General features: G+C 44.4%; 142 protein-coding genes, 2 tRNA genes, 1 other RNA gene and 1 pseudogene. 74 read left to right on the top strand and 72 right to left on the bottom strand.

Features of this window, described 5'->3' with window-relative positions; genetic code table 11:
• The 4 genes from A3EU_RS0126640 to A3EU_RS0126620 all read right to left on the bottom strand — a co-directional run.
• A partial coding sequence (locus A3EU_RS0126640) for a beta strand repeat-containing protein (protein ID WP_211213974.1) occupies positions 1 to 1745 on the bottom strand: 1745 nt, incomplete at its 3' end.
• Positions 1746 to 1877: 132 nt separating this feature from the next.
• Positions 1878 to 2267 carry a DUF3276 family protein gene (locus tag A3EU_RS31995; RefSeq protein ID WP_020539242.1) on the bottom strand — a complete coding sequence of 130 codons (390 nt, stop codon included), beginning with the start codon at positions 2265 to 2267 and terminating at the stop codon, positions 1878 to 1880.
• A gap of 187 nt (positions 2268 to 2454) precedes the next feature.
• A complete protein-coding gene (locus A3EU_RS0126625; protein WP_026211607.1) occupies positions 2455 to 4242 on the bottom strand; it encodes an ABC transporter ATP-binding protein in 1788 nt (595 codons plus the stop codon).
• 185 nt (positions 4243 to 4427) lie between these two features.
• Positions 4428 to 4979 carry a thioredoxin family protein gene (locus A3EU_RS0126620; protein WP_020539239.1) on the bottom strand — a complete coding sequence of 184 codons (552 nt, stop codon included), beginning with the start codon at positions 4977 to 4979 and terminating at the stop codon, positions 4428 to 4430.
• Between the two features lie 61 nt (positions 4980 to 5040).
• Here A3EU_RS0126620 and A3EU_RS34425 point away from each other — a divergent pair, with 61 nt between their 5' ends.
• The 4 genes from A3EU_RS34425 to A3EU_RS0126595 all read left to right on the top strand — a co-directional run bounded on the left by A3EU_RS34425 (position 5041) and on the right by A3EU_RS0126595 (position 8453).
• Positions 5041 to 5214, top strand: a complete 174-nt coding sequence (locus A3EU_RS34425) for a hypothetical protein (protein ID WP_020539238.1) — start codon at positions 5041 to 5043, stop codon at positions 5212 to 5214.
• Positions 5215 to 5624: 410 nt separating this feature from the next.
• On the top strand, positions 5625 to 6341 hold the full coding sequence (locus A3EU_RS0126610) for a hypothetical protein (RefSeq protein WP_044087021.1): 717 nt from the start codon (positions 5625 to 5627) through the stop codon (positions 6339 to 6341).
• Between the two features lie 653 nt (positions 6342 to 6994).
• Positions 6995 to 7813, top strand: coding sequence for a sensor histidine kinase (locus A3EU_RS0126600; protein ID WP_020539235.1), 819 nt, complete (start codon positions 6995 to 6997; stop codon positions 7811 to 7813).
• Positions 7800 to 8453 (top strand): response regulator, encoded by a 654-nt coding sequence (locus A3EU_RS0126595; RefSeq protein ID WP_020539234.1) that lies wholly within the window; start codon positions 7800 to 7802, stop codon positions 8451 to 8453. Before A3EU_RS0126600 ends, A3EU_RS0126595 begins: the two co-directional genes overlap by 14 nt.
• Here A3EU_RS0126595 and A3EU_RS0126590 read toward each other — a convergent pair.
• From A3EU_RS0126590 to A3EU_RS0126570, 5 genes are all read right to left on the bottom strand, one after another.
• The gene (locus A3EU_RS0126590) at positions 8450 to 8689 is read right to left on the bottom strand and encodes a CDGSH iron-sulfur domain-containing protein (RefSeq protein ID WP_020539233.1); all 240 of its coding nucleotides are present in this window, start codon (positions 8687 to 8689) and stop codon (positions 8450 to 8452) included. The genes A3EU_RS0126595 and A3EU_RS0126590 overlap by 4 nt on opposite strands.
• 90 nt (positions 8690 to 8779) lie before the next feature.
• Positions 8780 to 11476, bottom strand: coding sequence for a CHAT domain-containing protein (locus tag A3EU_RS0126585; protein WP_169433404.1), 2697 nt, complete (start codon positions 11474 to 11476; stop codon positions 8780 to 8782).
• A gap of 76 nt (positions 11477 to 11552) precedes the next feature.
• Positions 11553 to 13664, bottom strand: coding sequence for a S8 family peptidase (locus tag A3EU_RS0126580; RefSeq protein WP_020539231.1), 2112 nt, complete (start codon positions 13662 to 13664; stop codon positions 11553 to 11555).
• A 40-nt stretch (positions 13665 to 13704) separates the two neighbouring features.
• Positions 13705 to 14436 carry a tetratricopeptide repeat protein gene (locus A3EU_RS0126575; RefSeq protein ID WP_020539230.1) on the bottom strand — a complete coding sequence of 244 codons (732 nt, stop codon included), beginning with the start codon at positions 14434 to 14436 and terminating at the stop codon, positions 13705 to 13707.
• 53 nt (positions 14437 to 14489) lie between these two features.
• Complete coding sequence (locus A3EU_RS0126570) at positions 14490 to 15050, bottom strand: RNA polymerase sigma factor (protein ID WP_020539229.1); 561 nt, start codon at positions 15048 to 15050, stop codon at positions 14490 to 14492.
• Positions 15051 to 15167: 117 nt separating this feature from the next.
• On the opposite strand from A3EU_RS0126570, the gene A3EU_RS0126565 reads away from it, so the two are divergent.
• The 3 genes from A3EU_RS0126565 to A3EU_RS0126555 all read left to right on the top strand — a co-directional run bounded on the left by A3EU_RS0126565 (position 15168) and on the right by A3EU_RS0126555 (position 18424).
• Positions 15168 to 15977, top strand: a complete 810-nt coding sequence (locus tag A3EU_RS0126565; RefSeq protein ID WP_020539228.1) for a hypothetical protein — start codon at positions 15168 to 15170, stop codon at positions 15975 to 15977.
• 124 nt (positions 15978 to 16101) lie between these two features.
• On the top strand, positions 16102 to 17124 hold the full coding sequence (gene fbp, locus A3EU_RS0126560) for a class 1 fructose-bisphosphatase (protein WP_020539227.1): 1023 nt from the start codon (positions 16102 to 16104) through the stop codon (positions 17122 to 17124).
• Between the two features lie 280 nt (positions 17125 to 17404).
• Positions 17405 to 18424 (top strand): pirin family protein, encoded by a 1020-nt coding sequence (locus A3EU_RS0126555; RefSeq protein ID WP_026211606.1) that lies wholly within the window; start codon positions 17405 to 17407, stop codon positions 18422 to 18424.
• Between the two features lie 307 nt (positions 18425 to 18731).
• Here the strand turns inward: A3EU_RS0126555 and A3EU_RS0126550 are convergent, their stop codons facing one another.
• Together A3EU_RS0126550 and A3EU_RS0126545 are read right to left on the bottom strand one after the other, a co-directional pair.
• Complete coding sequence (locus tag A3EU_RS0126550; protein ID WP_020539225.1) at positions 18732 to 19037, bottom strand: hypothetical protein; 306 nt, start codon at positions 19035 to 19037, stop codon at positions 18732 to 18734.
• Positions 19038 to 19048: 11 nt separating this feature from the next.
• Positions 19049 to 20374 (bottom strand): vanadium-dependent haloperoxidase, encoded by a 1326-nt coding sequence (locus A3EU_RS0126545; RefSeq protein WP_020539224.1) that lies wholly within the window; start codon positions 20372 to 20374, stop codon positions 19049 to 19051.
• 281 nt (positions 20375 to 20655) lie between these two features.
• Between A3EU_RS0126545 and A3EU_RS34675 the strand changes: the two genes are divergently transcribed.
• Positions 20656 to 20919 (top strand): phosphopantetheine-binding protein, encoded by a 264-nt coding sequence (locus tag A3EU_RS34675; RefSeq protein WP_169433403.1) that lies wholly within the window; start codon positions 20656 to 20658, stop codon positions 20917 to 20919.
• 230 nt (positions 20920 to 21149) lie between these two features.
• Here the strand turns inward: A3EU_RS34675 and A3EU_RS0126535 are convergent, their stop codons facing one another.
• The 10 genes and pseudogenes from A3EU_RS0126535 to tsaE form a co-directional block, all read right to left on the bottom strand.
• Complete coding sequence (locus A3EU_RS0126535) at positions 21150 to 21746, bottom strand: hypothetical protein (protein ID WP_026211604.1); 597 nt, start codon at positions 21744 to 21746, stop codon at positions 21150 to 21152.
• A gap of 8 nt (positions 21747 to 21754) precedes the next feature.
• Positions 21755 to 22405, bottom strand: a complete 651-nt coding sequence (locus A3EU_RS0126530) for a hypothetical protein (protein WP_044087000.1) — start codon at positions 22403 to 22405, stop codon at positions 21755 to 21757.
• Positions 22406 to 22420: 15 nt separating this feature from the next.
• Positions 22421 to 22609 (bottom strand): annotated as a pseudogene (locus A3EU_RS35140) (RHS repeat-associated core domain-containing protein); the annotation flags it as partial.
• Between the two features lie 21 nt (positions 22610 to 22630).
• Positions 22631 to 24079, bottom strand: a complete 1449-nt coding sequence (locus A3EU_RS0126525) for a GWxTD domain-containing protein (RefSeq protein ID WP_020539220.1) — start codon at positions 24077 to 24079, stop codon at positions 22631 to 22633.
• A gap of 115 nt (positions 24080 to 24194) precedes the next feature.
• Complete coding sequence (locus tag A3EU_RS0126520; RefSeq protein WP_020539219.1) at positions 24195 to 24572, bottom strand: hypothetical protein; 378 nt, start codon at positions 24570 to 24572, stop codon at positions 24195 to 24197.
• A gap of 214 nt (positions 24573 to 24786) precedes the next feature.
• The gene (locus A3EU_RS0126515) at positions 24787 to 25770 is read right to left on the bottom strand and encodes a hypothetical protein (protein ID WP_020539218.1); all 984 of its coding nucleotides are present in this window, start codon (positions 25768 to 25770) and stop codon (positions 24787 to 24789) included.
• Between the two features lie 738 nt (positions 25771 to 26508).
• Positions 26509 to 27504, bottom strand: coding sequence for a tRNA (adenosine(37)-N6)-threonylcarbamoyltransferase complex transferase subunit TsaD (tsaD, locus tag A3EU_RS0126510; RefSeq protein WP_020539217.1), 996 nt, complete (start codon positions 27502 to 27504; stop codon positions 26509 to 26511).
• Between the two features lie 8 nt (positions 27505 to 27512).
• Positions 27513 to 28127 (bottom strand): L-threonylcarbamoyladenylate synthase, encoded by a 615-nt coding sequence (locus A3EU_RS0126505; RefSeq protein ID WP_020539216.1) that lies wholly within the window; start codon positions 28125 to 28127, stop codon positions 27513 to 27515.
• A complete protein-coding gene (locus A3EU_RS0126500; protein ID WP_020539215.1) occupies positions 28120 to 28791 on the bottom strand; it encodes a hypothetical protein in 672 nt (223 codons plus the stop codon). Before A3EU_RS0126500 ends, A3EU_RS0126505 begins: the two co-directional genes overlap by 8 nt.
• A gap of 3 nt (positions 28792 to 28794) precedes the next feature.
• Positions 28795 to 29256 (bottom strand): tRNA (adenosine(37)-N6)-threonylcarbamoyltransferase complex ATPase subunit type 1 TsaE, encoded by a 462-nt coding sequence (gene tsaE, locus A3EU_RS0126495; protein WP_020539214.1) that lies wholly within the window; start codon positions 29254 to 29256, stop codon positions 28795 to 28797.
• 174 nt (positions 29257 to 29430) lie between these two features.
• Between tsaE and A3EU_RS0126485 the strand changes: the two genes are divergently transcribed.
• On the top strand, positions 29431 to 29898 hold the full coding sequence (locus tag A3EU_RS0126485) for a hypothetical protein (RefSeq protein ID WP_020539212.1): 468 nt from the start codon (positions 29431 to 29433) through the stop codon (positions 29896 to 29898).
• Positions 29899 to 30007: 109 nt separating this feature from the next.
• Here the strand turns inward: A3EU_RS0126485 and A3EU_RS0126480 are convergent, their stop codons facing one another.
• Positions 30008 to 31078: a hypothetical protein gene (locus tag A3EU_RS0126480; RefSeq protein WP_020539211.1), complete on the bottom strand. Its 1071-nt coding sequence runs from the start codon at positions 31076 to 31078 to the stop codon at positions 30008 to 30010.
• 328 nt (positions 31079 to 31406) lie between these two features.
• Between A3EU_RS0126480 and A3EU_RS0126475 the strand changes: the two genes are divergently transcribed.
• A complete protein-coding gene (locus tag A3EU_RS0126475; protein WP_020539210.1) occupies positions 31407 to 31913 on the top strand; it encodes an RNA polymerase sigma factor in 507 nt (168 codons plus the stop codon).
• A 174-nt stretch (positions 31914 to 32087) separates the two neighbouring features.
• Here the strand turns inward: A3EU_RS0126475 and A3EU_RS0126470 are convergent, their stop codons facing one another.
• Positions 32088 to 32789, bottom strand: a complete 702-nt coding sequence (locus A3EU_RS0126470; protein ID WP_020539209.1) for a hypothetical protein — start codon at positions 32787 to 32789, stop codon at positions 32088 to 32090.
• A 162-nt stretch (positions 32790 to 32951) separates the two neighbouring features.
• On the opposite strand from A3EU_RS0126470, the gene A3EU_RS33735 reads away from it, so the two are divergent.
• Positions 32952 to 33116 (top strand): DUF1328 family protein, encoded by a 165-nt coding sequence (locus tag A3EU_RS33735; protein ID WP_020539208.1) that lies wholly within the window; start codon positions 32952 to 32954, stop codon positions 33114 to 33116.
• Between the two features lie 281 nt (positions 33117 to 33397).
• Here A3EU_RS33735 and A3EU_RS0126460 read toward each other — a convergent pair whose 3' ends face one another.
• Complete coding sequence (locus A3EU_RS0126460) at positions 33398 to 34669, bottom strand: DUF2254 domain-containing protein (RefSeq protein WP_020539207.1); 1272 nt, start codon at positions 34667 to 34669, stop codon at positions 33398 to 33400.
• Between the two features lie 246 nt (positions 34670 to 34915).
• Between A3EU_RS0126460 and A3EU_RS0126455 the strand changes: the two genes are divergently transcribed.
• Positions 34916 to 35566: a hypothetical protein gene (locus A3EU_RS0126455; RefSeq protein WP_020539206.1), complete on the top strand. Its 651-nt coding sequence runs from the start codon at positions 34916 to 34918 to the stop codon at positions 35564 to 35566.
• A gap of 9 nt (positions 35567 to 35575) precedes the next feature.
• Complete coding sequence (locus tag A3EU_RS0126450) at positions 35576 to 36475, top strand: YihY/virulence factor BrkB family protein (protein WP_020539205.1); 900 nt, start codon at positions 35576 to 35578, stop codon at positions 36473 to 36475.
• Here the strand turns inward: A3EU_RS0126450 and A3EU_RS0126445 are convergent.
• The 3 genes from A3EU_RS0126445 to A3EU_RS0126435 form a co-directional block, all read right to left on the bottom strand.
• A complete protein-coding gene (locus tag A3EU_RS0126445) occupies positions 36435 to 36755 on the bottom strand; it encodes a thioredoxin family protein (protein ID WP_169433402.1) in 321 nt (106 codons plus the stop codon). The genes A3EU_RS0126450 and A3EU_RS0126445 overlap by 41 nt on opposite strands.
• A gap of 134 nt (positions 36756 to 36889) precedes the next feature.
• A complete protein-coding gene (locus tag A3EU_RS0126440; RefSeq protein WP_020539203.1) occupies positions 36890 to 37336 on the bottom strand; it encodes a hypothetical protein in 447 nt (148 codons plus the stop codon).
• 123 nt (positions 37337 to 37459) lie between these two features.
• Entirely contained in the window at positions 37460 to 37861 is a 402-nt protein-coding gene (locus A3EU_RS0126435) for a hypothetical protein (protein WP_020539202.1), read from the bottom strand.
• 181 nt (positions 37862 to 38042) lie between these two features.
• Here A3EU_RS0126435 and A3EU_RS0126430 point away from each other — a divergent pair, with 181 nt between their 5' ends.
• Both A3EU_RS0126430 and A3EU_RS0126425 read left to right on the top strand, forming a co-directional pair.
• Positions 38043 to 38240, top strand: a complete 198-nt coding sequence (locus A3EU_RS0126430; RefSeq protein WP_020539201.1) for a CsbD family protein — start codon at positions 38043 to 38045, stop codon at positions 38238 to 38240.
• A gap of 58 nt (positions 38241 to 38298) precedes the next feature.
• Positions 38299 to 38730 (top strand): sll1863 family stress response protein, encoded by a 432-nt coding sequence (locus A3EU_RS0126425; RefSeq protein WP_020539200.1) that lies wholly within the window; start codon positions 38299 to 38301, stop codon positions 38728 to 38730.
• A gap of 99 nt (positions 38731 to 38829) precedes the next feature.
• Here the strand turns inward: A3EU_RS0126425 and A3EU_RS33340 are convergent, their stop codons facing one another.
• The gene (locus A3EU_RS33340) at positions 38830 to 41997 is read right to left on the bottom strand and encodes a sigma 54-interacting transcriptional regulator (RefSeq protein ID WP_156825914.1); all 3168 of its coding nucleotides are present in this window, start codon (positions 41995 to 41997) and stop codon (positions 38830 to 38832) included.
• 211 nt (positions 41998 to 42208) lie between these two features.
• Here A3EU_RS33340 and A3EU_RS31980 point away from each other — a divergent pair, with 211 nt between their 5' ends.
• Positions 42209 to 42547, top strand: coding sequence for a hypothetical protein (locus A3EU_RS31980; protein WP_020539198.1), 339 nt, complete (start codon positions 42209 to 42211; stop codon positions 42545 to 42547).
• Positions 42548 to 42649: 102 nt separating this feature from the next.
• Here the strand turns inward: A3EU_RS31980 and A3EU_RS0126410 are convergent, their stop codons facing one another.
• Together A3EU_RS0126410 and A3EU_RS0126405 are read right to left on the bottom strand one after the other, a co-directional pair.
• Positions 42650 to 44974 (bottom strand): BamA/TamA family outer membrane protein, encoded by a 2325-nt coding sequence (locus A3EU_RS0126410; protein ID WP_044086975.1) that lies wholly within the window; start codon positions 44972 to 44974, stop codon positions 42650 to 42652.
• Positions 44975 to 44988: 14 nt separating this feature from the next.
• Entirely contained in the window at positions 44989 to 50235 is a 5247-nt protein-coding gene (locus A3EU_RS0126405) for a translocation/assembly module TamB domain-containing protein (protein WP_044086974.1), read from the bottom strand.
• Between the two features lie 448 nt (positions 50236 to 50683).
• Between A3EU_RS0126405 and A3EU_RS0126400 the strand changes: the two genes are divergently transcribed.
• The 5 genes from A3EU_RS0126400 to A3EU_RS0126380 all read left to right on the top strand — a co-directional run bounded on the left by A3EU_RS0126400 (position 50684) and on the right by A3EU_RS0126380 (position 58115).
• The gene (locus A3EU_RS0126400; RefSeq protein WP_020539195.1) at positions 50684 to 51502 is read left to right on the top strand and encodes a hypothetical protein; all 819 of its coding nucleotides are present in this window, start codon (positions 50684 to 50686) and stop codon (positions 51500 to 51502) included.
• A 330-nt stretch (positions 51503 to 51832) separates the two neighbouring features.
• Positions 51833 to 52921, top strand: a complete 1089-nt coding sequence (locus tag A3EU_RS0126395) for a polysaccharide lyase family 7 protein (protein WP_020539194.1) — start codon at positions 51833 to 51835, stop codon at positions 52919 to 52921.
• A gap of 92 nt (positions 52922 to 53013) precedes the next feature.
• Positions 53014 to 54660 carry a T9SS type A sorting domain-containing protein gene (locus A3EU_RS0126390; protein ID WP_020539193.1) on the top strand — a complete coding sequence of 549 codons (1647 nt, stop codon included), beginning with the start codon at positions 53014 to 53016 and terminating at the stop codon, positions 54658 to 54660.
• A gap of 184 nt (positions 54661 to 54844) precedes the next feature.
• Positions 54845 to 56992: a T9SS type A sorting domain-containing protein gene (locus tag A3EU_RS0126385; protein ID WP_020539192.1), complete on the top strand. Its 2148-nt coding sequence runs from the start codon at positions 54845 to 54847 to the stop codon at positions 56990 to 56992.
• Between the two features lie 49 nt (positions 56993 to 57041).
• The gene (locus A3EU_RS0126380) at positions 57042 to 58115 is read left to right on the top strand and encodes an endonuclease/exonuclease/phosphatase family protein (protein WP_020539191.1); all 1074 of its coding nucleotides are present in this window, start codon (positions 57042 to 57044) and stop codon (positions 58113 to 58115) included.
• Positions 58116 to 58151: 36 nt separating this feature from the next.
• On the opposite strand, the gene A3EU_RS0126375 is transcribed toward A3EU_RS0126380, so the two are convergent.
• A complete protein-coding gene (locus A3EU_RS0126375) occupies positions 58152 to 58679 on the bottom strand; it encodes a hypothetical protein (RefSeq protein ID WP_020539190.1) in 528 nt (175 codons plus the stop codon).
• Between the two features lie 123 nt (positions 58680 to 58802).
• Positions 58803 to 59297, bottom strand: coding sequence for a Dps family protein (locus A3EU_RS0126370; RefSeq protein ID WP_020539189.1), 495 nt, complete (start codon positions 59295 to 59297; stop codon positions 58803 to 58805).
• A 128-nt stretch (positions 59298 to 59425) separates the two neighbouring features.
• Here A3EU_RS0126370 and A3EU_RS0126365 point away from each other — a divergent pair, with 128 nt between their 5' ends.
• The 4 genes from A3EU_RS0126365 (at position 59426) to A3EU_RS0126350 (ending at position 63407) form a co-directional block, all read left to right on the top strand.
• A complete protein-coding gene (locus A3EU_RS0126365; RefSeq protein WP_020539188.1) occupies positions 59426 to 60355 on the top strand; it encodes a mechanosensitive ion channel family protein in 930 nt (309 codons plus the stop codon).
• 51 nt (positions 60356 to 60406) lie between these two features.
• Positions 60407 to 61531 (top strand): AI-2E family transporter, encoded by a 1125-nt coding sequence (locus A3EU_RS0126360; protein WP_020539187.1) that lies wholly within the window; start codon positions 60407 to 60409, stop codon positions 61529 to 61531.
• A gap of 122 nt (positions 61532 to 61653) precedes the next feature.
• The gene (locus A3EU_RS0126355) at positions 61654 to 62034 is read left to right on the top strand and encodes a YtxH domain-containing protein (RefSeq protein WP_020539186.1); all 381 of its coding nucleotides are present in this window, start codon (positions 61654 to 61656) and stop codon (positions 62032 to 62034) included.
• Positions 62035 to 62255: 221 nt separating this feature from the next.
• On the top strand, positions 62256 to 63407 hold the full coding sequence (locus A3EU_RS0126350) for a baeRF7 domain-containing protein (protein WP_020539185.1): 1152 nt from the start codon (positions 62256 to 62258) through the stop codon (positions 63405 to 63407).
• A gap of 152 nt (positions 63408 to 63559) precedes the next feature.
• Here A3EU_RS0126350 and A3EU_RS0126345 read toward each other — a convergent pair whose 3' ends face one another.
• The gene (locus A3EU_RS0126345; RefSeq protein WP_020539184.1) at positions 63560 to 63913 is read right to left on the bottom strand and encodes a TraR/DksA family transcriptional regulator; all 354 of its coding nucleotides are present in this window, start codon (positions 63911 to 63913) and stop codon (positions 63560 to 63562) included.
• Positions 63914 to 64030: 117 nt separating this feature from the next.
• On the opposite strand from A3EU_RS0126345, the gene A3EU_RS31975 reads away from it, so the two are divergent.
• On the top strand, positions 64031 to 66913 hold the full coding sequence (locus tag A3EU_RS31975; protein WP_020539183.1) for a WD40/YVTN/BNR-like repeat-containing protein: 2883 nt from the start codon (positions 64031 to 64033) through the stop codon (positions 66911 to 66913).
• 404 nt (positions 66914 to 67317) lie between these two features.
• Complete coding sequence (locus tag A3EU_RS0126335; protein WP_156825913.1) at positions 67318 to 67590, top strand: hypothetical protein; 273 nt, start codon at positions 67318 to 67320, stop codon at positions 67588 to 67590.
• A gap of 74 nt (positions 67591 to 67664) precedes the next feature.
• Here A3EU_RS0126335 and A3EU_RS0126330 read toward each other — a convergent pair whose 3' ends face one another.
• From A3EU_RS0126330 to A3EU_RS33335, 3 genes are read right to left on the bottom strand one after another with little or no spacing between them, the layout of a single operon-like run.
• Positions 67665 to 68264, bottom strand: coding sequence for a hypothetical protein (locus A3EU_RS0126330; RefSeq protein ID WP_020539181.1), 600 nt, complete (start codon positions 68262 to 68264; stop codon positions 67665 to 67667).
• A gap of 21 nt (positions 68265 to 68285) precedes the next feature.
• Positions 68286 to 68810 carry an RNA polymerase sigma factor gene (locus tag A3EU_RS0126325; protein WP_044087079.1) on the bottom strand — a complete coding sequence of 175 codons (525 nt, stop codon included), beginning with the start codon at positions 68808 to 68810 and terminating at the stop codon, positions 68286 to 68288.
• A 39-nt stretch (positions 68811 to 68849) separates the two neighbouring features.
• A complete protein-coding gene (locus A3EU_RS33335) occupies positions 68850 to 70784 on the bottom strand; it encodes a formylglycine-generating enzyme family protein (RefSeq protein WP_020539179.1) in 1935 nt (644 codons plus the stop codon).
• Positions 70785 to 70908: 124 nt separating this feature from the next.
• Between A3EU_RS33335 and A3EU_RS0126315 the strand changes: the two genes are divergently transcribed.
• Positions 70909 to 71613, top strand: coding sequence for an NUDIX hydrolase (locus A3EU_RS0126315; protein WP_020539178.1), 705 nt, complete (start codon positions 70909 to 70911; stop codon positions 71611 to 71613).
• 130 nt (positions 71614 to 71743) lie between these two features.
• Here A3EU_RS0126315 and A3EU_RS0126310 read toward each other — a convergent pair whose 3' ends face one another.
• On the bottom strand, positions 71744 to 74173 hold the full coding sequence (locus A3EU_RS0126310; protein WP_020539177.1) for a TonB-dependent receptor domain-containing protein: 2430 nt from the start codon (positions 74171 to 74173) through the stop codon (positions 71744 to 71746).
• A gap of 415 nt (positions 74174 to 74588) precedes the next feature.
• Complete coding sequence (gene truA / locus A3EU_RS31965; protein ID WP_020539176.1) at positions 74589 to 75335, bottom strand: tRNA pseudouridine(38-40) synthase TruA; 747 nt, start codon at positions 75333 to 75335, stop codon at positions 74589 to 74591.
• 146 nt (positions 75336 to 75481) lie between these two features.
• Between truA and A3EU_RS0126300 the strand changes: the two genes are divergently transcribed.
• The 6 genes from A3EU_RS0126300 (at position 75482) to A3EU_RS0126275 (ending at position 87564) form a co-directional block, all read left to right on the top strand.
• Entirely contained in the window at positions 75482 to 76042 is a 561-nt protein-coding gene (locus A3EU_RS0126300) for an NADPH-dependent FMN reductase (RefSeq protein ID WP_020539175.1), read from the top strand.
• Between the two features lie 282 nt (positions 76043 to 76324).
• Entirely contained in the window at positions 76325 to 78130 is a 1806-nt protein-coding gene (gene typA, locus A3EU_RS0126295; RefSeq protein WP_026211603.1) for a translational GTPase TypA, read from the top strand.
• A gap of 171 nt (positions 78131 to 78301) precedes the next feature.
• Positions 78302 to 85762, top strand: coding sequence for a M43 family zinc metalloprotease (locus tag A3EU_RS0126290; protein ID WP_020539173.1), 7461 nt, complete (start codon positions 78302 to 78304; stop codon positions 85760 to 85762).
• A 98-nt stretch (positions 85763 to 85860) separates the two neighbouring features.
• Entirely contained in the window at positions 85861 to 86394 is a 534-nt protein-coding gene (locus tag A3EU_RS0126285; RefSeq protein ID WP_020539172.1) for a dihydrofolate reductase family protein, read from the top strand.
• Between the two features lie 35 nt (positions 86395 to 86429).
• On the top strand, positions 86430 to 86852 hold the full coding sequence (locus tag A3EU_RS0126280) for a GNAT family N-acetyltransferase (RefSeq protein ID WP_044086973.1): 423 nt from the start codon (positions 86430 to 86432) through the stop codon (positions 86850 to 86852).
• A 103-nt stretch (positions 86853 to 86955) separates the two neighbouring features.
• A complete protein-coding gene (locus A3EU_RS0126275) occupies positions 86956 to 87564 on the top strand; it encodes a CatB-related O-acetyltransferase (RefSeq protein WP_020539170.1) in 609 nt (202 codons plus the stop codon).
• A gap of 11 nt (positions 87565 to 87575) precedes the next feature.
• On the opposite strand, the gene A3EU_RS0126270 is transcribed toward A3EU_RS0126275, so the two are convergent.
• The 3 genes from A3EU_RS0126270 to A3EU_RS0126260 all read right to left on the bottom strand — a co-directional run bounded on the left by A3EU_RS0126270 (position 87576) and on the right by A3EU_RS0126260 (position 91446).
• Positions 87576 to 89564 (bottom strand): elongation factor G, encoded by a 1989-nt coding sequence (locus tag A3EU_RS0126270; RefSeq protein WP_044087071.1) that lies wholly within the window; start codon positions 89562 to 89564, stop codon positions 87576 to 87578.
• A gap of 555 nt (positions 89565 to 90119) precedes the next feature.
• Positions 90120 to 90329 carry a hypothetical protein gene (locus tag A3EU_RS0126265; protein WP_020539168.1) on the bottom strand — a complete coding sequence of 70 codons (210 nt, stop codon included), beginning with the start codon at positions 90327 to 90329 and terminating at the stop codon, positions 90120 to 90122.
• Between the two features lie 106 nt (positions 90330 to 90435).
• On the bottom strand, positions 90436 to 91446 hold the full coding sequence (locus A3EU_RS0126260) for an AraC family transcriptional regulator (RefSeq protein WP_020539167.1): 1011 nt from the start codon (positions 91444 to 91446) through the stop codon (positions 90436 to 90438).
• 111 nt (positions 91447 to 91557) lie between these two features.
• Here A3EU_RS0126260 and A3EU_RS0126250 point away from each other — a divergent pair, with 111 nt between their 5' ends.
• Positions 91558 to 91989 (top strand): SRPBCC domain-containing protein, encoded by a 432-nt coding sequence (locus tag A3EU_RS0126250; protein WP_020539165.1) that lies wholly within the window; start codon positions 91558 to 91560, stop codon positions 91987 to 91989.
• Between the two features lie 625 nt (positions 91990 to 92614).
• Here the strand turns inward: A3EU_RS0126250 and A3EU_RS0126245 are convergent.
• The 3 genes from A3EU_RS0126245 to A3EU_RS0126230 all read right to left on the bottom strand — a co-directional run bounded on the left by A3EU_RS0126245 (position 92615) and on the right by A3EU_RS0126230 (position 95399).
• Positions 92615 to 93772 (bottom strand): DUF819 family protein, encoded by a 1158-nt coding sequence (locus A3EU_RS0126245; protein WP_020539164.1) that lies wholly within the window; start codon positions 93770 to 93772, stop codon positions 92615 to 92617.
• A 161-nt stretch (positions 93773 to 93933) separates the two neighbouring features.
• Positions 93934 to 94956: a hypothetical protein gene (locus A3EU_RS0126235; RefSeq protein ID WP_020539162.1), complete on the bottom strand. Its 1023-nt coding sequence runs from the start codon at positions 94954 to 94956 to the stop codon at positions 93934 to 93936.
• A gap of 41 nt (positions 94957 to 94997) precedes the next feature.
• Entirely contained in the window at positions 94998 to 95399 is a 402-nt protein-coding gene (locus tag A3EU_RS0126230) for an SRPBCC family protein (RefSeq protein WP_020539161.1), read from the bottom strand.
• Positions 95400 to 95503: 104 nt separating this feature from the next.
• Between A3EU_RS0126230 and A3EU_RS31960 the strand changes: the two genes are divergently transcribed.
• Positions 95504 to 97867: a fibronectin type III domain-containing protein gene (locus tag A3EU_RS31960; protein ID WP_020539160.1), complete on the top strand. Its 2364-nt coding sequence runs from the start codon at positions 95504 to 95506 to the stop codon at positions 97865 to 97867.
• A gap of 170 nt (positions 97868 to 98037) precedes the next feature.
• Positions 98038 to 98844 carry an energy transducer TonB gene (locus tag A3EU_RS0126220; protein ID WP_020539159.1) on the top strand — a complete coding sequence of 269 codons (807 nt, stop codon included), beginning with the start codon at positions 98038 to 98040 and terminating at the stop codon, positions 98842 to 98844.
• Between the two features lie 72 nt (positions 98845 to 98916).
• Here A3EU_RS0126220 and A3EU_RS31955 read toward each other — a convergent pair whose 3' ends face one another.
• From A3EU_RS31955 to A3EU_RS0126200, 4 genes are all read right to left on the bottom strand, one after another.
• Positions 98917 to 99828 (bottom strand): OmpA family protein, encoded by a 912-nt coding sequence (locus A3EU_RS31955; RefSeq protein WP_020539158.1) that lies wholly within the window; start codon positions 99826 to 99828, stop codon positions 98917 to 98919.
• Between the two features lie 292 nt (positions 99829 to 100120).
• A complete protein-coding gene (locus tag A3EU_RS0126210) occupies positions 100121 to 102004 on the bottom strand; it encodes a CocE/NonD family hydrolase (RefSeq protein WP_020539157.1) in 1884 nt (627 codons plus the stop codon).
• Between the two features lie 340 nt (positions 102005 to 102344).
• Complete coding sequence (locus A3EU_RS0126205; RefSeq protein WP_020539156.1) at positions 102345 to 103922, bottom strand: T9SS type A sorting domain-containing protein; 1578 nt, start codon at positions 103920 to 103922, stop codon at positions 102345 to 102347.
• Between the two features lie 332 nt (positions 103923 to 104254).
• Complete coding sequence (locus A3EU_RS0126200) at positions 104255 to 105073, bottom strand: gluzincin family metallopeptidase (RefSeq protein ID WP_156825912.1); 819 nt, start codon at positions 105071 to 105073, stop codon at positions 104255 to 104257.
• A gap of 468 nt (positions 105074 to 105541) precedes the next feature.
• Here A3EU_RS0126200 and A3EU_RS0126190 point away from each other — a divergent pair, with 468 nt between their 5' ends.
• The 5 genes from A3EU_RS0126190 to A3EU_RS0126170 all read left to right on the top strand — a co-directional run bounded on the left by A3EU_RS0126190 (position 105542) and on the right by A3EU_RS0126170 (position 110310).
• Positions 105542 to 105838 (top strand): GNAT family N-acetyltransferase, encoded by a 297-nt coding sequence (locus A3EU_RS0126190; protein WP_020539154.1) that lies wholly within the window; start codon positions 105542 to 105544, stop codon positions 105836 to 105838.
• Between the two features lie 230 nt (positions 105839 to 106068).
• Positions 106069 to 107373: a DEAD/DEAH box helicase gene (locus A3EU_RS0126185; protein ID WP_020539153.1), complete on the top strand. Its 1305-nt coding sequence runs from the start codon at positions 106069 to 106071 to the stop codon at positions 107371 to 107373.
• A 178-nt stretch (positions 107374 to 107551) separates the two neighbouring features.
• Positions 107552 to 108235, top strand: coding sequence for a hypothetical protein (locus A3EU_RS0126180; protein ID WP_020539152.1), 684 nt, complete (start codon positions 107552 to 107554; stop codon positions 108233 to 108235).
• 114 nt (positions 108236 to 108349) lie between these two features.
• On the top strand, positions 108350 to 109168 hold the full coding sequence (gene pyrF, locus A3EU_RS0126175; protein WP_020539151.1) for an orotidine-5'-phosphate decarboxylase: 819 nt from the start codon (positions 108350 to 108352) through the stop codon (positions 109166 to 109168).
• Positions 109169 to 109197: 29 nt separating this feature from the next.
• Entirely contained in the window at positions 109198 to 110310 is a 1113-nt protein-coding gene (locus A3EU_RS0126170) for a hypothetical protein (RefSeq protein WP_020539150.1), read from the top strand.
• Between the two features lie 154 nt (positions 110311 to 110464).
• Here A3EU_RS0126170 and msrB read toward each other — a convergent pair whose 3' ends face one another.
• From msrB to A3EU_RS0126150, 4 genes are all read right to left on the bottom strand, one after another.
• Complete coding sequence (msrB, locus tag A3EU_RS0126165) at positions 110465 to 111034, bottom strand: peptide-methionine (R)-S-oxide reductase MsrB (RefSeq protein WP_020539149.1); 570 nt, start codon at positions 111032 to 111034, stop codon at positions 110465 to 110467.
• A 73-nt stretch (positions 111035 to 111107) separates the two neighbouring features.
• Entirely contained in the window at positions 111108 to 111563 is a 456-nt protein-coding gene (locus A3EU_RS0126160; protein ID WP_020539148.1) for a hypothetical protein, read from the bottom strand.
• A 52-nt stretch (positions 111564 to 111615) separates the two neighbouring features.
• On the bottom strand, positions 111616 to 111870 hold the full coding sequence (locus A3EU_RS0126155; protein ID WP_020539147.1) for a NifU family protein: 255 nt from the start codon (positions 111868 to 111870) through the stop codon (positions 111616 to 111618).
• A 122-nt stretch (positions 111871 to 111992) separates the two neighbouring features.
• The gene (locus A3EU_RS0126150) at positions 111993 to 113090 is read right to left on the bottom strand and encodes an Mrp/NBP35 family ATP-binding protein (RefSeq protein WP_020539146.1); all 1098 of its coding nucleotides are present in this window, start codon (positions 113088 to 113090) and stop codon (positions 111993 to 111995) included.
• 364 nt (positions 113091 to 113454) lie between these two features.
• Between A3EU_RS0126150 and A3EU_RS0126140 the strand changes: the two genes are divergently transcribed.
• Positions 113455 to 114801 carry a methyltransferase RsmF C-terminal domain-like protein gene (locus A3EU_RS0126140; RefSeq protein ID WP_020539144.1) on the top strand — a complete coding sequence of 449 codons (1347 nt, stop codon included), beginning with the start codon at positions 113455 to 113457 and terminating at the stop codon, positions 114799 to 114801.
• A 161-nt stretch (positions 114802 to 114962) separates the two neighbouring features.
• Here the strand turns inward: A3EU_RS0126140 and A3EU_RS0126135 are convergent, their stop codons facing one another.
• Positions 114963 to 115643 (bottom strand): Crp/Fnr family transcriptional regulator, encoded by a 681-nt coding sequence (locus A3EU_RS0126135; RefSeq protein ID WP_020539143.1) that lies wholly within the window; start codon positions 115641 to 115643, stop codon positions 114963 to 114965.
• A 138-nt stretch (positions 115644 to 115781) separates the two neighbouring features.
• Positions 115782 to 116027: a hypothetical protein gene (locus A3EU_RS34420; RefSeq protein ID WP_169433401.1), complete on the bottom strand. Its 246-nt coding sequence runs from the start codon at positions 116025 to 116027 to the stop codon at positions 115782 to 115784.
• A 64-nt stretch (positions 116028 to 116091) separates the two neighbouring features.
• On the opposite strand from A3EU_RS34420, the gene pepT reads away from it, so the two are divergent.
• From pepT to A3EU_RS0126095, 7 genes are all read left to right on the top strand, one after another.
• Positions 116092 to 117324: a peptidase T gene (gene pepT, locus A3EU_RS0126130; RefSeq protein ID WP_020539142.1), complete on the top strand. Its 1233-nt coding sequence runs from the start codon at positions 116092 to 116094 to the stop codon at positions 117322 to 117324.
• Between the two features lie 488 nt (positions 117325 to 117812).
• Entirely contained in the window at positions 117813 to 118355 is a 543-nt protein-coding gene (locus tag A3EU_RS0126120) for a P-loop NTPase family protein (RefSeq protein ID WP_052331340.1), read from the top strand.
• A 91-nt stretch (positions 118356 to 118446) separates the two neighbouring features.
• Positions 118447 to 120294: an arginine--tRNA ligase gene (gene argS, locus A3EU_RS0126115; RefSeq protein ID WP_020539139.1), complete on the top strand. Its 1848-nt coding sequence runs from the start codon at positions 118447 to 118449 to the stop codon at positions 120292 to 120294.
• 107 nt (positions 120295 to 120401) lie between these two features.
• The gene (locus A3EU_RS0126110) at positions 120402 to 121247 is read left to right on the top strand and encodes a hypothetical protein (protein ID WP_020539138.1); all 846 of its coding nucleotides are present in this window, start codon (positions 120402 to 120404) and stop codon (positions 121245 to 121247) included.
• A gap of 246 nt (positions 121248 to 121493) precedes the next feature.
• Complete coding sequence (locus A3EU_RS0126105) at positions 121494 to 123161, top strand: glutamine--tRNA ligase/YqeY domain fusion protein (RefSeq protein WP_020539137.1); 1668 nt, start codon at positions 121494 to 121496, stop codon at positions 123159 to 123161.
• Positions 123162 to 123810: 649 nt separating this feature from the next.
• Positions 123811 to 124190, top strand: a transfer-messenger RNA (tmRNA) gene (gene ssrA, locus A3EU_RS33520).
• A 111-nt stretch (positions 124191 to 124301) separates the two neighbouring features.
• Positions 124302 to 125282 (top strand): dipeptidase, encoded by a 981-nt coding sequence (locus A3EU_RS0126095; RefSeq protein WP_020539135.1) that lies wholly within the window; start codon positions 124302 to 124304, stop codon positions 125280 to 125282.
• Here A3EU_RS0126095 and A3EU_RS0126090 read toward each other — a convergent pair.
• The 3 genes from A3EU_RS0126090 to A3EU_RS0126080 all read right to left on the bottom strand — a co-directional run bounded on the left by A3EU_RS0126090 (position 125279) and on the right by A3EU_RS0126080 (position 128832).
• Positions 125279 to 126613, bottom strand: a complete 1335-nt coding sequence (locus tag A3EU_RS0126090; protein WP_020539134.1) for a type III secretion system chaperone family protein — start codon at positions 126611 to 126613, stop codon at positions 125279 to 125281. The two genes, A3EU_RS0126095 and A3EU_RS0126090, sit on opposite strands and share 4 nt — an antisense overlap.
• 30 nt (positions 126614 to 126643) lie before the next feature.
• Positions 126644 to 127159, bottom strand: coding sequence for a hypothetical protein (locus A3EU_RS0126085; RefSeq protein ID WP_020539133.1), 516 nt, complete (start codon positions 127157 to 127159; stop codon positions 126644 to 126646).
• A 92-nt stretch (positions 127160 to 127251) separates the two neighbouring features.
• Positions 127252 to 128832, bottom strand: coding sequence for a S41 family peptidase (locus tag A3EU_RS0126080; RefSeq protein WP_020539132.1), 1581 nt, complete (start codon positions 128830 to 128832; stop codon positions 127252 to 127254).
• Positions 128833 to 129107: 275 nt separating this feature from the next.
• Here A3EU_RS0126080 and gldA point away from each other — a divergent pair, with 275 nt between their 5' ends.
• The 6 genes from gldA to A3EU_RS0126045 all read left to right on the top strand — a co-directional run bounded on the left by gldA (position 129108) and on the right by A3EU_RS0126045 (position 137601).
• The gene (gene gldA / locus A3EU_RS0126075; protein ID WP_020539131.1) at positions 129108 to 130028 is read left to right on the top strand and encodes a gliding motility-associated ABC transporter ATP-binding subunit GldA; all 921 of its coding nucleotides are present in this window, start codon (positions 129108 to 129110) and stop codon (positions 130026 to 130028) included.
• Entirely contained in the window at positions 130025 to 130717 is a 693-nt protein-coding gene (locus tag A3EU_RS0126070) for a hypothetical protein (RefSeq protein ID WP_020539130.1), read from the top strand. The genes gldA and A3EU_RS0126070 overlap by 4 nt, the downstream gene beginning before the upstream one ends.
• Positions 130718 to 130823: 106 nt before the next feature.
• Complete coding sequence (gene gldF / locus A3EU_RS0126065; protein ID WP_020539129.1) at positions 130824 to 131555, top strand: gliding motility-associated ABC transporter permease subunit GldF; 732 nt, start codon at positions 130824 to 130826, stop codon at positions 131553 to 131555.
• 72 nt (positions 131556 to 131627) lie between these two features.
• Positions 131628 to 133349, top strand: coding sequence for a gliding motility-associated ABC transporter substrate-binding protein GldG (gldG, locus tag A3EU_RS0126060; RefSeq protein ID WP_020539128.1), 1722 nt, complete (start codon positions 131628 to 131630; stop codon positions 133347 to 133349).
• 366 nt (positions 133350 to 133715) lie between these two features.
• Complete coding sequence (locus tag A3EU_RS0126050) at positions 133716 to 134720, top strand: DUF4340 domain-containing protein (protein WP_020539126.1); 1005 nt, start codon at positions 133716 to 133718, stop codon at positions 134718 to 134720.
• 121 nt (positions 134721 to 134841) lie between these two features.
• Entirely contained in the window at positions 134842 to 137601 is a 2760-nt protein-coding gene (locus A3EU_RS0126045) for a DEAD/DEAH box helicase (RefSeq protein ID WP_020539125.1), read from the top strand.
• 125 nt (positions 137602 to 137726) lie between these two features.
• Here the strand turns inward: A3EU_RS0126045 and A3EU_RS0126040 are convergent, their stop codons facing one another.
• The 4 genes from A3EU_RS0126040 to A3EU_RS0126025 all read right to left on the bottom strand — a co-directional run bounded on the left by A3EU_RS0126040 (position 137727) and on the right by A3EU_RS0126025 (position 143068).
• Complete coding sequence (locus A3EU_RS0126040) at positions 137727 to 139610, bottom strand: T9SS-dependent choice-of-anchor J family protein (protein ID WP_020539124.1); 1884 nt, start codon at positions 139608 to 139610, stop codon at positions 137727 to 137729.
• 181 nt (positions 139611 to 139791) lie between these two features.
• Entirely contained in the window at positions 139792 to 140778 is a 987-nt protein-coding gene (locus A3EU_RS0126035) for a bifunctional heptose 7-phosphate kinase/heptose 1-phosphate adenyltransferase (protein WP_020539123.1), read from the bottom strand.
• 185 nt (positions 140779 to 140963) lie between these two features.
• Positions 140964 to 142118 carry a 3-deoxy-D-manno-octulosonic acid transferase gene (locus tag A3EU_RS0126030; RefSeq protein WP_169433400.1) on the bottom strand — a complete coding sequence of 385 codons (1155 nt, stop codon included), beginning with the start codon at positions 142116 to 142118 and terminating at the stop codon, positions 140964 to 140966.
• Between the two features lie 218 nt (positions 142119 to 142336).
• Complete coding sequence (locus A3EU_RS0126025) at positions 142337 to 143068, bottom strand: hypothetical protein (protein WP_020539121.1); 732 nt, start codon at positions 143066 to 143068, stop codon at positions 142337 to 142339.
• Positions 143069 to 143360: 292 nt separating this feature from the next.
• On the opposite strand from A3EU_RS0126025, the gene A3EU_RS0126020 reads away from it, so the two are divergent.
• The 4 genes from A3EU_RS0126020 to A3EU_RS33330 all read left to right on the top strand — a co-directional run bounded on the left by A3EU_RS0126020 (position 143361) and on the right by A3EU_RS33330 (position 147384).
• Positions 143361 to 144299: a UDP-glucuronic acid decarboxylase family protein gene (locus A3EU_RS0126020; RefSeq protein WP_020539120.1), complete on the top strand. Its 939-nt coding sequence runs from the start codon at positions 143361 to 143363 to the stop codon at positions 144297 to 144299.
• Between the two features lie 7 nt (positions 144300 to 144306).
• Entirely contained in the window at positions 144307 to 145353 is a 1047-nt protein-coding gene (rfbB, locus tag A3EU_RS0126015) for a dTDP-glucose 4,6-dehydratase (protein WP_020539119.1), read from the top strand.
• 5 nt (positions 145354 to 145358) lie between these two features.
• Complete coding sequence (locus tag A3EU_RS0126010) at positions 145359 to 145964, top strand: inorganic diphosphatase (RefSeq protein ID WP_020539118.1); 606 nt, start codon at positions 145359 to 145361, stop codon at positions 145962 to 145964.
• Positions 145965 to 146151: 187 nt separating this feature from the next.
• Entirely contained in the window at positions 146152 to 147384 is a 1233-nt protein-coding gene (locus A3EU_RS33330) for a GNAT family N-acetyltransferase (RefSeq protein ID WP_020539117.1), read from the top strand.
• A gap of 11 nt (positions 147385 to 147395) precedes the next feature.
• On the opposite strand, the gene A3EU_RS0126000 is transcribed toward A3EU_RS33330, so the two are convergent.
• Both A3EU_RS0126000 and A3EU_RS0125995 read right to left on the bottom strand, forming a co-directional pair.
• On the bottom strand, positions 147396 to 147878 hold the full coding sequence (locus A3EU_RS0126000) for a hypothetical protein (protein WP_020539116.1): 483 nt from the start codon (positions 147876 to 147878) through the stop codon (positions 147396 to 147398).
• Between the two features lie 35 nt (positions 147879 to 147913).
• On the bottom strand, positions 147914 to 148477 hold the full coding sequence (locus tag A3EU_RS0125995) for an RNA polymerase sigma factor (RefSeq protein WP_020539115.1): 564 nt from the start codon (positions 148475 to 148477) through the stop codon (positions 147914 to 147916).
• A 240-nt stretch (positions 148478 to 148717) separates the two neighbouring features.
• Here A3EU_RS0125995 and lysA point away from each other — a divergent pair, with 240 nt between their 5' ends.
• The 3 genes from lysA (at position 148718) to A3EU_RS0125980 (ending at position 151277) form a co-directional block, all read left to right on the top strand.
• Positions 148718 to 149968 (top strand): diaminopimelate decarboxylase, encoded by a 1251-nt coding sequence (lysA, locus tag A3EU_RS0125990; RefSeq protein WP_020539114.1) that lies wholly within the window; start codon positions 148718 to 148720, stop codon positions 149966 to 149968.
• 357 nt (positions 149969 to 150325) lie between these two features.
• A complete protein-coding gene (locus A3EU_RS0125985) occupies positions 150326 to 150832 on the top strand; it encodes a hypothetical protein (protein WP_020539113.1) in 507 nt (168 codons plus the stop codon).
• A 43-nt stretch (positions 150833 to 150875) separates the two neighbouring features.
• On the top strand, positions 150876 to 151277 hold the full coding sequence (locus tag A3EU_RS0125980) for a hypothetical protein (RefSeq protein ID WP_020539112.1): 402 nt from the start codon (positions 150876 to 150878) through the stop codon (positions 151275 to 151277).
• Positions 151278 to 151387: 110 nt separating this feature from the next.
• Here A3EU_RS0125980 and A3EU_RS0125975 read toward each other — a convergent pair whose 3' ends face one another.
• Both A3EU_RS0125975 and A3EU_RS0125970 read right to left on the bottom strand, forming a co-directional pair.
• Positions 151388 to 151756: a cupin domain-containing protein gene (locus A3EU_RS0125975; RefSeq protein ID WP_020539111.1), complete on the bottom strand. Its 369-nt coding sequence runs from the start codon at positions 151754 to 151756 to the stop codon at positions 151388 to 151390.
• Between the two features lie 29 nt (positions 151757 to 151785).
• Positions 151786 to 153837, bottom strand: coding sequence for a c-type cytochrome (locus tag A3EU_RS0125970; protein ID WP_169433399.1), 2052 nt, complete (start codon positions 153835 to 153837; stop codon positions 151786 to 151788).
• A 375-nt stretch (positions 153838 to 154212) separates the two neighbouring features.
• Here A3EU_RS0125970 and dnaA point away from each other — a divergent pair, with 375 nt between their 5' ends.
• From dnaA to A3EU_RS0125950, 3 genes are all read left to right on the top strand, one after another.
• On the top strand, positions 154213 to 155661 hold the full coding sequence (gene dnaA / locus A3EU_RS0125960) for a chromosomal replication initiator protein DnaA (RefSeq protein ID WP_020539109.1): 1449 nt from the start codon (positions 154213 to 154215) through the stop codon (positions 155659 to 155661).
• Between the two features lie 142 nt (positions 155662 to 155803).
• A tRNA-Ser gene (locus tag A3EU_RS0125955) sits at positions 155804 to 155892 on the top strand.
• Positions 155893 to 155914: 22 nt separating this feature from the next.
• Positions 155915 to 155989 (top strand) — tRNA-Pro (locus A3EU_RS0125950).
• Positions 155990 to 156028: 39 nt separating this feature from the next.
• Here A3EU_RS0125950 and A3EU_RS0125945 read toward each other — a convergent pair.
• Positions 156029 to 157024, bottom strand: coding sequence for an NAD-dependent epimerase/dehydratase family protein (locus A3EU_RS0125945; RefSeq protein ID WP_020539108.1), 996 nt, complete (start codon positions 157022 to 157024; stop codon positions 156029 to 156031).
• Positions 157025 to 157075: 51 nt separating this feature from the next.
• On the opposite strand from A3EU_RS0125945, the gene A3EU_RS0125940 reads away from it, so the two are divergent.
• Entirely contained in the window at positions 157076 to 158353 is a 1278-nt protein-coding gene (locus tag A3EU_RS0125940) for a sterol desaturase family protein (RefSeq protein WP_020539107.1), read from the top strand.
• 27 nt (positions 158354 to 158380) lie between these two features.
• On the opposite strand, the gene A3EU_RS0125935 is transcribed toward A3EU_RS0125940, so the two are convergent.
• Together A3EU_RS0125935 and A3EU_RS0125930 are read right to left on the bottom strand one after the other, a co-directional pair.
• On the bottom strand, positions 158381 to 160030 hold the full coding sequence (locus tag A3EU_RS0125935) for a fatty acid CoA ligase family protein (RefSeq protein WP_020539106.1): 1650 nt from the start codon (positions 160028 to 160030) through the stop codon (positions 158381 to 158383).
• A 1-nt stretch (position 160031) separates the two neighbouring features.
• Positions 160032 to 160910, bottom strand: a complete 879-nt coding sequence (locus A3EU_RS0125930; protein WP_020539105.1) for an alpha/beta fold hydrolase — start codon at positions 160908 to 160910, stop codon at positions 160032 to 160034.
• A gap of 239 nt (positions 160911 to 161149) precedes the next feature.
• On the opposite strand from A3EU_RS0125930, the gene A3EU_RS0125925 reads away from it, so the two are divergent.
• Complete coding sequence (locus A3EU_RS0125925; RefSeq protein ID WP_044086965.1) at positions 161150 to 162241, top strand: sulfotransferase family protein; 1092 nt, start codon at positions 161150 to 161152, stop codon at positions 162239 to 162241.
• Here the strand turns inward: A3EU_RS0125925 and A3EU_RS31945 are convergent.
• The 4 genes from A3EU_RS31945 to A3EU_RS0125905 form a co-directional block, all read right to left on the bottom strand.
• On the bottom strand, positions 162226 to 165441 hold the full coding sequence (locus tag A3EU_RS31945; protein ID WP_020539103.1) for a non-ribosomal peptide synthetase: 3216 nt from the start codon (positions 165439 to 165441) through the stop codon (positions 162226 to 162228). The two genes, A3EU_RS0125925 and A3EU_RS31945, sit on opposite strands and share 16 nt — an antisense overlap.
• A 15-nt stretch (positions 165442 to 165456) precedes the next feature.
• Positions 165457 to 171150 carry a type I polyketide synthase gene (locus tag A3EU_RS31940; RefSeq protein ID WP_020539102.1) on the bottom strand — a complete coding sequence of 1898 codons (5694 nt, stop codon included), beginning with the start codon at positions 171148 to 171150 and terminating at the stop codon, positions 165457 to 165459.
• A gap of 36 nt (positions 171151 to 171186) precedes the next feature.
• Positions 171187 to 172494 (bottom strand): LLM class flavin-dependent oxidoreductase, encoded by a 1308-nt coding sequence (locus tag A3EU_RS0125910; protein WP_020539101.1) that lies wholly within the window; start codon positions 172492 to 172494, stop codon positions 171187 to 171189.
• A gap of 2 nt (positions 172495 to 172496) precedes the next feature.
• Complete coding sequence (locus A3EU_RS0125905; RefSeq protein ID WP_020539100.1) at positions 172497 to 174215, bottom strand: fatty acyl-AMP ligase; 1719 nt, start codon at positions 174213 to 174215, stop codon at positions 172497 to 172499.
• 284 nt (positions 174216 to 174499) lie between these two features.
• Between A3EU_RS0125905 and A3EU_RS0125900 the strand changes: the two genes are divergently transcribed.
• Genes A3EU_RS0125900 through A3EU_RS0125875 form a run of 6 tightly spaced genes read left to right on the top strand, consistent with a single transcriptional unit; the run spans position 174500 to position 183122 of the window.
• Positions 174500 to 175966 (top strand): ferritin family protein, encoded by a 1467-nt coding sequence (locus A3EU_RS0125900; protein WP_020539099.1) that lies wholly within the window; start codon positions 174500 to 174502, stop codon positions 175964 to 175966.
• Positions 175967 to 175968: 2 nt separating this feature from the next.
• The gene (locus A3EU_RS0125895) at positions 175969 to 177969 is read left to right on the top strand and encodes a 3-oxoacyl-[acyl-carrier-protein] synthase III C-terminal domain-containing protein (protein WP_020539098.1); all 2001 of its coding nucleotides are present in this window, start codon (positions 175969 to 175971) and stop codon (positions 177967 to 177969) included.
• An 18-nt stretch (positions 177970 to 177987) separates the two neighbouring features.
• Positions 177988 to 179325: a cytochrome P450 gene (locus tag A3EU_RS0125890; protein ID WP_020539097.1), complete on the top strand. Its 1338-nt coding sequence runs from the start codon at positions 177988 to 177990 to the stop codon at positions 179323 to 179325.
• A 7-nt stretch (positions 179326 to 179332) separates the two neighbouring features.
• A complete protein-coding gene (locus tag A3EU_RS31935) occupies positions 179333 to 180076 on the top strand; it encodes a 4'-phosphopantetheinyl transferase family protein (protein WP_020539096.1) in 744 nt (247 codons plus the stop codon).
• 12 nt (positions 180077 to 180088) lie between these two features.
• Positions 180089 to 181732: an N-acyl-D-amino-acid deacylase family protein gene (locus A3EU_RS0125880; protein WP_020539095.1), complete on the top strand. Its 1644-nt coding sequence runs from the start codon at positions 180089 to 180091 to the stop codon at positions 181730 to 181732.
• 4 nt (positions 181733 to 181736) lie between these two features.
• The gene (locus A3EU_RS0125875; RefSeq protein ID WP_020539094.1) at positions 181737 to 183122 is read left to right on the top strand and encodes a hypothetical protein; all 1386 of its coding nucleotides are present in this window, start codon (positions 181737 to 181739) and stop codon (positions 183120 to 183122) included.
• Positions 183123 to 183187: the final 65 nt, after the last annotated feature.

Here is a 183187-nt window from a genome sequence, read left to right as displayed (position 1 = left end):
TTTTCTATTGTTACACCTGCTACTGTCATCGTACCTGCGCCGTTCCATAGACCACCGCCTTCCGCCGTAGCGGTATTGCCGCTTACTACGCCGCCAGTAATATTTGCATTACCTGCTCCAGAGATATGGAAACCACCTCCATTACCAGGGGAGCCGCCTGTGGTGTTGTTCGTCAACATTACATTGTTTAGCGACACAAATCCCATTGCGCCCGAGTTGTCTTCGATGCCACCGCCGGCACGGATAGCGCTGTTGCCGCTAATGCTTGCATTGGCAACAGTAAGTGTACCACCAGCGTCATTAAGTACGCCGCCGCCAGAACCTGCTGTTCCGGTAGCCATATTTCCTACAATGGTCGTATTGCTGTTAATCATCACAGTACCTCCTGCATTGAAGACACCACCACCGCCTTGATCGGCACCTGCGCCCGCAGCGGTATTATTTTGAATCATCACGCCAGCAATGGTCATGGTACCTGTACCATTCCAAAGACCGCCGCCTTCAGCGGTAGCCGTATTACCAGTGACAATACCACCACTAACATCAACATTACCAGCACCTGTTACGTGAAGGCCACCGCCATTACCCGGAGAGCTGCCCGTCGTGTTTCCACTCAAAGTAACGTTATTCAGGGTTACGGTTGAACCAGCACCAGAAACATCTTCGATACCACCACCTGCGCGAACAGCGCTATTACCGCTGATGGTTGCGCCTGTAATCGTTAAAGTAGCACCTGCATCGTTGAGAATACCGCCACCAGAACCAGCAGTACCCGTTGCCATATTGGCATTGATCATTGTACTTCCGGTAATTTCTACAGTACCGCTGAGGTTAAAGACACCGCCGCCGCCTTGATCGGCATCATTTCCTGCAGCACTATTGTTTTCAATAGTTACGCTCGCAATGGTCATTGTTCCGGCACCATTCCATAAGCCACCGCCTTCGGCAGTTGCGGTGTTACCGCTTACTACGCCGCCCGTAATATTGACATTACCAGCGCCTGTTACATGAAGGCCACCGCCATTACCGGGAAGGCTGCCCGTTGTATTGCCTGTAAGTGTTACGTCAGTAAGCGTTACCAAACCTATGCCACCAGAGTTATCTTCGATACCACCGCCAGCACGATTGGCTGAATTACCACTAATGGTTGTGTTGATTACCGTAAGACTACCAGCACTAAGGTTAATGATAGCACCACCACTACCGCTAATACCGGCAGCCGTGTTGTTTGTAAGTGAGCTATTGCTAATGGTAAGCTGACCACCAATATTAGCGATGGCTCCTCCTCCTTGGGTCGACATACTACCGAGCGCCTGACAATCATCAATAATCACATCGTCGATGATTAGGGTAGCATCCGTATTAGAGATAGCCCCACCACTGGCTGTAGATGAAGCATTAAAAATTCGTAAGCCACGAATTTCAACAGTAACATCCCCCATAATTTCAAAAGCCTGGAATATTCCAAGACCATTGATATTACTGTTGGCAGAACCATTACCCATAATCACCAAGGATTTATCTATGGTGATCGGTCCGCTGACCAAGTTGAAATTCAAGTTATTGGTTGTTGATGCGAAGACAAGGGTATCTCCGGCTACTGCATCATTCACGGATGCTCTTAAAGAGCCAATGACATCATCTGTATTTGTAGAGATGATAATGCTTTCTGCCTTAAGGGATGATAAGGCGATAAAAAATACTCCAAACAGGAGCATGATCGATTGTTGGACGGTTTGTCGCATAGTATAATGTGGTTAATTGGAGAATCAATTCACACTTACTTACGAGAGAAGGAGCCTAAGTGGATTTATTTTAATAAAAAAAAAGCTATCCCGGCGTGGAATAGCTTCTTTTTAGCACATATAATTGTCCTGTTACCAGGTCATATCTTCTTCATTTTCCAGCTCAACAGGTTCTCCAGAAGTTTTTTTGTAGTTATCCTCCGCATCACGTTGTGCTTCATATTCTTCATGACGACGGGTAAACTCATCGTAATCGTAATCAGGCATCAACTCCGTTTTGACGTAGTTGATCGTATCTTCCAATCCTGCGATAAAGCGGTTAAAATCCTCTTTATACAAAAAGATCTTGTGCCGCTCATAACCATCATTGTTATATCGTTTGGTACTTTCAGTGAGCGTGAGATAAAAATCGTCTCCTTTCGTACGACGCACATCAAAGAAGTAGGTCCTTCTTTTTCCGGCGCGGACTTTATTCGAATATTCACTTTCCTGCCGCTGTCTGTTGTTGTTATCGTTGTCCACGACTACTGATTTTTGATTGCCAAATGAGGTGGTTGATTTATCCCGACAACAAAGTGTTTTGGACTTTACCCAAAACTTCAGTCAGGATATACAGATCAAAGCAGTTGGGCTAAAAGCCCAAACAGCTTTAAATTCGGTATACAAAAGTAAATATTTGGCGAAAAAACCAAAACAAATGGACTAAAAATCAGAGTGCTTCTTCTAAAGACTGCTTTTCGTACATATCGGCATAGTAGCCTTTCTGCTCAATTAATTCCTGATGGGTTCCCTCTTCGGTAATACGGCCATCTTCAAGAACGATGATTTTATCAAAAGAAAGCAGGCTGTAGATACGATGCGTAATGATAATGGTTGTCTTATCAGCCAACGATTCATTGAAGTACCCGAGAATTTGCTTCTCTGTATTTGTATCCACTGCGGAGAGGCAATCATCAAGGATAATGATATCTGGCTTTTTGATCAGTGCCCGGGCGATAGAGACCCGCTGTTTTTGCCCGCCAGAGAGCGTTATACCACGTTCTCCTACCATAGTAGAAAAACCATTCTTTAAACCTTGAATATCGTCATAGACCGCAGCGTACCGAGCAAAGTTTTCAATATCCTCTTGCTTGGCATCTCTTTTACCAAAAGCAATATTATTACCAACCGTATCAGAGAAAAGAAATACGTCTTGAGGAACGTAGCCTATTTTCTCTCGCAGGTTCGCAAGGTCATGCTCCTTGATATTTTTTCCATCAACCAGAATAGTTCCTTCACTTACATCGTACATCCGCAAAAGGAGGTCAGCCATACTGGTTTTTCCAGAACCTGTTTTTCCTACAATAGCTAATTTTTGACCTGGTTCCAGCTTTAAATTCAATCCTTCGAGCGCTTTAATACCTGTATCTGGATACACAAAGGAGACATTGTCAAAATGTATAGAACCGCGCAGTGTCTGGGGACTACCATTACTAACGGGGTTAGAAATTTCTGGTTTTTGAGACAAAAATTCGTTGATTCTTTTCTGAGAAGCGGAAGCTTGCTGGATGATAGAAGCCACCCAACCTACAGCTGTTACTGGCCAGGTAAGCAAATTCACATAGATGACGAATTCAGCAATATTACCGGCAGTGATGGTTCCTTTCACGACTTGTAAACCGCCAATGTAAACCGTCAGGATAGTACTTGCGCCGATCATGACCAACATTAATGGATAGAAATAAGCCTCTACTTTGGCCAAATCAAGCGACTTGTCTTTGAACTCATCCGACTGACTGGCAAAAAACTTGCGAATAGCGCGTTCCTGAACATAACTTTTGATTACGCGAATTCCACTGTAAGATTCCTGAGCAGTACTATTGAGGTTGGAGAGTTGCTGTTGGATGAGATAGCTACGCTTGTTAATAATATTACTGACATAGTAAATACTAATCGACAAAAATGGTAATGGCGCTAAAGAATAAAGTGTCAACTCTACACTCACTTGCAACATGCTATAAACGACCAAAACAACGGTAGAAACCAGGTTGATACCGTATAAAACCGCTGGGCCCAAGTACATCCGTACTTTACCAACATCTTCGGTGATACGGGCCATCATGTCACCCGTTTTATTGCGCTTATAAAAAGCTTGGGTAAGATTTTCGTACTGCTGGAAAATTTCCTTTCGCATATCGTACTCAATGAGGCGAGACATCACGATGATGGTTTGCCGCATAAAGTACATGAATATACCCATGACCAAGGCCAACACCAACACCAGCAAACCATAATAAAGCAAGGTTTTGGCCAATACTCCGTAAAATTCCGATTGAAGGGCAAAACCATCGAAAAGGCGATACATACTGATATGCTCGACCACCAGATCAAAGCCTTCTCTGATCATTTGCGGCTGGAGGACCCGAAAATAATTGGAAAGGGTAACAAACACTATACCCAACAGGAGCCGCGTACGGTATCTCCAGAAAAATTTATTCAGGTACTTTAAATGCTCCACAGTTGTAACTAAAATAAGGTGTAAGAGACAGGGTGCAGAGAATTCAAAAGAAAAAGCAATCAATTTCAATGCGACCGACATCTCAAAATAGACAAGCTGCGCCTAATAAACAAAAGCTTACTGGTAACAACAAGTATAATAACCCTTGCTTAGCAAAAAGGTTGTACAACTTGCCTTTTCAGGAATTATTTACCCTGCGTAGCCTTAAATGCTTCCAACGTTTGAGTTTTAAAATGATCCGCGCCAATGAATTGTAGCTCGGTACCCATTACAGTAGCATCCTTATATCCTGGTGAGATCGTAATGCGATTTCTATTTTCGTCCAAATAAACGAAAGAAGGATAGCTCATGCGATTATCAAGCAAAGCCATTGCCAACTCATGCACACCCCTCCTGCCTACATCGGTACGGTAAACAAAGGTGTGGTTATCATAGAGAATTTCTTCCTTTTGTTCCGCATCCAGTTTTACGGCGTAGAAATGCTCGTTCATCTGCTTTACAACAGCTGGGTCGATAAAGGTACTGGCATCCATGCGCTTGCACCAGCCACACCAATCGGTATAGACATCAACAAAAATCTTCTTAGGCTGAGTTTCCATACGGGAAATCGCCTCTTCCCAACTTAGCCATTCGATGGTGGTATCGTCAGAGGTAGAAGGTTGATCTGCTGAAGTAGCGTTCCAGAAAAATAGGCAGCTCGCGGCCAAAATCAAGCCCAATAGAGGAAAATAACGCATAGCTATTAGTTTTCTACAAAGGTAGGAAGCCCGCTGGGTATTTTGCTCAAAATGCTCTCTAATGATGACTTATTGCTTTGAATTAGCTCGTTTAGGAGAAAAACATTGCAAAAATAAAGTGTTTCAACATAAAAAAGCCCTGCCGTTTCCGACAGAGCCTGTATTTAAAGATGCTCTTGTATTCCTTAGTATTGCGCAGAAAAAAAATGCCATTCTTTTCAGGTTTTTCAAATAGTTAAAACTCTTTAAATGAATCGTTTATTCAACTATTATGAAAAACAGAATCTCATTTTATTTTCGTGCTGTTCCTTAGAATCCTTAAGCTTCTCCCCTAAAATATTTTAAGCACGATACTTCGGTGTGTTTATCGCTTGTATGGGTTTATATGGGTTGTAAGTGCTTTTAGCGTTGTAAGTGTTTGTTCTGATACCTCAAAGATAGGGGCAAGTACAGCGGTAATAACAGCGTAGAAAGGCTTGTTTTATAAAACGGGTGTAGCTACCTGCATCAAGCAGCGTAGAAATACGGATTACCATCCAGGTATTTATACGTGGTTTCAATTATTTTCTCATTTAGCACTATAAAAGCGAGGGCTTTATGCTAAATTAAGCTTCTGAAATTCTTTACCCATAATTCAATATTACTATGTCTAGCCTTTCTTATGCAGCATGGCAAACTTGCTTACCTAAAAATCTACCAACTTTGTTTTATGCCTTTGATGCAAACGACTCCCAAACGGCAAGGGTTGCTGGTTTTAGGATTACTGATCAGACTAAACTTGCTACACTGCTTAGCTCCAACCCTACTCGTCTTCGTATTCGCTTGGGAGTTGATACGACTTACGATTTCAGCGAAATCCCGTCTACCCCAGCAATTCAGTTTTACCTAGAGGGGTTAGATGCATCAGGCAGTACCGCTACCTTGGAATTTGCCTGGGATCCCAATCCACCATTTTTGGAAAAGGATGCCTACGGCCCTAATAGCGGCACAAACGAAATTCCACCCGACGGTGCTATTCTCTTTGCCCGCGCTTGGATGGAAACACCATTCAGTAAGATTGGTGATGCATTTGAAGGTGCTGATTCCAAGAACTTAGTGCAGCGTGTAAAGTACTATACATTCCAAGAAGAGGAAACAACATCCATTATCACTCAATTAGAAGAAGGGCTACTTGGAGGAGACATGCATATTTGTCTCTACTTGGGTAATAGTATTCCGGTAAGTGGCCATCCTTTTGGTTTTCGGCCAGTCATTGAGATTCGTCCGATAGACTCTCCAGCACCGAAGTCCCTGGTTAATGGGAGCCGTAAGAGTACATTTTTTGACTTTTCGTCTCCTTGCCCGCCAGTTTGTAGCCAATGATTCCTTTAAAAACGCACCTCTGAAATCATGGAAGAAAGTGTCGCAAGGTTTTTTATTTCTACCTCAACTTATTCAGTGGCATTGCCATTGATTGTAGGCTTAATGAGGATAAAGCGTTTGCAAATTATCCAGCGATACGTTCTTGCCTTGGTTATTTTTTCCATCTTAGTGGAGTTAGCGGCTGTATTATTGGGTCGCGTACTCCACTTAAGAAACCTTCCGTTGCTTCATGTTTTTTCAGCGGTTCAGTTTACCTTACTTTGGTTCATTTTTGCCAAACGGCTTATTCCTCCTTTTTCAAAAAGGTTCTTTTTGGGGATATTGATTGCCTTTTGGTCGTTCGCCATTATCTGTGCAATCTGGATTGACGGTATTTATAATTTCAATGCACACGCCCGATCCTTTGGTGCCATCCTCATTATTATCTTTTGTCTGTGCTATTTTTACCAACGGCTGCGTAAGCTTGATCTGGAAAATCTCGAAACAGATCCCCTTTTTTGGGTTGCGACCGGTAGTTTAATTTATTTTTCTGGCAGCCTAATCCTTTTCATTATAAGTAACTATATATTACCCAACAAGGCCATGTCTTTTTCTATGTGGGGGGTCCACGGAATATTCAATACCTTTAACAACTTGTTCTTTATGATTGCATTATGGGTACAACCAACGAAGTAGGTCTTTCTTTTCCACTGTTGCTTTTCATCATCATTGCGATGCTATCGTTGGCAATTGCCATTGTGGTATTCTTTATTGTGTACCAGAAACGACTGCTTTTGCAGCAAAAACAAATTCGCGATATTGAAACTAGCCAGCAAAAACGATTGATGCAAGCTGTAGTTTCCGCACAGGAAGAAGAACGGCGCAAACTGGCCTCCGAACTTCACGATGGCATCGGCAGCCTTATTTCGGCAGGCAAGCTGTACCTAAAGAAAATTGAAACATCAGATTCTATACAGGAATCGAAGCCTCTAATTACCGAGGCGGGTAATATTCTTGACGAAAGCATGCGTACTATGCGCGAACTGAGTAGCAATCTTTCCCCCGCCAGCCTGCAACGCTACGGACTGGTTGCAGCTATTGAAGACCTCTGCCAACGAGTAAGAAAACTACAAAGTCATACCGTTGATTTTGAATGCCAAGGTGAGGTCATTCGCTTACCAGAGGAAGTAGAAAGCTCCCTCTTCCGAGTGGCACAAGAATTGGTAAACAACACGCTTAAACATGCGAAAGCCACTAGTATTGACCTGAGCCTACGCTTTCTGCCCGATCATCTACACTTTCTTTATCACGACAACGGCCAGGGCTTTGATTTGAATGCACCTAAACCTGGCTCAGGCAAAAGTTTTGGCCTGATAAATATAGAAAGCCGCGCGCAACTCATGGAAGCTCAACTCCATCTTGATTCCAGTCCTGGAGAAGGGATGAATCTTTTACTTGTTATTCCAAAATCCATACTTCATGTCACCCATTAAAGTTGCCTTAGTTGATGATCAAACTCTATTTTTAAAAGGCTTACGCCTAATCCTTGAAGGATACCCGGAAATTGATATTGTTATTGAGGCTAATAACGGCACTGACTTTTTGGCTGCCGTAGTCACTCAGGTGCCAGATGTCGTACTCCTGGATCTCAAAATGCCGGAAATGGATGGAATAGAAGTAGCTGAAAAGCTTAAAACTATTGCGCCGGATGTAAAAATCATCTTGTTGACCATGCACGATGACGAACATTTCATCCACCATGTGCTCTCTCTGGGTGCCAATGGTTATTTGCTCAAAAATGAAGAACCCGCTATCCTGCGTGAGGCCATTCAAAAGGTAATGACCCAAGAGTATTACCTTAATGACTATGTAGCTAAAGCCTTACTTAGTAATATTAAAAAGAAGGATACACAAGCTGTAGATCAGAATAAAGAAGCATTATTCACGCTTACCCCAAGGGAAAAAGAAATCCTTCAACTGATCTGCCGGGAACACACTACCAGCGAAATCGCACAGCAATTATTCATTAGCAAAAGAACAGTTGAAGGACATCGGCAGAATTTGCTCGACAAAACCGGAGTACGAAATACTGCCGGTTTGGTGATTTACGCGCTTAAAAACCAGTTGGTTTAAAGCGCCTTGTGGCTTCCATCACAAAAACCAGGTCTCTGGGTGTGTTTACATTGACACATCCCGTAAGTTTTTGTTTCTTCTACCTGAAAAACTTTAGGAGAAAAAGCCGACCCTTTATGAGAACCGTCGCAGAAGGGCTGATTAGAAGATTCTCCACAAGCGCACCAAGCGTAATTTTTTCCAGCTTCTAATTCTACGCGTACAGGTGCCTTGGCGGCAATTTTTGGTTGATCCATCTTTACTGGTTGATTGTTAGTTTGTAATAAAATCCAAATTAAGCGTTAATATCCACACAACAGTTGTATTGACATTAATTTAGAATCAATCTAAGAACGTGTTCTGTTCCAAGTGTAGAAACCTCCTAGCAATACTAGCCCTACAAGCGCCAGCCAGGTATATTTCCACCACCCCTTACCCGATGAGATCAAGGGATGATGATCGCCATAATAAGTTAATCCTGCCCAGTAATAAGGAGATTTTTGAAAAGAGGGAATATCAGGGTTATCTAAAAAAGAAAGCTTTGCCCGTCGCAGTGCCTCCGCTTTGGGTTGATTGGCTGCTAATTCTTCATAAAAGTCGCCCATTAATTGACTGGTAAAGCGGTCATTCAAATTCCATAAGCTGGCAACCACACTGCCGGTACCTGCGTAGATAAACGCTCGCCCCAGCCCCAATACACCTTCCCCGCTGGCCAGCTGCCCCGTTTGGGTTTGACAAGCACTTAAAACGACCATTTCCGCGGGGATAGACAGCTTGTAAATATCAGAAAGGGTCAATATGCTATCGTAAAAAACAATGTGTGGCGCCTGCTGGGACGAATAGCCAAAAGCATGTGTTGAAAGGTGCAAAATTTGATTTTCTGCCTGCTGGGAAAGAAATGCTTGCCTAGTAGCTGCTCCATCCCTCAACAGTTCTGCTGGAAAGTATTCATCAATGGTGGCCAGCTCCTCTCCGCTATAGGCCAACTGCGCATAATCGCCTCTACCCTGTCCGGCAAAAGGAGCTAATGCCAATAAAGTCCCGTCTGCCCCTAAGCGCTCCACCCTGGAGCGGGCATATAAGGTTGCCGAATAAGCATACAGCAGCCTTGAAGTACGTAGTAAGTAATCGGCGGTAGCCAATTGGGCATTACTCGCTTTGCTGGCGATCAGTGTTTCAAAAGGTAAATAGGCCAGCGGGCCAGCAGGAATGATAATAAGCTGGCTGGGAAGATTCGAGAAAAGCGGCGCTATCAACAAGGTATACAACTCATAACTCTGACGAAGAAACGCCTCAGGAGCTTGTTCTATTTCTTGATTGGATTGAAAAAAAGCAAGGTAGTTGGTTAGTATTTGGGCCAGTTCCTCTTGTGGGCCCATATCTACAATATGGGTCGCTCCGCTGATAACACTCAGGGAGTAAACGTTGCGAGTTCCCCAAAAGTAATGTAAAAGCCCACCGTCAGTAGTCGACAAAAATTGCTCTTGAAATTGTGCTTTACCAACCAATTGGTGGTTTTCTTTACTGGTGCCAAACTGAGGATAGGTGGCCGCCAGATGTTCGTAGAACGCACGCAATTGCTCTTGCGCGCTTAAGAAGATAGCTTCTACTTGTTTTTGGCCTCCTTCTTCCACTGTCTGCAAAGCAAACTCTGCTTCTCGCAATTCATTTTTTAATTGCTGCTCGACAATGCGCAAGCTATCAGAGATACGACTTAGTAATTGTGCCCCCTGGACGGCCTCTAGGAGTAAAACCGATTGACTTTTTTCAAAGAAATGGAAAGCCTGATCGCCATCTTCCAATAAGTAAGTGCATTCGATGGCCGCTTCGTAAAATGGCAACACTTTCTGTCGCCAGAACAATTGGGTCGCCTGATCATAATGTCCTTGCCGAATTTGGTCGATCAGATAATCGCCCGTTTGGTAAATAAGCAATGCCTGACGGAGCTGGTTGGTGTCTGCCTTTTTCTGGTAAAGGGCTTTATATGCTAAAGCTATATCGGTAAAATAGGTTAGTAAATCAAGCTTGTGTGGAGAGTATTGGATAAGTTGATGAATCGTTGAACCTTGCCGAGCAGGTAAAATGGTTTCAACTGCTTTCAGGTAAGCCATTAAAGCTGCCTCAGGTTGGTCCATACTTAGGTAAAGCTCTCCGATATTATCGTGACTTTGCGCAATGATTTCAGGTGATTCACAGATTCCCGCCAGTTCCAAACCTCTATTTAACACCTTCTCTGCCTCTTGGAAAAGTTTGGTCTCCAGGTAAGCTACCCCTAAATTATTTGCCACCAAGGCGGCTCGAACGCAATTGTCCCAATCTTCATACCCAGCCAGTGCTTGCTGGTAATAACGAATGGCGTCTTTCTTATTTCCTAATTGATCATAAACCAGCGCTATCTGGTTCTGACAAGCGAAAAAATCTTCCTCTTCCTCTTGCGTTTCGAAAAGCGTAAGTGCGCGTTGCAAGGTATCCAGCGCCTGTATCCCCTCTCCTTTTTCCCAGAGTAACTGCCCCAGATCAAGGTATGTTTTTGCCAGGCTAGACTGGTCATTCTCTTCCTCTGCGACATCGCGGGCCAAGCGAAAATAAGCTGCGGCTTCCGTAAAGGCCCCTTCGTTTTGCCAAACCTGCCCCAATTGCCGATAACTGACCTGCAAACGCCCCTTGAGCTCCAATTGCTCATAGACGTCTACTGCTTTTCGCAAATAAGGCTTTGCTTGCAAATAACTTCCCCGCTCTTTCAAAAAATAACCAAGGTTAAAATTCGACTTACCCTGTGCCAGGGTATAAGTGTTCAAGTTTACAAGTTCCCATTGTCGTTGGGCAGCCTGCGTGAAAACAATGGCAGAATCCAATTGCTCCATGCTGTAATAAGCGGTCCCCAATCGGTGCAAAACCAAGGCCAAGGAATCCGGCCATTGGCCACATTTAGCCAAATTCCTTTGGGTTTGATTCAATTCCTCCATATCACCTTCCTCGATAACGGCACTGATGCTTTTGGAAAAAGAACAAGGGCCCGATTGTGCCGACAGACTTATCTGCACAGCAAATAAGAGTAAAGGAAATATGCTTTTAAGTACCAATGAACACTTTAATACCATAGATTGACAGAGACTATAATTAAATTTTGATAAACTTAGTGACCCAATAAGCATCCTCTTGCTGGATTTGCAGAAAATAGCTACCAGCAGGAAGTGTATTCAAATCCAGGTCGGTCACTTGTCCTACAGACCAAGAAGACTGCTGGTATTCCAGCATGGTTACCCCTCTCATGTCCACTATCTTCAACTGAGTGAAACTACCTTCGGCCTCCGCACGCACTTGGATGCGATCATTCGCAGGATTGGGATAAAGCGTAAATTGAGGCGATTGACCTCCTGGAGCAGTATCTACTGGAGTGATACAAAACCTATTGAGGTCTAAGCGGCGGGCTTGGATAATATCCGGAAAATACGGCTCAAACTGTTCAGCACAATCCAGCAGACGATCCTTCGCACCCAACGGACCGGCGCAATACGCAACGGCCAAGGCGGCACTAACCGCCGGAGCTGCCATAGAAGTCCCTGATTTATCATCAAATTCATTGTTCTGGGTAGATTGTGGTGTTGCCCTGGGTACGGAAGAATTAATACTCACCCCTGGCGCAGCAATATCCACTAAGGTATTACTAACATTGGAGAAATCGGCCAAGGCTATTATGCCATTAGGATCAACCCCTTCTGCGGCTACACTAATCATATTACTATTGTCATAACAAGCAGGATACTGTAAGAGCGTATCCAGTCGCAGGCCTTCATTGCCCGCCGCCGAGACGACGTAAGCCCCCGCCAGCTCAACACTATCAAGTGCATTTTGTAAAATCTCGCTGGGGTCCCCATAAAAGCCCCAACTATCATTGATGATTCGAGCACTATCCTGAATGGCCTGATAGGTTGCACAAGTTACGTTGAAGAGGGTAGCCACCCCATGTTCATCATGGGTTTTGTAGGGTAGAATTTGATAACTGCAATTGTCTTCATCGTGATTGAGCGTACGCAGCGTTCTCGCCACAATCCCCGCTACGTGGGTACCATGGCTGTTGTCATCAAAAACATTATTGAGGCTATCGACAAAATTCCATCCGATAGGATCATTGACGAGGCATTCTTCATTATTAACATCCGGAATACGGTAAATAAACTGGCTTACTTCCTCATGGGTTATGTCCAATCCGGTATCCAAAATTGCGATACGCAAAGCATCTACGGGGCTGACAGCGAAAGGTAATAACTCTGCTGGAGTGAGGGGCTGAATTGGCGTATCTATGCGATCTTGAAGCTGCGTACCATTATAATAATTGTAATCTACACCATCTACTTTTGCCGTACTTCCTGTTCCCTTTTTATTAGAAAGAATACCTATCGACCCACCCTCGGGGCCTTGGTTATCTCCAAAATTAAGGGGATCATCCGTGAGCTCCCATAGCTCGAGGCGATCACAAACACAGGTGGATATTTTCACCGCGCCTACCGTATCGCGAATAAGTTGTTTCTCTGGTTCCGTCACACCTGCTGCAAACTGTACCACCAGCTGCTTGGGTACATACGCCCAGCCTACGCTATCTACCTGATAATTATCGTAAGGTGTACCAAAATTAGCGAGGCTGTCGCCGAAAAAGGAAGGCCGAGTTTGTGGGTATGGATAATCATCGAAAAACTGTACATCATCGATTAACCAAAAATAATTGGTGCCTTCGAAAACAAATTCGAGTTGTACATTTTCATTATTTCCTGCCGCCATGCTGATATCAAAAATTTGCACATCGCGGTGTGAAGTTTCAATATTAATACCCACATTTGTATTCAAAGTAATGGTCTCCAGGATCATCCCATCAACAAGAATATTTAATCGGGTAGCCCCCTGCCAACGTCGGTAATACTGTGTAAAACGAAGAAAAACAGTGGCATTGCCCGAAAAATCATAAGAGCGAGAAGTCACGCGGCCGATGTCTCCTTCTGCCGCCCTATAAGCAAGTGCTCCTGGCCCGGAAACCGCGTCTATAGGCGGGCGGCCATCCCAAAAGTTATTGGCGCTATTGGCACGGCCATCAGCCGACCATTCCCAACCGGTACTGCTGGTCCAGCCGTTTAAGTCGGTATCAAAAGTATCCTCGTCCAAAATGGACTGGGTAAATGACGGGCTTGTAGCCGCCAACAGGAATAATACCAGACATGAATTTTTAAGTAGGTTCATATGTGTTAAATAGGTTTGTAAGGGTAAATCATTCTGTAGATTAAAGTTCTTCCAACAACTGAGTAGCCTTATCATATAGTGCAGGATCTGAATCGTCGAGTTTTTGTAATTCGGCTTTCGCTTGCGCAAACTCTTCTGTCTTTAGGTAACTCAGTGCCAGGTACCAACGCCCATAGTTGCGCAATGCGCTATTGCCCTCGGCCAACTCCTCAAACAATTGTCGAGCTTTGGTCGTACGCCCCGTTTCTAGTGCGCTGATCCCAAGCGCCAGTTGGAGTTGTATATTCTCGGAAGACAAATCCGTCAATTCATTGAGTAAACCGTAAGCTGTCTTGTAATCCTTCTCACCATAAGCGGCCTCTGCCTGCTGAGCCAAGGCCAGCGCATCTCCTTTTTCCACCAGTGCCAGTGGTGGATGTTGGGCATAAGCATTGTAAAGGTTACCCGAATCAAAAGGATTCCAAACGAGTAACACTAGCGCAATAGCAGCAGCTATACTTAGCCCCACGTAGAGCCTACGGCGGGCCAGCGGTACGATTTTCGCCGCCTTTTCAACTGGCGAAAAATAGGTGCCGCCCAAGTTCTTCATAGCCGTTTCTAAATCCGGTTGCTGGGCCTTCGTGCGTAAATAAGTATGCATCTGCTGCCGGAGTTCCAGTTCTGCAGCCAATGGCTCCTCTTCCTTTAATCGCTGGCGGAAAGCAGCCTTTTGGTCACCGGATAGTTCGTCCTGTAAATATTGATCGAGCAATTTGTAGTCCTCTTCTTCCATGTTCCTTCTTGTTACGCAAAAAATAAATCGCAATTTATTTTTGGTGCTATTCCTTAATTTTGAGCCTGATACAAGGTGCGCCAGCGACCAACACAAGCGTTTTTCCTGCGATAAACGGTATTGGCATCATTCATCCCCAATTGCACAGCGGCCTCTCCGGAAGATACGCCCGAGATCAATAAATGGAGTAGTTGTTGACACAATTCACTTAGTTGTTGAAAGCACGCATCGAGCTTACGCTGTCTTATTTGCTCTTCTTCAATGGCTTCCAGCATAGGAACCAACGAACTTTCATCCTTATATCTCTCTTCCTCCCAATTCCTTACCTCTGCCTCTTTATTTTTTTTTCGTAACTGGTTCAACCACTTGTTTCGGCATATCCGAAAAATAAGTGCACCCAGCGGACAGGTAAGAACAAAGGAGTGGTCGTTGGCCTTTTGGTGTAAAGCGATGATCGCTTCCTGAAAAATATCTTGCGCATCCTCCTCGTGCCCATTGTTCTTGATGATCCACGAACGGATTGTCGGAGCATGATCTTTGTACACCTTGTTGAGGATGGAAAAGTTGCCCGCTCTCATGGCTTCAATAATATGTTGATCGGTGTGTGCTTGCATTTTTTATCCTTGTAAAGCAATGATAAGAAATCTAAGATACTTATTTTGGTAATGCGCTTCTTGTCTTTGCCATTTCCTCTTCTTGACGTATATTGAATCCGATACAAATAGAAACAAATGCTTCTGAACTGTCCTCATTGTAATGCAGCCATTCCCGGCACGGAGATTAACATCCCTGATAATATCGCCAAATGTGCTGAATGCAATCAGGTTTTTCGGATCAGCGATGCTGTCGATGGTTCTTTCAACAATGAGCACAAGACCCACCTGATGATGCCCCAAGGGATCGAGGTCGTACCGGGCTTGCAGCTCGATATTAAGCTAAAATGGCGCTTAATAAGTCGCGTAAGAAGCTACTTTATCATCGGCACTATGTTCACAGTAATTCCTCTAGTCGGAATTGTAGCACTAACATCAAATCATCAAGAACTTCCTTTTTTTGTTCCTTTTATTTTAGGCTTGTTCTTGCTCATTGGTGTTTATTTCTTGTTTAAAGCCATTTCCTTTTTAATCAACACCACCTACCTCAGTGTCACGGCCTTCGAGCTTCGTAGTGAACATCGCCCCATTAATTTTCTCGGTTGGAAAAACTTACAATTCTCCCGCGACCAAGTGGCTCAATTGTACGTGGAACGCTATGAAGAGAGTCGCACGAATGACCGCGCTAATTACGCTTACAATGTGCTCGTCTTCTTAAAAAGCAAGGAGATCGTCAAGCTGATCAGTGGCTTAAAGAACCCACGGGTAGCTTTTTATCTGGAGCATCAAATCGAAAAATACATGGGCCTAAAAGACCGTCCAATGGAGGGGGAATACATCCCAGGCCAGCGTGATCCCCGTTTAATCATGCAAGTAGCAAAGCAACTGGAAAAGATGCCCGCCTTTTTACAGCGGATAGTCAAAGATAAATTAGAGAAAGAGCAATAAGATGAACTTTTGTAAAAACATCGTGACACAATTTCCTTTCAAAAAAAGGTTGCCATAAATCACCTTATAATATCACGCCCTGATTCGTACCTTTACTGCAACAACCATAACAAAACCGACATCAATGGATCGTATCGTTACCCTTGACGAATTCATCATCAAACGCCAGAAGGATTTCCCTTATGCCTCCGGAGAGCTTACCGGCTTGCTACGAGACATTGGCGTTGCGGCCAAAATCGTCAACCGTGAAGTCAATAAGGCCGGCCTTATCGGTATCCTTGGCCGGGCAGATTCTGAAAATGCTACTGGCGATGAAGTCCAGAAGCTAGATCTTTTCGCCAACGAAAAACTCATAGAATGCTTACGCAACAGCGGTGAGTGTGCAGGTATCGCCAGTGAAGAAGATGAAGACTTCATCCCACTAACGCCCGTTGATGGCAAAGAATCAAAGTATATTGTCGTTTTCGATCCACTCGATGGTTCTTCCAATATTGATGTCAACGTCTCCGTAGGTACCATTTTCGGCATCTATCGCCGGACAAGCCCCCTCAGTGAGCCTTGTGACAAAGCGGATTTCCTCCAAAAAGGCACCGAACTTGTAGCTGCTGGCTATGTGCTCTATGGCACCTCTACCCTACTGGTCTACTCTACCGGCCGTGGTGTCAATGGTTTCACGCTTGACCCTAGCATTGGTGAATTTTGCCTTAGCCATCGTGACATCCGCATTCCTGACCGTGGCAATTACTACTCTGTCAATCAGGGCTACTACCTCAAGTTTGATGTAGAAATGCGGCGCTATATTGACCACTGTTCAGACCTCAACCTGCGCCTGCGCTATATCGGTAGTATGGTTAGTGATATTCACCGCATCCTCTTCCAAGGCGGCATCTTTTTGTACCCCAACACCCGCAAATTCCCTCGTGGAAAGCTGCGGTTGGTTTACGAATGCAACCCGCTTGCTTTCATTGTTGAACAAGCCGGAGGGCGCGCCATCACCTGCCAGCTCAAGCGTATTCTGGACCTCGAAGTAAAGCACTTGCACCAGCGAGAATCCATTGCCATCGGCTCACCTGCTATGGTCGATGAGATGCAGGAATTTGTAGATCGCTACAGCGCAGCACCAAGCTTTGGTAAAGAAATAGCTTAGCGCTTGTTGCCTTATGGGCTATGCCTTCTGCCGACTGATGCAGTCGGGAGAAGGAAACGGGCTGTCTGCTCCCTTTTTTAGCTCCATCCCCCGGCTCCTTCCTCGCGAGGAAGGAGTGACGTAAAGTAGTGTGCGCTGCACCAATAATGGCTAGCCTGAAATGGGGAAGTTATTCTTCGCTGATCCCTTAGCACTTTCTTTTTTGCTTGACCACAAAATTGTCAGAGAAGGTAACTTTTTTGCTCGCCAACGGTTATGTATAAAAATAACTTGTAGCTACATGAATTCTTCGCCCATCCTCCAGATCAGTCCATTAGGTTTTCCTTGGAAAACACAGGACCCTTTTTTGTTTTGTGTCTACCACGCTGATAATTATCCCGAAGGGAATGAAAACATGGGGCCAAATGCGTCGCTGGCTGGACGCAACCTTGGGCAAGATTTTGTGATTAAAGATGGTTGGCGCATGTACCACGGCCAACAAGTGCCTGGGTTTCCAGCTCACCCGCACCGTGGTTTTGAAACAGTGACCATCGTTAAAAAGGGGCTGGTCGATCATTCCGATTCCTTGGGCGCTATGGCCCGATTTGGTCATGGTGATGTGCAATGGCTTACCTCTGGGAAAGGCCTGCAACACGCAGAGATGTTTCCGCTCCTGGAACAAGAGAAGAAAAACCCATTGGTGCTTTTTCAATTGTGGCTAAACTTGCCGAAGGTGAGTAAATTCGTTGAACCCCACTTCCGGATGCTGTGGAGCGATATGATTCCGCAGGTTGTTCACCAAGACAGCAATGGCCACACTACCGAGATAGAACTTACGGCTGGCACTCTTGGCGAAGTTTCTGCCCCCGCTCCTACGCCCAACTCCTGGGCTGCTGACCCTGCAAATGAAGTAGCTATTTTTACCATCAAGATGGCACCTGGTGCTGAGTGGACGCTCCCCCTTGCTTCCGCCGAGGCCAATCGCTCTCTTTATTATCACGAAGGAGGTAGCCTGAATGTGGCAGGGCAAACCATTCAACCCAATCATGGGCTAGAACTGCGCGCCGACCAAGAAACCATCCTCAAAAACGGAGAAAAAGAGGCTTATCTCCTCCTACTGCAAGGACGCCCCATCAATGAGCCGGTCGTGCAACACGGCCCTTTCGTGATGAACTCGCAAGCTGAAATAATGGATGCTTTCCAGGAATATCAGCGCACCCAATTCGGTGGCTGGCCCTGGTCGAGTTCCGCACCTGTACATGCCCGCGAGCAAGGCCGCTTCGCTCGCCATATTGATGGTACGGTGGAGGAGAAGGGGTAAGGGTTTTGATGGTTAGATGGTTGATGGTTAGATCGTATTGCATGCAATACTAGGCTGTATGGAAGGTGTAAGGGTTTTAAAGGTCGGGAATCGTAACATGAGTTCCCGAATTTTGATTGTCATCAAAATCCGTGCTGACCAACTGCAAAATCTATCGTTAAAGACGAACCCCATGATTTCTACTAATGAAATCATGGGGTTTTCTACAAAAGTCGGACAAATCACTCTTTTTAGCTATTTACGGACTCTTTCTAAGTTAAAGTCAGGCTGGATTTTGGCCTTAGCCAAAATTCGGGATGACTTATGTTTAATTCATCCAACTCAACCCATTGCGGAGTAAAAGGCCGGCAATACCTGCAATCAAGGGCGCCAGCACACAGATGACCATAAAGCGGTAATAGACTTTTGGCACTCTGGAGGTCTCCACAAGCTCTACCAACTTGGCAATGACCAAAATAGAAAGCGCAATCCCTCCCAATATCATGCTGAGGATCAGGGCGAGGTAGTCGTTCCAAAACCAAAGGAGAAGGTAGATCACTAATTGTACCAAAAAGGCTTCAATCGTGACCAGCTTGTCCAGTAGTGGATGTTCCTGACGGAAGGGGGTGCTCATAGTTATTAATCTTACTTAATCTTCAGTTTAGCATTGATAAACTTACCAACAGCTTCGCCTTGGTCTACACCGTTGAAACAAGCAGGTGCATAATGAATGCCACCATACAGTCGTGACACTGCTGCCTCTTCGCTGGCGGCCAAGAAACTTTCGAAACTCCGTACGGGCAGGCCGTATTCTACCTCCACACTATCCACAAAAGCAAAATTATCGCCGTAAAGCTCCGTTAAAGTTACCGCAGCAGCACGACTGATGACGCTGTGGCCACTCGTATATTCCGGGAAAGGTGGCGTTTGGAGTGCTGGCAACCAGTTTTCATCAATATAACGGTTGATGAATGTTTCAGGGCGTAACAAACGCGAGCGGTACTTTTCATCCCAACAGCTGATAAAAGCGTCTGCAAGAGCGATGCTTGTGAGGGAATAAGTCGCTGCGGCTTTCGCAAAGTCAGCATCTACCTTGATAGCAGCTTGCATAGCGATTCCCATCCAATGGCCACCAGGGGTAATTTTCTTGGTGGCAAACATCACGTGGCCAGTAGTGTGGCTAACGAATGGGTTACAGTCCCAAAATTCAGCAATAGCCATTTTTTCTTCGCGATCTTCATCCAATACGGTGTAGACTTCCATAACCTCTTCGTAGAACTTACTGTCTTTCTCAAGGCTAAAGGCCGTAGGAGGAGCAGGGGTAAACTGCCCCGAAGAATCTAGCACGAATGGACGAATTTTATTCCAGGAAGGCTCAATACCGTCCATGTAACTAGGAGGCGTAGGTTGCCATTCGGCGGGATTGTCGGTGATAGAATACTTGGGAAAAGTACGCGTCTGCTTGTAGTTATCAGTACTACTATAAGCAATAATCGCCGCAGCAACTTCATCGCCATAAGCCAGAGAACGCTCCTTTACCCCGCCAGGAATACCGATCTCATCAAATTCCATCATGAGCTTTTCCCGAAAAACGCGCATACTATCTTCTGAAAAAATGAGGGTCTGCCCAACTTTCAGGAAAGCCGTCACCGCTGCCAAAGGATAGCAGTACTCAACACCTTCCTGAGGTGCAGGAACTCCTGAAAAATCATTCAGCTGGCCAGCTAGCGACTGGTAGTCTGCATTGGCACTAGCCATTACCTCGTAGGCGGCGAGACTGGAGTAAGCATAAATACGGCTGGCCACTGGTGGTGAGAAAATATCATGCACGATCACATCCGTCAACTGCTTGACGGAGCGGTGCAAGTAGGCCGGATTGGCAGCTTCTTGTTGAAAATCAGGGTTTACTTCCTCGCAGCTAAAAAAGGTAGCCAGTGGAAGTAATAGGAAGGCAAAATACCGCAATTTCATAGTCTAGATTCTACGTGGTTGATAACATCGAAGTACAAAGATATTAAGATACTGTGTATTATAATATTCTATTGCAGTAATAGGGGGGTAGGGCTATTAAAATCATCTAAGAAGTGATTCATCGATGAAAAACGATGGTTGAGCATTTTTTTACATTAATTTCAGTTGCACAGGCAACCAATTGCGATGCTTATCCGTTCTTAAATCGCAATGAGCGAAAATTCGCAACTATTAATCAGACTTTCGTAGGTAACCCGGATTACCACAACAATCACACTATTATGATGACCATGACAAGCCAGGCGATCGCATCTCCCAGACCCCAGATTAACCAAGTGGTTAATACTATTAGCTGGACCCTCAATGTAGCTCCCCAGCGACTGCTCCCTTACACTCACTTTGTTGATGACCTACACCTGGATGATGTAGACATGATGCTGCTTATCGCTGCACTGGAAAACCACCTCAAGGTGTATCTCACCCCCGAAGAAGTGAATAAAATTCAAACAGTAGGTGATGCTACTCGCTATTTTTCGATGAATTAAGTAATTAGCGCTTGTTGGGGTTTTCAACCAGGCTCCGGATAAGCACAATCACTACTTTTAAAGACTTAAAAAGCTCGACCGCTCCCCAAGCGATCGAGCTTTTTTTGTTACAATAATTTAAAGACTATCCTCCGAACCACGCAATGCCGGCAAAGCCGCCACTGCGCCCACTGGTCGCTATTCGTCTATCCGCTGAGGCGGACAAGTCGCATAGCTAGCCAGTGGGGGCGTTAATAAAGCGTCACCATGTGTCCGATCCCTATATCTATTTCTTCACCTTTCTCAATTTTACCAAGATGGATAATGTGTAGACTATCCTTCTGTTCATTTAAATTGGTGAGAAATTCTAAGTTTTCATTAATTCCTTTATTCATAAAGAATGGAAAACTGAATTGAGCAAATTTTAGCTTTTTATTTTGTTCGGTCCAATAATATTCTTCAATAAAATAATGGCTAATTTCCCCAGGAAATAAAGTATCTCTATTATCTGCTGCTGCTGAAACCGTCAACCTTGACTCTCCCAAAATGGTATCTTTATTTAGAGATACAGAAAGATACCCAACAGTTTCTGGGCTATACCATTTAACTCCATAGACTTTTGTATAAGGAATAATTACGGTGTCAAGAAGATTGTTATTGATTTGAATAAGTAATATTTTTCCATCGTGAACCTTGTGATAAAACGGAGCAAAAGAGCTAAGTTCTTTTTCGTCTGTTATCAACTCAACAAGTAGTTTTTGGGGACTTTCACCTGAATCAGACTTATTCTTAATACAACAATATTGAGTTACGACAATGAGTAAAATCAAAGAAAATAGCTTAGTCATAATCATAATTATTTTGAGAGTCGATACCGCTGAATTAAAATTTTGTGCCGCAGGATAATTAGACAACCACTACATGATTCACGCCCTTCTTTTATTGCATCCTGGGTCATTTTAAGACTTCCTGTAGAATTCAAGTTAGGGTATCCATCATCATGCCCTTTAAATGAAGTATAATACGGGGTTTTATTATTAATAGCTAAATCTGACTTTTGTAATAACTGATGTAGAAGCTCATGTGCCACTGTATAACCAATAGCATAATTCCAATCACTGCCATATCCATTTTTACTTTTTAAAATTCCCGCATTTACGTAACTAGAAAAACTACGCCCATTCCAAGCAGAGACCTGGCCTCCTATTTCCAATACGCTATGACCTGGATCTTTGCCGTAGTAACTTGCATATTCGTTTTCATTAACAAGAGCTAAGAAAAATTCATCAGGCTCAGAATTACTCCTGCTGTAAGCATCTGATCCCGAAACAATAGAAAAAGTAAATATTCCTTCGAAACCATTTGATGTATAAATATCCGCAACGACATTTGTAATGTCTAGTAATTTTTCAGTACTAAATTTAGCTACGTTGGCAATTGTTGCTTTAAATTCTTTCAAAGACTCGTCATCTGGCCCAGCTCCATGATAAGCTCCCATTTCTTCCATTCGATCAAAAAGTGACACTCTCATTCCGTCGGGATCAATAAATCTAAGTGGATTATTAGTCACATACGTATACGGACTAATATCAATGTATTTCTCCGCCAACGGATCAACCTGTCCCCATCTACCCACCGCCGGATCATAGTACCTTGCACCATAATCATACAGCCCCGTAGCCTCATCTAACTCCTTACCATTATACCGATAGATATACTCCCGCTACTCCCCCTAATAATCAGACAACAGCCTCCGCGCCTGGCGGCCGATGTTATCGTTGACTTTTTCGCCGTCGATGTAGTTTCCGGGATGTTCGCTGGGGGAATCACGGTAGAGTTCGAGCTCCCATTGTGGGTTGTTGCGCTCACCGATGACATCGGAATGCAGGAGTATGAAATCGTCGGCAGCCAGGGAAGGGTTATAGAAAATAAAGCGGACGTTGTTTTGGTTGGTGCGCTCAATTTCGTTGTACGACCACACTTCGTACGGAGGAGCAGAAGGCTCATTTTCACTACGAGAGATGTCGTTTGGCTGGCCGTACTTGATGTACATATAGCCGCGGTCGGTTTCGAAACCATGACGAAAACCCGATTGAAACATCTGATCTACCGCAGCGGCAACCTCCATAAATTCTTTGTAAATCTGCTCAGGATTGGTGCGATTTTCGCGCAGCCAGAAGCCATACAAATACATTCGCTGCGCACGCAGGCTATCGTTGCGTAGCATGATATCTACCAGCTCTACATCACTTTGTGGCAAGAGTGGCGAAATAGCGCGCAGGCTATATTCCAATTCCTCCGGTGTCAGGTCTTGCACAAATTCTTCTTCGATGGTCACCGTAGCCATGGCTTCTTCAAAATTCTGGGCATCCACCATCGGGTTGCTGCGCTGAAACATCATCGAACGGGTACTCAACAAAGCACGTTCCCGGTTTCGTACATCTACGACCAACTGATAGTTTCCGGAAGGTAAATCGCTGATATCCATCCTTAGTAAAAGTGGGTTCACCGTGGCGGGGTCTTGCCGCTTGTGGGCAAGCATCAACGTTTCTGCTACACCATTTTCCATTTTATCAACCCGATAACTCACCACAAAGGGCTGAGCTATGGCTTGATCACTGTTATATACCTCGTGGTAAAAGGTCAATATGTTAGCACCTCTGCCGTAGTAGTTGAAAGGTAGCGGCTCCATCAGCAGGTCATTCTTCACCATCGGACCAGGGGCTGTAGCAGGCTCTACAGCTGCCAGTAGCTGAATGTCCGACTGCGCCAGTTCTGCTTCCGGAAAATCCAGGGATAGGTCAGCGCTGTATCTGCGAGTTTCCTCTGGCAGGTTGGCATCGGTCACTTCTACCCGAAGCTTATAATCCCCTTCCGGCAACGGATACCGCTTGAGGTCAATAAAATCTACAATATAGGCACCTACCGGACTTAACAGGCGAAACTTATCATATTTGATGATACGCTCTCCTTGTTCAAAAAACACCAGTATATCTACTGCTCCCTGTACTGTCGAGTCACTTTGCTCAACAGTCGTAACAGTCTGCCCTGAAACGTGCAGGTACACTTCTACATAAGTGCCTTGTGGGCTATTGAACCGAGCAAAGGAAAGGCTGGCATCAAGCGCACTTAGGGGCACACTCAGCATCAGTAAAAAAGCTAGAAAGAATAGGTTTTTCATAACGGTCGGAATTGGTACGTATCTTACGAAGATACATATAAACGGAGGTCACTCGCCGACTTTTATACCCAAAAGTCAGGAAGCTGATAGTCTAAGCTGGACTTTCGGTAAAATGCTACTCCGCGGGCTGGCGCAACACCATCCGGAATTTTTTACGCCGCAGTTCAGTGGTCAGGATAAGCTCCCCTTCTATAAAAGACTCAATCAGGAAGTCGGCTTCAATGGGGCCACCGCGCTGAAGGATGGCCGCTCCATCTAGTTCGTAAGCGTAGGCTTCTTCTGCACCAGTCATGTTGGTTAACAATTGACCATCTTCCGAAAAGTCGAAATACATCCCTTCCATGGTCGTCGTGGGTTCTCCGTCGCGTGTTGCACTTTGGATTTCCCAGTGGCCCGCCAAATCGGTGGTAGCAACAGCATTGTCATCGCCACAGGAAGCCAGAAAAAACAAGGCGATGGAAAACAAGGAAAGCGTAGTAATCTGGAATTTCATAGTAGTAATTAATAGTATAAAGGTGGCCAAACGTCATTGGCATTGAAGTAGTCTTTCACCAATCACGCTGTGCTTGGGTTGCCCCAAGTAGTTTGCTCATTGTTCCTGTCTCCAAGGGAGTTAGAGGTCCAACAGCAATTCCGGGGTCAAAAATAGTGGGAAATATGTAAATAAGTGACCAAGCCTTAATTTTTTCTCTAAGTCCCTAAAGACATCAATACTTTATCCGGCAATACTTCTCTTCCTTACTACCAAGATCTACAAGTACCAACAGATACTCCCCTCTCGGAAATTGATCTAAAGGTACAACGTTGAGTATTTTAGGGACAGATAAAACAGCTACGTCCTCTCCTTTTTCATTGACTATCTTCAATAATTTTTCCGCACTGGACAGGCGAAGCAATAAACTCGGCACCTCTCCTAATTCCAAACCAAGGTCTGCCTTGGTATTTTCTCCAAAGTCGGTTTCTGTCAAGTGATATCCATCATAATCGATACTCAATTCAAAAGTACTGTGGCCTGCAACGTTCACCGTCAAAACGGCTGTATCCTCTCCCTTAGTCACCAACCAACGGGGCCGTAATTTACCACTAGCACCTCCGGGCAAAACCAGTTGTGGGGGTAAAACCACCCCGTCCTTATTGCTACCAAACTCCAAGAAGAGTGTCTCGGCAGATTGATTGCTCAAAGTAAACTCCCCAGCAACCGTATCACCTATCCTTCCTAACAAGCTAACGGACAAATCAGCAAGCACCAAACTTTGATCCCGGAGAAATAAATACGTCGTACCCTTCCAATCAACTTTCTCTACGTACCGCAGCTTCCAGTGCTCGTCATAAATATAATCGTAGGTAGCACCATCCCGAAAAAAAGTTTTACGGTCTACTTTCCCATTGTAAAAAAAGGTATAAGTACTATCTTTCACCCTCAGTTTCCGAGGGTCTTTTGCCGAAGTCAATACTCCCCGCATAAACAAGTCTTCCGCGCTCATATCTCCGAGTCTATGGCCATCAATGACCGTCGTATCATCTTGCAATCTACTTGATTGGTAAATAATTGTTCGCACATTACCCTCAGCATCATAGGTCTTAATGACCCATTGTCGCTGGTTTTCTAAATCGATAACAAGGGTATCTGTTTTTTGTCCAAATAACGTGGCACTAAAGCCTACTGCAAGGAGGAGTATTAGGTGTTTCATGCGCGTTTTTATTAATTCGTCACAAACAATATCCCTTCTAAGATGCAAAAAAACTTCGCCATGGTGGGGTACGTCTACATATCTGACACCTAATTTAGGTGCGGGGTGCGGGGGGAATGCTCCATTTTCTTGTTTCTAACTCCCGAATTTTGTGCGAAGTGCTTCGGACTTGGGGGTAACCGTACAATCGCACTGGTACGATTGGCGCAAAAATCAGGTGCGCAGGCCAACAGGCCGAAGCACGAGCGCAGGGACGAGCAGGACAAAGGGTGGCAGCGGTATGTAATGCGCAGCATTGCATGAGAGCGAACGACCTGGTGCCGATCCCGTCCCGACTAGAAAAGTCGGGACGGGAGATGGCATGGCCCCACCTTCGAACCCAAAGTCGGAAGTAGCAAGTGATGGGAGGTCGGAAGTATTTAGTGCACCAAAAGTCGCACACCGCACTAACTCCGCACCCCGCACAAGATCGTACCAATGCGATCAGTGTAACTTAGAGCTTGTTGGGAAATTTAATTTGGTGAAAAGGAAATAGTTAAAGTATTCGACGGAAATAGGTTGGTGCTTCCTGATTTTCAAGGATTTTCGAACCTGCCGTCGAACTAAAAACCTCACTTAGCCCGCTAAGCTCGATTTTGACTTCTTAGACAGAACCGTAAATCGTTGAAAATCAGTTCGCAAATTTCCCAACAAGCTCTAACATAAACATATTTATACGAAATAGCCCGGCTAACTCGCCTAAAAATCGCTGATCGACAACTGCAACTGAGGTACTGGCGCCGGATGATGCCCCAAACGCAGGTAATCCCAGGTCGCCAGCGCAATCATGGCCGCATTGTCGGTGGACCAACGCAGGGGCGGCAAACATAATTCTACGCCCATTTTGGTACAAAGCTCACCTGCTTGTTCACGCAACTGAGGGCTGGCTGCAACACCACCGACTACCACCAGCGATTTGACCGGATACTTCTTCAACGCTTTCCGGCATTTGGTCAGTAAAATCTCCATCGCTGCTTCTACAAAAGAGGCCGCCACGTCATTTACAACGGGTGCTTCGTCTAAGGCATTCAGGTGACGAGATACTGCCGACTTCAGGCCAGAAAAAGAAAATTCTAACCCTTTGTGCAGCATTGGGCGCGGAAAAGGGATCGTAGCTTGGCCTTGCTTGGCGGCACGATCAACTACGGGGCCACCGGGATAACCAAGGCCCAGCATACGGCTCACTTTGTCATAGGCCTCACCAACGGAGTCATCACGCGTAGAGCCCAACAGCTTGATATCTGTAGCGCTTTCCATATGCGCCAAAAAGGTGTGGCCGCCGGAAACCAATAAAATTATCGCGGGGTATTTGACCCTTTGTTCTTCCAGGTCTGCACTACGCAAATGCCCTCGCAGATGATTAACGCCAATCACGGGAACGTCCCAGCCCAAGCCCAAGCCCGAGGCCGAGGTGAGGCCCACCAAGAGCGAACCTATGAGGCCCGGGCCGCGGGTTACTCCGATAGCTTCCAAATCCTCGTGGGTGATGCCTGCATCAAGCAAAGCCTTGTCAATAGCTGGCAGGATCGACTGTACGTGGGCACGGCCCGCCAATTCGGGGAATACCCCTCCGTATTGGGAATGAATTTCCGCCTGTGAAGCAATCACAGAAGACAATACTTCCCCCTGTGCTGTCACTACCGCTACGGCAGTGTCATCACAAGAAGATTCGATACCAAGAACGTATTTAGCCATGTGTCTTTTTACTTTAAGTAAGGTGCTAAATCAGTAGCAGGAATGACTCCTTCCCGCTCAATAACAGGAGGGTTCATGCGGCAGTTGACCAAGGTAGAAGGAATAGTTGGGATGGTGCCTCCGTCAATGGCTACATCCGGTGCAAGGTGCAATTGTTCCAAAATAGCCGCTACCTCCGTCGGTGTATCCTCGCCTGAAGCATTGGCGCTCGTCACCAACAGAGGGCCGGTAGCCCGCAAGATGGCCAAGAGGTGCTCATCGTCAGGAATGCGGATGGCTACCTCGTCGCGGCCAGTCAGCCAGTCAACTTTAGGCTTGTCAGTAAAACCAATGGCTACCGTAAGTGCGCCAGGAACGTATTCCGAGTTCAATAAACGGTGCGTTGGTGCATTGATATCAACCCCTAGTGTTTCCATATCAGTAACATTTGCTACCATAATCGGCAGGTTCATGCTACGTGGGCGATCTTTCATGGCGTACAAGCGATCTACCGCTTCCGGAAAACCAGGATGAACGGCCAAGCCGTAAACGGTATCAGTGGGCAACATGACTACACCACCTTGCTTTAAGCTCGCAATAGCTTCTGTGACAGCTGTGCTGGATGCTTTCAGAATTTTATTCACCTTGTTTAAACATTAACGATTGTTCTGTAATAGGTACTACAAATTGAGGAAACCTAAGCTCCCTGCTACCAAGGTTGGGAAGCATGGGCACCATATCGGTTGCGAGGCCAAACTTATACCCTGTATCATAAATGGTATGTTCAGGGAAAGCGGTGATCAGTTGCTCGCGGTGAGCGCCAGCTACTGCCCAGGTGGTATGCTCCCCAAGGGCTTTGCGAACAGTCTCTTCCATTGGGCCATAAAGCGTTTGCTGCACAGCTCCGTCGGCGTACAAGCCTACATAGGCATTGCCCTTGATAGATTTTACGGTTACCACGGTTGGGCAGTTGTAACGGGCAGTTGCGGGTGCTCCCAGTAATTCAAAAGTATTTACTGCAATGATGGGAATACCAAGGCTGTAGGCCAAGCTATTGGCAAAAGCAACACCAGCACGAATGGCACTCGTCCCTCCTGGGCCTTGGTTAATGGCAATACGTTTGAGGTCACTGGCTTTACGGCCAGTGGCTTTAAATGCGTGTTTTGCCAGTGCTGGCGCATCTTTTAGCGTTTGAAGTTCTGTATGCTGGGTGGAATCAAACAGAATTTCACTCCCTGCACTCAGCACAACACCGTAAGGCAGTGCTGAAGATTCAATACTCAGGCTTATTTTTTCCGTTGCGCTCATAGATCAAGCTAATTTCAATAAAGACAGCCGCTGCTGCCAGTTGGCACCAATGGGCGAAAAAGTAAATATCCGTGAGGTATCCTCCTGTTCTACAAAGGCAATATCGATAAGAAGGTATTCCTCAAAATCTTCCGCTACTTTTTGCCCCCACTCGATAAGGGTTATGGCTTCTTCAAAATGTTCCTCCAGGGCCAAGTCTCTGAACTCTTCGATGCTCTCGATACGATAAACATCCATGTGCAGGAAATCACCACTATTAATACGGTAAAAATTAGCAATGGTATAAGTAGGGCTGGAGATATAATCCTCCGAACCCAGCGCTTGAGCCAGTGCTTTTACGAAAAATGTTTTCCCCGCAGCCAATGGGCCGTTCAGGATCACCACATCTCCAGGCGTTAATAGCTTACCTAAAGCGGCGGCCAATTGCTGCGTTTCTTCCGGACGCTGCACAGTAATTGTCTGCATTTTTTCTCTTTTTAATTCTGAGAAAACAAACCAGATGGAATTTGGTGCGCAAAGATACAGGAATTGTTTATTTGATTTTTTTGTACAAGCCAAGAAACCTTCCTTTCTTGCACTGATTTTGGAACTTTCGTCAGAAAGAATCCCTTCTTTTTTTACAAAAAAACAACTCCCGTCATGATGAAATTTTTCTTCTCAACTGTAGTAATACTACTCACATTCAACTTAATGACCAGCTGCGGGAATACCGAAGGCGTCGCGGAAGGAACAACCGAGGCTGTCATGGAAGAGCAACAGGAAGCTGCCTCCGAGGCCGAAACTACCTTAAAGGAGAAAACCAAAAGTATAGAAGTTTCTACCTATAAAACGCCTGCAGCGATGAAGGAGGCTGTTGAGAGCCTCTCAACAGATATACAAAGCAAAATTACGAAGCTCGAAGCTGACTTGAATAATTCCAACGAAGAGGTAGCAGCGATGGCCGAAAAAAAAATCGGTGCCCTCCGCGAATACGAACAACTACTACAGGAATATGAAGGAAAATTTGACAAAATCAACGAAACCGATGCTCCTGATTTTGGAAAAAACGTAGCCACCTTAGTCAATAAAATTAGACGCGACATTGCTACGTTTGACGATAAAAAATAATCAGTAGGTCGAATGATTTGCTTTGTTATTCTTGCAAAAAAAAAGCCCGGGAGCGTTCGCTCCCGGGACAATCACCCTAAAATATGTCTACTCGTGTAGACCCCGATTATTACTTACGGTCTGATGATGACATGTCTTGCGTCATATCAGAGGCGTTTATCATTTCCTTTGTATACAAGTTATTCAACGTCGACTGTGCCTCGGTGAAAAAGTTGTATGCGTGCTTGGATTGGTCAAGGTATAAGGTATTTGGATCAATCTTTTCAGCGGCGGTACGCAACGATTTCAGATACTCATCAGCTACTACCACGCCGTCCAACTCGGCTACTTCCTCCATCAAGGTTGCTACTGTGGTGAAAGCTACCTTAGCGGCATCAGCATGTGTATTGGCATATTTGTCATCGGTCATTTCCATCGCTTTATCCTTAATGGTGGCAATGTGCATGTCGAAGTCTTCAATTTCTCCGTCTACCGTGTTCATCGTGGCTTCAATGGTACGGGTAAGCTTCATCAAGCCATCATAAGTATATTGATGATCCAACGACGTTGTTCCGTCGATCTCAATATCATTTTTCTTCATCCAGGTGTTGTAACGATCAATTTCCCGGTAGTAGGTAAATTCAGGGCTGTCTAAATCAATCAAAACGGGAATATATTCAATCGTTTTTTCTTGATTTACGCGGTTAGAAATCGCTTCTTCCAGAAGGAAAAACTCGAAGGCTTTACGGTAAGAGACCGCATCTTCCATTCTATCAAAAGTTTCCTTCCGTAGTCGTTGTTCGTTGATATTGATCTCCCAATAATCTTCTATATATTCTGCCGATTCTTCAGCTTCATCAGCTGGTCGATCATCTTCTTTCATTTCTTCCGCATACTCATCCATGAGTTCGGTGCGCTTGTCCATGAGTTCGCTCCGTTCTTTCATGTACTCCATATATAATGGATCAAGCGATATAATTTGATCTGACGTTAAGTTTAGTGCTTCGTAAGCGTATTCACGGAAACTTACACGCAGGTAAGCATCAAGCATGCGCTCATAATCAGCAACGCTTACGTTATCGGTAGTCATCTCTTGTTTCGTGTCGGTAGTACTGGTCATCATGTCGCTCCCTGTCTGTGCGAATGCACTAGTTGTCATACTTATAATAAAGAGCAAGGGAAGCATAAATCGGTTAATCATAATTTCTTTTAATTTAAATTCTAAATACGCTTTTGCAACGAGCCAATCCGGTTTGATGTTCGTTGATTCCTCTATTAATTTTATTATTTTAAAAATAATCTCTAAGAGAGATTACGATATGCTTTATTTTTAACAACCAAGGCTAATAGAAAGCAAAACCACGACTACACCTTAACCCAGCACCCTTCAAAAACGGTACGATATAAAATAAAATGATTAAATATAATCAAAAAAGGCGACTCAATAAAATCATAAACAACTAAAGATCAACAAATTACAACCTTGGCACAGCTATTGAACTATAAGAAGTGTAATCAAAAAAACATTTATGTCTACGACCGATTTTTCAAATCAGCTTAATAACCTCGAACTTTTCTTATTTAATTTTGCCTTACGTCTTACCCACAATAAGGACAAAGCAAAAGACTTAGTGCAGGACACTTCACTAAGAGCTTTTCGTTACCGCGAAAAATTCCAAGCGGGTACTAATTTTAAAGGTTGGATCGCTACTATTATGCGTAATACCTTTATTAATAATTACCGCAAAGAAAAGCGCCAACGTACAGTAAGCGAACCTGTAGAAGATTTGGCTTACGGGTTGGAGAGTAAAACAATTCCAAGTTACGCTGCCGAAATCAACTTACGAGTAGAGGAAATTCACCGTAAGATTGACAAGATTGGCGATTTGTACGCTGTTCCTTTTCTGATGCATTACCGTGGCTACGAATACCAAGAGATCGCTGAACACCTTGACCTTCCTATAGGTACAGTGAAAAGCCGAATTTTTACAGCACGCAAAAAATTAAAAAGCGCCATTAATCGGATGGCTTCTTAAGATTACAACTTTTAGAGCCTGTTAGAGATTTAGTCTTCAGCGACGTTCGCTCCAAATCTAAATCTCCAAAAGGCTCTTAGTAGACACTACTTTAATCCCGTTTATACTTCAAACCATTTGAAGACAAGCCGCAGCCAACAGCTGCGGCTTTTTTTATGACTTGACGATACACTACTATTGCCACCTGGTGAGCAGTTGTTCTGCAGTACGTAATTTTTCCTCTAACGCATTCATGCGTTTTATTTTTTCTGGCAGGTTATCTCGATCAGCTTCCATCTCTTTTCTGGCTTTTTCAATATCTCTTTCCAAATCCTCAATATCCTTTTGCCAGCCTTCAATTTTATCTTCCCTCTTGGCGATTTCCTCTTCTACCTCTACTTTTTCTTCTTTTGCATCCTCAAGTTGTTTTTGCCATTCTTCGACCTGCTGGCTATAGAACTTTTGGTAGCTATAAGTTTCAAACTCATTAAGGATACGCTCTGCGGCAGCAAACGTATCACTAAATTGATCTTTGCTCGCATAAACATCATAACCAACACCAAAACCTAAACTTACAGTTGTGTTATCCTTAGCTGTAGTTGTAAGCTTGGAGTACACATCCAATGATTTACTGCTAATTGACTCTACTTGAATCTTCTTAGCTAAGTAAATCTCTCTCTCTCGGTTGCGGTCCTCTCGATCAACATCTACATTATAGCGGTCATCCCAAAACTCATCCCAAAGATCAATCACTCTGTCAGGAGCAATATTTATATTAATTTGGTATGCTGCTATTTCAACATCTTCAAATGACACTTTATTAATGGCTTGGGACTGCGCAAGCGCAGAAATTGATAATATAGCCATACTAAACAAGGATAAAAACACCTTTCTCATAATTACTTTTCTTTTAAATTTAATTCACTTATCCAACAGCGTATTCTCTGCTAGAGTTCGTTAATATAATTTTTTTAAAAAAAGTCAAATCAATATCGAACATCCGCCCCAAATTGATAGTTACAGCAGTATACATTCAATTACTAATTAAAATTAAAACCTATGCTACGCTACGCCCTGATATTTTTTATTGTTGCAATTATTGCTGGTGTTTTCGGATTTGGCGGTATCGCCGCCGGAGCTGCTGCAATTGCCAAAGTCATCTTCTGGATATTTCTGGTATTACTAGTCGTTTCCTTATTGTCAGGCGCAGTGAAAAAGATATAAAATTCCACTAGCCACCTATCGTAAACATGGGTCATCTCGAATTTTGGCTTAGGCCAAAACCCAAGCTGACTATAACTAAGAACTAGTCATTAAATAGCTGAAAAGAGTGATTTATCTGACTATTTGTACGAAACCCCTTGATTTCTATTCATGAAATCAAGGGGTTTCTTTTCTAACTATAGGTTTTTGGGTTGGTCAGCACGGATTTTGATGACAATCAAAATTCGGGATGACTCATTTTTTTTTACCAAACGAACACTTAGAGCTTGTCTGCCAGTGTCTTAAAGACGATTAATCAGCCGTTGGTCAGCTTCGTTAAATGATCGTTCTAAAAAGTCTTTCTTGATTTTTTGCACCTCCTGCCGAAACAATAATCGCTCTGTAGAGGAAAGCGTCTTGATCGCTTGCAATTGTCGCAACGAATAGATGATTTTTCTCGTCACTACTACATCACCAGCACAATAGGTTCTTAATGGGCTAAAAAGACTAAACAGAATCTCCTGCAACGGGCGGGCTGTCAACCAAACCAGCGCACCACCGTTTCCATCAACCGCACAGTTTCGCGGCCGATTATACAAGAAAGTATCCAGCAAACTCGTCAAAGAATCAATGCCACTAATTGCTGTAGCAGGGTCATTAATACCAGGGCTCATAGCCTTAACCGCAATTTCCACTACTTGTTTTAGCCCATGCAGGCGATCCGATTGCAAATCCTCCTGCACTTTAATGAGTAAACAGCCGAGTAGGTCATCCGCCAAATCTTCCTCTACCGGTTTCGATACCCGTAAAACCTCCTGCCCACGGAGAACAAACATGCCCGCATAAGGCAAAACATTCACTTTCAACTCGTGTTTTTCACACAAGGCAAGAAGCTCCATCGTCTCAATTTGCAAAAGGTAGCCAGAAGACGCACTATTAAGCGGTATCCAGTCTTCCAGGTCGTCGGGTAGGGCCTGGTTCGTCAACACATCATTGTCCGCATCCTTCTGGAGCTTATGCTGTGTACTCGCGTGTAGGTTGTGGAGAATGGTGTCAATACGCACCGAGTTAGAAATAGTTGTGATAAAGGAAATGAATAAAATAAGGCCAATTATACCAAAAACAATCGCCAGTAAAACCGAGATAATCGGTACGGATTGCTCTAAATCTGAGGGGCCAATTCTGGCCAAAACGGTGAGGTTGTAAATGATAGCTCCGAGGTAAAATCCTAAAATAAACTGATGTTGCCGTTGAGAAATCAAGCCCGGCAAAAGTCTTGGAGAAAACTGAGCAGATGCTTGGTTGAGCACCACCATAACCATCGAAAAGCTAAAAACAACCAAAGAAATCAAACCACCAGTAAGGGTACTGATGATTGAACGAGCGGTATCTACAGATGCTAGGGCCAGAAAGGCTAATTTTTCGTCGATTTGCTGCACCAATTCAGAATACCGGAGTGCAATAATCGCTAAACTGAGCAGCAGAAAACACAAGGCCAGCAAAAGAGGTAAAAACCAAATTTTGCGAGGTACAGCCTTTATTTGCTGCTTCAGTTGGCGAAGAATACTTTTCATTAAAAAAAATAAATTAATAGGCTTGTTTTACTTCGATCATATATGGGCTAAATCAAGCCCTATCTTCTCATATACCCGGCAGAACAAGTCTAGTGAAATCCTATTGGCAATATAGTATAAAATTTAAAGCTTGTGGGGGAATTTCATCGTGTAAAAAACGAACATAATGAGAAAAAAGAGGGTTCCATTAATAAATCTCCTACAGTAGTAAACATACTACCTTTTTGAAAATTTCAAACAACAACAATGTTTAGGTCTTTAATAAAAAACACCCTTCCAATATCCTGTTTAGCGCTCACCATCTTATTCAGTATTTCTAATTTAGCTGCCCAAAATGATAATGCAAGTGCATGGGTTGCTTTTGAGAAAAATTTCGAAATTGCTAACGTTGGGAATTTGCACCTGTTCGCGCCAACCAAAACTCAAAACGATCCCGACTTTACCTTCTATGGCACTCCTGTAGAACGAGGCCTCTACCGGCTTTTTTCTGCCAATTGGCGCGATGAACTCCCCAGTGATTTCAAAACTTACGCCCTGTATAAAATACGATATGGTGCCACTGACGCTTATCTCCTACGTTTCCATGGCCCAGGCACACAAAACATGATTGGGTTATTCACTAAAAAGAAGGATCAATTGGTATTTGTCCGTAACCTTGCCAATTACTATTGCAGCGAAAGTATGTGTTGGCAAATGGATAGCTGGCTACAAGATTTTGACGGCGATACTCGCTTGGATATCCTACAGAAAGCTCGCGTAGTGCAATTTACGCTCATGGGAGCGCCTGTGGATGAATACACACAAGTGCTGCGCCAAAACGAGGATGGCACCTTCTCCCCTACTGAGCAATTTTCAATAGCATTGAAAAACTACCTCTTTAAAACAAACGAACAATAAGCCCTCTAGATGATCTCACCTATTGCTTTCAATTTCTTGTGGGCCTGCCTCAAGGAAACCTTCCTTCAGTTTGGTGCAAATGCACTTATGCTACGCTCGGCAGCATTGTCTTATTATACCATATTTTCCCTGCCGCCATTTTTACTGGTTCTATTGCAGGCTACTTCGCTCTTTTATGATCAAGCAACCATTGAGCAGACGATTTTCAGTCAGCTGGGTGATTACTTCGGACAACAAAGCGCCGCACAGTTATCTGCCACCATTAACAATATTGGCTTATTTGAGCGCGAAGGGTGGTCACTCCTGGTAGGATTAGGAGGCATATTATTTACATCTACTACCATCTTTGTGACTATCCAAGGCACCATGAATATTATTTTCCACGCTGAAGAAGCTAGTAAAAAAATGGGCTGGTGGCAATACGTAAGAGGTCGCCTGATTGGTTTAGCACTGCTCCTCTCCATCGCCTTTATCCTTGTCATTACACTCACGCTCAATGCCTTGATAACGCGTTTTACCGCACATATTGCTGAATTTATACCAGACTTATCGACTGCGCTTCTGTATTTTATTTCCCTGACACTTCCCCTGTTATTGACGGGTTTGTTCTTCGCCTTTATCTTCAGGTATCTTCCTGATCGTAAAATCGATTGGTCTACGGCGAGATTAGGAGCAATTATTACGACTATCCTTTTCTTTATCGGACAATACGCTATTACTTTTTACATTGGCTTATCCAATACCGGCAACATGTACGAAGCGGCAGGATCGGTGATGGTAATTATGGTGTGGATTTTCTATGCTTCGGCTATTTTTTACTTTGGTGCACAATTTACAGCCGTTTACAATCAAAAAATCTCTTTAACAACTAAAGATGACTTTCGATCAAAGCGCGAAGCTTCTTTTTAGAAACCGTACCAATGAGCGTGTCTGAAACTTCTCCCTCTTTCATGATCACCGTGGTTGGTATCTTGGTTATCCCAAACTCCGTTGCGAGTTCTTTTTGCTCCTCAATATCAACAAATACCTTATGAATCTGGGGGAATTCCTCTATGAGGGCTCTAAGGTAGGTTCTGAGAATATGTGTTGACCCTGACCATGATGAAGAGAAAACGATCATAACTAACTGCTGTTTACTCTTTTCAAACCATGAACTAATAATTTTTTTTTCTGGTGTATTTGTAGACAAAACAAATGGGGCTTTTACGAAAAAAATAGAACTTACTACTGGCATTAACTGGATAATGACTAAAAGTGTTTGGTGCAAAAAAAGAAATCAGTGTAAAAATCCCCCAAACCTCTTTTGACATATTATTGCCTGTTCTAGTAAGTTAAGGCTGAGTTCTCTTCTCTCAAGTTGGAATGCTCTACATTTACAGACGCTCGCATCTTGGGGGGAGATGGCTGCTCGTCACTTACCGTTTGATCCCCCTGCCATTGCTCCCATAAACGTATGATAATAGGAAACAATGCAACCCATTTTCCATTACCCGGTTGCTGAAAAGCCTTGAACCCCTCCTGAAAGGTATCAAAAAAGGTATTTTCTCCCGCAGTTGCCTCCCTGGGCTTAGCACTCGAAAATTGTTTAAGTCCTGCTGTGATGGCTATAGGAATAATGGCTTTCCAACTTCCAAGTAAACCTCTTTTTCCAGTATCAATTGCTGTTTGAACTTTGAGGTGCAAGAGTTCACGGGCAACATCTGCTTCCTTTTGCAAACGAAGCTTTTCTTTCCTTAACTCTTGGATACTGTCTATTTGATGTAATTGCATATTATAAAATGGTTGAGTGGTTAATGAATTGGCCTGAATACTACTTAAGTATTGCGCATAAAATAAAACACGATTTTTTATAAGACTTTCAAATAGTTAACCCGCTTAAAATGAACCGCTTGATTAACTATTATGAAAGTCAAAATCGTGTTTTATTTTCGTGCTGTTCCTAAAAAGCGCAGCAACAACCTTTTCCACAATAGGGTTCGTGAAAAAGTATTGCCGGCCGACAAACAAACCTAAACCCAGTAATAGGTACACCCCACTGAGGAGTAAAAAGCTATCTGCAAATGAGAATCCAAATGATTCTACCAATAAAAAACCGACCGCTACACTTAGTACACACAAAAAGACGGGCAATAAGGCAAGCAGGATAAACCCAGTAGCCAAAGAAGCGGTCATGCTAGCCATTTTTTCGGCTGCATCCAGCTTCGCTATTTGAATCTTCCGTTCTGCAAAAACCTCAAAATAGCCAATAGCCTCTCCCAGGTCTTCTGTAAAATCAGTGCTCGTTGGTCGTATCATTTTTATTGTTTTGTTTTACTTTTTATACTAATGAAACCCTTATTTAAAGGGTGGTGTTCGCTTAGACCTACCTATATTAAGTGAACTCAAATTTTGCCATCTTCCAAAAACAATTATTCCCTTCCGACCGAACATCATCACCACTATCTCAGTTACATAGACAAATCAAAAACAATTAATTATGAGCGCATTTAGTGATCAAGTAAAAGGAAACTGGAATCAAATCAAAGGTCAACTCAAGCAAGAATATGGCCAACTTACCGACGATGACCTCGCCTTTCAAGAAGGTAAGGAAAACGAAATTTTAGGTCGGCTACAAGAAAAGCTTGGTAAAACGAAAGCCGAAGTAAAAGATATTATTGACAGCATCGGCAAGTAACCCCGAAACTGCTGATTCAACCAGTTGATTTCAATTTTAACCAAAAAACCACTTTACAATGAAAACCACATCCATCTTATTTACACTTATGATCTCATTGATTTCTTTTGGCTCCCTTACCAGTTGTGACAACAACACTACTGCCGAAGAGAAAATGGAAGAAGCCGCTGACGATATGGATGATGCCGGCGAAGAAATCGCTGATGCATTCCGCACCGACAGCCAAGAGCTAAAAGCAGATCTGAAAGAAGCACGCGATGATATTAACGAGCGTATTGAAAAGCTGAAAAACAACATGGGGAACGCTTCAGCAGAAGCCAAAGCGGACATGTCAGAAGAAGTTGAACGGCTAGAATCATGGGGACAGGAGATCGACAACCGAATGAATAAAATCGGGGACTCTATTTCGGACGGCTGGCAAGAATTCAAGTCAGACACCCGTAAAACGCTTGATCAAATCAACCAACAGATGGCTGAGGTTATTGAGTAATCGTTGCTGTTTTTATGATTACGCACGATACAAGGGAGGCAGGTCAATACGACCTGCCTCCCTTCTACTATTGCCGAAAAATACAAGCCCCCACTTTCATCAAATAATGTATTCTCTTTTTTTGATACCAAACTTCCGCATCTTAGACATGAGCGTACGGTCGTTTAGCCCTAGCAGTCGGCCCGCTCCTTCCGGGCCGGTGATTCGGCCATCTGTCCGCTTGAGCGCTTCAATAATATAGTTCCGTTGCATTTCTTCGAATGTAGGAAAACTGGTTTCCAACAGGTCATGATCCTGATGTTTGTCCAGCGGAATTCTCAACGTTTCTTCATTGCAAAGTACGACTGCTCGTTCAATGATATTCTCTAACTCTCGCACATTACCTGGGAAGTGGTAGCTGTTTAAACGTTCTAAATCTGCTGCATTTATTTTGGCAATCTTTTTACCCAAGCGCTGAGCAAAACGGCGAACAAAATGCTCCGCCAACACAGGAATGTCCTCTGGGTGTTCTCGTAAAGGAATATTTACGATTGGAAAAACATTGAGTCGGTAGTACAAGTCAGCACGAAAACGCCCTTCTTTCACCATGGCCTCCAGTGAGCGATTCGTTGCTGCTATCAGGCGCACATCCACTTTGGTCGTCTCTGTCCCCCCTACCCTCTCGAACTCTCCTTCTTGCAAGACTCTCAAGAGCTTAGCCTGTAAAGCCAGTGGCAGCTCTCCTACCTCATCGAGAAATATAGTCCCTTTATTAGCTAATTCGAAGCGGCCTTTTTTTCGTGCTTGTGCACCTGTAAAAGCTCCTGGTTCATGGCCAAACAATTCACTTTCGATCAAATTCTCTGGCAGGGCAGCACAATTGACCTTTATCAGAGGATAGTCCTCACGCTCGCTTAGTTCGTGCACAGCGCGCGCTAATAATTCTTTCCCTGTACCGGTTTCTCCTAAAATTAGCACGGTCGTATCAGCATCAGCAACCTGGCTGACCTGCCGTAGCACTTTTTGATACTTGGGGCTAACCGTCACAATATTATCTACCCTGTAATCAGCACTCACCTCTTCCCGTAGCATCACATTTTCTTCTTGCAGACGAGCGCTCAACTCTTCAATACGACTTTGGGCTTTTTCAATTTCTTTTCGTCGTAAATAACGCTCTGTAAAGTTCCTTCCGATAATTACCAGAAAACGATTTCCTTCCTGGTGGATCTCACTAAAAGTAAGCTCTAAATACACCGTATGCCCTTGCTGTGATGGCATACTGTATTCAATAGAAGTTCCCGGTACTACTTTGTTTAGCTTTAACTGAGGAAAAACCCGGTGCAATTGTTGGCCTTCCCAATCTTCTTTTTGGCCGCCAATATAATTGACCATTGCCCGATTCAGATACTGTACTTCACCAGATTCCTTTAACCAAACAACCACTTCTTCTCCTGCTTCCAGGGCGGCATAAGAAAGCTTCAGCGCTAAATCACGCTTTTTCTTTTTATTTAAATCCCGAAAGTAGATACACTTATATTCTTCCCCGTTATAGTTAATATAATTGAAGTTGGCCTCAAGTACCATTTCCTGGCCTTTTTTGCTTAGCAAAACAACTTCTTTTCGAATTTCACCACATTCTCGCAATTCTTCCCAAACATCCCCTTGCTGAAACGATTCCTGGGTAAATAAATGCTTGATGCTTTTGCCATTCACTTCTTCTTCTGAATAACCTGTCTTTTTAAGAAACCGTTCATTAGAATACTGGACGATCCCATTCGGGCGCGACCATAAAATCATATCACGTGTACTATCCAGCGTAAATTCCAACAGGTCACGACGCCGGCGGCGCGCTTTGGCCATTGTTATGTCACGGCAAAAACTACAGGCAATTTCCTCCCCACCAAAAGACAAATAATTCACAATCACCGAAGTATCAATCAGTTCTCCGTTTTTGCCGGTAAGCATAAAATCTGCGTGGAAACTTTTTTCCTTTCTCAACCGCTCCCAAAACATCAACCGAGCCTCCTCATCAAAATAAGGGGCAATGGCCTTCACCCCCATTCCCTGAAAGTCCTCAGATTTATATCCCAGCTTTTGAGCAGCTATGTTATTCACATACCGAAAAGAACCGTCAGGACATGTCCAAAAAATCAAATCTGGCGCATTATCAGTGCTAAACTGGGTCAGCTCCAAAAGCTTATTTCGCTCTTTATTAAGGGTTATATCACGTAAATAAACACATAGCAATTCCTGCTTATCGTGCCGGACAAAGTTGGTACTAAAACTCGCAATGATCTCGTTGCCTTTTCTTGAGGTTATTTTAAATTCACCACTAGCAAACTTTTCACTTCGCTGGCTATCCCAAAACGCTTGGTAAGCTTCCTTTGTATTGCCCACAACAAAATCACCTACCTTCAATTTAGATAAATCTGATTGGGTATATCCCATCCGATTCAAGAAGGATTGATTCGCATAAACAACTTGGCCATCCTCACGGAGCCAATAAATCATATCCCGAGCATGATCCAGGCTAAACTGTGCCAGTTTACTACCATCCAGTTCTTGCCGCTTAGAAAAGGGCAGAGACAAAGTACCGACTACTTGCACCGTATGTAGTGCATTGGTTAAGCTGGCACCGCTTACTGATAACCTTGGATATTCAAAGTCTTCTTGCAACAAGACCTCTTCTTCAAAAGGGGCGCCCTCTCGTAAAGCCTGCTCAAATTTATCTTTAAGTTTAGTCCAACTTTTGGGCACCAGACAAGCTGCCATCTTTTCTTCAAAAACTTCATTGGCCACGATAGTCTCTTCTTCAGTAGTTTCCCACTTAAAAAAGGACATCACAAGGGAAGACAAGTGCCATTGCTTACGTAAAGCGTCGTAGCGCCAATAACCCGTATTTGTTTGTAAACTAAGAGAGGAGAGCTGTGCTTTTTTGCCGGTATGCGCTATTTGATCATCAATGAAAGCAAAAGCCAATTTCTTGTCAATAGACACTATCGTCACCTCTACTGGCCTAAGAAGTGCACCACTCATTGCCAGGTCTGTAGTATAACGTAGAAAACCTTCTTGTTGTAGTTGTTTCCAGGCTGCCTTCCAGGCAATGAGCGTCAGGTGAGCATCGATACCTGCCCAAGACCGGCCAAGCAATTCCTGCTCGGTAAACTGCAATAGATGTGCAGCTTCTTCATTGACACAATGAACCAAGCCGCTATTTGCAACTAGAAGAATGGGATGGGGGAAATCCTTAACAAACTCCGCCTGTGGTGGTATTAATGGTGTCTCCAAAATCAAATGGCATCATTTTGTCGGGGTAAATTTACATCCAAACGATAGTATAACAAGTAAAAGTACTTTTTTTTGTAGTAATACGATAATCTACTCATTCATCCATTCCCCACTCCTATTCCCCCAACAAAAAAGAGAGCAGCGCATACCATAAAACCAAAACCGAACATCTAAACATTAAAATTGGTTTAAAATATAAAAACCAATAGATATGAACCTTAATTACTACGACAATCTGGTTGAAGCTACGCAAGAACTCAGTAAAAGAGGTTTTGATAGTGAATTCAAATTCGACGACAATCGTTTGCTAAGTATACAAAACAATCATGTTTATCAGGCAAAAGATTTACTAATTGTCGAATATCACCGCTTTGAAGGCATGACTAACCCCGCCGATAGTTCCGTCATCTTCGCTATTGAAACTAATACAGACGAAAAGGGAACCGTTATTATGAGCTATTCAACAGATGCCAACATGGAGCTTGTTTCTTTTATTGATAAGATAAAGGTAAAAGTATCTCATCAGAACCAGAATCAGAAAGTGGCTTAGTGCTTTTACACTATAGAACGAGAACTGATCTTACCAGTGCGATTACGCAATTATACGACGAGGTCCCCCTTGCCCGCCAGGGTCAAAAAGCAGCAAACTGCCTCAAAACGCCTGCCCAAACGCCAGCACAAACCGTGGCTTTCGATTAGGTGAGGTTCCTGTATTGCCTTCATAAGGAATTGAAACAGGCTTGGCCACATCGATCCTGATCAACAAAAAAGATAAATCTACACGTACACCTGCTCCGGCATCAACGGCCAGCTCCTGCGCAAACCGATCCACACTAAAATCTGCAGTAGTGGGCTCTTCTTCTGTTTTATACAACCATACATTGCCCGCATCGGCAAAAGCTACGATTTGAAACATTTGCCCCAGCTGGTAGCGGGCCTCCAGGCTACTCTCAAACAAGACATTCCCGTAGCCATTTTGCCCCAGTAAATTATTATCTAAAGGCACCGTGACACCAGGGCCTAAACCACGAGGGATAAACCCTCTGAGACTATTAGGTCCCCCCACCGTATACAAGTCAAAATAAGGTACTATCGCCCGGCCACCCAAAGGTGCTGCAACGCCCATGTGGGCGCGAGCGGCCAGGGTTATAGACCTGTTAACCTCGAAGTAATAGCGTACATCCGCCTCCGGTTGCAAGTAATTGCTATTCTCCGCGGCCAATGATCGTTCATTGCTTCCTACGGGTAATATTCTGTTGAAAACCAGCCCTAACTCCAAGCTGGCAAAGAAGTTATGAGGGCTTGGCTTGGTAGTCTTCCTGCGTAGGCGAGAATCGTAGGTCCAGCCGTAGGCTGGTCCCCAAAGAAACATGCGATCCAAGCGCCCCAAGCCACTCAAACCTTGGGTAAAACCCAGTGAACGGCTCAAACTCAACAACTCCTCGGTAGCAACCTCAGGATTTTGATAGCGAAGTCGTAAGACAGTGAAAACGCTTGAAATAATAGGTTTCCGCCGCCAACTGTAGGCGTACTCTCCACTCACCTGCCAGAGCCGCACGCCGGAAGTAGCATTCGCATCATCAGCCAGCAACATCCCCAGCTGCTGAAAATCATTGTCTTCGATTTCTGTGGCAAAACGATTCAGCTGCAACCGGATACTTTCCATTTTAAAGCCCAGCTGGATACTCGTACTGCTTTGTAGAAAAGTGGGCAAAATTCTTTCCCGCTGTGGTAACCAAAACCGGGGAATTTCCACGCCTGCCTGGAGGCTAAAAATACCGGAGCGTGGTATTCTGCTTTCGTTGACTGGCCCCAGGAAAAAGTTATAAGTCACATCACCTTCCAGGGTAAACAACTCTGCTCCTTGCCGAAGATTTCTATTCGTGTAATTGAAGCCAAACTCAGGACCAAAATACCGGCCGCTATTATAGGCTGCACCGACCTCCCCCGAAATAGACCGAGGCAACTGGGGCGACAGGTTAATCACCAAATCCAATAGACTATCTTGTCCGTTGACGGGTTCATAATTAAGACTGATATACTGAAAAGTATTGAGGTTGGCCAGGCGTTCAATCGTTTGTTCATGCGCTTGAGGGTTATATAACACTCCCGGCCGCTGTGCTACCGCTTCAGCCATTATTTCGGGGCGCAGTGGACAATCTTTGCAAATAATCTGTAAACCCTCATACCATGTTGTGTCACTCAGGCCCAGTTCTTGATCACGACGATTGTAATTACTGAAAATTTTTATTCGATACAAACGCTGTGGAACCAGATGGCGAGGGGCCAGGCCATCTTTTAATTTCAAAAGCAACTTTACGCCATGCTCATTGCCAATCGTATCCCCGAGGAAATCTAAATCCTGAGCAGAAAAATAGTAAAACCCTTGCTCCCTTAATCCATTTTCAAGCCGCTGTTGTTCCAATTTCAGTTGCCTCAACGTGTAACGCCCTCCTTCTACCAAAAGGCTTTTATTACTAAGGCTATCGACAACCTTGGCAACAGAACCATCGCGAATGGCGTACCTGATGGTGTCAATACGATAAGCCTCTCCTACCTTCAATTGATATTTTACCTGAATCGCTTTTTGTTGCTCAATAGTATCCGTGGTATACGATGCTAAACTATAAAAGTGCCCCTCGTTTGTTGCACGGTTTTGCAAGATCTCCAGCATCTGCTGACTTTGGCGATCCTGATAAAAAGCGGGTTCCCTTCCGATCCCTTTACCTAACCACCGTAAAGGGGCATTTTTTCGATAATACCACCACACGCGCCAACGAGGGCTGGTCCGCTGTGAGATGCTCTCCATAGCTTGCTCACGCAATTTAGCCGTGTTTACACTATCGACTGCGACCAAATCCAGGCTCGCCCCTTTGAGGAGATATTCATTGGCGGGCAAATAACGCTTCACCTGACAGTTACTGAGTAAGGCCAGGAGTAAAAAAAGAGATAAAATGTATCGTAGCGTTCTTTGCATAAATTTTTCAAGCTTTATTTTTTCTCCCAAAAGAAACGATCAAAGTCTTTACTGAATACCAGCCGGCCACCAAAGCGGATCGTGTTCCCTCCCACAAATTCATTACGATCACGATCATTGAAGAGCTTAACCCGTAGGTTTCCATCAGGATCCAAGAGATAGGCGACCGACACGTTATCAATATAGGTTTGCGCATCCCCCCCTTGCGTATCTGCCTCTGCTGCCGTATTGGTGACCCCATCAACACTGACAATCAAACGGTCATTAAAGAAACTTTTTTGCAAACTCAGCCGGAGGTTATAATTTTGCTCACCAGTACTTGTCTGGTTGTTTTCCACGCCCAGGTCAAAATCTACGAAGCCTAGCTGACTGTTCACCAACTGGCTCAATGCATCCCCTACAGCACCAGCTACCCCATTAACGATATTGTCCTGTGAATCACCTCCAAAGTCTACCTTCGGAATGACAAAACTCTTGAAGGTAATCAGCATAATAGCTGTATAATAAACCTTGCTCTGGTCACGGCGAAGTTCATCAAGTGCTGAGTTTACGGCATCAAAATTTTGGTTACCGTAGTCGTCTTCCGGATACAATATATCGGCTTTGATGTCCATACCGTCCAAGTCTCCCTCGAGGTCTAGTGAAACGAGGAAAGTTTCTCGCTGCCTTAATCCTGTTTCTGTGGAAGTACCCGACATAGATTCCACCAATGTTAGTGGACTGGCCTTAATGGTATTCGTTATGGTGAGGTCAAACTGAGGATTAGTGGGGTTACCTGTAAAGGAAATCCCACTGCCTGCTTTCAAGTCAAAAGTATAGGATTGTAACCCTTCCAAAACCATATCATAAGCGCCACCGGCCATTTTAATCTGCCCAGTCATCTGCTGCTGTCCCGTGGGATACTGAATAAACGTAATATTCCCATTCCCTCGGCCAGAAAACTCCTGTTGAGTGATAGGGTCAACAATGACCCGAATGCGTAATTTTTCGTTGATTTTGAGATTAGTTTCCAGGTAGGCCCCACTCACTTCGGAGATTAAAGTATCCCGCTTTTCATTGGCGATGATCTCGTCCCACTCGTAGGTTTCGGCGAAGGTAATAACACCCTGTGTCGTTTCAACACGGGCCTGGTCCGTCGCAGAATAAGCATAAGTCAGGTTTGACTCACTACTAGGGGATGCCGCAACAATCAGCCGGGGCTCTGTTGCCGTTCCACCGATGGTTACATCAGCATCCACACGCAAATAACCATAGAAAAGGTCATTGTCTTTTTCTGTAGAATTAACAGCCAAAAAGTCCTTTGTCCGCGCCTGTAGATCAAGCTGAATATTATCCAAAGCGTTAACGACGATCCTTCCATCGAGCGTAGCGTTGTTGTTATTAACATCCAAAAGGGTGAACTGGTCAAAGCGCATCGTATTTCCGTCGAAGCGGATGCTTTGGTCGTTAAGCTGGTAGCTACTTCCAAGAATACTGATCGACAAAACGGCATCTCGGAAGTTTACCTGCCCATCTATTTCAGGTTTATTAACGGCACCTCGAATATTCAGGTCTCCCTGTAAATACCCCTCCGTCTTTGTCAGATAGCCCAGCGAGAAAGGCTCAATACTGGCAAGCTGTAGTTGCTGCATGTCCAACTGTAAATCCAATACTCCCCCGTCTCTGTAGGCACCATTTATCGACACTTCATTTCCTGCACCATTCAAACTGGCAGACATCTCGAAATTGGTATTATCTTCTGAACTAACCGCCACTGCAAAATCTCCCATCGCTTGTTCGTAATAAGCCAACTGTGCAATTTCCAGATCAGCGCGAAGCCCCGGTTCTGTAAAAATTTCATCCAGGTAAAAGTGGCCGTTCATAATCCCCCCCAAGAGTACTTCCTCTGAGTTGATCAAACTACTAAAGCGTGCCAAATTCACATCATCGAAGCCAATAGACAATCCATTTTGCTCGGTATCCTCAATACGAATTGCACGATCATTGCGGCTAAGCTCCCAGTCTTTTACACGAACGGTACTGTCTTTAACAATGATGGCATTGTCTTCTGGCAATCGCCATTCTAAAAAATTGATCACCTGCGTCGGCTCCAGAGAAATCTCCTGCCCTCTTATCGACTGCTGCCAATTAAAAGAAAGCTGGTGCCTTAGTTCTTCCTTAGCAAATACCTTCATGGTTGTATTTACACCTCCCTCTATTCGCTTACTTTCCACACTTGTTTGCCCAATGACAATATCTTCACCGATGGTAATATTCCGCCAATCACCGTTGAGCGCAAATTGTTGCTCATCGCCTTCCGCATTCAACTTCATCCCTTCCAGCACAATACCACTGTAATTCAGCTGCTCTAGTTGCAAATCAAACAACAACGCCGGCGTTTTATCTCGATAATTCAGACTAAAGTTAAAAGGCGAAAGCTCGGTCAACCCTGGTATTATGCCCGAAACGAAAGGCCGCGGATTGGTCAAATCTATTTCCAAATCAAAATTGCGGCCATTGACAACGGGGTCCCCTTCAAAAGGGTCTTCGTCCAGATAGGATTGCAAAAACCGGATAAGTTCCGGTACCACTTCTACGGGATCAAAAAAGCCACTCAGCCTACCCTCCAACACATCACTATTGATGCTCACCAGATTGTTTCCCTGATCCAGTTTTGCCAAAATAAGCATACTGTCAATGTAAGCGGCAGCCCCTTCACCACGCAGGAGGATGTTGTCCAAATAAATCCGCCCATCCAATTGATCGGCCTCCAGGCCCGTACTATTGACTTCCAATTTTCCCGACCCCAGTAGCGGTCGATCGCTAAGCTGCCAGAAATTGAGGTCAACTTTTTCAAGATCAAGATTTGCACTCACTGTAGCAACACTATCCTGCATTTGGTAGCTTCCTTGCCCGGTTCCCCGTAAATAAGGGTGAGAAAAAACGAGCTGCGCACGGTAGTCTTCCTCCTCAATTGCTGCATTAAGATCCAACAACTGGCCACGCTCTTCTTCCGTCAGACGGGTATGGATACTGGCCGTCAAAATGGGTTCTAAACTTCCTGTTGCTTGTATTTCCATCCGTAAGGGCTGCAATGCTAGACTAGCAATAGTGTCATACATCGCCCCTTTAAAAAAACCAGCCAATTCCGCATCAAACAAATCAAGGTCAAGCGAAAAATCCTCTGGATGATAAACCCCACTAATACGACCATTACCATTACTCGTTTGGATAGGTAAATCAAATGCGAGGTCATCCAGTTTGCCTTTTATTGTAGCGTTTTCTATCCGAAGGTCAGGCGTATTCAAATAAGCCGGCAGCAAGCTATCAGGCAATAATGGCAAAACATCAGTCATTGCTACCTTCAGGTCATTTACCTTTATATCCAGCGCAAGCGACTCCGGCTTCAGTATTTCTCGCAAGCTCCCTCCCATTTTAAGGTAGGATGTTCTCCCGGGAAGGGAAAGCTGAAAGTCAACGTTCAAATCATCAATGGGCCCACTGAGGGAGCCCGTCGCTTCTAGATAATCTGGAATTTGATAACCTTCAGGTAATGCCTTGGGGGGCAGATAGGCCAGGATACTTTGTTGGGTCACAAACAGGGTATCCATTGCTACATCAAATGTTGCCTTTTTATAATCATCGGCCTTCAGGATTTCCCCCTTCACCAAAAACTGCGTCCAAAATTGGCTCATTGAACGTTCCTCTCGGGCCTGTAAATTCAATGATAGGTTTTGGTTTAAATAGCTTAGCTGCCCTTGTGCACTAATAAGCCGGGGCCACTCAATATAATCGGGCAACAAATCAGGTGGTAAGAGTACTTTTACTTTTCCCGGCTGTACCTGAAAACGATCCAATACCAACCTCCCTCCTATTTTATCAGGGTTCAGTGGCTGGTAAACTTCCCCTTTTGCTCGCACATCTACACCAGGTGCCTTAACCTGCAGCTGACGGATATCAAGCTGCTCACCCTCGCTGGATAAATGAGCCAAAAAATCAACGCTACTCCCCGGATAGTCTCGCAGCCAAGGCGAAGTAAGACTAGCAGGAAGCAACAATAACAATTCACTGATCGCTAGGCCGCCCTGTGCGTCCAAAGTAAGATCCAAGTCATTACTAAGGCTGTCTGCCGGAAAACCATAACGGATTTTTTTTGCATCAAGACTACTCCCCTCCGTATTCAGCACCAAATTATCTACAACCAAAGCAGTGGAATCATAAGCTAAATCACCACTCAGTTGATTGAGCTGCAAACCACCTTGATCTTTAGCCTGAAACTCAATAATTTCAGCCACCAATTGAGTCCCTGAAAAATCGAAATCCGAAAGCTCGCCATTGATGGCATTAATGGCAATATGATTAAGATCAAAACCATCTTCTGTAGGTGCAATCGGGGTATCGTATTTTAGGTTCGCCCCTTGCAAGTTCAAATCAGCAAAAGAGGCTACCGTTGTTTCCCCTAGGGTAGTTCGAAGTTTTTCCACCTGTAAAACAGTAAAAGCCGACTGCACTTCCAGGCTATCCATCGTCAAGCTAAAGTTCACCTCCTCCAGCAGTAAATTCTGGCAAGCTGCAACAATGGCTGCCCTTGTTGCCGTCGTATCAACAGGCGAAGCATCAGTTGGGCCTAATGCCACTTTAATATCTGCTTTTTGGAGAAAAAGTCGTTCAAACAGGAAAGACTGCTTTTCGATATCAATCACATCATCAGCAACGACCACACCCTTTCCCAGTTGCCAATCAACCAACAAGCCACCAGGGTCATCCTGGTAGTAGAGGTCAATATCATTAAGCCCCAGTGTTGTTTGTTCTAAATTAAACGTCCAGGCCGAAGGAGCAACAGGGTCAGCCACAGGCGTTATGGTCGTAGTATCGGCAGGCGCGAAGGCATCAATGATAAATTGAAAATTGCTACTACTATCGGTGGTGATTATCCTGGCGTACACGTCTTCCAGCACCACTTCGCCTATGCTTATCTCTTGGCGCAGCAAGGCCCACATATCCAGGTCCACCTTCAGGTATCCCAGGCGGGCAAGGCGGTCTCCATTTGGGGTGTTGATATAAACATCCTGCAACTGTAAATATTTGGGGATACCCAAGCCAAAGCTACCAATACCTACTTCCGTTTTCAAGGTTTGCTCCAGGTACGAATCAGCCTGCTTCGTCACCCAATTTTGCACAGGTTCCGTATACAAGGCCGCTATCAAGAGCAACAGCAAAAACACCAGGCTCAGCAAGAGCCCTACTGCCACCTTTAAAATCCGTTTAATTCCGTTATTCAACAATGTCGGGGTTGATTATTTAACCATTATGAAACCTGATTTAGCGGACTTTGTTCGTTCCATCAGACTCATCTATTGGCTTATACCAAAGGTAATACGAAAATCAGGAAGTTGAACCAGGTAAACCATCGAACCATTATGGGCCTCCGCCTACCTGCGGTGGCGTCAGGCTGTCCGTCCTTGCAGTCCTCCCATCCTTAGTCCCTGCGCGCTCCGCTTACCGCGCTCACCTGTTCGGTTCGCGGATTGGATCTTTGGGGTAAAGGCCTGCAAAATCGAATAAAAAAGCGGCCATATTTGTCCCCCTCACAAAAAACTAGTTGGTAAAACCTGAGAAAGTCCATATTGAATCAGGAGAGCAAGCCCTAAAGCAAGAAAATAATGCTAAATTTAGCAACTGACAATCAACGAGTTAGTCAACATCAATCAAAATCAAAATCATGATGAGATGAAAAACACTAAACTTACTATAATTCTCTTTTCAATCTTTATTGGAAACTTACATGCTCAAAACCAAATTACGTTCCAGGTGGATTTGACAAATGAAGAATCCGTGAAACACGTTGGAGTAAGGGGTGGACTCCAACCACTTTCATGGAGTGAAAACTCAACAATGCATGATATTGATGGCGATGGGATTTATACCTTGACTATTGAATTCCCTGATTCTATTACAGAAAAAACTTTAGAATATAAATTTCTTAAGGATGATATTTGGGAAAGGCAAGACACAGACAATCGTAAACTTGTATTGACTGGGAAAGAACAAATTATTCCAATAAGCAAATGGAAAATACATAGTGATGAATATTTATTCAACAATATGAGCAGATCGTATTTTGGGAAATTTATTTTCATTTTTCATTCAGGGAAAAAACAAGGTAAAACCCCCAAAGAAATTGTTTTGGAAATGATTGAATACTATAATTGGAGCCCTAATAATTGGCCATCTAAACCTAATGACTTGTTAGAATTCATGAAATCTGGACAGGAAGGACATAAAGGTGGATATTTTGAAGTATTGGAAGACGAACCGAACAAAATCAAATGCATAATAGGCAGGTACTGGATAGAATGGTTTGATTTATATGGCCCGGGTTTGGGAATGGATAAAAATGGAATCATTCAGGGTGTGACAAAAGATGACCTTGAAACTTATTATGTTACTTGGATTGAACATTTCTGTAGTAAAAATGATAATAATTGGAAATTTCAAATTGTAGAGCAAGGAGAATCAAAGTGGGTTGTGACAATTTCTGATGAATAGGATTCGAATCTCTATGAAGAGATGTAGAAATAGAAAAAAGCACAAAATCAATTAGGGTAAGGACCAGTCAATGACTAAAAAGTCGGTATAAAGGCCTAGTATAAAGTGGTTCATTAATGCGATTTCTTTTGCCGCCTTTTCGGTAGGTAGACACGAAGCCAGTATGCGTCCGAGCAAATCATAAACGACTGAACCCGCTCAGCACTTCTACATAGGGCATAGTTGTTGAGCCATCAAGAAAAATCAGAATAATATTTATCTTGGGCTAGGGTTTCACTTAGGGACAGCACGAAAACAAAAAATAATTTTGATTTCAAAAAAAACAAAAAAATGAATAAAATATTTGCCAGCTCTTTATTAACGCTCTTGGTTTTTAGTATTTTCTCAGTACTAAATAGCTGCTCCAATACTGCTAATGAAACCAGTGAAGAAGAAGTTCAAAAAACCGTTTACGCAAGTGACGTTATTCCATTTTTTGACCACTGGAAATTAATCCTAGGTGACGGTTCAAATGCTGGTTTTGCCAATAATTTTGAGCATAAAGATTTCTTTTATACTGCAAATGATGGTGAAAACGACTGGGTAGTTTATAAAGCCCCCAATGCTGGGGATACTCATGGCACTTCAAATAATACAAGAACAGAATTGGCGCAAGCAAAAAAATGGTACCCTGCAACTGCCAATGATAAGTTGGCAGCAACGCTCAAAGTAATGAATGTGTCCGCTACAGGCGATGCTCGGGTAGCCGCCTCCTACGCTGTAGTCATTGGCCAGATTCACAGTGCCGATGGGCATGAAAATGAACCGCTTAAAATCTTTTATAAGAAATTCCCTGGCCATACCAAAGGTTCTGTTTTTTGGCATTATGAAATCAATACAGCTGGTGATGACAATTCTGGAAGATGGGACTATTCTACAGCTGTTTGGGGTTATGACTTTTCTGTCGTTGGTACAGAAGCAAATACCTACCCGGAAGAACCTGAAGATGGCATTGAATTAGGGGAAGAGTTGAGTTATGAAATCGAAGTTAAGGATGGCATTATGAGCTTAACATTTACAAGTGAAGGGCATGAGACCAAAACCTTTACAAAAAACCTAGTTGTATCTGAATACACAACAACTGCTGATATTCCTGCACAAACACAAGGTTTATTTGTCCCCATTGGTCAAGATGGAGTGGAGCGCGAAAATGCTTATACCGGTGAGGGGCTTTTCTTTAAGTTAGGTTGTTACAATCAAACCAATGGAAAATCTCCCGAAGTAAATAGAAACTGGTGTTCTGGTGCTGAAACACATGGTGGTGATGTTCAAAAACAATATGCAGATGGAAATTATGCTGAAGTTTGGTTTAAAACAGCCAGTATATCTGTAAGTGATGCGGCCGTATCCAATGAAGGCTATTTCACTAAAAATGATTAACTAAGTACCCACCCATTTCCAATGGGTGGGTTAATTTATCAAACGACTGAAGTCGGCGCTCTGTAAGCCTAATCCAGTAGTAAATATAAACAATGAATCAGTTCAATAAACTGTGCCTAGGAATTCTATTCTTAACCGCTCATAACCTTATTGCTCAGGTTGTTACTATTGATCTCAATCAATCCTATCAAACGATTGACCGTTGGGAAAACGGAACTTTTCTACCTGCCGGACTTGAAGACTACATCATTGATGACTTGGTCGATTTAGCCGTTGATTCACTGGGCATAAACAGATTGCGGTTAGAGGTCCGATCTGGCAGTGAAAACAATGCTAATAATTACCAAATGTATATCGATAGCATAATTGATTATGACACATGGCGAAATTTGCGCTATGCTACGATCAATGACAATGACGATCCAGATAGCATTGATTGGTCAGGCTTTCATTTCACCGAATTAGATGAGAAAATTGAGAACATCCTAATCCCCATACGTGAAAGGTTGATTCAAAACAATTCCGACCTATACATTAACCTCTGCTATGTTGCCTTTACTGGTCAATTGAATGGTGGAAATGGAGGTCCGGTCATACATCAAGAACCCGAAGAATATGCTGAATTTATAGAAGCCATATTTCTACACATGGACAGCACTTATGGTATTGTCCCCAATGCTGTTGAAGTAATTCTTGAGCCTAATGTTGCAAGCTTTGGTAATGGCACCTTGGTAGGTGAGTGCTTGGTTGCAACTGGCAATCGACTGAATAGCATTGGGTACACCCCGCACTTTATAGCCTGCTCCAATACCAATTTAAACGGTACGCTTAATTATTATCCCGATTTCACAGCCGTCCCTGGTATTTCAAGCTATTGGAATGAGTACTCCTTTCATGCTTATGCTGGCAGAACCGAAGCCAACCTCATTCAGATTGCAGACAATGCGGCTGCAAGTGGGGTAAAAACTTCCATGCTAGAATGGTGGGCAAATGGAAACACCTTTAGTTATCTACATGATTGTTTAAAACTTGCCAATATCTCTTCCTATGAATTTAAAGGCTCATTTGGTGCAGTGGGAAACAACTGGAACACCGGCCTATTGCAAATCGTAGACAATGGAAACAACAACTATTCCTTAGACTTACAGCGCCCAACAAAGTACTTCAGGCATTATTTCAAACTGATTGAGCCCGGTGCTATTCGCTATTCTGCAAGCTCGGATTCTGCAAGTTTTGATCCAGTTGTTTTCATCAACCCTGATGGAAATCTTTTGCTCAATATTGATGCATCAGCTTCAGGGACAGTACAAATTGAGGGGTTACCACCAGGCACCTACCAGACCATTCATTCCCTGGGCGATGGCAAGCAAGAACCCAGCGTATATTGGTCAAAAAGCCCACTTGACACCATTTCAGGTGTTGAACCACTGTCGATAGAAATTCCATCACAGGGGATTTTCTCAATCGTTCAACGCTCCTCAATTTCAACTTCGGTTTCGACTTTAACTCAAGAAGCAGAAAGATTTATTCTAAATACGAAGAATAATAGCTTAACAGTGTCTGGAATTGGGTCAAACAAAATTGAAAATGTCACTATCTATACCGTCAATGGCCAGTTGGTTTTATCGGAATCCTACGACGCCACAGAAAGGGTTGATATCAATTGTGATCATTTAGGACCGAATATTTATGTGGTTAGAATTAACGAGCAATATTCAAGCAAAATATTCTTGTACTAATCGACACCACACCAAATGCAGGAAATTTGGTCGCTAGTTGGTTTTCAGCGCTGTTCATCACCTAAATAAAGGTACTCGTATATGCATCTCTTTTCTTAAACTTGGGGTATTTGTTTTTACCAAATGAAATCTCCCAACAAGCGCTTACTTGTATTTACAAGTTAAGCGAATATCATATTTGAACATGAAAGATATCTACGCCTTTTGCTTTTTATTAATGATTTCTTCCTCCGCTTTCTCGCAAGTGCAATCGGATTTAACAAAATCAGTGCCGGTATGGCTTGAGTTCGATCCCACCAGTAACCAAAGTGTTCTGAGATGGATTTCTGATCCTTTAGCTTCTCAATATGAGATTAGCGAATTTGAGTATGGCCCAACCATTACAACTAATCTAATCGGAGATGTTGATGGGACAATCAATGAATATGCGGTTGGAATACTTACTCCTGGCCAACTATATGGCTTTCAATTAGATAAAACAACTCCAGGTGAGGTTCCCGGAATGGGTTTGATTTATTCTGGCATAGAAATACCGGCGATACATGATCGGGGTAGATGCTTGATTGCCATTGATGACACGCTAGCTGTTCCTTTACAAATCGAGATAGACCAATTAATATTGGATTTAACGATGGACGGGTGGTTTGTCGACACCATAAATGTATCAAGGTCTCTCGGAGTCGTAGACGTAAAAGCATTGATTCAGGCTTGGTACAATGATGACTATACCAACTCTCAAGCACTCCTCATACTAGGTCGAGTTGCAGTTCCTTATTCAGGAAATTCTGCTTACGACGGCCATACTAATCACCAGGGTGCTTGGTCAGCAGATACTTACTATGCAGAAATGGACGGTAACTGGACGGATAGTTTTGTAAATAATACAACGCCCTCCAGAGATCAAAATAAAAACATCCCCGGAGATGGTAAATTTGATCAAACTGCAATTCCAGGGCTCGTTGAAATTGAAGTAGGAAGAGTAGATTTTCACAACCTTCCAGCTTTTACAGACGACGAAATAGAACTAACCAGAAATTATCTCAATAAAAATCATGAATTCAGAATAGGGAATAAGGACATCCCTCGTAGAGCAATTATTGAGAACAATTTTGCTTCTTTTGACGAAGGGTTTGGTCAAAGTGGCTGGCGCAGCTTTGTTCCTATGTTTGGGGCAGACAATGTCTCTTCTGGCAATTACGACGTAGTACTTGATACCGCAGCATACCTTTGTTCTTATGCTTGTGGCCCAGGTTCTTATTCTAGTGCAGGAGGCATTGGGAATACGGCAAACCTCTGGGCATCTAAAGATATTCAAACCGTATTTACAATGAATTTTGGAAGTTATTTTGGAGACTGGGACAGCCAAAACAACTTTTTGAGATCAGCACTTGCCAGCGGCGATGTACTAACCAATGCCTGGGCAGGAAGACCTGTCTGGCATCTGTACCGAATGGCATTGGGAAAGCATATTGGCTTTTGCGCTATGGAATCTCAGAACGCTATGAGTTTTAATTACAACCAAGGCTTTGGTGCTCACTCAACACATGTTGCATTAATGGGGGATCCCACCCTTAGATTACATCCAATGAAACCAGCAGCTAACCTGTTGCTCACCTTTACCGATGGTGATATGCATCTTAGCTGGGAGGCAAGTATTGAGGCAGAGAATGGATACTTTGTTTATCGAAAAACAAATGACGGTGATTGGGAAATTCTATCAGAATTTTTACAACAAACAACTTTCGTGGATCCTTGTATTCAACCTTTTACAGACTATACTTATATGGTCAAAGCGACCCGACTTGAAAACACAGGGAGTGGTTCTTATTATAATACCAGTCTTGGAATTGCTGCCAGCATGTCTATCTTAGAGAATCCGGCGATGTTACCTTATTATGCAGATGCCGACTTGGATGGTTTTGGAAACCCCAATACGGAACTTTTCTCCTGTGATATTCCGCCTGGTTTTGTAGATAACAACTTGGACTGTGATGACGAAAACAATGATATCAATCCTGATGGAATTGAAATACCCAATAATGGGATTGACGAAGATTGCGAAGATGGAGATTTGATTACTAACCTGGCTGATATTTCTAAAATAGAAATCGCCATTTACCCAAATCCAACAAGTGGATTGCTTAAAATTGACGTTGAACGTTTGGAAGGTTTGACCTACAATTTTTTTGACGCATACGGTAGGCTGATACGATCCGAAAACTTACAACCTCAGCTTAATGTCTCTGATTTTGACAACGGTATTTATTGGTTAGAGATCACAGATCAACAATCACTCAAAAGTGTGAACAAAAAAATAATAATTTTGAAGTAACATCCTAAGTTTTGTTGATTAAGAAAAGACATAATAAGCCTATCAAAAAATGGTCTGGATAACTACCCTACTTGTTGCTTTTTGCCTAGTGGCAATGATTTTTCCACTCTTCCCTAGCAATAGCTGGCTATTTAACATTTTCACGTACCCGCGCATCCAGATTATTTACCTGCAAGTGTTTACTACACTTGTTGTACTCGCCACCTTCGGATCAGAGATATGGGCTATTATTTTTGCAATCCTCATGCTGACGAACAACGTGTTGATATTCCGGATTATCCGCCCTTATACCCATTGGGGCCAAAAACAGCTCTTGGATTTGGACGAGACAGTAGAAGTCCAAACAACACTCTCTCTACTCATTTGGAATGTCTATCAATTCAATCAAAAGTGCCGGCCATTTATCCAACTCGTCAAGGATAAACAGCCAGACCTTGTATTACTTTGCGAAACCAATGATTGGTGGGTCGAGCAGCTCCAGGAAATCAAAGACATTTACCCCTATCACAGAGAAGTTCCCTTGGAGAACACTTACGGGATGTGTATATATGCTCGACATCCTCTTGAAGAGATAAGCGTAAAAAGCTTGATCAAAGAAGGCGTCCCTTCTATACGAGCAACCATCAATATTAACGAAAAATATAAAATCAGGATGTTTGGTGTACACCCTATTCCTCCCTACCCCGCTTACAGTGCCAGCAAAGCGCCCAAAGATGCTGAACTATTGCTAATTGCGAAGGAAGTAAGGGCAGCTGATTCGCCATGTATTGTCCTTGGAGACATGAATGATGTTGCCTGGAGCAACTTAACTACTGCGTTTCAGAAAATTAGCAGACTGCTTGACCCCCGTAGGGGGCGTGGAATCATGCCTACTTTCCACGCTAAGATTCCATTAATGAGAATCCCTATCGACCAAATATTCTGTAGTTCGAATTTTCGCCTCATTGGCATTGAACGAATGCCGGCAATGGGCTCCGACCACTTTCCCATTTTTGTACAATTAGCACTAACTACTGCCGCTCTCAGCCCTGAAAAGCTAAAAATGGAGCAACCCAACAAAAAAGATTGGCAGCTATCAGATGAGCGGATCGAGGAAGGGCTAGCGGTAGTGTCAGAGTCCTAAGAACTTGTTTTGCACAGAAAAGTCGTAAAACAAATTTTAACCTTTGGGACTACGACGATCTTTGAGGATTTGCAGCCAGATAAATGTCAAAATCAGACCAGCAACAAGCCCTTCAACAAAGGTAACACCTGCCAAAACAATATTACTAATCGGCATTCCAGCACCTTGCTCAGAATAAGAATGGATCGTAGCAGGGGCAACAATAGTGTTGACAATAATAGTCAAAAGTGCTACTGTTACGGCAGAAACCAAAGACAATAACATACCAACAACAATTCCATTTTTAAAGGTTTTCCCTACCGGCGTTCTACGTTTCACTTGTGATAATATTACCCCCAGCGCTGCGGCTAGTACCAAGTATTTAACAAAACCTATCCCGGCACTTTCGCCAGTAATATAAAAACCAGAGGTTGCCAAAAAGAAGCTCATCAAAGCACCTGATCCAAGCCCCAAAAAGATTGCTTTTTGGTAAAAATCGCTCCGGGTACCATCGCTTACTTTTTTTCGATCTGCATATTCATTTCGTACATTCCTAATGAGATCATTTTCATTTAAAATTTCCATTTGTATATTTTTTAGGGTAAAAAAAGTGGCCAGCCCAATATTCAGGGCAAGACCACTTTATTATTTTCATGTAATCTAAAGACCTAGATTAACATCGCTCGCCAATGGAGGTATAGATGCGGGTTATACTTCAACTGGAAAACTTTTCCTGCTGCGTGAATGCCAAGCATCCAACATCCAACTCTTTTTCTCTATTTCACTAAGGAAACCACCAATCATATCAATAGTACCTTCATCATCAATTTCACCAGCACGACTGATAATCGTACGCATGTCGGCGATAAGTATTTTATGATTTTCAAGAATGATTTTCACCATTTTGTGGCTATCTAACACTTTACCTGCTTCCTCGATTTTTGCTGACTCAAGATAAGCGGAGGTCGTAGATAATGGGCGCAACTGCAAGGTCAGTAACCGTTCAGCTATTTCATCAATTTTCAATCTCGCGTCTTCATAAAGATCTTCGAATTTCTCGTGTAGATCGAAAAAGTTCTCACCAGATATGTTCCAATGAAAGTTCCGTAAATTCTGATAATACAATTGATAATTAGCCAACAGTTGATTCAGTGATTTACCTGTACTAGCAACTTGTTCCTGACTTAATCCTAAATAATTCATTTATATAATTGTTTTCTTTTTCAACCACAATTATTAAAAACATGTTCGTTAAAATATAAATTTAATCTGCGAACACGCTCCCCTATCTTCCAGTTACATCAGTATAATTAGAACCGTAAAAACCAACTATGCAGAACTGGATGCAGCAATTCAACAACTCTTTTAATAACCTGACAGAAAAGTTAGAAGGGTGGGTCAACAGCATCGTCGTTGCTGTTCCAAATCTCATTTTGGCAGCTATCGTATTGGCGATTGGTATATTCCTTGCACGCTACGTCAATAAGTATGTTCAGAAAATTATTACCCGCTTCTCTGACAATCGCTCTGTTAACAGCTTAATATCAAGTGTTTTCACCGCTGTTTTTGTCTTAATGGTCATCATGATTGTGCTAAGCATATTGCAGTTGGATACCGCATTACAATCTTTGCTAGCAGGTGCAGGGGTCGCTGGTTTAGCCATCGGCCTGGCATTGCAAGACCCTATTGTCAACTTGTTTTCCGGAATTATGATGTCGACAAAGCGTTCATTTCATTTAGGGGATCTCGTTGAAAGCAACGATTTTTTTGGAACCATTAAAAGTATCAACCTGCGCTCTACCGTCATAGAAACACTCCAGGGCCAGGAAGTCATTATTCCCAATAAGATCACGTATCAGAATCCTTTTAAAAACTACAGTACAAATAATCGTCGACGTATTGACCTAAGCTGCGGAGTGTCTTATGGGGATGATTTGGAGAAGGTTCGTGACCTAGCCATTAAGACCATAGAACGGTCCGTAACAATCACCAAAGGCAGTGAGGTAGAACTTTTCTTCAATGAATTTGGGAGTAGCTCTATCAACTTCACCCTTCTGTTTTGGATCGACGATTATCGTCAAAAAAACTACTTAAAAGCCCAGAGTGATGCAATCATTGCCATTAAAAAGGCATTTGACGAAAACGATATTATGATTCCTTTCCCAATAAGAACCCTGGACTTTGGAATCAAAGGGGGCGAAAAAATAGCCGATGCCCTGCCCAGAGAGGTAACAGCAGGTAGAATTAATAACCACAGGTAATGAACAAATAGACCTAAAAGAGGAGTTTAAGGGATAAACAACCACCCATCCATGAACCACTTCACCTTTAGCATTCTACGCTTTGCAGCATTCCTGCTAAGCATTATCCTATCTGGTTATTTGATCATTATTGGCAAGCCTATCCTTGCGCCACTCATTTTTTCTGCTTTTCTCGCATTTTTACTCAAACCATATTCAGCTTGGCTGGAAAACAGGACGGGTAACCGCATGTGGGGCGTTATTCTCAGTATTCTATCCATGCTTTCCGTGATCTTTGGTCTAATACTCCTTTTTGGAATGCAATTGGGAAAAATTATTGGCAATTTTGACGACATCAGCAAAAAACTCAATGAAGGGCTCCAGCAAGGTTTTCGGCTCATTGGAAACCTTTTAGGGATGAGAGGGAGTCAAGTAGAAGACTGGCTCACAGACAACCTCTCCAGTTGGGCGGACATTCCGACACAAATACTTACGTCAGGACTAGGTTCTTCTGCTTATGTGCTAGGATCTATCTTATTGTGCTTGATTTTTGTCTTCTTCCTATTGCTCTACCGAACTTCGTTCTACCAATTCCTACTCTATCAATTTGATGAAGACGCCCGTAAAAAAGGGGGGTTAATGATGCGCAAGGTTGTTAAAATCACAAAAGAATACTTGAATGGACTACTTCTTGTCATCCTTATTCTAGCAAGCCTCAACACCCTGGGGTTGTATATTATTGGTATCGAACTAGCATTGTTTTGGGGAATTTTAGGAGCTTGTTTAGCCATCATTCCTTATATCGGCACAACCTTAGGTGGTTTGCTACCAGCAATGTATGCATTAGCCAATTATGGATTTACATGGCATCCCCTGGCCGTTATTATCTTTTACATTTTCGTTCAGAGCATTGAAGGGAATATCATTACTCCCAAGGTCGTAGGGAAAAGCGTGCGCATCAATCCTTTTGTGGCAATCCTTGCCTTATTGATTGGCGGTGCCTTGTGGGGAATTGCCGGAATGATCCTTGCTCTTCCAATAATGGCTGTAATAAAAATCTTCATGACGAACGTAGAACTCCTCCAACCCGTGAGTGAGCTTTTCCGCGACGATCTTTACCAAAGGGAAGATGTATTTAGAGAAAAATATGACGATGACCGCTATCGCATTTTAAATTATTTCCGCCGCCAAGAGTAATTTATTTTCTAACATTCAAATAATCCAACCTTACAACGAACATCTGTTTATTCCTTGAGGTTACAGTAATAGAAAACAACATTTACTGTCTTTATTGACAGCCATAAAAATTAGTTTAAAATATGTCAGACCGAAAAAATCAAAATTGGAAATTAGGATTCGGATTGTTAGCAGGTGCTTTAGCCGGATATTGGTTAAATTCAAACCACGGCCGCCGGGTTCGTAAAGAAGTACAAACTTCAGCTGTAGAATATACCAATCAAGCTACTGATTATCTGAAAACGCAGGCAGAAAACCTCAGCTCAACGGCCAACGAATACATCGACCAAAGTAAAGAAGCTGTTCAGCATGCAGCTACTGTCGTGAAAAACAAGTTCACTAGCGGTGTAGACGAAGTAGCAGATCAGGCAGAAGAAGCTGTAGAGCGAACAGAAAGTAAGCTCAAGCGTGGTATCTCAACAGCCCGAAAAAATGTAAAAAACTCAACTGAGGCTATCGTATAAAGGTAGCACAGCAATGATGTTCACAAAAAAGCTTTAAGGATTATTCCTTGAAGCTTTTTTTATGATCACACCCGGTATCAAACGACCTGTACACATATAACATACACTATTAAATATTGAAATAAAACTCAGTACACGCAAAATAAAAACCTACTATTATTTCTGACAAAACCACCAAACATACCGTCTTAAATTCTTGTTTCAAAAGAAAAAAAACAAATATGATAGACCAAGAAATTTTAAATCAACTAATCACGGTAAATAGTCACAACTGTATCTCTTTTTACTTACCTACCCATCGTTTAAATGGCATTCAGAAAGATAAAATCCGTTATAAAAACAGCCTTAGTCAGGTTCGGGTAGCTTTAGCAGAATTAGGATTAAGTGACCAAGAAGTCAATAAGACTTTGAAAGAAGCAGAAGCTAAACTTCAAGAAGAAAAATTTTGGCGCCACCTTTCTGACACCTTGGCCGTATTTATTTATGATGAAAAAACAGTTTTCTATACCCTTCCACTAGAAATAGACAGTTATCAATTCATCGGTGATCAACTTTATCTATTGCCTTTATTACCATTGATTAATAATAACCATAAGTTTTATACGCTCGCGCTGAGCCAAAACCAAGTGCGGGTTTTTGAAGGAACAGATTATACCTTTGCCGAGTTGGAAAAGAATAGTGACTTCCCAGAGAACCTTGCTGAAATATTACGTTACTACGAAGAGGAAAGCACTTTACAGCACCATAGCGGTAGTGGAGAGAATGCTGTATTTCACGGGCAAGGAGCCGGAAATGATGTGCAAAACATCCGCTTGGAAGAATACCTACGCCGAGTAGACAAAGGTATTGAAACCATGAGCTGTGATGATGATAAAACACCATTGGTACTTTATTCGACACCTGCACTTGCAGGGCTCTATCGCAAAATCAACACTTACCCTCATCTTGTAGATGATTTCATTGAGGGAAATGCTGAAAATGAGGAAATGCTGAAAATTCATGAAAAGTCTTACGAACTGTTGATGCCTCAATATATAGCAGCTGATCAGGAAGAAAAAGACAGCTTTGAATTAGCGCTCGCAAAAGAGACAGCGACTTTCGATATTCAAACCATTATACCTGCGGCAATGGCCGGACAGGTAAAAACCTTGTTCTTGGTTCACAATCAAGAAACTTGGGGAAAATACACTCCTGCGACTCATACTATTGAGTTGCACCACAGCCGTAAACAGGATAGCCAACCTCTCCTCAACGACTTAGCCCTAGCTGTCACTAAGCAAGGAGGAACGGTACATATTCTAGATCGAGAAGATATGCCACGCCCAACCTCTAATGTCAATGCTATTTTCCATTATGCCTTGACCACCGCCTAATTACAGGAGCGTCTAGTATACCACTATTGAAAACATTGAATTTGGCCTCGGCAATCAGCCGGGGCCATTTTTATTTTAGATATAGGCCTAAAAAAGCCCCTACCACAAGATCGCGGCAAGGGCATAACCATTAGTATTTTCTTTCAATAACTCTAGATGGCCGTTCGGGCTGTAGGAAGTGCTTGTAAACGTTCAAATCGAATAAAATCACCTGTCCTCTGGTCAACACCATAGGTGCCATTTTCCATTCGGCCCAAGGCCGCTCGTACAGCCTCCAAATCACTCCGGCGACGTTTTATTTGTGCTACGATCCTTTGCCTGATCTGGTCATTTTTGGCGTCATCTCCGTACCCATCGTTGGATTCTTCATTGCGGTATAGGTTTGGGAGTTCTTCCTCTTCTAGCCGTTTTAGCTCGGTTGATATACGGGACTGTTTGTTTTCCAGTCGCTCTCGTAAGTCGTCTAATTGTTCTTGTGTAAAACCTATTCCTGATGGGGTACTCATATTATTGTTTTTCTTTTGAAACCTTTTTTTTGCAATGCCTGTTCGCTTTTCTTTTCAAGTTGATAAAGCTCACCTGATATTTTTCTATTTTCACGCAGTTACATCAATACCAACGACATGAGATACCTGATTTTTTGTTTTTTCGCTATATCCATACTTATCAATGGCTACAGCCAGGGCGTCCCTTCGCTCGTAACACCTGCCGAACAACGACTTCAGGCGGTAGAACAAAGAAAAAAACTACGCGACAATTCGCTTGTCAAGCATCTTCCTTTTACCAATATCGGCCCCAGCGTTCAAAGTGGACGGGTTGTCGATATGGCAGTACATCCGGAAGACCCCACCCAATTCTATGTCGCCTATGCGTCCGGGGGGCTTTGGTACACCAATAACAATGGTACTACTTTCAATCCCCTCTTCGATCAACAAGACGTAATGACGCTGGGAGCAGTGGCAGTAGACTGGAAGAGTAATACCGTCTGGGTAGGTACCGGCGAGGTCAATTCCAGTCGCTCTTCTTACGCTGGCCTGGGGGTTTATCGCAGTACTGATGGAGGTAAAACTTGGCAACATCGCGGCTTGCCTGAAAGCCACCATATTGGCCGTATTATTATCCATCCTACCAATCCTAACACTGTATGGGTAGCCGTTTTAGGTCACCTTTATTCGCCAAACGCGGAAAGAGGAATCTACAAAACCACCAATGGTGGTGAAAGCTGGGAAAAGACACTCTTCGTAAATAATGATGCCGGAGGTATAGAAATGGTCGTAGACCCAATGAACCCTGAGCATCTCTATGCAGCCACCTGGGAACGTACTCGCCGTGCCTGGGACTTTACAGAGGCTGGCAACGGTTCTGGCATTTATGAAAGTACTGATAGCGGCAGTACTTGGTCATTGATCAGTGGACCTAAAAGTGGATTCCCTTCCGGGGAAGGTGCTGGCCGTATTGGTCTAGCAATGGGCTACCAGGGGCGTACCCCTATCCTCTATGCCTCTATTGACAACTACAACCGACGCCCGAAAGAAACCGACGAAGAGGAGGGGCTAACCAAAGATGCCTTGCGAAGCATGAGCAAAACCGACTTTGCAAAACTCCCCGAAAAACAGCTACAGGGCTACCTTCGACAGAATGGTTTCCCTAAAGAATACAACACAAAGAAAATTCAGCAGATGGTCGCTCATGGTGAAATCACGCCCCTCACCTTGGTAGAATACACCGAGAGCGCCAACAGCCTGCTGTTTGATACAGAAGTAGTAGGACTTGAAGTATATCGCATGGTAAATAACAGCAAGAAGTGGTCAAAAACCCATGATGACTACATCGATGGTGTTTACTACTCCTATGGTTACTATTTTGGTGTGATCAAGGTATCTCCACGTGATGCCAATCGGATATATATCATGGGCGTACCTGTTATTCGAAGTGACGACGGTGGTACTACTTGGCAGGGCATTAATGGTGCCAATGTACATTCAGACCATCATGCCCTGTGGATCAGCCCCGACCGGGACGGACACATTATCCTGGGTAATGATGGTGGAATCAATATCTCTTACGACGACGGCGAAAACTGGATAAAGTGTAACCATCCACCATTGGGGCAGTTTTATTACGTAGCCGTTGATATGGCTAAACCTTATAAGGTGTATGGCGGCCTGCAAGACAACGGCGTCTGGATGGGAGACCACACCTACGAGCCTTCCACCAGGTGGCAGCAAAGTGGGCAATACCCTTACGAAATGATCATGGGCGGCGACGGTATGCAAGTAGCTATAGATACCCGCGACAATGCTACCGTTTATACTGGTTTCCAGTTTGGCAACTACTTCCGGTTGAATACCCAAACGGAAGACCGTGCTTACATCACCCCTAAACATGACCTGGGAGAACGCCCCTACAGATGGAATTGGCAAACCCCCATCCATCTTTCAGAGCACAACCCTGACATCCTTTACATGGGGTCTAATTTTATGCATCGCTCACTCAACCAGGGTAAGGATTTCACTATTATTTCGCCGGACCTTACTCATGGCGGCCAGAAAGGGGATGTCCCTTATGGAACGCTCAGTGCCATCCATGAATCGCCATTACGTTTTGGCCTCCTTTACGCGGGATCTGATGACGGACGTGTTCACGTAAGTAAAGATGGCGGTTACCAATGGAAAGACATCTCGAAGGGCCTCCCATCTGATATGTGGGTGAGCCGCGTTCAAGCTAGTAAACACCAGGAAGGCAGGGTCTACCTATCGCTTAATGGCTACCGCTGGGATAACTGGAATGCCATGCTATTCCGTTCTGATGACTATGGTAAAACCTGGGAGATCATAGGTCGGGACCTTCCTCAAGAACCCATAAATGTTGTCAAAGAAGACCCCGAAGTAGAAGGTATGATTTATGTAGGTACTGACCATGGAGCTTACCTTTCCTTAGACAATGGCGCTACTTTCCATGCTTTCCTTGAAGGTTTAGCCGGAGCGCCAGTACATGACATCGTTATTCACCCTCGTGACAAAGATATTATTATTGGCACCCATGGCCGTTCGCTGTACCGAGCGTCTGCACGTGAGCTACAGGCGCTTACTAACGAAGTACTCGCGGAGGCCGTCCATCTTTTCAAGATAGACAATCAGCGGCGCGGCCGTTCGTGGGGGCGGGATAGTTGGTCACGTGATAATAGTCCCAGTATCAACTTACCCGTTTACGCAAGTAATACTGGCACTGCCCAGGTAAGTATTCAAGCAGAAGATGGTCCAATACTCAACACCTATGAAGTATCTCTAGAAAAAGGTTTGCAGTATGCGACTTATGACTTTACTTATGGTAAAGATGCGTGGCCGGCCTATCGCCAATATCTCGAAAAAAATCTCGAAAAAGACGAAAGCTTACCTGATATGGAACCTGCTGACGATGGCAAGTACTACCTGCTACCTGGAAAGTACAAGGTAATCTTCAAAATGAATGATCAGACGTCGGAGCAGGGGTTTGAGTTGAAGTAATATTTGGGGTTAGATAGTTGATGGTTGATGGTTTGATTGTTCGTTTCTATAGTAGTTTGAGAAATAAACTATCAAACCATCAACTATCTAACCCTCAAACCAAAAAACACCCGATTCATCCAGTAAAAATGACCGTTCAGCGATTAGGGTAACGTTCTTGGTTTCAAGGGTATTAAATTGTGACAACAAGCAAATTGTCCATAGTGTAAAATAAAATTTCAGAAACTGACATCCACTTAAGGCAATCATCTCGTAAATAGTTATAGAGGCGACAATGATTCCTCTTTTCGATGTTATTAAGAAATTTTAACAAAGCTTTAAATATTTCCAAACAACATAAAAGCAAGAATCAAGTTTCATTATCAAACATTGATACCCAATACACCCCATTGAACCATTTGACCATGAATACCCGTAAAATCAAACTTGCACTGACGGCTGGATTAATTAACCAAAACACAAGCGGTAACGCGCTTAATGCCGTTAAAGATCTAATGACCAGTTTCGCTGATGAAGCGGGACATTTTTTGGGCCTCAAGCCCATCAGCAACTCACGGATGGGTAACGCCGTTCGCGAAAGCTACGCCTTGAATTACGAAAACTGTACGCTGAACGTCGATTTGGTATCGCACCCACAGGTGAATCGCCAAACGATCCAGCGTTTTCAACTCCGGTAACCCCTCAGGTATCAATAGAAATACCTGCTTAACCAAATAGAACATCGAAAGCCTTCCCTCCCCGGAAGGCTTTTTTAGTATACCTCTACCAGGACTTTTAGTAAAGCTTCTGTTTCTCTTGCATTCCGCGACAACTCAGGCAGATCTTTCAAGGTTGTTACTGACAGTACATCACGAGCCAGCTCTTCCGCCGTTGCATTATTGGCTATTGCCATGGGAATATAAACGGTGTCTTTCTGGATACGCTCACGGTAGATAACCTTAGGAGCGCTCTCTATTTCACGTATTTGATTCACAAAAACAGTGTCTCTGATAACTTCGCTGGCGGAGGGCTCTTGAATTTCCTTTTTCACAATCGTCTCTTGCACCGTAGCTGACCAACGCCCGATAAAACAGCCAATGGTTATCATCGCTGCTCCAACTAACCACACCTTCCTACGACTGCGCAGCCTACTCTTATGCTGAAAAGCTAAAGCATTTCGAAAAACATCAGAAGAAGGTACCAATGGGCTTTTCCGGGATAAGTTATCCTTCATTGAGCGCAGTACTTCTCTTTGCTGGTTAAACGCTTCCTGATCTACGTCTTGGCTAGCTATCCAGTCTACCTCCGCAGGTGTGAGTTCCTGATAGGATTTATTTAGTAACAACCTTTCCAGTCTTTCAAAATTTTCCATTCTCTTCTGTTTCTACGGAGGTTAATAACGGATATTTTCCAATTGCTTTGCCAGGTACTTCACGGCATAGTACAATCTGGATTTAACGGTGCCTTCCGGGCAACCGACCACCTCACTTATTGCTTTGATGCTCATTTCTTCCTGGTAGCGGAGTAGGAATACCTGACGATGTTTCTCTGCCAGCTGGTTCATTGCTTTGCTTAGTTGTGCCTGTTGATAATCAACATCCAGCCCTCCTAACGAGGGTATTTCAAACGCATTATCTCCGGCAGAATACCGGGTTGCATTTTTTGCCAGCCGGCTACGTCTACGGTATTCGTTTTTCACCATATTGGCAGCGATGGTAAATAGCCAGGCGCTAAAAGTGCGGCGTGTATCGTAGGATTCACGCCGCTCAATAAGTTTCAGAAAAAGCTGTTGGGTAAAGTCTTTTGCTACCTCCTTCTCTTGTGCCAGAGCACGCCAGAAATAGGTATACAGCTTGGTGCCATACCGTTCGTACAGTACGTTAAAAGCTGCCTCTTGGCCTTTTTGGACCTCTCTCATCAGCTTTTCATCCGGCCATTTGGAATAATTCTTAAACACCTATTCTTTGATCACTTCCATGAAAATGCGAAAACCTGTATTCGGATTTGGCAATGATACTGTTTGGCTAACCCCGATTTGAGTATAATAAGAAGGGTCTAGCCAACCTCCACCTTTGGTGATATTAGGCGCCTGAGTCATTTCAGCAACATTCCCACTTATGTTATACAGGTTAAAGTTATTTGGGAAGTACGCATCCACTGGAGCGGGAAAATATGCCCCATCTTCTCCAGGTGACTCTGGCTTTTCAGCAGATGGCCCAAATAGCGGTTCTTCCTCACTTAAACTTACCAAATAAGGATTAAAGTTGGAAAGGTAGCAGCCTTTGGCGTTCCGAAAGTAAGGCCCGCCCCAAGGGTAAGGAGCTTCGTAGGTTGCCCCTCCCCTAGCGGCTTGTTCCCATTCATCGACAGTTGGTAAACGAAAGCGAACCTCTTGAAAGCGCTTACGACGGTGGTCTGAAGCATTGTAAACTTCCGTGAGCCAATCGCAGTAAGCTATTGCTGCCTCCTGGGAAATATTAGTGATCGGGTGATTTCCTTCATCTGGGCTACCGCCCATATTGAAAAGTACTGTCGCTGGCAATTGCTGGTACGCCTCTGGTAAAAGTGACAGCCAATCAACGGTCTCTGTTTTACAGACTGTCAATAATTCAAATTGATTGGCTTCTAATAAATCTTGTAAAAATGCACGGTACTGAGCATTACTGACTTCGAAAGAAGAAGCGTACAATGATCCTTCCACCGGATACATTTCCTTGTCCAGCGCACGTAAATCCATATTTGTAGTGGCTGGAATTGTCTTTACTTCTTGTCGAAAAATCCCTGCTACATCCTGGGTTTTATCGGCTCGATCTGCTATAAGCAGTGCCAAATTGGCAATATCTTCAGCTTCCTTCTGAGCGCCTTCTTTACCGTACATATCATGAAGAATTGCCAGCGCCGGAATGTAATTCATATTCATGTGATCAACCACAGACTGAGATGGATCATAGTAAAGCGGGTTCCCTAGGTGTTCTGTCAAAAAATCGTTTTCAAAATTTTGACGTAACAAGCGAACATTATCCAGGTACTGCTGGCTATACTCAAAAGCTAAGCCTGTGAGGTAAAGTTGACTATCAAAAGCAACCCGTTGCACAGCGGGAGTGGCTATACCCAAATGTACCGGACGGGCACAATACTGTAAGAGGTGGCGAAGTAAAAGCTCCAATTGAGCATTGACCGGAGCTTCTTGTGGTCGTTCAAAAGTGTCAGGTACTTGCAATTCAGCAAAGACCCTACTTCGGTAATCCCTTTCAGCCAAAAGAAGATAAAGGTTGACAATTCGAACATCTCTGCGAATCCCTTTTACGGCCTGCAATACCCAAGCAGGGTAAGTATCATTGTCCCCTTGGGTGATCAAAACGCCATTGCTTCGAACAGAAGCGAGTGCATTATAATTCCATGTCAATATCCCTGGACTTAAGTCGCCAGTATTAAAATACTTTTCACACCAATAAACATAGTTGGCCAAGTCACCTTTCAATTCGTAATAGTGAATCAAGTCGTGCGCTATCTCCAACCGTTCAGGTGCAAGTTCATGCGCCTTTAGTAAAGCTTCGTAATTCCTGTCAAAGAGGTCACTTTGCCAATAGGTAAGATAATGGGCTTCAAAGGAGGTGGGAATATTTTTCTTCACTTCCGTGAGAATATCTGCGAGATCAAAAGCTGCATACCCTTGTAGTACATTGGTATTTCGGGCAGCAGTATAGTAATTCAACCAAGCATTTGCCTCTTGTGGATGCTGCTGTGTTTCCAATAGCCAAAGCTGAGCTTGTTGCTGGTAATAATCCAGAGAGCGGATGGCCTTCGACAGTGGTTTTATAGGTTCAGGAGTTGCTGCGTTACCTGGATATAAGAACAGGGTCATCAGTAATAAAAGGAGCAAAATACGCATGGTGTTCTGTATTATTTGTTCCTAAGTACACCTCTCGTACTTCAACGTTCAAAATTAACGACACTGATTTACAAGTGTAAAACAAACGCTTACCTTTGAGTCTTACAACTACCTTCCTATAACTATGGAATTTCCACATAAGAAGCAATACTATAAGCAAGCCAAACCTATATTAGTGGCGGTAGATTGTATCATTTTTGGATTTAACCAATCAACATTACAGCTACTTCTTTTCAAGCGAAAAATAGCGCCCTTCTTAGGTGCCTGGTCAGTCATTGGCAGCTTTGTTCAAGAACAAGAAAGTACTTCCGATGCAGCAATAAGGGTACTTCAAGAGCATACCGGGCTGGAAAATATTTTCTTAGACCCCCTGGCCTTGTACAGTGATCCTGAGCGTGACCCCGGAGCGAGGGTAATATCTCAGGCTTATTTTTCATTGATCCACCTGGAAGACGAAGCACTTAACAAGGTCGAAACTCATCAGGCACGCTGGTTTGACTTAAAGGATACCCCCTCCTTGATGCTCGATCACAACATAATGGTACAGGATGCCTTGGATAAGCTACGCACCAAGGCAAGGTATAGCCCAATTGGGTTTGAATTATTACCAGAAAAATTCACCATTCCTCAATTGCAACTTCTGTATGAGGCGATCTATCAAAAAGAACTGGACCGCCGCAATTTCCGCAAGAAAATCCTTTCAATGGGACTACTGGACAAATTAGACGAAAAGGATAAATCTGGATCACGAAAGGGGGCCTTTTTATACCAGTTTAATGCTGAAAATTATCAAAAGATGGTAAAGGAGGGAGTTGATTTTATTCTATAATAACAAGTTGAGGTTTGCTCTGAAAGACTATGTTGGTCATCTTTCAAAGCAAACCTCACGCTACTTTTTCTATTCTGGAACAATCTACTTAGGCTACGTTTTCTAAAAAAACTATTCCATGTAGATGCTATTAGTTACCTAAACGCTTGGCTTCATCCTCCAGGCCTGTGTTACGACGGCGTGACTTCACATTTTGATTACCAAAATTATAACTCATACTCAAGCTGACACGACGGCTATCCCAGTTACCTCCACCGGATGATATTAAGCCATTGAATTCGGAGACACCATCCCAACCTGTTTCATAGAAGAGGTCGCTGGCACTAAGACGTACATTAAGTTGGTCATTGAGGAATTTCTTCTGCAGCCCTAAGTCCAAACTCCAGCTGGATTCATATTTGAAAACGCCACCCCAAACACCAGGTCCAGAATAATAGCCAGAAACTTCTCCTTTGAAACCGCCGGGTAGATCAATGGTTTGTTGTTGGTAGATAGAGTAGGTAAAAACTTGCACGTCTACGATAGCTCCATCACCGTAATCAGCCTGGTTATTTAGATGAGAAGCACTAAAGTTGACGTAGGAATTCCACCCTTCCATTACCTGAAAAGGAGCGCTAATATTCATGCTGTAGATCGTCTGATCAGCCAGGTTTTCCCAAGAGATAAAATTCGCCCGGTCATCCTGTTCATCCGGAGCAATGAGGCGCGTAATTTGGTCGATTGTTTTGCTGTAGCCCACCTTGAAATTATAGCGATACTTGAGGGTATAGCTCAATTCCACATTATTAACAATTTCGGGTTGCAGGAAAGGGTTGCCTTTTTCGTAAGACAACTGGCTCAACTGGTTATTGAAAGGGTTGAGTACATTGTAGTCGGGGCGATTGATTCGGCGGCCATAGTTAAGGGAGAGGCTATGTGTAGGAGCTACCTGCCAAGTCAAGCCTGCATTGGGAAACCAGCTCAAGTAATTAAGGATTACCGGTGGCTCCTGTAGATCCTCATCAAAAGGCTGGAGGTTGCCTTCCGCATCCGTTTGCTCTGCCCGCAAGCCAGCCGAGAAATTCCACTTCTCGTTAATTGGCCGCGTGAAGCTGACATAGCCTGCGTAGACATTTTCGCGGTAGTCGAAAATATTAGAAGATTGATTATCCCTCACAGAAACGCCGTTTTGTATATCGAATACCAAGAAAGTATTGTCCGATGAAACCTGACTCAATTTAGTACCGAGGCCAAGTTTTCCACCAAGAACATCTTGCTCATAATCAAGTTTGGCGGTATAGATATCAATCTGGGTTGGTGTATTAAAGGCGTTGATAACTTCCGTAAGCAATTCTTGTTCTTGTGCATCATAATAACGGTTAGGCTGAGAGCGGTCACTATCATTATCATAGTTTCCATAATCTACATCTAGGTTAATGGTGCGCCCTTTGCGATTGTCATAACGGTAGTTGATATTATATGTTTGTTGCTGGCGGGTATCCATTGAAATATTATCCGAAACAAGGATACTGTCAATTGAATTTGGTGTTTCCAAGTTTGCGATGGCGATGCGATTATACCCTCTATGCTCCCCAGAGAAATCATTTACACTGACGAGAAAACCAATGGTATGCTGATCATTAATAAAAAAATCGGTTCCAAGGCGAGCATTTAGCCCTTGCCAGCTATTCCGCATGCGATTCGTTTCATCAAGCTGAATACCGTTCTGCGTGCTAAAGAAGTTCATATTGTTGAAGACCTCTCCATCGTTAGCTCCTGCTGTTGCAAATAGGTTCATCCACTTATTACGATAGTTACCGCTGGCACTTCCATTCATACGTGCGTATTGACCTTGGCTGTATGTTCCACTAATTGATCCATTACTTCCCAGGTTTTTGTCTTTCTTCAAACGGATATCGATAATTCCTGCATTACCTTCTGCTTCGTATTTAGCACCTGGGTTAGAAATAATATCGATATGATCGATCTGATCTGCCTGCAAATTCTGCAGATAAGAGGTAAGGTCCTGACCAGTGAGCGGGAGGCGCTTTCCATCTACATACAGAAGAACGCCAGCTCTTCCCAAAACACTTATATTATCATTATTATCGACTGTAACTCCTGGTGCTTTACGCAATAGAGAAATGGCATCAGCTCCTGTACTATTAATGGTACCCTGAACATTAAAAACGGTGCGATCTGGCTTCACTTCAACCAGGGCTCTTGTTGCCGTAACCGTAGCCTGTTCTAGTTCTACAGAAGTAGAGGTAAACTGTAGTACCTCCAAGTCCAGTTGCTGACCATCGCTCAATGCTATTTCATTCTGCCAAAGATCTGCTGCACCTACGTAAGTAGCAGAAAGGTTAAAGGACCCAGGAGACAGGCCCTGGATTCTAAAAACGCCTGCTTCATCAGTAGTTTCTACTTTTACCAAGGTGCTATCAGTGGAATTGTAGAGGGCTACATTAGCAAAAACAACGGCCTCTCCATCAGGATCCTGCAGTTGGCCCTTGATACTCGCTGATTGCGATTGTGCAAGAAAGCCCATGGCTAACAGCAAAAGAGTAATCATATTTTTCATAACTGTCGGTGTGATTTTATAACAATGACCACAATATCGGTGGAATGTTGCTGGGTTAACAGTGCAAATCGACGAGTAGCCACCAGAAAGAGATGAGTAGCCATAGATTTGCATTGGGAGAAAATATAAAGAGGTATGGAGTAGGTACAAGAGCCCCAAGTGGAGGGCCCACCCTCAGCCAGATCGCCAAAACTGCCCCTGGCCTAATGGCCACAATGGGACATGCGTCTACATCTGCTCTCTAGAAGAGAAACAGCCAAGCAATACGCAAAAAAACACTGATTTATTCTCGTCGACAAACGAGGGGATTTTCCTCTGAGTAATCTTGTGGACGTCACTCCTTTCGATTACAGCGTAAAGATAAAGGGGAATTACTTTAAAAACAAAAAATATTTTTATTTTTTTAAAAAAAACTTTAAGTTAAAAATGGATACTTGACTTCCACCAGGCTTAAACCTTCTGGTGGCGCCAATTTGAAGTAACGAGGGCGTTCACTTCTTGCCAGTCGACTTTCAAAATCAGCTACACTTTCTTTTCCCACACCTACATCAAGGAGTTGTGCAACGATAATACGAATCATCCCTCTCAAAAAACGATTGGCAGAAATATGGAAAGAAAACTGACCTGTCTCAGCTCCATGCAAAGCTACAGAGGTCATATTACAGTTAGTAGTCTTATGGCGATCAGGAGCCTTACAAAGACTTTTGAATTCTTCATAACGGAGTAAAACATCTAGCGCAGCCTCCATTCCTTTCCAATTTAAGTCCTTGGGGTCACAAGGAAAGCAGGTGCTAAACCGACCAAGAAAAGGATTTTTACTAGTGTGTATATGGTAAATATACTTTCGCTCAGTAGCGCTAAAGCGAGCATGCCAATTGGCCTCTGCTTCCATATATTGATGTACGGCAATACTCTCCGGCAAGGCATAATTTAAATGGGTTAGTAGTCGGGGCGTCATACTTATATCGCCATCAAAATGAGCAATATAATTACTAGCATGCACTCCAGCATCCGTACGTCCGCAACCAATAATATTTATCGGAATTTTTAAAACCTTACGCATGGCATTTTCCAGGGTTTCCTGCACACTAACTACGCCGTCCTGGCGCTGCCAGCCGCGATAATCAGTACCATCATAAGAAAGTTGCAGGAAGTAACGCATAATATCTATAACCGTTTCTGTAAGGAATAAACGACAAAGGTAAGGAGTCCGGCTTAGGACCAGTCAAATAATAACAAAACTCTTTTCAAGACAATACTGTTTGCTTAATAAGTGTATCAACATTGTTTTTCTATTAATAACTATTCATGAATCATCAACCCAAGATAGTAGCGTTTGGCGCCAGCAATAGCAAACATTCCATCAACCAGCAGTTCGCGCTTTTTGCAGCTCAGCAGATAGAGAATGTAGCGGTAAACCTCCTTGACCTGAATGATTTTGAAATGCCTATTTACAGCATTGACCGAGAAAAGGAAAAGGGGGTTCCTACGAAAGCTCTTCAATTTAAAGCTCACCTTCGTGATAGTGACGGTATCATCATTTCCTTTGCCGAACACAACGGAGCCTATACTACCGCTTTTAAAAATATTTTTGACTGGATTTCTCGCATAGAAAAAGATGTATGGGGCAATAAACCTATGTTATTATTAGCTACTTCTCCAGGCGGTCGTGGGGGGCAAACCGTATTGGACATTGCGCTCAACAAATTCAAGTTTATGAACAACAATGTTCTTGCTAGTTTTTCACTACCCTCTTTTGGAAAAAACTTTAATACAGACAAAGGAATCATTGATTCTGAACTTGACAACGAATTCCGAGCACAACTAGCAGCCTTTCAAACGGCTGTTGGCGTATCAAACAATGGTTAATCTCAACAGAGGACAATAACAAGATAACTTCTCCCAAACTGCCAATAGACACCTTAATATTTGGCAAAATTCATTTTCGCAAACTTTTGTCAGGAATCACCCGTGATTTAGCATTATTTCTTCTCAACAAGCTAATTATCAAATAGTTAAAAAACATTAGCAAGGAGATTTATTTTCACCAAGGCCTCCCAAAAGTACCTAAAAAGGATTACCTTTGCGCCCGATTTGGTGGTAATCGAAATAATCCAGTTTTGGTTACTTCCCCAAAGTGATAATTACCATATGAAAGATCTGCGCAACATTGCCATTATTGCTCACGTTGACCACGGCAAGACCACTCTGGTTGATAAGATGCTTTTGGCAGGAAAGCTGTTTTCCGACCACGAGACTCCGGGTGAATTAATAATGGACAGTAATGACCTGGAACGGGAAAGAGGAATTACCATTCTTTCCAAGAATGTCTCCATTACCTACAAGGGCACTAAGATTAATATCATTGACACTCCTGGTCACGCCGACTTTGGTGGAGAAGTTGAGCGGGTATTGAATATGGCCGATGGTGTGCTGCTTTTGGTTGATGCCTTTGAAGGCCCTATGCCACAGACACGTTTCGTACTGCAAAAAGCACTCGAACTTGGCCTACGCCCTATCGTAGTTGTCAACAAAGTAGACAAACCGAACTGTACACCGGAAGAAACTCAGGAAAAAGTATTTGACCTGATGTTTAACCTAGGCGCTACAGAAGAGCAGCTGGATTTCCCTACCATTTTCGGTTCAGCCAAATTCGGTTGGATGAATACCACTTGGGAAGAGCAAACCGACAACATCCTTCCTTTATTGGATGCTATTATAGAGCACGTACCTACTCCAACAGTAGCAGAAGGCAATACACAGTTGCTCGTTACCAGCGTTGATTACTCTCGCTACATTGGCCGAATTGCTATCGGTCGCCTAAGCCGTGGTGTACTGAAAGCTGGTCAGCAGGTTACCTTGGCAAAGCGTGATGGCTCAATGGAAAAGCACCGCGTAAAGAACCTTTACGAATATGAAGGTTTTGGTCGCTTGGAAGTAGACGAAATTCAGGCTGGTGACATTTGTGCTATTTTCGGTGTAGAAGATTTTGACATTGGTGATACTATTGCCGATGCTGAAGCTCCTGAGGCACTGCCTACCATTGCTATCGATGAGCCTACCCTGAGTATGACCTTCAATATCAATGACTCTCCGTTTTTTGGTCAGGAAGGCAAATTTGTTACCTCTCGTCACCTTAAGGATCGCCTAGAAGCAGAGCTAGAGAAAAACCTTGCCCTGCGTATTGAGCCTACCGAAACACCAGATTGTTTCCGCGTATTTGGCCGTGGTGTACTCCACCTTTCTGTTCTCATTGAAACCATGCGTCGCGAAGGTTACGAACTACAAATCGGACAGCCTCAGGTTATCATCAAAGAGATTGATGGCCAAAAGCACGAACCTATCGAAGAATTAACCATCGACCTTCCTGATACAGTAAGTGGTACTGCTATCAATATGGTAACCCAGCGCAAAGGCATTATGCTGAGCATGGAACCTAAGGGTGACCGGGTGGTTTTAGAATTTGAAATCCCCAGCCGTGGCCTGATCGGTATGCGTTCTAATATGCTCACCGCTACTGCTGGTGAAGCGATTATTACCAGCCGCTTCAAGGAATTCCAACCGATGAAAGGTGATATTCCTGGCCGCTTAAACGGCTCGTTGATCAGTATGGAACAAGGTAAAGCCATTCCTTACTCTATCAATAACCTTCAGGATCGTGGCCGTTTCTTCATCGAAGCTGGTGCAGAAATCTACGAAGGACAGGTAATTGGCGAAAATAGCCGCCCATCGGATTTGGTTATCAACGTGACCAAAACCAAAAAGCTGTCTAACATGCGCTCCTCTGGTGCTGATGACAAAGCGAGAATTATCCCGCCTCGTCAGTTTACACTGGAAGAAGCACTGGAATTTATCCAGGCAGATGAGTTTGTAGAAGTAACGCCCAAGAGCATTCGCTTGCGGAAGATGCTACTTCGCGAAGCTGAGCGTAAGCGCGGCAAAAAAATCACGGTATAAACCGGAACATTTGCAACATATAAAAATCCCGAATTTTAGCTACGGCCGAAATTCGGGATTTTTTTATGCCCTGTAAGCGCAAAGGCAATATTATCTTAACTAGATTTTATTGAAAAAACCTTATTTTTAGGCGCAATCATACACCCCACAACCTCACTAACCCTATTAACTATGCGTAAAGCAGTACTCTCCTTACTCGTTTTTACTACTTTTCTCGTTTTATACGCGCTTAATGACCAACCTTTACCCAATAAAGGAACAGTGCCCTCTTCTTCTAATGACCTTGATTACTGTGGCAGCAATTTGGCCTGGCAGCGCCTTATGGAGCAACAACCAGATTTGCTCCAATTACAAGAGTCACTCGAAGAAGCATACTACCAGGATCAACAAGCAGCAAGTTTAAAAACAGCCGCTCCACCATATACGATTCCTGTAGTATTCCATATTGTACATCAGGGCGGAACAGAAAACATTCCAGCAAGCTCTATTCAGCTTTCTCTCGATCACCTCAACCAGTCGTTTGCAAATGCAGGTCCTTATGACCCGAGTACAGGCGTAGCTACCAACATAGATTTTTGCTTGGCAAAACGCAAGCCAGACGGCAGTCTTTCTTCAGGTATTGAACGGGTGAATGATCCGCTGACCACGCTCAACATGAGTGACGACCTGGCCCTAAAGAACCTAAGTCGATATGACCCTACCCAATACCTCAACATCTGGGTCGTCGATGAAATTTGTAGCAGTACCAGTTGCGGCGTGGCAGGCTATGCGTATTTCCCTAGTTCCCACGGTGGTAACGTAGATGGTATCGTTGTTGAAGCACGCTGGTTGGGCAATAGCCCAGCCAATAGCTCGGTGCTCACCCACGAGGTAGGCCACTACCTGGGCTTGTACCACACCTTTGAAGGTGGATGTCAAAACGATGACTGCCTTGCTAACGGTGACAGGGTTTGTGATACACCTCCTGATCAGTCTACCGCAGCAGTACCTTGTAACGCATCTCCTAATTCCTGTACAACTGACACCAACGACGGCTTTGTAACTGACCAGCCGGATATGTTCCAAAACTACATGGACTACGGTGACTGGGGCTGTTATTCCATGTTTACGCCAGGACAGCGGGACCGGATGCACTTCTTTCTCGATGGTATTCGCGCCAGCTTGCAGAGTAGTCAAGGTTGTCTCGACCCTTGTACTTCGCCACCCAGCGTGAGTATTACCAACGACTTTAGTACCACCGTTGCCCAAGGCGCTACGATCAACCTTACCGCTGATGGTGTCAATGCAGATACCTACACTTGGTACCTGGATGGTACGGTCATTGGCACAGGTAATCCGCTTCCGTATATTTTCACCGCCGAAGGCAGCTACAATGTGAGTGTTCAGGTAGGTAATAGTGATCCTAACTGTCAGGCAGATGCCCAAAGCCTTGTGCTCGTGCGCTGCCCTGTACAAGCAAGCTTTAGCCCCAGCAGCTACGCTGTTACTCCAGGATCGGTTATTTTCTTCACGGATGCTTCTACCAATGCCAGCAGTTTTGAATGGTTCGTTGATGGCACCAGTGAAGCGACTTCTACCGGATTTTTCTACCAATTCGATAACCTAGGCACTTACACCGTAAGCCTGGAAGCCTCTAATGGTGATTGTAGTGATGAATTTTCGGTTGTAATTACCGTTGGTACGCAAGGTAGTAGCCAGGCTGGTTTACCCGTCTGGCCAATGCTAGGCGGAAGCAATGGCGGTTTCCATACCGTAGATTGGCGCACTGATCCACCCACAACCAGTACGGTTGGTCCAATCAGTGACGTTGGAGGCGGTGGTACCGGGGCAGCTTTTAATAGCTGTGGCAGTGTCATCTTTTTTGCAGCCCATACTGCACAGTCTACTCCGAACCAGCTATTTATCTATCGCCCTGACGGTACTCCTCTACTCGATGCAAGTACGGCCAACGGTCCAGGTTTGAATGCGGTAAGAGGCCCAACAGAACTACAGGTTATCCCTGTACCCACCACCCAAGATGAGTGGTACCTAATTTACAGAGAATACGGCAGTGATAGCGGTGCTCCCGCCAATAACGCCTCTTATTCTCCATTACGACTAATGTACAGTCGGGTAAAACTTGAAGCAGATGGCCAATTGACCGTAGTGGTCCGTGATCAAGTCCTAAATGCTGGTGCCAATAGTTATACCTACAACGATGGTATGGCCGTTTCTCGCACTATTAATGGTGATCCCACTCAGCAATACCTCTATGCTGGTCGACATGCTTTAAACCAAAGCTCCATCTCTGTCGATCGTTTTATCATTTCCAATACCGGCATCAGTTGGCAAGAAAATACCGGCGACATCCCTACTGGTGGTTATTGGGTACTCACGCATGCGGGTTCCTACATTGAACTCAGCCCTACCGAAGATCGAGTAGTCGTAGGCAACCGAAATCAATTCACCAATTACGTTGATTTTATTATTCTGGAAACGGCGAATTTCAATGCTGCCAGTGCTACTACTTTGATGGGGGAAGACTTGATCCTCGTTGCTGATGGCCAAACCCAGGACGCTACCAGCATTTTGCCCATTAATCAGCGCATTGGCGACTTGGGTACAAACAACAGCTACCCACTCCTCTTCTTACGTAATTTTCAGAAAAAGCTTTCTGGTGTCGAATTTAGTCCCAATGGACGATTCCTCTACCTCACATCTGGTGGTTATGTATCCAGCGGTTACACCAATCTCACTTATTTGGCTCAAGTAGACCTGGAAAGTGACCCGCTAGAAGTCCGTTTACAAATCCAGGATACACCCACACCATACAATACAACGACTGGACTAGGATGTACTTTTTCCTCTTGTGGTGAAGAATGGGAAGCTATTGGTGGTGTAGAGTCTTCCTTTGATGGCAACCTTTACTTTTCGAAAAGAATTGGAAATCAATTGTTTGTCATACCTAACCCTAACAACTTTATGCCTCAGCGGCTGGTCCCTGGGTCTATTGATTTGGCAACCGCAGAAGAACCAAATGTTCAGGTAATTGGGGGCCCTGGCTCTTTAGTTGATCAAATAGACGGATTCAACTACCTGTCTAGCCAGTCGCAAACCGTCAATCTTTCGATTTTTGGATTGGATTGTGCAGGTGACTGTCGTGAACCTTTCGATGTACAAATTTCCAGCGATGACGGTTCTTACCAGGAAACCTTTACCATCGTAGCCTGCCCTACCATCATTCCAGTTTGTGCCGATACCAGCTTGAGTTATAGTATCGTTGATTTGGAATTGGGAATCGAATACCCCAATGCCATCCTTAATGGCCAAGTAAACGCTCCCCTAGGCAACGATCGCTTTGAATTCTCAGAACCTCTGGGTTGCCCTGGGGATTGTGACGAGCCGTATGTTTATTTCTACGGCGAAGATGCAGATTACAGCGGCCGCACCTTACTGGCCTACAATGACTTTATTTTTGTTGGTGGCCAAAGAGGAGACGAAGCCATGCTCACTAAATTGACAACAGCAGGAGATGTTGTTTGGGCACAAACCATGCAACTGCTAAACAACTTACCCAATGTCATCGTTGACCTGAAAATTGACAGCGAAGGGATGCTCATTGGAGCTGGTAGTGGTCGTTCGGGTAGTAACATTGCCTCCTTTACTTTCAAGATCAACCCCGATAACGGAGCTACCATTTGGACGCGTACCTATACTGATCCGGCCAGTACCTATTTCAATGTATCTGACATTTTCGAATCTCCTACCAATGGAGATTATATAATACTCGGCACTGCATTTAATGGTTCCAGTGGATTGGGATGTGACGCGGCCTTCTACTCCATAGACCGCGACGATGGAGACATTGCTTCTGAACGTATCCATTTCCATTTAGGCTCGTGCGAAGGTATTGAATCGGCAGTAATCAGTAACAACAGCTTCTTTGTAACTGGGCGTTACAACTTTTCTGGCGGCGGTTTCAACCGCATGCGTCCAGCTATTAGCAGTTTTAACAGTACAGGAACACCTCTTTGGTCACGCCTATATTTAGTCGGTGTTAACCAGGATGCTCGACTGTACAGTTCTGACATTAGTCTCAATGGGCCCAACAACCTGACAATTCTCGCCCATGGTGACGATAATGGAATTGCTGCTGATAATAACGACTTCTGGATCATCAGTGCCAGAATAATCAACGGTGGTGTCGAAGTAGCTACCAAATACACCTTACCAGAACCTATTAACGGCAAAGAAATCTTGACAATCAACGGTAGCTATGTCGTACTAGCTCAGGCTCGAAACTCTAACAACCTCTACCTAACTCGTATTAGTAGCCTTGGCGATGTTATTTGGGCTAAGCAACTTCAGAACCTCACCTCCACTGGTTCTGGTGATGAAGTGATCCAAATTGGAGAATACCTCTACCTTACCGCACAACATACCGGTAATACCAATACAGAAATGGCCCTTCTTCGAATCGACCTAGAAACGGGTGAATTCCCAGAAGGCTGCATAAGCAACGAAGATGTTACCGTTACCCGACAGTCTGTTCCCATCCCTTACGACGGCTTTAATTCACTTTCACCTTACGATACCCAAATAGATGGTAGCAGTGATTTTGACCTAAGCCCTACCCTACTAGATCCACTACCAATAAGCTGTGCACCACCATGTGAACCGGAAGATTGTACCAATGGAATCGATGATGACGGCGACGGTCTAGCAGATTGTGAAGACCCCGATTGTGATTGTGAAGAAATTTGTGACAATGGCACCGATGATGATGGCGATGGCCTAATAGACTGTGACGATCCAGACCTCGCAGATGATTGTTGCTGCTATGTTCCACCAGTGCTTGAACTTGGAGAAGATATCGTTGTCTGCGAAAATGGCGTCATTGTATTGGATGCTGGTCCTGATTTCACGAGTTACCTCTGGTCAGATTTAACGACTGAGCAAACATTAACGACCACCTTCCCTGGCGAGTACAGCGTAGCCGTTACCGACCAATGTGGCAATACCCAAAGTGATACAATTCTTATCACTGTGGACCCCGCTAGTGAAATTGACCTGGGGCCTGATGTAACGCTTTGCCCTGGTGAAACCTTGACATTGACTGTTGATGGCTTTGAAAGCTATGAATGGTTCCCGGCAGGTAGTTTTGATTGCAATACCTGCCCTACGGTCGTCTTTACAGCAAGTGTTGATACAGAAATTATCATCGTTGCGACCAATGCTGCCGGTTGTATCAGTACCGATACATTGATGGTTACCATTGCTGGCACCCAGCCAGGCAGTTATACGGCAGCTGGCCTTTGCCCCGGTGAGTCCATAACTTTCGGAGACCTAACCATTACTGATGCTGGTCTCTATCTCGACACCGTTTCTACCGGTACCTGCCTGACGATTGACAGCTTGGAAGTAACACTCCTGGAGCCCTTCAACACAACGGAAGACCGTATGATCTGTGCAGGACAAACCACAACCATTTTTGGTAATGAAGAAACAGAAGCAGGAACCTACGAAATGACCTTCACTGCTGAAAACGGCTGTGATTCTACACATACCGTAATGCTCAACGTGCTGGATACGTTTGAATCTGCTGAAACCATTACCATCTGTGAAGGAGAAAGCGCCACCATTTTTGGGGAACAACAGACTACTGCTGACGAATACAGCATGACCTTCACTGCCGAAAATGGTTGTGATTCTACGCATACAATTACTTTGGAGGTGCTAGAAACGTTTGCCACCAGTGAAATGCTCAGTGTCTGTGCGGGTAATACCATAGAGATATTCGGCAATGACGAAACCGAAGCCGGAGATTACAGCATGACCTTTACCGCAGAAAATGGTTGTGATTCCACGCATACCGTTACTCTTACAGTATTGGAAACCGTTGATACAGAAGAAACAATCACTATCTGTGATGGCGAGATGGAAACTATTTTCGGCGAAGAGACAGGTACCGCTGGAACCTACAGTATGACCTTCATGGGGCAAAATGATTGTGACTCTACGCATACCATAACCTTGGAAGTGCTGGACACCTTTACCACTAGCGAGGACATAAGCACCTGTGAAGGTACGCCTGTTGATGTCTTTGGTACGCCAACCTCTGAAGCAGGTACTTACACGATGACCTTCCCTGCCGAAAACGGTTGTGATTCTACGCACATAATCAACCTGACCGTGCTGACCACCTTTAGCACCAGCGCCAGTGTAGGCATTTGCCCTGGTGAGAGCACCGAAGTGTTCGGGGAAACCGTAAACCAAGCCGGAGAATACAGCATGACCTTTACCGCAGAAAATGGCTGTGATTCGGTACATATCATCACTGTTATTCAATTGGATAGCTTTAGTACCACCGAAACCATTGATGATTTATGTGAAGGTGACAGTGTAGAAATCTTTGGAGAAACTGTTACGGAAAGTGGCGTATATCAGCAGACCTTTACTGCCGAAAATGGTTGTGATTCTCTACATACGATAACCGTCAATTTCTTACCAACGACCACTACCACTGAGGAGGTGTTTATTTGCGAAGGCGAAAGTATAGAAATCTTTGGGCAGCAAGTCAGCATTCCTGGTACTTATCAGGAAACTTACATGGGCAGCAATGGCTGTGATTCTACCCATGTGATCACACTTACGGAAGAGACTTTCTCTGGTAGTGCTTACATTTTCCCACCTTGTCCAAGTGATCCTGAATCGTGGATCGTCTACATCAGCACCAATGGTAATGGCGGGCCTTACACCGTAAGCTGGAATGGTATTGAAGTAGTAGGTAGCACCATTAATAATATCCCTGTCGGCGATCACACTGCGATAGTGACCAGCGCTAATGGCTGTATGTATACGGTTGATTTCACTATCCGCCCCTACAATCAACCTTGGTGGGGACTGGTAGCTGGTCCTAGTTGCAACGATCCTCAATCTGGCGAAATCCGCATTCAAACGGAGCCAACGGATGAGACACTTACCTTCAGTCTGGATGGTATTACCTTCAGTGAAACACCCATCCTTGATGGGCTTTCCGAAGGAGACTACACGCTCTACGTCAAATACGGTGATCGCTGTGTGGTGACGGAACCCATCACGGTTCCTGGCCCAGAGACCTTTAGTCTGGCTCTACCCGAAGATCAAACCATCAAATGGGGCGAAAGCTTGCCTATTGATCCTCTAACGGATGTTGATCCGGGAGCGATCTATCAGTGGACGCCCGCAGGTAGCCTTGATTGCCCGGATTGTGAAAAGGTTATCGCTCAACCGGAAGAGACGACACGCTACTTCCTTAAAGTCACTGACGAAAATGGCTGTACCGAGGTGGATGATATTCTCGTAAAAGTAGATCGCAGAATCCCTTACTACGTCCCTAATGCGTTTACGCCAAACAACGATGGCAAGAACGACTACTTCACCGTATACGCCGCTACTGGTGTAGAAGAAGTGCAGCAAATGGTTATTTTTGACCGCTGGGGTGGAGAGGTTTTTGTACGCACCAACTTCCCTCCTAATCGTGAGGAACTGGGATGGGATGGTCGTTCACGTAAGCAGCAGGTCACTCCTGGCGTTTATGTGTACTACCTCGAACTCAAGCTCAGCACGGGTGAGGTGGTGATGGTGAAAGGAGATGTTGCTTTGATTAGATAAAAATTGCACAAGTGATGGAACCATATAAGTCATTTAAGTGATTTTAAAGAGATGCTTAAATTTTCTTACCTGACTTATATGGTCCAATATCCACTTTCATGAGAAAGATTATTTACTACGTAGCAACCTCACTGGACGGTTTCATTGCAGGCGTCGGTGAAGACATTAGCGGTTTCATCCAACAAGGTGAAGGTGTCAATCAATATTTAGAAGACCTACAGAGCTTTGACACCGTGATCATGGGACGAAAAACCTATGAATTCGGCTACAAATACGGGCTGACTCCCGGCCAACCGGCCTATCCACACATGGATCATTACATATTTTCCAACTCGCTTTCCTTTGAGAGTCCTCACGAAAAGGTTCACATCAAGAAAATAGACAGGGACTTTATTTTGGAATTAAAACAACAAGAAGGTACCGATATTTACCTCTGTGGTGGAGGTCAATTTGCGGGATGGTTATTAAGTGAAGGCCTACTGGATCAAGTAAAAATCAAACTAAACCCAATGATTCTTGGAAAAGGGATATCACTATTCAATGAGGTTAAGAGAACTTATCAACTTAGCTTAAATGACAGAAAAAGTTTCCCTTCAGGCTTGCAGATCATTTCTTACGACGTATTATATTAACGGCCTATTGATTCTTTCACCGTTAAGCGTTCAAGATGTCTAAACCAGCTTTCACTATTTCTACTGATGCGTCCAAACTGGATGTAGAAATGATTCATCAATTCCTAAGTAAGGAATCCTACTGGGCAAAAGGTAGAACGCGAGAAACCGTAGAGATTTCCATTAAAAACTCCCTGTGTTTTGGCGTCTACACACAGGAGCAGCAAATTGGGTTTGCTCGCGTAGCATCAGATTACGCCATTTTCGCCTGGATCATGGATGTCTTTGTTCTACCTGAATACCGCGGGTTGGGCGCAAGTAAGCTACTCATGCGTGCCGTCGTCAACCACGAGGCGTTTGCTAACCTCCGCAGGTGGGGATTAATGACCCACGATGCCCATTCTTTGTATCAGCAGGTGGGCTTCCAACAGCTTAAGAACCCGGAATATTTCATGGAATATTTGTCTAAAAAAAAGTAGCGTATTACAATTCCGAACGACTTTCCGTGCAAAACGCTTCATCTTTGTGCTACCGTTATAACAGCAATTACTGCACGTTTTTATAACTCAAAATTCCTTCTACATGCAAGGCCCCAACCCCAGTACGATCTTCCCGTTGGCGAACTATGACCGTCTTTGTTTTTTGAAAAACATCATTAAAAACCCCAATATCATTGTGGGCGATTACACCTACTATGATGACTTCGAGGATGTCCAAAATTTTGAGAAAAACGTCAAGTATCATTTTGACTTTGTGGGCGACCAGCTTATCATCGGCAAGTTTTGCATGATAGCTTCAGATGTTACCTTCATTATGAACGGTGCCAATCACCTTACAGAAGCTATCTCCACTTACCCTTTTGCTATTTTTGGCCATGGCTGGGAAAATGCGATGGAAGGCAAGACCTACCCTACTAAAGGAAATACTGTTATTGGCAACGATGTATGGATCGGGCATCGAGCAACCATTATGCCTGGGGTTGCTGTTGGTGATGGCGCCATTATTGCCACCAATGCGACCGTCACCAAGGATGTCCCCGCCTATGCAGTGGTAGGAGGTAATCCCGCCAAAGTGATCAAGATGCGGTTCCCAGAGGACGATATCGCCCGCCTGTTGGAGTTACAATGGTGGGATTGGCCACTAGAGAAGATCACCGATAATTTGGGGTGGTTGACGGGGAAGGAGGTTTAAACTGGAAGTAACTACCTCCTACGATCCTCTGCCTTGAATGCGCCCCGGTTATGCAAGATCCATTGTGCTTCATCCAGGGGAGAAACGCCTTTGTAGGCACGGATTTTCTCTTCGCTAGTAGTTGTCTTCTGGTAGCCGTCGAGCGTCAATTTCAAGCGGCCTTTGCCGGAGGTCGTTGCACTGAATTTAATGCCGTAATCCATCGCTTGCTCCACGGGAACCCTTCCCGTAAGTACAAAGAAATCGCCCTCAAAAGTAGGCGAATTTATCTGGGCACTCATCTGGTTCATATCACTTGCGATAGCCCCCAACAACTCCTGATGAGCTTTGATTTGAAAGGCATACATTGGCTCCAGCAAGTCGGTATCTGCTTGCTCTAAGCCGCGTAAAATGCCCATTGGGGTAGCCAGCAAAAAATCGCCCGGATTGGAGTGCATCGTATGCTCTGAGCCTTCGATCAGCGTAATATTAATATCGGTCACCTCCCAACCTTTTATACCTTGTATCAACGACCAGGGTACCGCGCGTTTGACCTCATTTTGGTATTTCGTGCTGATGTCGCTGGTTCTTACTTTAGAGGTAAAAGTAACTCCGCTGCCAAGTGGTGCAGGCTCTATAAGGAAGGTCATGATAGCCCAACAAGGCTTGGGCATCCAATAACGAACGTAGCCCTCAGCAGACTGCTTTGGTGTTTCTTTGTAAATAACCTTTGGTGGTAGAAATTCAGCGGCAATGCCAAACCGTTTGGCAAGGCTATCCTTCAGCACCTCGGTCTGAATAGGGCCCAGTATTTTCAGTTGAAACTCTCGTTCTTCTTTAAACCATTGAAAATCCAACTGTGGATCCTCCATATTCAGAATTTCGAGCGCTTCGCCAAGTTTTTGGTAGTCTTTTTCTTCTTCGGCTACGGCTTGTACACTCAGTACCGCTTGGCTGATGGTATTGAAACCTTCGGCAAATGTTGGTTGGCCCAGCACATCACCGGCCAGCACCATTTCGGAAGTCGTCATCACTCCGATTTCGCCGGCAGCCAAAGCTCCGACTTGTTCCAACTTTCCCAGTTTTTGCTGATAAATTTGATTGATTTTCAGGTCTTTTTCTAGATGTTGCGACCAAATTACATCCTTGCTCTGCAAATGACCACCATACAACCTCACGTGCGCTAAACGGCCCAGTTTAGCGTCATATTCTACCTTGAATACTTTCGCTGATGGTACATCCTCCGTAATCTTTTCAGGAACAAACAAAGTGGTCATGGTATCCAATAAAGCATCGATACCCAAATCCATTTTTGCACTACCAAACAAGATGCCAATCAATTTCTGAGTCTTCAATTGTGGCTTAGCTTTTTCGAAAACAGCCGCTAAATCATTCGTATTTCCTTCTAAGTAATCCTCTAAAAACCAATCATCTAGTTCTGCTAAATTCTCAAGAGATTTTTCGAGAACAGGTTTCGTAAGATAAGGCTGTGCATCCATAAAATCGACGACGCTAGGATCATCAGGCTGACTATTATCGCCGTAATTCAAGGCGAATAAGCGAACGCCCAAATCTTTTTCAAAGTCTATAAAGACTTGCTCCAAGTCTGCACCACTGCGATCTATTTTATTCATAAAAACCAGCATGGGCAACTGCCGTTCGCGGATACTTTCCCACAAATTTAAAGTGTGTGCTTGCACCCCTTCCACAGCTGAAACAACCAAAACAACGACATCTAACACAGATAAAGCTCTATCCACTTCCGCAGAGAAATCAATGTGCCCTGGTGTATCCACAATATTGATGTGCATGTCTTGCCAGACAAAATCGACGGTGGCCGTTTTAATAGAGATCCCTCTGTCTTTTTCCATGGCCAAACCATCCGTAATGGCAGAACCTTTATCCACACTACCACGGTCTTTGGTGGCGCCAGCGGTATAGAGTAGGCATTCTGTCAGGGACGTTTTCCCTGCGTCAACGTGAGCGAGAATGCCTATGGTTAGTATTTTTTTATCGGGCATGATATCAATTAGCGTGAGGCTTATCATTAACCTCACAGTACAAGGTAAAAAGTATAGGGTATTTGGTATAGTGTGAGATTTCGGCTTTTAAACTCAAACGGTCGAAGATACAACTCGGGAGGCTAAATCTAGGGCCTCCCATATCTTTACATACAGATAGCTTTGTATAATCAGGGGGCGTACTTTCTCGCAAAAGTATCCGGTAAAGTCAAGTTTACGATAACGAGCAACGGTGAGGAATATCCTTTTTGCTTGACAAAAAAGGATCAAAAAGTCAAGGCTTGTGACGGTTCTCCTAAAAACAGCCAGTGATTCTTGATCGCTTGCGAAGCCGCTCGCCCCAGCATCGTTTATGTAAAGGAAAGTTAATAAATTTGTCCAAGCTTTTAGCTGTAGTATCCTATTACTTTGGGCTCAACTTCCGCGCAAGCTAGTGGGTAATCGCTGCTGTCTGTTTTTTAAACGGAGAATCGTCAAGAGCCGGAAAACCAGTCGATTAATCCCGTATATTAGGAGGTAAAAACACTATTTCCTGTTCTATAGGATTTGATTTGATCATGCCATTTCACGAGATTCAGCAACTGCAGTTTTCATTTCTTTTGCTTCTTTCTCACTAATGATACCTGCAAATTCTAATAGCTCATTACCTGAGTGAGTATCAGTAACTTCCTCTTCTCTTATTGTTCTTAATATTTCCTCTACTAATCGCAAGCGATCAGATATTGAAAAACTATTAACTATCTCCAATATATCTGTCTTACCCATTTAAATCATCTATTTTCTAATCCTTGTTACTTCATTCAATACTATTGCTAAAATAAGCTTTTTAATAATGTCTTTCAAGAAACATCCTGTTTTTAGACAACTCACGTCACATATTCCTCTCCCGCCAAGCCTGCGGGCCCACTCCTTGCCATCGTTTGAAAGCTCGCGAAAAGGCGCTAATATCAGCATAACTGAGTAGGTAAGCTACCTCGCTGATACTTAGGTCTGCACGCCGCAGGTAGCTAAGGGCAAAATCCTGGCGAAGTTCTTTGAGGAGTTGCTTATAGCTGTAGTTTTCGCCTTTTAGGCGACGCTGGAGTGTTCGGGGACTTACATTCAGGTAGTGGGCGACTTGCTCAACCGTTGGGAATGCTGGTTTTACCAACTGTACCATTGATTGCCTGACAGTATTCACGAAGCCTGTTTTTTCGTCTATCTGAGCCGATTTCTGTTCGGCATGGGTAACTAAAATTCTAAGGAGTTCAAAATCTGCAGTAATGATGGGTTGTTCTACTTGTGACTGATGAAGTACTATCGCGATCTCTTCTTTTTTAAAAACCAAAGGCGCTTTGAAAATTCGTTGGTATTCGGATAAAGAAGGGCCTGTTCCCCAGGGAAGATGTACCGCCGTTGGGTGATATTGCTGCTGAGTAAGCGTCTGAAATTCGCGGAGGGTGAATACGAGAATACCTTCTGCTGTATGCCGATAAGCGAGAGGAGATTGCTGCTCCCAAAGCTTATTCTGCTGAAGAGACACCTTGTAATAAGCTCCTGCTTTTTCAAGGTGCATGGGCAATTCGCTACAGCCCAGGTTGGCAAACTCGCAGCAGTATTCCAGAGCTTGCTTTACGGTCGCAGAAGTTTGGGTAATCTGGCCGATGAGCCCCGCTGCGGAAAGGCTTAGCCCCTCTCCCATGTGTAACCCAAGGCAGGGGTCTCCCGTCTTGGCTGTCGCTGCTTCGATTATCGAATTATAGACCTCCCGGCTCAATACGCTCTCGGGGCTACCCAAATCAGCCTCTGACTGGCCACTCAGGGCAATCAAGTGCTGATAATCTGCGCCCTGCCGCGCGGCGAAGGTGGCTACATTGAGTACAAATCTTCCATTAAAGGCCATGCTCAAAGGTACACATTCTCTTCTTTGGCGCGAAATGACAACAGGCTGGCAGTTTCGGTCAAGCAGCCAGGGCTTCGTTCGCCGACCTTTGTGCTAACAAAATCAAAAATAATGAAAACCATCACCACCTCTATTGTTATCGACGCCCCTATTGCTACCGTTTGGGCCATTTTAATGGACCAGGAAGCTTACCCTCAGTGGAATCCATTTATCCAAAAGCTCCAAGGCGAGCTTGCTATTGGTAATACCATCAGGGCAACGATCCAAGCTCCTGGCCAGAAAGCAATGAACTTCACTCCTGTAGTGAAGGTGAACCAACCAGAACGGGAATTTCGCTGGCTTGGCCATCTCTTTTTTCCTGGCCTTTTTGATGGCGAGCATTATTTCTTGCTGGAAGACTTGGGAGAAGGACAGACAAAGTTCATCCACGGTGAGCAGTTTAGCGGCATCCTTTCCGGCATTATTCTCAAAATGATCAGGGAGAATACCAAGGTGGGGTTCTTGGCGATGAATGAGGCCCTGAAGGCGCGGGCAGAAGCATGAAAGTTAGAGCTTACCCTATTGAATGAGATTTCTATGAAGTTCCTTGATTCTACGAACTGGCCTCAAGTTGCGAAGCCCCACCTCCGACCCTGTGCAGAGTTGATTGGTTCTATGCCTTTTACCAAAGAACGTCCTCCAAAAGCCAGATTAACGTAATGCCACCTCCGTTAACCAATGGTATTCATGCAACTAGCAGGAACAAATGTGTCCCGCTGAAGGGACCGATCCACAGGATCGAGGGAGGGTTGCCCTAGTCGCAAGGGCAACCCTCCTCCGCCCTTCGGGCACCTCCTCCAAAGGAGGACACGTAGATCCCTTTAATTGGGCACGAACTTAAGCGCATTCAGAACCAATCAACTCTCCGACCCTGTGGGCCACTTCCGCCCGAGCGGAGGACATCGGAGGGCCGTGGGCCGTGATAATATCTTTTTTCTGACTCGTTTGCTTGCAGAGGTTGGGCCAGACACTGATAGATTCGTAAGAATCGTATTGGTGCGCAGGCCTATAGGCCGGAGCTCGGGGTGCGGAGCAACCAAGGACAATGGGATGGACGGGAGTGATAGCGACCAGACAGCCCGGTGCCAAGGTACGAAGGCATGGCCCCAATAACAGCTCTGAACATACGCTAAAGCACCACCTCTGCCACGAAGAAGCCAATATAAGTGCCCAGCCCAGAGCCGAGGGTGCCCACCAGGATAGAAGGGAGAATAAGGTCGGTGCGATTTAGGCTTTTGGCCAGGGCCATAGCAGAGGAAGCTCCACCAACATTGGCCTGACTGGCGATGGACACCAGGTCCCAGTCTTGCTTGAGTAAACCGCCAAATAGAAAAATGAGCAGGCCGTGAACCAAGACAATGGTCGTTGTAAAGATGGTGATTGTCAGGGCCATTTCGCCGATCTCGCCGAGGGCCGCTAGTTCGCAAAAAGCACCAATGACCGCCAGAAAGAGGTAGACGAAAAACAGCCCCAAGAGCTTTGCTCCGCTGATCTTTTGGATGGCAGGAATTTGCGCTAAAACCAAAGCAATTGTCGTGAGAATCAGGATAGAAGGTATGGCCACGCCATGGCTTGCCAGTAGGTCGGTCAATGCTTCGGATGCCCAGAGTGTACCCGCGCCTAATGCGAGTAACAGGCCCAACTGCATGGGGTCTATATTTTCGTCCTCGCTTTGAATGGCCGTTATTTCTTCGGCGGTAAGTTCCTGCTGGCCAGAAAGTTGATTGCGTGGCCACCAACCCTGGAGTAACTTGGGAATGAGGAGCGTAGCGATCATCCAAATAGCCGTGAGGATATTATCGACGGCAACGGTGCCAGCATAGAGGTTGCCTTCTTCCATCATGTTGTATTCAATGGCGATGGCGTTGAAATTGACACTGCCGCCAGTATAAGTGCCGGTCATCATGCCTGCCAAAGCACGGTAACTTTCGCCCAAAGCACTGCCGCCGCCCACTAGCCAAACGGCAAAAACTGCTCCGATAGCAGTGCATAGGGAACCGATGACAAACATCAACAGCATGGGTAGCCCAGCTTTCTTGAGTTCGCCAAGATTGACGCCCAATAAAAGGAAGAAAATAGAGATGGGCGCTACGTAGTGAAAGATGCCGTCGTACAATTCGGAGCCCTGCGTAGCCGAGGGAATGATACCCAGGTTGGCCACCACTGCCGTGAGTAAGATAACCAATAGCGTGGTGCCTAAATAGCGCAGTACTGTATGCCGGTTGAGCCATTCGCTAATGACGATATTTAAGGCTAAGACGGCGAGAATAGCGAGGGGAGCTTGCATGAAAGGTGAATATGGATGGAAGAAAGGAGGTAAGATAGCGCTTATGTTGGGAAAGTGTTCGCTAACGCTCACGGCGGTGTTCTTCCGACTAAAAGTCGGAATCGCGGGGGGGGGGCGTTAACACTCACGGTTGTGCTCGTTTCACTCGCGGGGAATGCCAACTATTCTAAGTAGTAGACTTTGGAGAATAGTTTATCTACTTTTCCATTTTCATCTGTAGGATATAGCTTGAGTTTTCTCCTGTCTAGAAAGTCAATATCAAAATCAAAAACTACATTGTAGTCAACAACAATAGCGTTAATATTCCAGTCTATATGAGCAGAGGTAAACAGATAGCTATTAGATATTCTAAAAGAATCATGCACTATAAATTTATCGTTTTGAGAGAGCCACACCCCTGAAGTAGAATTCACTATCGCGGGGGGTATCCAGTCCTCTGTTCCCTCTTCCATTCTGTTAGAAGTCCATACCCCACTTTCAGCTACTGCGTAAATACCTGTAGATTTACTAAAGGTAATTTCTTCCCTTTTCTCATTATTGAAGCTATATGCCTTGATACTTTTGCTAGAAAAGCCTGAAAGCTGAAACTTCAAAATCTTTTCCGGGCCATCGATGATCAGAAAAAAGCTATTTCCTAATTGCCTAACAAACCATAGACCTCTATTGATAAATTTATCCTTTTCTGTTTCTCGATTTATAATACAAACTTCCTCTTCATAAAAGGAAACGCTGTAGTTGAAATCATCTATTGAGAAATCGAATGTATTTCCTTCAATCATTTCTATTATTTCAAAGTATTCTGCATCCAGAACAATATCTACGGCGGATAAGCATCGATATTCAACAACATCAAAGCGATGGCTAAAAAGACTACCTCTTAAGTGATCAAAATCTGCGTTGATCGTATCCCCATCAACTATTGCATAGCGACTGTCGTCTTCTTCATACAACTCAAACTTCCTTGCTCCCGCCGGTGATAGAATGCACCCCTGCCTCAAAGGAATAACTTCAATAGAATCTTGGCTTAAAAGAAAAATTCTGTCATCATCAAAATGATAATATTCTCCTGTTCTTTGGCTCTTTTCTATACCCTCTAATCCTACTAAGATTCTATCATCGTCGCTTGTACATGCGTTAATTAGCAGAAATAGTACAAAGGCCAAAGCCCCCTTACTTAAATTCATATAACTGTCTTTATAAAACTGCACAGATCACAGGCAAAGCCCTACCCCTTCTCCACGACCTTACGTAGCGCCTCTAAATATGTAGCCCAGCAGAAGCTGGTGCGGCGAAAATGATCGTTGATTTTTTCCCAGCTGGTATGTGCGAAACGTACCGTAGTCATTCCGTCTTCTCCTTCTGTTAATTGAAAGTGGAGTTGAGTGGGTGCCCAATCACTATCGGCATCCGTCATTTGCCAGCTTATTTGTGAAGGAGGCGTGACCTCTACGACTTTCGCGCGCCAGTCGTAATCTTTGCTGAAGAAAAACTGGTATTCTGCATCTAATGATGGTTCTCCGGCAGCTTTGGTGGTCCACCAGGAACATAATCCTTCGGGGGTGGTAATGGCTTCAAATACACGCTCAGCAGGGGCGTTGATGGTAAGTAGGTGGTGGATACTTGGCATGATTGGTAATTTGGCTCTTTTCAAGATACGCTTTTTCTGTAATTTTAGGACTTCGTATTGTGTAGAAAAAAAGTGCAATTTCCCTTAAAGACAAATAACGACCTATGCGACTACTGCTACTTCTTGGTTTTACAAGTATTTGCCATTTGCTCATGGCACAAACCATACAAGTTTTTCCCTATCTTCAAAAAGCAACGCCTAGCAGTATTCACGTGCTTTGGGAGACCGACGAGGGAGAAGAAAGCACCGTGGAGTGGGGTTTAACCACAGCCTTAGGAAATACAACCACTGGCAACACTACCTCTACCAGTAATGATACGCGTATGCACGACGTGCAATTAACGAGTTTGGAACGGTTTACCACCTATTATTACCGTGTAATAACGGGAAGTGCCGTATCTGAAGTTTTTAGTTTCAAAACGCCACCTTTTGCTAGTGACAATGAGTCGTTCAGGCTACTGGCCATGAGCGATATGCAACGCGACGGCAACCAGCCTGATAAATATCGGGAAGTTGTTCAGGACGGCGTGATTCCCTACCTAAATGATCATTTCAGTGATACCTTGACGGAAGAATTAGCGCTGGTGATGATCCCAGGGGATTTAGTAGAAAATGGTAATGTGTACAGTCAGTGGAGAGACCACTTTTTCACGCCGGCACAGCCTCTTTTTAGTCGTATCCCGGTTTATCCCGTGCCGGGGAATCACGAGAACGATTCGGACTATTTCTTCCAATATTTCAACTTGCCCGAGAACGGCAGCGCAGGGTCGGAAGAGCATTGGTGGTACCATGACTATGGAAACCTGCGCATCATTGGGCTCGACTCTAATGGGCCTTACACCACTGAGGAACAGCTCAACTGGCTGACAAATGTACTGGCGATGAGTTGTGAAAATGAGGACATTGATTTTGTCTTCGCGCAACTCCACCACCCTCACCTTTCGGAATTATGGCTACCCGGAGAGTCCAACTTTACGGGCGAGGTGATCCAGCGCCTGGAGGATTTCAGCACCGATTGTGGCAAGCCGAGCATCCATTTTTTTGGGCATACACACGGGTATTCGCGCGGCCAATCGCGGGATCACAAGCACCTTTGGGTAAACGTAGCCACTGCGGGCGGAGCCATTGACCATTGGGGAGACTACCCGCAGGCGGACTATGATGAATTTACGGTTTCCCGTGATGAATGGGGTTTTGTAACCGTGGATGTTACCGCTGGTGAGGAGCCACAATTCACGCTCAAAAGGATTAGCAGAGGCAACGAGGCCAACTTTTTGGACAATGTACTCGTCGATAGCCTGACCGTACGTAAAGCCAACCGGGCGGTAAGTCAACCAACGGCCATCTTCCCCAATTTTGACCTTGTTTCTCCGGAGTGTGTTGTACTGAAGGCAGGTGAATTCGCTTCCGGCACACCCGAGGCTACCCACGGGCAGAGTCACTGGCAAGTTTTCACCAATTGCGAAGACCTCACAGCACCTGTTGCTGAACGCTGGAAAAGCTACCAAAACCTCTACTTCTACGAAGATACCCAGGCCGGCGACGACCTTACCGACGAGCGTATCACCGGACTCACCCCCAACACCAATTACTGCTGGCGCGTACGTTACCGCGACCGGGAGCTCAACTGGAGTGAGTGGTCAAGCGTTGTGCCTTTCACTACTGGCGGTTCTTCTTTTTCTGATAATATTTTACTCAACCCTGGCGCAGAAAGCAGCCTGCAATACTGGGATACCAATGAGGGGATCGTTGAAGCACTTACCTCGGGAGAATGTAATGGAATTGCTCCACATAGCGGCACCTATTACTTTGCAGTAGGTGGTCTTTGCGAAGAAAGCCCATTTGCTCGGAGTAGCCAGGAAGTCAATGTTGTTGCTTTTGCGGATTCTATTGACACCGGCAACTGGCAGGCTAATTTCGGCGGCTATCTCGCTAATTTTTCCGGTAGCGACCGCCCCGCTCTTTACTTGCGTTTTTTGAATGATGCCGGGGCGGTGCTTGATTCTACCCCAGAATTTGCAAATTTGAATAGCAACTGGACGCTGGTGGATGAATTTCACAACCTACCTGCACAAACCAGACTCATCGAGTTTGTGCTGACCGGCACCCGCAACGCAGGTACTGACAATGACAGCTATTTCGATGATCTGTTTTTGCGGTTAGGTAACAGTACTGGTGCTTGCTCAGAATATGTCACTGGCAATTCTTCTGTATCTCCCCCTGCGGAAGTATTACAGGTAGCGCCTAACCCTTGGTCGAATACTTGCCGAATACTGTTGCCAGATACAAATGCAGACACCATTGAACTTTACGTGACCAATGATATTGGCCAAAAGGTTCCCGTTCGTTTTACCCAAGAGGACAACCAGCTCTTATTGGAGCGAACCAACCTTCGTGCAGGAATTTATTTCTTTAGCGTAAAGCAAGCCGGAGTACTTGTGGGAAGTGGGCGGTTTGTGGTGGAGTAGGTGAGGCTTTCTTATAAATTTCTTATTGTCAGCAAGCGGCCCTCCAAGCCTCACGGTATTGGGTACAAAGTACTTGGTACACCAACATTAAGGATTAGTAAATCCTGAGGAGCTGGTGGTCATCAGTCTAGCTAAAATCAGTTCGTAAACTCCCCAATAAGCTCTTAACTATGATGAAATCCATTTTTTACCTTCTTCCCCTGATAATCTTCCTGAGTGTCCTCCCATTTTTTGTAACAGCTCAGGAGTTTAAGCAAGATCGAAAAACGGGCAAATATTACCTGAAAGATATTTACAATACCAGGCACCAAGACATTCTCTACGATAGTGTTAGCACTTTTAAATATGGTATTTCGATTACGAAAACGGGGGATCATTACGGAGCTGTCAATACCAGCGGGAGGATTGTTTTACCTAGCGAATATGACGAAATAAGGATCAATAGTGCCAGTAGTATACCTATCCGAAAAGGGGATTTATTTGGTTTAGCAAATGGCAAAGGAGAGCTATTACTTCCTGTTCAATTTGAAAAAATTGACCATCTTTCATTGGAAGGAGCGTTGGTAAAAACAGGAGGGCAGTGGAAAATATTCAAGGAGGGCAGTTACAGCATTCCTGCGAAAGACGTCATTTTTCATTATCCAGACCAACCGGCACAGCTGTCTGAATGTGTAGATATGGAAACAAAAGACTGCAGCCGGATGCAACTCATTCGCCCAGTATTCAAACAATTAAATTACCCTCCAATAGCACGTGAGAANGGGATTACAGGGACAGTCACTATCGGTGTTCTAATTGATGCCCAAGGAGTCGTAAATGATATCCACCTTATCAATGGTATCGGCTACGGATGCGACGAGGCTGCGCTGAATACAATACGACTAGGAACAAGAGGAAAAAAATGGGAGCCTGCAAAGCAGGATGGGAAAGCGGTCAATTCTTATTACCTCTTCCCTGTGGGTTTCAACCTTCATTAAGTGTATAAACAGATCAGCCGCTTGCTTTCCTAAGAAAACAAGCGGCTGATTTACTCCTCAAATATCATATTGCTAATCAATCTTCTGCGCAGCCAATTCAGGATTCAATAGATCATAGAATTGATTCAGCTTAGGCAGGATGATAATCCGCGTACGGCGATTGGTAGAACGACCGGCAGCAGTATCATTACTTGCGAGGGCGTTGTACTGGCCACGACCAGCAGCAATCAGGCGATTAGGGTCTACACCATGCTGCAACTGTAATGCACGCGCTACAGAAGTCGCACGAAGAACACTCAAGTCCCAATTATCTTTTACACAAGCACTGCTAATCGGCACATTATCGGTGTAGCCTTCCACCATGATTTCCATATCAGGGCGAGACTGTACGATTTGGGCAATTTTGCCGAGTACCTCTGTTGCTCGTGCGGTAATATTGTAGCTGCCACTTTCGTAGAGCATTTTATCTGACAAGTTGATGAACACCACTGTTTTGTCAACATTGATTTCCACATCCTCGTCTTCAATACCTTTGGCCAGCACTCCTTTAAGGTTAACCGCCAGTGCCAGGTTGATCGAATCTGCTTTTGTTTTTGCCAATTGAAGCATACGGATATACTTGTCTTTGCCATCCAACTGAGACAGTGTTTCAGAAACGTTGTTATTGGCAGACTGTGACAATACGGTTAGGTTACTCAACTGCGCTGCCGTAAGATCACGTTGCGCCTGGATGTCTTTGACATAGTCTTGCAATTGCTGAATTTGGGCAGAACGGCCTTCCAACAAAGCAGTAAGGCGCACTCTTTCCTGTTCACAGGTATTAAACTGGTTGCTCAACCGGCTAATATCAACAGCACATTGCTCTTCCATCTTTGCGGCAGCGTCCAGTTCTGCCTGTAGGGCATCATACTGCTTTTTGCTTACGCAGGAAATCAACAATGGTAATACGGCAAAGATCACCAACAAGCTTTTCATAAATTTCATAGGAACTTTGAATTTTTGGGTGTGTAAGAGTAATTTAAAATATAATACATTGAGACTACAATTAGAACAAGGTGTCACTAAAAAATGTGCGATTTGCCTAATTATTATTGGCGAGTTTACATCAATAATCAGTAAAGGGACACGGTTCGCTTCGCGTACCTATGGTAGATGGTATAAGGAAAACAAGTTAAACATTAAGAGTCTTTCTACCCCATGGTTTTCAACATCCCTCTACCATCTACCTAAAATCTCTTTACCAACTTCGGCCTATGCCGAGTATCTAGCTAAGAACTTACTTCCGAACCAGCGGCAAGCGCACCTGCGAAGGATATTTCGCAGAGTGGTGTACCTTGTTATGAGCTACAACGCCTTTTGCCTCATCATAATTATTACCACCTGTGTTTAAATTACGCTCAAAGCGAGGGAAATTACTGCTAGAGACCTCTATTCTGATTTGATGCCCTTTGGCAAAGTAATTACTTGTCGAAAGTGCTGTAAGATCTACTTTGTACACCTCCCCTTCTTTCATAAACACCTCCTTGTCGTAACCTTCGCGGTAACGTACTCTTTGTATCGTCTCATCCAGGTTATAGGCACTGCCATCTGGGTAAACATCAATGAGCTTCAAGGTGAAATCGGTGTCTTTGGCGTCGGAGCTGATGTACAAAGTACACTCGACAGACCCCGTTAGCTCCACACCTTCTTCAAGGGGTGGCGTACTGTACACCAAAATATCGTTGCGGGTTTCCATTTGCTGTTGATCAAAAGATCCACCTTCTACAGCATTGCCCGTACAACAAACATTACCACCATAAGACATAATAGGGTTATGAGGATCGTAGGTAAAGCTGTCAGGACGATCCGTTTTAGGCATGGTCGTTGTCAGCTTACCATTGCCGTAAAGGCTGTTTGCTCCACCTTCGCTATCCAGGTAGTAAGTTTCCAGCTTCGAGGCTTCAGGTGGCCATTGTTTGGCCGTTTGCCATTTATTACTGCCCATAGTGTAGTAAGTCACACGGGGTGTTTCTTCCAGAATATTATTCTCTTCGCCTTTCAGCCAGTAATCAAACCATCCGTAGATCAGGCCATCATAATCGTAGCGGGCATCACCTACCGAGCGTTCTCCGACGATGGTATTCTCGGTTGCGCGGGTATAGCGGCAGTGCAGCGTGGGTGCAATAAACAAGTATTGATGATCGCGTACATCTGGTGTCGCATTCTCTCTGGCGTGGTTAAACAAAGCCAGGTTGGGCGTAATGGATACATCGTACCAACTACAGAACCAAAAACTCGGAACGGCCAATACCATATCATCATTGTAAAGTCCACCAGCATACCACGCAGGATCATTGGGCTTACGCTTGATCATATCTTCGTAAATACCCTGTGGGCCTTGCTGGTTTTCAATGATTTCGGATACGGGTAGGTGTGCCAGCCCTTCTTTCCAATCAACGCGGGGATATTCCGGCGACATATCGTAAAAGCGCTGCAAACGGCGCAGATCTTCCGAAGAAATCCCCTCCGGCAAGCGTGGCGCCATAGGGTCGTGCTGTACGGAATACAACCAGGCCGTGAAGAGCATTTGCTGCGCTCCGCCCCGGTACCAATTGCCTTGTTCGTAGATATCACCTACGCGGCCTACACCCGCACCATAGCCCATGGGCACCATTGCAGCGTGCGAAGGGTGATCCAGTGCAGCTACAGCCATTTGCCACTCTGCGGTAGAAGAACAGCCATAAGTGCCAATCTTTCCGTTGCACCATTCCTGGTCTTTCATCCAGCTAAAAGCATCGTATCCATCGGTGAGCGGCACGCCTAGGATATCCCATTTCCCTTCTGAAAAATAGCGGCCACGTTCGTTTTGCACCACATAGGCGTAGCCTCGCGACACAGCTTCATAGGCCCTGTCGTAAGTGCGCGTACGTTCTTCGCCATCACCGTAAGGGTTGAAATTGTAAGGTGTCCGCGAAAAGATAACGGGTACTTTCGCACTGCCTTTGGGGCGGTAAATGTCGGTAGCCAGGCGGATGCCATCGCGCATAGGCATCATTACCTTTTGCTCGATTTCCGCAATCTCCGCCAGTTTTTGATAAGCACTTGATTCCTGAGCAGCAAGGCTGGTGCCAGTACTACACAGTATTAAAAAGACCAATAATTTTGAAATAACTTTACTCATGAGCGTTTTGGTTTGGTATGGTTTTGAGTCTTGAAAAACGAACCTGCCTACCCGGCATAGCCAAGCAGCGGCTCCTTTTCCTTGAACGGTATTGAACCTTGGGAAGGTAAAAATTTTCGAGCAAAAATTTTCGGCAATGCAGTGAATTGGGGGGATTAGCTAATGGGTGAGATTTCCCCTAAGCTATGGTATCGTAATTTTTCAGGTTCTAGAGGTTGTGTATTAGGGGGATTGGTGGTTTGCTTTATGAGGTGGTTTTTAAGGTTTTTTTGTCTAACGATCTGGCTACGCGCCGTGCGACGAAGGACGCTTGCCACGAGACCGTTGTGTATGCCTAGTTTCAATCAATAATTATATTTTTTGTAGTAACGTTATCTTCTGATATTATCGTAATATAATACATACCACTAGGAACATCTATTAATTCTATCGGTTCTCCATTTGAATAATTCCTTTTATGATAAATATTCTTTCCTCTTGAATCTATTATATCAATATCAAATGTGGTTGTTACACCAGGTAAATAAACTCGAAAGGTATTATTGACACTAGGGTTTGGGTAAACTACAACGGTTTGAGGTGAATGAAATAATTGATCTGTAGAAGTCAACGAGGTAGTATATTTTTTCACAATAAACTGTGGTTCATTTTCTTCCCATATCTTTCCCGTTACATAGACCTCTGAATTTGATGATATTTGTATAGATGGTTGTAGACCCACTGATTCAGTTTCTGTATCAAGGAAACTCCAGAGAAGACTTCCATTCTCATTACTATATTTATTTATTAAAAACTTGTATGTGTTTAGGCCAATTAATTCTGTTCCTACTATAATTATATCCCCATCTACGTCCTGATCTATTGAATAACTAAATTGTGTATTATCTTCTCCAAGTTCATGCCTATAAGACCAGATAATATTTCCACTGTTATCGATTTTTATAGTATAAGCATCAATGTCAGAATCGAAAAAATTTGAAGCATAGACTTCCGTATGATACCCCGTAATTATTGAACTTCCATCTTCAAGAGGAAAAATTTTATGAGCTCTATCTGAAGCAGTGTTTGCAGGTAAATTTGATGGAGGCATTGTATACCATAAAAAATTACCTAAATCATCAAAACTCACTGTATTAAAGCTATGCCCAGTTAAAATAATTTCATCATTATTGGAAATTGCCATATCCATCAACATACTGATAGAATCACTTTCAATTTGATATTCAACATTCCATATATACTCGCCGTCAGAGTCATATTTTATTATACAGTAAACATTATTACCATCTCCATATCCAGCATTATAAACATAACCTTCTGAATCAACTCTCACTCTTTTACCCTTACAGATATAACCATCATTAATAGACGATTTCCGCCATTCTTCTTCTCCCGTTATTGCAGATAAGCACAGGACAAATCCATCAATAATAACAGCGCTTTCTCTTAAACTACCACAAATAAAAACCTTATCATTATAAAATGAAACAGATGCTCCTTGACTAAGTACATTTTCGCTTTCTTGAATAAATTCATTAGTCCATAATTCATTGCCATTAGAGGAGTATTTACTTACCAGAACTGTTCTTTCTTCATCCTCCCCGTAAATCCCGTTCCATCTATTGTGTAAGACATAGATGTTGTCAAGTTCATCAATTGCAAGATGATCAAATGGAAGCTCATTAGTTCCCAAATATGCTTCACCAGACAAATCCTTTCTCCATATTTCATTTCCAAATGGATCAAACTTCACCACTTTGTTTCCTCCAACAAATATAATGTCTTCATTACTATCAAGCTCTATATAAGAATTACCAGAACTCCTTTCAATTGTAGTTAGCCATTGAGAAACTAATTGTGAATACAACAAAATAGGTGCTAATATAATCAGGAAAACCAACACTAGATTTTTTATCATTTTTTATATTTTATTGGGCATAACGGGAGCGCCAACGCAGCCCGCCGATTTCCACATCGGATCGGATCGAAGATACGAAATTATCCTCACGAACATGTGACGCTCGAAGCCCACGCTCTCCTATCAGTGGGTTGACGGCGGCGCATTGTTAGCGGTATTTTTCCTTTGAGGATAACTCAATCACATAAAATCTGTGCACATCGCAAAATCAAAGTCACTTACTCTCTAATTATTTTTTTCGCATGATAAAAAGCGTAATTTTAGTTACAGTAAATTAACTTATTTTGTCATAATAAATGTATTATTTCTCTCATATCTAATGATTATTAAAGCTATTTGGGCTCAACTTTTATAGATTCTAGATAATTAAACCATCCTTCATTGATTTTACTATCATTCAAACCGATAATCTCATTATACTTTTCAAAATCTTCCTGCACCATCAACAATGTGTCCCAACCATATTCATCAACAATATAATTGATAAATAGAAATGCCCAATGATAGGAATTAGAAGTCTTAATAAATTTCTTATTTATAATTAGTTTTTGAAATTTAGGTACTTGATTCTCTTCAATCTTATCATAAATTATTTCTCTAAACAGAGTATTTAAATAAATTTGTTGTGATAGATACAATGCGATTCCCTCGGTAAATAAAAAAGGTATTTTATTGATTCTGTCTTCTCCTACTATACTGTAGGTTAAACTATGTATATACTCATGTAAAACAACTTTATTAGCACCTCCCCAATTAGTGTAGTTATTGTCAGAGGTTTTAGAGCTTCCTGGAACTACAAGTTGTATTTTATTAATGTAATGAGCACAGCCTATTCTGTGAAGACCTCTTTGGGTGTTTGTAGTATCCCATCCACAAACAAATTCCGCCAAAGCTTGAGTAGGATAAAATTCAAATTGCACTTTTCCAGAAATTCGATGATTTAAAATATCTGAAATTGAATCAGTCCTTGTAGTAAGGAAAGAATCTAATTTTACTATTTTATCTAACTCATTCACTTGAGAATAGTATACACCAATTTCACTCTCATAAATTTTGACCATATTATGATCTTCCATTATATTCGACTGAGAATATATGACGTGATTATTCAATGTAAAAAACAGCATTAAGAGAAATAATACTTTTTTCATATTCATGATTTTTATTGGAAATTTGAAAGATGATTACCAAACATATATTGGTTTCGAAAATTACAATAACATTTTTATTCTCGACTGAGAGAATTCATATTACCTTGTATTCATCATCTCTCCTAGCAATCGACAATAACATATAAATTATAGTAATTTTAATTTTTTCTTGCCGCTAACGTTTTTATAGCGCATTGCACTAAATCCCCCTATAACCACCCCTACTATTTCGTATAATGTACCCCCTGAGTGGACAAAATACGAATGTTTTGGTTTCATCTAACAAATCCTCAAAAACTAAATTACCCACTCCCCCACCTCAAAATCTAGAATAACTTATAGTCCTCCAAGGCAGGATTTGTGATTTCTAACTCGGAGGACTATATCACCTTGTATAGCATTTTCCTGAACGACTTTTTCATATCTCAATTGAATAAGTGCATCTTTGAGAAATCACAAAACATCACCATGGAAGACTTAAACATTCAAATGGAAGAAGGAGAAACCGGCGGCCGCGCGTTTATCGAAGAGCGTAGAGAGTTGCTGGCCGAAATGACCTACTCCAAAGCTGGCGATAGCCTTATCATTATTGACCATACCGACGTTGCTGCATCTATGAAAGGCCAAGGAGTTGGGCGGCTTTTGCTTGACGTCATTGTGGCGATGATTCGCAGACAAGGGAAGAAAATAATTCCGCTTTGCCCTTATGCAAAGAGTGTCTTTGATAAAGATCCGAGTATTAGGGATGTGCTGAATGGAAATTAAAACCCAAATATCTCAACTATATGCTTACCTTTGCGGTTCATTATAAGGTTCTCTGACAATTTGTGAGATTGCGTATCAGGGAAAATTTACATTAACAAACAAGTTCGTGGCCAGCTAAATGCGGCCCAACTTTCAATACTTTTCCCTACGGTTTGTCATCCCTTCTCAACGGGCCACTTCTCCAGCCGATAAGACTTAAGTGCAAAGGTATTGAGCCATTTAAACGATAAATGACATTTAATTCTCTGGGGATTATTGACCCCATCCTGCGTGCTCTTGAAGTAAAAGGGTACACAAAGCCTACTCCTATTCAGGAGCAGTCTATTCCAATTTTACTTGAAGGAAAGGATTTATTGGGCTGTGCTCAAACCGGTACTGGTAAGACCGCCGCTTTCGCTATTCCAATTATCCAACAGCTTTGCGAAGCACAACTTGATGGCCCTTATGTCATCAAAACGCTCGTCGTAGCTCCTACTCGGGAACTTGCGATACAGATCAACGATAGTTTTCGGGATTACGCCAAGTTTACGGACTTGCGTACCACCGTTATTTTTGGTGGCGTAAAGCAGGGTAAGCAGGTAGAAGTCCTACAGAAAGGTGTAGATATTTTGGTAGCTACCCCCGGTCGGCTACTGGATTTGATGAACCAAGGTTATATCAGCCTCCGTGATGTAGAATTCGTTGTATTGGATGAAGCAGACCACATGCTAGACATGGGCTTCATCCATGACATCAAGAAAATTGTGGCCAAGCTGCCGGAAAAGCGGCAATCTCTTTTCTTCTCGGCGACCATGCCTCCTGCCATTTTGGATTTATCCAGCAAGATTCTAGGCCGTCCGGAAAGAGTGACCATCAAGCCCCAACAGGCTACTGCTGAAAAAGTAGAGCAAGCAGTGTATTTCGTTGCTAAAAAGCAGAAACGCAAACTTTTGCTCCACCTTATTCAGGAAGAAAAAATGGACTCCGTTTTGGTCTTCTCTCGTACCAAGCACGGCGCCAACCGCATTGTTAAAGACCTGATCAAAGACGGTATAGGAGCAGCTGCGATCCACGGTAACAAATCGCAAACGGCCCGCCAAAAAGCGTTAAAAGAGTTTCGTCAAGGGAAGGTGCAGGTGCTCGTAGCTACAGACATTGCCGCTCGCGGTATTGATGTAGATGAACTCGCCTTTGTCATTAACTTTGACTTGCCTAACGTCGCTGAAACTTACGTGCACCGCATCGGCCGTACTGGCCGAGCTCAGGCGAGTGGTATTGCCATCTCTTTTTGCGATCAGGAAGAAAGAGCGTACTTACGCGACATCCAACGCCTGATCAAGCAGGATGTGCCTGTCGTAACGGATCACCCTTACGTTGACGATGGTACGGAAGTAAGTCCACCTTCTTCCAACAACCAACGCTCACGCGGAAACGGAGGCAACAACAACCGTCGCCGTGGCCAGGGCAATGGCTATTCAGGAGGAGGTCGATCTGGTGGAAGTCGTTCAGGCGGCGGAAATCGCCGGAGGTCTTCTAGTTCAAGGCAGCATAGCTAGAGATAGCTTATACCCGTCACTAAGTGGTCTGGGTGTAGCATTTTGAAAAACTAAAACAGGGCAAGTACTTCGGTGCTTGCCCTGTTGTGTTTCATCAAAGACGTAAGCTTCTTTTACCTGAACAAAGAATACCAACAAGATGTCTTATGGATAGAACAAGCATAGTAAACCTTACCTTATGAAACAATTCCTCCTCGTTTGTATTAGCTTATTATTTATTGGCAGCAGCTTGCTAACAGCACAAGAATGGGACGCTATAGAATATGGTACTATTGGTGCTCATTACCAACAATTAGATTTCAGTGCGTTTAATGAACAAGTCAAAGCACTCGGTTATCCCGCCTTGGAAGAAGAAATGGTAGATATCACTGGTGGTTGGACACAGCACAAAGGTGCTTGGAAAACTCATTTTGCTTTTGCCTTAGGGATCAACGAAAATTTCACAGGTGGCAACGGCCCTGAAACCAAGTACCAACACGCTGGCTTTTTGTGGAGCACCAGCTACAACCTTCTCAACGCTTCAGGGACATGGTTTGTAGGGCCAGAAATACAAATACTCCTACAAGGAGAACAGATGGTACTCTCTGGCCAAGATCAAGCTCCTAGTATTGGGTCTGCCATAGATACTGAGTATACCAAATTGACACGCTTTGGTAGCCCTGTAGATATTGGTTTAAATGTTCATCGTGCAATAAAATTCAGCCCTAACAAACCTAACTTCATGATAGTAGGCCTCCGCACTGGATACCGGCTCGATACCGATACCAGCTGGCAACTTGATCAAGCAGTAGACATTCGTGATAGTGGCATCAACCCTGGGGGCTTTTATGCCGGACTCGTCATAGGTATTCGTTTGTACTAATAAAAAGCGCCAAAGCAAGGCACAACTAAAGGTCATTTGTAACAATTTTGGATTTGCGCCAAATAATGCTTCCTGTTTTTCAAAGTTTCTATCTTTGCAGCAAATTCACACATCATGGATCGCAAAGCCTTGTTTCAGCTTATCAAAGAACGGAAATCCTTCCTATGTGTAGGCCTCGACCCCGACCCTGCTCGACTTCCTAAACATTTGGGTGAAGGCCCTTCTGCCGTCTATCGTTTTAATCAGCAGATTGTCGATGCTACCAGGGATTTGTGCGTAGCCTACAAGCCAAACACTGCTTTTTATGAAGCAATGGGCCCACAAGGCTGGGAAGTGCTCCACGCTACCCTCGAATACATTGGAGACGATCACCTCAAGATCGCCGATGCCAAACGGGGCGATATTGGCAACACCTCCAAAATGTATGCGCGAACCTTCTTTGAAACGCTTCATGCCGATGCGGTGACCGTCGCTCCTTATATGGGAGAAGACTCCGTAAAGCCGTTTCTCGATTTCCCTGAAAAATGGGTCATCCTACTTGCGCTGACCAGTAACATGGGCAGCCAGGATTTCCAGTTCACCCCACAAGAGAACGAACAACCGCTTTACGCTAAGCTGATGACCAAAGCCCAGGAATGGGCAAATCCCGACGAGCTGATGTTCGTTTGTGGTGCTACACACCCTGAGAAGTTTCGCGAACTCCGGCAGCTGGCTCCCGATAGTTTCTTCCTGGTACCTGGCATTGGTGCCCAAGGTGGTGATTTGGCTGCTGTTGCCCGTCATGGCATGAATGATCATTGCGGCTTGCTCGTCAATTCTTCGCGAGGGATCATTTACGCCGGAAATGGGGAAGACTTTGCAGCAGCAGCTCGCAAATCCGCCCAGGAACTACAACAACAAATGGTAACGGCGCTGGCCACTTACCTGCCTTAATCAGCTTTTAAAACAAACACAACAACAATATGAAAACTACACGTAATTACGCCATGCTTCTGGCAAGCCTCTTCTTTTTCAGCACCAGCTGGGCACAGATGGATGCCGGACTTAAGGAGCAACTAACCGCCTACCAGCAACAATTAATTGAACGGTCTTTTGATGCAGCAACAAATCAGCTACATCCAACCGTTTTTCAGGTAATGCCTGCTACTCGGTGGGTAGATGCCCAGCAATCGAAAGTCAACGAAGACATGGCGATGAGGACTACCAGTTTCCGGGATCTTCAAAGTTCGGAGATGATTACGGACAACGGCCAAGACTACCTGCACCTCACCGCGCTCGAATACCTGGAACTCAGTGTAGAACAGGAAAATATCAGCAAAGACCAGGTCATGATGAAAGATATCATTGCCGGGTTTGCGAAAACTTATGGGTCAGATAACGTCAAATTGCTCAATGAAAAGACCATCTTCCTTCAGCGCGATCATCAATTTATTGCCGTAAAGGCTACCGAAGCTTCTGAATGGCAGTTGATCGACTTCCCTGACGCGAATCTTGATTGGGCTTACGGAATTGTTCCGCCAGCAGTGTGGCAAGCCTTTTTTGGCGACCGCACCTTGTCGGACCAGCTTCCCTATCAGCAGGCTTTGCCTCAAGTAGCGGGTCGCTATTTTCAACTTCTCAAGGCGAAAAGTTACGAGCAAGTTCCCGCTGTAATTATCGCTCAGGAAAAAGCTACTGCCCCGTTTTTACAAGCCTACAAATCCTTTGACACCGAGGAAACCATGCTTGTTTTCCAAGGTTACAAAGTGGGTAATATCCAGCAGCAAGCTATCGCTGAGGGTAAGCGATATACTGCTTTCAGCCTACAAGTTATTATGGATATAAAAATGAAGGCAGAGGAACCAGCGGAGGAAAAAGTGCTCTTAATGAAAGCGCAATTAGAGAAAATGTATCCTGATGCGGTAAGTTATAGCGAAGAAAATGCTGCTTTCACCATCAATACCTACCTCTCCGTTATGGCGGCAGCAGACCAGCATAAAAACAATTGGCTCCTCCTTCCGGAAGATCCGCTGAACGGTTTGTCTATTCGTCAAAACATCAGCAAGGAATTGCAGCAAGCTGTGGGGTTTGATTAATGCGAGGCGAGGCTTGAATATTAGAGCGTTTTAGCAATTTGGACACCAAGCCTCACCGGTACTAGGTAAAAAGTACTTGGTATTTAGAAAGTACAGAGGAGTTAGTCTACTAAAGACCAACTCCTCTCTTTTGTTTTTTGTGTTAAGTAAGTCCTTACTTCTCCTCCGGCACAAAGCCTAATGAAACGCTATTAATACAATAACGCAATCCGGTAGGTGCAGGGCCATCATCAAAAACGTGGCCGAGGTGCCCATCACAACGAGCACATACAACTTCCGTACGAACCATGCCGTAGGCGCGATCTACATGTTCTATAACATAATTCGCCTCGATGGGCTCATAAAAGCTAGGCCAACCTGTTCCTGATTTAAATTTTGTTGCCGAAGAAAACAGCGGTAAACTACAAGCGCCACAAGTATAAACACCCGTAACCTTATTGTCCCAATACTCGCCTGTAAAAGCACGCTCTGTACCCGCTTCACGAAGCACATGAAAAGCCTGTGGGCTCAACTCTTCCTGCCAGGTTGCTGCACTTTTCTCTATCTTTTCAATAGACTTAGGAAACGTTAAGTCTGCGGCTGTTTGTGTCGTTTTAGCAACCGTCGTGGTGGAGGTCGTTTCCTTATCACTCGAAGGCTGCTGCTGCAATTGTTGGGCCTGGTTGCAAGACGTCAACGAAAAGAACATTACCAATGTGAGTAGGAGCTGATATTGATTGATCATAATGATTTTTATTTCCTGAACACTTTCCGTGTACCAATGTTGCTTGAGGGCAAATGAATGCTGAGCTAACGTCCTATTTGCGACGAATTCTCGGCTGGTTCCATTCTTCGCGCTGTGCGAACTCTACAATTTTACGGAGCATGGCCATTAGGCTAAGGAATACCAAATACCCTATCGCTACCACAATATAAATCCAACGATAGGAGCCTGCCTCACTCATGGTGAGAGAAGATAGTAGGTAGGCCACTCCGCCAGCAGCAGCGGCTAAGCCCAGGAAACAGTAAATAGAGGTTCCCCAGTATTTCATCAGCTCTTTGGCAGTAACACTGATAACACTATTAAATACTGCAAAAAGTAGCATAAACGAGGCGGCCGCCATCCACGGAAAACGCTGCGGAACCTCGGTGATTCCGATTGCCCCGACAAGCTTTGCCAGCAAAGAAATAACGACAACACCTCCCAAGGCAAAGGCTGCTTGGTAAATGGGGCTTATCGTTTTATTAAAAATTGAATTTGATTGATTATTCATAATGTACTATATGTTCAACTGTAACAGTAAAGTTAGCACATTGTTAAATAAATCATATACCATTAATGGCTTCTACACCTGAGATGTGGGGCATCCGACCTTTGATTGTTTGCTCAAGGCCGGCCTTCATGGTCATGTACGACATAGAACAATTTTGGCAGTTGCCCAGCCATTTTACCTTTACGATGTTATCGTCTGTGATGTCTACGACCTCCACGTTACCACCATCCGCAGCGAGGTGAGGGCGGACACTTTCCAAGGCAGCGTCTACTTGCGCAATCATCGCTTCTTTTTCGGTAACCGACATAGCTTTTGTTTAAGGCCTTAAGTATTGCGCAAAAAACAAATGGCGATTTTGTTTCATGCTGTTCCTCTATTGATAGAAACAAAGTTAAGCATTTAAAGTTGATAAGCGTTGCTAAGTACTTTCTATTGCTGCATCTTTACCACTTGCGTGGGATCAGCCATTTCATTGCGTAAAGCTACTTGGCGAACTACATTCTGTGCCACCTTGAGAAAAGCCTCTCTGGTAGCCGATGAAGATTCGTCTAAAACAGCAGGCCGCCCGCCATCTCCAGCTTCCCGTATTCCCTGAACCAGGGGTACTTGCCCCAATACCATCGAGTTACTTGCTTTGGCTAAAGAAGCGCCTCCTCCTTTTCCAAAAATATAGTATTTATTGTCCGGCAGTTCTGCTGGCGTAAACCACGACATATTTTCTACAACACCAAGGACGGGGATATTAATGTTTGGCAAGAAGAACATATTCATAGCCTTTACGGCATCGGCAAGTGCGACTTCTTGTGGGGTTGTAACCATTACAGCTCCAGTAACAGGAACCGTTTGCACCAAAGTCAACTGAATATCACCTGTTCCCGGAGGCAGGTCTACGATAAGGTAATCCAGTGGCGGCCATACCGTATCATTGATAAATTGCTTGATGACACCGCTCAGGCGAGGCCCTCGTAAAACCACGGCTTGCTCTGGCTCGATAATAAACCCAATTGACATGGTAAAGATGCCATGCGCTTCGAGTGGCGTAATTTTGGGCTGCCCATGAATATCTTGAATTTTGGGTCTTTGCCCTTGCAGTCCCATCATCGTAGGGATAGAAGGACCATAAAGGTCGGCATCAAGAAGCCCTACTCTCGCTCCCAGTGCTTTCAGTCCGAGCGCCAAGTTGGTGGCAACGGTAGACTTGCCCACGCCTCCTTTACCACTGGCCACCGCAATGATGTTCTTTACATGTGGCAGCGGGCTGGTACTTTCTTGAGCTTCTTCCGTACGCGCCATCATGTGTACGTGTACATTGGCCTCTGGATAATGCTGCAGGATAGCCTCTTGGCAAGCAAAATTCAGTTGCGACTTGTATTCGTTATTCAAACTCGGAAGTTCCAGTGTAAAACGAACAGCATTACCTTCCACTTCAAGATCGCGAACCCTGTTAGCAGTGATTAAATCCTGCCCGGTATGAGGGTCCTTCACTTTTGCGAGGGCGCCTACAATAGTACTATTATCAATATTCATGCTGCAAAGTTAAGTCTTGATAATTAGAAAAGGAATTTTAATTGGTAGCAAAGTCAGGATCTTTGACGCTGCGACAATAATCATATCCATGATGATGCTTGAAAACAGAAAAAAACGCTAAAAGTTGGCTAAATTTGGGCTCATTCATTCCATAGACTTGTTCTGCTGGGGCAGAGTGGTGGGAAAATTGATGCATTATCGACCACGCGAAGTCTTTTTTGAGGAGCCTAGCCATAGCTAAGCGACTCAAAAAAGACACAGTGTGGGAACTCCGAGGACCGTAGGGACGATCACCGAAGGTAACATAAGGCGCAATTTGGCCCCGATATGATCCCAACAGAACAAGTCTAGTATAGTAAAAACTATGGCGCAGCTTCCTGTTGCTTTTCAAGCTCAAATGCAAGATATCCTTGCGGAGGACTATCCCATTTTTGCGGCCAGTCTGGAAACAGATACTCCGGTGAGTCTGCACCTCCATCCATTAAAAAAAGGTGCCCAATTTCCTGAGGAAGAAGCAGTCCCTTGGCACCAAGAGGGGCGCTACCTTGCCGAACGCCCTTCCTTCACGCTTGACCCTTTGTTTCATGCTGGCGCCTACTATGTTCAGGAAGCCAGTAGTATGCTGATAGGTGCTGCGTTTCGGCAATGCTTTACTGGTGATCGGCCCTTGCGGGTATTGGACCTGTGTGCGGCTCCCGGCGGCAAGAGTACGCTGCTGACCTCTCTTTTGCCGGAGGGCAGTTGGTTGCTCGCCAATGAGGTAATTCGGAGTCGGTATCAGATTCTGCGCTATAACCTCAGTAAGTGGGGTTATGCCAACACCTTTACCGCCAACCACGATGTAGAGGACTTTAAAAAGCTGGCCGGTTTCTTTGATCTCGTTTTGGTAGATGCCCCTTGCTCCGGAGAAGGCTTGTTTCGAAAAGACCAAGCCGCGCGGCAGGAGTGGTCGCCGGAAAATGTAAACCTCTGTGCCGCACGGCAGGGGCGTATCCTCAAAACGGCGGCGGAATTAGTAGCCCCCGGGGGTGTTTTACTCTACAGCACCTGCACTTACAACCTACAAGAAAACGACGAAAACGCCGCCTGGCTAGCCAACGAGAGTGGTTTAATGCATAAAGATCTGGACTTCCCTGCTCAGTGGGGTTTGGAGAAACGTGCTTACGGCTACCAAGCCTACCCTCACCGCATTAGAGGAGAAGGATTCTTTTTGGCTGCCTTGCAAAAGCCCGAAACCGAAGCACAAGCAAAATTTAAAGCCACTCCCTTCCGTAAATTACAAACCGTTGACCGCAAACTGGAGGAGCTTGCAAAACCGTGGATAGCGCCTGATGCCAACTACCACTATTTCACCTCTGGCAAAGGAAGCTGGCGAATACTAAACGATCATTTGCTGGAAGATGCACAAATTCTTTCCCAGCATCTAAATCGCCTCGAAGTCGGTACGATTCTTGGCGAACCCAAAGGCAAGCAACTTGTCCCCAGTCCAGAATGGGCCCTACAGCTCAACTGCCGTGCCGATCTCCCTCACCTCGAAGTTGACCGCAACACGGCACTGGAGTTTTTGCGCAAAGCTACTCCCCCACTCCCTGGCCTACCGAAGGGCTGGGTGCTCATTCGCCACCAAGGCCTCAACCTGGGCTGGGTAAAAGGCTTGGGCAACAGGTACAACAACTACTACCCCAAGCAGTGGCGCATCAGGATGGGATAAGGATTGAACGTATGATGTGGAGGTGTGGATCAATATAAATCTGGGTATTGCTGGTTATTAAAAAAAATCCCGATCCACAGCGTAGCCGTGACTCGGGATTTACAAATTGTAATTTGGGGTTAAAATATGCTTTTACAAGCATCGAGAAAGCGTTCAGTAATTTACGACAACTTAGCCATATCTCTTACCAGGATTTTGCCCCGGTTAAAGTAGATTAAATCCGATTTCTTAAGTTCATTGAGTACCAAGGTAACCGTCTGGCGGCTGGTGCAGGTAATGTTTGCAATGTCTTGGTGAGTGAGGCTATGGCGCAGTAACATTTCGTAACCAATACGGTGGCCACGTTTGTTGACAGCATCCTTAATAAAGTCGATGATGCGGGTACGTGCATCTTTGAAGATCAGTGACTCTAAACGATTTTCGGCAGAAACCAAGCGCGAACCAAAAGAGTTCATAATCTTGGTGGTCAGCTGAAAATTGGTGCGCATGAGGCGCTGTAAATCACTTACTTTGAGTACATAGAGGTGTACATCTTCCTTGAGTGCTTGGGCGAATTCGGCACGGTGTTGCTCGCCGATCAAGCCTAGTTCGCCAAACATAGCCATTGGGTGAATAAGGTGCTTGATGACTTCCTTGCCATCTACGGAATGCGTACCGATTTTAACTGTACCCCGAGCCAGAAAGAAAATCTGATCAGAAGCCTCCTCTGGTTGATAGATAAAACTGAAACGAGGTTTTACTTTATATTCCATCATCTCGCTCAGCTGCTCACGTTCTGCGGCGCTAAGACTTTCAAAGAGAGGAAACTGTTGTAAAAAGGTAAGTTTTGCTTCAAGATTCATCGTAAAAGTGTTTTTTAATCCTCCAAACGGGCTTCTGTGATATTCACAGGAAAGCATCCTTTATTGCGTCTTCTATAATAGTAGACACCAAAGATTTGCCCAACCCCTACGCCAGGGAACATTTTTTTCATCTTTTATTTACTTGGGGTTAATAAACACCGTAATAATGATGGTGCCGGAGCCACTCTTCACCCTTACGTAAAGTAAGTCTGCGTCTGTAAAAGTGCGCAGGCCAATAGGCCGGAGCTCGGGGCCCGGAGGGACCGAGGACAAAGGATGGGCAGGAGCGGCAGCGACAGACAGCCTGGTGCCGTAATGGTGTTTGCACCGCAACGCCATTACCGGCATGGCCCAAAAACAAGCCATTAAGAAGAATGAAGGCACTAGTGGAAATAGTGAAGAGATTCCTTAAATTAGCGCCACTTGAACCAAATAAAACATTTTACTGATGCGTACCGTACTCGACCGTTTTCTAGATTATGTAAAGATTGACACCCAGTCTGACCCTGATTCTCCTACTCAGCCTAGCACCATGAAGCAGCTGGATTTGGCGCGGGTGCTGGTTCAGGAGCTTATTCAGCTGGGCTTGGGTGATGCTCACCTAGATGAACACGGCTATGTATACGCCACTCTGCCTGGCAATGTAGATTATGAGGTGCCGGTAATTTGTTTTTGCAGCCACATGGATACTTCGCCTGATAGTAGTGGAAAAGACGTAAAGCCGCTGGTACACCGCAACTATGACGGCAGTGACATTGTGTTGCCCGACGACCCTCATGTTGTGATTCGCATGGCAGAACACCCTGACTTGGCAGAGCAAATAGGCAATGATATTGTAACGGCAAGTGGAACAACGCTATTGGGTGCAGACAACAAAGCTGGGGTAGCAGAAATTATGTCGGCCGTGGCCCATTTGATCAAGCATCCTGAAATTGCCCACGGTACAATTAGAATTCTTTTCACGCCTGATGAAGAAATCGGGCGGGGCGTAGATAAAGTAGACATTGAAAAGCTGGGGGCTCAGTTTGGGTACACGGTTGATGGTGAAAAACGTGGCTCGATGGAAGACGAAACCTTTTCAGCAGACAGCGCTGCGGTAATCATTAAAGGTGTCAGTGCCCACCCTGGCTTTGCTAAAGGAAAAATGGTGAGTGCCCTGAAGGTAGCCGCTGCATTTGTAGACGCACTACCGAAGGACCGGCTGACGCCAGAATCGACGAGTGATAAGGAAGGCTTTATTCATCCGGTGCAGATGAGTGGTGGCGTGGAAGAAACGACCATCCGCTTTATTGTGCGTGATTTTGCAACCGCAAAGTTAGCAGNACACGAAGCAGAGATGCAGACGATTCTTGACAAGACCCTTACCCAATTTCCCGGTGCAACAGGTGAGATCGTTGTGCAGGAACAATACCGAAACATGAAAGAAGTGCTGGATCAGCACCCCGATGTAGTGGCTAAAGCAGAAGAAGCCATCCGCCGCGCCGGGTTGCCGGTATTGAAGCGTTCGATCCGCGGAGGCACCGATGGATCACGGTTGAGCTTTATGGGGCTCCCTTGTCCTAACATCTTTGCCGGAGAACACGCTTTCCACTCCAAGCAAGAGTGGGTGACGGTGCAGGATATGGAAAAAGCAACAGAGGTGCTGATACAGTTGGCGGCGCTGTGGGCAGAGAAGAATTAAGCCTGCCTTTGCCATAGGTAAGCCTTCGGTATCAGAACGATGCGTGGCGACACCGAAGAAATCGCTATGCAGCATACCTATGGCAATAGTCCAGTCAAGATTTTTAATTTATTTTGTTTAAATTATTTTTACTTTAAACAAAAAAGCAGTAGGTTTGAATTCTCCACAGGATTAGGTGACTTTAATCCCTGTACAATCAAAGGAACTACCCCTATTTAGTCGATAGGTGAAATCAGCGTTTTTTTTGCGTATTGCTTGGCTGCTCTGGTATTCAGAGCAGATATAGACGCACGCCCTTAATGGTCGTAAGACCGGGGGTGGTTTCGGCGGTCCGGCAGCTGGGTGGGTCCCTCCCTTTTTGCGGGAACTATGCCGCCGCCCAAAATGTTCTACAACTCCTTGCTATTCTGGCGAAACGCAGAAGGTAGACCTATTGTCTAAATGCTCCCCTTACGATCTTCCTTATTCCACCTTATTATTTCCTGACTATGCCTACTGCCTTCAACATCAAGACCTTCTCCAGAATAATGATCGCAGGTTGCTGCGGATCGGGGAAATCGACCTTAGCCAGGCGACTAGGTCAATATTCCGACTTGCCTCTTATCCATCTCGACCAGGAATATTGGCAAGCTGGGTGGGTAGAACCGAGTGCCGAAGACTGGCGGTTGAAAGTAACCGCCCTTGCACAACAAGACAAATGGATCATGGATGGTAATTATAGCGGCACCTGGGATTTGAGGTTACCGCGCGCAGAACTCGTCATTTATTTGCGCTATCCATTACTGCTGGTACTATATAGGGCCATGAAGCGAATCTTTACCAACTATGGTAAGGTTCGCGAAGACATGGCACAAGGATGCCCCGAACGGTTTAGCCTGAGCTTTTTCCATTTCATTATTGTTTGCCACTTTCATCGTAGTCATGAGCATTTACGACGATTAGAAAATTTACCCCCACAGCAAACCCTACTGGTTTTCCGTTCTCCCAAAGCACTAAACCGTTGGATAAATAGCTTTGAATCACCTGCATAGGAACTAATTGTACGTTGGTACAGTTATACCTTGCCAAGCGCAACCGAAAAGCGGTACAGTTTTTTATCTTTGCGCCCTCAAACCAAGTATTATGGCTAACATTATTCAGATTATCCAGGACAAGGTAAGTGAAGCAGTGCAGACGCTTTACCAAACCGATTTTCCCGCTGCTCAAGTTCCCATCAGTACCACTCGCAAAGAGTTTGCCGGTGACTATACTGTTGTTGTCTTTCCTTTCACCAAAGCAGCACGCAAAGGGCCGGAAGCCATTGCGCAGGAATTGGGCGAATATCTGAGTGAAGAAGTAGCCGAAGTAGCGGAGTTTAATGTTGTAAAAGGTTTCCTGAACTTGGTCGTTAAAGACGACTACTGGAAAGGCTTCCTACTGGATATTGCAGAACAAGCCGACTACGGCAAGCAAGCTCCTAATGGCCAAAAGGTGTTGGTAGAGTTTTCTTCGCCTAATACCAATAAGCCGCTGCACCTGGGGCATATTCGGAACATCCTGCTCGGATGGTCTACTGCACAGATTCTGGAAGCCGTAGGTTATGACGTAAAGAAAATCCAGATCATCAATGATCGGGGTATCGCCATTTGCAAAAGTATGCTAGCTTGGCAGAAGTACGGCAAAGAGACCACGCCTATCTCGACCACCACCAAGCCTGATCATTTTGTAGGTAAGTTCTATGTATTGTTCGAACAGCATTTTAAAGAGGAATACAAAGACTGGCAAGCGACGCAGGAAGGTGAGCAGGTTTTTGCCGACAAGGCTAAGCCAGAAGAAGAGGCTACTGCTTTTTATAAGCGGTACAAAAATACCTACTTCAACGAATACAGCCAGCTAGGCAAAGAGGCGCGGGAGTTGCTACTGGCTTGGGAAGCGGGTGATGAATTTGCAGTATCGCTGTGGAAGAAAATGAACAACTGGGTGTATGCTGGTTTTGATATCACTTACGAAAAACTAGGCGTCACTTTTGACAAACTCTACTACGAATCCAATACCTACTTGCTGGGTAAAGAGATGGTGGATAAGGGCTTAGAAAACAAGGTCTTTTATACCTGCGAGGATGGTTCTGTAGAAGCCGACCTTAGCGATGCAAAGCTTGATAAAAAGAAAATTTTACGGAGCGACGGCACCTCTCTTTATGTCACACAAGATTTGGGTACTGCTCACCAGCGGTATGTAGATTTTGAAGCAGACAAGATGGTGTATGTTGTTGCTGATGAACAAAACTACCACTTCCAGGTACTGTTTGAACTACTAAAGCGGCTAGAGGAACCTTATGCAAATGGGCTTTACCACCTTTCTTACGGCATGGTAGATTTGCCTAGTGGCAAGATGAAGTCGCGGGAGGGAACCGTTGTTGACGCTGATGACCTGATCGCAGAAGTAGTGGATGAAGTACGGCAAAACTCCCAGGAGCGGGATACCCTCAGTGATCTGACATCGGAAGAACAGGAATTGGTCATGCACCAGGTAGGTTTGGCTGCACTCAAGTATTTCATTACCAAGGTGCATCCCAAAAAACGGATGATTTTCGACCCAAAAGAGTCCGTTGACCTACAGGGAACAACAGGTCCTTACATCCAAAATGCTTTTGTTCGGATCAAATCCGTATTACGGAAATGGGAAGGCGCAGCGGCGAGTAAAGCCAATAGCTACCAGCAGCTGGAAGCAGAGGAAAAAAGCCTCATTCTTCAACTCTTCTCCTTTCCAGAAATACTTCTCCAGGCTGCCAAAGAATATGATCCTTCGACTATTGCACAGTATGCTTACAATCTGGCAAAATCTTACCATAAGTTTTACCATGATCATAGTATCTTGAAAGCGGAAAGCGATGAAGCTCGGGACTTCCGGTTGGCGCTCAGTGAAGCTGTAGCCAATAGCCTGGAATTTAGCATGAAGCTGCTCGGCATCGAGATGCCAATACGGATGTAGCAAATGCACTTCTTGAAGTGCCACAAAAGACTTCAAGTACTTAATAACCCCTTACATTTTTCAAGTGTAAGGGGTTACTTTTTTGATTTTAAGCATATTATAATAGTATGAATCAAAAAGCAAGCCTATTTCTCTTTCTCATCATTACAGGTGTCATATTAACGATATTTTACCACGTCCATACCAAAGACCAAATTGTGATATGGCAAAACGGCGTACAGGTAGAGGGCGTTATGAAGTCGTTTACCTTTACCAAAGGGATGCAAGGAAAAATTGCGGTTGACTATAGAATTCAAGGCCGGGACTTAGCAGGTGAAATTGATGGGTTTTACAACGACTATATTTTGAATAAAAATGTAGCTTTATTAATAGATAACAATGATTATCAAAATATTAACTGGGCTGACACTATAAGATTTTGGCTCATTGAATTGATTGTTTTTGGTTTTTGGGGTGGAATACTTTTAACGTCCTCTGCTTCTTATATACTCCTACTCAAGCCCTTTCAAAAGCAACTTGCAGGGTTGACCTTCTGTGCTGTTGCTATTACTTTTATGTTTATCATAGAACAGTACGACAAGTCTTTCGATCTATATATAGATAACGCTGAGCCTGTTTTAGCGACCGTTGTATCGGTTGACACCGAAGTATGTCAAAAGAAAAATGGTAAAAAATCATCTTCTTACACCTGTTACCGGCCTACCTATCGCTATGGCTACGGAAGGCAGAGTTATACCGTTCTTTCAGAACGTACCCTAGAAGAGGAACCATTCCCAGGGAGCACTAAAGAACTTTGGGTATGGAATGAAGACCGCCAAGTCGCCAAAGACCTCAAAAGTCGCTTACCTACTTGGGCTTATTATTTATTTATGGCTTTCTTAGGGATATTTATGGTCATAGGTATACGGTATTTATTAGGCTTTGGAAGAGGCCCCATCATAAATATAGATTAGTGTTTCCTGGAACTAAAATAGCACTCCTCAAACAGTACTATCTCGACAATAGCTGATCATCCAGGTATCAGGGAACAAAAATCCCTTCTTACAGTGTTCTATTTTTTTATAATTAAGTTCCTATCTATACAGGATCGTTTTTCCTCTGACAATTTCCCAAGGACAAACCCATTCTGTGTATATTTGCAGCTCTTTAAAAAGATTCTTTGACTTTTTTGTTGTCAGAGATAAAAAAACAGTCGGCGCATGAGTACGGAAGCTCGCGAAAGCTTGAATTTTATTGAACAGATCATTGTCGAAGATATCCAAAACGGCAAGCATGGTGGCAGCGTTTATACCCGTTTCCCACCTGAGCCCAACGGTTTTTTGCATGTGGGTCACTGTCGGGCGATCGTCCTCAATTTTGATTTAGGGCTTAAATACAACGGCAAGACCAACTTGCGGATGGATGACACCAATCCAACCACTGAAAAAACCGACTACGTTGATAACATCAAAAATGACATCAAGTGGTTGGGGTACGAATGGGACGGCGATGTCCTTTATAGTTCCGATTACTTCGAGCAACTCTATGACTATGCGGTAGTCTTGATAAAAAAAGGCTTAGCCTATGTAGATGACTCTACTGCTGAAGAAATGGCGGCCATGAAAGGAGATACCACTACCCCCGGTAGCAATAGCCCTTTCCGTGATCGTTCGATAGAAGAAAACATTACGCTTTTTGCTGGAATGAGAGCCGGTGAATTCCCCGACGGAACAAGAGTTTTACGGGCAAAAATTGACATGGCAGCGCCAAATTTACTGCTTCGCGACCCTGTTCTTTACCGGATCAAGCATGAACACCACCACCGCACGGGTGACGAATGGTGTATCTACCCACTCTATGATTTTGCGCACGGCCAGAGTGATAGCATCGAAGGGATTACTCATTCGCTTTGCTCACTGGAGTTCCGCCACCACCGCGACGTATACAACTGGTTGATCGAAAAACTAGAGATTTTCCCTAGTCGCCAGATTGAGTTTGCTCGTATGAATGTTAGTTACATGATTACCAGTAAGCGCAAACTGCTAAAACTCGTTGAAGAAGGCCTTGTCACTGGTTGGGATGACCCCCGCATGCCTACCATTGCCGGAATGCGCCGCCGTGGCTACCCTGCTCAGGCGATCGTTGATTTTTGCCGTGGCATTGGTCTTACCAAACGGGACAATGTTATTGAAATTGAACGCCTGGAGTACCATGTTCGCCAGGAGCTCAATAAATCCGCAGACCGCGTAATGGCTGTTCTTGATCCCCTCAAAGTGGTGATCACCAATTACCCGGAAGGGCAAGTGGAAATGCTGGAAACGGTTAATAATCCAGAAGACGAGAACAGCGCTAGCCGCGAAATCCCTTTCAGTCGCGAAATCTATATCGAGCGAGGTGATTTCAAAACAGAAGCCCCCAACCGCAAATATTTCCGAATGGCGCCAGGGCGTAATGTCCGCTTGAAGAGTGCCTACATTCTGCATTGCGAAAGCTACGATACAGATCCAGCAACAGGTGAGGTTACCACCGTCTACTGCACCTATTATCCTGATAGCAAAAGCGGGGAAGACACCTCTGGTGTCAAAGCCAAAGGCACCTTACATTTCGTGAGTGTAGGCCAGGCGATTGAAGCCGAAGTACGGATGTACGACCGATTATTTACCGACGCTGAGCCTACCAGCCACGAAGACAAAGACTTTTTGGAATTCTTCAATGAAGAGAGCCTGAAAACCATTACTGCATACGTAGAACCTAGCCTCAGTAAAGCTAAAGCAGGAGAAGGTGTACAGTTTATGCGCTTGGGGTACTTTGCCGCAGATGAAGACACAACAGAAGCAAAACCTGTCTTCAACCAAACCGTGACTTTGAAAGGTTCTTACAAGCCGTAACAAGCGTTAGTTGGTTGATTCGTTAGATGGTTGGTACAGGAATTCCAGCACTGATGCCTTCCTTGAGGTTCTAGTTCACTGTTGATAAAACGGGGACTAGAACCTCACTCAAGTTTGCCCTATTTATATATCCGCCTTCTTGTTTATTAGGGGCCATGCCGGTATTAGCGTTGCTCTGCAAACGCCACTACGGCACCGGGTCGTCCGCTCTCATGCAGTGCTGCGCATTGCATACCGCTACCACCCCTTGTCCTGCTCTCCCGATGAACGGGATCCGCCGAGCTCCAGGCTTCGCCTTTCGCGCTAATACTAGACTTGTTCTATGGGGCAGTTTGGTGGGAACTATGAGCCAAAGGCGATCAGCGCAGCTAAAATTGATGCATTATCGACCACGTGAAGCCTTTTTTGAGGAGCCTAGCCTTAGCTAAGCGACTCAAAAAAGACACAGTGTGGGAAGATGAGGCGCGATTTGCCCCGAAATGGTTCCAGCAGAACAAGTCTAATACTTGAACCGTAGCCCTCTTCTGTATATATCCCTGTTAACGCAAAAAAAGTTGCCAAAAGAAAACACCTAGAAAAGGAACTTTACCCTTGCAGAAAATGTTATGTTTGTAGTTGGATGCAAAAGTGTGTCCATTTTCATTTTTCTGGGGACGTAATGGCATCGACAGGAAAGTGAACGGTTTAGTAAGCATGCCGGAGTATGATGGCTTATCTCCGTTAACAAATAGTTATCAACCAATTCAAATGGCAACTCACAGTTCGCCATGGCTGCCTAATTCTAGGAATTAGAAAGCCGTTGTGCCGTGCGCTTGACGTCTAATACACAGCGTGCCGCATATCAACACAAACCTTTAGACTAGTTGACCACCCGGCTCCGAGTGCGATGCGAAATTCAGGAGATAAGGTCAGTATCTAGGAGGGTTTCCAATCCTACCACTGGCTCGAAAATCTAACTGGGAAATAAGCATGTAGAAGGCTCTATCGTGCTTTCACTGGACCCGAGTTCGACTCTCGGCGTCTCCACTACAAAAAAAGCGCTGACCATTTGGTCGGCGCTTTTTTTTATCTCCATAATGCTAGTGATTTAATTCTCCATTTTGGTATTTTGGCTGAACTCAAGAAAACTACCTTCCTACCATGAATTTGAATATCACAGACCTTCATTGCGACCTCCTCCTCTACCTGGCAAAAGCACCAGGGGCCAGCATACTTGCTACAGAGGATATTGGCGTGACCCTGCCCTATTTGCAAAAAGGAAATGTAAAACATCAAGTACTAGCCATCTTTGCTACCACAGGTGCCGAGAGTGTACACTGGGGCGAGCTACAACTGCAGGCTTACCAGGATTTGCTGCAACAGCCAGCCTTCTTTGCCCTCACTGATAGTAAGCAACTCGACCAGCCAGTAGAAGACAAAATAGGTATCACGCTAGCTATCGAAAACGCCAGTATTCTTGCCACGGAAGAGGAATCGTTGGAAACTGCCTTTGCCCGTTTGGACAACATTCTAAATATTGGCAAGCGGCTCTTTTACATTACGATCACCCACCACACTGAAAATCGTTTTGGCGGCGGCAACTATAGCACCGTTGGACTAAAACCTGACGGAGAAGCTTTGCTCGACTACATGGCCGAAAAAGATATCCCCGTAGATTTGTCGCATACCAGCGATGCGATGGCCTATGACATCATCAATTATATTGATAAAAAACGCTACGACCTGGCGGTAATCGCCAGTCATTCCAACTTTCGCATCTTACGGGATCATTCTCGCAATTTACCCTCCGAGCTGGTCGTGGAAATCGTCAATAGAAACGGTTTAATTGGAGCCAATTTTCTGCGCTTGTTTCTCGATGGTGATCAACCAAGTTCTTTGTTGGAACATATTCGCTACGGCTTGGCCAATGCGCCTAAGTGTATGGCCTTTGGTGCCGACTTTTTCTACCGTCTTGGTATCCCTGCTCCGGAGCGCCAGCCTCTCTTTTTTCCAGAATACGAGGATGCTGGCCAGTATCCAAAAATTCTACAACAACTAAAGGAGCTAGGGGTAAACGAACAGGAACTGCAAGCGCTCGCCCATGGGAATGCAGAACGATTTATTCGAACGTTTTGGAGTTAATCTAGCCTTGTTAGATCCAGCTCCCGAATCATGAGTAAAAAGGTCCGCGAGAAATCGAGCAAATTATCAAAAGAAAGGGCGCTCACAGAAGGCCGTAATTGTGGATAGCGACTGCGGTGTTTCTTGGCAATTTGATCAATAGCCTTTCGGATGGCTTTGCTATCCAGTTGTTTCGTTTCTGGGTCGCAGTAATTAGGTTGAAAACCCAGGTTTTTGAAATAAGCTGGCTCCGTTACCCGAAAAAACAAATGGAAAAACTCGCGATCAGGCTGCGGTATAGCATAAATAAACAGGCTGTAACCAACGATATAGCAAGGGTAGGCAGCAGCAATTTTGTAGTACCCATTTTCTTTGTACCAGTCCATCTGGTGTAGCTCAGAATCGATAAGGTTGACGATACGATCGTGGGTGACCGGAGCAGTAATTCCGAAGGTCGTTTTCACCTGATACATTTCCCGGCTGTACTCTTTTTCAGAGCGTTCGAGTAAGCTGCGCAGCTCACTGATGATCATTTCATTTTTTTGCTGAACATTCATCGCCGTGTCTTTGGAGAAAAAGCGACGGTGAATGCGCTCCAGTGCTTCCATCGTAAACCCCTCAGGCTTTGTCAAATAATCCAGCTTGTAAATCAACGACAGCAATAAGCAGGCTGTACCACTGGGGTATTCCTCTCGGTCAAGAGCACCATTTTCGGCTTCCTCCAGTGTTCTACGAATTTCCTTGACAATATACTGGTGCTTGATGTGGGTCTCCTCTTCCGATAGCGGGTTCAAATGAGAACTATCAACGGGCTCCATGTGGCCAAATTCCTCTAGCAGTAGATCGTCTTGCTTGTCGGCCTGGGTCGCGACCTCCTTTAGGGCGTAGTATAACTTATAAGGAGAGGCGTCAATGGTATCTGTTTCAAATACCACGGTGATATGATAATCAGGATCAAGGGCGTAACGGCTAAATTTGAGCGAATAGTTCTGTTCGACCAATCTCCTTAGCAATTCTGGCCGAGGAGCACTAATTCTTGCTACCCGAGCTTCTACTCTTAATCGTTGGCGTGTGGCCCAGCCAACTACTCTTTTACTGCCCTGAAATAATTCAAACGCGAGGCCTTGTTCACTTTTCTCCCATACGACATTCTCTTCTTCTTCGTCTCTCAAAAAATAAAGAAACTGCTCGTAGGAAGCCAGATACTTACCGTTTTCAAAATCAGTAAGCGCTGCATCCCAAGCGTCATAGCAGTCAGTAGACTTATAGGAGTCGCTATAGCGCCCAAAACGAATATCGGGCTGAGCATTGGCTTCATCTTTATTACCGAACCAGCGTTCGAAAAAGCTCATAGGTTTTATTTGACACCAAGTACTTTGTACTTAGTTGGCTTGTTTTCGGTGATAGGTCAGTACGGCACCATCAGCGCCCAACAGACTTAATTCCAACATTTCGTCAGTTTGGTTCAAAATAGCAAAGCACATTTTTTCATAGGCACTGGATAGCACAAAACAGGGCAATTCCGGCCCTTGGCCACCAGTACACTCTTCTGGACAAATCTGATAGTATGTCATATTTTCTTCCACGACTTTTTCTCCTTTATAATAGGAAACATATTTGCCTGGCAAAAACCTGACAGCCTCATTTTCATCATATGCAGCCACCCATTCGCCCATCATGCCATTGAATCCGACAGGAGCTTGAGCCACACCTTTGATGGAATAAGAAACAGGAATAGAGTCAGCAGGCAAGCCCGCTAGAGGTTCCTTTACAGTGTATACTTTAGGTGAAACATAGGCGGCCTCTGCCATAGGGGCAGCACTAGTCGCTGCATTGGGTTTTGGGGTATCACAAGCCCAGAGCAGTAGGGTAAAAAGGAGAAGAGGTAAATATTTCATGTTTATAGACTTTGTCCGTTCGTAAAAATACTAATTCTAAGTCAGTTCCTTAACCTAATTAACTTTTACAGCAAGAAGTCTAATGTAATAACCTAACTATTGATTTGTAAATCAATTCCTTTCCAGTTAATACCCGACAACTCCGGCTTACCATTGGCTCCGATTTTATATAGCACGCTCACATTTTCAATATCCGTCGATAATACACCATCCTCTTGTGGATAAAGTTGGGTATTAAACTCAAAGAAGCTCTTCATTCTACGCTTTGAGGTAGCAAACAATTGTCCATTTTTTTCAAAAACATCAATAGTTTCACCTGCTATTGAATATTTCCCAGTCAAATGCTTCACTAAGTTATACTGCGTTTTTTCAATGATTATTGGAATATGTTCGTACTCAAGAACTGCATTTACCCAAGGGTCGTCCTGTGCTTGATAAGCTTTGAAAAGATAATCAACCTTTACCTCTGGAACGATAGTTGACCTATTGTCTGCATCCCAACTGGTTGGCCAAAATTTATTGGTTAAGGAAATGCGCAGCCTTGAATTTGGTAATTCAATAACCTTCGTATCGCCAACCATATTAGGCCCTTCGCCAGTAGGTTCTCCAATCAAAATTGCTTTGGTATTGAGCTCCAATATCGAGGTAAGTTCTAGTACAGTGCCACGGGTTGCCCTGCTTGTAAGCACAAATAATTTGCCACGTTGATTCACCCCCTCATTCTCTGCGATCATATCTGTAAATGGTTTTAGTTTAAAACCATTCCCACCTCCGCCATAACGATTATCAATGACCAACCGACTTACCTCCAACGTTTTAATTGCCGTCTCTACTTCCTCTACAAACTGCTTAAATGATACTCCTTCTTTATTATCAGTGATGGCCAAAAACTGTACAAATAATGTTTGTTTTTCTACCAGGTATTCCACCCAGTAATTTTCACTCTCGTGCCGTATAGAAACTGAGTTTAACTGACGGTGGCTAGCAAGCTGACGGTGGAGTTTGATATACGCTGAAACTTCTTCGTACACTACAACAGCCTCCTGACCAGAGGCAACCCCTAAAGTTATCTCCTCCGCCATAGGAGTCTTCATGGCTGCTGCCAACCAGGTATCGATTTGCCAATAAAAAGGAAACAAGTAAGTCTGAAAGTAGTGATTATCGGCAGGAGAGAAGGCTTTCATTGCTTGCAAAACATTGGCAACAGGAACCTTGTTTATTGTTTCTATTTTTTGCCCGATTAGATTGCTATATTTTTCACTTGCATCACAGATGTAAAGTCCGTCAGCAAACAAATAGGTCTTCAGTGGCAGTATTTTACTACCTAAAACCTCTTGAAAAGGATAGATATCACATCCATCGTCCTTTACTAAACTAAGTATCTCTTGAAGGGCTAAGGCCGTTTGGACACCATCCAGAGTGGGCAAATTTAATTTCAGAGCTGTTACTTTAGCTTGTAACTCCTCCTCACTAAGGCGATCCTCTATATCTGGAACTGTTTTTAGTAACTGTTCATATAAAAAATCAATATCTGTTCTCCATTGTTCATCCGTAATCTGTTCAAGGGGCTGTGCATTAACGCAAGGTGCTAACCCTGAAACAAAGCAAAGGAAAAAAAATAGAAAAAAAGTATTGTATCTCTTATTAAGAATCGAAAGCATAAAAAGTCTCATTAATAGTTATTTTAATCATAGCCCTAAAAAGTTACTTTTAGTAGTTACACAAAAAAAGACCGTCTAGCAGATGGGACGTTGCAAGATATATGCTCTAAATTAACATTCTTGAACAATTTTTCTGCCTACCAACTCTTCGTGATCATATACGCTCCTTTGATTTGTAACGTTGTAGACCCTAAAGTCAAAATTTACCAGACAAAAAGGGGTTTGGCTTAGTCAAATTGCATTGTTACCACTATACCTGCTATTTTTGCGGCAGCAAAAGCCTAGATATGTCAGTTCAAGTTGAACAACTAACGAAAATTTACGACACCCAACGCGCGGTGGATCATATTGCCTTCGAAGCCAAACCCGGAGAAATCCTTGGTTTCCTAGGCCCTAACGGTGCGGGTAAGACCACCACCATGAAGATGATTACCGGCTACCTGCCCCCCAGCGAGGGGAAATTGACGGTTTGTGGGATTGATGTCGTGGAAGATACCCTGACCGCTCAACGCGAGATTGGTTACCTGCCAGAAAACAACCCCCTCTACAAGGATATGTACGTGCGGGAATACCTGACTTTTGTCGCTCGCATCCACAAGTTGGCCAAACCTGAAAAACGTATCAATGAGCTTATTGACATGACCGGGCTGGGCCGTGAGCAGCATAAACCTATTGGAGCGCTCTCCAAAGGTTACCGCCAGCGGGTGGGCTTGGCTCAAGCCATAATTCACGACCCGCAAGTGCTCATTCTTGACGAACCGACTTCTGGCCTCGACCCCAATCAGTTGGCAGAAATCAGGAGCCTTATCAAGCAGCTGGGTGAAAAGAAAACCGTGATTTTCTCTACCCACATTATGCAGGAAGTACAAGCCCTCTGCGACCGGGTTATTATCATCAACCAGGGAAAACTCGTGGCCAACGATCCTATCGAGAGGTTACAATCCCGATTACAAGGAGAAACGATTGTAACCGTTGCTTTTGCGAAGCCTGTAACCAAGGCAGACCTCGCTGCAATCTCCGGGGTTCGTACGGTTGAATCATTTGGGAAAGACCGCTGGCGATTAGCCTCCGTAGGCAAACAAGATATCCGCGAAGCTGTTTTTCAATTAGCGGTGGCGCAAAAGGCTCCTTTATTAGAGTTGCGCCGCGATGAACTGAGTATCGAGGATGTATTCCGCCAATTAACGGAACAAAAAGCGAAGGCATGAAGTACGGTTTGAACCTGGTTTTATTATTTTGTTTTCTTGGTTTGTATTCACAAACAGCCGCTACTGACAGCGTTTTGGTGGATGTCAACTTTCGCTTTACCGATGGCCTTTATACGAATGCCGAAGCCTTGCGAACCAACCAGCCCAATATTACTTTCAAAACCCTGGCCGGAAACCTGGTTGTACAAGAAGAGGAGTATATTCTAAAAGTCGAAAACTTGTACCCTAAAGGTCGCCCCGACCTTCCTGTTGCGTTGCAAAACATAGATTTCATTTGCCTCAATGGCCTGGCTTATACCCGTGCTTATGTGGATACCATCCGTAATTTCACGGTCTATGCAGGCTTGCGGGTTCGTGGTCGTTTGTGCTATTTCGCTTATGAACAAAACCAGCCGGATACCGTCTTGATAAAAGCCTATAACCCAATGACGGGAATACCCTTTCGGCAGCAAAATGTAATCCGCGAAAAACCCATGCTCACGGAGCGCGTTCTGGCCCTGGCTACTGGCGAAACCAGCCCCTTTGACCGGATGAACCTCATGCGACTGATGGCCGATGACCCTGCGTTGACCAAATCACTGGAAAGCCTTTCTATAGAAGATGCAGAAAAACGCCTCCAGCGTACTTTACTCATCTATGATGATCGCCACCCTATTTATCTGCCTGCGCCTTCTGAACTCACCAATTAGATTAGTACAAACGCGGCTGCTTTTGTACTTTTGCAAATACTATGTGACTATGATTTACTTGGTACCTGTACGGTAAAATCAAGTTGCATTCAACCAAAAGAAGCTCATGCTCAGTATTTTTCGCAAAGAAATTAATCTGTTTTTCAGCTCCCTGATCGGCTATATTGTTATCGGTGTTTTCCTGATAGTATTGGGACTTTTTATGTTTGTCTTTCCCGACACCAGCTTACTCAATTATGGCTTTGCTACGCTCGACCAGCTTTTTGCACTGGCGCCTAATATTTTCGTCTTCCTTATTCCGGCAATCACCATGCGTACTTTTGCCGAAGAACAACAAAGCGGAACGATTGAACTACTGATCACCCGTCCAATTTCTGACTGGCAAATCATTTTGGGCAAATACCTCGCGAGTTTTGCATTGATTGCCTTTGCCTTATTGCCTACCCTTTTTTACTACTATACGGTGTATGAATTGGGAGCGCCCCGTGGCAATCTCGACTCGGGTGGAATCCTTGGATCTTATATCGGCCTCCTTTTCCTGGCCGGAGGCTTTGCAGCCATCGGCATTTTTGCCAGCTCAATTACCCGTAATCAAATTGTAGCCTTCCTGGCAGCTACAGCGATGTGTTTCTGGTTTTTCTGGGGCTTCGACTACCTCAGTCGTTTACCTATCTTCATAGGCCAGGGTGATGATGTCGTACAAATGATGGGGATGCTTTACCATTATGACAGCCTAAGCCGTGGGGTGATAGACTCCCGCGATGTCATCTACTTTCTGAGTGCTTCCGGCTTTTTTCTCTTCCTCTCTATGCTGGCATTAGAGCGTAGAAAATGGTAACCCTCCAAAATCAGAGGTATACACAATTGCATGCAGACGTAATCCATTACGTTTTTACAAAAATCCCTTAGCGTGAATCGTAAGACACAAACCATCATTCAGTTTTTTCTAGGCTTAGGAGTGCTCCTTTTAATCAACATCGTGGCCAATAGCCGGATGGGGGGACGCCCACTTTATGGCGCCTTGGACTTGACTGAAGAAAAACGCTACACCCTCACAGAGGGCACGGAAACCTTGCTCGAAGCACAGGAAGACGTCATCTTTGTTCGCGTTTTACTAGAGGGCGAATTCCCGGCAGGATTTAAGCGTTTACAATCTGCTACCCGTGAGATGCTCGAAGATTTCCACTCGGAATCGCCCTACATTGAATATGAGTTCTATAATCCAAACGAAGGTACGGTCGACGAAATCAACACCCGTCGAGAGCAATACAAAGAAGAGGGCATCGTCCCTGTCAATCTTCGTGTAAAAGGCGTTGAAGGGACTTCTACTACCTCGATTTTTCCCTATGCTATTTTTTATAAAGGGGAGCGCTCTGTTTACGTCAACATTCTCGAAAACGAAATCCCCGGCGTGCCCAGCGATGTGGTGCTAAACAATGCCGTAGCGCTTTTAGAATATAAGTTTGCGAATGCTATTCAAAAACTAAACCGCTCTTATCGCGAAATCATTGCATTCAGCACCGGACAAGGAGAACTTCCGCCTATCCAAACGGCTGATTTGGAAAAAGAACTCCGGACCTATTACGATGTAGGCCGCTTGGCGATGGACAGTGTGGCTGTGATCCCTCAAGACATTTCTGCATTAATTATTGCAAAACCTACTCAGCCCTTCTCGGATAACAACAAGTTTAAAATTGACCAATACGTCATGAACGGAGGTAAGGTCATGTGGCTCCTCGACCGCGTAGCTGTAGACCTTGATAGTTTGCAAGGCCGGCCGGAGTATTACCCCAAACCTTACGACCTTAACATCGACGATCTGCTCTTCCGCTACGGGCTACGATTTAATGACGATTTGGTACAAGATCTACGTAGTACACGTATCCCCCTTGCTACTGGTATGTTGGGTAATGCACCTCAGTTTGACCTTTTCCGTTATCCTTACCATGTACTGGCACTGCCGCAGAGTAACCACCCCATCGTACGTAGCCTAGAAGCAGTCAACCTTTTCTACCCCAGCTCCATTGACCTTTCCCCGCGGACAAAAACGCCTATTGATAAAACCATCCTGCTAATGAGTAGTGATGCTGCCCGTTATCAGAAACTACCTGTTGGTCTCGATTTTGACTTTCTCCGCTACGACCTTGATCCAAACAAATTCCAACAGGACTCTTTGGTCATGGGGGTACTACTAGAAGGTACTTTCTCTAGTATGTACGAAAATAGGCTTACGCCTGAAAACTTGGCGGTCTTAGAAGATATCGGCGTAGAGTATCAAAGTCAAAGTGTTCCTAATGCTATGATTGTCGTCTCAGATGGAGACGTTGTAGCTAACCCTGTACGTCCCGATGGATCAGTTGTTCCCCTCGGGTATAATGTTTTCGAGAAATACCAATTCTCAAATAAAGACTTCCTTTTCAATGCACTGGAATACCTGCTCGACGACGGGGGGATCATCCAGGCCCGCGGTAAGGAAGTACGCCTACGTATGCTCAATAATGAGCGGGCCGAGGCGGAAGCTACATTTTGGAGAGTGATAAATATAGCGATCCCTGTAGCGCTCTTGTTGCTGTTTGGCCTGGTCTACTTCCTGCTGCGTCGGAGGAAATATGGGACAATAGGCAAAGAATAATATATTAAATGCATACTTGGCTATTAGGGTGGCTGTTATTTACATTTTACTGCATCTAGTCATTCAGGGCTTCGAGCATGTTGGCTTTGCAACCAGTATTATTCCAGGAGGTACATCAACCATTGCGACCTATATAGGTATTGAAACCATTTTATGGGTACTTGTAGGAATTACCCTGCTAAACTGGCTGGTCGCCACATTAACTCGAAAAATATAATCACCACTCAGTTGACACCTACACAGCCGAGATACATCGTACTCTACTGGATCAAACCTATTCCCTACCCCCTTTGTCGGCACTTTCACTCAATCTGGTTTGGATAAACCAGCGGAAGCCCGCACCTTTGCGGACAAATAAAAAAATTAATGAATCGTACCCTTATTTTATTAGTCGCTGTAGTAATCCTAGGTGCTGGTGCCTACTTTTTAATGAGCGAAGAGAAGCAGGGGACAGTGAGCTCCGTGGTTGGTGCAGACCGGGAATTCTCCGTACCTCGAGAGGATGTCTATAAGGTATTCCTGGGTGACCGCAACGGCAACCGTACGACCCTTACCCGTACATCTTCCGGATGGGTGTACAACGACGAATACCCTGCTCGACCAGATGCGGTAGAGAACCTTCTCACAGCTGTTGACAAAATACGGATGCGCTTCAAACCTGCTGACGCAGCCATCCCCAATATGATTGATGGTTTAGCTACCCAAGGTATCAAGGTAGAGATATACGGTAAGAATAACGAACTGCTAAAAACCTACTACATTGGTGGTGCAACCAATGATGAACGAGGTACACACATCATTCTTGATGGTGCAGAACAACCGTACGTAGCCGAAATTCCAGGCTGGGAAGGTAACCTCCGTTTCCGCTACAACCTTATTGGCGATGATTGGCGAGATCGTACCATCTTCCGACTAAACCCGGAAAACATCACCAGCGTTAGTGTTGAATATCCTAAACAACAAAACAAGTCTTTTAGGGTCGATTATGACGAAGCTGCCAAAGTAGAACCATTCTACCCTTTGACACCCCGTATACAAAAACCTTTGCAGCCCAGTAGAGTTCAGGCCTACCGTAATAACTTTGAAAAGATCATCGCTTCCGGCTTCAACAACCTAAACCGAGAAAGAGATGAAATCACCCAACAGATACCCTTTGCCATTATTACCGTAGATACTAAAAACGAGGATACTCAATCACTGCAACTGTTCCCGATCTTCGGTAAACCCTTCGTTGACCCTAAAACAGGTACAACTACTCAGCCGACGGAAGTAACAGGTTATTACGGCCTCACCCACGCCAATGATTTCATGATCTTACAAAACCCAATGGTAAGTAAAATACTGTGGGCTTACGACTTCTTCTACGAGTAGTAATTATATCTAAAATTCATCCAGCTTCATCGAGTTTGGTAGCAAGAGTAAAGAAATTATGGTAACTATATGAAGTCATTAGTTTGACAACTATTAGTTATCATTAACGCAACAAAAAATTATGGCAAATGCGCTACCTGCCATCACCCGGTACCTTCGTGCCTGCTACCAGGCCGACTATCGGGCGGTAAATCTCTTGAATTTTTTCAGCACCAAAGCCAATCATCAACACCTCTTCACCGATGAAGCTTTTCTCCAAGGCACCCTCGAAACTTTGCCCGTTGATACGGACTGGGCCAGCTCTTTAAGCAAACATACCTACCTCCATGGTAAAGAAGAGCAGCTCTATGTCCATGCTTTATTTTTGGTAGGGCGTACCCAGTTGCTTGGCAAACAACGTACCGTCTGCGCACCCCTATATTTAATTCCGGCAGAGCTTCACCACTTACAGGAAGTGTATCAGGTAAGCCTTGATTTTTCCGGCATGGTCATCAATCCTGCCTTAGCGGATGTACTTCAGGAGTTGAATACTGGAAATATCCCTTCCCTCTTAGATCACCTGAACACTATTTTGCCCACTGGCCCGCTCGATTTTGAACACCTACACGACCTAGAACTGCAGCTTGCCTCTATTTTCCCTGACTTAGTGTTAAATGATCTGGATGCGTTTCCTAAACCTATTAGCGAACAATCCCTCAAACAAAGCATACGAAAGCAAAAAGAAGGATTTACGCTTTTACCTCATACAGGGTTAGCAATGATGCAAAAAGCATCAGGATCATTGGGCATTCTTAATGAATTGGAAACCATTGCTCAGGGTACTACCTTTTCACCTGTTCTTCGAGAGTTATTCACCAATGACGACCTCGCACCCACCAACAAAAAACAAACACCTACCCCACTGCCCGTACTGTTAAGCAAGAATCAAAAGGCTATCCTCCAGGCAGCAGCTACACAAACGATCACTATGGTCAACGGTCCACCAGGGACGGGAAAATCCTTTACCATCGCTGCTATTGCTGCTGATCGACTCAGCCAAGGTGAGTCCGTACTTATTGCAGCCAAAAACCCACAAGCAGTTGAAGTTATTGCCGATAAATTGGAAAGAGACTTTCAACTTCCAGGCATTGCTATCCGCGCTACCCGGAAAGATTACCGTAAGCATTTACGCCGCCGACTAAAAGACTGGTTAAATGGTTTGGGGGTAAAATACGTTTACCCTTCTGATCAAAAGCGGGTAAAGATTGAACTGGATACTTTTCTTTCCCAAACAGCTAACTTGGAAGAGATTCTTGCGCTACGAGCTGATAAGGAGCTTAGTATGGGAAAGTTGATGACTAAGAATTACCTTAGTTGGCGGGAACGATTTCAGCGTTGGAGATTACGAAGAGCTTTTGACGGTATCACGCCAATGTGGGAACTCCACCAACAATTAGAACAAGCTAGCCATAAGTTACAACATCGTTCACGAAAACACCTGGAGGGCTTGTTTTCCGAATGCCTCACCAGCGCCTTACGCACTCATAGAAATGAGTTGCAACAAACGTGGGAAGCCCTTAAAAGTAAAACAGGCAATCAAAAAGAACGGTATTTCAACCAGATAAATTTCCGAAAGCTACTAAGCGCTCTTCCGGTATGGTTGGTCGATAGCAGTCATATTCAGGAGGTACTTCCTTTGGAAGCTGGCTTGTTTGATCTTGTCATTATTGACGAAGCTAGTCAATCAGATATGGCCAGTGCTTTCCCGCTGCTGCAACGGGCCAAAAGAGCCGTAATTGTGGGTGATCCCAAGCAACTTAGACATGTTTCCTTCCTCTCCAGGGAGCGACAGTTCGGTTTTGCACAACGCTTTCAATTACCTGCCACCGAACTAAACAACTTGCAGCAACGGCTCTCTTACCGTGACCACAGCTTACTTGATTTGGTGAGTAACCGCATCCAGCATCAACAAAACATCATTCTATTGGATGAGCATTTTCGCTCCTTACCAGGGATCATCAATTTTAGTAATGTAAACTTCTATCGGTCAAAACTAAAAATAATGACGGCACATCCGCATAATCATGCGCAAAAGTGCATTTTCCTGCATCGCTTAAATGGCGAAAGAGACGCCAGCGGGCATAACATCAAAGAAGCGAAAGCGATCCTCCGCAAAATAAGAAGTACCGTCGATCAAGAAAAGGAATTGGACTCAGCACTACACCAGTCCATTGGTTTACTTTCGCCTTTTAGGGCCCAAGTCGATTTTTTGCGGAAAGCCGTCAAGGAAGCATTCTCTACAGAAGAGCTTGCCCGACACCGCATCTTGATCGGTACACCACACGATTTTCAGGGAGAAGAACGAGACCTGATGCTAATTTCCTGGGTCGTTGATGCAACAACGCCTGCCGGTACTTACCGCTATCTTGCTAAAGAAAATGTCTTTAATGTAAGCATTACCCGGGCTCGGGCTGCTCAGTATATGTTCCTATCTGTTGATGTTCATCAGCTTCCCGCTGATCATCTATTGACACGTTATTTACAGACATCGGGCACAGTCGAAGCACCTCCAGCTATTGCTCAAAAATCCTCGTTTGATACCGATCCCTTCCTGGAAGAAGTGAGCCAATTTATTGCACAGCAAGGCACATCTACGATCTTGGAAAATTATCCTATTGCAGGGTTGGAAATTGATTTGGTTGTAGTCTATCAAGATCGAACTTATTGTATTGACCTCATCGGTTTCCCCGGCGTTTACGAAATGGCACTGCCCCTGGAACGATGGAGGATGCTGGAGCGACTGGGAATCCCCTGTTTCTCACTGCCTTATAGCCAGTGGGTGAATTCCCCAGAAGAAAGTAGGCAAGCGCTAAAAGCCTTCCTTTCAGTAACTCCCAAATAAGAAAAGGGCATAAATGAGGATTACCTCATCTATGCCCTTCCCAGTATCGCGCAGAAAACAACTCTTATTTGTTTCCGGCTATACTTTATTTCAACAACTGTAAGGCTGCTAAAATAAAGTAGAATTTAGTGCTGAACCGTGATCATACGGTTGCTTACACCAAGCTCAGTATCAACGCGAATCAAGTAAGTACCACTAGGCAAGCCAGCAGTCTCCAACTGAATACGCTCCTTCATTACATTATCTAAAGTACGGTTGATAATCACCTGTCCTTTGGTATTAAATACCACCAAACGGCCACTTGTTTGCTCTTCCAGATCGAAATCTAGGTTCACGTAAGTGTTAGCTGGGTTAGGGAATACAGAAACGGCGCCCTTAGGTAATTCTACTTCGCTGGTGCTAGTAACAACATCATTTCCAACACTCAAGCGTACTACAGGCACGATATCCTGACCGAAACCAGTCATACTCAAATCACCTTCGTTGCTTACATCAAGTGCAGCAGAGTAACGAATACGATCTAAAGAATCGGTGTAGAAAGTCATTGCCGCATAATCATAATCCTCAGAAGCTTGCAGGAACATCGCCTGATCGTCTTGCGTTGAGTACTGAATAGCAGCAATATAATTAGAACCTTCTGTCAATGGTAATGGCCCATCTTCGTTAGCCAATACAGTAATCAAACCATCACCTTCATTACCAGTAAATTCGTAAGAATTAAAACCATAGATTGTATACTCGTCTTGCTCAGCAATGAAACTTTCATTGGTATCTTCTGGCCACTCAAGTAATAAAACGGTAACAAAACGGCCTGCTAACTCATCTGCATTGGTTACACCAAAAGAGATGGTACGTGCATGTAGTGGTTCACCTTCCAGCGTCATATCACTATTGATGGTGTAAACATTACCATAGGTGTAGCTATCATCATCAGCAGGAGACACACCGCGGGTAGAACCGATTTCCTTAGCGAAAAGCGTATCACTTACTGCAAAAACGAACTGGTTGGTATTGTTGCCAGGGATCGCATCCATGTCATCACCATCATAGCTCAGTGAGTAGGTAGCCGTATAGATATCCGCTACAGCAGGAGGTGTAAATTCACTAGGGAAAAATACATTTTCTGCCGTTGAATCAGAAACAATATCAGTATAAACGATCTCGTCATTGTATACTTCTGAACCAGCATTGTTAGTGATCGTCATGTTCAAAGTTACGGTAGCTTGAGTAGCAGAACCAGCGTTAGCGATATCAGCGATAAAGCCGATAGGCTCTACCTGGCTAGCAGGTGTAAAAGCATTAGGAGCTACAGCAGCGAAAGCATTTACACGCATTTCGTTAGCTGGGCGAGGATCAGTCTCGGTCAAGACCATATCATCCACCTGCCAACTGTAACCACAAGCAGTAAGGTTACCACCATTGGCAGTACCACCGTCAGAAAGAAACTGGAAAGCAACATATACATTGTTAACACCAGCAGCAGCAGTAGACAAGTCCAACTGAATCGTCTGTGGGTTCTGAGCAGGATCACCATCAAGAACACCGCCAAAGTCATTGGCAGCAATACCAGGGAATACCTCGAAAGTAGCCCAGCTGGAAAGGTCATTTAAATCAGTACCTACACGAATTTGCGGACGGTCATTGAAACTACGGTAAAGTGTTTCAAATATCAACCAAACAGCAGCTTTATCAGAAGCATCGATAGCTGGTGAGATCAACCAAGCATCTTGTACCGTTTGTGAACAGTTCAAATCAGAATCAAAAGTAGCCCAACCGTCAGCAGCTGTGGTACTTGCGATAGGATCAGTTGCGAATGGTCCTGTAGGGCCATCCGTTCCGAATAACCAAGAGGCTGAAGGGCTGCCGTCTCCGGCTACTTCTACATTCATCCAGCCAGTAGGAACTCCACCATCACTGGTGAAAGATTCTGTAAAAAAGTCTTGTGCCTGTAGACCAAAGGTGGTCAATGACAAACAGAATAAGGCGATTACGTAATTCTTCAATTGCATAAAATCAGATTTTTTTTTTAAATAAGCAAATCATCAGGCTTACACCTGAAAATTAACGAATCAACATTTGATTCATCGTTGTTTTTTAGAGAGAGAATGCAAAGATAAAGGTTTATTGCCAAGCTAACTACTTTGTGGTTACATTCAACTGATTATCGTCGCCTGTTTTGCATAAGCTTAATCATTCGGAACCTAAAGCAGCGTACTCTTTGGCTAATTGATGCTTATCAACGGGTACTACCCCTACCTTCTCGCAAACTTGCCCACCTGCCAGGTTGGCTAAACGAGCAATCATCGATAATTCCATTTTGGCAGCCAAGCCAAGGGCCATTATACTTATTACTGTATCTCCAGCTCCACAAACATCAGCAATAGTACGTTCGTAGGTAGGAATAATCTCACTCAATTCATTACCTGCGACGAATACTCCTTTTTCCGACAAAGTAATCATCGTGTAAGCATTGCCCAAACGCTTATTTACCTCTGCTGCTGCTTTTTTCAAACTTGACAGATTCGCCTCTAAATGAGGGTCAATTTGTTGTTGGATTTCCCGAAGATTAGGTTTAAACAATGTTACATCTCGATAAGCCCAGAAATTGTCATATTTGGGGTCGACTGCCGTAGGGATACCCCTATGGAGCGCTTCCTGCATCACCTGCTGGATTAAACCTGGGGTTAGCACCCCTTTATTGTAGTCCTGAAAAAGGATAAGATGGATGTCTTCTTGATTGAACAAATTCTTCAGTTGCTCCATCAACTGCTCAACAATTGGTTCTTTGATCGGGCTAGTATCTTCCCGATCAACACGCAACAGGTGTTGGTTTTGAGCCAGCACCCTGGTTTTCACAGTAGTAACTCGACCTGGATGCTCCAGAAGGTAGTTCGCAGAAATGTTAGCCGCTGGCAGGAGCTGCTGCAACAATTTACCATTATCATCAGCTCCAATCACGCTAAACAAATACGGAGTAGCCCCCATAGCTTCGATATTCAACGCGACATTGGCCGCTCCTCCCAGCCTATTGTCTTCTGAACGTAAGTGTACAACCGGCACTGGTGCCTCTGGCGAGATACGATCAACTTTGCCGCTGAGGTAGCGGTCAATCATCACATCGCCAATAACGACAATATTGAGTTGGGAAAACTGTCCTAAAAAATCGGCTGAATTCATTGATTAGTGGTCTGTCAGGAGCCGCAAAAATAAGAAAAAATGTTAGAGCATATTTAGCAGGATAGGCCACGGGGTTAACGGATCAAACCAATTTACGCGGATAATTTATTACTCTACCTCTACAATTATGCTACTATGCTCTATTTCTCCTTCATTATCCATACAGACATAATTGATATTTCTATTTACCCAAATGGCAAGGCCTCAACAATCCTCCTAGCAGCCCCTTGATTGGTCACCAGGTAATCACCTACTGCTTGCTGTGCTTTGGCCAATACTGTTTCATCCTGAAAATCATTGAAATAGCGTTCGAAATCCTGAAAATCCGCAATTTCAAAAGCCCCGCCTTGGCTTTTCAATGTTAATGCCTCTTGAAATTTGTGATGATTTGGTCCAAAGAGGATAGGTAGGCCATGTGCTGCCGGCTCCAGGGTATTGTGAATACTTTTACCGAATCCTCCACCAATATAAGCCAGTTCGCCGTAGTGATATACGCGCGAGAGCATGCCGATCGTATCCAGAATCATTACGCGGCAGGAGGCTAAATTAGCCGAATCCTTTAATTGAGAGTAACGACAAAATGGGACTTTCAACTGAGCTTCTATACTTTTCAAATGCGCCTCGCTAATATCGTGCGGAGCCAACAATAGCTTCCACCCTTCTCCCCAATAGGTTTGTTGCCTCAGTAAAATTTGCTCGCCAGCAGGCCAGGTGCTACCACCTATAAACAAACGCTCCTGCCCTTTAAAAGCAGCCACCAGTGGGAAATCAATATCCTGCTGTGCGATCGACAACACCCGATCCACACGAGGGTCACCAGCGACCGTAACATCAGAAATACCCTGACCAACTAATAAGTCCTTGTCCGTTTGGTTTTGTACAAAAAGGTGTTGAAAACCCTGCAATAGTCCTAAAAAATAGTTGCCATACCACTTAAAGAAAAGCTGCCCGGGGCGAAAGCTGCCCGCAACAAGGAAGACCGGGATATTTGCGGCAAAAAGGGCCTTTAGATGGTAAACCCAGAATTCATACTTTACAAAAACAACAATAGTTGGGCTTAAAATTTCTAACCACTGTTGCGCATTACGCGGGCTATCAGCCGGCAAGTAGGCCACATAATCGGCATGAGGGTAATCAGCTTGTTGCTCGTAACCAGATGGGGAATAAAAACTTAATACAATCTGAAAATCCGGGTATTTCTCACGAACAAGCTCCAATACGGGGCGCCCTTGCTCAAATTCGCCTAAACTGGCGCAATGCATCCAAAGCACTTTAGCCCCGGCGGGAAGCGTGCTTCTCCACGACCGTAATTTTTGCGGCCAATCTTTTCTACCCTCCACCCAGGCTTTTGCCTTTGGTCTAAACCAGGAAGCCAGATAGATGGCAGTATGATATAAGCTTATTGCTAATCGGTAAATGAATGCAACCACTCCTTAGTATTGCGCAGAAAATAAAATGTGATTTTCCTTAAGTTTTTCAAATAGTTAAAACACTTTAAATGAACCGTTTATTCAACTATTATGAAAAACAAAATCATATTTTATTTTCGTGCTGTTTCTTAATAATAAACTTCTTCTGCATTTCCCAGATAAAAAGGCAGAGTAAAACTAAAACGGAAGCCCGCTAAAATATCCAACCGTTTTTCCGTGTCGGCAACTCTTGAACTGAAATCAAAAGAGCGGCGACTTTGGGTAAACCCTTCATAAAATTCAAAGCCAGCTGTAATGTTGATCCCCGTATTTTTTCCAATTACCTGATACCCTACAAACTGGTGCAAGGTCAGACCGTTAGTCAGGCGGTCGTAGCCTTTCAAGTACTCTCCTTCAAGCTGAGGTACCGCACGAAAGGGATCTTCCTGAATACGTATGCGATGTTGAAGTAGACCTGCACCCAGATTAAGACGAATACCTGAACGAGGGTTATCTTCAAAAAGACTAATGAGCCGACCGGCCCGCAAGCCAAAATAGCTCCCACGCTGACGCAATTGAATATCCGCAGGAGATCGATCATTCCCAATGATAACACCTGACTCGGTCCGGAGGCCTGCCAGTACATCTTCTTCTACATTACTACCAAAAAGATACATTCCCTGTATGCCAATGATCCAGTTACTTTCTGTAATAAAGTCCAAGGATATCTCTGGGGCAAAACCCAGTCCAAAGCGTTCATCCAAATCACCGAGTGGCACCTCTGGAGCGTAGCCAAAATTGAGCAAGAGGGCTTTTCCTGAATTGGTTTTACCCCAACCCTGGCCCTGAAGGCCCGTTTGAAGCATAAGTAGCAGCAGCATTATGCTAACTGTTTTACAGGCTGTAGCTTTTAGCGGAAAACAATTTTTCATCTCTTAAAAATTTGATCGCAAAGATAGGAGGCTTTTTAAGACTTGGTAGAGTGTCAAAAAACAACCCTTCTATTTGTTCTACACATTGCGAATTGATCACAGAATTTTTTCATCAAAACTTAACAAGAAATCCTTTTTCGGGCTGCAACGGATTCTACTATCTTTGCTGCCGAAAAAAATAGTCTTGTACCATTTTCAGAATGGGCCATCTTAAAACGTTGGATAAATACTCAATATCATTATGCCAAGAATTCTTATCACCGGTGGAGCTGGTTTTTTAGGTTCGCACCTTTGTGACCGCTTTATCAAGGAGGGGTATCAGGTTATTGCTATGGACAATTTGCTGACTGGCAGTAAAGATAATATCGCCCACCTATTTCCTCTCCCGGAATTTGAGTACTACCATAATGATGTTTCCAATTTCGTCCATGTTGCGGGGCCACTGGATTACATCCTTCACTTCGCTTCTCCTGCCAGCCCTATCGACTACCTAAAGATGCCTATTCAAACTCTAAAGGTTGGTGCCCTTGGCACACATAACTTATTGGGCTTGGCCAAAGAGAAGAAGGCACGCATCCTTGTTGCCTCTACTTCCGAAGTTTATGGCGATCCGCTTATTCATCCACAACCAGAGGAATATTGGGGCAATGTCAACCCTGTTGGTCCACGTGGTGTCTACGATGAGGCAAAACGATTCTTAGAGGCCATTACCATGGCTTACCATAATTATCACGGTTTGGAAACTCGAATTATTCGCATTTTCAATACCTATGGGTCACGTATGCGCACCGATGATGGCCGTGTCCTCCCTGCCTTTTTCTCCCAAGCTATTCGCGGAGAAGGGCTGACCATTTTCGGTGATGGTTCACAATCCCGTTCCTTTTGCTACGTTGATGATTTAGTAGAAGGTATTTATCGCTTACTTTTAAGTGATTACCACCTACCCGTTAATATCGGCAATCCTGATGAAATCACTATCATGGACTTCGCAAAGGAGGTCTTAGCCTTAGTGAACAACCCAGCAGCCCATATCATTCACCATGATTTACCGGTAGATGACCCCAAAATCCGACAGCCAGATATCACCAAAGCAAGAGAGATTCTTGGTTGGGAACCGACCATTGATCGGGAAGAAGGGTTAAAACGGACATTCGAATACTTTAAAACCGTCGTTAAGTAATTTATTTATGGCAAAGACTTTAATAACCGGTGGAGCCGGATTCATTGGCTCTCATTTAATTCACCTGCTCGTCAACAAGTACCCCGGAGAGCAGTTTGTGAATCTTGATGCCTTGACTTATGCAGGTAATCCAGAGAACCTGAAAGCCATTGAAGATGCCCCGAACTATAGTTTCGTCAAAGGCGACATTACTGACTTTGCTTTTCTTGAGCAACTCTTTGCCGAGCATCAATTTACCGGCGTAATCCACCTGGCCGCAGAGTCGCATGTTGATCGTTCGATTGCCAACCCCATGGCTTTTATCATGACCAATGTTGTGGGTACCGTAAATTTGCTCAATGCGGCTAAAAATAGTTGGCAAAGTGATTATTCCGGAAAACGATTTTACCATGTTTCTACGGATGAAGTCTATGGTTCTTTAGGAGCCGAAGGCTTGTTTACGGAAGAAACCGCCTATGATCCTCGCTCACCCTATTCCGCCTCCAAAGCCAGCTCTGATCACTTTGTACGAGCCTGGCAACATACTTATGGCTTACCGGTAGTGATCTCGAATTGTTCAAATAATTATGGCCCTTACCAGTTTCCTGAAAAGCTCCTGCCATTAATGATCAATAATATTCGTCACGAAAAGCCACTGCCCGTCTACGGTGATGGCTCTAATGTTCGTGATTGGCTTTGGGTGGAAGACCATGCTGCAGCTATTGATCTTATTTTCCGGGAAGGAAGAGAGGGGGAAACCTATAATATCGGAGGCAATAACGAATGTTCCAACCTTGGTTTAGTACACCAATTGTGTGATGTTGTTGATAGTCTTCTTGGACGTGCCCCAGGCAGTTCTCGTAAGTTAATTACTTTCGTAAAAGACCGCCCAGGACATGATCAGCGATACGCTATTGATGCATCAAAAATCAAAGCAGAACTTGGTTGGGAACCGACCATTGGTGTAGAAGAAGGCCTGCAACGAACGGCCAAGTGGTACCTAAATAATACCGAGTGGCTGGAAAGGGTTACCTCGGGTGCTTACCGGGAATATTATGCCCAACAATACCAATAGCCTCCATGAAAACTCCTACCATCGGGTTACTTACCCTCCTTTTTTTAGTTTCTTTTTCGTGCAGGCAGTCAACAACTCCTGACCCAACCACGGTAGCTGCCACAAAAGGTGAATACCTTCAAGCTGTCATTGAAATCCCTGCCGGCACCAATCATAAAATTGAATACAATTACGCTAGCAAGCAATTTCTTAATGACCAATTGGAGGGCAAAGACCGGGTCATCAACTTCCTCCCCTACCCTGGCAACTATGGCTTTATCCCCAGCACACTGATGGACAAAGAACGAGGAGGCGACGGAGATGCTTTGGATGTTCTGGTCTTGAGTGAATCCGTTCCAACAGGAACTATCATGGAGGTAATCCCCATCGGTGCATTGATGCTTCGTGATCGTCAGGAAATAGACACCAAGATTATCGCCATTCCTGCTGACCCTCAACAACAAGTCATTAAAGCCGAGGATTTTATGACATTTGCTTTGCGCTACGATGCTGCCCGTAGAATTATTGAAGACTGGTTTCAAAACTACAAAGGAGCTGAAGGGGTAGAAATCGTACGTTGGGAAGATGAACAATATGCAATACAAGAGGTTGAAAAGTGGAAAAAAGAATAAACATTTGTTATACTATCATTCTTATTCACTGATCGCGACTGGTTGGTCATCTGTATCAATAAAGTGATGACAATGTAAAGGGTGGTTCAACCATACTACCTCCTATATCGTTACTGTATACGATTGATTTGACTCTACCATGACAGAAACACCCGTACAGGAGCAGAAACGACCAGATTGCCCGCTTATGCGAAAGCACAAAGCTGCTCTACCTTCTGTTTCGAATTCTTCTTCCTTACTCAATAACTCCTTGGATATCATCACGCTTCCTTCCGGCTGGCAGATAAATACTTTCACTTCGCTTACAGAAGGAAAGACTTACTGGGAACAGCTTTCCGGCTCGGATGATTTTTTTCTATCCGGAGATTTTTTTAGTCTAATCGACGATATTGACCTTAAAGGAGTAGCTACAGGCTTTGCCATTTTTGAGCACCCCAACCACGATAGTTTTGGTCTGGTACTACAAACGTTTTCCTTCAACCCGGAGGAACAGATGGGTAAACTTGACCAAAATGATCAATATGGCCGATTCCAGCGTCTTGCAAAACAGGCAAAAGATATTCTAGCTAAAATCTTACGGTTCCGTATCCTTTCCATAGGTCAGTTATTACTTACAGGAAACCATGGTTTACGAGGAAACTATAAGCTCTCTACTAACGAACTAGCGGCGCTTATTAGCGAAGGCTGTGAAGCCATTGCCCGTATTTGGCCCGAACGTATCCATGGGATCATGATCAAAGATTTGCCCTTGGATCAACACCCTAGAGCGCATGCCTATCATCCACTGCCTGTACAACCCAATATGGTGTTGCATTTAGACCCGAGTTGGTCTAAATTCACCGATTACCTAGATGCTATGAGTTCTAAATACCGGGTAAGAGCACGCCGTGCCAGGAAGAAAGGAGATGAATTGATAAGAAGAGAGCTTAGCCTAGATGAAACCAAAGAGCGGCAAGCCGAAATGCACCGGATGTATTGTATTATTGCGGAACAGTCGGATTTCAATGCCGTTGTTCTTCCAGCGCATTACTTCACCAATTGGCAAGAACAATTTCCCGGTAAGTTTAAAATATGGGGTTATTTCCTGGAAGAAGAATTCATTGGGTTTTCAACAGCTGTTTACAACGGTAAAGAATTGGAAGCTCATTTTTTAGGCTTTGAAGCCGACTATAACCGGAGCCACCAGTTGTACCTCAACATGCTTTATGATTTGGTACAAGAAGCAATTATAGCAGGAAGTAAAGAGTTGATTTTCTCTCGTACAGCCCTGGAGATAAAAAGCTCTGTAGGGGCTGTGGCCGAAGATTTATATTGCTGGATGCGGGCACGGTATACCCTGGTGAATCCATTAGTGCCTATTGTTGCTAAATTTATCGCTCCACTTCCAGAGTGGGAGCCAAGGCATCCGTTTAAAGATTAAAAAAGCACTTTCTATCGGCCAGTTCTTCTATTATTTTCGTTCTCCGTAGAGTCAGGTTGAGGCACTGGACTGCTACCGCTATCGCGGAAGCTTTCCTTTTTTGCTACCAACTTTTGATTGGCAGTGCCTTCTACAATCGGTTTAGCTGGCGTAATATCCAAATGACTGGGCGCTTTTTCTATAGCATTTGATGATTGATCATCTACAATGATTTGTAATTCTTCCAGTTCAAGCGGCATTTGCTGTTGTGCCAACACGCCAGTCTGCCCCTGCTCTGACAACCACATGAACACTACCGACAGCCCTAACAATAGTGCCAATCCAGCAGCAATACTAAGTGGCCGAGCCAACTGTCGAACTCCCCGCGGACGGGCAACAGTTGGTCGTTTAGAAGCAATCCTACCTTCGATGCGGGCCCAAGCCTCTGGCGAAGGTGACTGCTCTAATTCATCTGATTTTTCCCTAAAGAGGTCAAAGATATCCTTCTTTGCCATGGTGTTGTTGTTTATAAAGTGCTGTTCTGACAATCCTATCCAGCGGTATCTTTCATACGATCGCGTACGCCGGGGTAATTGACATTCAGTAATGATTCTTGTAAACGTTTCTTCGCTAAAATCAACTGTGATTTGGATGTATTGATACTGATCCCCAGTTCTTCTGCGATTTCACGGTGTTTAAACCCTTCTATCACATACAGGTTAAAAACGGTACGGTAGCCTGTAGGCAACTGGTCTAGCAAGTATAAAATATCCTGGGCTGCCAACTCTGCTACCACGTTCTGATCAGATCTAAGGTCAAAGTATTCTTTGATTTCATAAGCATTCCGTAGAGCGTGTTTCTTACGTAAAAACATCAAAGCTTCATTGACCATAATTCTCCGAACCCAACCCTCAAAGCTACCTTTTCCGGTATACTGTTCCAGGTTTTGGAATACCTTACAGAAACCTTCTACCAGCACATCTTCCGCATCTTCCGCACGGGATAGATACCTCCGACAAACCCCCAGCATTTTCGGCGAAAAAGTTTCGTACAAACGACGTTGTGCCAGAGGGTCTTGCTTTTGGCAAGCTGATATGAGTTGTTGTTCTGTCACCTGGTAGTGTGATTAATTTCCGTAAACAAGATGCAACATTTTCAGGGAATGGTGTTTTGGCAACTGAATAAAAGTAACTCTTTGGCATTTTATAAACGCTTAAGTCAGTGTTTTCAGATGTAAAACAAGGGCAACTTTAGCTTAGAAATCGGTTTTCCACAGAGGGTTGTCCAAAAAAAAATAGCCTTTGACTGATGGAAAAACTATTTTTGCAGCTTTATTTTTCTCAAAATACTANAAATGATCCAGGAAGATAATCGTTACCTCCTGCCGTCGGGCATTGATCCACTAGCATTGGCCACAGAATATGGCTGTCCTCTTTACATTTATGACAGTTCAGTCATTAAACGCCAGTATGATCGTATCACCAAAGCCTTTGCAGTAAAACGGTTAAAGATCAATTACGCCTGTAAAGCCAACACTAACCTGAGCATCATGCGGCTTTTGCAGGGCTGGGGAAGTGGCCTTGATACTGTTTCTGTACAAGAAGTAGAACTAGGCTTGCAAGCCGGCTTTAAGTCAGAAGATATTATCTATACGCCCAATTGCGTGTCTTTGGAAGAGATTGCAGAAGCTGTAGACTTGGGCGTAAGAATCAATATTGACAATATTTCTATTCTGGAACAATTTGGCCACCAGTTTCCAGATGTTCCTGTTTGTATCCGAATCAACCCACACATCATGGCTGGCGGAAATTCTAAGATCTCCGTTGGGCATATTGATTCGAAGTTTGGAATTTCCATCCACCAACTACCTCATGTTTTAAAGGTGGTCTCTACCCTTAATTTAAAGGTAGAAGGCATCCACATGCATACTGGGTCTGATATCTTAAATGCAGCCTCTTTTCTACAAGCGGCTGAGATTTTGCTCAATTGTGCCAAAGAATTCCCCGATTTAGACTATATAGATTTTGGCAGTGGATTTCGGGTCCCCTACAAGCCCGGTGGTATTGCTACCGACATTGAAGACTTTGGTGAGCAACTCAGCGAGCGGTTCAATGAATTTTGCTCCACCTACGACAGAGATCTCATGCTGATGTTCGAACCTGGAAAATTCCTGGTCAGTGAATCTGGCTATTTCCTCGCGAGATGCAACGTCGTGAAAACGACTCCTGCTACTGCCTTTGTGGGTGTTGACTCCGGGTTGAATCACCTGATTCGCCCCATGATGTACGATGCTTATCATCATATTACCAACCTGAGTAACCCTGAAGGTAAGAAGCGTATATATACTGTAGTAGGCTATATCTGTGAAACTGATACTTTCGGCGCCAACCGCCAACTCAGTGAAGTACGAGAAGGTGATGTTATTTGTTTGCACAATGCGGGGGCATACTGTTTCTCAATGGCATCAAACTATAATAGCCGCTACCGACCAGCCGAAGTATTGGTCCACGAAGGCAAGGCCTACCTCGTACGTAAACGAGAAACCATGGAGGATATCCGCCGTAATCAGGTGGATGTGTTTGCTGCAGTAGAAACAATCGAATAGCACAAAAAAGCCATAAAACACAAACGATCACCAACAACATAAGTCATCCCGAATTTTGGCTAAGGCCAAAATCCAGCCTGGCTTTAACTTAGAAAGAGTCCGTAAATAGCTAAAAAGAGTGATTTATCCGGCTTTTTGTAGAAGACCCCATGATTTCACTAGTGAAATCATGGGGTCTCGTCTTTAACGATAGGTTTTGCAGTTGGTCAGCACGGATTTTGATGACAATCAAAATTCGGGATGACTCATGTTTTCAATTCATTAATTAATCAAATACAAAACCAAACAATAATAAATAAAGACTTATAAACAAATAAATAGCTTTACATGTCTATATGGTAGTAAAACTATTAAATTATGAAATATCTATTTTCCAGTCTTCTACTTATTACTTTAAGTTTAAGCGCTATCCAAGCTCAGGTGCAAGTTCCATCCAATGTGAACCAGCAATTCGAGCTACAATATCCTACCGTAGAAAACCCACACTGGGAATATCGTGAAGGAGCAATCGTTGCGATGTTTCAATTAGAAGGTCTACTCACTAAAGCCTTTTACGAGAAAAACGGGAGCTGGCGTGAAACCAGAACAAGAATTGACACGTCCAACTTACCAGTTGGTGTTAATAATTTCCTTAACACTAATTACAAGGAAGCCAATTACACTTATGTGGGGCGGGTAGAGACTAATGATGGAGATCTCTTTCGAATCGAATCTGAATTCCGAAACAGTGTAATTATAAAGACCCTCACTCCTGAAGGACAACTCGTACAAGAAGAATGGATCAATTATTCCTTAATGGATCAAGAGGTTACAGCTCCACTACCATCGATACGGCCCTTCCCAGTCAAGGAAACACCAAAGTAAACGACCACTTCTTCCTTCTACTTTACACGCTAAAATTATACTTATGAAAAACCTGATGCTTGTTTTAATAGCAATATTCTTTAGTACAACAATCCATAGTCAAGTTCTACAATGTTTACCTCGCGATGGAGAAGGCCTAAAGAATAAAAGTAACAAAGCGGTTTTTTGGATCAACCCAATCGGTTTACAGCCATCTATATTTTTCAATAAAGAGGGTATTGATACTCATAGGAATCGTAAATGGTGGCGTAACTCTACGGTCTCTCCTACCAGTGTTTTATTAGGAAAAGAACAAATGGGTTACCACACTTTTGCCCCAAAAGTCAATAGGTCCCCAATTGACTTTCAAAAGTGCTCAATCAATTCTTCTCCTGTACTCAAAAAATTTGGGAGTACGATTCCTAAAGTTGTTCCATTATGGGAGAGCACCAAAATGGTCAAATAACAAAAGTGCATTATTAACAGTCGGGTAAAACAGAGAGGTCTGGCCATTGTGGTCAGGCCTTTTTAAATCCAAGTTCAGCAATAATCTTTTCCACAATAGTTACAAGCTCGCTACTTGTATTCCCTGTGGACCGTTTCCGGAGCGAAGGCAGGTATACAAACAGCCAAGTATTCACACGCCTCCTCAAAAGGATTGGCGTATTGAATACGGGTATTCTTATTGATCTTAATAGACTGCCCAGCCTCAAGAATCACTATTTCTCCGGCTATATTGAATTGCTTTTTCCCACGTATGATATAAGTGTATTCATCAAACTCGGGTGTCTGAAAAGGCTCACTCCACCCAGGGGGTGCAATCATGTGAGCTATACTCAGGTGTGATTCCCCTGTAGAGGCCAGGCCAAAATGTTCTTCGATCAACTTTCCATCGGTTGTTGGAACAATAAAGGGGGCGGTTTGTAGGGTGTATGGTTTATTCATTGTTTGATGGTTTGGTCGTGAACAAAAAATTAATTTACAGATTGAATGTATTTAAAGATGGCACTAATCTCTGCTTTGTTAAGCTCGCCAGCAAAGGCATTCATTATAGTAGGGCCCCATTGCCGCCATTGCTCCATTGCTCTCGGATCACCAGTAGCAATCATGTGCTGAGAATTTTCGGTAAACCGGGTGAACCACATTTTAGTGTATTCCTGTGGTCCACCAAATAGCGCTGGGCCAGTTAGTTTGGTCTTCAAATCTATCGAATGACAATTTGCACAATGTTCAGCGAATAAACTTTTTGCTTCTTCTAGGGTCGGCTCTTCATTACAATTTGGGTATGCTTTGGCTCCCAGGAAATAAAGAGCATATTGTTCTTCCCATAATTTGTTTTGTCTCAACTGTTCACGATGAAGCGCACGCATATATGGCAAGTCAACACTTATCCGATTTTCGTAAAGATGCTCTGTATCCACATCCATTAATGCTTTAAGCCTTCGTCGGGAAGATGGCTTAAGGTAAAGCTCTACATTATTTTCGTAGCCAACTTGGTAGTTGGTTTCACCAATAAACAACTTACCGTTTTTGTAACCTACCGCCACTACTTTTGCAGCCTGATGCAACCGTTGATACATTCTTTTCTCATCTAAAACACCTGGGTAAAACAACTCTCCGTCTACGCTATTCAACCTATAAATACTCCTCGCATAGGGCATCACATTGTACAGATATAATTCATCGTACTTAACTCCATTAGGAACTTTCGCCTCTAATTTTGCCAAAAAGACCGTATCTGTTGCATTCCTGACGATACGCCTTGGCCAGTACCAACCTAAATCACCCAACTCGAAAGTCAAATACCGCATTCGATGCTCCTCCCGTTTCCATAAAATTTGGCGATATTCTTCTTTTAGTATTTCTACCTCCTTATTCTTTGCGGCTAATGCTGCTCTTATTTCCTGCCGTTTCGTGGACAACTGCTCTTCAAATTGAGCCATCCGATCAACAAGCGTCTCACGGAGTAAATCCGCATAAGCAGCACCTCCTTCTGTGTTTGTCAATCCCTGAGCAGCAAACTCACTGAACTGATCGGCGCGAGAATCGGACTTTGCTCGTAAATAGGTCGCTGCTTGCTGATCTGTTTCCCAAAGATCTTGGTCCAGATTATTTAAGTAAATATCCAAAAGCGATTCGTCACCAATGCTCAACATCATAGCCAAACGCTCCGCAAAAGCACTCGTCGCTAATAAACTATTGGCAAAATCAGCAGATTTTAAAGCTTGTACTTTTAAAGGATCAATACCACAGGAAGTCTCCATTACTGGCCATTCTACCTCATCCATAATCTCCTCTGCTACTGTTTGGTAGCTGTCATAAGATTCAGCAGTATATTGTCCATCATTAAGAACATGATGGCGATGGTAATAAGGTTCATTCATTTCAAGGTGCTGAAACCCACCTGCCAACGCTATCATCTCTCCCCCTGAGAAAGAAAAATAAAGGCTGTCGGCAAGCTCTACACTGTATCCTTTGAATTGCCCAAAAGGTAGCACCGTTGTCAACTCTTCTGCAAATTCTTTGGGATGAAAAGGGAGGTTAGAAAAAGCTTCCGGGATCAAAAAAGAAGCTGCCTTTTCACCTTCTTTCCACCGAATTTTCCCATTTCGCCTCACTTTACCTAAATAGATACTAAATTCTCCTTCAGTCTCTTTGGCGGGAAATTGTAACAAAATCTTAGCCTTAGCTTTAATAGATAGCTCCTTGTTTTCTTTTTTCGCCTCTAGGCGAATTACTCCTAGCTGTTTTTCTCCCGCAGCTCCCATCAATAGCTGATCCGCTAAGGAAAGTGCTTCAACAAGAACGATTTCTACCTCTCCTGTCACCAAATCACCATTAGCGTAAGTAAAACTATTCGCCGGTAAAAAGAGCCGAACGCCTTCTTCTCCAAAGAGAATGGTGTCTCTTTCTCCATTGATGGTAAATCGTTGGTCGGAAGGAATATTTTGGAAAGCTTCCGTTTCCATCTTGTCCTCTGCTTCACAAGCAAGGAGAAGAAATAAAGCGCAAGTTATCAGAATCACAAAGCGCATTTTTTGTTTGTTAATCTACGCTTTTCTACTAAAAATTGCAAGCTTTTTGAGCGCACTCAGATTAGTGTATTTTTCACACGAACATTCTTTTTCCTGCTTAAACCCAGTGTTTACGCATAGTTGAAAAAAAATTATAAAAAACATTCAAAAAGGGTTTCGGGCTTTAGAAAAAAAACCTCACTTTTGTAGTCCTCCTAATGTAGGAGTAAAGAGAAGATACCACTCTTAACACACAACTCACAAGCATCGGCTCACTTCAGGAGACCGGTCTTGACTCTACTTACAACTTACTGATACTCAGCTTTTTACCTCCAGCAGGCCACAGTATTTTTTAATTGCCTAAACGGCTATTAACTATTGAGTATTATGCAAATGGACTACTCCTCCGTATGGGATAAGTGTCTCTTTACGATTCGGCAGCACGTTAACAATCAGAGTTTCAAAACCTGGTTCGAACCGATACGTCCTGTCAACCTTCGTGAGACTTCACTTACCATTCAAGTTCCCAATCGTTTTTTCTACGAGTGGCTGGAGGAGCATTACGTGGGCCTATTGAAAATGACGATTCGCAAAGAACTTGGGGAGAACGCCCAATTGCTCTATCAGATCGTAAACGGTAGCCGAGAAGCTAAGGGCAGAATGAACCGACAGGAACAAACGGGCACCGTTGCCAGAAGTCCACAGCAAGAGCCACCTCGTCAGGGTTATGCTCCCGGTCAAGTAGACACCGGCAACATCAAAAATCCATTTATTATCCCTGGGATCAAGAAACCTAAAATTGATCCTCAGCTTAACGACAAATACACTTTCAATACTTTCATTGAAGGGGATTGTAACCAATTAGCACGATCTGCAGGGCTCGCCATTGCTGATCGCCCAGGTAAGAACTCTTTCAACCCGTTGATTATTTATGGCGATGTTGGTTTGGGTAAAACCCACCTGGCTCAGGCTATTGGTCATCGGGTACTGGAGCTGCATGAAGGTAAATCCGTCTTGTATGTTGCTACGGATAAGTTTACCCAGCAGATTATTCAGTCCATTAAAAACAATGCGGTCAACGACCTGATTAACTTCTATCAGTTTGTAGATGTACTGATTGTTGATGATATCCAGTTTTTGGCTAATAAGCACAAGATGCAGGAGATCTTCTTCAACATCTTCAACCAGTTGCACCAAAACGGTAAACAAATTATCCTTACCTCTGACCGCCCTCCAAAAGACATGAACGGCATCGAGGAACGCCTAATCTCCCGCTTCAAGTGGGGCCTAACAGCTGATCTCCAAGCACCTGATTTGGAAACTCGGATGGCTATTCTATTGTCTAAATCAAATTATGAAGGCGTTGATATTCCACAAAACGTAACGGAATTCATCTGCTACCATATTAAGAATAACATTAGGGAGCTGGAAGGTGCTTTGATTTCTCTCATCGCACGATCTTCTCTTAACCAAAGAGAGATTGATGTTCCTTTAGCCAAAGAAGTGATCAAGAACTTCGTTAGCGAAATCAACAGGGAAATTACGGTAGAGTATATTCAGGAGTTGGTCGCCGGCCATTTTGAACTTCCGGTGGAAATCCTTCAGGGGAAAACCCGCAAACGGCAAGTTGTGATCGCTCGCCAGTTGTCCATGTATCTTGCCAAGCAGTTGACCGACCAGTCGCTCAAAGCTATCGGTGCCAATTTTGGAGGACGTGATCACAGTACAGTGATCTATTCTTGCAAAACCGTACAGGATTTGATGGAAACAGACGCAATATTCAAAGACACTGTCTCTGATTTACAGCGAAAAATAAAAATGTCCCTTAGTAATTAATTTCTTGGGAACTAAAGATCAAGCATTTAGGTTAATCCTCCTGAAAAAAGTTATTTTTTTTACAAAAATGCTTGTCTAATAAGAGTCGGTTATATACCTTTGCATCGCTCTTGAAAGAAGGGCATGAAATTATATATACTTTGGAGACGTGGGTGAGTGGCTGAAACCACCGGTTTGCTAAATCGACGTACCTTTAACGGGGTACCGCGGGTTCGAATCCCGCCGTCTCCGCTCAAGTCTTATCCGAATTATTCGGGGTGTGGCGCAGTCCGGTTAGCGCACCTGCTTTGGGAGCAGGGGGCCGCAGGTTCGAATCCTGCCACCCCGACAAAAGGTCAACAGTTCATTCTGTTGGCCTTTTTCATTTTCAGTGATTTGCTTCTCCTACCCACGCCTTCAAGCGCTTCATTCCCTCCTTAATAGAAATCGTGGGTACATAGCCTAAATCTCGCTTAGCAGCAGAAATATCATACCAATGAGGGCTTGAAAGCTGCTTAGCGACAAAAGTCGTCACGGGCGGCTCTGACTTTATTTTAAACCATCGAAATATACGTTCCAAAAGCCACCCCGCAGCACGAGCAACTTTAGGGTGAATACTTTTATCTACCGGAGGGAGCCCACCAGCATCTAGCAATCCATCTATGAATTCTCGAACAGGAATAGGATCATCTTGCGATAAAAAATAGGTCTTGCCACCTACGATACCTGGTGTTCGGCGCATCACCTCCAAAGCTTGCAGGTGAGCACGAGCGGCATTGTCAATATAGATCGTATCCACCAAGTAGTTGCCATGACCAAGTGTCCAGAGCTTGCCTTTGCGGCGGCGATCAATAAGGCGAGGCAAATAATGCGTGTCTTTAGGGCCCCAAATCAGGTGTGGCCGCAAAGAGCATGTAGCTAAAAGAGAGGAGTTAGCTTTAAGCACAACTTGTTCGGCAATAGCCTTAGTCGCCGGATAATAAGCATCAAACTTTTCGGGATAGGGTAAACTTTCATCAGCGCCTCCCCCACCCTCGTCATAGACAACACTGGGAGAACTGGTATACACCAAGTAAGGAATAGTAAGTTCTATGCAGCCTTTGATAACATTTTCCGTGCCTGTAACATTAGCCTGATAAAAAGAAGCATAACTCCCCCAAACACCTGTTTTTGCAGCTACATGGAAAACAGCTTCGCATCCATTTAGTGCTTTTTTAAGCATCTCATAATCAGAGATATCACCCTGAAACTGGGTAACTCCTAATGTTTCTAATTCGGCATAATAACGCCGTGAATAAGTGACTACTTCATACCCTTCAGCGATCAATTGTTCAACAATAGCAAATCCTAAAAAGCCTCCTCCTCCTGTTACTAATACTTTCATACCTTACATTTAGAATAATAATGCCCTGCTCAAGGTAAAAAAAATGCTAACATGGAGGTCTACGCCAAGGTTTTAAACTATGTAGTACCCTTTTTCATTCTCTTGATCATTATCGAGGCTTTTGCTGCCCGATGGATGAAGGTAAAAATCAACCGGCCTACAGACATGATATCTGGCATTAGTTCCGGAATAACCAATATCGTAAAAGAAGTATTGGGGTTGACTGTTGTCATTATCAGCTATGCCTGGGTCGTTGATAAAATAGCCATTATTGAACTGCAAGCCACCTACCTGGTATACCTTATTGGTTTTATAGGGATAGACTTCGCTGGGTATTGGAGGCACCGTATTCGCCACGAGATCAATATTCTTTGGAGCGGACATGTGGCTCATCATACCAGTGAAGAGTTCAATTTATCAGCAGCCCTACGTTTGCCGTTTATTCGTATTTTTTCTTTGGTCAACTTCTTCCTTGTGCCTGCGGCCATTTTAGGAATTCCGGCAGAAGTTATTGCAGTACTACTGCCCTTGCATTTCTTTCTGCAGGTTTGGTATCATACCCGGCTTATCAATAAAATGGGTTGGCTGGAATCTTGGTTAGTCACGCCTTCTCACCATCGTGTTCACCATGCTATAAATCCAGAATATCTGGACAAGAACTATGGCAATGTTTTCATTTTTTGGGACAAGTGGTTTGGTACTTTTCAGACAGAACTAGCTGCCGTCAAGCCTATTTACGGCGTCACACGGCCCGTAAAAACATGGAATCCTATTCTTTTCAACTTCCAGCATCTGTGGTTATTAATCAAAGATGCCTGGCGTACGAATAATTACTGGGATAAACTTCGAATTTGGTTGATGCCTACTGGCTGGCGACCGGCTGACGTAGAAGAGAAGTATCCAATTTTAGCGGTAAAAGATGTTTTCCTTTTAGAAAAGTATGATTCCAACCCTTTGCCAATACTTATTGCCTGGGGATGGGTACAACTCATTATTACCCTTGGCTTGATGTTTTTCCTTTTCAATCATATCACGGAGATTGGCCTACCAGGAGTATTCATTTATGGTTTCTTTATTCTAACCAGCATTTTTAGCTATACGGCTCTATTGGATAAAGCTAGCTATGCATTACTGGCCGAAATATTCCGGATGGCTTTTGGCTTTTTGCTACTTTGGTGGTGGGAAGATTGGTTTGGTCTCGAAGCCTTGGTTCCGTACAATCGTCTTCTTATCATTATCTTTTTAGGCGTATCTGTAGGCGTATCCGGGTACTTCCATTTTACAGAAATCCGACAAAATGAAGCCTATCACTTAAAACCTAAAGTATGATAATCCAATCTGAGTATCTTGTGCCCCTTACTGGTTCGCAGCCCACACGGCCAGTTTTTCTCTGAATATTTTAGCATTGTGCCGAATGTCTACAGGAAAAGAGGGGTGATAGATAACCTTCTGGATATCCTTAGTCAATTCATTTGCGGCAGCCCAGGCCAAAAGTTCTTTTCTTAAGTGTTCTTCATTCACACTGTCGGCCTCTTTATCTATTTCAACACAGAGAACGGCTTTTCCTGCAACACCCACTAAGGCAGTACGGTATACCTGTGGATGAGTGTTAAAAACAGACTCACATTGTACCGAATACAATTCTTTTCCAGCAAGTTTTACGCGATGAGCCTTCCGCCCACAAAACCAGAGTCGGCCTTCTTTGTCTTTATATCCAAGATCCCCCATGCGGTGCCAATACCTATCGTGGTCTTTAATTTTGGCCAGTTGAGTGGCTTCCTCTCTGTTAAAGTAGGCCTGGGTGACATTCTTTCCCTTTATGGTGATTTCGCCAATCTCTCCTTCCTCTAACTTCAAGTCGTTAGACCAGGATTCGATAGGATCATCAGTTATTTGAATGATTTCTGCCTGGAGCCCTTTTACCGGGCTTCCTATACAAACACCTCCTCCTTTATCGGTTAGCTGCTGAATAGTTGGTGTTAATATTTCGTGGCTCCCAATAGACGCTACCGGCAAGGCTTCTGTAGCACCATAGGGGGTGAATATTGGGGTATCATCATTGAGCATTGAAGCGAAGCGTCGCAGCGTTTTTGCAGGCACGGGTGCTCCAGCAGAAAGTACTCTTTTCAAGCTTGGGAGTTTGATGTCATTGGCCTCTCCGTAACGCCCTACCCTATCAATCAGGGCTGGAGAACCAAACATACTTGTCACATTGAACTGCTGCAATGTCCGAATAAGCCGCTCAGGGTCGACATTTGCTGGCCGGGTAGGGTCCATATCAGGAATGATGCTGCTCATTCCGACGACAGGGTTAAAAAGCGCAAAGGGTAGAAAGGTAGGCAGATCAACTTGACCTACTTTCATATCATAAGTATCCCGGATCATCTGCACCTGGTGGTACATGTTTCCATAAGTACTCATTACTCCCTTGGGCACCCCGGTAGAACCACTGGTAAATAAAATCCCGCAAAGGTCTTCCGGCTGTGCAGCAAAGCACTTTCTGGGCAAATCAGTGCTGCCTGCTTTTTTGATTTCCTCAAGTAGCTTCCCTCCCCAAAACAACCGGGGACCGATGGTGATTTTTTTCTTAATTGTAGACCTGCCCCACCCCAAAAGTACCCTGGCAATATGCGCCTTGGTGATTCCAATAAAACCTGTTGGCTGGGTTTCATCAATACATTTTTTCAAATTCTTGATACCAATACCCGGATCAATCAATACGGGAACGATACCCGATTGCAGAAAAGCAAAACTGAGCGTAAAGAACTCTATACTTGGAGGTACCATTAACACTACCCGATCACCACTTTCAAAACCAGCAGCCAGCAAACCACGGGAGAGACAATTGGTCTGATTCGCAAGTTCTTTGAAACTAATTTTGTGATAAGACACAGCGCCATCCTTAGGCAGTGGCTTCCCTGGCGCTGCTGGTAATGCAATAGCGAGTGCATCGGGTTGGGAGGCAGCCATTTTAAAAAGAGCGGATGTAATATTGTAGTCAATCATGTTAATGTGCTAAAAAATCAACGATCAGTTTACCAACTTCTTCTTGTGCGTCTTCAAGAATATAATGACCGCAATCTTCAAAACGGTGTACTTGTGCATGAGGCAGGTATTCTACCCATTTTTCCAGAATATTGACATCAAAAACGACATCCTTGAGCCCCCAGGCAATCAATATAGGCGTATCCTTGAATAAATGGAGATGATCCTGCAAATCCGTGATTTCATCAAAGCCAGGGTCACCTATTTTGAGGGGTACATCTTGGACAAAACGAAGCGTAGCAATACGGTTTTTCCAAGAATTGTAGGGCGCCCGATAGGCTCGGCGTACTTCGCGTGGCATTTTATTCCGTTTCACACCAATCAACGTAGCACCAAAACTGAAAGCATTGAATGCCCGAACGGCAAAAATGCCCAAGAAGGACCGGGTAAATCGCAGCATAAACGGAAATGCCTTCTGTTTAGGAAGATGAAAAGCAGCAGTATTTAGGAGTACAATTTTCTTGATCGCTTCCGGGTGCCGTCGTGCGTAGTACATGCCAATCATCCCGCCCCAATCGTGTACAATAAGCGTGATGTTATCCGTAATCCCTTTCACCTCCAAAAAATACTCCAAGTCTTTGACACGCTGCGTATAGGTATAATTATAAGCATCATCTCCCGGCTTATCCGAATACCCCATACCTATATGGTCAGGAGCCAAACAATGAAACTCAGAAGAAAGCTTGGGAATGAGTTTTCGGTAATAAAAAGACCATGAGGGGTTACCGTGCAGAAGTACCACGGGGTCCCCTTTGCCCTCTTCCAGATAGTGAAAACGATGCCCTCCAATATCGAGATAATGGCTTTTAAATGGATAAAGATCAGAACTTACGCTAGCCATGTTTACCGTGGTTAAATCATCAATGTGCTATAGATATTTCATTCTAAATTTAACCCATTTATTAGAGAAACCGACAATCTGGTTAACAGGAAGGGAATATTTAGATTTTAAAGTCATAAATTGTATACAATACTTCTTAGTGCATTCGTCCTTTTTATTATCATTTACAACAGTAACCACAATTCCTCTCCGACCTAAACCCACACCAGGAAGATTTCCTGACCTTATCCATATTACACATGAATCGACTGTTCCCTCTTCCTATTTATACGTTCATAAAAACGGCCTATCAAAACGGAGGCATATCGTTTAAAGGACTAAAAAACTTACCAGGCTGGTTGCTCAAAACAGTTCTTTTTGAGCCCCTGCGCTGGATAGAACTTGGTTACAATAAGAAAATTGAGCAGCATCGCCTTGCCGAAGATCCAATTTTCATCCTGGGTTTTTACCGTAGTGGTACGTCTTTTATGCATCAGTTTCTAACGCAGGATGATCGCCTGGGGTATCATACCAACTTTCAGATGATCCTTCCTGAAATCATGCTAGGAAGCGAACGCATTTTGTCGCCATTTTTTGATTTATTTTGCCGCCTTTTCAATTTACAGGACCCTGTCCATAGAATTCAAATGTCTTTTCGTTATCCAGGGGAAGAAGATGCCGCCATGACCACTGCCTTAAACCCCAGAGGTGCGCAATGGGGCTATTTCTATCCCGACATTATGCTCCAACAGTTTAATAAATATGTACTGTTTAATAATATTCCGGATACCGAACTAGAAGCATGGAAAAGAGATTTCCTTTTTTTAATAAAAAAAATATCCCTCGCCAATAATGGCAAACAACTGATTCTAAAAAGTCCTCCCAATACGGCCAGGATAAAGCTTTTGCTAGCTATGTTTCCCAAAGCAAAATTCATTTTTATCCACAGAAACCCTTATGATGTCTATGCTTCCAATAAAAAATTCTGGAAAGTAACCAATCGTATTTACGCCCTGGGAACTACTAAAACTGTTGATAACAATGCCATTATTCTAGAAACCTACACTAAAATCATGGAGCGGTATTTACAAGAAAAAGACCTTATTCCCAAGGGGCAGCTCATTGAAATCCCCTACCAAGAACTTATTCAACACCCGATAGAGAAAATGCAAGAAATTTACCAGACACTTCAATTAGAAGACTTTGGCTACATCGAAGATCAAATGAAGTCTTATATCATGGGTCAAAAAAGCTACGTTAGGTTAAAGCACGAACTTCCGGTACAAGAGAAGGAGACTGTCAAGCAAGCTTTAGCACCTTTTATACAGCAGTGGGATTATCCTTCTCTTTGATGGTTTTGCCGCTCCTCTTGTATAAAAGTGGCCAGTTCCGCAATCGTCTGGTGCTCAAAGATATTTTCGACCCCAATGCGGTAACCGTACATATTGGCTTTAGCGACCACCTGGATACTTTGAATGGAGGCACCACCAAGGTCAAAGAAGTTATCGTAGATACCTATTTGCTCCAACTCCAGCACGTTTTGCCAAATCTTTACCAAGAGTTGCTCTTCTTCGTTTCGGGGAGTATCCGCTACCGATACCTGGATAATACCAGTGGGCATCGGTAAAGCATTACGGTCAATTTTCCCATTGGGTGTTAGAGGGAAAGCGTCCATTTTTACAAAAAAAGAAGGTATCATATAGGTAGGTAATTGCTCACTAAAAAATGCTCGCAACTCACTATTTCCCGGAGATTCTTCCTTTTTAGGGATAAAATAAGCGACCAATTTGCCTGTGCGCACCAGTGCGATGGCATCACTGACGGCAGGATGTTGTCGTAAGACTGCTGCTATTTCGCCCAACTCTATACGATGGCCATTGATCTTCAACTGATCATCTATTCTCCCCAAAACCACGATAGCTCCATCCGCCAAATGCCGGGCATAGTCGCCTGTTTTGTAAAGTCTCGCTCCTTGTTTGGTGCTGAAAAAATCAGTAATAAACTTCTCATTGGTCAAGGCTGGCCGATTCAGATAACCACGAGCCAAGCCTGCTCCGCCGATATGCAACTCCCCTACCACACCAAGTGGCAAAGGCTGCAAGTGGTGATCCAGCACATATAACTGGGTGTTAGCAATAGGCTCACCAATCGTGATAGGCTGCCGGCCTTTATGTATTTGCTTGACGGACGACCAAATCGTCGTCTCGGTAGGGCCATACATATTCCATAATTCATCTACCCGATCTAGCAGCTGGTTGGCTAATTTTCGTGATAATGCTTCCCCGCCACAGAGTGCCTTCAATCCCTGCCTGCCCTGCCACCCCGCCTCGATTAGAAGCTGCCAAGTAGCTGGTGTCGCCTGCATCATGGTCACCTCATAGTTGTCCAACGCATCTGCCAATAAGAGGGGATTTGTCGTCATTTCTTCACTGGCCACAACCACCGTTGCTCCTACGGTCAAGGGCAAGAATAACTCTAGCGCAGCAATATCAAAAGAAATGGACGTTAGCGCCATCAGTATGTCCTTTTTTTCAATTCCAGGTGTGCTCCGCATTGACCAAAGGAAGTTGGTCAGAGACGAGTGGTTAAGCATCACTCCCTTAGGTTTACCTGTAGATCCTGAAGTATAAATGAGGTAGGCAAGCTGACTTGGCTGAGCTAATCTTGGTAGATTTTCGCCAGCCCTATCCATTACAAGTTCCAGGCTATCGGGGTAAACTATAGAAACGCCTGGCTTTACAGCCAAATCAATCGCTATATTCGTCAGCAGTACTTTTACTTCGGCATCCCCAAGTATGTACTGTACCCGCTCTGCTGGAAAAGAAGCGTGGATAGGCACATAAGTACCGCCTATTTTCAGTACTGCGAGCAACGATTCAATGATTGCCGATGATTTTTTCATTAAAACACCCACCCGAACCTCGGGGCCAACCCCTAACTCATGAAGATGCCTTGCCAACGCATTTATCCGCTTATTTAATTCGAGATAACTGAGCTTTGTTTTATCAAAAACAAGTGCAATTTTATTTGGCGTCCTAGCTACTTGTTCTTCAAAAAGATGAGGCAGGCATTTTTCATCAGGAATATCAAGTTGGGTATCGTTGAGTTGGCTTAACAGGTCGGTTATCGCTCCCTCAGGTAATAGTGGCAACTTCGAAATAGCTTGATCCGGTTGTATCAATACTTCATTTAGCAATAGCTGAAAAGACTGGAACATGCGCTCAACCGTCACTGGTTCAAATAGATCGCGATTGTACTCAACTGTTGCCAGGCACTCCTCTTCTATTTTTGAGACCATCAATGTCAGGTCAAATTGAGATACTCCGCGGTCAATTTCCAGAAAATCAGCTTCCAGGCCATTCATTTCCAGCTTAGGCAATGGTGAACTTTGCAAATTAAAAACCACCTGAAAAAGTGGTGAACGGCTAAGGTCACGCTTTGGTTTCAGTACTTCCACCAACTTTTCAAAAGGTAATTTCTGATGAGCATAAGCATCTGTAGCCATTTTTCTAACCCGCTTGAGTAAGTCTCGCCAAGAGCGATCTTCAGCAAAGTCCATACGAAGTACAAGCGTATTGATAAACACTCCAATTAAAGGCTCCAGTTCAGAAAATTGTCGATTGGCAACGGGTGTCCCAACCAGTACCTCTTCCTGCCCGCTATAACGGTACAGTAAGACATAAAAGGTCGTCAACAGAGTCATAAACAAGGTAACATCCTCTTCTTTGCTCAGCTGATCAAGTGCTGCGGTGGTTGCTTTGGATAACCTGAACCGATGGGTTCCTCCCGAGAACGTTTGTCGGGCTCCGCGCTGGCGATCTGTGGGTAATTCCAGTACCGGTAATTCTCCCGCCAACTGTTGCTTCCAGTAAGCCATTGAGGCCTGAAGCGTCTCCTCTTGCTTATTAGCAAGCTGCCAATGCGCATAATCAGCGTACTGGATCGCCAGTTCAGCTACCTGAGCAGGCTTGCTTGTCGTATTGGCTCCATAAAAAGCCATCAACTCTTTTAGGAATACCCCCAAAGACCATCCGTCGGCTACGGTATGATGTGCTATGACTAAGAGCCAGTGTCTCCCTGCTTCCAATTGATAGAGCTGGAGACGAATCAATGGAGCTTGCGACAGGTCAAAAGGCTGTAAAACCTCCTGTTCTGCTAAGCGGCGAGCTTCCTGTTCCGGAGTTGTCCCCTTCTGTTGTTGCAAATCAACAAGCGGGAGTTGGAAAGCCAATGCTGTAGTGACTTCAGGCACGGGAGCTCCCAGTCCCAGTTTAAAGCTGGTTCGCAAGACCTCATGGCGACCAAGAATTTGATTAGCACTTTGTTCCAATGCTGCAACATCAAGCTTGCCTTTCAGTTCGATCAACACCGAAAGGTTATTCACAGCGGTACCTCGATCAAGCAGTTCAAGGAACAACTGCCGCTGCTGTGGCAACGAAAGCGAAAGCGGGCTGTTCTCAGGACGCCGGGCTATTTCTTGGCTATTTGAGCTTAGTTGTTGCCCTTTTCGCCATTTTTCTAACAGTGCACGCTTTGCGGGAGAAAGTTCCATATTTACACTTGCTTTTTATTTCGAAAGTCTTCTTTGGGCCTCCTCCTCACTCATTTCTTCCAGTTGCTTAATCATTTCGATTTCTAACATCATGGCCAGTTTTTCAATGGTAAAAGCCTCAAAAGCATCCTGAGGATTGATACTGATATCGTACGCTTTCCTGATCAATGCTAATATCTGGGCAGCGAGCACAGAGTCTCCTCCCAACTCAAAAAAGGAGTCATGGATTCCTATTCGGTCAATGTGAAGCGTCTGCTTCCAGAGCTCGGCAAGTTTGCGTTCTACCTCATTGCGAGGCTCCACATAAGCTTGTCGCAAATTGGGGCGAGCATAGAGACGAGCAACATGTGTATCACTCCCACCTACTTCGGCGAAGAATGGCATACTGGCTGCCGTTGGATAAAGTTCCAGTAAATTTTTCAAATCAAAAGGTAATACAACGACCTGCGGATGTGGGGTAGCAAGCAAATAATCCAATACGGCCAAGCCTTCTTTTGCCTTGATCACTTTCACGAGGTGTTGCGTTGAAGCATTCTGTTCCTCCAAGCGCGCTGCTGCTTCTGCCGCGAGGCCTACTTCTCCCCAAGGCCCCCAATTGATGCTAATGGCCGATAGCCCCTGTTGCTGGCGATAATGGGCCATTGCATCCAGGTAAGCACTGCCAGCAGCATAGTTTCCCTGCCCCGGAGCTCCCAATACGGAAACCGCCGATGAAAAGAGTACGAAGAAATCAAGCGGCATTGAGGCTGTTTCCTCATGTAATATCCAAGTGCCCTCTACCTTAGGAATCATCACCTTTTTCATTCGTTCCTCGTCCAGGTTGAGCAACGAACCATCATCCAATACTCCCGCAGCGTGGATGACACCCCGCAGCACAGGAAGGTGTTCCTTCATTTGCTGAAACAGTGCCTTCATTTGTTCCTGATCACCTACGTCTGCCGAAGCGACAATGATATCAGCTCCTTCTCTTTGCAAATCCGTTATTGCCGCTGTAGCCGTAGCAGAAGGCTCACTTCGCCCTAACAGCACCAGCTGCCTGGCGCCTTGTTTTACCATCCATTTTGCGGTCAACAAGCCTAATCCACCCAGCCCTCCTGTGATCAAATAAGTGCTATCTGATCGCACCAAAATTTCGGAGTTACCCCGTGGGGCCATTTGCCGGAAAGGCAACAAGCGATGGACAAACCGCTGAGAAGCGCGAAACGCAACTTGGTCTTCCACACCTTCTTGCCCTAATTCTAAAGCTAAAAGCTTGACAGATTCCTCCTTGGGCTGTTCTGGATCTAAATCTATACGGATACATTTAAGTTCGGGAAGCTCAAAGCTGATGACTTTCCCCAGCCCCCACAAAGCAGACTGCTCAATAGCAACAGGTTCATTAGCCTGAACACCTTGAGCGCCCAGCGTAACTAAAAACAGGCGTGGTGATCCGGCAAAACGCTTAGACAAAGCTTGCACGAGGTAAAGTACACTGTTGCAGCCCAGCAGATACATTTGCTCAAAATCTGCCGTTCTTCCCTGTGACGGAGAAGAGACAGAAAGACTCGCAAGATGAATAATGCCATAGATGGAGGCACCTGTTTTTTCTAACTGCGCTGCCAACAATTCTAATATTCCATTCTCCTTCTTTGCTTCAGCAAACTCTATTATTTCCTGAGAAAGAAACACTTGACAAACATCTCCGTTTTCTTCCAGTTGTTTTACCAATTCGTGTCCGAAACCTTCCTTATCGGCAATAACTAGCCAATTTCTTTTTTCTAAAGGTCGGCTCATATTAATGGCTCCTCCTTGCTGAGGCTGCCACGCCAATTGGTATAGCCAGGTATCTTGTTGATTAAGTTGTCGACGTTTACGCTTGGTTATCCGTTGGACACGAAAACCAAGCAGCTCGATAACGATATTCTGTTGATCATCAAACAATAAGACATCTACCTCCAGGCTATCTGCCATCTCAGTTGTAGTAGACGAGAAAGTTACCTTACTCCATATCACCTCGCTTGGTTGAGAGAAAAAATGGATTTCTCGGCAGCCAGAAGGAATGTAAAGTGCTTGGCCCGCAGTCGCTTTTTTCGTTGCAGCGATCACCTGTAAACAGGCATCTAATAAAGCTGGATGTATTTGGTAATCCTGCTGATCATACTGCAAAGAGGTTGGTAATTGAATTCGTCCCAAGGCAACGTTCTCTTTACTCCAAATTTGTTGGACGCCTTGGAAAAGCTGCCCATACTCAACGCCTAGCGTCTGAAATTTTTCATACAAACCAATGACACTTTGCGGAGCTGCTGTATCCTCGCGGAGCAGGTCAAGCTCCGCTTTACTTATTGTTTCTTTTGTCTTCTCTGTCTGTTTTACAACAGCAGCAGTAGCGTGTAGCACCCATTCTCGCGACAAAGCGTTTTGACTATATATGCTTAATTGATATCGATGTTCTCCGTCAGGAGCCAACGACACTTGCAGCGACCTTGGCTTAGCCTTATCCAAGATCATCATTTGTTTAAAAACCATATCAGACAAAAAGCAAGTATCAGCCAAACCTACTTCTTTCAGCGCCTGTAAAGCCACCTCCAAATAAGCCGTAGCAGGAAGAACAGTCTCCCCTTCTAACTGGTGATCCCTCAGATAACTCATCCTTGCAAGATCAATGGTATTTTGCCAAAGATGAGTAGTAGGAGTATGCGCTAGACTTATCTGCGAGCCTAGCAAAGGGTGAATTTTGTCGCCATTTCCCTTTAACGAGTGCCAGGCATTTTGCGATCCTGACGAAATATGATCCAGCCAATACCGCTCGCGTTGGTAAGGAACAGGAGGAAGTCTTAAATGCTTTGTGTGCCCAGGGTAAATGTTTTTCCAATTTATGGGATACCCCTCCGTATACAATGCTCCCAGCGCCTTCAAAAGTGCTTCCTGTTCGGGTTCCTCGCGGCGCAGGGAGGCCAGTGACCTGACTTCGGGATGATTATCGGGTACCGATTGTTGTAATGCGCCCAACAAAACAGGATGAGGGCCAACTTCCATAAACACGGTATACTCACCAACTAGCAATTGCTCTACAGTGTTGGAANACAAAACGGGTTTTCTGAGATTATCGATCCAATAGTTTGCCGAGAAATCGAGCTGATTATCCAGTTTGCCCGTTACTGTAGAATAAAAAGGAATGCTGGCAGGTTGTGGCTGTAGGCCCTGCAATTCCGCTACCAACTCAGGGCGTATTTGATCCATTTGCGGGCTGTGGGACGCTACGTCAACTTTTACCCATTTACAAAAGAGGTTCTTTCTCTGGAGGCTATCCATAATTTCCTCCATTTTTTCAGGATCGCCAGATAGCACGGTAGATGTAGGGCCGTTGATTGCAGCAATAGAGACAGTATCCTCGCAGTCTTGCAAGGCTTCTTTTGCTTGATTCAGCGTTAATTCCGTGACCATCATACGGCCCAAACCCTTAAGCTTTTTGAGGTGTTGGCTACGGACACAAATCACCTCCACAGCATCTTCCAAACTTAGAACGCCTGCTATGTGGGCGGCAGCAACTTCTCCCATACTGTGGCCCGTCACTGCGTCGGGCGTAATGCCCCATGATGCTAACAACTCAGCGAGGGCCACCTGTATCGCAAAGATGGCAGGCTGAACGACTGCTATTTCGTCTAACCGTAGTTCATCTTTTTCGGCAAGAAGTACTTCTAACACAGACCATCCAAAACGGCTTTGAACAAGTTGATCGATACGTATAATGGCCTCATAAAATACTGCTTCCTGTTTTAGTAATTGGCGTCCCATGCCATACCATTGGCCGCCTTGGCCAGAAAAAACAAAGGCTAGCTTAGGCTTTCGATCAAGAATGGAGTCAGCTGTAAAAAGGTTGATATCTGCCCCACCCGCTAAATAAACTTCCAGGCTATCTGCCAATGCTTGCCGGGTAGTGCCAACTACCGCCAGGCGATAGTCAAACTGACTACGCCGGAAGCTGGCCACTTGACAAATATCTTTGGCGGTTGTCTCGATGTTAGTCTTCAGTAAATCATAAAAGTATGCTGCAACGATACTCAGATGATCCTGACTATTGGCGGATATTGGTAATAAGTAATCAGGCTGATGGGTAGAGATAAGCGTTTCATTGCTTACGATCTGTTGCGGAGAGGGTTCCGCTTCACTAAAGACCAAGTGGACATTGGTTCCACCAAAACCAAAAGAACTCACGCCTGCGATGGCTGGTGCTGTGGTATCTGGCCAAGCTTCGGTAGTCGTTTGCACCCGGAGGTTAAGCTCCTCAAAAGGGATGTGTGGATTTGGGGAATGGTAGTGCAAACTGGGGGGAATCGTGCGGTGCTGCATCGACAGCACTACTTTTATCAAGCCAGCCATTCCTGCCGCAGCTTCCAGGTGTCCAATATTGGTTTTCACAGAACCAATAGAGCAGGTGCCTTTTGTTTGAGCAGCACCAATAACTTTGCCAATAGCGCCAGCCTCCATGGAATCGCCTAAAAGTGTTCCGGTGCCATGGGCTTCTACGTATTGTACCTCTCCCGGCGCCACCCTTGCCGCCTGATAGGCTTCTCTCAGCATCGCTTCCTGTGATTCCTGGCTGGGAGCCATCAAACCATTGGTTCGTCCATCTTGTGCAATGGCGCTTCCCCGAATCACGGCCAGCACGGGATCATCATCCGCCAGCGCCACAGATAGCGGCTTGAGTACGGCTACACCGCCGCCTTCTCCCCGCACATAGCCATTGGCCTGGGCATCAAATGTTTTGCAACGCCCATCCGGCGCTAAAACTCCTGCTTTGGTAAAAGCTATCGAATGCGCTGGCGAAAGTATCATATTTACACCACCGGCAAGTGCCATCTTACATTCCCCATTCCGCAAACTTTGACAAGCCAAATGCACTGCCACCAACGATGAGGAACAGGCCGTATCTATAGCCATACTGGGCCCATGAAAATCAAAAACGTAAGAGATTCGGTTGGCCGCAATCGACAAAGCGCTACCCGTACCCGAATGACTAGAAATATGTAGCGGATCTCCTAACTGAGACTGGCTGTATTCGCTAATAGAAATCCCTACAAACACGCCTGTTTTACTGCCGCTAATGTCTTTCTTGTGTTGTCCTGCGTCATCCAGTGCTTCGTAGGATAGCTCTAGCAATAAGCGCTGCTGAGGGTCCATGTGCTTGGCCTCCAGAGGGGAAATCCCAAAAAAGAAAGGATCAAACTCATCTATTGTATCCAAAAATCCGCCCCAGTAGGAAATGGCTTTCCCAGGAACGGCGGGATCAGGGTGATAGAATGCTTCTTTTACCCAACGGTCAGCAGGCACTTCCGAAATCATATCAACACCTTCACTCAATAATTGCCAAAATGATTCGGGGTCGTTAGCACCTGGAAACCTACAGCTCATTCCTATGATAGCAATAGGCTCGTTTGCAGGGATACCCGGCGTGTTCTCCGCCGAATTCGAGTTTTCTTTTGCACCATTCTCCGCTAAATGGTGAGCTAATTTCAGAATACTGGGATATTCATACGCTAAGGTGGGTGAAAGCCGACGATCCAGCCAATCCTCCAAATCCCCAGACATCATCACTACGTCACTAGACGATAGGCCATAGTCGGTAAAAGACTTTTCGGTATCAATCGTATCCGGATCAATCTCCAATAACTCAGCAATTTGACTGATCAGCCAATCCTGAATTTCGCTGGTGGTTTTTTCCTCCTTCATTGTAATAACTATGGGTCACAGGTTCTACTAAGGCACTTATTTTTTGGGGCGCTTTCCGCCCACTTGCATTTGCCAGAATGCCGTCATACCTGGCCGTCGGTCAGGCGTACTTTGGGAAGTCTCGGCACTCATTTTTTTCCACATCAATGGATACGCCTCTACCGGTGGTATTTCTGTCATCGGCGTTGGTGCTGGTATATTGCGGTGGGCGGCCTCAATGTAAGGGGCCAGCATTTCCTGCTTTTCTTTTTCGCGGATAGCTTCTCTCTCCTTGAACTCAGGTAGAACTTCGGCGGCAAAGAGTTTGAGGGAATCGCAGATATGTTCGTGTTTATAAGCGCCACATTGATGTAAAAGGATCAACTGATCTACGCCTGCATTTTCCAATGCCCGAAAATTTTCGACAAGGTGTTTTGGGTTACCAATGCCACTCATTCCTGCCTTTTTACGCTCACGTTCCAGCTTTTTATCAACAGAAACCGGGCGCTTGTTGAATGCTTCCCACATATCAGTTTGGCCCGGATGATGGATACCGTCCCGCCAGTAATGCCCGAGTCCGTAAGCAAAAAACTGAGCGCCTTCCTGCCCCCTCTCTACAGCAGTATCATGATCTTTATGGCACATGAACCCCGTTAGCATTGAGACATTAGGGTTGACAGCCTGAGCAATAGGGTTGCATTCTCTTTTGAAGGTCTCGTAATATTCATCCACCCAAAATTTGGCTTCTTCTGCATTGATAAAAGCAAAAGTCAGCCCACCCATTCCCAGCTTAGCCGCTAAATTCAGGCTATCGCGATTGGAACAAGCCGCCCACACTGGTGGATGAGGTCGCTGCATAGGTTTCGGCACCACATTGCGATGCGGCATCGAAAAGTATTTCCCTTTGAACCCTGGGTAAGGGTTAGTGCTCATCATTTTGGCGGTTTCCTGCACTGCTTCTGCCCACATCGGGCGTTTGTCTACAAAGTCGACACCAAACCCTTCCAGTTCCATGCGCGAACCGGATTCCCCCGTCCCCCACTCTACTCTTCCACCACTGAGGATATCGAGTGTAGCCAAACGTTCAGCCACTCTTGCAGGATGGTTATACTTGGGAGACATCACGACAATACCATGCCCCAGGCGAATATCCTTGGTTCGTTGACTACAAGCAGCCAGGAAGACCTCAGGGGCCGACGAGTGGCTGTATTCTTCCAGGAAATGATGCTCCTGAACCCAGACATAATCGATCCCCAGGCTGTCAGCTAGTTCTACTTGCTCCAGCGCTTCGTGAAAGAGCCTAACTTCATCCCCTTCTGCCCAGGGGCGGGGTAACTGTAAGTCGATAAATATTCCAAACTTCATGGCTATAGGGTTTCTTTAAGCGTACTTGAGATGTAGTTCTTTTTACAGAGAAAGTGTTTTATTTTCCCACTGGTCGTTTTGGGTATACTGCCGGGTAATGCCAGTTTAATATCAAAAACCTTGAGTTCGTGGTTTTCGGCAATCGCTTTACGAACTGCGCTACGAATAGCTTCCGGTTCGGCCTCTGATCGGTGTTGTATTTCAACAATGACAACAATCCGTTCACGGCCAGCTTGCGCTATTGAAAAGGCCGCGCATCCTGCTGGCCTGATAGCCGGGTGAGCTTGTTCTAGCGTCCTTTCCAAATCGTGGGGATAATGGTTTTTACCATCAACAATGATCAAATTCTTGAGGCGGCCAGTGACGTATAGCTCTCCATCATTCATAAAACCAAGATCACCTGTCCTTAAAAAAGGCCCCTCCTTGCTATCTGCGAGATAAGCCGCAAACGCATTGGCTGTAGCTTCCCTGTTATTCCAATAGCCACTGGCAACGCTGGGGCCATTCACCCATATTTCTCCAAGCTGATCAGGCAAGCAAAGATTAAGTGTTTCGGGATCAACAATTCGTAGGTTTTGGTTCGCCAGGTTTTGGCCAGAACTTACTAATACTTGGCTATCAGTATCGGAACTTGATACAACGACTATTTCACGATTCTCCAAGGCCGACTTTAGCACCTTCTTACTCACGGGGGCTCTCCATTTTGGCCCTCCGACAACCATGAGCGTAGCTTCCGCTAAACCATAACACGGGAAAAAAGCCTCTCGGCGAAAGCCACAGGAGGCAAAGAAATCTGCAAATTGCTCCAGCGTTTTGTGGTAAATCGGCTCTGCTCCATTAAAGGCAATTTTCCAACTACTCAGATCTAGTTGATCTCTTTGAGCTGGTTTAATCTTTCGCAGACACAGTTCATAGGCAAAATTAGGCCCTCCACTGGTGGTGGCTTTAAATTTACTGATGGCTTTAAGCCAACGAATAGGTCGTTGTAAAAACAGTAAATGAGGAATCAGCGTGACAGTATATCCGGTATAAACACCTTGCAAGATGCCACCGACAAGCCCCATGTCATGATAAGGTGGCAACCAGGTAACAATCTGGCTATCAACCGTTAGCTCCATCGAAGCTTCAAGGACACTCAAATTATGGAGAAGATTGGCGTGGCTTACCATTACTCCTTTGGGTGTCGTCGTTGAGCCAGAGGTATACTGAAGGAAAGCCAAATCTTTTCCTTTTGTCCCCTGCATCTCCCAACGATCCGCCCAGCTGTCCAAGTCCTCCCGATCAGTTAACAGTAATCTTAGTTTACTAAACTTCTCCTTTACCGATTGTTTTGCTGTAATCGCCGTAAACAAGGGTGTATTTAACAATGCTGCAGTAGGCTTGGCGTCATCAATAATCCGAAGCATAGCAGCCAGCGACTTTTCAACACGAGCAGGGTGAGGTGGCGTTAACGGAATGGCAACAACACCCGCGTAGAGGCAGCCAAAATAAGCCGCAATAAAATCCAATCCGGTTGAAAAAAGTAAAAGCACCCGGTCTCCTGGCCGGGTGGCCGTTTGTAGCAATGCTCCAATGGCGCGAGCCCGACGATCTAACTCCTCATAAGTCAAGCTGATCTCATTCTCTTCTCCATCTTTGAGCAAGCGATAGGCCAACTTCTGCGGCTGGTACACCGCACGCTGCTGTAAGACATCAGCCAGAGAAGTTGTCAGGTCCTTCATGAATTTTATTCAAGGTTGGTAAAAAATAATGCGCAAAAAACAGAGTATCTTGACACATAACTTCACTAGGTAAAAAGTAAAACAAAACCACTGCCTTTAGGGGAGTTCCTACACTTGGAAAAAGGTAACTTTCAAAATTTGAGGTTTACTAAAGGTAAAAACATCCGTAGAAAAACAATATATTTAAGGAACCATTTATAGAGGTTACTTAGTAATTCGACGGAAATAAGCTGCGCCATTTTTAATCCGTCACTTAATGTATTCTGCATTCAAAACCCATAAAAGTGAATAATCACCGTAACCTCCCCAGCCCCCGTCCCATCATTAAAGGGCGACCGGATTACTATCTTACCCCTACTCGTGATTTCACTCAGTATACCAAGGATAGTGAAGAAAAATACTGGAGTCAGGAAACTAAATTCGACTGGCAGCAGAGTGTTCAGGGCAACCTAAAAAAACACTTGAAAGGCCTTGATGCTGATCGTTTTTTAAAAGTGTCTTTTATGGTTTTACCAATGATAGAAGACACCCTAATCTATAAAATCAACCAGATACAGCAAACAAGATTGCCTTTGGAAGAGGAAGGCCTGAAGGACATTGCCGAATGTATTCCCCAAGACAACGCTACTATTCATCAAGCATTACTTATCCAAGCGCCGTTAAAAAAGATCCATTTAGACGTAAGGAAATTAAGTGATCAACTGGAAATTGAACAAAGTGAATTACTGGATTTGCGTGAACAACAACGGCTAGGACTATTCAATAATGGCACAACCGTAAAATACATAGAAACAGAAACGGAACGAAAAAAACAACAGGCCCACTTAGCCCATTTGATCGACCAAGTCAACCAGACGAAAGAAGAGCTGCGGCAAACGCAAATCGAGCTCAAAAATGAATCAAGGCGATTAAAAACAAACATCCAAAAGGAGCTTAATACGATTGAAGCACAGGTTTTGCTAGACCTTGAAGCAACGCTGAGGCTCGTGCAAAAAACACTAAGCTCGAAAACCTTACCCGATGACCAAGTGGATTTATCTCGCCTCAAGGACTTGATTTTACAGCGGCAGCTCCGTGGCCTGAAAGACATCGCTAATCACGCCCTTGTTGTAGAGCAAAGTGCTATCGCTCCTTTAACGATGGGCATCATTCACTACAAACGTTACCGGGAGATTCAAGAAGCGATGACCACCTTTATCAACGATGAAGCGAAGCATTCGGCTACTTTTCGACGTTTCCTTGCCGAGAAACTAGAAGCTAAAGAGTTCATTCCTGACAAGCTTCTCAAAGGTGCCAATAGCTATATGTGGCTGGCACGCTTCCTCCCCGGCACCGGGTTGTTTCTGGCCGTAATTGTGGAAGCTATCGGTGCTGCCTACCTTGAGTTTTTTGGCGAAGAAGAGTATATGCCCGACCCGCTGTTCTGTAGTATTTGCAAAACGATCTCTGAACAGGATGAGACAAGACACATGGATTTGTGCGTGGCTATGTACAATGAGCTTTTCCGGAAAGGTAATCGCTGGGAGCAATATCGCAACCGCATGGCATTGAAAGTAATGATGAAGTCTGTCTATGGTGACAAAACAGATGACCACCACCTCATTCAGGCCTTCCAGGCCTTTGGCGTAGCACCTGAAACACTCTACCAGCATATCGTTAATCGGTTGAGTCAGCAATTGGCGAGAATAAGCTTGTACATTGAACCGCAAGAACTCATGGAGATAATAGGCCGAAAAAAAGCAACTCCGTAACCATGACCAACACCATCATTGAGAGCATCGGCGTTTATCTCCCTCCTCGGTCATTTACCACTACGGAGGTCTTGCAGGATTGTACGACACCGATACGGTTTCCGCTCGAAAAAATTTCAGGTATTAAAACCCGGCGTATGGCAGGCCAAGAAGAGTTTTCACTCGACTTAGCACAAAAAGCCATTGAGAACTGCCTTGAAAAATCAAAATATCACCCCAACGATATCGACCTCCTTATCTGTTGTAACATATCCAGATTTGACGGGCCTGACATGGTTTCTTTTGAGCCTAGCACCTCGATCAAACTCCGGAAGCATTTTGGATTTGACCATGCTATCGCTTTTGATATTACCAATGCTTGTGCAGGTATGTTTACGGCAATACACCTTGTTGACAATCTGCTGAATGCAGGTGCTATCCGCCGAGCTATCATCGTCAGTGGTGAATATATCACCCACCTTACGCAAACCGCTCAAAAAGAGATAGAGAACTTTATGGACGACCGCCTAGCCTGCCTGACCCTAGGCGATGCGGGTGCTGCCCTTCTCCTGGAAAAAGGCCTCAATCAAACAACCGGTTTTCAAAAAATAGACCTGCGAACTTTTGGTCGATACAGTCCTTATTGCATTGCAAAAGTATCCGAACATGGGGGATGGATCATGCACACCGACTCGGTCAACATGACCGATGTTGCCATAAAAGCCGGGGCAAAAAATGCCCTTGAGGTATTGCATAGCGCAGGTTGGCCACCCGATCAGTTCCAGCACTTGATCATGCACCAAACTTCACGCATGACCATGAATAGTGCCCGCAGAGAGATCAACAATCTGCTGGAGGATAAAATTCTCCACGATGACAATACGATCAACAATTTGGAGCAACGTGGAAACACGGCTTCCACCTCGCATACCGTTGCCTTAGCCGATCACATCCTCAATCAACGAATTAAAACCGGCGACAAAGTAGTCTTTTGCGTCACGGCATCGGGCCTCACCATCGGTACAGCGCTATACACATTTGATGACCTCCCAGACCGGTTTCAAGAGAAGGGTAAACCTGGTCTTAAAACCTCTAATCCGAAAAAATGGAAACCGCGTGTCTCTTCTTCTGCTCCCGGTATCCGAATTGAGCAGGTGGGTATAAAACTACCCGATGATACCAAGGCCGAAGATTCACTGGAATTACTGCACAGTGCGGCCACCAATTGTATCATGCCTTCTGCCTACTCGCCCAATGATATTGGTCTTATCATCCATAGCGGTGTTTATCGCGACGAATATTTATTGGAGCCAGCACTTGCTGCCTTGCTCGCCGGGAGGCTGAACATGAACGCAACCGTATCAGACGCAGAGGAGCAAACAACCCTGGCTTTTGATGTTTTCAACGGTGCAATCGGTTTTCTAAACGCGTGTTATCTAGCGCAACAAATGATTATCGCTGACTGTACTAAAGCCGCCATGATTGTCGCTGCGGAATGTGAAAACAATGCAGACCTGTTCCCTGATCAACTCATAGATATTCGGGAAGCGGCTTCAGCCATTATTATGGACGCTCATCCTGAACAAAGCAAAGGCTTCTCCCAGTTTCTCTTTCATTATCAAACGGCAGAAATTGAAGACTATACTTCTTATTGTTGCACCAAAGAGATCAGCCCCCGCCTGCAAATTGATAAGACGCCGGACCTTGAAGAAAAATACATTGCGGCTATTGTACCAATGGTAAAAGAAATACTACAACAAGAAGGACTTGACCTTCAGCAAATCGACCGAATCTTCCCTCCCCAAATATCATCAGTATTTATCACTCGACTAAGTCAAGCCTTACAGCTTCCGCGCGAAAAGTTTGTTGATATTGCGGGAGAAGGCCCGGATTTATTCTCATCTTCTATTCCTTTTGGATTGGCACATGCTTATGAGCGTGCATGGGTCAAAGACGGTGATATTGGGTTACTCATTGCCGTAGCCTCGGGTATCCAGGCGGGCTGTGCTATTTATCGTTTTTAAAAACAAGCAATTATTAAGATGGCAAACAGCGCCAAACTCCCTCCTGGCCCCAAGTCCAAATTCCCGCTGAATAATCTAATCAATTTCCGGCGGGACAGTATTTCTTTTCTAAGAAACATGGCGCAGGAATACGGTGATATTACTCATTTCAGGATGGGGCCGTTGCGCGTCGTACTTCTTAATCATCCTGATTATATCAAAGAAGTACTCTCTACCCAGCACAGTAATTTTATCAAAGGCCGCCCTTTGGAAATGGTAAAGGAATTGTTGGGTGATGGTCTTCTAACCAGTGAAGGTGATTTTCACAAACGGAATTCCAGGATCATTCAGCCCGCCTTTCATCGCAACATGATGAATTACTATGCCGATCCCATCACTGATTATGCGAGCCGCCTTGTCAGCAATTGGGAAGATGGCAAGAAAGTAGACATGATGGAAGAAATGGTGAGGATGAGCACCGGAATTGCCGCCAAAACCATGTTCAATGTAGATCTTCATAAAGACGCACAGGAAATCAACCGGTCGTTGGACGATGTCATGAAGTTATTCGGAAGAATAACGCTCCCTTTTGCCGAGTACTTGCTCAAACTGCCACTTCCTGGAACCATTCGCTTTTTCAAAGCCAAAGCCAAGCTCGACGAAACCATCTACAATATCATTGACGAACGGCGGCGCAATCCCGTAAATAATGGTGACCTCCTATCCTTACTACTCCAATCACAGACAGAAGAAGGCGGAATGAGTGACCAACAAGTCAGGGATGAAGCTCTCACGCTTTTCCTGACCGCATTTGACACCACTTCACTGGCCCTCACCTGGACATGGTATCTTCTTTCGCAAAACCCGGAAGTAGAAGCAAAATTACACGAAGAACTGGATCAGGTTCTTGGTGGTCGTACGCCGACCATGGAAGACTACCCTCGGCTAAAATATACAAGAATGGTCTTTGGAGAGTCCATGCGGCTGTACCCTCCGATCTACATTATCTCCCGGCAGGCCATTGAGGATTTTTCCGTAGGTGATTATATTGTACCAGCAGGTAGTATTGTGCTGTTAAGCCCCTACCTCATTCATCACGATGCACGTTTTCATCCCGAGCCTGAGCAATTTAATCCCGTAGCATGGAACGAGCGCTCGGGTGGACAGCAATCGCGGTACGAATACTTCCCATTTAGTGTAGGTCCGCGTTCTTGTATTGGCCAACATTATGCTTGGTTGGAGGGCGTGCTGGTGCTCTCATCCATTGCCCAATCCTGGCGCGCGCAAGTGGCACCCAATCATAAAGTAGAGGCCGAACAACTTCTTAACCTGCGCCCAAAAAACGGGATGATGATGCACATCAAACGTAGAATGTAATAACAAAATGTATAGTCGTCAACAACAATGGAACAAAGCTCAACCCGAGTTCAAAATCGCTTCCCATCAGGTTCACATCTGGAAAGCGGCGCTTGACGCAACTGCTTTACAAACAGAAAAACTGCAAGCCTTGCTTTCTGATGATGAATTAGCAAGAGCCGACAAGTTTCATTTCGAAAAAGATAGAACACACTACATCGCCGGGCGTGGTATGCTAAGGCAAATTCTAGGGTTTTATCTCGAAAGTGCCCCAAACGTTCTTCAATTTGATTATACACCTTTCGGCAAACCATTTCTTCCATCTGAAACAGGCCCCGATGGCCTCAATTTCAATTTATCTCACTCGGGTAAAATCGTCCTTTATGCTATCACGCGTGGCCAATCTGTAGGCGTTGATATCGAGAAAAAAAAGGACAATATTGACATTGATCAAATTGCTCAACGTTTTTTCTCCCTGGCTGAAATCAGTGTACTTAACAGCGTACCCAAAGATCAAAAGTATCATTTATTCTTCCAATACTGGGCCCGAAAAGAAGCCTTGCTTAAAGCTACAGGCATGGGCGTTTCTTTTCCACTTGAAAAAGTGGATGTTTCTCAACAGAGTGGCCAAGGCTGGTCGCCTATCACTTTGTCTTCCGACCTTTTTAAAAATCCAATTTGGTTTAACCAAGACTTATTCCCGGGCACCGGCTACCATGCCGCCGTAACAGTAGAGAAAAACAATGCTGAACTTTCCTTATCTTGTTTTTAAACCCTGCTCAGAATGGTAACAAAAGAAAACCTCCTGCCGCTGTTTAGCTTGTTATTGCTGGCCAGCTGTTCTGCTCCCACTCCTAATTACGATACGCTCATCACCAATGCTATGATTTATGATGGCTCTGGAGAAGCACCCTACCTAGGGTCTATTGCCATAAAAGGTGATACCATTGCTGCCTTGGGTAACATTGAAGGTACTGCCGAAAATATCGTGGATGCTCAAGGCAAAGCGCTTGCCCCTGGTTTTATCAATGTGCTCAGTTGGGCCAATGTCTCGCTCATAGAGGATGGGCGCTCCCTGAGTGACCTCAAGCAGGGCGTCACGCTGGAAGTAATGGGAGAAGGCCGCTCGATGGGGCCTTTGAATGATGACATGAAAGCAGAAATGAAAGCCGATCAGAGCGATATCAAATACGACGTCAGCTGGACCACGCTAGGTGAATACCTACAGTTCATGGAGCGTAAAGGCGTTTCTACCAACATCACTTCCTTTGTGGGTAATGGCACCCTTCGCCAACACGTCATTGGCTATGAAAACCGGCCTGCAAGTCCAGCAGAAATGAAAGCCATGAAAAAGCTTTTGGCAATAGCCATGCAAGAAGGGGCCGTGGGCTTATCCTCCTCCCTGTTATATGCTCCCAGCCGGTATGCGGACACCCAAGAGCTTATTGAATTGGCGAAGGTCGCTGCCGAATACGGCGGCATTTACATCTCCCATATTCGCGACGAAGGAGACCAATTACTGGAATCCGTAGAAGAACTCATCACCATCGCTCGCGAAGCCAATATCCCCGCAGAAATCTATCACCTCAAAGCTTCAGGGCAACACAACTGGTACAAACTTGACAGTGTTTTTATGATGATAGAAGCCGCTCGCGAGGAAGGCCTCCAAATCACCGCTGATATGTACACTTACCCTGCCAGCTCTACTGGGTTGCACACCCAACTACCTGAATGGGTCAGAGAAGGTGGTGTGGATGCAGCCCTGAAAAGACTTGCCGACCCAGCACAGCAGGCTAAAATCCTACAGGACATCCATTTCTTCCATCCTCCTCAAAACATCTTACTGGTAGGATTAAAAAAACCTGACCTCCGGCAGTACCAAGGCAAGCGCCTCAACGAAGTAGCAGATGAGTGGGGCAAAAGTGCCGAAGAAACGATGATCAATTTAATGGTTCAGGATCAAAGCCGTATTCAGGTGGTCTACTTCTCCATGTCGGAGGAAAATATTCGTAAAAAGATTGTCCAGCCGTGGATGAGTTTCTGCTCCGATGCTGGTTCTTATGCGGCCGAAGGCATCTTTCTGGCATCCAGTACTCACCCAAGAGCTTACGGTTCCTTCATTCGGGTTTTAGGAAAATACAGTCGTGATGAAGGACTGTTTCCGCTAGAAGAAGGAATTCGCAGATTAAGTGCCCTCCCCGCTGAGAATTTACACCTGGATCGCAGAGGAAAAATACTACGCGGCTACTTTGCGGACCTAGTCCTTTTTGATCCTGAAAAGACCCAAGATAAAGCTACCTTCGAAGCCCCGCACCAATACGCCGAAGGCATAGAAAATGTATGGGTCAACGGCCAGTTGGTTTTACAAAATGGCGAAGCTACAGGAACCTTTTCAGGTCGTTATTTAAAAAGAAAAAGCACCAAATAAAGCCATGAGAGCATTACTACAAATACGAGACTTACTTGAGGCTAACAAGATAGAGAAGGCCATTACTGCGCTGGAACACTATTTCGAACTTTTCCCCAACAAGGAAGAACGTCAAGAGCTGAAACAGATAAAAACGGAGTACCAAAAAGCAGAAAAAGAATTCGGCTCAGGTATACTCAATCAAGTACAGTACCAAAAACGGCTTAATTGGAGCATCAGCCAGTTACTGAAAATGGTGACTCGTTTATTTCCCAAACAACAGCAGCAAGGGCAGCAACAGCAATCTCGTCCACCTACAAGAACTTCCCCTCCATCAAAATCCAAAGGAGGCATTTTCAGCAAAGTCATAGATGCTTTTAAAGACCTCTTGCCCGGCAATCCCATGAGCTCAGCTCCTGAATCTAGTGTTCCCATACCCCGAAGGACAGGAACACCAAAAGACACTGAGGTAAGCAACGAAATACCTTCTTTTGAATTCCCTGAGGAAGAGGAGGAAATGAGTGCTGGCGCTCCTCCTCCTGCTCCACCACCATCGATACCTTCTCCCGTTCCTACTCCTGCGCCAACGCCTGAAGTGTCCTCCCCTTTCCAGAAAGGCAAGATTCTTTACGCTATTCCAGACCAGATGGCCATAGCTACTCCCAGTCGCTGTCGGGTAAGGATTGCTCCTGAACAAATCAGTAATGACGAATTATTCGCAGGGCTTAAACCAGAGGAACGGGAGACCGCAGCGAAAGAATCTATTAAAATCACCTCTGTCATGAAAGTCGCACTGGTGGAGGCTCAAGAGGGCGACAACTTCGACATTGTTTCTCGCAATAATGAAGAGCAACCCATCTTTCCTTTCATGCCTACAGAGTGGAGTTTTGATGTAACGCCGCGCCGCCCTGGCCATTACGCACTCCTTTTGCGCGTGACCGCCAAAGTTCAAGTGCCCGGATATGGAGAACGCCCCTTTGATGTAGCTGTGCTTGACCGCGCCATTCAAGTAAATACAGATGACGCCCCTACCGCTAAGGTCAACTTTAGTGAGCAGCCCATTCCTGACCCCGACTGGGATAATGAAGACGAAGAAGCTGTAAGGCACGCGCTCCTTCACGGGCGGGTAGACTTGGCCATCGAGCGCATCGTCAACTTTGTACAAGACAAGGATACTGACTTTCGTGACACCCTGCTATTACTACAATTCCGTTGGAATGACAACAGTAATCAGTTGCAAAACAAATTGATCTCTGCCGCAGATTGGGATCGGGTAAACAACCAGGTTCGGCACGCCATCACCCAACTGCTCACTGAACTTAAAGAGCATTATGCACCTGAGGTAGCTGTTGCTAACCTGGATTGGCGAACAGAAGAAAAAAACCTACGCAGCAGGGGCGAACTAGCCTAAAAGCATTTTTCTTGAAATAAAAAATCACCCAACTGACATTTCACGCTTTATTATTCCATACATTC

The organism is Lewinella cohaerens DSM 23179 (assembly GCF_000379805.1).
Lineage (GTDB): Bacteria > Bacteroidota > Bacteroidia > Chitinophagales > Saprospiraceae > Lewinella > Lewinella cohaerens.
Note: the sequence above shows the minus strand (reverse complement) of the source record. Positions and strands in the feature narration are given on the sequence as shown.

What these genes read in the sequence shown, in the direction of transcription:
- A3EU_RS0126080 (WP_020539132.1), bottom strand. Translation starts at nt 128,832, where the DNA reads ATGAGACTTTTTATGCTTTCGATTCTTAATAAGAGATACAATACTTTT.
- A3EU_RS0125925 (WP_044086965.1), top strand. Translation starts at nt 161,150, where the DNA reads ATGAATCGACTGTTCCCTCTTCCTATTTATACGTTCATAAAAACGGCC.
- A3EU_RS0126500 (WP_020539215.1), bottom strand. Translation starts at nt 28,791, where the DNA reads ATGAGCGCAACGGAAAAAATAAGCCTGAGTATTGAATCTTCAGCACTG.
- A3EU_RS0126265 (WP_020539168.1), bottom strand. Translation starts at nt 90,329, where the DNA reads ATGGGTAAGACAGATATATTGGAGATAGTTAATAGTTTTTCAATATCT.
- A3EU_RS0126185 (WP_020539153.1), top strand. Translation starts at nt 106,069, where the DNA reads ATGACATTTAATTCTCTGGGGATTATTGACCCCATCCTGCGTGCTCTT.
- A3EU_RS0126290 (WP_020539173.1), top strand. Translation starts at nt 78,302, where the DNA reads ATGCGTAAAGCAGTACTCTCCTTACTCGTTTTTACTACTTTTCTCGTT.
- A3EU_RS0126530 (WP_044087000.1), bottom strand. Translation starts at nt 22,405, where the DNA reads ATGGAAGAAATGGGAGCTTATCATGGAGCTGGGCCAGATGACGAGTCT.
- A3EU_RS0126470 (WP_020539209.1), bottom strand. Translation starts at nt 32,789, where the DNA reads ATGAGAAAGGTGTTTTTATCCTTGTTTAGTATGGCTATATTATCAATT.
- A3EU_RS0126335 (WP_156825913.1), top strand. Translation starts at nt 67,318, where the DNA reads ATGAATACCCGTAAAATCAAACTTGCACTGACGGCTGGATTAATTAAC.
- A3EU_RS31960 (WP_020539160.1), top strand. Translation starts at nt 95,504, where the DNA reads ATGCGACTACTGCTACTTCTTGGTTTTACAAGTATTTGCCATTTGCTC.
- A3EU_RS0126270 (WP_044087071.1), bottom strand. Translation starts at nt 89,564, where the DNA reads ATGCCCGATAAAAAAATACTAACCATAGGCATTCTCGCTCACGTTGAC.
- A3EU_RS0126035 (WP_020539123.1), bottom strand. Translation starts at nt 140,778, where the DNA reads ATGAATTCAGCCGATTTTTTAGGACAGTTTTCCCAACTCAATATTGTC.
- A3EU_RS0126590 (WP_020539233.1), bottom strand. Translation starts at nt 8,689, where the DNA reads ATGGATCAACCAAAAATTGCCGCCAAGGCACCTGTACGCGTAGAATTA.
- A3EU_RS0126385 (WP_020539192.1), top strand. Translation starts at nt 54,845, where the DNA reads ATGAAAGATATCTACGCCTTTTGCTTTTTATTAATGATTTCTTCCTCC.
- A3EU_RS33330 (WP_020539117.1), top strand. Translation starts at nt 146,152, where the DNA reads ATGCGAAAGCACAAAGCTGCTCTACCTTCTGTTTCGAATTCTTCTTCC.
- A3EU_RS0126455 (WP_020539206.1), top strand. Translation starts at nt 34,916, where the DNA reads ATGTTTAGGTCTTTAATAAAAAACACCCTTCCAATATCCTGTTTAGCG.
- A3EU_RS31975 (WP_020539183.1), top strand. Translation starts at nt 64,031, where the DNA reads ATGAGATACCTGATTTTTTGTTTTTTCGCTATATCCATACTTATCAAT.
- A3EU_RS0125895 (WP_020539098.1), top strand. Translation starts at nt 175,969, where the DNA reads ATGACCAACACCATCATTGAGAGCATCGGCGTTTATCTCCCTCCTCGG.
- A3EU_RS0126250 (WP_020539165.1), top strand. Translation starts at nt 91,558, where the DNA reads ATGAAAACCATCACCACCTCTATTGTTATCGACGCCCCTATTGCTACC.
- A3EU_RS0125880 (WP_020539095.1), top strand. Translation starts at nt 180,089, where the DNA reads ATGGTAACAAAAGAAAACCTCCTGCCGCTGTTTAGCTTGTTATTGCTG.
- A3EU_RS0126395 (WP_020539194.1), top strand. Translation starts at nt 51,833, where the DNA reads ATGAATAAAATATTTGCCAGCTCTTTATTAACGCTCTTGGTTTTTAGT.
- lysA (WP_020539114.1), top strand. Translation starts at nt 148,718, where the DNA reads ATGATCCAGGAAGATAATCGTTACCTCCTGCCGTCGGGCATTGATCCA.
- A3EU_RS0126390 (WP_020539193.1), top strand. Translation starts at nt 53,014, where the DNA reads ATGAATCAGTTCAATAAACTGTGCCTAGGAATTCTATTCTTAACCGCT.
- gldF (WP_020539129.1), top strand. Translation starts at nt 130,824, where the DNA reads ATGCTCAGTATTTTTCGCAAAGAAATTAATCTGTTTTTCAGCTCCCTG.
- pyrF (WP_020539151.1), top strand. Translation starts at nt 108,350, where the DNA reads ATGGATCGCAAAGCCTTGTTTCAGCTTATCAAAGAACGGAAATCCTTC.
- A3EU_RS0126020 (WP_020539120.1), top strand. Translation starts at nt 143,361, where the DNA reads ATGCCAAGAATTCTTATCACCGGTGGAGCTGGTTTTTTAGGTTCGCAC.
- A3EU_RS0126040 (WP_020539124.1), bottom strand. Translation starts at nt 139,610, where the DNA reads ATGCAATTGAAGAATTACGTAATCGCCTTATTCTGTTTGTCATTGACC.
- A3EU_RS0126600 (WP_020539235.1), top strand. Translation starts at nt 6,995, where the DNA reads ATGGGTACAACCAACGAAGTAGGTCTTTCTTTTCCACTGTTGCTTTTC.
- A3EU_RS0126330 (WP_020539181.1), bottom strand. Translation starts at nt 68,264, where the DNA reads ATGGAAAATTTTGAAAGACTGGAAAGGTTGTTACTAAATAAATCCTAT.
- A3EU_RS0125890 (WP_020539097.1), top strand. Translation starts at nt 177,988, where the DNA reads ATGGCAAACAGCGCCAAACTCCCTCCTGGCCCCAAGTCCAAATTCCCG.
- A3EU_RS0126475 (WP_020539210.1), top strand. Translation starts at nt 31,407, where the DNA reads ATGTCTACGACCGATTTTTCAAATCAGCTTAATAACCTCGAACTTTTC.
- A3EU_RS0126310 (WP_020539177.1), bottom strand. Translation starts at nt 74,173, where the DNA reads ATGAAAAATATGATTACTCTTTTGCTGTTAGCCATGGGCTTTCTTGCA.
- A3EU_RS34425 (WP_020539238.1), top strand. Translation starts at nt 5,041, where the DNA reads ATGATGACTTATTGCTTTGAATTAGCTCGTTTAGGAGAAAAACATTGC.
- A3EU_RS0126190 (WP_020539154.1), top strand. Translation starts at nt 105,542, where the DNA reads ATGGAAGACTTAAACATTCAAATGGAAGAAGGAGAAACCGGCGGCCGC.
- A3EU_RS0126105 (WP_020539137.1), top strand. Translation starts at nt 121,494, where the DNA reads ATGAGTACGGAAGCTCGCGAAAGCTTGAATTTTATTGAACAGATCATT.
- A3EU_RS0126135 (WP_020539143.1), bottom strand. Translation starts at nt 115,643, where the DNA reads ATGAATCTTGAAGCAAAACTTACCTTTTTACAACAGTTTCCTCTCTTT.
- A3EU_RS0126355 (WP_020539186.1), top strand. Translation starts at nt 61,654, where the DNA reads ATGTCAGACCGAAAAAATCAAAATTGGAAATTAGGATTCGGATTGTTA.
- A3EU_RS0126120 (WP_052331340.1), top strand. Translation starts at nt 117,813, where the DNA reads ATGCCTACTGCCTTCAACATCAAGACCTTCTCCAGAATAATGATCGCA.
- A3EU_RS0126000 (WP_020539116.1), bottom strand. Translation starts at nt 147,878, where the DNA reads ATGGCAAAGAAGGATATCTTTGACCTCTTTAGGGAAAAATCAGATGAA.
- A3EU_RS0126235 (WP_020539162.1), bottom strand. Translation starts at nt 94,956, where the DNA reads ATGAATTTAAGTAAGGGGGCTTTGGCCTTTGTACTATTTCTGCTAATT.
- A3EU_RS0126350 (WP_020539185.1), top strand. Translation starts at nt 62,256, where the DNA reads ATGATAGACCAAGAAATTTTAAATCAACTAATCACGGTAAATAGTCAC.
- A3EU_RS31945 (WP_020539103.1), bottom strand. Translation starts at nt 165,441, where the DNA reads ATGGAACTTTCTCCCGCAAAGCGTGCACTGTTAGAAAAATGGCGAAAA.
- gldA (WP_020539131.1), top strand. Translation starts at nt 129,108, where the DNA reads ATGTCAGTTCAAGTTGAACAACTAACGAAAATTTACGACACCCAACGC.
- A3EU_RS0126365 (WP_020539188.1), top strand. Translation starts at nt 59,426, where the DNA reads ATGCAGAACTGGATGCAGCAATTCAACAACTCTTTTAATAACCTGACA.
- A3EU_RS0126095 (WP_020539135.1), top strand. Translation starts at nt 124,302, where the DNA reads ATGAATTTGAATATCACAGACCTTCATTGCGACCTCCTCCTCTACCTG.
- A3EU_RS0126360 (WP_020539187.1), top strand. Translation starts at nt 60,407, where the DNA reads ATGAACCACTTCACCTTTAGCATTCTACGCTTTGCAGCATTCCTGCTA.
- A3EU_RS0125940 (WP_020539107.1), top strand. Translation starts at nt 157,076, where the DNA reads ATGGAGGTCTACGCCAAGGTTTTAAACTATGTAGTACCCTTTTTCATT.
- A3EU_RS0126260 (WP_020539167.1), bottom strand. Translation starts at nt 91,446, where the DNA reads ATGGCCTTTAATGGAAGATTTGTACTCAATGTAGCCACCTTCGCCGCG.
- A3EU_RS0126580 (WP_020539231.1), bottom strand. Translation starts at nt 13,664, where the DNA reads ATGAACCTACTTAAAAATTCATGTCTGGTATTATTCCTGTTGGCGGCT.
- A3EU_RS0126575 (WP_020539230.1), bottom strand. Translation starts at nt 14,436, where the DNA reads ATGGAAGAAGAGGACTACAAATTGCTCGATCAATATTTACAGGACGAA.
- A3EU_RS0126300 (WP_020539175.1), top strand. Translation starts at nt 75,482, where the DNA reads ATGAATCATCAACCCAAGATAGTAGCGTTTGGCGCCAGCAATAGCAAA.
- A3EU_RS0125985 (WP_020539113.1), top strand. Translation starts at nt 150,326, where the DNA reads ATGAAATATCTATTTTCCAGTCTTCTACTTATTACTTTAAGTTTAAGC.
- A3EU_RS33335 (WP_020539179.1), bottom strand. Translation starts at nt 70,784, where the DNA reads ATGCGTATTTTGCTCCTTTTATTACTGATGACCCTGTTCTTATATCCA.
- A3EU_RS0126435 (WP_020539202.1), bottom strand. Translation starts at nt 37,861, where the DNA reads ATGATACGACCAACGAGCACTGATTTTACAGAAGACCTGGGAGAGGCT.
- A3EU_RS0126200 (WP_156825912.1), bottom strand. Translation starts at nt 105,073, where the DNA reads ATGAAAAAAGTATTATTTCTCTTAATGCTGTTTTTTACATTGAATAAT.
- A3EU_RS0125945 (WP_020539108.1), bottom strand. Translation starts at nt 157,024, where the DNA reads ATGAAAGTATTAGTAACAGGAGGAGGAGGCTTTTTAGGATTTGCTATT.
- A3EU_RS0126570 (WP_020539229.1), bottom strand. Translation starts at nt 15,050, where the DNA reads ATGCAAGCACACACCGATCAACATATTATTGAAGCCATGAGAGCGGGC.
- A3EU_RS31955 (WP_020539158.1), bottom strand. Translation starts at nt 99,828, where the DNA reads ATGAAATTTATGAAAAGCTTGTTGGTGATCTTTGCCGTATTACCATTG.
- dnaA (WP_020539109.1), top strand. Translation starts at nt 154,213, where the DNA reads ATGCAAATGGACTACTCCTCCGTATGGGATAAGTGTCTCTTTACGATT.
- A3EU_RS0125910 (WP_020539101.1), bottom strand. Translation starts at nt 172,494, where the DNA reads ATGAAGTTTGGAATATTTATCGACTTACAGTTACCCCGCCCCTGGGCA.
- A3EU_RS0126070 (WP_020539130.1), top strand. Translation starts at nt 130,025, where the DNA reads ATGAAGTACGGTTTGAACCTGGTTTTATTATTTTGTTTTCTTGGTTTG.
- A3EU_RS0126525 (WP_020539220.1), bottom strand. Translation starts at nt 24,079, where the DNA reads ATGAAAAACCTATTCTTTCTAGCTTTTTTACTGATGCTGAGTGTGCCC.
- A3EU_RS33735 (WP_020539208.1), top strand. Translation starts at nt 32,952, where the DNA reads ATGCTACGCTACGCCCTGATATTTTTTATTGTTGCAATTATTGCTGGT.
- A3EU_RS0126180 (WP_020539152.1), top strand. Translation starts at nt 107,552, where the DNA reads ATGAAACAATTCCTCCTCGTTTGTATTAGCTTATTATTTATTGGCAGC.
- A3EU_RS0126230 (WP_020539161.1), bottom strand. Translation starts at nt 95,399, where the DNA reads ATGCCAAGTATCCACCACCTACTTACCATCAACGCCCCTGCTGAGCGT.
- A3EU_RS0126325 (WP_044087079.1), bottom strand. Translation starts at nt 68,810, where the DNA reads ATGAGAGAGGTCCAAAAAGGCCAAGAGGCAGCTTTTAACGTACTGTAC.
- A3EU_RS0126280 (WP_044086973.1), top strand. Translation starts at nt 86,430, where the DNA reads ATGTCTAAACCAGCTTTCACTATTTCTACTGATGCGTCCAAACTGGAT.
- A3EU_RS0126430 (WP_020539201.1), top strand. Translation starts at nt 38,043, where the DNA reads ATGAGCGCATTTAGTGATCAAGTAAAAGGAAACTGGAATCAAATCAAA.
- A3EU_RS0126410 (WP_044086975.1), bottom strand. Translation starts at nt 44,974, where the DNA reads ATGCAAAGAACGCTACGATACATTTTATCTCTTTTTTTACTCCTGGCC.
- A3EU_RS0126520 (WP_020539219.1), bottom strand. Translation starts at nt 24,572, where the DNA reads ATGAAATTCCAGATTACTACGCTTTCCTTGTTTTCCATCGCCTTGTTT.
- A3EU_RS0125980 (WP_020539112.1), top strand. Translation starts at nt 150,876, where the DNA reads ATGAAAAACCTGATGCTTGTTTTAATAGCAATATTCTTTAGTACAACA.
- A3EU_RS0126155 (WP_020539147.1), bottom strand. Translation starts at nt 111,870, where the DNA reads ATGTCGGTTACCGAAAAAGAAGCGATGATTGCGCAAGTAGACGCTGCC.
- A3EU_RS0126380 (WP_020539191.1), top strand. Translation starts at nt 57,042, where the DNA reads ATGGTCTGGATAACTACCCTACTTGTTGCTTTTTGCCTAGTGGCAATG.
- A3EU_RS0126450 (WP_020539205.1), top strand. Translation starts at nt 35,576, where the DNA reads ATGATCTCACCTATTGCTTTCAATTTCTTGTGGGCCTGCCTCAAGGAA.
- fbp (WP_020539227.1), top strand. Translation starts at nt 16,102, where the DNA reads ATGGATCGTATCGTTACCCTTGACGAATTCATCATCAAACGCCAGAAG.
- A3EU_RS0126515 (WP_020539218.1), bottom strand. Translation starts at nt 25,770, where the DNA reads ATGAAACACCTAATACTCCTCCTTGCAGTAGGCTTTAGTGCCACGTTA.
- A3EU_RS0126210 (WP_020539157.1), bottom strand. Translation starts at nt 102,004, where the DNA reads ATGAGTAAAGTTATTTCAAAATTATTGGTCTTTTTAATACTGTGTAGT.
- A3EU_RS0126160 (WP_020539148.1), bottom strand. Translation starts at nt 111,563, where the DNA reads ATGAATAATCAATCAAATTCAATTTTTAATAAAACGATAAGCCCCATT.
- A3EU_RS0126245 (WP_020539164.1), bottom strand. Translation starts at nt 93,772, where the DNA reads ATGCAAGCTCCCCTCGCTATTCTCGCCGTCTTAGCCTTAAATATCGTC.
- A3EU_RS0126620 (WP_020539239.1), bottom strand. Translation starts at nt 4,979, where the DNA reads ATGCGTTATTTTCCTCTATTGGGCTTGATTTTGGCCGCGAGCTGCCTA.
- A3EU_RS0126545 (WP_020539224.1), bottom strand. Translation starts at nt 20,374, where the DNA reads ATGAAATTGCGGTATTTTGCCTTCCTATTACTTCCACTGGCTACCTTT.
- A3EU_RS31935 (WP_020539096.1), top strand. Translation starts at nt 179,333, where the DNA reads ATGTATAGTCGTCAACAACAATGGAACAAAGCTCAACCCGAGTTCAAA.
- tsaD (WP_020539217.1), bottom strand. Translation starts at nt 27,504, where the DNA reads ATGGCTAAATACGTTCTTGGTATCGAATCTTCTTGTGATGACACTGCC.
- A3EU_RS0126370 (WP_020539189.1), bottom strand. Translation starts at nt 59,297, where the DNA reads ATGAATTATTTAGGATTAAGTCAGGAACAAGTTGCTAGTACAGGTAAA.
- A3EU_RS0126315 (WP_020539178.1), top strand. Translation starts at nt 70,909, where the DNA reads ATGGAATTTCCACATAAGAAGCAATACTATAAGCAAGCCAAACCTATA.
- A3EU_RS0126345 (WP_020539184.1), bottom strand. Translation starts at nt 63,913, where the DNA reads ATGAGTACCCCATCAGGAATAGGTTTTACACAAGAACAATTAGACGAC.
- A3EU_RS0126205 (WP_020539156.1), bottom strand. Translation starts at nt 103,922, where the DNA reads ATGATAAAAAATCTAGTGTTGGTTTTCCTGATTATATTAGCACCTATT.
- A3EU_RS0126140 (WP_020539144.1), top strand. Translation starts at nt 113,455, where the DNA reads ATGGCGCAGCTTCCTGTTGCTTTTCAAGCTCAAATGCAAGATATCCTT.
- A3EU_RS31980 (WP_020539198.1), top strand. Translation starts at nt 42,209, where the DNA reads ATGAACCTTAATTACTACGACAATCTGGTTGAAGCTACGCAAGAACTC.
- A3EU_RS0126610 (WP_044087021.1), top strand. Translation starts at nt 5,625, where the DNA reads ATGTCTAGCCTTTCTTATGCAGCATGGCAAACTTGCTTACCTAAAAAT.
- A3EU_RS0126440 (WP_020539203.1), bottom strand. Translation starts at nt 37,336, where the DNA reads ATGCAATTACATCAAATAGACAGTATCCAAGAGTTAAGGAAAGAAAAG.
- A3EU_RS0126460 (WP_020539207.1), bottom strand. Translation starts at nt 34,669, where the DNA reads ATGAAAAGTATTCTTCGCCAACTGAAGCAGCAAATAAAGGCTGTACCT.
- A3EU_RS0126275 (WP_020539170.1), top strand. Translation starts at nt 86,956, where the DNA reads ATGCAAGGCCCCAACCCCAGTACGATCTTCCCGTTGGCGAACTATGAC.
- tsaE (WP_020539214.1), bottom strand. Translation starts at nt 29,256, where the DNA reads ATGCAGACAATTACTGTGCAGCGTCCGGAAGAAACGCAGCAATTGGCC.
- A3EU_RS0126170 (WP_020539150.1), top strand. Translation starts at nt 109,198, where the DNA reads ATGAAAACTACACGTAATTACGCCATGCTTCTGGCAAGCCTCTTCTTT.
- A3EU_RS0126285 (WP_020539172.1), top strand. Translation starts at nt 85,861, where the DNA reads ATGAGAAAGATTATTTACTACGTAGCAACCTCACTGGACGGTTTCATT.
- A3EU_RS0126550 (WP_020539225.1), bottom strand. Translation starts at nt 19,037, where the DNA reads ATGAGCACCCCCTTCCGTCAGGAACATCCACTACTGGACAAGCTGGTC.
- typA (WP_026211603.1), top strand. Translation starts at nt 76,325, where the DNA reads ATGAAAGATCTGCGCAACATTGCCATTATTGCTCACGTTGACCACGGC.
- A3EU_RS0126050 (WP_020539126.1), top strand. Translation starts at nt 133,716, where the DNA reads ATGAATCGTACCCTTATTTTATTAGTCGCTGTAGTAATCCTAGGTGCT.
- A3EU_RS0126085 (WP_020539133.1), bottom strand. Translation starts at nt 127,159, where the DNA reads ATGAAATATTTACCTCTTCTCCTTTTTACCCTACTGCTCTGGGCTTGT.
- A3EU_RS0126535 (WP_026211604.1), bottom strand. Translation starts at nt 21,746, where the DNA reads ATGACTAAGCTATTTTCTTTGATTTTACTCATTGTCGTAACTCAATAT.
- A3EU_RS0125905 (WP_020539100.1), bottom strand. Translation starts at nt 174,215, where the DNA reads ATGAAGGACCTGACAACTTCTCTGGCTGATGTCTTACAGCAGCGTGCG.
- A3EU_RS0126400 (WP_020539195.1), top strand. Translation starts at nt 50,684, where the DNA reads ATGAAAAACACTAAACTTACTATAATTCTCTTTTCAATCTTTATTGGA.
- A3EU_RS0126595 (WP_020539234.1), top strand. Translation starts at nt 7,800, where the DNA reads ATGTCACCCATTAAAGTTGCCTTAGTTGATGATCAAACTCTATTTTTA.
- A3EU_RS0126090 (WP_020539134.1), bottom strand. Translation starts at nt 126,613, where the DNA reads ATGAGCTTTTTCGAACGCTGGTTCGGTAATAAAGATGAAGCCAATGCT.
- A3EU_RS0126110 (WP_020539138.1), top strand. Translation starts at nt 120,402, where the DNA reads ATGAATCAAAAAGCAAGCCTATTTCTCTTTCTCATCATTACAGGTGTC.
- A3EU_RS0126025 (WP_020539121.1), bottom strand. Translation starts at nt 143,068, where the DNA reads ATGCTGCTGCTACTTATGCTTCAAACGGGCCTTCAGGGCCAGGGTTGG.
- A3EU_RS0126565 (WP_020539228.1), top strand. Translation starts at nt 15,168, where the DNA reads ATGCTTCTGAACTGTCCTCATTGTAATGCAGCCATTCCCGGCACGGAG.
- A3EU_RS0125975 (WP_020539111.1), bottom strand. Translation starts at nt 151,756, where the DNA reads ATGAATAAACCATACACCCTACAAACCGCCCCCTTTATTGTTCCAACA.
- A3EU_RS0126425 (WP_020539200.1), top strand. Translation starts at nt 38,299, where the DNA reads ATGAAAACCACATCCATCTTATTTACACTTATGATCTCATTGATTTCT.
- A3EU_RS0126010 (WP_020539118.1), top strand. Translation starts at nt 145,359, where the DNA reads ATGAAAACTCCTACCATCGGGTTACTTACCCTCCTTTTTTTAGTTTCT.
- A3EU_RS0125875 (WP_020539094.1), top strand. Translation starts at nt 181,737, where the DNA reads ATGAGAGCATTACTACAAATACGAGACTTACTTGAGGCTAACAAGATA.
- A3EU_RS0126150 (WP_020539146.1), bottom strand. Translation starts at nt 113,090, where the DNA reads ATGAATATTGATAATAGTACTATTGTAGGCGCCCTCGCAAAAGTGAAG.
- A3EU_RS34675 (WP_169433403.1), top strand. Translation starts at nt 20,656, where the DNA reads ATGATGACCATGACAAGCCAGGCGATCGCATCTCCCAGACCCCAGATT.
- A3EU_RS0126485 (WP_020539212.1), top strand. Translation starts at nt 29,431, where the DNA reads ATGATGAAATTTTTCTTCTCAACTGTAGTAATACTACTCACATTCAAC.
- A3EU_RS0126045 (WP_020539125.1), top strand. Translation starts at nt 134,842, where the DNA reads ATGGCAAATGCGCTACCTGCCATCACCCGGTACCTTCGTGCCTGCTAC.
- A3EU_RS0126555 (WP_026211606.1), top strand. Translation starts at nt 17,405, where the DNA reads ATGAATTCTTCGCCCATCCTCCAGATCAGTCCATTAGGTTTTCCTTGG.
- rfbB (WP_020539119.1), top strand. Translation starts at nt 144,307, where the DNA reads ATGGCAAAGACTTTAATAACCGGTGGAGCCGGATTCATTGGCTCTCAT.
- A3EU_RS0126375 (WP_020539190.1), bottom strand. Translation starts at nt 58,679, where the DNA reads ATGGAAATTTTAAATGAAAATGATCTCATTAGGAATGTACGAAATGAA.
- A3EU_RS0125935 (WP_020539106.1), bottom strand. Translation starts at nt 160,030, where the DNA reads ATGATTGACTACAATATTACATCCGCTCTTTTTAAAATGGCTGCCTCC.
- argS (WP_020539139.1), top strand. Translation starts at nt 118,447, where the DNA reads ATGGCTAACATTATTCAGATTATCCAGGACAAGGTAAGTGAAGCAGTG.
- A3EU_RS0126480 (WP_020539211.1), bottom strand. Translation starts at nt 31,078, where the DNA reads ATGATTAACCGATTTATGCTTCCCTTGCTCTTTATTATAAGTATGACA.
- truA (WP_020539176.1), bottom strand. Translation starts at nt 75,335, where the DNA reads ATGCGTTACTTCCTGCAACTTTCTTATGATGGTACTGATTATCGCGGC.
- msrB (WP_020539149.1), bottom strand. Translation starts at nt 111,034, where the DNA reads ATGATCAATCAATATCAGCTCCTACTCACATTGGTAATGTTCTTTTCG.
- A3EU_RS0125930 (WP_020539105.1), bottom strand. Translation starts at nt 160,910, where the DNA reads ATGGCTAGCGTAAGTTCTGATCTTTATCCATTTAAAAGCCATTATCTC.